Source organism: Paenarthrobacter sp. JL.01a, from assembly GCF_025452095.1.
Classification (GTDB): domain Bacteria; phylum Actinomycetota; class Actinomycetes; order Actinomycetales; family Micrococcaceae; genus Arthrobacter.
In genome coordinates this window covers 1420452-1651137 of the sequence record NZ_CP104877.1, presented here as the reverse complement: position 1 = coordinate 1651137, position 230686 = coordinate 1420452, and the positions used below count along the sequence as shown (strand labels likewise).

Genomic DNA, 230686 nt, shown 5'->3' with positions numbered 1-230686 from the left:
TGGACTTCCCGTTCCACCATTCCGGTGACTTTCAGCTTCCACGCCGGCGGGTCGATGGCAGGAACCGTCAGGGCGGTATCGATCCTGTAGAAGTCGGCGTTGGGGGTCACCAGGGCGCTGATGCCCGGCAGGGAAAGCGAGGCCCCCGCAGGCACGGTTTGTGGCGGTGTTGCCGGTGCCGGCAGCTTCAGTGAGCTACGGAACCCCGCGGCCACAGCGGTGGCCCGGGTGAATATCGCCGTCACTGTTCCTCCCACCACAGCGGCAAGGGCCGTTCCGGTCATGGCATTGAGGAAACTCCTTCTGGCCAGGGGCGCCTGCCCGCGGCCCTGTCCCGCGGCCGTCGTGTCTGCGCTGTGCGTGCTTCCCGCGACGCGGGGAAGCCAAGTATCGAGCCTCCGGATCAGCATCCTCAGCAGGACCATGGTGACGGCGGCGGCTACGATCGGCGCCAAGGCCGCCTGCGGGCTGGTTTGGGCACGGGTCACGACGGCGGTCAGTCCAGCAACGCCCGCAAGTCCGGCAAGAGCCAACCCAAGCCCGGGACGTCGTCGTTCAAGGATGCCCGCGAGCGCGGCAAGGAACCCGGCGACCAGCACGATGGAGGCCACCAGGACCACTTTGTCTGCCGTTCCAAATAGCTGAACGGCAACATCCTTCACCCCCGGTGGCACGGCGTCGATCACAGCGCCGCCGAGCGCCGTCACCGGGGAAACCAAGGGGCTGAGAAGCCCTGCAGTGAGCTCCCCTGCCGCAATCCCTGCCGCACCGGCAACGAGGCCGGCGGCAGGCGCCCACAAGCGCGGGCCGTCGGCTGGGCGCCCGGTCTTCATCGTGTTGCGTACCGGCGTACTCATGATGTGCCTCCACGGACGTTGTTCGATTCAGTCGTGCCCCCGGAGCCGTCCATGGCCGGAGTAGCGGCGGATTCCGGAACTGATCCGGCCGGAAGCGTGAGCGCGAAGCGGCAACCGCCGTCGACATTGCCCACGCCCACCTCGCCGCCATGTGCAGTAACGATGCCCGCCACCATGCTCAGTCCAATACCGGCCCCGCTGTAGCTTCCCTGCAGGGCCTGCGGAGCGCCCCGCGACGGGTCCTTTTGCCACCCCGTTTCGAAGAGGTGCGGGAGGTCCTCCTCCGGGATGCCACCACACTGGTCCTGGACGGCGATGATGGCGTTGCCGTTGTCCCGTCCAACGCTGACATGGACTTCGGTGTCCGGGCGGCTGTAAATGATGGCGTTCAGCAGGATGTTCCGTACCGCCCTGGCCAGGCTGGGTCCATCAGCCACCGCCATGCACTCGCGGGCGCCACCGCCGTCGAGCGTTATCCCCCGTTTGGCTGCCAGCGGTGCCAGATCAGACAGGGCGTCGCTGACGAGGTCGTAAAGATCCAGCGCTTCAGCGCGCAGGCGAAGGCTCCCCGCCTGGATTTTGGACAGTTCAAGGAGGTCGTTGACCATGGCGGTCATCTGCTCGGTCTGACCGATTATTTTGCGGTAGTAGCCCTGGACGTCCGGAGCCATTCCGTCTTCGAGGGCTTCGGTCATGGCGCGCATGCTGGCAAGCGGTGTCCTCAGGTCATGCGAGATCCACGACACCAGCTCGCGCCGGGCCTTCTCGATGGCGGCTTCGCGTTCGCGGGATTGGGCAAGGCTTCGGCTGCTTGCTTCAAGTTCCTGTGCCAGTTCAGCCAACTCCGATGTCATGGCCGGAGCCGGCCGCCTGCCCTCGGCAGGGGGTTGGTCCAGCGTTTCGCCGCGGCCGATCCTGCGGGCCGCGTCCACCAACCGTGCCGCGTTCCTGGACACTCCTGCGCCGAGCACGAGGGACAGGGCCACGGCGACCGCCGATGCGGTCGCGAGGATGTACCACATGACTTCGAGGTCCCTGGCAGAGATGAACATCGCGTTGAAGGCACTGACCATACCCGCTACCAACACAGCCACCGTGGCGACGACCACCAGGCAGATTTGGGCCAATACCGAGGCCCGTCGAAGCACCCGCAACAGGGCCAAGGTGGCGGCGCCGGTGAGCACGGCCCAGAAGAGGACCCAGGCCAGGATGGTCCAGAGTTCGCTACCCTCCATGCTCCGCCCCCCGCTTGCTGTCCGGGGACGCGTCGAACCGGTAGCCGACACCCCATACGGTCTTGATGAGTTCCGGTTTGGTGGGATTGACTTCGATTTTCTCGCGCAGCCGGCGGACGTGGACAGTAACGGTCGAGAGGTCCCCGAAGTCCCACCCCCACACGGCCTTGATGAGCTCTTCCCGGCTGAAGACCTGGTTGGGCCTGCGCATAAGGAAGGCAAGGAGGTCGAATTCACGGGCTGTCAGCGAGAGCGGTTGCCCGTCCTGCGTCACGGTCCGCGACGCAGGATCGAGTTCCAGTCCGGCGGCTTCAACTGACGGTTCGGGAGCGTAGTCCTTGATGCTTCGCCGCAGCACGGACTTGACGCGCAGCACCAGTTCACGGGGCGAGAACGGCTTGGTGACGTAGTCGTCGGCGCCCATCTCCAGCCCCAGGATCCGGTCATCTTCGGTTCCCAACGCGGTGACCATGATGACCGGTACGGTCATGGTGTGACGCAGCCTTCGGCACACTTCAACCCCGTCCAGTCCGGGCAGCATACGGTCCAGGATGACGAGGTCCGGCTTGCGCTGCGCCGCGAGGGCCAGGGCGGTGAAGCCATCGCCTGCGGTGTCCACCTGGAACCCCGCCATCACCAGGTAATCGCGGACAACATCGGCAATGGTCTGTTCGTCCTCGACCAGGAGGATACGCCGGTTTCCCGGCTCCGCTGATGATGCCGCATTCGTGGTCACGCTTTCAGCATAGATTTGCCAACGTGGCCCGGCACGCGATTCCAGCAACAACGGCCCAACCGTAGGAATTCCGTAAGAACTCCTTGGCTGTAACCGGTGTCACTGTTCCCGCCCGGGTGGCGTAGCCTGAATTCATGAGTGTTCAGCTGGGCATGCCAATGCCCCCTTCCAGCGGAGCCGTGGGCGGCACGGAAAGCGGTGCGGCAACGCCGCCGCCCCGCCCGGCCGGCACTCCGGCCGGATTGTGGGACCGCCATGGTCGTCGCGCCACTGACATGCGGCTGTCCCTGACGGATAAATGCAACCTCCGGTGCACCTACTGCATGCCTGCCGAAGGCCTCGAATGGCTCTCCAAGCAAGCTGTGATGACCCGGGACGAAATCGTCAGGATCGTGCGCATCGGCGTCAATTCGCTGGGTGTCCGGGAACTGCGCCTGACCGGCGGTGAGCCGCTGGTGCGTGCCGATCTGGCGGAGATCATCTCCGGCATCCGGAGCGAGCATCCTGACCTTCCCGTCTCCATGACCACCAACGGCGTCGGTTTGGACAAGAAGGCAGAAGCCCTCAAGGCTGCCGGCCTGACCCGCATCAACGTCTCCCTCGACTCCCTTCACGAGGAAACCTTCGCCAAGCTCACCCGCCGTCCGTTCCTGGACCGGGTCCTGGCCGGCGTCGATGCCGCCTGGGCGGCAGGCCTCGGCCCGGTGAAGCTCAACGCCGTGCTCATGCGCGGAATCAACGACACCGAGTCCCCGGACCTCCTGGCGTGGGCATTGGACCGCGGCTACGAACTGCGCTTCATCGAGCAGATGCCGCTGGACGCCGACCACGGCTGGACCCGCCGCAACATGATCACCGCCGCGGAGATCCGGGAGCTCCTTTCCCGCGACTTCGTCCTCTCCCCCGACCCGCGCGAACGCGACGGCGCCCCCGCCGAAAGGTTTGAAGTACGACGCCGGGACTCCGGTTCCGCTGAAGCTTCAGGTCCGGTCCTTGGAACAGTGGGAATCATCGCCTCGGTCACCGAACCGTTCTGCGCCGACTGCCGGCGCACACGCATCACAGCCGAGGGCAAGATCATGAGCTGCCTGTTCTCGCGGGAGGAGTTCGACCTCCTGGGGCTCCTGCGCAGTGGGGCAACGGATGCCGAGCTCGCTGAGCGTTGGCAGGACGCCATGTGGATCAAACCCAAGGCCCATGGCATGGACCACACCGGTCTCGGCGCAGCGGACTTCGTGCAGCCGGACCGCAGCATGAGCGCAATCGGAGGCTGAAAAACTTGTTGGTCCGTTACTTCGCTGCCGCGCGCGCGGCAGCGGGAGTCGAAGAAGAACTCCACGCACTTCCGGAAGGCACCAGCCTGGAGGCGCTCCTGGAAGCCGCCCTCGCCGTCGAACGTCCTGTGCCTCCGGAAGGCACGCCAACGTTGGCCAGGATCGTGGCGCGCAGCAGCTTCCTCCGCAACGAAGTGGCGGTTCGGGACCATTCTGCGCCGCTTGGAGCCGACGACGTCATTGACGTCCTTCCGCCCTTCGCCGGAGGCTAGCGGGCCGAAGGCACGGGCGTTTTCCTGAAGACGCTCTTCAGCAGCGGGCTGAAGCCTGCGTGGCCTTCCAAGCGCAGGTCGGCTGTGTGTACCAGTACGCCGTCGTCCACGCGGAAAGTGTGCCTGGCCACGCCGTCGGCCGTGCGTCGCTCCAGCGTCAGCATGCCCGCGCTCCACGTTCCCCTGACCGGCGCGGCCGGTGGCTTACCCATGCTGTCCACGTAATACCAGAGGGTGTCACCGTGGTCGCGGTCAACGGTGAACATGCCGTGTCCCTCGAAATGGCTCCCATCGGGTTCGCGGTGCCTGTAGCTCTGGACCACCGCATGGCCACCGGCCGTCCCGGTAAATACCACCTCGGCGTCGGCCGTCCTGGCGGTCCCCCAAGGTGAGGATGCGATTTCTGTTATGCCCGTCCAATGGCCAAGGAAGTCCCGGAGAATATCGGCGGCACGACCGGGTGCGGACAGGTCCATCACGTCTCCAAAGCCAGCGGGGCAGCATCACCATCATGCTGCCCCTTTGAGGCTGGGCGCGTCCAGAGCCGGGCAGAAACCGGCTCCCCTCAGAGTCCGAACGTCTCGGATTCTTCGAAAGGCCCCACCACTGTGATGGTTCGCGGAGCCTCAGCCAGTTCACGGGCGAGTTCCTGTACTTCCTCCACGGTGACCGCCTGGATGCGGGCCAGGGTTTCGTCGATGTCCTGGAACTCACCGGAAACCAGCTCTGCCCGGCCAAGCCGTGACATCCGGGAACCCGTGTCCTCAAGGGCCAGGACAATCCCGCCGCTGAGCTGCCCCACGGCTTTCCGGAGTTCCTCTGCCGTAATGCCATCCTTGGCGAGCTTGTCCAGTTCCACACCCAGGAGTTCCAGGACCTGGCGGACCTTGGAGGGCGTACAGCCGGCGTACATGCCGAAGTATCCGGCATCCACGTAGGCCGCAGTGAAGGAGTATGTCGAGTACACGAGCCCGCGCTTTTCGCGGATCTCCTGGAAGAGCCGCGAGGACATGCCGCCGCCCAGTACAGCGTTGAGGACACTCATGACGAAGCGGCGATCGTCCGTGGCGACCATCGTCGGGCAACCCATGATGATGTTGGCCTGTTCCACGGGACGCTTCACCACATGAAGTCCCGACGTACCGGTGATCACTGCCCGTTCAGTCCCACGCCGGTTCACTGGAGCGGCGTTGGGGTCAAGCTGCCAGCCCGCAGCGGTCAGCGCGTCGAGGACCAGCCCGCAGACGACGTCGTGATCCAATCCGCCGGCTGCCGTGATGACCAACTCTTCGGGGCGGTAGTAACGCTGGTAGTGTTCCCACACAGAATCGCGTGCAACGGCCTTGATGGCGTCCGGTGTTCCGCCGATTGGGCGCGCCAACGGATGGTCGCCCAGGACGGCGGCCACGAACTTCTCGTGGGCGACGTCCGTGGGGTCATCGCTGTCCATGGCGATTTCCTCAAGGATGACACCGCGTTCCTGCTCAAGCTCCGCGGGGTCCAGGACCGCGCCGGTGATCATGTCCGCAATGACATCGATGGCCATGGGGAGATCGGTGTCCAAGACCCGGGCGAAGTAGCAGGTGCTTTCCTTTGCCGTTGCGGCGTTGGACTCGCCGCCCACCTCATCGAAGGCGGACGCTATTTCCAGGGCGGTTCGGCGCTTGGTGCCCTTGAACAAGAGGTGTTCAAGGAAGTGTGTTGATCCGTGCTGGCCTTCTGCCTCGTCGCGTGAACCTACTGCCACCCAGAACCCGATGGTGGCCGAACGCTGGCCCGGCATCGCCTCGGTCAGGACGCGCACGCCGCCGGGAAGGACCGAACGCCGAACGACGGAACCGCCCTCGGCACCATGGATCAATTCGCCGCCGGGAAGGGTCTGCTCCAGCGGCAAGGGTACGACAGTCATCAAAGCCTTTCAGGTTTTCGGGTTAAGGCCGGAAGGGCCGGTGGACCTTTTCAAGTCCACCGGCCCCGCCGGGTGTACTGCTTACAGACTACTCTGCAGAAGCTTCAGCGGTTTCGGCCGGAGCTTCCTCTGCGGTTGCGCCTTCTTCTTCGGCAACAACCGGCGAGAGGGACAGCTTTCCGCGGTCATCGATCTTGGTGATCTCGACCTGGACCTTCTGGCCCACGGAGACGACATCTTCGACGTTGTCCACGCGCTTGCCGTTGGCCAGCTTGCGGAGCTCGGAGATGTGCAGCAGGCCGTCCTTGCCCGGGGTAAGGGAAACGAAGGCACCGAAGGTGGTGGTCTTGACGACCGTACCCAGGTAGCGCTCACCGATTTCCGGTACCTGCGGGTTGGCGATGGCGTTGATGGCCGAACGCGCAGCGTCTGCGGACGGGCCGTTGGTAGCGCCGATGTAGACGGTGCCGTCATCTTCGATGGAGATGTCCGCGCCGGTGTCTTCCTGGATCTGGTTGATCATCTTGCCCTTGGGGCCGATGACCTCGCCGATCTTGTCCACGGGGATCTTGACGGCGATGACGCGCGGGGCGAACTCAGAGAGCTCGTCCGGGGTGTCGATCGCGGCGTTGATGACCTCGAGGATGTGGAGTCGGGCTTCGCGGGCCTGCTTCAGTGCTGCTGCCAGCACGGATGCGGGGATACCGTCCAGCTTGGTGTCCAGCTGGATGGCCGTGACGAACTCGGACGTACCGGCAACCTTGAAGTCCATGTCACCGAAAGCGTCTTCGGCGCCGAGGATGTCGGTCAGGGCAGCGTAACGGGTCTGACCGTCAACCTGGTCGGAAACCAGGCCCATGGCGATACCGGCGACGGGAGCCTTCAGCGGCACACCTGCGTTGAGCATGGAAAGCGTGGATGCGCAGACCGAGCCCATGGACGTCGAACCGTTGGAACCAAGGGCCTCGGATACCTGGCGGATGGCGTACGGGAACTCTTCACGGGTGGGCAGAACCGGAACCAGTGCACGCTCTGCGAGGGCACCGTGGCCGATTTCGCGGCGCTTCGGGGAACCGACGCGGCCGGTCTCGCCGGTGGAGTACGGCGGGAAGTTGTAGTTGTGCATGTAGCGCTTGCGCGTTACCGGCGACAACGAGTCGATCTGCTGCTCCATCTTGAGCATGTTCAGCGTGGTGACACCCATGATCTGGGTCTCGCCGCGTTCGAAGATGGCCGAGCCGTGAACGCGGGGAAGAACCTCGACCTCGGCGGTCAGCTGGCGGATGTCCGTCAGGCCACGGCCGTCGATGCGGATCTGGTCCTTGAGGATGCGCTGGCGCACGACGTGCTTGGTGACCGAGCGGAACGCTGCGGACAGCTCCTTTTCGCGGCCCTCGAACTCTCCGGCGAGTGCGCCGAGGACTTCGTCCTTGAGAGCGTCGGAAGCGTTGTCGCGCTCCTGCTTGTCAGCGATCTGGAAGACAGCGGCCAGTTTGTCGGCGGCAGCAGCTTCAACAGCAGCGTAGACGTCGTCCTGGTAGTCCAGGAAGACCGGGAACTCGACCGTGGGCTTGGCAGCGCGGGCTGCCAGGTCTGCCTGCGCCTCGCACAGTGCCTTGATGAACGGCTTTGCAGCCTCAAGACCCTCGGAAACAACCTCTTCGGTGGGGGCAGTGGCGCCCTGTTCCTTGATGAGGCTCCAGGAGTTGTCCGTGGCTTCGGCTTCAACCATCATGATGGCGACGTCGTCACCGGCGATGCGGCCGGCAACAACCATGTTGAACACGGCGTTCTCGAGCTGGGAGTGCTTGGGGAAGGCAACCCACTGCGAACCCTGCTCGTCGGCGATGAGGGCAACGCGGACGCCACCGATCGGGCCGGAGAAGGGGAGGCCGGAAAGCTGCGTGGACATCGAGGACGCGTTGATGGCGACGACGTCGTAGAGCTCATCGGGGTTGATCGCCAGAACGGTGACGACGATCTGGACCTCGTTGCGCAGCCCCTTGACGAAGGCCGGGCGCAGCGGGCGGTCCATAAGGCGGCAAGCCAGGATGGCTTCGGTGGACGGGCGGCCTTCGCGGCGGAAGAACGAGCCCGGGATGCGGCCGGCCGCGTACATGCGCTCTTCGACGTCGACCGTCAGCGGGAAGAAGTCGAAGCCTTCGCGCGGCTGTTTGCCGGCGGTGGTTGCGGAAAGAAGCGCGGTGTCATCGTCGATGTAGACCATCGAAGCGCCGGCTGCCTGCTTGGCAAGGCGACCGGTTTCGAAGCGAATGACGCGCTTGCCGAACCGGCCGTTGTCGATGATGGCTTCGGAGAACTGGATTTCGGGACCCTCCATGGAGAGTCACCTCCGTTTCTGTTAGCGGAAGTCCACCGCATCAACCCAGGCCCCTTCTTTTTTACTGGCCTGTACTACACCCGGTCATCGATCGAGATCCACGGGCTGCACCTCCTGCGGCACACATCCCGGGAATCACTACCGAGGACCGCGAATGCGCGATGCGGTTGATTCCTGTGTTTAGTTGTTGGTGAAGAAGGCGGCCCGTTCCTTCAAGGACCGGGCCGCCAAAGACAGACTAGCGGCGCAGGCCGAGGCGCTCGATGAGCGAACGGTAGCGGGCGATGTCGGTGTCCTTCAAGTAGGAAAGCATGCGCTTGCGACGACCAACCAGTGCGAGCAGACCGCGCTGGGTGTGGAAGTCGTGCTTGTGCTCCTTCATGTGCTCAGTCAGATCCTTGATCCGCTGGGTCAGGACTGCAACCTGGACCTCGGGCGAACCGGTGTCGCCTTCAGAGGTTGCGTATTCCTTGATGATGGACTGCTTTACAGCGGCGTCAAGTGCCACGTGAACTCCTAGAGTTGTGCCGTGCCTCCCGATGCAGCGCTTCGCTGACGGGTTGCCCTTGGTGCGTCTCCGCACACAAAAACAGGTCCAGCTGCCACGGACTGCGGCCAGAACCTTTACCAGTTTACCGGCAGGCCGCCAGTGTTGTCGAAATCCCCTACCGCGGGGCGAGCAGGTCCCGCGCCTGGGCCACGTCCAGGCACATTTGTTCCACCAGTGCTTCGGGTCCACGGTAGGCAACCATCCCCCGCAGGCGGCGGGTGAATTCGACCGCAACGGTTTGGCCGTAGAGGTCGAAGTCTTCAACGCGCTCTTCCGGACGGTCGATCACATGGGCCTCGACCTGGCGGCTGACGCCGTCGAAAGTGGGGTTTGAACCAACGGAGATCGCGGCCGGCCAGCGCGTTCCCGCTTCGTCGATCAGCCAGCCGGCGTAGATGCCGTCAGCCGGGATGTAGCCTGTTGAATCCGGGGAAAGGTTGGCCGTGGGGAAGCCGAGATCGCGGCCCCGGGCAGCACCATGGACCACTTCACCCCGCATCCGGTGCGGCCTGCCCAGCACCGCGGCGGCAGTGACGACGTCGCCTTCGGACAAGGCCTCCCTCACCCAGGTGGAGGAGCAGCGGCGGTCGGCGTCGCCGTCGTGATGGAGCGGGAAGCCGCCGGCGCCGTATTCGTTGACCACCTGCACACCAAAGCCCAGCTGTTCGCCCAGCTCCTGCATCGTGACTACGTCACCGACGTTCCCGGCGCCGAAGCGGAGATCGTGGCCTACAACAAGGTGCGCGGCGTGGAGTCCGTCGAGCAGGACCTCCTGGACGAATTCAGTGGGCGACATCGCCGCGAGGTCCAGCGTGTACTTCATGACCAGGACGGCGTCGACGCCGGTGTCGGCCAGTGCATCCAGCTTGTCAGGCAGGCCCATGATCAGTTCAGGTGCAGCATCCGGCCGGTGGACCTGCGCCGGGTGGGGATCGAACGTCACGGCGACCGAGGGAATGTCGTATCGCTTCGCGGTGTCCGTCAGTTGGGAGAGGACATGCTGGTGGCCCCGATGTACCCCGTCGAAATTGCCGATGGTGACAACGGTAGGTCCGAAGTCCTTGGGGACCTCAGTGGGATCGTTCCAGATGTGGACCATCAACCTCGCCTTTTACTGCAGATGTTCATTGCGACCGGCAACCTCCCGGCGCCGGAACAATCTAAGGTTACCCGCAAGGGCAGACGGCTCAGGACGGGCGGCGCTTGTTGAGCCAAAGGAGCCCAAGGATCGGCAGCACCAACGGCACAAAGCCATAGCCGCGTCCGAACAGTGACCACACCGTGTCATGCGGGAAAGCCACCGGGTCGAAAAGGCTGATCGCTCCCACCACGAGCACGCCCACCAGTTCCGTCAGCACGGCAGCCAGCGAGACCTTGAACCAGGTGCGTCCGGGCTTGGCCAGCGAAACGGTCGCCACGATATAGACGACGGCGGCAAACGCCGAAAGGATGTGCGCCAGCGGAGCTTCGGCGAACTTGGTGGCAATCTGGTAGCCGGCCCGCGCCGTCGCCGACAGGGCAAAAACAGCGTAGACCGCAATCAGCAGACGTCCCGGGCCGGTGTTCCGCGTGTCTTTTTGCCTCGGCTGTTGGCCGGCGGAGTTGGTCTCGGTTCCAGTCACTTTGTGTTCTTCCTTCAAGGTCAGTACCAGATCTGGTTCATGCGGGCACCCATCACAAGGACCGTTACGCCCACCGCTGCGAGGACGAAATTGCTCCAGCGTGTTCGTTCCAGGATTGCCCAGTACACGGCCCCCAGGGGGATGATGAGGGCGGTCAGCATGTAGCCCCAGAATTCCCACGGCTCGCCTGCGATCTGCTCGCCCAAGGCAACGCGGACGATCGATCCCACCAGATACACCAGCAGCACCACTTCGACCGCCAGCACGGAGTAGATCGTGGGATCGTTGGGCGCCTTCTTCATCAAGCCGGCGACGATGCACAGGATGGTCGAAACCAGCCCGACGATCAGGAGTGCGTAAAAATACCCGTCCATGCCTACTCCGCCTGTCCCGTTCCCGAAGCGGCGCCCGTTCCCGTTCCCGGGCCTGTCCCCGGCGCAAAGACCAGCACCGGCTTGGCGAAGGTGCCCGAGTCTGCCAACAGTGCCACCAGCTCCCCCGACGGCGCGAACGCCGCGGCGGGTTTGTCGGCCGTGGCCGCGTCAGGAGTGCCTGCTCCAGGACCTGCGGCAATGCGGCGGCCGAAGGAGATCTCCGTGGTTTCTTCCTCGCTCAGCTCACGGTTGGGCATGAGGGCACGTGCGGCCAGGGACATGTCCAGGACTTCGAGCTCTTCTGCCAGTTCCTCCAAGGTCCTGGCCTGGTCAATGGAATACGGGCCGACCTGGGTGCGTCGCAGTGCCGTGAGGTGGCCACCCACGCCAAGGGCGTTGCCGAGGTCGCGGGCCAAGGCCCGGATGTACGTTCCCGAGGAGCATTCGACGGTGACTTCGACGTCGACCACTCTGCCGCCGTCGGGCCTGTTGATCGCATGGACGTCAAAACGGTGGATGGTGACCGGGCGGGCAGCGAGTTTAACCTCTTCCCCGGAGCGGACACGTGCGTAGGAACGTTCGCCGTTGACCTTGATGGCGCTGACGCTGCTGGGGACCTGCTGGATGGGACCGGTCAGCGCGGCGACGCCGGAGGCGATGGCGGCATCGGTGACGACCGCGGCGCTGCGGGCTTCCGTGACCTCGCCTTCGGCGTCGTCGGTGATGGTGGTCTCGCCCAGCCTGATGGTGGCCGTGTAGGTCTTGGACGTGCCCACAATGTAGGTCAGCAGCCGTGTTGCCTTATTAATGCCGATCACCAGCACCCCGGTGGCCATGGGATCAAGGGTGCCTGCATGCCCCACTTTCCGGGTGCCGGCCAGCCGCCGCATCCGTCCAACCACATCATGGCTGGTCCATCCCTGCGGTTTGTCAACGATTACCAGTCCAGAAAGCACGCTAACCAGTATATGGGTGGCTAGGATGGCTCCCATGCCTGAGCTTGCCGCGCACGTCCGCGACGTCCCCGTGAACCAGATCCGCGAAATCACAGAAGCCGCCTGGGCAACCCCCGGGGCCATCGTCCTCAGCATTGGCGAGCCAGGGTTCGCACTGCCCCGCCACGTCCTGGATGCCGGGATTGCATGCCTGGACCGGGATGAGACCAACTACACACCCAATGCGGGGATTCCTGCCCTTCGTGAAGCCTTTGCCGCTCGGTTCCGGGAACAGCAAGGTGTGGACATCGGCGCCGACCGGGTCTACGTAGTGGACGGCGCGCAACAAGGACTGCATTTCGCCATGAGCCTGCTGCTGTCCCCCGGCGACCAAATCCTCATCCCCAACCCCGGATACCCCACATTCGCCATGACAACCCGGCTGCTGCACGCAGTTCCCGTGCAGTATCCGCTGTACCCGCACAACGACTTCCAGCCGCACATCGAGGACATTGAAGCCCTCATCACGCCCCGGACCAAAGTGTTGATGCTGAACTCTCCGTCCAATCCGCTGGGCGCGGTCATCAGCGAGGAGACCACCCGGCAGCTGGTTGCCCTTGCCGCCAAGCACGATCTGTGGATCATCTCCGACGAGTGCTATGAAGCCTTTACCTTCGACGTCCCGCACGTCAGCCCGGTCCGTTTTGACAGCGCCAAACCCGGCGAGGCCAGGGTGTTCGCTTCACTGACCCTCTCCAAAACGTACGGCCTGACCGGACTGCGTATCGGTGCGCTGGTCTGCCCGCCGGGGTTGGAGCAGAAGATGAACAACGTCATGGAGTCGATCGTCTCCTGCGTGGCCTCGCCGTCGCAGTACGCGGCCTTGGCGGCGCTGACCGGGCCGCAGGAGTATGTTTCCACCGCCCGCGAGCACTACCGGAGCAACCGCGACGCAGCCTCGGCCGTGCTGGTGGAGAAGAACATCCCCTACCTGGGTGCGCAGGGTGCCTTCTACCTGTGGGCCGACGTTTCACACGTGAGCGACGGCGATGTCCGCACCTGGGTGCGCAAGTTCCTCGCGGATTCAGGTGTGTCGTTCGCACCCGGGACGGCCTTCGGGTCGATCGGTGAGGGCTGGATCCGGATTGCGCTGTGCGGTGGCCAGGAGGAACTGCTCGAGGGCGTCAGCCGCCTTCCTGCGCGGCCCGGCTCCGGCACGTCCTGGAACGGACAGCCCTAATAGGCAGTGCGTCGGACGTGGTTCCGCCATGCTTCGAAGGGCTGGTCCGCGGCAGGGATCTCGAAGTGTTCCACGGGCAGAAGCCCTGGCCTGGATCCGCCGAAGTACTCGTAGAACAGTTCATCATCAAAGCCTGCCCGCGCCGCTCCGTGCCTGTCAGCCGCGAAGTAGACGTGCCCGATCCTGGCCCACAGCGTGGCCGAGAGGCAGAGCGGACAGGGTTCGCAGCTGGTGTAGAGCACCGAACCCGAGAGGTCGAACTTCCTGGTGGCCGCGGCGGCCCGGCGGATTGCCACTACCTCGGCGTGGGCCGTGGGATCGTGGTCCCTGGTTACCCGGTTGACCCCCTCATGGGCGGTTCCGTCCGGGGTGACCACAATGGCGCCGAATGGTCCGCCGCCGTCGGCAACGTTCTGGACGGCCAGCTCTATGGCCCGGTTCAGGTATTCATCACGCTGGTGAGCACTGTGCGCCGACATGCTCCGATCCTAACGAGTTTTTGTACAGCTAATGCCCCTAAAACACAGTCTTAGGGGCATTAGCTGTACAAAAACTCGAGGGGGTTAGCGGGCGGCATCCTCGTCGTCGAAGTCTTCTTCGTCGACGTCGTCCGGCTCATCGCCCTTGTACGGATCGGCGTCGCCTGCGTGCTTGGCGCCGGCAGCCAATGCGGCTACCTCTGCGTCGCGACGCTTGGCTTCGCGCAACAGTTCCTCGAGGTTGGAGGCATTGACCGGGATCTGGTCGGCCACGAATTCGAGGGTGGGGGTAAGACGGACCGTGATGTTGCGGCCAACTTCCTGGCGCAGAACGCCCTTTGCCTTCTCCAGCGCCTTCGCGGCATCGGAGTGGGCAACCTCGTCACCAAACACCGTGTAGTAGATGGTGGCGTGCTGAAGGTCGTTGGTGACGCGGGCGTCAGTGATCGTGATGGACTCGACGCGCGGATCCTTGACCCGGCGCCCGAGGGCCTCGGCGACGACGACCTTGATCCGCTGTGCCAGTTTGGCAGCGCGTGCGGGATCAGCCATGACTTCCTCCTGGAAAGTAGAAACGGGGACGGAACGGGCCCGCCGGGTTTACCCGACGGACCCGTTCCCTGCGGAACCTAGACGCGCGGCTTTTCGCGCATCTCGAAGGTCTCGATGATGTCGCCTTCGCTGATGTCATTGAAGGAGCCAAGACCGATACCACACTCGAAGTCGGTACGGACTTCGGTGGCGTCATCCTTGAAGCGCTTGAGCGTCTCAACGGTGAGGTTGTCACCGATGACCTTGCCGTCGCGGCTGACACGGGCCTTGGTGTTGCGGCGGATGATGCCCGAGCGGACTATCGAGCCTGCGATGTTACCGAACTTGGAAGAACGGAAGACTTCGCGGACCTCGGCAGTACCGAGCTGGACTTCCTCGTATTCAGGCTTGAGCATGCCCTTGAGAGCCATCTCAATGTCATCGATGGCCGCGTAGATGACCGAGTAGAAGCGCATGTCCACGCCTTCACGGTCAGCCAGTTCAGCCACGCGCTCAGCCGGCTTGACGTTGAAGCCGATGATGATGGCGTTGTCCACCGTTGCCAGGTTGACGTCGTTCTGCGTGATGGCACCAACACCGCGGTGGATGACCCGGAGCTGAACGTCGTCGTCTCCGACGTCGATCTTGAGCAAGGCGTCTTCGAGGGCTTCCACGGCACCGGACACGTCACCCTTGAGGATGAGGTTGAGGGTGTCGATCTTGCCTTCGGCAACTGCCTGGTCGAAGTCTTCCAGGCTGATGCGCTTGCGGCGCTTGGCCAGGGCGGCGTTGCGGTCTGCCGCTTCACGCTTCTCGGCGATCTGGCGGGCCGTACGCTCGTCCGGGGTCACCAGGAAGGTGTCACCTGCACGCGGCACGTTGGACAAACCGAGCACCTGGACCGGACGGGACGGCAGCGCGACATCCAGTGCCTCGCCGTTCTCGTCGAACATTGCGCGGACGCGGCCGTGAGCCGTGCCGGCAACGATCGTGTCACCAACAGCCAAAGTACCCGACTGCACCAGGACGGTGGCCACGGAACCGCGGCCCTTGTCCAGGTTCGCTTCGATGGCAATGCCTCGAGCGTCCTTGTCCGGGTTGGCGCGCAGATCCAAGGCGGCGTCTGCGGTCAGCAGGACGGCGTCGATCAGTTCATCGATGTTGAGGTTCTGGCGTGCGGAAACCTCAACGAACATGGTGTCGCCACCGTATTCTTCGGGAACCAGGCCGTACTCGGTGAGCTGGCCCTTGACCTTGTCCGGGTTGGCGCCTTCCTTGTCGATCTTGTTCACGGCGACGACAATCGGCACATTGGCTGCCTGCGCGTGGTTGAGTGCTTCAACCGTCTGCGGCATGACGCCGTCGTCGGCTGCGACAACCAGGATCGCGATGTCGGTCACCTTCGCACCACGGGCACGCATGGCCGTGAAGGCCTCGTGACCGGGGGTGTCGATGAAGGTGATGTCGCGGGCCTGGCCCTCGTGGATGTGGCTGATCTGGTAAGCACCGATGTGCTGGGTGATGCCACCGTGCTCGCCGGCCACAACGTTGGAGTTGCGGATGGCGTCAAGCAGGCGGGTCTTACCGTGGTCAACGTGACCCATGACGGTGACAACCGGCGGACGCGGCTCGAGGACGTCGTCGCCTTCGGCGTCGAGTTCGTCCTGGATGTTGATGTCGAACTGGTCCAGGAGCTCGCGCTCCTCGTCTTCGGGCGAAACAACCTGAAGCTTGTAGCCAAGTTCGGCACCAAGCAGGGCAAAGGTGTCTTCATCCAGCGACTGGGTTGCCGTTGCCATCTCACCAAGGTGGAACAGAACGGTCACCAGCGATGCGGGGTTCGCATCGATCTTCTCGGCGAAGTCCGTGATGGACGAGCCGCGACGCAGGCGGATGATGGTCTCGCCGTCACCGCGGGGTACTGATACGCCGCCCAGCGACGGAGCACTCATCTGCTCCAGTTCCTGGCGCTTGGCACGCTTCGACTTGCGCTGCTTGCCACGACCGGCGCCGCCCTTGCCGAAGGCACCCTGAGTGCCACCGCGGCCGCGGCCGCCCTTGCCAAAGCCACCGCCGGCGGGAGCTCCGCCACCCGTGCCTGAACCTGGAGCGCCACCGGGACGACCCGGTCCGCCACCTGGACGGCCTGCGCCGCCGGGACGACCAGCGCCACCCGGAGCCGGACGCTCAGTGCGGTTGGGCATCATGCCCGGAGTCGGACGGTTTCCGCCGCCGGGACCACCGGCAGGACGCGGAGCGCCCGGGCGGGGTGCGCCAGGACGCGGGGCACCCGGACGGGGACCACCGGTTCCTGCTGCGGGACGGGGACCACCGGTGCCGGCCGCGGGGCGGGGACCACCGGGACGTTCGCCATCATTGCGGCGTTCGCCACGGGGCATGCCCTGGGACGGTGCGAACGGGTTGTTGCCCGGACGCGGCGGACGGTCGCCATCGCCACCACGGCCGCGGGGCATGCCCTGCGACGTAGCGAACGGGTTGTTGCCGGGACGGGGACCGCCCGGACGCGGGGCCTGGCCGCCTTGGCGTGCCGGGGAAGGAGTCTCTGCCTTGGGAGCAGGACGTGCACCGGGCTTGGCCGAAACCGGGGTGGATGCGGCCGGAGCAGCAGGTGCTGCCGGAGCCGAGGGGGCCGGAGCTGCCGCAGCGGGAGCTGCAGGCGCCGGGGCCGGGGCCTTCGGCGTCGCAGGGCCCGGAGCCGGAGCAGCCGGACGGGATACGGGACGGTTAGCCGCAGGAGCGGCTGCGGGGGCGGCAGACTTGGCAGCGCCGGCACCCGGGTAGGCGTCGCGAAGCTTCTTCACGACGGGGGCCTCAATGGTGGAAGAGGCGGAGCGAACGAATTCGCCCAATTCCTGCAGTTTGGTCACTGCATCTTTGGAAGTAATACCGAGCTCTTTGGCGAGCTCATGTACGCGGACCTTGGCCACATTTCTCCTGTCTCGGTCCGCACCGAGCCAGGCACGAACCGTCTACTTCTTACTGCGGGCCTTCGCCGCTTGCGCGCATGAAAGGCCCATTGCAGAGCGCAACAAAGTTGTCATCGTTACGCACTCATCGCTGGGAACTCATCGGGTTTCCATCAGTTTTCTGACCCGCTTTCAGGTTTGGACGGTTTTCCTGTGGGTGCCGCGGCATCCACAAGTGGCGAACCCGGCATCAGGTAGCGTTCGACGGCGCCCGTTTCGGTAGCGCCCGCAAGGGCCCTTCCGAACGCGCGACGCTTGATCGCCAATGCCAAGCACTTCTCGCTGGGGTGCAGCCACGCACCCCTGCCGGTCATCCGGCGTCGAACATCGACGAGGACGGCGGATGAACCGCCGCCTTGGGCGACCAGCCGGACAAGCTCGGACCGGGAGCCTTGCTTCCGGCATCCAATGCACGTGCGAACAGGCCCTTGGACGCGTTCAAGCAGTTCAGCCACGACGTGTCCAACCTGCCTTACGCTACTGTCGCCCGGCGTCCAGGCTGGTCAATTCAGCCGTGGCACACCAAAACACATGGATACCGGACGTAAGCCCGGTTCCATCCATTCTAGCCCCCCGGCCCCTGAGTCCTGAAACCAGGGGCGCCGGGAGCGTGGCGTGGAACGGGCGGCCGGGGCCGCCCCGCTCCCCACTATTCAGACTTGGCTGGCGCGGCGTCCGAAACGATATCGATGCGCCATCCCGTCAGCTTGGCCGCAAGCCGGGCGTTCTGGCCCTCTTTGCCGATCGCAAGCGAAAGCTGGTAGTCAGGGACCACGACGCGTGCAGAACGGGTAGCCTCATCCGTGATTGTGACCGAATTCACCCTCGACGGCGACAACGAGTTCGCGATGAAGGTCGCGGGGTCCTCGCTGAAGTCGACGATGTCGATCTTTTCGTCGTTCAGTTCAGTCATGACAGCGCGGACGCGCGAACCCATTTCACCGATGCAGGCACCCTTGGCATTGACGCCCGGGATGTTGGCCTTCACCGCGATCTTGGTACGGTGACCGGCCTCGCGGGCCAGCGCCACAATCTCCACGGAGCGGTCCGCGATCTCCGGAACTTCCATTTCGAAGAGCTTCCGGACCAGGCCGGGGTGCGAGCGGGACAGGGTGATGGATGGACCCTTGGCGCCGCGGTGGACGTCCACAACGAAGGCCCGCAGGCGGCTTCCGTGCAGGTACTTCTCGCCGGGAACCTGCTCGGGCGGGGGAAGCAGCGCTTCGATGGCCCCCAGGTTGACCTGGATCATGTGCGGGTTGTTGCCCTGCTGGATCATTCCTGCCACGAGTTCGCCTTCACGGCCCTTGAACTCGCCCAGCACGTTGTCGTCCTCAACGTCGCGCAGGCGTTGGAGGATGATCTGGCGTGCGGTGCTGGCCGCGATGCGGCCGAAGCCGGCCGGGGTGTCTTCGAACTCGCCGATGGCCTCGCCGTCGTCGTCGATTTCCGTGGCCCAGATGGTCACGTGTCCGCTCTTGCGGTCCAGTTCCGCACGGGCCTTTTCGAAGGCGCCCGGCGTCTTGTGGTATGCCACCAGCAGCGCTTGTTCGATGGTGGGAATCAGGAGATCCAGCGGGATTTCACGCTCACGCTCCAGGAGTCTCAGTGCGCTCATGTCAATATCCATTAGGCCTCCTCGGAAGGTCCGTTGTGCTCGTCTTCCAGCGCAGCCTCATGGAGGTGGCTGAATTCAATCTCGACTTTTCCTTGGCGGATCCTGTCGAAAGGAATAGTGATGGGGTCACCTTGCTTGGGCTTCATGCCCTTCTTGACTTCGTGCTCGGGGATCAGCGTCACATCGGTCTCACCGACGGACGTGATGCGGCCCAGCACGTTCTCGCCCTGGATGACGTTGACCCTGACCATGCGGCCGCGGGCACGGTGCCAGTGGCGGGGTTCGGTCAGGGGACGTCCAACGCCCGGGGAGGAAACCTCAAGGTCGTAGGGACGGCCGTCGTCGTGGGGATCGTTGTCAAGGATATCCGACAGTCCGCGGGAGACATCGGCGATGGCATCAAGACTGACGCCGCCGGTTTCCTCCTGCGGAAGGTCCACGACGACGTGGACGGTGCGGTGTGATCCGGCAACGTGGATGGAAACATCCTCGAGGTAGAGCCTGCTGGCAAGGACCGCCGGTTCGAGCAGCGCTTTAAGCCTGCTCTCTTCCGGGTTGTGGATGGTGGCCGTTGAGTTCGATTCAGAACGGTCTGTTGAAGTCGTGGCTTCCGAGTCACTCACGTTGCCCGCCGCCTCCCGATAGATGTTGTTGTGACTACTAGCCTAACGATTTTCCGCGCGACATGGTGCACTGAGTCGCCCGCCCACGTGACACCATGGTGTGTTGTGAACGGGCAAACAAGCGAAAAACGACGCACACCGGACTGGGGCCGGGTTTTGCTGGTTGCCGTGGTGGCCCTGCTGGTTGCGGGCACCGGAATGGTGCTGGTTCCGCGCGATTCCGGGACTCCTGCGCCCGTTTCCTTCTCCGAATCCGCCCGCACCGAGGCCTCCTCCGATGCGGTGCGGTTGCTGGAATCGGCTGGAGCTCTGTCCAGCGCCGAAGCTCCGGAAGCCAAAACCCCTGCCCTTGCCCGTGTTGTGACTTTGCTGACAACGCAGGCACGGGCCCTCATGGCTCCCGGAGATACCGCCATCAGCTCCGCCCCTGCGTCCACCATCACGCCCGGCCCCGCAGCGGCGACGCGTGCTTCCCTGCTGGAGCAACTCTCCGCGAGCGGAACGAAGCGCCTGGCGGACGCGCGGGAGGCCGACGGCGGAATCGCCCGCCTGCTCGCCGCCGTCGGCACTGCCCAACTGATCCACTCCGAATCGCTGGCCGCGGCCTGGCAGTTGCCCTTGCCTGTGGATTCTTCATCCGCTGCAAAGGCCGAGGCGTCAACGACTGTACCGGCGGCCACGCCGACAGCGGCCGCCTGCCCGTCCGTAAGCCCGACTCCAAAACCGTTGTCGGCCACCACAGATTCTGCCCTCGCCGCAGTGGTCCGCTCGCAGCAGGAAGCCGTCTATGCCTACCAGGTAGCCCAGAAAAGGCTGGACGCCGGCGCCGCCACCCAGGCCGCCAAGGACTCGCAAGTTCATGCCCTCCTGCTCAGGCAGGCCGAGGCCTTGACGCGCGCCAACTGCGGCGACGTTCCCCCGGCATCGGCCGGATACCAGCTGCCGGAGCTGTTCGCCAAGGACCCCGCCGCCGCCTTGGGTGCGCTCGAAGCGTCTTCTTTGCCGGGCTTCGCGGACCTTGTCGCCTTGTCCACCGGAGAAACCCGCGCCTGGGCGTTGGATGGCCTGCTTGCCGCGACCCGCAGGAGCGTCGCCTGGGGCGCCGCCCTCCCGGCCTTGCCCGGGATAACGTTCGACGCCGGGCAGTTGCCTGCACTGCCCACCCCAGGTACTGCTTCTGCACCGCCAAAGTCAACGAGCGCGGGATAGGCGAGCCTAGCCATGCTGGTCAAGGCCGTCCACAGGTGCTTGGCTTGGAACATGGCCTCCACAGAAACTGCCACCACCCACGAGAACGAGCCACACCGCGACGACCTGGCGCACCGGCTGAACTGGCTACGGGCCGGGGTGCTGGGGGCGAACGACGGGATCGTATCGGTCGCCGCAATCGTGGTGGGCGTGGCCGGTGCCACCACCAACACGGGAAGCATCCTGGCAGCGGGAACAGCCGGTTTGGTGGGCGGAGCGATCTCCATGGCGTTGGGAGAATACGTGTCCGTCAGCAGCCAGAGCGACACGCAAAAGGCCCTGATCGAAAAGGAACGCCGGGAACTCGCTGAGCAACCCGAGGACGAACTCAATGAGCTTGCCGCGATCTACGAATCCAAGGGCCTTAGCCCCAGGACGGCGAGGACCGTAGCCGAGGAACTGACAGAGCACGATGCCTTGGCTGCCCATCTGTCCGCCGAACTGAACATCCACGTAAACGACATCGTGAGCCCATGGAACGCTGCCTTCGCCTCCGCAGTGGCGTTCACGTTGGGAGCAGTGCTGCCGATGCTGGCCATCCTGCTTCCTCCGCCGGAGATGCGGGTGCCCCTGACGTTCGTCGCCGTGCTTCTGGCACTGGCCATAACAGGGGCCATCGGGGCTTGGATCGGCGGGGCTTCACGCTTCCGGGCAGCTGTCCGTGTGGTGCTTGGCGGAGCCCTGGCATTGGCGGCGACGTTCTCCATCGGAACGCTCTTGGGCGCCAGCGGCGTTTTCTAGGGGCCGGGCCTTGCCGCGGAGTTAGGCTGTTCGCGTGACCCTTCACGCGATGATTCCCATTCCGGGCGACCTCCACGCCCGTTACAACCGCGACTCCGCGGGCCGGGACTGGCTGGCCAGCCTGCCGGGACTCATCTCCGAAGCACTGGAACGCTGGCAGCTCACTGTGGACCTGGCCCCTGGCGGGGAACCATGGAACGGCCACGGTGCTTTGGTGGTGCCGGTCTTGCAGGACGGCGGCGCTGCAGCCTTGAAGATTGCATTCCCCCACGACGAGGCGAGGGTGGAGCGGCACGCACTGGAACTGTGGGACGGCCGGGGCGCTGTCCGCCTGCTGGCTTCCGATGCTGCCAGCTGCTCCATGCTCCTGGAACGATTGGATGCCTCACGCTGGCTGCAGGACGTTTCGATGGACCAGGCAGTGGACTCGTGGGGCGGCATTGTCCGGGAGCTGTCAATACAGCCCGGCGAAGGACTCCAGTGGCAGGCCTTTGACCACATAGCAGGGACCGCGGAGCGCTGGAGCGATGAACTGCCCGCTGAATGGGAGCGTCTTGAGCGCCCCTTCCCCAGATGGTTGTTGGAGGCGGCCCTTGAGGTGTGCCAAACGCGCGGAGCCGTAGGCCGCCGTTCAGGCAAAGACGTGCTGGTGCACACCGATCTGCACTTCATGAACATCCTTGCCACGCGTGAAGACCAACATGGGCGCAGGAGCTATCTCGCCATCGATCCACAGCCGCAGATCGGCGAGGCCGAATTCTCCGTGGCACCGCTTCTCTGGAACCGCATTCATGACCTCTCCCGCACAGATCCGGAGACCGCGTTGCGTGAGCGCTGCACGGACTTCAGCCTTGCCGCAGGCCTTGACCCGGAGGTTGCACGGCAGTGGAGCATTGCCCGCGAGGTTGCCAACGCATTGTGGTACGCCACTAAACCCGGACACAACGGAGATCTGGCGCGCTCCTTGTGGGTTGCCAGCACCATGGCAGGCCGGACGCTGGACCATTTGCCGCGAGCCCACGAACTTCCTGACCCAGGTGAGCTCAGAAGCTGAGTTTACTTGGAAACTGAGCACCGAGCCGCCTCAGGCGAAGTTTTCGTTCCAGACATCCACACCCAGTTTGACGATCAGCGCCGCCACGACGATGAGAAAAACGAGGCGCACGAACTTGCTTCCCCTGGCGACGGCTGTCCTGGCTCCCAGATAGCCCCCAGCCATGTTGGCCAGTCCGAGGACCAGGCCCACTCCCCACAGCAATGAGCCATGCGGCAGGAAGAAGATCAGTGCTCCGGCGTTGGTTGCCATGTTGACGATCTTGGCTTTGGCGCTGGCTTCCAGGAACGCGTAGCCCATGGCCGAAACCAGGGCAATCACCAGGAATGAACCAGTTCCCGGGCCGATAAGACCGTCGTAGAAACCGATGACACCACCAATGAGGCAGGCCACAACATAGTGTTTGTGGCCGTCATGGCGCAAGGCCGTCAGCTCGCCTGCGCCGGGACGCAACGCGGTAAAGATGGCGACGGCGATCAGGGCCAGGACGATGATCGGCTTGAAAACACTCGCGGGCAGTGATGCGGCGAGGATTGCGCCGCCGAAGCTCCCGGCCAGCGCAATCACCGCCATGGGAATCGCGGTCTTCAGGTCCGGCCCTACACGGCGGTAGTACGTCACGGCACTGGTGGTGGTCCCGAAGATGGAACCCATTTTGTTGGTCGCCAACGCTTGGACAGGCGTGATGCCGGGCACCAGCAGCAGGGCGGGGAGCTGGATCAGTCCCCCGCCTCCAACTACTGCGTCAATCCAGCCGGCTGCGAATCCAGCCACCACAATCAGGATGATCGTGGTGAGCTGGATGGAGTCGAAGCCCGAAATCACCGGGAACGAACGGCGTTGACCACGTAATCCACGGCCTTGTCGACGGCGACATTCTCTGCCTCGCCGCTGCGACGGTCCTTGATTTCGACAACGCCATCTGCCAGTCCGCGTCCAACAGCCAGGATGGTTGGCACACCCACGAGCTCGGCGTCGCCGAACTTGACGCCGGGAGATACCTTGGGCCGGTCATCGAAGATGACGTCCAGCCCGGCAGCCTCGAGCTCGCTGGAGAGCCTCTCGGCGGCCTCGAAGATCTCCTCGCCGCGTCCGACAGCCACGACGTGGACATCGGCCGGAGCAACCGAACGGGGCCACACGATGCCGCGTTCGTCGTGGTTCGCTTCAGCCAGGGCAGCAACGGCACGGGTCACGCCTACTCCGTAGGAGCCCATGGTCACGACAACCTGCTTGCCGTTCTGGTCCAGGACCTTGAGCTCCAGGGCTTCGGCGTACTTGCGGCCGAGCTGGAAAATGTGTCCCATTTCGATACCGCGTGCGGTCTCCAGGGGCCCGGAACCGTCGGGGGCGGGATCGCCGGCACGCACCTCAGTGCTCTCGATGACGCCGTCCCACCCAAAGTCGCGGCCTGCCACCAGGCCGAAGACGTGCTTGCCCTCGGAGTTGGCACCGGTGATCCAGCTGGTGCCGGACACAACGCGGGGGTCGACCAGGAACAGCACTTTGGAGGAGCCTTCAAGTCCAAGGACAGGCTGGTCAAGGGACAGCCCGGGGCCGATGTAGCCCTTCACGAGCCACGGCAGCTTCTTGAGGTCTTCCTCATTTGCGGCCTCAAGCCCGATCTCCCCTGCGATAGGCAGGTGGGATCCGATGTTTGCTTCCACGCGCTTCAGATCAACGGCGCGGTCACCCGGAACGCCGATCACCACGATCTGGCGCTCACCGGTTGGCAGCGTGACGGCGAGGACAACATTCTTGAGCGTGTCAGCGGCAGTCCAGGGGCCGTCGTCGGAACCGGTGCGCGGAGCAAGCTGGTTCGCTGCGGCGACCAGGGTCTCGATGGTGGGCGTGTTCGGTGTGTCCAGGACCTCGGCGGCAGGGGCGTTGCTGAAGTCGATGTCGTCCGGGACAACGGTGGTGACAGCTTCGACGTTGGCGTAGTAGCCGCCTGCGGAGCGAACAAACGTGTCCTCGCCGATCTCGGTGGGGAACAGGAATTCCTCGCTCTTGGAGCCGCCCATGGCACCGGCTGTGGCAGCAACGGGAATCACTTCAAGGCCCAGCCGTTCGAAAATCTTCAGGTAGGCGGCCCGGTGGGCGGCGTAGCTTGCGTCCAAGCCGGCGTCGTCGACGTCGAACGAGTAGGAGTCCTTCATGATGAACTCGCGGCCGCGGAGGAGGCCCGCGCGGGGACGGGCTTCGTCGCGGTACTTGTTCTGGATCTGGTAGAGGCTCAGCGGCAGGTCTTTGTATGACGAGTACAGGTCCTTGACCAGGAGGGTGAACATTTCCTCGTGCGTGGGGGCCAGCAGATAGTCGGCACCCTTGCGGTCCTGGAGGCGGAACAGGCCTTCGCCGTACTCGGTCCAGCGGTTGGTCGCCTCGTAGGGTTCGCGCGGAAGCAGTGCCGGGAAGTGGACTTCCTGGGCCCCGATGGCGGCCATTTCCTGGCGGATGATTTCTTCGACCTTGCGCAGGACGCTTAGGCCCAGCGGCAACCAGGTGTAGATGCCGGGCGCGGCACGGCGGATGTAGCCGGCGCGGACCAGGAGCTTGTGGCTGGCGACCTCAGCGTCGACGGGATCTTCACGCAGGGTGCGCAGGAATAACTGGGAAAGGCGAAGGACCACGGGTACGTATCCGTTTCTTTGGCAGGTGTGGCAAAAACAACTGCGTACTAATCTACCGGCTTGCGGCCTTGCGCCTTTAAACGTACGGATCCACCCGCTGCGTTGCCCTGAACGCGGAAGAGCCACGCCTTCGCGAGTGGAAGCCCCTGGCCGCCGTGGGCTGGTCATCCTGCGAGGGCGTGGCTCAACGGCCGGCCGGCCGCAAGCGTTATCCGTTGACTACTTGGTCTTGCCCTCCAGGGCGACGAGTACGCCTGCGACTGCGAAGAACTTATTGCTGCCGAGCTCGCGGATGGTGTCGATACCCAGGGAATCCTTCAAGGCTTTTGCCGTGGCATCGGTGACACCTGCCAAGGCGGCCGGAGATGCATCCAGAATTTCCTTGAGACTCTTGTCCTCGTACGCCTTGTCCAGTGCTTTGGAAAGATCAACGCCAACTGCCATTGTCACGATTCCCCTCAGTGATCATCCGCGCCCCAACGACACGGTTGGGATGAACCTATGTGATGACGGACACGATTTCAAGGATTTTTGTACTTTCGATGGACAAGGAAAATCCTTGACCCGGTTGAGAAGCAGTCTTAGCTTTAATTCATCACTTGGTGAATTACTTGATATTCGTGAGGCCACCATGTCGCACATTGCCCGTCACGCCGCTCCCCCACCCGCTGCCGCCATCAGCGCGTCAGGGCTGCACGTTTCACTGGGACGTACCCGCGTCCTGCGCGGCCTCGACTTCTCAGTGGAATCCGGCCGGATAGCGGGACTGCTGGGGCCATCGGGAAGCGGAAAGACCACTCTGATGCGCGCCATCGTCGGAGTCCAGCGGATTACCCGGGGCACCGTCACCGTCCTCGGCTTGCCCGCCGGAAGCACGCCGTTGAGGCACGACGTCGGCTACGTCACCCAAGGCGCCAGCGTCTACGGGGACCTCAGCGTCGAAGCGAATGTCCGCTACTTTGGCGCCATGCACGGCGCGACGGCGGCCGACGTCACCGAGGCGATTGCCGCCGTCGGGCTCCAGGACTTCGCACGGCAGAAAGCCGCTGACCTGTCCGGTGGCCAGTTCAGCCGTGTGTCCCTGGCATGCGCGCTGGTGGCCCGCCCGAAACTGCTGGTTCTGGACGAGCCAACTGTCGGTTTGGATCCCGTGCTGCGGGCCGAACTCTGGGAGCGCTTCGCCGCCATGGCTGAGCAGGGAACCACCCTTTTGGTCTCCAGCCACGTCATGGAGGAAGCCTCCCACTGCTCCACCTTGCTGCTGTTGAGGGACGGCCTACTGCTGGCCCAACTCACACCGGCCGAGCTCGCCGAACGCGGACACAGCGACGACCTCGAACGGGCGTTCCTGACCATGATCAAGGCCGCTGGCCGCGGCCAGCAGGAAAGCCAGGTGGCATCGTCATGAACCTTAGAATGACCATCGCAACCACCGCCCGCGTCCTGGGCCAATTGCGGCACGATCACCGGAGCGTGGCGCTGATCCTCGTGGTGCCGGCCCTCCTGCTGACGGCCGTGTACTTCCTCTACGAAAACGAAAGCCTGCCACCAGGGGCGCCCAGGACGTTTGATCGGGTGGGCCTGATGATGCTGGCCATCTTCCCCTTCGTGGTGATGTTCCTGGTCACCTCCATCACCATGCTCCGCGAACGCACCTCCGGGACCCTGGAGCGGTTGCTGACCACACCCATCCACAAAGCGGACCTGCTGTTCGGCTATGCCTTGGCCTTCTCCATCATGGCCGCCCTGCAGTCCCTGGTGGCCACGGCGGTGGCGTACTGGATTTTCCATCTCGACATCAAAGGAAGCCCTTCCCTGGTGGTACTGATCGCCGTGATCAATGCGGTCCTGGGGGTTGCCCTGGGCTTGCTGTGCTCGGCGTTCGCCCGGACGGAGTTCCAGGCCGTGCAGTTCATGCCGGTGGTGGTGGTCCCCCAGATCCTGCTGTGCGGACTGTTCGTGGCACGGGAGCACATGAATGAGGTCCTGGACGGCATCTCGGGCGTCCTGCCGCTGACTTTCTCGGTGGACGCCCTGAAGGAGATCGCAGGCAATTCCGAGGCGACGTCGGCGATGTGGCAGGACGCCTCGGTGATGGCTGCGATCGTGGTGGGCGTGTTGGTGCTGGCGTCGCTGACCCTGCGGCGACAAACGCGATGAGCCTCCCGCAGCTGCGACGCGGCCGACGCAGTCAGGAAGATCACTCCAGGGAAGCCATACTGGCTGCCGCCCGGGGGCTTTTCGCGGAGCAGGGGTTCGATGGAACAAGCCTGCGCCAGGTAGCCCGCGAAGCCGGCGTGGATCCGGCCATGGTGCACCATTTCTTCAAGGGCAAAGACGAGCTGTTCGCAGCAAGCGTCGAATTGCCGGCGGACCCCGCGGCGGTCCTGTCCGACGTCGAAAACGCAGACCCCCAGGTGAGGGCGGAAGTCATTGTCCGCGCCATCCTTGAGCTCTGGGAAGGCCCGGCACAGCACGCCATGGTGGCCTTCGCCCGCGGAACCATCGGCTCCAAGGCCAAGACGGCGCTGATGAAGGAAGTGGTCAGCAGGGCGGTCCTGCCACGGATCATGGGGGGCTTGCCGGGCTCCGCCGAGGAAGTGCGGCTGCGCGGAAACCTGGTGGCTACCCAAGTGGTGGGCCTCATGCTGGCGCGATACGTGATCCGGCTACAGCCCCTGGCGTCCGCCCCACCCGAGGAGGTGGTCCGCTTGGTGGCCCCGAACATCCAGCACTACCTCACCGGCAACCTGGCCTCCCCAAGTAAGTAGCAGTACATGCCGTTATGACGCTCCAAAACGACATGTACTGCTACACAGTTTCCAGCGGCTACTTGATGAGATCGGCAGCCTGGTCCAGCATCGCCTCAAGCTTGGGGAGATCGGAATCCGAGACCTTCGTACCGGTGGACTGTGCCACCAGGACGACTCCACTCTTGACCGTGCTGACGAACAGCTGCTCCTGTGATCCCGCTTCCCCAGCTGCAGTGCTGTGGTAGGCGATGGCCCCCGGAGTCTTCGCGGAGGTGGGCAGCGCCTTAACGCTGGCATGCACCACGCTTCCCATGACTGTCATCTGGATGTCACCACAGGCAGCGAGATCCTTGGCACTGTTCTCGGCAACGGCTTTGACCTTGTCCTCCGAGGCTCCGGAGAACAACGACAGAAGGTGAGCTGTTTCAGCCGTTGAACTGGCCGAGGCGCCGATGCTCATCGTGGCGCCTTCTTCCATCTGGATACCGCCACCAGTCAGGAAGCTTGTGCAGGACGCGGGCTCAATGACGCTGTTCGCCAGGAGGTCCTTCACTTGCTTCATGGTGTCGGCCATCTGTCCATCCGGCATCACCATAAGCTTGGTGCCCTTGCCGTCACGGACGTCGCCCACAATCTTTGTCAGCTCCGCCTTTGAGTACGAGCGGAATTCAACGGGCGTGGGTGTCGCCGTTTCGCTGGCCGGCGCGGACGCCGCTTCCGTGGAAGTACCGGCACCGCTGCACGCGGCAAGGCCCATAACCAACAGTCCTGACACGGCAAAACCGCGCAGCGCATTCTTATTCATTTGTTCCCCAACGGATTTTTGAGTGATGCTTGGCATGCGCCAACCGCGATAAGACTACAAGCAGCCGGCTCCAGTCCTAAAACAGGACCGTCGCGAACGTGCCCACCTGTTCAAAACCCACGCGCTCGTAGGTGGCACGGGCTTTGGTGTTGTAGTCGTTGACGTACAGGCTCGTCACGGGCGCAAACGACCTTGAGAGGTTAACGACGGCGGCCATGTAGCCGGCGCTCTGGCCGCGGCCACGCAGCTCCGGATTCATCCACACGCCCTGGACCTGGGTGACTTCCTTGGTAACAGCCCCTAGCTCGGCCTTGAAGACCACCGTTCCGGAAGCGTCGATATGCACCAGCGAATGGCCTTGCCGGATGAGGCCGGCCACCCGTTTGCTGTAGAACTCCTGGCCGCCCAGAAACGGCGAGTAGCCTACTTCTTCTTCGAACATGGCGGCACATGCTGGCAGGATCCTGTCGAAATCGGCCATTGAGCCAAAAGTCAGGGCAGGATTGGCGCTGATGACAGGGCCGCCGGAGATAGAGAGAAGTGGCTGTTCGGCGCGGACCTCATGGGCCAGGTGGCCCAACTGCTCGAAGCGGGAATAGAGCGCAAGCACTGTCTCCGCCGGCCCGAAAATCGAAGCGTACCGGCGACCGTTTTGATGGGCGGCGTTGGCCACGTAGCCAGCCAGGCCGGGATCCAGCTGGACGGGGACCAGGTTGGCTCCGGCCCAGCAGGCACCCAGGAGGGTCTCGCCGTCGAAGACTCCGAACACGCTGGCCCCGCCGCTGGTGGGTGCCGCGGTGCCCGTACTTTCGAGATGGGCGAGGATAAAGACGTTGGCCACCGCGTCCTCGTTTGCGAGCGCACGAAGAGCCAGGGTGTCGGCACCGCCGAGCACCCTGACCCCTAAGCCGTTCTCGTTACGAGACGCTAACCACGGGGCTACCCTTGACAGCATCTTCGCCATCGGCCTCCCCCATCTCTTCAGCGATACGCATGGCCTCTTCGATCAGTGTCTCAACAATTTCGCTCTCCGGCACAGTCTTAATGACTTCGCCCTTCACGAAAATCTGGCCCTTGCCGTTTCCGGAGGCCACACCAAGGTCCGCTTCGCGTGCTTCACCCGGTCCGTTGACTACACAGCCCATCACGGCAACCCGCAGCGGAATCTCCATGCCTTCCAGACCAGCCGTCACCTGCTCCGCGAGCGTGTAAACGTCTACCTGGGCACGGCCACAGGACGGGCAGGACACAATCTCCAGCTTGCGGGGGCGCAGGTTCAGGGACTGCAGGATCTGGTTGCCCACCTTGATCTCTTCCACCGGAGGGGCGGAGAGGGAAACGCGGATGGTGTCGCCGATCCCGCGGGAAAGGAGCGCACCGAAGGCCGTGGCCGACTTGATGGTGCCTTGGAAGGCCGGGCCGGCTTCGGTGACTCCGAGGTGCAGCGGCCAGTCGCCTTTCTCTGCCAGCATTTCGTACGCGGCCACCATGACCACGGGGTCATTGTGCTTGACGGAGATCTTGAAGTCGTGGAATCCGTGCTCTTCGAACAGGGACGCCTCCCAGACAGCGGACTCAACGAGCGCCTCCGGAGTAGCCTTGCCGTACTTCTTCAGGATGCCCGGCTCAAGGGAGCCGGCATTGACGCCGATGCGGATGGAGGTGCCGTGGTCCCGGGCCGCTGCGGCGATTTCCTTGACCTGGTCATCGAATTTGCGGATGTTGCCGGGGTTCACCCGTACGGCGGCGCATCCTGCTTCGATGGCGGCGAAGACATACTTGGGCTGGAAGTGGATGTCGGCGATCACGGGGATCTGGGACTTCCGGGCGATGATGGGCAACGCTTCGGCATCGTCAGCGGAGGGGCAGGCAACGCGCACAATGTCGCAGCCGGATGCCGTGAGTTCGGCAATCTGCTGGAGGGTGGCGTTGATATCGGTGGTGGGCGTCGTGGTCATCGACTGAACACTGATGGGCGAGTCAGAGCCGACGCCAACGGAACCAACCTTGATTTGCCGCGTCTTACGGCGCGGGGCAAGGACGGGGGGTGGGGCTGCTGGCATTCCCAGGCTGACCGAGGTCACGTGGACTCCTTGGGTTGGGGTGGATCGTTGTGGTGGAGGAAGCCCGGGCTAGGAAGCGTGGGCTGCCAGGACGCCAATGATGGGGGACCATTCCGTGGTGCGGATGCCGGCGATAACTCCGGCTTCGGCGAATGGATCCTGCTTGAGGAGGTCATTGAGTTCTGCTTCTTCAGAGGACTTGAAGATCAGCAGGGCACCAGCACCGTCGCCGTACGGGCCGCTGGCGAGGAGCTTGTTGTCCTCTGCCAGTTCGGCGAGCCAGGCACGGTGTGCTGGGCGGGCTTCGTCGCGGAGGGCGTCGGAATCGGCGACGTATACATACTCAACAGCGAAAACAGTCATGGTGCTAGCCTATCCCCCTTGCCCGGCAGGAAAGGTTCACAGTGGCGTGAATAGTCATGGCTCAGCCGAAGATGTTCACGGGCTTGACGATGTCCGCGTAGATCAGCAGGACGCTCATGCCAAGCAGCAGCGCCGCCACGACGTAGGTCACGGGCAAGAGCTTGGCAATATCGAAGGCTCCGGGGTCCGGCCTTCCACGCAACTTGGCCACCCGGCGTCGTATTCCTTCGTACAGGGCACCGGCCACATGGCCGCCGTCGAGCGGCAGGAGCGGGATGAGGTTGAAGATGGCAAGTGCGAAATTCAGTCCTGCCAGCAACCCGATCAGGGTGGCGATCCTGGCCTCGAGCGGTACCTGCTCCATGGCCGCTACTTCACCGGCAACCCGGCCAACGCCCACCACGCTGATGGGGCCGTTCGGGTCCCGCGGTTCTTCGCTGAAGGCTGCCTTGGCAACCCCGACCACCCTGGCGGGCAGGTTGAAGATCACACCGGAAATCTGTTTGATGTTCTCCCCCGCCATGGGAAGAACGGCCGACGCCGGTTGGGGCACCAAGGCGCTTTGCGATCCGATGCCCAGGAAGCCGACTTCCTGGTACTGCAATACGCCATTGGCGTCCTGGGACTGCCGGCCATCGGCGCCGATGACAGGGCGCGATGAGAGTACAGGTGTCACTGTTGTCTCGACGGACGCACCGTTCCGTTCCACCGTGATGGGGACTTCCCTCCCGGCGGAGGCACGGATCCAGCCGGTCAGCTCGTCCCAGTTGGTGACGGGCTTGCCATCAAAGGAAGTGACGGTGTCATTGGGCTGGAGCCCGGCCGCTGCGGCCGGAGTGAGCTTGCAGTCGGCAGAGTCGGGGTCGACGGTTTGTCCTGCAGCCACCTGGCATTTGGAAACGTCGGCAATGGTGGTGGTTGCTTTGGCAACGCCGAAGCCCATGAGGAGCACTGCCAGCAGCACCAGGCCAATAACCATGTTCATGGCCGGTCCGCCGAGCATAATGATGATCTTCTTCCACACGGGAAGCTTGTAGAAGACCCGCCGCTCATCGCCGGGTCCTACTTCTTCATGGGCCACGGAGCGCGCCTCCGTGGCGAGCGTCTGGAACATGCCGGTACTGGAAGGACGGACGCCGCCGTCGTCCTTGTTGGGCGGGTACATGCCGATCATGGAGACGTAGCCACCCAAGGGCAGCGCCTTGAAGCCGTACTCCGTCTCGCCCTTCTTTTTGGACCAGAGCGTGGGCCCGAAGCCGATCATGTACTTGGTGACGCGCACCTTGAAGAGTTTCGCCGGCACCAGGTGGCCTACCTCGTGCAGCGCAATGGAGACGGCGACGCCGATTGCGACGAAGACGACTCCAAGAATGAAGAGAAGGACGGGACTCATGCCGGTGGGACTGCTTCCGTAAGGGTTTGGGACTACAGGGCGCTGCTTGATGCTAAACGATCGTGGGTTCGGGCTCGTGCCCACTTCTCAGCATCCAGCACGGACTCCACTGTCAGCTCAGAGGAGCCTGAATGTTCGCTGAGGACGGATTCGACCGTGTCAACGATGTCCGTGAAGCGGATGCGGCCCGCATGGAAGGCTTCAACGGCTTCCTCATTGGCCGCGTTGAACACTGCCGGGAAGGTGCTGCCTTGCTTGGCTGCGTCCTTGGCGAGGTCGACGGCGGGAAAGGCCACAGCGTCCAGCGGTTCGAACGTCCAGCTTGTGGCCTGCGTCCAATCGCAGGCCTTCGCAGCGTGCGGAACCCGGTCCGGCCACCCCAGTCCAAGGGCGATGGGAAGGCGCATGTCCGGCGGCGAGGCCTGGGCGATGATGGATCCGTCCACGAACTGGACCATCGAATGGACCACGGACTGGGGATGGACCACCACATCGATCCGGTCCAAGGGCACATCGAAAAGCAGGTGGGCTTCGATCACTTCCAGGCCTTTGTTGACCAGGCTGGCTGAATTGGTGGTGACCATGAGCCCCATGTCCCAGGTGGGGTGTGCCAATGCTTCCTGCGGGGTGACGTGGTGGAGCTGTTCGCGGGAGCGGCCACGGAAAGGACCCCCGGAAGCTGTCAGGATCAGCTTCTCGACTTCCTGCTCGGTCCCGGACCGCAGGCATTGGGCGATCGCGGAGTGCTCGGAGTCGACAGGAACGATCTGGCCCGGGCGGGCAGCTGCCTTGACCAAGGCACCACCAACGATCAGCGATTCCTTGTTTGCCAGGGCAAGGGTGGCTCCGGTGCCGAGCGCGGCGAGCGTGGGGGCAAGTCCGATGGAGCCGGTGATGCCGTTGAGGACGACATCGCATTCGATGGCAGCGATCCGGGTGGAGGCGTCGGGCCCGGCAAAGATGTCAGGGGCGAAGTTCTTCAGGCCGGCTTCAACCGCGGCGGCCTCGATCAGGCGCTTCAGGACCGCAGGATCACCCTGCGCAATGCCCACTGCCTGGACCCGGGTGTGGACCGCCTGATTCGCGAGAAGCTCCAGGTTCCCTCCGCCGGCGCTCAGCGCCACAACCTCGAAACGGTGCGGGGCGGCGTCGACGACGTCAATCGCCTGTGTGCCGATGGAACCTGTGGACCCGAGGATGACGATCTTGCGCGGCTGCATGGCTTAAGTATCCCAGCCGGCACCGGGAGCGGCGAACGGGGTGCCCTGACGTAGAGGCGCTTTGCTTGACCGCTGGACTCCCCCGCGTACGGTGGAATTGTGGAATGGCTGTCCTGGTTTGATGCATGGGACTACGAGTTCGCCCGCCAAGTGCTGCAGCGGGGCACAGCGGCACTCTACGCTGTCGCCTTTCTGTCAACGTTGAACCAGTTCCCCACCCTGTTGGGTGAGCGCGGGCTGTTGCCCGTGCCGGGTTTCCTGGGCCTGGCCCGGCGGATGGGCAGGCCCACTATGTTCCGCCGCCACTACTCCGATGCGATGCTCAGGGCTGTGTGCTGGGTGGGAATCGCCTTGGCGGCGCTGTTGTTGCTCGGCGTCCCGCAAGCAGGCCCTCCGTGGCTGCCGATGCTGGCCTTTCTTGCCCTGTGGTTTGGGTACATGTCCATCGTCAACGTCGGCCAGACGTTCTATGGGTTCGGCTGGGAAATCCTGCTTCTCGAGACCGGATTTGTCGTGGCGTTCCTTGGCTCGGACCAAACGCCACCGCCCACCCCCATCCTGGTCCTGATCACCTGGCTGGTGTTCCGGCTGGAGTTCGGCGCGGGCATGATCAAGATCCGGGGCGGAAGGGAGTGGCGGGACATGACGGCGATGTACTACCACCACGAGACCCAACCAATGCCCGGCCCGCTCAGCAGGCAGGCCCACCTTCTGCCCCGACCGCTGCACAAGGTTGAAGTGATCGGCAACCACTTCGCACAGCTGGTGGTGCCGTTCTTCCTCTTTGCGCCGCAGCCACTGGCCAGCATCGCCGCAGGGATCATCATCGTCACGCAACTCTGGCTCGTGGCATCCGGGAACTTCGCCTGGCTGAACTGGGCGGCCATAGTGCTGGCTTTCGCCGCCGTAAGCGACCCCGTTGCCCACGCCGTCTTCCCGTACATCCCGCTTGAGTGGCACCCGGGCGCCCAAACCCCGGTGTGGTGGCTCGCCGTCGTCGTCCTGGTGACCGGCTTGCTGCTGGTCCTGAGTTATCGACCGCTTCTGAACCTCTTTTCACGACGACAGCTCATGAACGCCAGTTTCAACCGGTGGCGCCTGGTCAACGCCTATGGAGCGTTCGGGACCGTCACCAAACAGCGTATCGAGATCGTGGTGGAAGGCACCATGGCCGTGCAGCCGGACGCTCCCGATGACAACTGGCAGGAATACGGCTTCAAGGGCAAGCCGGGCGACGTTCGCCGCCTGCCCCGGCAATGGGCGCCGTACCATCTGCGGCTGGACTGGATGATGTGGTTCCTGCCGCTGCGGACCGTGCACGAGGATTGGTTTTACGCTTTCCTCAACAAACTGCTGGAGGCGGACGCGCCAACGCTTCGGCTGCTTCGCCATGACCCGTTCGACGGCGAGCGCCCCCGTTGGGTGCGGGCGTGCAGCTACCTGTACCGCTTCGCCACCCGGGCCGAGTTCCGTGAAACCGGCGATCGCTGGGTGCGGGTGCTGCTCGACGAAGCCATTCCGCCGCTCAGCCCCCGTCCTGATCGGCGACACTCAGCCTAGCGCCCGCGGAGGTGCAGTGGACTCGCGGACCACCAGGTGCGTGGCCAGTTCGACCCGGCGGGAGTCGATTTCCTCCCCGCTCCGTTGGCGGAGGATGAAGTTCAGTGCCGAACGTCCCATGTCCTGCAGGGGCTGGGACACAGAAGTCAGCGGCGGGAGCGACTCTTCCGCCTGCGGCGTGCCATCGAATCCGACCAGGCTCATGTCCTCCGGAATGCGGATATTCTGCCGCCTGGCCTCCGCCAGGACGCCAAGGGCAATGCTGTCGCTGCCGGCAAAAATTGCCGTTGGCGGTTCGTCCAGGGCCAGGAGTGATTTCATCGCGTCCACTCCGTTCGTGGACCGGAAGGGGCCTGCTGAAATGTATTCCTCCACGACAGGTACGCCTGCCGCCATGAGGGCGGCCATATAGCCATGCAACCTGGCTTGGCTGCATTCGGCGCCGGCGGGCCCTCCTATGTGGGCGATGCGACGGTGTCCAAGGTCGAGCAGGTGGGTGGCTGCGGCCTTTCCGCCGGCCCAGTTGCTGGCCCCAACACTGAACACGTTTCCCGGCGGCGGGTTGAGGGGATCGACTACGACGACAGGTATCCGGCGACGCTGGAATGGCTTCAGTTGCCCGGAACCGAAGGCCGACGTAACAACGATCATGCCGCTGCGGCCCTCGTCGAGCATGCGCTGTGCGCGATCTTCAGGTCCCAACGGCGAGCCGGCCTGGCGGCTGGTGACAGAGAGGATGACCTCCATGTCCGAGGCTGCGGCTTGCTCCAGGATGCCGTTGAGTACTTCCACGGAGTAGGCGGAGTTCAGGGAGTCGAAGACTACCTCCACAGCGTGCTGCAGGGGAGGGCTTTTCCGTTGGAGCGGGGACCTGTAGCCCGTCCTCTGCAGTGCTGCAAGAACGCGGTTCCTGGTCTCCTCGGCAACATCCTGCCGGCCGTTGACCACCTTGGATACCGTCGGCGCCGAAACGCCCACTTCCTTGGCGACGGCGGCCAGGGTCAACTTGGGCGGACGCACTTCTCGAACCATGGTTCCCAACTTTCGAAATCTTTCGACGTGCAATTCAGTATGGGCTGGTAACCCGGTAAGCGCAAACGAGCATCAAAGTCCTTGGGTAAGAAGTATTGACGGACCGTTAATATGGCTTTAGTTTAGACCGTGACCTAAATCATGGTCTCGAAATATTTCGATAAATTTCGAAACCGGTCACTCTTTTTTGGCAGTAAGCACCAAGGCTTGCTCGATGATGCGACTACCCCTGGAGAAGCAATGAAGCAGTTCCAATCATCCCGGCGTTCCTTCCTGGCCCTCGCGGCTGTAACTCCCTTCGCCGTCATGGCCACGAGCGCCTGCGGCACGTCCGGTCCAGGCAGTGCGAGCGGAGGAGGAGCCAGCATGTGGTTCCTCACCGGTGAGCCCAACCAAACCACCATGCAGAAGGCCGTGGATGCATTCGGATCGGCTAATCCGGATAACAAGATCGCCGTAACGTATTTCCAGAACGATGCCTACAAGACCAAGATCAAGACCGCCATCGGCGCCGGCCAGGCCCCCACCATCATCTACGGCTGGGGTGGCGGTGGCCTGAAAACGTACGCCGACGCGGGACAGGTTGAAGACCTCACCAGCTGGTTCGATTCCAACCCGGACCTCAAGAACAAGTTCTTCCCCTCCTCCTTCGGAGCAGCAACGGTGGACGGTAAGATCTATGCCCTTCCCAACCAGTACGTGGCCCCGATCGTCCTCTTCTACAACAAGGACCTTTTCGACAAAGCCGGAGTCCAGCCGCCGAAAACCTGGGAAGACCTCATGTCCCTGGTCAAGACCTTCAACGACATGGGCGTAGCCCCCTTGTCCTTGGGCGGACAGTCCCGTTGGACCTCCATGATGTGGCTGGAATACCTGCTGGACCGCATCGGGGGCCCTGAAGTCTTCCAGGCGATTTTCGACGGCAAGCCCAATGCCTGGATGGATCCGGCAGTGATCGAAACGGGTACCAAGATCCAGGAACTGGTATCCGCGGACGGCTTCATCAAGGGCTTCTCTTCCATCACAGCAGATTCAAAGGCAGACCAGGCCCTCCTCTTCACAGGCAAGGCGGCCATGATGCTCCACGGCTCTTGGACCTATGGCGCAATGAAGAAGGACGGACAGAACTTCGTCCAGAACGGAAAGCTCGGCTTCGTGAACTTCCCGACCATTGCCGGCGGCAAGGGAGACCCGAAGAACGGCGTCGGCAACCCGGCCCAGTACATGTCGATCTCGGCCAAGGCCACGGACAAGGAAAAGGAATCGGCCAAGAAATTCTTCAAGGACGGCATCATGACAGATACGGTCGTGGACGCCTACATCAACTCCGGCTCGGTTCCGATCGTCAAGGGCATTGAAGCCAAGCTTGACTCGTCCCCGGACAAGGACTTCCTGAACTTCGTGTACGCCCTGGGCAAGGACGCCCCCAACTTCCAGCAGTCCTGGGACCAGGCCCTCAGCCCCACGGCCGCCGAAGCCCTGCTGAACAACATTGACCAGCTCTTCCTCAAGTCGATCACCCCCCAGCAGTTCGCTGAGAACATGAATGCCACCCTGGGCAAATGAGTTCGGCAACCTCGCACAGGGCCGTCCCGGCCCCCCAGAAGATCCGGGAATCCGTTAAGCAGAAATCCGCGCTTCCCTGGCTGACGCTTCCGGCTTTGTTCTTCTTCGTCGTCTTCGCCGTCGTACCCCTGGTCGGCGTTTTGGCCCTGAGCTTTGCCAATTGGGACGGCATCGGCGCCATCGGAGTGGCCGGTATGGAGAACTGGACGTCGGTATTGTCCGACCCGGAGCTCTACAACTCACTGGGCCTGACTTTCATGATCATGATTGTTTCGTGGCTCGTGCAGACACCAATCAGTCTGTTGCTCGGCGTCTTTACGGCCGGAACCCAGCGCTACAGGGCCGCGTTGGCGGTGCTGTACTTCCTGCCGCTGCTGCTCTCCTCAGCTGCGGTCGCCATCGCCTACAAAGCCCTGCTGGACCCGAACTTCGGCCTGGCGATGGGCCTCGGGCTTCCGTTCCTTGCACAGGACTGGTTGGGTGTCCCCCAACTTGCCCTCGGTTTGATTATCTTCGTGATCGCCTGGCAGTTCGTGCCCTTCCACACACTCATCTACCAAGGTGGTGTTCGGCAGATCCCCAAATCGCTCTATGAAGCGGCCCAGATCGATGGTGCGGGAACCATTAAGCAGTTCTTCCACATCACCCTCCCCCAGTTGAAGTACACCATCATCACCTCATCAACCCTGATGGTTGTTGGATCCCTGACGTACTTCGACCTCATCTTCGTCCTCACAGGTGGCGGACCGGGCAACTCCACCCGGATCCTGGCGCTCGACATGTACTTGCGTGGCTTCCGGGCCAACCTCATGGGACCTGCAAGCGTCATCGCAGTCATCCTCGTCGTCGTTGGCCTGGCGCTGGCCTTGTTCCTCCAACGCCTTGGTGGCAAGGACCAACAGGGCAGCCAATTGGAAGGTATGTAACGTGAGTACTGTCCTCAAGAGTGATTCAAAACCCGGGACACCCGCTTCGGCGGCATCATCCATCAAGGCCAAACAAAGCCTTGGCACACGGATCAGGCGGCTCAACATCCCCGGCGGCCTCGGCGGCTGGATATGGCTCGCCGTCATCATCATTCCGGTCTACTACATCGTCATTACCAGCCTGAAGACCTCCGAAGGATACTTCGGGCAGAACCCGCTGGCCCTGCCGACGGCCCCAACGCTGGAGAACTACCAGTTGGTCCTTGAAGCCAACTTCGCCACCTACTTCATGAACAGCGTCATCGTCACACTGGGATCGGTTATCCCCACGGTCCTGATCGCCTTCATGGCGGCCTTCGCGATCGTGCGCGGCAAGGGCAGGTACTTGAAGTTCGTCAACGGTGTCTTCCTGATGGGACTGGCAATTCCCCTTCAGGCCACCATCATCCCGATCTACCTGATGATCATCAGCTTGAATCTTTATGACAGCCTGTTGGCCATCATGCTTCCGTCCATTGCGTTCGCCATACCGCTGACGGTATTGATCCTGTCCAACTTCATCCGCGACGTTCCGAACGAGCTCTTCGAATCCATGCGCCTGGACGGATGCAGCGAGTGGCAGACCATGTGGCGCTTGGCTCTTCCATTGACCAAGCCGGCCATAGTCACCGTAGCTATCTACAACGGCCTGCACGTCTGGAACGGCTTCCTCCTCCCGCTGGTGCTCACCCAAAGCCCAGGGCTGCGCGTCCTACCCTTGGGCCTGTGGTCCTTCCAGGGCGAGTTCAGCGTCAACATTCCCGCCGTTCTCGCCTCGGTTGTGCTGAGCACACTGCCCATCCTGGTGATCTACGTCCTTGGACGCCGCCAGTTGGTGAGCGGCCTGACAGCCGGCTTCAGCAAGTAGAAAGGATTCCCCTGTGACACACGCAAAACCGCTTCGCGTCGGAATGGTGGGCTACGCGTTCATGGGCGCCGCCCACTCCCACGCCTGGCGCACGGCACCACGCTTCTTTGACTTGCCGCTGACGCCTGAGCTGACGGCTGTAGCAGGCCGGAACCCGGATGGGGTCAAGGCAGCGGCCGCGAAGTACGGCTGGGCATCAACTGAAACTGACTGGCGGCGCTTGGTCGAGCGTGATGACATCGACCTGATCGATATCTGCACACCGGGCAACACCCACGCAGAAATTGCCATCGCCGCCTTGGAGGCCGGCAAGCACGTGCTGTGCGAGAAACCATTGGCCAACTCCGTTGAGGAGGCCGCCAAGATGACGGCCGTTGCGCAGGCAGCGGCTGAACGCGGAGTCCTGTCGATGTGCGGCTTCAGCTACCGCCGCACTCCGGCTTTGGCACTGGCAAAACGAATGGTGGAGGACGGCCGGCTGGGCGAAATCCGCCACGTCCGCGCCCAGTACCTCCAGGACTGGCTCAGCGACGCCGATGCGCCCCTGACCTGGCGGTTGGACAAATCCAAGTCCGGCTCCGGCTCCCTGGGTGACATCGGCGCACACAGCATCGATGCCGCACAGTGGATCACAGGACTGAACATCACCGGTGTCTCAGCGTTGCTGGAGACGTTCGTGAAGGAACGCCCGATCGGCGGGAATTTCGTGGGGCTCGGCGGACACGGCGGTTCTGACGGACCCCGTGGCCCGGTCACCGTGGATGATGCAGCACTGTTTACGGCACGTTTTGGGACCGGCGCTGTTGGAATCTTCGAAGCCACCCGCTTTGCTCTCGGACGCAAGAATGCGATGCGCCTTGAACTCAACGGGACCAAGGGTTCTCTGGCGTTCGACTTTGAAGATATGAACTCGCTGCAGTTCTACGATTCCGCACTGGAACCGGACGCCGGCTTCCGGAAGATCATGGTCACGGAACCCTCCCATCCCTATACCGCCAACTGGTGGCCGACAGGACATGGCCTTGGCTACGAGCACGGATTCACGCATCAAGTGGTGGATCTCGTGAATGCCATCGGCGCAGGTGAGCAGCCCTCGCCGTCGTTCGCTGATGCGTTGCAGGTCCAGAAGGTACTGGCCGCCGTCGAAGCCAGCGCGGAGAACTCAAGCCGCTGGGAAAACGTCGAAAAGGATGCATCATGACCCGACCCATCACCCTCTTCACCGGCCAGTGGGCCGACCTGCCCTTCGAAGAAGTGGCGCGGCTCGCAGGCGAGTGGGGCTTTGACGGCCTGGAAATTGCCTGCTGGGGAGACCACTTGGATCCCCAGCGGGTGGTGGAGGACGACGCCTATCTTCAGGGCAAGCTGGACATCCTGGAAAAGCATCAACTCAAGGTTCACGCCATCGCCAACCACCTCACGGGCCAGGCGGTCTGCGATGACCCCATCGACGAACGGCACCGGGACATCCTCTCCCCCGAGGTCTGGGGCGACGGCGACCCCGAAGGCGTGCGCCAACGTGCGGCAGAGGCGATGAAAACCACTGCCCGCGCGGCGGCGAAGCTGGGGGTCAAGACAGTCACGGGATTCACCGGCTCATCCATCTGGAAGTGCGTGGCCATGTTTCCACCCGCTTCGGAGGCCATGATCGAGCGCGGCTACCAGGACTTCGCCGAACGATGGAACCCCATCCTGGATGTCTTTGACGAAGTCGGCGTCCGTTTTGCCTTGGAAGTCCACCCGTCCGAGATCGCCTACGACTACTGGACGGCCAAGCGCACCCTCGACGCCATAGGGCCGCGCGATAGTTTCGGCCTGAACTTCGACCCGTCGCACTTCATCTGGCAGGACCTGGACCCGGTGATGTTCCTGCAGGACTTCGCCGAAAAGATCTTCCACGTCCACGTTAAGGAATCCGTCCGGCAACTCAATGGACGCAACGGACGCCTCGGTTCCCACCTGCCATGGGCCGATCCCCGCCGCGGTTGGGACTTCGTCACTGCCGGCCACGGCGACGTGAACTGGGAACCGATTTTCCGCACCCTCAACGCCGTTGGATACGAAGGACCGACCAGCATCGAGTGGGAGGATGCCGGGATGGACCGGCTGGTGGGAGCTCCCCAGGCTCTTCGAATGGTCCGTGAACTGGCGGCCATCCGTCCCCCGGCCGCTGCCTTCGACGCGGCTTTTGCAACACGCTGAACACTCCAACCCGACTCGAACGACAACGCCCCGACACGAAGGAAACCATGACAAGCAATAACAAGACCGCGTTGGTGGTACGCGGCGGCTGGGATGGACACCAGCCTATTGAGGCCACCGAGCTCTTCCTCCCCTATTTGCGGGAGAACGGCTATGACGTCCGCGTCGAAGAATCCCCCAAGATCTATGCCGACGCCGAATACATGGCCGGCGTGGACCTGATCTTGCAGTGCATGACCATGACCACCATCGAGAAGGACGAGTTCGAGGGGCTCCGCACCGCCGTCGAGAACGGCACCGGGATGGCGGGCTGGCACGGTGGCATCGCTGATTCGTACCGCAACAATTCCGACTACCTCCACTTGATCGGCGGACAGTTCGCCTGCCACCCGGGCAAGCACGTGGACGAGCAGACTGGCGAACAGTCGGACAACTATGTTCCCTACACCGTGAATATGCTTCCTGCTGCCGCCGAACATCCCATTACCCGGGGCGTCGGCGACTTTGACCTTGTCACGGAGCAGTACTGGGTACTGAGCGACGACTACATCGATGTCCTGGCCACCACCACCCAAAAGGTACGTGACTGGGATCCGTGGAACCGCGAAGTGACCTCTCCGGCGATCTGGACGCGCCAATGGGGCAAGGGCAGGATCTTCGTCTGCACCCCTGGCCACCGGGTGGAAATCCTCCAAGACAACAATGTGCGCACCATCATCGAAAGGGGCATGCTGTGGGCATCCCGCTGACCCCCGCCAAGCCGCTCAATGTGGGCATCATTGGCTGCGGCGCCATCATCGCCCAGTACCTGGCCAACTTCCGACGACTGGATTCGGTGAACCTGGTGGCCGTGGCAGACCTGGATCCCGCACGGGCACAAGCGGTAGCCGACTCCTACGAGGGTGTTCGGGCCCTGGGCGTCGACGAACTCCTGGCCGCCGAGGACGTTGAACTGGTACTCAACCTGACTATTCCGGCTGCCCATGCGGAGATTGCACTCAAGGCGATCGCCGCCGGCAAATCCGTCTACGGCGAAAAACCGCTCGCCGCTACTACGGAAGAGGCCAAGAAAGTACTGGAGGCGGCGGCCGCGGCAGGCGTCGTGGTTGGCTGCGCACCCGACACTGTGCTTGGCACAGGCATCCAGACAGCCAGGAAGGCAATCGACGACGGATTGATCGGGGCGCCGGTATCGGCAACCGCCACCATGGCAACACCGGGACATGAGCGCTGGCACCCGAACCCCGACTTCTACTACCAGCCCGGCGGTGGTCCACTCCTGGACATGGGGCCTTACTACGTCTCGGCCTTGGTCACCTTGCTGGGACCGGTCGTATCGGTCGTGGGCGCCGCGAGCCATACACGCTCCGAACGCACGATTGGTTCAGGGCCACGCGAAGGGCAAACCGTGCCGGTCGACATCGACTCGCACGTCACTGGAGTTCTGGTGCATGCCTCCGGCGCGCTCTCCACGCTCTTCATGAGTTTCGACGCCGTGAAGACCAAGAGTCCCAACATCGAGATCCACGGCGAAAAGGGCTCGTTGATCGTCCCGGATCCCAACCATTTTGATGGGGATGTCCAGCTCTTTGCCCTCGGCGCCGAGGACTGGGAAACCCTGCCGGTCTCAGCGGGCTACAAAGATTCAGGACGCGGCTTCGGCATCGCCGACCTCGCAGCGACACCTGCAGGGCAAGAGCCGCGGGCCGGTGGTCAGCTGGCCTTCCACGCGCTGGAAGTCATGGAATCGGTACTGGCATCAGCCAAGAGCGGGCAAGCGGTGGCCATCAAGAGCACCACTTCCCGACCCGCCGCGGTGGAACTCACGGAACTCGCGACGGCGGTCCACGCCTAGGGCTCCAAACCTCCGTCGGGATGGCAGTTAATGACAATTTTTTGGGGGAACATTGTCATTAACTGCCGTCCTGCGGGTGCCCGGCCCTGCGGAGTGTGGCCTCCGCATGCTTCAGGATGGGCCCATCAATCATCTTGCCCTTGAACTGGAAGACGCCTGTGCCTGCCGAGGCAGCTGCTTCCAGGAGTTCCGTGGCGTGGAAGACGGCTTCGGGGGCGGGGGCATAGGCTTCCCGGACCACGGCAACTTGGTTCGGATGGATGCACGCCTTGGCTCCGAAACCGCTGGCAACAGAATCCCGGGACTCTTCTGCGAGGCCATCGAGGTCGGGAATGTTCACATACACCGCGTCAATGGCTTCCTTACCTGCAGCTTTGGCGGCAAGCAGTACAGAGGACCTTGCGTGCAGGGCGACGGCCCGGTACCCGCCGTCGTCGTTCCTGCTGGAGAGCCCGCCCAGCGACGCCAGCAGGTCCTCAGCTCCCCACATCAAGGCCGCAACATTGGGCTCGGCGGCGATGGCGGAAGCATTCACAATCCCCGCTGCTGTTTCGCAGAGTGCGATCACACTGAACCCAGCCAAAGCCCGCAACTGCTCCGCGCTCTCCGCTTTGGCCAGCATGACATTCCGGTACGGTGTCTTCTCCAAGGCCAGAAGATCAAGGTCGAAGTCAGGAGTGCCAACGGGGTTCACCCTGACGATGGTCCGGCTGGGGTCCAGTCCGTCAGCTCCTGCCTGTTTCAGGACAGCATCACGGGCGCGCGCCTTGTCCGCGGGAGCCACAGCGTCCTCGAAGTCCAGGATGACCGCATCCGAGCGGTCCGCGGCCTTCGCGTACCGCTCCGGTCGGTCGGCAGGGCAGAAGAGAAGGGCCGGGCCCATGGTGAAGGGAGAGTGCATGAAGTTCCTTGCTGTTGGGCCTACTGATGTTCCGAAACGGTTGCCGCGTGCGCTTGCCTGGTCCACATCAGGCAGGTTCGCGTAGCCAGGGCCACCACGGTACCGTCCTGGTTGCGGCCGGTGTGCTGCATGGTGACCACGCCCTGACCTGGCCGGGATGAAGACAATCGCTTTCCGGTAACCACCGTTTCCGTGTACAGCGTATCCCCGTGATAGAGCGGGTGCGGAAAGCTGACATCCGTCAGCCCCAGCTGGGCAATGATGGTTCCCTGCGTCAGCTGGGGGACGGACTGCCCCACCACTGTGGACAACGTGAACATCGAATTCATCAGCCGCTGTCCGAACGGCTGGGTGGCGCTCCATGCTGCATCCAGATGGAGTGCCTGCGTGTTCATGGTCATGGTGGTGAAAAGGACGTTGTCGGTCTCCGTGACCGTACGGCCCGGCCTATGGGCGTAGATCACGCCTTCTTCAAGTTCGTCGAAATAGAGGCCCCGCTGTTCCACAACCCGTGTCATACAGTGAGCTCCTGGTCTTCTTCGAAAAGCTCGGCGCCCGTGGCCGCCAAGACGTCGTCAAGAGTGACGTTAGGCGCCAGTTCGCGCAGCACCAGGCGCGGGTCACCTTCGCCCTTAACGACGTCGATCACCGCCAGGTCCGTGATGATCCGGTCCACGCATCCCTTTCCGGTGAGCGGAAGGGTGCAGTCCTGGACAATTTTCGGCCTGCCGTTCCGGTCCACGTGCTCCATCATGACAATGACTTTTTTGGCACCAAACACGAGGTCCATGGCACCTCCCATGCCTTTGACCATCTTGCCGGGAACCATCCAATTGGCGAGGTCGCCGTTGGCTGCCACCTCCATTGCACCCAGGACAGCGACATCGACGTGCCCACCGCGGATCATGCCGAACGAGGCCGCGGAGTCGAAGAAGGCGGCACCCGCGTTCGTGGTGACCGTCTCCTTGCCGGCGTTGATGAGGTCCGGGTCAACCTTGTCCTCGGAAGGGTAAGGGCCAACGCCGAGGATTCCATTCTCGGAGTGGAGGATTACCTCCACACCGTCCGGAATGTAATTGGGGATCAGCGTGGGCATACCGATTCCGAGGTTTACGTACTGGCCGTTGACCAGTTCCCGGGCGACGCGGGCCGCCAGTTCGTTGCGGGTCCAGCCTTTGGCTTCGTGATGGTCGACGTCGGCCCGCCGGTATTCGTGCCGCACGGCTTCCGGACGTGGCGGGATGTCCTGGTAACTGTTGTCCGTCATCGTGAGGCTCCCGCCTGTTCAGTCGAAGTCAACGCCACCGTGCGTTTTTCGATCCGTTTCTCGCCGTTCCCGGCCAGCACCACCCGCTGGACGAAGATTCCGGGCGTGTGGATGTGCTCAGGATCCAGTTCGCCCGGCTCCACGAGTTCCTCGACCTCGGCGATGGTCAGCCGGGCCGCCATTGCGCAGAGCGGATTGAAGTTCATGGCCGTTGCGTGGAAGACAAGGTTGCCGTGGCGGTCGCCCTTCCAGGCATGAACCAATCCGAAATCCGGGGTCAGGGACTCCTCCAGGACGTAATCGCCGTCGTTGAACGTCCGTACCTCTTTCGGTGCCGACGCGATCGCCACTGTGCCATCGGCGTCGTACTTTTGCGGAAGGCCACCCTCTGACACCTGGGTTCCCACACCGGCCTTCGTGTAGAAGGCCGGGATGCCGGCACCGCCGGCACGAAGCTTCTCGGCGAGCGTGCCTTGCGGCGTGAGGACCACTTCCAGTTCGCCGGCCAGGTATTGCCTGGCGAATTCCTTGTTCTCGCCTACGTAGGAGCTGATGGTGCGGCGGATGCGCCCGTCCTTGAGGAGGATGCCGAGCCCCCAATCGTCCACGCCACAGTTGTTGCTCACGGTTTCCAGGTCCGTGGTGCCTTGCTGGTGCAGGGCCTCGATGAGCGATACCGGGATCCCGCAGAGGCCGAACCCGCCCACGGCCAGGGACGCACCGTCCGGAATGTCCTTCACCGCTTCCGCGGCGCTGGCAACAACCTTGTCAATCATCCTTGATCCTTCCCTGCCACTGCCGATACAACGTGGGGTTACAGACCCAGTTCGCGGGCGATCAGCATCAACTGGACCTCGGTGGTGCCCTCCCCGACTTCAAGGATCTTGGAGTCGCGGTAATGGCGTGCCACCGTGAATTCGTTGATGAAGCCATAGCCGCCGAACACCTGGGTGGCGTCCCGCGCGTTGTCCATGGCTGCCTCGCCTGCGACCATCTTAGCGATGGCCGCTTCGGTCTTGAACGGCTTGCCCGCCAGCATCCTGGAGGCCGCGTCGTAGTAGGCAAGCCGCGCTGTGTGGGCCCTTGCCTGCATGCGGGCGATCTTGAACTGGATGGCCTGGTACTTGCCGATGTTCTGTCCGAAAGCGCTGCGTTCCTTGGCGTACTTCACTGACAGATCGACGCAGCCTTGCGCAGCACCGGTGGCCAGGGCTGCGATCGCGATGCGGCCCTCATCCAGGATGGACAGGAAGTTGGCATAACCGCGGCCACGCTCGCCCAGGAGGTTCTCCTCCGGCACGCGGACGTCGTCCAGGGTCAGGGGGTGGGTGTCTGAGGCGTTCCAGCCGACCTTGTTATAGGGCTTTTCGGCGGTGAAGCCGGGCGTGTCGGTGGGAACCAGGATTGTCGAGATCTCCTTCTTGGTACGGCCATCGGCGCCCTCTTTTTGGCCGGTTACTGCCGTTACCGTAACCAAGGTGGTGATATCGGTGCCGGAGTTGGTGATGAACTCCTTGTTGCCGTTGATGATCCACTCGCCATTTTCCAGGCGGGCTTGGGTCTTGGTGCCCCCGGCGTCCGAACCGGCCTCACGCTCGGTCAGTCCGAAGCCCGCCAAGGACCGCCCGGATGCCAGCTGCGGCAGCCACTGCTCCTTTTGCGCCTCGGTGCCGAAACGGTACACGGGCATTGCTCCAAGCGAGACACCCGCTTCCAAGGTGATGGCCACCGATTGATCCACCCTGCCCAGTTGCTCCAGGGCCAGGGCCAGGGCGAAGTAGTCGCCGCCCATGCCGCCGTACTCCTCGGGGAAAGGCAGGCCAAAGAGTCCCATCTCCCCCATCTGCTTCACCACGTCATAGGGAAAGCTGTGCTCTTCATCGTGCTTCGCGGACACTGGAGCCACCACTTCATCGGCAAACTCACGAACCGAATCGCTAAGGTCCTGGTATTCCTCGGTGAGTCCGAAAGTGCTGTTCAGGTCGGAGGTGCTCATACTGGGACTTCCTTGTCTGTGGGGTTTCCGGCCGCCGGTTCTTCAGCGGCCCCTTCTACGTGAATGGTGGCGAGCACCTGGTCAGCTTTGACCAGGTCGCCTGTTTTGCTGGTCAGGTGGACCCGTCCGGCGACGGATGCCACCAACTGGTGCTCCATCTTCATTGCTTCGACGGCCAGGAGGACTTGCCCCTCTTCCACAGCATCACCGTCCTTGACGGAGACGGATACGACCGTGCCCGGCATCGGCGAGCGCACTTCGGGATCGGCTGCTCCTTCAACACGCTGGATACCGGCGAGCATCCGGCGCAGGCGTTCGGCGCGGTCCAGGACCTCCAAGCGGCATGACCACCCGTTGTTTCCCAGGAAAAGCTCACGGATTCCGCCCCGCCCACGGGGAGCGACGCCAAACGCGTAGGTGACCGGGGCGCCGTCGAACTCCAGGACGATGCTGTCCGCAGTCCTGCCGGCCAGCCGGACGTCGACCGGGGTTCCGCCGTCGACGGTTGCCGTAACGAAACCATGGCGGTCCGTGATGGACACGGCTGCGGCCGAACCGCCGGGAAGACCGAAGGTTGCCGTCCATGCAGCGGGAGCCCCCACACGCCAGGCGTCCGGTGCGCTCCAGGCGTCGCCCGCGGACGGCGAGCCGGGGCGCTCAAGCCACAGCGTGATGGCTGCCGCGGTCAGTTCCCGGTCTCCGGGATGCCTGAACTGCATGGACGCCAGCTTGCGTTCGATGAGGCCGGTGTCGAGGTGGCCTTCGCGCACCTCGGGGTCGTTGATCAGCAGTCGCAGGTACTCCACGTTGGTGTCGACGCCCAGCAGTGTGTACCGTCCAAGCGCGGCATCGAGTGTGTCCAACGCGGCGGCGCGGTCCTCGCCCCAGGAGATGACCTTTGCGAGCATGGGATCGTAGTCGCCGGTGATGTCCAGTCCGTCCCGCATGGCCGAGTCGATCCGCACGTTTGCCTGTCCCTGCTGCACCCCTGTCACGCCGGGCTCGCCGGCCCCGTATTCAGCCAGCGCCACGACGCTGCCCATGGAAGGCATGAAGTTCCGCTCCGGCACCTCTGCATAGACGCGCGCCTCGACCGCGTGGCCTTTAAGTTCGACGTCGGACTGCGCCACGGTGAGCATCTCGCCGGCGGCGATCCTCACCTGCCATTCGACCAGATCGATTCCGGTGACCATCTCCGTAACCGGGTGCTCCACCTGCAGCCGTGTGTTCATCTCCATAAAGAAGAACTCGTCGGGGTTCTCATCCGAGACCAGGAACTCCACGGTTCCTGCACCGCTGTAATTGACCGAGCGCGCGGCATTGCAGGCTGCCTCGCCGATCCGCGCCCGCTGAACAGCGCCGTCCGGCAACGACTCGAAGAGTGCCGACGGGGCTTCCTCGATAACTTTTTGGTGCCGACGTTGGAGGGAGCACTCGCGCTCGCCGAGGTGAATGACGTTGCCGTGGCTGTCAGCCAGCACCTGGACCTCAATGTGGCGGGGGGTCCGGATCAGGCGCTCCAAGAAGAGGGTGTCATCCCCGAACGCCGAAGCAGCCACGCGCCGGGCTGTTTGCAGGATGGAAGCCATGTCCTCGAGGCGTTCGACCACATGCATGCCTTTACCGCCGCCACCTGCCGATGGCTTGATGAGCAACGGGAAGCCGACGTCGGGTGCTGACTCGACCAGTTGCTGGTCGGTTAGGCCGGGCCGGGCAATTCCGGGCACGCACGGCACGTCGTAGGCCATTACGTGGTTTTTGGAACGAATCTTGTCGCCCATGACTTCGATGGCGCCGATGCCCGGACCGATGAAGGTGATCCCCGCAGCATCAAGCGCCTTGGCGAACTCCACGTTTTCGGACAGGAAGCCGTAACCGGGATGTACTGCCTGGGCGCCGCTGCGATGGCAGGCGTCAATGATGGCGTCGATCTTGAGGTAGCTTTCCGAGGGCGCCGTGCCGCCGATCGCGACTGCGGTATCGGCCAGTGCCACGTGTTTGGCGTCCTTATCCGCGTCCGAGTAGACGGCAACGGAGCGGATACCCATTGCTTTGAGCGTGCTGATCACCCGGCAGGCGATCTCCCCGCGATTGGCCACAAGGACGGCGCTGAAGGGTTTTGCCGCGGTATGGGGCAGCGTGCTGGTTGTTGGGGTTGTCATGGCTACATCCTGAAGAGGCCGAAGGAGGTCTCGGGCAGTTGTTGGCGGGAGACGACATCAAGGGCCATTCCGAGGACCCTTCGGGTGTCGGCGGGGTCGATAATGCCGTCATCCCACAGCCGGGCGGTGGAGTAGTACGGGAATCCCTGGTCTTCGTACTGTTGCTTGATGGGGGCCTTGAAGGCTTCCTCGTCCTCAGCCGACCATTCCTCCCCAGCTGCCTCGTATTGGTCCCGCTTGACGGTGGCCAAGACACTCGAGGCCTGGTTTCCGCCCATAACGGAGATGCGGGCCGCGGGCCACATCCACAGGAAGCGTGGCGAGTAGGCCCGGCCGCACATGGAGTAGTTGCCAGCACCGAACGACCCACCAATGACCACCGTCAATTTGGGCACCCTGGCCGTGGCTACAGCGGTCACCATCTTGGCGCCGTTCTTCGCGATACCGCCCTGTTCATAGTCCTTGCCCACCATGAAGCCGGAAAGGTTTTGGAGGAAAATCAAGGGGATGCCACGCTGGTCGCACAACTCGATGAAATGGGCGCCCTTGAGCGACGATTCGCTGAAAAGGACCCCGTTGTTGGCAACAATGCCCACGGGGTGGCCGTGCAAATGCGCGAAGCCGGTCACCAGGGTGGTGCCGTAGTTCTTTTTGAATTCATGGAATTCGGATCCGTCGACAATCCTCGCGATCACCTCGCGGACGTCGTATTGGGCGTTGACGTCCACCGGAACCACACCGTAAAGCTCTGAAGGCTCGACGACGGGCGGCAGGACGACGTCGAGCGTTTCCCAGGCCGGCTGCGCCGGCTTCGGCAACGTCGCCACGATGTCCCGCACGATCTCCAGCGCGTGCTGATCATTCTCGGCCAGGTGGTCGGTGACTCCGGATATACGCGAATGCACGTCACCGCCACCCAGTTCCTCGGCGGTGACGATTTCCCCGATGGCGGCCTTAACCAACGGCGGACCGCCCAGGAAGATCGTTCCCTGGTTCCGGACGATGACCGTTTCGTCGCTCATGGCCGGGACGTAGGCCCCGCCGGCAGTGCATGAACCCATCACGGAGGCGATCTGCGGAATCTTGGCCGCCGACATCCTTGCCTGGTTGTAGAAGATCCGTCCGAAGTGCTCCTTATCGGGGAAAACCTCGTCCTGCTTGGGCAGGAACGCTCCCCCGGAATCCACCAGGTAGATGCACGGCAGCTTGTTCTCCAACGCGATTTCCTGGGCCCGGAGATGCTTTTTCACGGTCATGGGATAGTAGGTGCCGCCCTTGACCGTGGCGTCATTGGAGATGACGAGGACATGGCGTCCGTGCACCAGCCCGATGCCCGCGATCACGCCGGCACCCGGGGAATCATCGTTGTACATGCCGTTGGCGGCCAACGGCGCAATTTCCAGGAAAGGACTGCCCTCATCCAAAAGGTAATCTATACGCTCCCTGGGCAAAAGCTTGCCCCGCGCGAGGTGCCGCTCGCGGGACTTGGCCGGTCCGCCTAGGGCGGCTGCAGCTAGACGGCCCTTCAATTCCTCCACCAGAGCCAGTTGCGCCCGTTCGTTGGCCTCGAAGGTGCCGGTCGCGGCTCCCTTCAGGCTGGCAATTGTCTCCATCGACCCCTGTTCCATTCCCCGTTACAAGCCATTTCGGTTAGTGCCACGTAACTGAAATTTAGGTTAGTCTGTATTAACTGTGATGTCCAGCACAACAGGCCGTGGCCCACTTGCCGGCATCAGCACCAAGGAGGACAACGTGACAGCAGGCCCGGAAGCAAACATCGAAGGCCCCCGTGCCACCACTACCCAACGAAGCCAGGCGAAAGAGCTGCGCCGATTGGCCTTGCTGTCTGCCGCTGCAGGCCTCTTCGCCGACAACGGGTTCAGCCGCGTGTCCCTCGAGGATCTTGGCGCGGCTGCCGGCGTCAGCGGCCCCGCCGTCTACCGCCACTTTCCGGGTAAACAGGCAGTACTCGGTGAACTGCTCCTCAGCGTCAGCCGCGACTTGCTGGATGGCGGATTGCGGGTGGTATCGGAATCCGGCGATCCCCTGTCCGCGCTCAAGGGCCTGATCCGGTTCCACGTGGACTTCGCCCTGAGCAATCCCGACGTCATCCGCGTTCAGGACAGGGACTTCAGCAGCCTCAGCGCCACCGACCAAGCAGAAGTGAGGTCGCTGCAGCGCAGTTATGTGGAGACCTGGGTTGATGTCCTCGCGCGGATCCATGACGGGGAGGATCCCTCCGGACTCCGGGTCCGGGCACATGCCGCCTTTGGCCTGATCAACTCCACGCCGCACTCCGTACGTCAGCACGGGAGGAAGATCGCAGCGAAGTCGGCCCGGCCGATCCTTGAGCAGATGGCGTACGCGGCGCTGACGTCGGAATGACTGAGGCGGTGGGCCCCGGGTGATCAGCGTTGGCTTGGGGAGGGGCGCGTCGGGTGGCGACTACGGGGGAGCTTCGTGCGCTGGCCGACGGCGCTTGAAGCTGGCGCCGGACACTGCTTGAGGACTTTTCCACATAGCTCAAGACGGTGCTAACAACCGTTGCTGGGCGGTGACAGGCTTTGTGTATGGAAACAAGCGGGCAGGTACTCACGCCAAAGCCCAGTCTGCCCGACGCGTCCCGCCAGTCGGATAAAGCTTCGGCGTTTTCGAACGTGGAAGGCGCCACACCTCGACCTCGTCAAGGTGCCAAACCCACGTCTGGTTTAGGCCGCGTCGCCCCGGAGGTGCCAGCGCTGCTCCATGAGGGCTCTGCCTTGGAGGTGGGCGTTTTCCTTGACGATGCGTTGGAGGCGTTGGCCGGTCTGCGTGTTTCAGCTGCGGCGGATGTGCTGTTGTTTGGGTTTGTGGAGGCTGCGGATTTCGCCAGCAGGGTCGAGGAGCTGGCCCGGACGCTGGATTACGTGCAGATCGTTGCGGCGCAGGCCGTGGAACGAACCCGTAACCAGGAACAACTGGCCGTGACCCGACGGACACGTGCGCCGGGAGCAACGTCGGTGGCGGCCGCGCCGGAAAAGACCGGAACCCCGTGGCTGACCGGTTGGGCAGAACCCACCGAACCCGCCGAACCCGCCGAACGCGCCCCGGATTCCGCGTCAGAATCGGAAGCCGTCCCCGGGCCAGGTGCCGTGGTCGGATCAGGGTTGGGTGCCGGTGCAGGCCTTGCCGCGGGCGTGGGTGCTGGTGCTGGTGCGGGCAGTGTTCTTGATGATGGGTACCGGAACGCGGCGGAGTTCCTTCGGGCACGGTTGCGGATCGGCATCGGCGAAGCCCGGCGCAGGCTCGCTCTCTCAGCAGATGCCCTGCCCGGGACCGGAATGACCGGCCAACAGGTCCCCGCCCGGCGCGAACACCTCGCCCAAGCCCTCGCCTTAGCCCAGATACCCTCCCGGTCCGCCACGATCATCGCCACCGCCCTGGAGAAGATCCAACACCTCACCGACCAGGACACCATCACCCGGATGGAACAGGCCCTGACCCGCACAGCCACCCAATCCGACCCCGACTTCGTCACCACCATGACCCGACGCTGGACCGATCGCATCGACCAAGACGGCCCCGAACCCTCCGAAGAAGCCCTCCGCCACACCCAAGGCGCATTCCTGCGACGCCGACGCCGCTACGGACTCCACCACCTCGAAATCTTCGCCACCGCCGAACAATACGAAACCCTCACCACCGCCATGAACACCGCCACCAACCCCCGACTCACCACCACAGGGGCCGACACCACAGAACCCGGCACCAGCACCGGCACAGCAGACCCAGACACTGCCCCCGAAGCCAACCACGGTCCGGTACTGGACCGGCGCTCCCGGGCCCAGAAACTCCTCGACGGACTCGTCGGAGCCTGCGCCGTGGCCATGACCACCGGAAAACTACCCACCAACGGCGGACTCCGACCCCAACTCACCGTCACCATCGACCACCGCGACCTCCTCAACACCATCGAGCGCTACAACCACACCGGCTCACCAAGCAACCCCGGCATCAGCACCGGGACAGCGACGTTCACCGGCCCCCTGCACCCAAACACCATCCGCAAAATCGCCTGCGACGCCGACATCATCCCCGTCCTGCTCGGCACCGACTCCCAAATCCTCGACATCGGCCGCGCCACCCGCCTCTTCCCACCCCACATCCGCAAAGCCATCACCGCCCGCGACCAAGGCTGCGCCTTCCCCGACTGCACCATGCCCGCACCCTGGTGCGAAACCCACCACATCACCTACTGGTCACACGGCGGCACCACAGGAACAGAAAACGGCACCCTCCTCTGCTCCCACCACCACCACCTCATCCACAAAGAACAATGGCGCATCACCATCCACACCGGCACACCCTGGTTCATCCCCCCACCCCACATCGACCCCCACCAAACACCCCGCCGCAACCACCACCACACACCACAACGAACATAAACAAGAGCAGGAACAGGCCCCGACGCTTGTTCGGACAACCGAGAAGGACAACCCTGCCTTGACCTCCAACGCATGGCTGGTACCGGCATACCTAGGATTCCCAGGGCCAGCCACAAGGGTGGGCTGCGGCCCATGTCACACCTACGCTGGAAGCAAGGCGTCCCTTCATGACCCCTGAAACGACCACAAGGAGCACACAATGAAAATTGCCGTCACCGGCGGAAGCGGAAAACTGGGCCGGAGCGTGGTCCGGCGGCTGACGCAGGATGGCCATCAGGTGCTTAATCTGGACCGGGTCGGCACACGCGACCGGGGCTACGTCAACGTCGACCTTCGAAACTACGGACAGGTTGTGGACGTCATCCTCGGCTTGGACGACCGACACGATGGCCTGGACGCCGTCGTGCACTTGGCCGCCATCCCCGCACCGGGGCTGGCTCCCGACGCCGCGATCTTCGAAAACAACATGGTCTCCACCTACAACGTGTTCCAGGCTGCACGTCGGGCCGGAATCAAGAAAATCGTCTACGCATCCAGTGAGACCGTCCTGGGCCTGCCTTTCGACATCGACCCTCCCTACATCCCCGTGGACGAGGAGTACGCGGCACGACCGGAGAGCACATACTCCCTGGTCAAACACCTCGAGGAGCAGATGGCCATCCAGCTCACGCGCTGGGACCCGGAACTGAGCATCACGGCGCTTCGCTTTTCCAACGTAATGGATCCGGAGGACTACGAGGCCTTTCCCTCCTTCGATGCCGACGCCGCCCTGCGCAAGTGGAACCTCTGGGGCTACATCGATGCCCGTGACGGCGCCCTCGCTGTCGTGCGCACTCTCGAGCACGTGGAACCTGGGTTCGAAACGTTCATCATTGCGGCCGCCGATACCGTGATGAGCCGCAGCAGCGCCGAATTGGCAGCGGAAGTCTTTCCCGGCGTCGAGGTCGTCAAGGAGCTGGGCGAACATGAGACCATGCTCTCCATCGACAAGGCGCGCAGGGTGCTCGGTTACGAGCCTGAGCACAGCTGGCGAAGCGTCCACTCGAACAGGACCACGCCGACCGAGGATTGACCGACACTGCCCTTGACGCACGTCGGCCCACCCCTTGACAGCAGTTTCCTGCAAGCACTCGTAAAGGGATGGGCCGACGCAGCCTGTGCAACTAGATCATGGTCATGACCATGGCGGGGTCTCCCAGGATGGCGCCGAGGTCAGCGAGGAATCGCGAGCCTTGTTCACCGTCCACCAGCCGGTGATCGAACGACAAGCTGAGCGACATCACCTGCCGAACCGCCAGTTGATCATCGACAACCCACGGTGCCTTCCTGACGGCGCCCAAAGCCAGAATCGCCGCCTCTCCTGGGTTCAGTATGGGGGTGCCGGCATCGATCCCGAAGACTCCGATGTTGGTAATTGATATGGTGCCGCCGGAGAGATCCGCGGGCGAGGTCTTCCCGGCTCGAGCGGTCTCCGTCAGTTCCGTCAGCGCGGTGGAAAGCTCACGAAGCGTCAGCTGGTCGGCGTCCTTGATATTCGGCACCGTCAGGCCACGCGGGGTCGCCGCAGCAATGCCCAGGTTCACATAGTTGAACTGAATTATTTCCTGGCTTGACTCATCCCAACGGGAGTTCAGTGTCGGATTGTTCCGCAGCGCTACCAGGACCGCCTTCGCGGCGATGGTCAACGGCGTCAGCTTGTAGCCCTCGAACGCCTTGTTGCCTTTCAACCTCGCCAGCAACTCCATGGTTGCGGTCACGTCGACGGTCAGGAACTCCGTCACGTGCGGGGCGGTGAAGGCACTAGCGACCATGGCCGCAGCGGTGAACTTGCGGACACCCTTAATAGGCGTACGGGTTTCGCGCCCCTCCTGGGAAACGGGCGCCGAAGGTGCTTCGGTTGTTCCGGTGAAGGCCTGAACGTCTTCGCGGGTAATCAAGCCGCCGGGTCCGGTTCCGGAAACTTGCTCAAGGTCGATCCCGAGGTCGCGGGCCAGCTTGCGCACTGGAGGCGTTGAGCGCGGCCGCTCAGCGGCGGGCTCGGCCCGCTGCGGGATCACCGGTTCAGCAGCCGGGCCTGCAGGCTGCTGCTGGCTGCGGGCCCGTCTTGCAGGGCGGCCTGAGTGTTCGACGACGGCGCCGTAGCCAACCAGGTTCGGCTCGCGTTTCGCCGGACTCGCTTGGTCGGCGTCATCAGAACCGCCGTCTGCGGAGGTGCCGCCGGCAACAGGCGCGCCATTCCCGTTGGAGATTCCGGCGTCGTCAACCTCGAAGGAGACAATCGGTTTCCCAACCTCCACCACGGTCCCGGGCTGCTCATGGAGGGCAGCCACAGTGCCAGCGAACGGCGAAGGCAGCTCCACCACGGCTTTGGCGGTTTCGACCTCGGCAATGACTTGGTTCAACGTGACAGTGTCCCCCACTGCCACCTTCCAACTCAGGATTTCCGATTCGGTCAGTCCCTCACCGAGGTCAGGGAGCCTGAATTCCTTGATCATGGTGGCGGTCATCCTTCCAGTCCACTCAGGGAGTTGGGGCGGCCGAGGGCGCGGTCCACACCGTCAAGAATCCTGTCCAGATCCGGCAGGTGGTGCATTTCGAGCTTTGAGTAAGGATACGGAACGTCAAAGCCGGTGATTCGGACGGGCGCAGACTCGAGGTAGTTGAAGCAGCGTTCGGTAATGCTCGCGGCGATTTCAGCTCCGAGGCCGCCGGATTGCCCGGCTTCATGGGTGATGACCAGCCGCCCTGTCTTTCGGACCGAGGCCTCCACCACAGGGTAATCAACGGGAGCCAGCGACCTGAGGTCAATCACTTCCACCGAAATGCCTTCGTCAGCGGCGGCCATGGCAGCATCCTTGGCGGTTTTGACCAGCGGGCCGTACGCAACCAGGGTGACGTCGTCGCCGGCGTTCACCACTGCGGCCTTGTCCAGCGGCAATGCTCTGGAGAGGTCGATCGACTCGTCCACATCGCCCTTGTCGTGGTACCGCCGTTTGGGCTCAAAATAAAGAACGGGGTCGTCCGAAGCGATGGCCTGCTGGATCATCGTGTAGGCGTCCTGGGGATTGGACACTGCAACCACCCGCAGCCCCGAGGTGTGGGTGAAGTACGCTTCGGGCGATTCGGAGTGGTGCTCCGGGGACCCGATCCCGCCGCCGAAGGGAACGCGGATGGTAATAGGCATTTTGACACGGCCTTGGGTGCGGTAGTGCATCTTGGCAACCTGGCTGACGATCTGGTCGAACGCCGGGTAGATAAACCCATCGAATTGGATCTCGCACACCGGCCGGTATCCGCGGTACGCCAAACCTACTGCGGTGCCGATGATGCCCGACTCGGCAAGAGGGGAATCAATGACGCGGTGCTTTCCGAAATCCTTCTGCAAGCCGTCCGTCACACGGAAGACACCTCCAAGGGAGCCAATGTCTTCCCCCATGAGGACCACTTTGGGATCATTCTCGAGCGATTTCCGGAGGCCGGCGTTGATGGCCCGGGCAAACGTGAGCTTGGACATCAGCGTGCACCTTCCTCGACTGGCTGGCTAAACTCGACTGGCTGGCTAAAACTGTTCAGGTAGCGGGAGTAGTGGTCCTTTTGGCGTTCGATCCAGGAATTCGGCGTGCTGTAGACGTGGTTGAAGACGTCCAAGGGCTGCGGGTCGGGCATGCCGATGCAGCTGGAGCGGAGTTCCCCGGCAACGTCGTCAGCCTTGGCTTTGACGCGTGCCTCCACGTCGTCCGTGAGCAGGCCCTTCGCCTCGAGGAGCTTCCGGAGCCTGAGAATGGGGTCCTTGGCCGCCCAGTCCTCCAGCTCGATGGGGTCACGGTAGCGGGTGGGGTCGTCCGCAGTGGTGTGCGGACCCATGCGGTAGGTGACGGCCTCGATAAAGGTTGGTCCTCCGCCCTTCCGGGCACGGTCCAGAGCCACACGGGTGGCTGCCATGACGGCCAGGACGTCGTTGCCGTCCACGCGCATGCTGGGGATACCGAATCCGGTGGGCCGGTCGGCCAACTGCACGTGCGACTGGATACGGACAGGCTCCGAGATGGCCCAATGATTGTTCTGGCAGAAAAACACCACCGGCGCCTGGTAGCTGGCTGCGAACACCATAGCCTCGTTCACATCGCCCTCACTGGTGGCTCCGTCGCCAAAGTAGGCAAGGACCGCTGTGTTGGCGCCGTCCAACTGCACACCCATGGCGTAGCCGGTAGCGTGCAGGCTTTGGGATCCGATGATGATCTGCGGCGTCGCCAGGTTGATGCGCTGCGGGTCCCAGCCATACGAAGCATTTCCGCGCCACACGCGCGCGATCTCGGAAAGATGGGCGCCGCGAACATAGGCAACGCCACTTTCGCGGTAGCTCGGGAAGACAAAGTCGTCGTCGCGCAAGGACCGGCTTGAACCGATCTGGGCTGCTTCCTGGCCCAGAAGTGGAGGCCAGAGTGCCAGCTCGCCCTGACGCTGGAGCGCCGTTGCTTCTGCATCGATACGGCGGATGACGGTCATGTCCTCATACAGGGAGCACAGTTGTTCGTCGCCGACATCTTTGACCCATACATCGAACTCGGGATGGCTGATGCGCTCGCCGTCCGGGGACACCAACTGGAGCAGATCGCCACCAGTCCGCAGGGAAATTTGTGCACTTAGTCCAGGGCCCGGAGCGTCATCATGCACTCCCTTGCCCGCCTGATCCGTTAACACAGGTGATCGCAACCTTCCGGCTCGTTTTCGTCGGCGCTCGCGGGACTTGTGGTCCTGCCGCACGCCGGCCCTCCGGCGCCTTCGCCGGAGTTAAATGTGACCCTACTCACGCAAGGCACCACGTACAACTACCTGTCGGAAAATTGAGCATTGTGCACTATTTCCCGCATCGGCAGCGTGCTAATCTTGCGCATTATGCAACCCTTGGATGGCACTGACACCCGGCTCCTCTCAGCAATGGCCAAGGATCCACGGGGCACCGTGGTGGCTCTGGCCCAGAAGCTGGGATTGTCCCGGAACACCGTGCAGGCCCGCATGGCCCAGCTTGAGAAGAAGCACGCGTTCCTGTCATTCGAACGGAGAATCAACCCTGTCGCCCTGGGCTACCCGCTGACCGCGTTCATCACAGTCCACGTACAACAGCAAAAGCTCGCTTCCCTGGCCCAGGATCTTGCCGACATCCCGGAGATTCTTGAAGGCTTCGGGCTTACGGGTTCGGCAGACCTGTTGCTGCGCGTTGTGGCCTTGGATGCCGAAGATCTTTACCGCATCAACGGAAAGATCCTCGGGTGCGACGGAGTGGACAGGACGGACACCGCGCTGGCCATGCGGGAAATGATTCCCTACCGCGTGCAGCCGCTTCTGGGGCGCCGTTCCGAGGCGTGAATCAGTCGTCTACCCGCTCGGTTCGGCGGGCCTCTTGCCCAAGGAAGCAGGGATGCGCTTTGATTCAAGAGGACGCACCGGGGGCCGCCCAGAGGATCCCGGGCAGGTGGTGGCGCTGCCGAAGGCTGCCGAAAGGGGCACTACCGTGAGCAATCCGCAAGAACCGGGTCACGACCAGAGCGGTCAAAAGCAACCAGATCAAAACCAACCCGGCCATTACCCGCCTCCTGTTCCGCCCGGGCCCGGGTACCCACCGCAGAACGGCGCCCCGCAACCCTCTTATCCACCTCAGAACAGCGCCCCGCCGCAGTGGCAACAGCCGCCGTCGTCCGCTTCTGCCCAGGCTGGAGACCCTCAGCACGCCGCACCGGGCGCGTACCAGCAAAACCCCTATCCCGGCGGTCAAAGCCAAGCAGGCCAATACCCGCCCGGACACTACCAATCCGGCCAATACCAACCAGGCCCGTACGGCCAGCAGCCTCCCCGAAAGAACCGAAAGGTCCTGTGGATCGTGCTGGGCATCGTGGCCGGCGTCATCGTGCTCGCGGTTATTGGCGTCGTGATATTGGTCAACGTGGTGGGCAACGCTACATCGAAGGCACGCTCGCTGGCGGATGAATTCACCAACCTGGTAGTCACTGGACAATCGGAACAGGCCTACGACAACTACCTCAGCCAGCCACTTAAGGATGAGTTGGACAAGCAGTCTTTCGTAGACGGGATCGCGAGCCTGGAGTTGGACAATTCCTGCAAGCCGAACTACAACTCCGTCAGCGTCAACTCGGAGAACGGCAACAACAAAGCGAACCTCGCAGGCACGTTGCAGTGCGACGGGAAGACCATCGATCTCCAGTACGTCTTCGAGGGTACGAACGAGCTCAAGATGAGCAGCATCCGCCTGCGGCCCTGACCCGGGAAAAAATAATCCACCGCCCACCCATCCGCTCAAACGCCTGGTCCGAATTACTGCATGAGAGTCCCACCCGGGGCTCAGCAGGTCGGCCGGAAATCCCGGCCATCACTGGAAGGCTCGGACCAATGCGTACTTCGCCCAATCGCTTGATCGCCACCATCTTCGGAGCCGTCTACCTCCTGGTAGGCGTGCTCGGCTTCTTCGTCACCTCGGGAATCGGCTTCTTCGCCACCGAGGGCGCCAACTTGATCATCTTCGCTGTGAACCCGCTTCACAACATCATCCACTTGGCCATTGGCGCAGCCCTCCTGTACGCCGGCCTGAACGGCGTCACGCTGTCCAAGTCCATCAACACCGCAGTCGGCGGCGTGTACCTGCTGGTCGGTATCCTCGGCCTCTTCCTCGTCGGAAGCTCGTTGAACATCATCGCCCTCAACGGCGCCGACAACGTCCTCCACCTCGCCAGTGCCGTCGTCCTCCTGGGAGTCGCGTTGTCGCAGGACAAGGCAGCCGTAGCCTCCGCCCGCGCCTGAGCAACGGCCTGTAACGCCAGCCCGTAACGCCAGAGCCCAACGAGCAGAGGACGGTAACCGCCATGGATCGAGTGAAACACCCCACCCTGAGGGCAGCAGTTGTGCTGTACGTCTACTTCGCTGCGATGGCAGCAGGGATGGTTGAACTGTCTCTTGCTGCCGGCTACCTCGCCGGTGCTGGATCCTCTTCCATCGGCACGGTGGTTGCCGGCGTTGCAACCCTTGCAGCAGGCCTTGCCTTCCTGGCTTGGTCGCTGTGGGGGCTGCACCGCAACTCGCTCGTGATGGCACGCTGCGCGCTTCCGGTGCTCGCTGCGGCGGCGGCCGCGCATGTAGCAGTCGCTGCCACAGACTTGGCAACCCGGCGCTCACTTGAAGTGAGCCACTTTGCCGCCCTTGGCCTGACCCTCATGGCACTCGCCGGAGCGGGCTGGCTCAGGCGGCAGCAAAAGACCAACGACGGCGGCACCCACGGCCAGCCAAGGACCGGGCGGCTTCTGGCAGCCGCGTTCGGAGCCGCCGTCGTTGTTGCTTCAGTCGCCACACCCGGCCTGGCCGCATCGATGGCCGGCCAGCACGCCGTACCGCACGGGGAACACGGCCAGGCCCCCGGCGGAGAAAGCGGCCAGGGCTCCAATCCCGCCCTGGACCCGGGCCACCACCACTAGGCGGTGGTCATCGGACCGGCGCACCATCGATGACTTGCCCACTGTTGATGGTGCGCCAGGTTCGTGGATCATGGAGCCATGGATCCCATTGAGGCGCTCGACGAAATTTCCTTCTGGCTGGAACGCAGCCTGGCCCCCACTTTCAAGGTCCAGGCCTTCCGGAAAGCGGCCGACGCCGTACGGAAGCTGCCGGCCGACGATCTGGCACGGTTGGTTGCAAGCGGAAGGATCACCACCCTCAAGGGCGTTGGCAGCCGCAGCGCTGAGGTCATCACCCAGGCACTGGAAGACCGGGTCCCCGACTACCTGGCCGGCCTCCGCGAGAAGGGCGCCGAGGCGCTTGCCCCGGGGGGAGAGACCATCAAAGCCGCGCTGCGCGGAGACCTGCACAGCCACAGCAACTGGTCCGACGGCGGCTCCCCCGTTGAAGCCATGGTCTCCGCGGCCCAAACCCTCGGCCGGGAGTACCTTGCCCTGACCGACCACTCCCCCAACCTCACGATCGCCAATGGCCTTAGCGTCGAAAGGCTTGAGCAACAGCTGGGCATAGTGGACGGAATCAATTCCGCCCGGAACGGTTTCCGCTTGCTCAAGGGCATAGAGGTGGACATCCTGGAGGACGGCACCCTGGACCAAACCCCCGACATGCTGGACAAGCTCGACGTCGTGGTGGCCAGCGTGCATTCCAAGCTCCGTGCCGACAAGAAAACCATGACTGCCCGGATGCTCGGCGGCATCAGCGATCCCCACACCAACGTCCTGGGACATTGCACCGGGCGGCTCGTCCAAGGGTCGCGCGGAACCCGTCCCCAATCGGAGTTTGACGCCCCCAAAGTCTTCAGGGAGTGCGCCGACTGGGGTGTCGCCGTCGAAATAAACTCGCGTCCGGAACGGCAGGACCCACCGGATGACCTGATCAAGCTGGCCCTGGACGCTGGGTGCCTGTTCAGCATCGACAGTGATGCCCACGCCCCCGGGCAACTGGATTTCCTTCAATACGGTGCCCAGCGCGCCGAAGCCCTGGGGGTGCCCACCGAACGCATCGTTACCACGTGGCCGTTGGCGCGGCTGCAGGAGTGGCTCAGCCTGAAGAAATAACCCCGCACACAAGGGCTCCCCCGGAAACGGACGGTTTCCAGGGGAGCCCTTTTCTTGTGCTGTTTAGTGGTTTACTGCCTTCTCCGCTCCAATACCGGTCAGCGAGCGCACTTCCATTTCCGCTTGCTTGGCCGGATCTTCGCGCCGCTTATCCAGGACGGTACCGAGCCAGCCCAGGAAGAACGCCAGCGGGATGGAGACGATACCCGGGTTGCTCAGCGGGAAGAAGGCGAAGTTGGCACCGGGAATCATGGACGTCTTGGCGCCTGAGACCACGGGCGAGAACGTGATCAGCAGGATGGCAGCAGCCAGGCCGCCGTACATGCTCCACACTGCGCCCTGCGTGGTGAACTTCTTCCAGAACAGCGAGTACACGATGGTTGGCAGGTTGGCCGACGCCGCAACAGCGAAGGCCAGTGCCACCAGGAAGGCCACATTCTGCCCGTTGGCGAAGATGCCACCCAGGATGGCGAGGACACCGATCACCACCACCGTGCGACGGGCCACCTTCACTTCGGTGGTCGCATCCGCTTTACCCTTGGCGATGACGTTTGCGTAGATGTCGTGGGCGAATGAGGCTGCCGCCGTGATGGTCAGGCCGGCCACCACCGCCAGGATGGTTGCGAAGGCCACTGCCGAGATGAAACCAAGGAGCAACGGCCCGCCGAGGTGGAACGCCAGAAGCGGTGCTGCGGAGTTGACGCCGCCGGGAGCTGATTTGATCGTGTCCGCACCCACCAGGGCTGCTGCACCGTAGCCCAGCACCAAGGTGAAGAGGTAGAACAAGCCGATAAGCCAGATGGCCCACACAACGGATTTCCGTGCTTCCTTTGCGGTTGGAACCGTGTAGAAGCGCATGAGGACGTGGGGCAGGGCCGCCGTTCCAAGGACCAGGGCGAGGCCGAGCGACATGAAGTCCAGCTTGGATGTTTCCGTCTTGCCGTATTGCAGGCCGGGGTTCAGGACGTTCGGGTTGTTGGCGGCCTCAGCGGCGGAGCCCAGCAGGCTGGACAGGTTGAAGCCATAGATCGCCAGCACCATTGCGGTCATGACCGCGGCACCCGCAATCAGAAGGATGGCTTTGATGATCTGGACCCAGGTGGTGCCCTTCATGCCGCCGATGAGCACGTACATGATCATCAAAGCGCCGACGACGATGATCACCAGAGCTTGTCCGCCCCAGTCGCTGATTCCCAGCAGAAGCGAAATAAGGCTTCCCGCGCCGGCCATCTGGGCGAGCAGGTAGAAGAAGCAGACTGCCAGTGTGGACAGTGCCGCGGCGATCCGCACCGGGCGTTGCCGCAGGCGGAAGGACAGAACGTCGGCCATGGTGAACTTGCCGGTGTTGCGGAGCAGCTCGGCCACCAGCAGCAGCGCCACCAGCCAGGCAACCAGGAAGCCGATGGAGTAGAGGAACCCGTCGTAGCCGTTGATCGCGATGGCACCGGTGATACCAAGGAAAGATGCCGCGGAGAGGTAGTCACCGGCGATGGCAGTGCCGTTCTGGGATCCGGTGAAGGAGCGGCCGGCTGCGTAGTAGTCGGCGGCAGTCTTGTTGTTCCGGCTGGCCCGGAAAACGATCACCATGGTGACCGCGACGAACAGGGCGAAGATACCCATGTTCAGGAGCGTGGTGTCCTTCAACGCAGCGACTTCGACTGCGGGGACCATTGTGGTGTTCATTTGGCTCCTCCGTGCGTCACGCTGCTGTCCTTGTCGAATTCGTGGCCTTCGATCTCATTGCGGATCTCTGCCGCGATGGGGTCGAGTTTTCTGTTGGAATAGCTCACGTACCAAGCCGTAATACCGAAGGTGGTGACGAACTGGAGCAGGCCCAGGATCAGGCCGACGTTGATGTTGCCCCAGACTTTGATGGACATGAAGGCGACGGCGTAGTCGGCCAGCAGGACATACGCGAAATACCACAGCAGAAAAATGACTGCCATGGGGAAGACAAAGCTCCGGTGCCGCTTCCGCAGCGTTCTGAACCGTTCCGTCTGTTGGACTTCCTGGAAGTCCACGGACGCAGTTGCGTCCTGGGGTTGGGCCTCATTACCCATGGTTCCTCCTGTTGTGATGAGCACGTCAGCTCCCACGCGCGGCTGATGTGACTGCAATCACTATCGAATGCGCTCCGGGTTCCCTTCCAGAACTTCAGCAGCGGTCATCGCCCAGCGGCTGTGCCACTGCGCCAAACGGTGGCTTTGAGGTAAAAGCACAGGTGGAAGCAGGGATGCCGGGCACCTCGGGCTACTCTGGCCTTATGCCCGACTCCCCGCTCTTCACCGCCGCCGCCATCGCAGTGATCGCGTTGGCTGTCGCCGTCGTCGTGGGCGTTGGCCTGAAGGTGATCCGGTCCTTCCGTGACCTTGGCACTGACGCCGAACGCGCTACGTACAACACGCTGCATGCAGCGTCGCGGGCCGGGCAGCACCTGCGCGGTGGCCTCCAACCTGCCGGCGCGGCCAAAGCCAGCAGGCAGTTGCGCGTCCTGCTCGGGTGCGACGCTTTTGCCATGACAGACACCAGTTCAGTACTTGCCTGGGATGGGGCCGGTGAGGACCTCCGGGCCTCGCTGATGGGGATTGCGGCCGATGTCCTGGCGACGGGGCGGACCGCCGTTGTTCCGCACGTTGGGCACTCAACCAACCAGTCCGGACCCGCATTCAGTGCCGTCATCGCCCCGATCCGCGCCGGATCACGGGTTGTGGGGTCGGTGGCAGCCCTGGCACCGGCCGCCGGTGCGGGCCTGGTGCGGGCCACCAGTGAAGTTGCTGATTGGGTCGCGGCCCAGCTGGAGCTGGCAGAACTGGAAGCTTCCAGAACGCTGCTGATGGAAGCAGAGGTCAGGGCGCTGCGGGCCCAGATCAGCCCGCACTTCATCTACAACTCCCTAAATGCCATTGCATCATTCATCAACACAGACCCGGCCCGGGCCAGGGAACTTGTGGTGGAGTTCGCCGACTTCACCAGGTACTCCTTCCGTCGTCACGGCGACTTCACCACCGTGGCGGAGGAACTGCGCTGCATCGACCGCTATCTGCTGCTGGAGCGGGCACGCTTCGGCGAGCGCGTCCAGGTCAGCCTTCGCATCGCGCCGGAAGTCCTGAGCACCGTCATCCCCTTCCTCAGCCTCCAGCCCTTGGTGGAAAACGCTGTGCGGCACGGCCTTGAGGCGAAGGAAGGACCGGGGCACATCACCATTTGTGCCAACGACTCGGGTGCTTTCGCCGAGGTCACCATAGAGGACGACGGCGTGGGTATGGACCCGGAACATCTGCGGTCGGTCCTCGCCGGGCACACCGATGGCGACCATGTGGGGCTTCGGAACGTTGATGCGCGCCTGCGGCAGGTCTACGGTGATGAACATGGCCTGGTGATCGACACCGCTCCCGGCGAGGGCACGCTGATCACCCTTCGTGTGCCCAAGTCCCAGCCCGGACACGACGCCTGAGGTGACGGTTAGTCTTTAATCATGATCAACGTGCTCGTCGCTGATGACGAACTACCCGCGGTGGAAGAACTTGCATTCCTCCTCGGACGGGATTCAAGGATTGGCGCCATCCACCGGGCGTCCTCCGGAACCGAAGCGCTCCGCAAGCTGGAAACCGAGGCGGTGGACGCCGTCTTCCTGGACATCCACATGCCTGCCCTGTCGGGTTTGGACATCGCCCGCGCCATTTCCCGCAGCAGCAACCCGCCCGCCGTCGTTTTTGTCACCGCGGACGAAGACTGCGCCCTGGAGGCGTTCGACCTCGCCGCCGTCGACTATCTGCTCAAGCCGCTCAGGGCAGAACGGCTGGCGCGTTCGGTGGACCGGATCAGCGAACTCATCAAGGACGGAACGCCCGCTCCTGAAATGATCACAGTCGACCTGGGCAGCACCACCCGCATGATCCGCCGCGACGACGTCACCTATGTCCAGGCACAGGGCGACTACGCCCGGCTGCATACGGCTGAGGCGAGCTATCTCATCCGGGTTCCGCTGACCGACCTCGAGCAAAAATGGGCAGATGCCGGGTTCATCCGCATCCACCGTTCCTACCTGATTGCGCTGAACCACGTGCAGCACCTGAAGCTGTCCACCACCGGTCCCAGCGTTGCCGTTTCGGGTGCCGAACTACCCATCAGCAGGAGGCATCTGCCGTCAGTCCGGGACAAGCTGCAGTCCACCCGCATCCGGCCGCAGGCATGACCCGCGTCCGCGTCACTGCGCCCCGGCAGCAGGCAGCGCCGGCCTCCGGCCGCGTGCTGCACTCCCAGGAGGCTGCCGAGGATTCCGATGCCGGCAGGATTTTTGTGCGTTCCCTGATCCGCTCCCAATTGCGCCTGGCACTGGTGGTCGCGTGCGGATTCCTCATCATCCTCGCTGTGTTTGCGACGATCCTCGTCTATGGGCCCGGGGTAGCAGGGACCCGCGTCTTCGGCATCCCGCTTGACTGGTTGACCCTGGGGGTCGGCATCTATCCCGTCATCGGTTTGAGCGCCTGGCTGTACAACCGTGCCGCCGCACGCAACGAAGCCCGCTACAGGGACCTGGTGGAGGACAAATGAACCCGGCCGTCGGCTTGTTCGCTTTCCTCGCCGTCTCAGTTGCGACCGCTGTGATCGGGTTTTATGGATTACGGGTATCGCGGACCACCAGCGACTTCTATGTCGCCTCACGCACCGTCCCTCCGTGGTGGAACGCCTCCGCCATCGGCGGTGAATACCTTTCGGCCGCGAGCTTCCTGGGTGTTGCCGGGTTGATTCTGCTCTCCGGCACGGACGCCCTGTGGTTCCCCGTGGGCTACACGGCCGGCTACCTGATGCTGCTGCTCTTCGTAGCCGCGCCCTTGCGCCGCTCGGGTGCCTACACCATCCCCGATTTCACCGAAGCCCGGCTCGACTCCGCTGTGGTGCGCCGAGTCACCAGCCTGGTGGTGGTGGCTGTGGGCTGGCTGTACATCGTTCCGCAACTGCACGGGGCGGCGCTCACCATCCGTATCACCACCGGCCTGCCGTCGTGGGTAGGTTCGACGGCGGTCGTGGCGGTCGTGTGCCTCACGGTCGTGGCAGGCGGCATGCGCTCCATCACGTTTGTGCAGGCTTTCCAATATTGGCTGAAACTCACCGCGCTGGCAGTGCCCGTGGTGTTCATCCTGCTGGTGCTCGCAGGCAACGACACCCCGTCGCAAGCTCCCCTGCCGGTCAATCCCACCGGCCAGGCCCCCGCAGGTGTCTACCAACACATCTCCCTTTTGGTAGCCCTCCTGTTCGGAACCCTGGGACTGCCGCACGTCCTGGTCAGGTTTTACACCAACCCCGATGGCCAGTCTGCTCGCCGGACCACGTTGATCGTGCTGGGGCTCCTCTCCGTTTTCTACCTTTTCCCCACCCTCTCCGGCGCCGTCGGAAGGATGTTCGCACCCGAACTCGCCCAGTCCGGACAAGCCGACGCCTTGGTCCTGCTGCTCCCCGGCAAGCTGATCGGCGGCGTCGCGGGTGATTTGTTGTCAGCCCTGGTGGTCGCTGGTGCCTTCGCTGCGTTCCTGTCCACCACCTCCGGGCTGGTGGTGTCACTGTCCGGTGTCATCAGCCAGGACCTTTTCGGGGGAAGCGTCAGAGGGTTCCGCCTCGCCGCGGTGATGGCCGCCGTCGTGCCTTTGGGCTTTGCTTTCATGACGGACACCCTGGCCCTGGCGGGGAGCGTCGGCCTTGTCTTCGCGTTCACGGCTTCAACCATCTGCCCCGTCCTGCTGCTGGGTATCTGGTGGCGGGGACTAACGGATGTGGGTGCCATAGCCGGGATGGCCACCGGCGCTGTGCTTTGTGGTGGCGCCATGGTGGCCGGCACCCTGACGGGCGGCGGGAACGCACCGGCCTGGCTTGCCCAGCCGGCCGCGTGGACCGTCCCGGCGGCGTTCGCCATGACGGTGCTTGTCTCGCTCCTGACGCGGAACCGGGTGCCGGCGTCAGTGAACCGCGTGATGTCCCGGCTGCATGTTCCGGAACGGCCTGTAGCCACCGAGCGCTAGTTGCCTGTTGTCCGCGCCCCGGGCCAGGAGGACAATGTCGACATGTCGGAGGAAGCACCATCTGCCGGCCACGAGCCGCCTGCCGCCGGGCCGCGGGAGTTGTCGCCCAGCGTTCGCGCGCAATTGCTGGCAACTGAACATTGGAGCCTGCTCGCCTCACGCAGCACCACCCAAGGGGAAGTCCTTACCCGGATCAGCATGTTCCTGACGTTCACGTCGGCCAGCCTGCTGAGCGTGGCGCTGGTGGGCAACGCCACGCAGTTTTCCGATGCCTTCCGGGCCTTTGCCCTGACAATTCTTAGCATCGACGTGGTGGTTGGTTTGCTCACGCATATCCGCGTCATGAGCGTTGGCATGGAAGACCTTATGTACGTCATTGCCATGAACCGGCTAAGGGCAGCGTATGTGGCGCTGGATCCTGGTGTTGCGCCCTATCTGATGGCCGGCTACAGGGATGACGAAGAAGGCGCGAAGAAGACCTACTACTTCCTCGGTGGCCGAACGGACTTCAGCCAGGTCGCCGGCAGCAGCATGGTGTTCATGGGAACCGTCAACGCCGCCTTGATAGCGTTGCTTGTGGGATCGGCGCTGTTGACGTTCGCGGTTCCAGTGCCCTTGGCAGCAGGCGTCGCGGTGGTCGCTGCCCTGGCATTCTTCGCTACCTCGCTGGAGCGGGGCAGGCGCCGCTACCTCAACGTGTGGAAGAATAACCAACCGATCTTCCCCAGTACTGGCCCGAACTAGTCGATTGCCGCCATCAGTTCAACGACGCGGGCAAGGAAGGCATCCACCTGTGCCTCTTCGTAGCCTTCGTCGCCTTTGGCCGCACGGAACACGGCGCGACGAACGGTATCGACGCTCAGTGGCTGGTCATTCTCCAGGTACCCGATCAACTCGACACAGAGGGCGTCGACGTCCTGGACGTTGTAGCTGCGGGTCCTCTTTCTTGTCGGGCGGCGGAAACGCTCGCCATCAGGCCTATGCAGCCTGCCGCGTAGGATCCCGGAGAGTTTGCCGATCTGGCGCAGCCAGGCTTCTTCGCCCTCTTGGCTGATCAGATCGTCGCGTTCCCGGCGCGCGAAGGCATCCTCCAGGCGGTCCAGGGCGGCGTCGACGCTGTGGGCGTCATAACCACCTTTGACGGGATCAAAAGCCACCTCACGGACATCCACGCTGGCAACCTGGTCCGTGGCGCCTACAGGGTTCTCGAACGACGTCCTTGCACGCTGGAGGAACTCATCAACCTGCTTGGCGTTATAGCCGTATTTGCTGCGCTCCACGCGGTCAAACGTCGCGGGAATCTGGCGTCGAATATCCAAGGCCACTTTTCTTTCCTTCATCGGTTGTCAAACGCCGCTCAACAGCGCGAACAAAACATAGGCCACCGGAGCCGCGAACACGATGGAGTCCAGACGGTCCATCACGCCACCGTGGCCAGGCAGGATGCTGCTCATGTCCTTGACGCCAAGTTCTCTCTTGACCATGGACTCGGCCAAGTCCCCCGCCGTTGCCGCAGCAACCATTCCAACAGCAAGAACCAGACCAACCCACCAGGGCCTGTCCAGCAGGAAGATGCAGGCAAGGACGCCAATCAGCATGGCACCGCCGACAGATCCCGCGAAGCCCTCCCAGGACTTCTTGGGACTGATTTTCGGGGCCATGGGATGCTTGCCGAACGAAGCTCCCACAATGTAGCCGAAAGTGTCATTGGAGACCACCAACAGCAGCATCGATGCGATCTGCCAGGCACCGTCCGGGATTCCGTGGGGCCAGAAACCCACGGGAGTGGCCCCACCACTCGCGTGCAGCGGCAGCGCAGCGAAGCTGATCAGGAAGGGGATCCAGGCCAGCGTGAAGACCCCGGCAAAGACACTCCGGGGCGCTCCGGCCGCGCTTTCGATGGAGCGCCAGAGCAGCACCGCCACCGAGCTTGCCGTCATGGTGAAGAGCAGGCCTTCGAGACCGCCGAAATAGGCCGAAACCGGCATCACCAGGCTGCCGACCATCACTGGAATGATCGGCATCCTGGTGCCTTGGGCTTCAAGGGCGCGGAAAACTTCCCACACTCCCAGGACGGCGAAGGCTGTCGTGAGCAGGACGAACCCCAGCGGGAGGAACAACAGCCCTCCCAAAACGGCCAACAGCATGGCAAGGCCGACGCCGATCGCCGCCGGCAGGTTTCGGCCCGCCTTGGGTGTGGGGTTCGCCCTTACGCGCCGGGCGCGCTTGGGGTTATCGCGTGTCGGGACCCGTCCAGCGGGCGCCGGCTCAGCCTGGTTCATCAGACCTCGAGCAGCTCGGCTTCCTTGCGCTTGAGCAGCTCGTCGATGCTGTCGACATGCTGCTTCGTGAGGGCATCGAGCTCCTTCTCAGCCCGTGCGCCCTCGTCTTCACCGGCGTCGCCGTCCTTGACGAGCTTGTCCAGGGCATCCTTTGCCTTGCGGCGGATGCTGCGGATGGAGACCTTGGCGTCCTCACCCTTGCCCTTGACGATCTTCACGTATTCCTTGCGGCGCTCCTTGGTGAGTTCCGGAATGGTAACGCGGATGACGTTGCCGTCGTTGGACGGGTTGGCTCCGACTTCGGAGTCACTCAGTGCCTTTTCGATGTCGCGCAGGGCCGTCTTGTCGTAAGGGGTGATCAGGATGGTCCGTGCGTCCGGCACACCAAAGGAGGCCAGCTGCTGGAGCGGAGTGGGCGTGCCGTAGTACTCGACGATGACCTTGTTGTAGAGACCGGGATTCGCCCGGCCGGTACGGATCGTGGCGAAATCGTCCTTGGCTACTTCCACGGCCTTGTCCATCTTCTCGCCGGCTTCGAGTAAGGTCTCATCGATCACGGGTTTCTCCTCAGAAAATAGTTGCTGCCCGACTGCAGGCCGCAATGCACAGTAAAGATCCGCCACCAGTGGCGGACGGTCCTAGAAATATCCTAGCCCTTGCTAGGGAGTTACCAGGGTTCCCAGCGTTTCGCCCAGGATCGCGCGGGTCACGTTGCCTTCGCCTTCCATGCCGAACACCACCATGGAGAGGTTGTTGTCCTTGCACATGGTCATGGCGGTCTGGTCCATCACGCGGATGTCGCGGCGCAGGGCGTCGTCGTAGCTGAGGACATCCAGCTTCTCGGCCGTGGGGTCCTTCTTGGGGTCGGCGGTGTAAACGCCGTCAACGCCGCTCTTGGCCATCAGCACGACGTCGGCGTGTACTTCCAGGGCCCGCTGCGCGGCCACGGTGTCGGTGGAGAAGTACGGCAGGCCCGCGCCGGCACCGAAGATGACCACGCGGCCCTTTTCCATGTGGCGGATGGCGCGGCGGGGAATGTAGGCCTCGGCCACCTGTCCCATGGTGATGGCGCTCTGGACACGGGTTTCCACGCCTGCCTGCTCGAGGAAGTCCTGCAGCGCGAGGCAGTTCATGACGGTCCCCAGCATGCCCATGTAGTCGGCGCGGGAGCGGTCCATGCCGCTCTGGGAGAGTTCAGCGCCACGGAAGAAGTTGCCTCCGCCAACAACGATCGCTACTTCGACGTCGGCCACACCGGCTGCGATCTGCTTGGCAATGGCCCGGACGGTTTCGGGATCGACGCCGAGCTTGCCTCCGCCGATGACCTCGCCGGAAAGTTTCAGAAGTACACGTCGGCGGGTCTTCTCGGGCTGGATTGCAGTGTTGACGGTTTCCATGGTGCCTTCCCGTTGGTGGACTCTGGCTAGATTATCGTGCTGTTGGTCCGCGCTGGTACTACCCGAACGCGTGCATGAAAAAGGGGCGGCCACCGAAGCGACCACCCCTTCTCATGAATTACTAGTTTCCGACGCGGAAACGGGTTACTGCGGTTGCCTTGACGCCGGCTTCTTCGAGGACCTGTGCAACGGTCTTCTTGGAATCCTTGGCGAATGCCTGGTCAACCAGAACCTCACCCTTGTAGAAGCCCGTCACGCGGCCTTCGACGATCTTGGAGAGGGCAGCTTCCGGCTTGCCTTCAGCCTTGGCCGTCTCCTCGGCGATGCGACGCTCGGACTCGACCAGTTCGGCCGGAACGTCTTCGCGGGTCAGGTAGTTCGGAGCCATGGCTGCAACGTGGACAGCGATGTCGTGCGCGGCGGTTTCAGCGGCTTCGCCTTCACCGTCGACAGCGAACAGAACGCCAACCTGGGCCGGGAGGTCCTTGGACGTCTTGTGCAGATAAGCGTCAACCGTGGTGCCCTCAACGCGGGAGATACGGCGTACAACAACCTTTTCGCCGAGGACAGCGCCCTCTTCGACAACAACCTCGGACAACGGCTTGCCGTCGACCTCGGTGGCCAGCAGGGTCTCGAGGTCGGCAGCGCCGGACTCGACTGCAACGTTAAGGACCTTGTCAGCCAGCTGGATGAACTTGTCAGCCTTTGCCACGAAGTCGGTCTCGCAGTTGACCTCGATCATTACGCCAACGCCACCGTTGACCTTGGCAGCAACCAGGCCTTCAGCGGTGGAACGGCCCTCGCGCTTGGTAGCACCCTTCAGGCCCTTGATGCGGATGATCTCGATGGCCTTCTCAGCGTCACCGTTGGCTTCGTCAAGAGCCTTCTTGACGTCCATCATGCCGGCGCCGGTGCGCTCGCGCAGGGCCTTGATGTCAGCAGCAGTGTAGTTCGCCATGTGAACCCCTCTGTCTAGAAATTTGTGTGTTTACGTGACTGAAGGACGGCAGCCCACCCTGTGAGCCGCCATCCTGTCAGTTGTCGCCGGCTCCGTTTCCGGAGCCGGCGAAGGTCAAGATTTACTTGGCTTCGGCTTCGCCTGCTGCGTCAGCAGCCGGAGCTTCGGCTGCGGGAGCCTCTGCTGCTGCTTCTTCGGCCTTGCTGCCTTCGAGGAGCTCGCGCTCCCACTCGGCCAGCGGCTCTTCCGGAGCTTCGGTGGTGCCCGTTGCGCGCTGGTTGCGGGCGATGAGGCCCTCAGCTACGGCGTCGGCAACAACGCGGGTGAGCAGGTTGACGGAGCGGATGGCGTCGTCGTTGCCCGGGATCGGGAAGTCAACTTCGTCGGGGTCGCAGTTGGTGTCCAGGATGGCAACAACCGGGATGTTCAGCTTCTTGGCTTCGTCAACAGCAAGGTGTTCCTTCTTGGTGTCAACAACCCAGAGGACCGAGGGAGCCTTGGTCAGGTTGCGGATACCGCCGAGGTTGGACTCGAGCTTGGTGAGTTCACGCTTGAGGAGCAGGAGCTCCTTCTTGGTGTAAGCAGAACCGGCGACGTCGTCGAAGTTGATCTCTTCGAGTTCCTTCATGCGCTGGATACGCTTGGCAACGGTCTGGAAGTTGGTGAGCATACCGCCCAACCAACGCTGGTTGACGTACGGCTGGCCAACGCGGGTAGCCTGCTCGGCAATTGCTTCCTGAGCCTGCTTCTTGGTGCCGACGAACAGGACGGTGCCGCCGTGGGCGACAGTAGCCTTGACGAACTCGTAGGCGCGGTCGATGTAGGACAGCGACTGCTGGAGGTCAATGATGTAGATGCCGTTGCGCTCCGTGAAGATGAAGCGCTTCATCTTCGGGTTCCAACGACGGGTCTGGTGTCCAAAGTGGACGCCGCTGTCAAGCAGCTGGCGCATGGTTACGACGGGCATGCCGACGCTCCTTCCGGCAGGTCATTCATGAGAGAGCCCATAGGGCTGCTCTTACCCTGCCAATAGTTGACGGTTGTTTAGCCTTTGCCCGGACGGGTGAGGCTCCTGGCATCCATTGCGCTTCTCATCCGGGCTGGAACCAAGGTTCCGCCGGACCGCAAGAGGCACAATCCTCCGCAGCCTGAAGACTGGGCTTCGCTGGAGGAGGGCTGGATACGCGTAGTCAGCCTGGGGCCCTCACATATCTGAATGAGACATGTTCCTGAACAAGCATGAGGGCACAGCAAACTGCTCCACCAAGTGTACTACAGCGAGCCCGCCAGGATGACCGCGCATCGCCACCGGTTGTCCACATACGGGATCTCCGCCATCGCCCGGAGTCCGCACCCACGGAAGGCTGGACCCATGCCTTTCCTGAAACCCGCCCTATTCACTGTTATGACCCTCATCGTCCTGGCAGGTCCCGGCGCGGCCGACCCCACTCCCGGAGGGAAGTGGAGCTGGCCGCTCTCCCCCAGGCCGACCGTCCTGCGGGCGTTCGACCCTCCGGACAAGCCGTGGCTGAGCGGACACCGCGGCGTGGATTTGGGCCCGACGTCCGACGGCGGACCGGTCACCGCGCCGTCCGATGGCGTGGTGGCCTTTGCCGGCGTCGTAGTTGACCGCCCTGTCCTCACGATCGACCAGGGAAACGGACTCAAAAGCAGTTTTGAACCCGTCACCAGCGACTTGAAACAGGGCGACCACGTGGTCAAAGGACAAACTGTAGGCACCGTGCAGCCCGGCCATTGCGGGAGCATCACGTGCCTGCACTGGGGCGTCCGGCGCGACGGAGAGTACGTCAATCCCCTGGGCTTCGTGGCAGACCTGAGGCCGTCAGTGCTGCTGCCACTGGGCTGACCCGCCGCGCTGGACCGCGGAGTCCTAGACGATGGCAGAAACGCCGGTGATGGCGCGCCCGGTCACCAGCGTGTTGATCTCGTGCGTGCCCTCGTAGGAGTAGATCGCTTCCGCGTCGGAGAAGATCTTGGCCATGCCGTAATCGGTCACGATGCCGTTACCACCCAGGATGCTGCGTCCCAGGGCAACGCTCTCGCGCATCCGGGCCGTGGTGAAGGCTTTCGCCAACGCCGACTGTTCGTCCCTGGCAACCCCGGCGTCCTCCAGCTGCGCCAACCGAACCATCATGCCCATCGAGGCAACGGTGTTGCCCAGGATCTGGACCAGCTGGTTCTGCACAAGCTGGAAGGCAGCGAGCGGCCGTCCGAACTGCTGGCGCTCCACGGCGTAGCTGCGCGCAACGTCAAAGGCTGCCATCTGGAGCCCGACCGCCTGCCACGCTACGGCCAGGCGGGTGACTTTGAGAACCTTGTTGGTGTCCCGGAAGCTGTTGCCGTTGGCCAGCTTGAAGAAGTCGGGAACAACCACGTTGTCCAGGGTGATGTCCGCGTTCTGCACTGTGCGGAGGGAGATCTTGTTCTCGATCTTGCTGGCGGAGTAGCCCGGCAACGTGGTGTCCACCAGGAACGCCTTCACCTGGTTGTCCTCAACATCCTTGGCATAGATCACTACCCAGTCCGAGAACGTGGCATTGCCGATCCAGCGCTTGGCGCCGTTGAGGATCCAGTTGTCACCATCACGCTGGGCAGTGGTGCGGGTGCCGCCGGCGACATCAGAACCGCCCAGGGGCTCGGTCAACCCGAAGGCCCCGATCTTCTTCAGGGAGTAGATGTCGGGAAGCCACGCATCCTTCTGTTCCTGGGATGCCAGCGCCTCGATGGAACCCGTGAAGAGTCCGTCGTGAACACCCATGAAGGTGGCGATCGAGGCGTCCGCACGGGTTACCTCAGCGTGAAGCATGCCAGCGAACAGGTTTGAGTACCCTTGGCGCCGCACTGGACTGACAAGGTCCAGCTCTCCGAGCTTGGGAATGAGGTCCATGGGGAATTCGCCGCGGTTCCAGCAATCCACCGCTATGGGCTTGACCTCGCGGGCAAGGAACTCGCGGACTTCCGCCAGCCGGTCTTGCTCTTTGGCTGTCAGCAGCTGCTCAAAGGCGTAGAAGTCGCCGTCGGCGTAGGGAAGGCTGCCGGCATCGAATGCGGTGTTGGACATGTGCGCTCCTTCAAGGGTGGTCACCTGCGACCACGTCATGACCCCGGCAACTGCGCTGCGGGCCCCTGGGGGCTTCAGGGCGACCAAGTTACCGGCGGGTAGTAAGTTACTGATCAGTAACTTACCCCAGAAAGAGACCCGCCGCAACGGTGGATTCGCACCGCATCCAGGACGGAACACACGCAAGTCCGTGACCGTGGAACGCAAAAATCCCTCCAGCCGACCATGCGTCGGCGGGAGGGATTCCTGGGTGATGGTAGGGCTACTCGGACTTGAACCGAGGACCTTAGGATTATGAGTCCCGCGCTCTAACCAGCTGAGCTATAGCCCCGTGATGCCCGGAACAAATCAGCCGTTCCGGGCAAAGCACTCTAGCAATACTAATAGCTAGAGAGCAGTGCTGCGGTCACACCACTTTGTCCTCGTAGGAGGCGCCCCGGTAGAGGTCCTCGAAGGTCTGAAGCGTGCCGTTGATGCTGTGCGGCTCCACCATTTCGCGGCTCATCTTGCCCATGGCTTCGAGTTCGTCCTTGGGAAGCTGCACCAGCTTGGTGATCTTGGCCGCGAGTTCGGAGCTGTCGTTGGGTGTGAAGAGGTATCCGTTTTCACCCTCCCGGACCAAGTGCGGCAGCGCCATGGCATCTGCTAGCAGTACCGGGGTGGATGCGGACATGGCTTCCAACGTCACCAGCGACTGCAGTTCGGCGGTACCGGGCATGCAGAAGATGTCGGCCCTGATGTAGGCCTCGCGCAGTTCTTCGTCGCTGGCCAGCCCCAGGAACTTCACACGGTCGCGAAGACCGAGCCTGGCTACTTGTGCTTCCAGTGCCGGGCGGACTTCTCCTCCGCCGACGATCTCCAGGTGCACATTCAGCTCACGCGGTGTTTTGGCTATGGCATCGATCAGGACATCGACGTGCTTTTCTTCAGCCAGGCGTCCGGCGAACAGGACCGTCGGATTGTGGTGCGGCTCGATCACCTCACCGGGGTGAAGCTCGTAGGCAGAGGAATCGATGCCGTTGGAGAGCGGCAAGACCTTGCGCAGGAATGCATGCTGGTGCATCGCCTTGGCGGCCAGCGGTGTGGGAGTGGTCACGACGTCGGCCTGCCCCATCACCTTGCCCATGTCCTTCCAGGAAATGCGGCCCACGATGTCCTTGAACCACTGCGGGAAGGGAAGGAACGGGTTCAGGTTCTCGGGCATGAAGTGGTTGGTGGCGATAACCCGGATGCCACGCTTCACGGCCTCGTACAGGACGTGTTCGCCAATCATGTAGTGGCTTTGGATGTGAACGACATCAGGCTGCACCTTGTCGAAGAGCAGGCTGATTTCCTTCTTGATTTCCCAAGGGAAGCAGATGCGGAAGTACTCGTGGGTGAACACACTGTGGGAGCGCAGGCGATGGACCGTGGCCTCGTCCCGGAACTCCGTGAAGCTCTTGCCCTTGTCCTGCCGGCAGGCCAGTACGTGCACGTTGTGTCCGCGTGCCGTCATTCCCTTGGCCAGTCGGTAGCCGAACTGGGCAGCACCGTTGACGTGCGGCGGGTAGGTGTCCGCGGCAATCAGGATGGTGAGGGGCTTGGTGGTGTCGGGAATGGTCACGTGGAGAACTCCTGATGGTCACGGTGCGGACAGCGTTGCTTGTGGCAATGCTGCGGTGTCGCCGGTTTGCCAGCTGCAAAGGCAGTGGCGCAAGGTACAGATCTGCCCTAGGCCTTCCGGTTGGCAGCCGCCTTCGCATCCTTCTTGCGCTTGGTGACTTCCGGGTGGTGCCGGCTCAGGGCAATAACCCCCACGATAGCAAGCGAAGCGGCCGCTGCCATGGCGATTGCCATGACGGCGTGGACATCGGGACGAAGCTCACCAAGAATGACGATGCCGATTGCGATGCCCACCATGGGGTCGATCACCGTCAGTCCGGCGATGACGAGGTCGGGCGGACCGCTTGAATACGCGCTCTGCACGAACCATGAACCCAGACCGCCCGCAGCCGCGATGGCTATCAGCGTGTACCACTGCACATTGAGCAGGAACATGCCGTTGGGATCGAGCAGGTGCTTGCCGATGATGCGCGTCAGCACCGCCACGAAGCCGAACAGGACGCCGGCACCGAGAATGTAGATAAAAGCGCTCATCCGGTGTTTGAACAAGACGGCCAAGGTGCCGAAAATGCCCACCGCAAGTGCCAGGAGCAGGACAATCGTCAGTTCATCCTCGCTGCTGACGTGGTGGTTTTCCTGGGTCACGAAGACAGCCAGCAGCACAAACAGTGCCGAACCCGTAACGCAGGCGCTGATGGCGACAACGGTTGCCCTGTTGATGCTCAGCCCCTGGTCCTTGGCGTTGACCACGGTGGTGATGACCAGGGCAATGGCGCCAATGGGCTGGACCACAGTCAAAGGAGCAGACACCAAGGCAATGGCATTCATCGCCATGCCCATGGCAAGGAACAAAAGCCCAAGCATCCAGCGTGGATTCCGCAGCAACCGCAGGAAGCCGTTCGAACTCAGTGCAAGGCCGCCGGTGTCCGCTTTCACGGCGCTGCCCTGACGCTGGGCGCCTATGGCGAGGAAGAACGCGCCCATTACTGCGAGGAAAACCGCAAGCAAGACCATCAGCCGTGTCCGCCGTCGTCGGTTTTCAATTCTTTTCCTTTACGCAGGATGGCCCAGAAGTAGTTGTATGCCGCGATCCAGTGTCCCACCAGGCCGAGTCCCAGGAACGTCCAGGCTGCCACGAAATACACCTCGGTGAGGGGAACCGGAAGTTTGGACAGGACCAGCAGTGGCGTTCCCACCAGCAGCAGCGCGGTACGGATCTTTCCAATGATGCTCACGGGAAGGTCCGGATGGCCACGGAAGTAGACCCAGGAGGCTATTGCCAGGATGGCGTCCGGCACCAGCAGGGCGGCCAGGTACCACCACTGCACGACGCCGGCAATCACCAAGGTGAACGCGACGGCCAGGAGGGCGGCCCGGTCGGCCATCGGGTCCAGGATCCTGCCCAATTTGGAGGTCTGGTCGAACCGCCGGGCGATGTAGCCATCAACCCAGTCCGTGCTGCCCATGACCACCAGAACCAGGACCGCGAAGCCGTACTCCTGTTTGGAGAGGACCAACCAAACAAACAGGGGCACGCCCATGAAACGCAGGACAGTGAGGATGTTGGGGACTGTGAAGATGAGGTCGTGATCGACTTGCGGTCGATCAGGGTGCGATCCAGCACCAATCAGCTTCATATGTCCCCCTTCCTTGCCTTCAGTTCCGGTACCGCAGGATGCTGCTACTTCTTCAGCAACTTCCTGAGTGCGACCACGAAGACCACGGCGGCAGCGGCGAACGCTGCGAGGTCTTTCCAGTGCGCGGCCATGCGCTCACTGACGCTTTCGGGAACGGAGTCGCCCACGCCGGCAAACTTGGCGGCGGCAAATTCCTTGCCCTCCTGGAACCTGATGCTGGCGCTTTCCAGCAGCGCCTGGCCCTGCTTCTTGACGTCGAGCTGTTCGCCCAGTTCGTCCCGCACCCCGGTCAGGTGCTCGCGGCGCTTCCTCAAGCGGGAGCGAAGCTCTGCCTCGGTGGGCGCCTTGACGGCGTCGGCTTCCTTGGCAGCTTCCTTCGCCGCCTTTTCGGCCTTGGCTTTCTGCGCTGCGGCTTCCTTCTCGGCCTTGGCGGCCTTGGCGGCCGGCGAATTCGGGTCGAGGATCGACTCGTCGAAGGCCGAGCCCTCCTTGGCGATGCCGAGGTCGTGCTTGACGCCCCGGATGGTGTCCTCGGGAGCCAACGGCATGGCCTTCTTGAACTTGGCGATACCTATAAGGGCTGCAATGGCGGCAACCACGAGGAAGAAGGCCGCAACAATGAGGGCCGCAAGCCAACCCGGCATGATGGTTGCCAGGCCCAAAATCACTGCGACTACTGCCGCGATGACCAGCAGCGCAAGAAAAACGAGGGCGACGCCGAAGAAGGCACCGGCCACGCCAAGCTGTTTTGCCTTGCGTTTGAGTTCTACCTTGGCAAGGGCGATCTCGTCGTTGATTTGCCGTGGGGCCAAGCGTGCAACGAGCTTGAGGGTCTTCGGCAAAGTACGTATGGCTGGTCCTTGACTGGTCCGGCCGGTGTGACGTCCACTCATGGGTTCCGCCTAACTGCTTCCTCTGGGCATCGTGTCGGGCGAACGCCTCGGAAAAGACCGCTGCGGACACCTGTCCTCAAAGCTATCATTCAGGTTCCGACTGAACTTTCGGGGCCACGCTGCGGCGCGCCCGTCATACCTGCAATAAATATGATCTGGCCCATAGGATAGATGATCGTGACCCCTCCCACTGCTCCGGGCGATTCCCTGAGCCGACGCGAAAAACTTGTCTACATTCTGCTCCTGGGTGCTTTGACGGCTCTTGGGCCTTTCACCATCGACCTTTACCTCCCCGCGTTCCCTGCCCTTGAGTCCAGTTTCAACGTCTCGGAAGCGGCAATCCAGCTCACCCTGACCGGAACCACAGTCGGCTTCGGGGTTGGCCAGCTTGTGGTGGGTCCGTTCAGTGACAAGGTGGGCCGCAGGCTGCCGCTGATCCTTGCCACGGCGCTGCACATCAGCTCCTCGCTGGGTGCGGCCCTGGCCACAGACATCGGCATGCTCTCCGTTTTCCGCGTCCTCATGGGCATCGGAGCGGCCGGCGGCGGCGTGGTGGCCATGGCCATGGTCAGGGACCTCTTCCACGGCTACGCCATGGTCCGGATGTTCTCCCGCATGTCCCTGGTAAACGGGCTCGCTCCCATCCTTGCCCCGGTCATCGGGTCGCAATTGCTGCTTGTCTTCCCGTGGCCCGGCATATTCTACTTCCTGGCCGCTTACGGACTGCTGGTCATCGTCGCTTCGATCTTCTTCATCCGCGAGACTCTTCCGGCCGATCAACGTGGTAAGTCCACAGCGACGGTTGGGCAACGGTACAAAAAGGTCCTCACCGACCGGATCTTCGTTGGCATGGTGTTGGTGGGCAGCCTGAACTTCGGCGGCCTCTTCGCCTACCTTTCGGCCTCCACCTTCCTCTTCCAGAAGGTCTACGGTTTTTCGCCTCAGGAATACGGTGTCCTCTTCGGCATCAATTCGCTGGGCATCGTGGCCGGCGTCCAGATCAGTTCCCGCTTGATCAGGCGCGTTGCTCCCCAATGGATCGTCGCTGGCGCAACCCTGTTCATGGTGTGCATGTCGGTTCTCATCATCGTGCTGGACCTGTTCCATGTGGGTTTGTGGGGCACGCTGGTTCCGTTGTGGTTCTACATCTGCGCCACCGGTTTCATGTTCCCCTGCGTCCAGGTTTTGTCGCTGGCCAACCACGGAGCCCAGGCGGGAACGGCTGCCTCGCTCCTGGGTGCTTCACAGTTCATGATGGCCGGCATCGTTCCCCCGGTGGTCGGCTGGCTGGGCGTCACCTCCGCTGTCCCGATGGGCGCTGTGATGGCGGTCTGCATCACTGGTTCGATGACTGCCCTGTGGCTGGTGGTACGGCCCCGTACCGTGCCGTCAATCCACTAACCGACACGTAGGCTGTCTCCATGAGCAAGAAACCGCACCGCAACGGCAGGGGACTTTTCCTTGGTGCCCTGCTGGGCGCCGTGGCCGGGGCACTGATTGGACGCGCCGCAGGAAGCGCGGTTTTCGGTGCGCTGGTGGGCGCCGTGGTCGGCGCCGCTGTCCTTTACCGCGTCAACCCCGGTCCCTGGGAGCGTGACTAAGCGTCCCGCCTGGGCCGAACCTCCGGCGTGGAACGTTCCAAACCCTCCCCTAACTTACGGCTGCAGGGCAGAATGGTGGCCAGCCGGTCTTACCGGCACCAACCGGTGAAGGGGACATCACATGAGCACGGCCGTCGGATTTCGAGGCACCCTGCGGGGACTGTCCGCGGTGCGGACTTTGCCGGTGACGCTCGCGCTGGTGGCTGTTTTCTGGAGCGTTGGACTGGCTACGGGAAGTGTCCTCAACGGCCCGGACGAAGCACTCCTGGATCAGGTGGGACTCGGGCTGGCGGTGGAGCCCGGACCGTGGTGGTCGGTTTTCACGTCCTCGTTTTTCGGCTCCTCCCTTCTGGACTACGTAGCCTGCACCGCGGCGATACTGCTGGGGGCAGGCATAGCCGAAAGGGTGATCGGTCACTGGGCGGCCTTGGCTGCCTTCATTGGCGGCTCCGCCCTCAGCGCCCTCGTACTGGTGGCGCTGGTGGCCTTCGGCACGGACAACAGCGACCAATGGCTGAGCTTCCTGGGCGGCGAGTACGCAGTGGGCGCCTACGGCGGTGCTGCGGCAGCGTTGGGATTTTCGACGGCGGCACTTGATTCGCTGTGGCGTCGCCGCCTCCGCACGTGGTTGCTTGCCGCGACGTTGATGTTCGCTTTGTTCGTTGGTGTCGCCCAAACCCTGCAGGCGCTTGCCGGGGCCGTAATCGGCGTCGCCGCCGGGTGGGCAGTCCAGTCAGCTGTGTTCGGCAGGAGCGGAGGGTCCTTCCGTTCCTCGAGCCTGCGTGAAACGCGGTTCCTCGTGGGTACGGTGGTGGGCGTGTTCGCCCTGGGACCCCTGCTGACGCAGCTGACGGGCACTTGGGAGGTAGGTCCGTTGTCGGTGGTCTCGGAGGTGATGCTCCAAGCCAGCCCCGACGTCGACGAAGTTCAGGAAGCCTGCAGGAACGAGTCGAATTGCGTGGCCCTGCAAAACGTCGTGGGCGTCCGCAGCTTTGGGGCGGCCATTCTGACCACGATCCCCGTCCTCCTGCTGCTGGTCTGCGCGGAAGGCCTTCGGCGTGGCCGCCGCCTCGCCTACCGCCTGACGTTGATCATCCAGCTGTACCTGGCGGCGGTGACCATCCTGGCGATTGTCCAGTATGTCTCAGATCCGGAAGTCACCCTCGGAAATGAGGACGTTGGCTACCTGTTGCTGTACGTCATCCCGGCGGTCCTCGCGCCCATCATCATCGTGGCTCTGCTGGTGGCCAACAGGCACCGTTTCAGGGTGGAGTCCAGCGACGCCGGATACCGCACCCTGGGCCGTGCCGCCCTGGTTCTGGCGGTCACCGCTGTGGCCCTTTACGCAGCGTTCTGGTTCCTGGAGGGCAATGCGGACCAATCCACTCTGTGGGACCTTGCCGGGCAGCTGACGCACATTCTGGTCCCGTTCCCCGTTCCGTTCGTCGTGGCTTTGCCCCAGGGGCTGGTGAGCACGGTCCTGTACGGCCTGGGCGGGGTGGTCATCTGGCTGGTGATCCTGGTGCTGGTACTGAACAACTACCGCCGCTTCAAGCTGATCACCACCGATCCCGCAGCCGATCTGGGCCATACCCGCGAGCTCCTGCACCAAGGCGGCGGCACGCTGTCCTGGATGGCGCTGTGGGACAACAACCAGTACTGGTTCACCCCTGACAGGAACGCAGGAGTGGCTTATCAGGTCCACAACGGGGTAGCCCTCACGGTTGCAGGGCCCTACGGTGCCGCCACCCACCACGACGAAGCAGCCCTGGGGTTCGTGTCGCACTGTTCCGCGCTGGGCCTGGTCCCTTGCTTCTACTCCGCTGATTCCGGCCTGGATGGGCCGCTGCTCCCCCACGGCTTCAGGAAACTGGAGGTCGCCGAAGAGACGCTGCTCAATGTCCAGGCCATGACATTCAAGGGCAAGGAATGGCAGAACGTGCGGACCGCCCTCAACCGGGCAGACAAGCTCTCCATCAAAGACCTTTGGTACCACTACGGCGCCATGCCGCCGGGGATCAGGGCCCAGTTGGCTGAGATCTCCGAAGAGTGGGTGTCCGACAAAGCGCTCCCGGAGATGGGCTTCACCCTGGGCGGACTGAACGAGCTCAAGGATCCGGAAGTCCTGTGCTGCGTGGCGGTGGATGACGACGGTTTGGTCCATGGAGTGACCAGCTGGCTTCCCGTGTTTCGCGATGGCAGCATCTCCGGTTGGACCCTGGACTTCATGAGGCGCCGGACCGCGGGTTTCAAGGGCGTCATGGAATTCCTCATTGCCTCCGCCGTGACGCACTTCAAGGAAGAGGTTCCGCAGATCTCCCTCTCCGGCTCTCCCTTGGCCAATGCCGGCGCCGGGAATGTCGAAGGTGACCGCAGCTCCCTGGACCGGGTCCTGGCGCTCCTGGGGAACGCCCTGGAGCCGATGTATGGCTTCAAGTCCTTGGCGGCCTTCAAGTCACGCTTCCAGCCCCAGCACCGCACCTTGTACATGTACTACCAGGATCCTCTTGCATTGCCTTCGATCGGACTGGCTGTCGGTTCGGCCTACCTTCCCGGACTGTCTCCCACCCAGAGCGCCGGCCTGCTGCGGCAGATGGTGGCCAAGGAGCCTGCCGCATGAAGCATGACCGGACAGCGCGCCCATGAATGACGTCCTGAAACTGGAGATCACCAGTCCCCTCATCCTGGTCGTGGCCGGGACTGTTGCCTTGGCATTTTTCCTGGTGCTGTTCCTGAGGCCGTCCGCGCGTTGGGTGCGCACGGCCATGACTGCCATTGTGGTGGCCGGGTTGCTGGGGTGGTTCACCGTGTGGATCGTGGAGGACGTGATGGACGTTTTCCACGTGGGCCTGACGCCGCGGGTGTGGTTCTGGTCCATCAGCTGTTTCGCCGCACTGGGTTTGGCCGCTGTCAGTTTCGTCCGCAGCAGGCCCTGGCGCAAGGTGGTTGCCGGCGTCTCCGTACCTGTTTTCGTCGTCGCGGCATCCCTGGGCATCAACGCGGAGTTCGGCCTGAACAACACCTTGGGCTCAGCCCTGGGGATCTCCACCCAGGACGCCATCGAGTTGAACAAACCGAACCCTGACAGCGCCATCCCCACCGGACCACTGTGGCAGCACTGGTCTCCTCCGGCGGACATGCCGGCCCACGGCAAGGTGGGAACGCAGGTCATCCCGGCTACAGCTTCGGGTTTCAATGCCCGCCCCGCAGGAATATACCTCCCGCCGGCCGCACTGACCGCGGATCCCCCACGGCTGCCCCTGTTCGTCCTCATGATGGGCCAGCCAGGCCTTCCCGACCCGCAATACGTCTCGGCAGCCCTCGATGACTTCGCTGCCAGGAACAACGGCCTGGCACCCATCGCGATCGTCGCCGACCAGATCGGTCCGGACCAGGACGACACACTGTGCCTGGACACCGCCAAGTACGGAAACGTGGAGAAGTACATCAACCAGGACGTGGTGGACTGGGCCAGGGCCAACTTGAATATCCTTCCCGACAGGGACCATTGGACCATCGCCGGCTATTCCAATGGCGGCCAATGCGCCATTTCCTTCGTGGTCAAATATCCGGAAATGTGGGGCAACATCGTGGATATCTCGGGCGAGGAGTTTCCAGGAGCCGAAGACCCGGCAGGGAACCTGGAAGAGATCTTCGCCGGGAACCAGGCCGAGTACGATGCCCAAAAGCCCATCAACATCATGAAGGGCAGGCACTTCCCGGACACCACGGCCGTCTTCACCGCGGGTTCGGACGACCTCGTCTACGTCGCTGCCGCACAAGCGGTGTCAGCCGCGGCACAGAAGGCCGGGATGACAGTGACGTACTACGAAGTGCCCAACGGCGGACACGTGGGCCTTGCATTGAATGCGGGCCTGGAGAAGGGCTTTGATGTGCTGTACCCACGCCTGGGGCTCTCCCGCTGACCGCTGCCCTTTTCGCGGCAACATACCGGCGATAAAGTTGAGATGTGCCACATTGGCAAGAGGTGAAGCCGTTTCCGGCACCGTGGCAGCGCAAGGATGACCGCATCCTTCCGCTGTGGTGGGACCGCCTGTGCTCGGTGACCAGTCCGCCGTCGGCCGCTTTGTATGCCGGCGGCCTCTTCACGGACGACCGGCGCAGGCCCATTGCCCAGTGGTACAACCCGGAAACGGATGCCGCACTGCTGGTCGCGCCTGAAACATCACCGGAGTGGCCCGTGCAGCGGTTCGGGATCTTCTACGCTCCCCCCGGCGGAGGTTTCACCAGGGTCTACTCAGCACCCCATGAATGGCATCCACGCGAACCGAGGACCCCGCCCACCGAGCAGGATTCCTTCATGGCAGCCGTGGCCGAAGCCTCGCGCTTCCTTCAGGTGGAGATGGATTTCGTTTAAACAGCGGACCCCGCACCGGCAGTGAAGCCGGTACGGGGTCCTTTTGCTCCTCCGACTGGACTTGAACCAGTAACCCTTCGATTAACAGTCGAATGCTCTGCCAATTGAGCTACGGAGGAATGAAGCGGTTATGACTTTAGCAAAGGTTTTACGGGATGTGAAATCGAGCGAAAATACCCCCTGGGGGTATAAAAAAATACCCCCGTTCCGGCTGACCGGAACGGGGGTATTGTGCGCTCCTCCGACTGGACTTGAACCAGTAACCCTTCGATTAACAGTCGAATGCTCTGCCAATTGAGCTACGGAGGAATGAAGCGGTTACTAGCTTAACAGGGGCCTGCCGGAAAACGAAATCGGGGTTCTCAGCCCTCCGAACGCAAGGCCCTTCGTTCCATTTCAAGCTGCATCAGCTCCCGGTTCAGCCGCTGGAATTCCTCCGGGAACGCTGCGGCATCGAGCCGCTGGAGCTGCCCCATTTTGTCGGCCTTGATGCGGGTGATCTGGAGTTCGAAAAGGCGGGCCAGAATATCGCGGCAGTACCGTTGCATGGCTTCGGGTGTGCTGGCCGGCAGCGGAGTCACCGCGAGCTCGGACACCAGGTTCCGCAATGGTTCAGGTACTTCCTGCCGGATCTGCTCCACCCAGGAGACAGCGTCGGCCGCGTGGGCAAGTCCAGTGGCGCGGATGGCAGCATGGATGGCCGCGTAGGCCGGAGTGGAGAAGAGGGAGGCCGCAAAGCGGTCCCACGCCACTCCTCCCAGGACAGCAGGATCCTGGAGCACCACTTCGAGGGCCTGTCGTTCCATCCCCGCCACCGGGTCACCGGGGTTGGGGCGCTGGAAAACCGGCATGCCCGACGGCGGTGCTGCCGCGGCTGGCGCCTGCCCGGCGGGAGCGGCGCCGTTGCCGGCGGTTCCGCGCTTTGCGGCGGCACCAACGTACCGGCTGACTTCCTCTATGGGCATCCCGAGCCAACCGGCAAGTTTGCGCGTGTATTCGGGCCTCGCGGCTGAATCCCTGATCTGGGCAACCACCGGGGAGGCCTCCCTCAGCGCTGCCACGCGCCCTTCGACAGTGTCCAGGTTGTGCCGCCTCAGGGTGGCGCTGATGGCAAATTCGAAGAGCGGTTTCCGGGTGCCGATGAGCTCGCGGACCGCGGCATCACCTTTGAGCTGGCGAAGATCGCAGGGATCGGCTCCGGAAGGTTCCACCGCCACATATGTTTGGGCCGTGAAGCGCTGGTCCTCCTCGAAAGCCCTCAGGGCCGCCTTCTGGCCTGCCGCGTCACCGTCGAAGGTGAAGATGACTTCTCCCCCGCTGCCGTCGTCCGAAAGCAGCCTCCGGGCAACCTTGATGTGTTCGGTACCGAAGGCAGTACCGCAGGTCGCCACCGCCGTCGTGACTCCTGCAAGGTGACAGGCCATGACGTCCGTGTACCCCTCAACCACAACCAACTGGCGGTCCTTGGCGATATTCCGCTTGGCGAGGTCGATGCCATAGAGGACCTGGGACTTTTTGTAGAGCGTGGTTTCGGGTGTGTTCAGGTACTTGGGGCCTTGGTCGTCCTCGTAGAGCTTGCGCGCGCCAAAGCCGATGGTGTCGCCTGCGATGTCGCGGATGGGCCAGATGAGGCGGCCACGGAAGCGGTCATAGATACCGCGGTTGCCTTCGGAAAACATGCCGGTGAGCTTCAACTCCGCATCCGTGAAGCCACGCCCGCGCAGGTGCTTGAGCAAGGAGTCCCAGCCCTGTGGTGCGTAGCCCACGGAGAAGTGCTCAGCCGCAGCGCGGTCGAAGCCGCGTCCGTCCAGGAAGTTCCGGGCCTCGGCGGCGCCCGGAGTCAGAAGCTGGGCCCTGAAGAATTCATCGGCGATCTTGTGGGCGTCCAACAGGCGCTGGCGCTTGCCCACTTCCTCACGGCTGGGACCGGTGCCGCCGTCTTCGTAGCGCAGTTCGTAACCGATTCGTGCGGCGAGCTTTTCCACGGCTTCATGGAAGGAGCTGTGGTCCATTTTCTGGATGAAGGAAATGGCATCGCCGTCCTCACCGCAGCCGAAGCAGTGGTACCGGCCTACTTGCGGCCGGACGGTGAAGGAGGGTGAGCGTTCGTCGTGGAAAGGGCACAGTCCTTTGAAGCTGCCCAACCCGGCACCCTTGAGGGTGACGTAGCCATCAACAACTTCCTTGATGTCCGTGCGCTGGCGTACTTCGTCGATATCTTCACGTTTGATCAGGCCAGCCACTAGTCCATCCTAGTCTGTCCGCCCAGAGGTCCTACCACAGCGACGGGAGGCTGCCGACCAGTCGCTCGTACATGGCCAGGGCAGAGACGTCCGTCAAGGAGGCCACCTGGTCGATCACGACGCGCAGGCGCGCGCCGTCGTCGACGGCGTCCCGCCAGTCAGCGGCGAACATCGGCTCCAGGTGGCGGTCGCCGGTGGCGTTCAAAACGCCCACCAGCGCGTGCAGTACCTCGCGCTGGCGCTCGTACACCGGCTGGCGGTGGTCGGTGGAGATGACGAACGTGGTGGCCAGACCCTTCAGGACCGCGATCTCGGTGACGGTTTCCTCGGGGACCATGAGCTCGGCGTCATAGCGGGTGAGATTGGCCGGGCCGAAGTGGTCACGGGTTGTTTCCATGGCGCTTTGGCAGAAACGGCCGATCAACTGGCTGGTCATGTCCTTCAGCGCAGCCATGGATTTGCGGCTGCCATCGGCTTCGCGGACCCAGACGTTGGTGGCCTCCAGTCGGGCCAGCGCGGCATCGATTTCCGCGGGATCGTTGTGCGGGAGGTACCACTGCTTGGTGTAGCCCACCACGCGGGCCCGGTGGTCCGGGTTCTCCATCCACTTCAGCTGGAAGTGCCCGGCCACGATGGCATCTTCAACGTCATGGACCGAGTACGAGATGTCGTCGGCGAGGTCCATGACCTGGGCCTCGATGCAGGAGCGGTTTCCAGGAGCGCCTTCGCGCAACCACTCGAACACGGGCAAATCGTCCTCGTACGCACCGAACTTGCTGGTGCGGTGGCCATGGATGACGGGGGCGTCGACGGCGGACCATGGGTACTTGGACGCAGCGTCCAGGCTGGCCCGGGTCAGGTTCAGCCCTGCCGGCCTGCCGTCGGCGGCGAGCACCTTGGGCTCGAGACGGGTCAGCAGGCGGAGCGTTTGGGCGTTGCCTTCGAAGCCGCCAATGGTGTGTGCAACCTCGTTCAAGGCCGATTCGCCGTTGTGGCCGAAGGGAGGGTGTCCGAGGTCATGGCTCAGGCACGCAGTATCCACGACATCCGGATCGCAGCCCAGGGAACGGCCCAGTTCGCGACCCACTTGGGCAACTTCCAGGCTGTGCGTGAGCCGGGTACGGACAAAGTCGTCTGTATCCGGAGCCACGACCTGCGTCTTGGCGCCGAGCCGGCGCAGCGCCGAGGAGTGCAGGACCCTGGCGCGGTCCCGCTCAAAGTCCGAGCGGTAGTTGCTCTTGCGTGGCTCTTCAACCCACCGGGCAGAGTCTGCCTCGGAGTATCCGGGGATGGCCAGGATGAAATCATGGCTTGTTCCGCTGCGGCCAAGCGTTGCTTCGGTTCCCATGGGTATCTGCCTCCTTCAAGCGCCGGGGTGTGGAGCTTCTTGAGCCAGTCTTACACGTGTGAGGCTAGCCGCCCGAAACGTCCAGCTCTGCCGCCGAGATATCCGCACTCTGTTCCGCGTTCAGCTGACGGCTTTCAAGCCAGTCCTTCGGCAGGGCAGGCCTCTTCGGGGAGCCAGCACGGCCCCGGGGGCCTTCGGAATCGACGCCCGGATAGGGAAGATCCAGGTCCAGTTGGTCGAGCAACTCACGCAGCACTTCCAGGGTGGGGACAGTGGCGAGCTTGGCGCGCAGCTCCCCGCCGACCACATAACCCTTGAAGTACCAGGCCATGTGCTTGCGGATCTCCCGGAGCGCCTTGTATTCGTCGTTGCCGAACGTCTCCACCATCAATTCGGCGTGACGGTAGACGCCCTCGGCAACCTCGCGCAGTCCGGGACGGTGCCGTTCATCCTTGCCCTCGAAGGCAGCCTGCAGGTCGCCAAAGAGCCAAGGACGGCCCTGGCAGCCGCGGCCCACTACGACGCCGTCGACGCCGGTCTCCCGGACCATGCGGACGGCGTCCTCGGCAGACCAGATATCGCCGTTGCCCAACACCGGGATGTCCGGGAGGGCCTCACGAAGGCGGGCAATGGCGGACCAGTCGGCCTGGCCGGAATAGAACTGCGCGGCTGTGCGGCCATGCAGGGCGACGGCGGCGACACCGGAGTCACGGGCAATCCGGCCGGCGTCAAGGTACGTCAGGTGGTCCTCATCGATGCCCTTGCGCATCTTGATGGTCAGCGGGATGCCGCCCTTGGACGCTTCCTTGACTGCGGTCTGGACGATGGAAGTGAAGAGGTCGATCTTCCACGGCAGAGCCGAGCCTCCCCCGCGGCGCGTGACCTTGGGGACCGGGCAACCGAAGTTGAGGTCGATGTGATCAGCGCGGTCTTCCTCGACGAGCATGCGCACAGCGGCGCCCACCGTCACAGGGTCCACACCGTAGAGCTGCACGGAGCGGACCTTCTCGTCGTCGTCGTGCGAAATGATGCGCAGCGATTCCGGCGTCCGCTCCACCAGGGCGCGCGAGGTCACCATCTCAGCCACGTACAGGCCGCCACCGTACTCACGGCAGAGCCTGCGGAAGGCAGAGTTGGTGATTCCGGCCATGGGAGCAAGGATCACCGGGGTGTCCACGGTGATCCCGCCGAGCTGCAAAGGCGGAAGCTCGAGCTTGGGAGTGGGAGGCGTTGCTACTACAGTCACCCATCCATTGTTGCAAATCAGGGCAAATCGGTGGGTGGCACCCTCACAACAGCCAACCGTTCTCCTCTGCCAGGCGCACCGCTTCGGCCCGTGTCCGCGCACCCGTCTTGGCCATCGCCGACGACAGGTAGTTCCGGACTGTCCCTTCCGAAAGCGCCGCCGCCTTGGCAATATCGGCCACCGTGCCGCCGTCGGACGCCGCCCTCAGCACCTCAGCCTCGCGCTCGGTCAAAGGACTGTCGCCGGACATCAACGACTCTTCCGCGAGCGAGGGGTCCACCACCCGCAAGCCGTTGTGCACGCGCCGGACGGCCTCGGCCAGTTGCCGCGCCGGGGTGTCCTTGACAACGAAGCCGGAGGCTCCCGCCTGCATGGCCCTCCGGAGGTACCCCGGCCTGCCGAACGTGGTGACCATGAGGACCCTGCAGGAAGGAGCCGCGCTGCGGACGGCCGCCGCCGCTGAGATGCCGTCCAGGCCCGGCATCTCGACGTCGAGCATGGCCACGTCCGCGGAATACTCCAGCACGGCGGACACCACGCCGGTTCCATCCCCCAGTTCGGCCACCACTTCGATGTCCGTCTCGAGCCCCAGCAGGGCTGCGAGCGCACCCCGGACCAAGGCTTGGTCGTCCGCGATCACCAACCGGATGGTCATACCTCAACAGCCAATCTGAACCCTCCCAGGTCGCTCGGTCCAATGCTTACGGTCCCGCCGGCCGAGGCAACTCGCTCACGGATTCCCGTCAAGCCGTTGCCGCTGATACCCGAACACGGCCCCACGCCGTCGTCCTCCACAAAAACTTTGGAGGCGGTCAACCGGACCCGGCAATGCCCGGCGCCTGAATGCCGCACGACATTGGTGATGCCTTCGCGCAGCACCCATCCGAACAACTCGCGGTGTTTTGCCGGCACCTGCTCCACCGTGAGGGGAAGCTCGGCCTGTATCCCGGCCGATTCCAAAGCCGTCCGCGCTGCCGCGAGTTCGGCCAGGACATTGACTCCTCGATAGCCGGCCACCGTGGCCCTGACATCGGCGAGCGCGCTGCGGGCCAGCTCCTGGACCTCGGCAACCTCAGTGGCGGCCTTGTCCCTGGCGGGGCTCTCCGGCACGCGTTCCATCAGTCGCCCCGCCAATTCCGCCTTGACGGCTATGACCGTGAGTGAGTGGCCCAGGATGTCGTGCATGTCCCGGGCCACACGGCTTCGTTCAGCTGCGACGGCGGCATCGGCCAACTCGGTTTGGGCGGCCCGGAGTGCAACCGTTTGGCGGATCGTCCGGGCGAACGAGGACATCATGAAGCCGAGGGACAAGATAAGCGCCGGCTGGAAGATTGCCTGCTCAGGTTTTCCTTCCGCCAGCTCCGAGGCCAGCGAGATCCCGGAAAGCCCCATGATCAGGGCGAAATCCACGCGCGGCGGCAGGGTGGTCATCCCAATGGCGCAGGCCAGGAACGGCCACGTCCACAGTGCCTCCCTGCCCACCAGCAGGATGACCAGTCCGTTCAGCGCCAAGAGTACCGCCACGCACACCAAGCCCGTCCGGGCATCCCGTCTGCGGCTGATCATGGGCAGGACCGCGTAAGCTGCGAAGAACGCCACCAAGGACGCCGAAGCCAGCACCTTCCAGGCTGCCGGCTCGTCCACGGACCAAACCAGGTTCCAAGTGGGCCAGGCCCACAGCATGATCGACAAGCCTGCCCCGAGGTACCAACGCCGGGGACCAGGACCGCGGAGGGTTTCCCACAGGGACGGGCTGCTCATGGCTCCCACCTTAGTCACGCAGGGCAGCTCAGACGCGGTTGGTGTCGCGGCGGAAGGCCATGGCCGCCCCGCCTACGAAGATCGCCAGCCAGACCAGGACGTTCACTATCCACATGGCATCGAACTCTCCGGTGATGGGGCTGCGCGCCAACTGTCCTATCCCGTAGGCCGGCGTGAACTTGGCGATCTGGCCAAAGGTATCGCCCATGATCTCGATCGGCATGAACAGTCCACCAAGCATCGCCAGGATCGCCAGGACGGGCCCGAGGACCTGCATGACGTTCTGGCTGGGCATCAGGTACCCAACGAACAATCCCAAGGCAGCGAACACCAGGGAGCCCAACCACGCGACGATCCCCGCGGTAAGCCAGGTCTGCAGGTCCATGGTGACACCGGAGATGGCACCGATGACGAACTGGGCAATCACGGCCACCAGGGACAGTGTGAGGGCAGCCGCTGCCTTGACCGCGATGTAGGCCCCGGGAAGCAGCGGGGTCAGCCGAAGCTGCCGGCTCCACCCCTGGGCGCGTTCAACAGCCACCTGGCTGCCGGCACCTGTGGCCGCCGTCATGGCCGCGTAGACGGTGAGGCTGATCAGGATGTACTGGCCGTAGCTGTGGCCGTTGGGTAGCTGCTGGTTCTTGTTGGACAGGCCGAAGATAAAGAAGAAGATGGCCGGCATCAGGACGGTGAACATGACGGTCCGCCGGTTCCGGAGCATCCGTTTGATCTCTATCCAGAGGAAGGTGGCGTTGACTCCGCCTGCCGAGGGTTTCCGGTCCTGGATTGCTGTTGCCTGGCTCATGACCGGCCTCCTTCGAATGCCGGGGTTGCCTCTGTGGCTGGCGCTTCGCCGGTCAGTGCCACGAAAGCTTCCTCGAGGTTGTGGGCCACCACTTCAAGGTCGTGGGCGCGGGTGCTGTTCAGGAGGAACCGGACCACGGAATCCGAGTCGGACGTGCGGACGGTGACGCGGCCGCCGTCGTACTCCACGGCGTCGGCCGGCGACAACGCGGCGAGCAGGTCACGGTCCTCCGGTGGCAGGGAAGCCCGGACCGTCCGGCCGGAGGCCAGATTCTTGATCTGGGCCGCGGTTCCGTCGGCCACGATGGTGCCCTGCCGGACCAGGACAATGCGGTCCGCGTAGGCGTCTGCTTCCTCCAGGTAATGCGTGGCGAAAATGACGGTCCGGCCCTTGGTGGCATCCGCGCGGATCGCGGACCAGAAATCGCGGCGGCCGGCCACGTCCATACCGGTGGTTGGCTCGTCCAGGATCAACAAGCCCGGATCCGAGACCAACGCCATGGCGAACCGCAGGCGTTGCTGCTGGCCGCCCGAGCACTTTTCCACGCGGCGATCGGCGATGTCCTGGATGCCCGCCCGCTTCAATACCTCTTCCACCGGCCGCGACGATTCGAACATGGCCGCGGTGAGCTGCACGGTCTCGCGGACACTGATGTCCCTCAGGAGTCCGCCGGTTTGCATGACGGCCGCTACCTGGCCCCGGGCGATGGCGCCCCTGGGGGTGTGCCCGAAAATGGAAACTTCACCCTGGTCCGGCGTGCTTAGCCCCAGGATCATGTCGATGGTGGTGGTCTTGCCCGCCCCGTTCGGCCCGAGGAAAGCCACCACCTCCCCTTGCTGCACGGTCAGGTCCAGGCCACGCACGGCCTGGACCTTCCCGAAACTCTTATGCAGTCCGACTGCGTGAACGGCCGGCACTCCCGATGTTGTCATGGCTCCCCCTGGAATAGGTCTTGTACATCCATTCAAGCCCCAGGCCCGTCCGCGCACCCGTAGCGGGTGTCATCAGTTGGAGATGACAAATGTCATCGGGTCAATCGCTCCCCCGGCGCTCGGCTTCGCGTTGCGCCCGGCGGCTTCCCGGCCGCGCCGGCGTTTGGGCGTCCTGACCCTCATCACTGCCTGTCCTGCCGTAGGCACCGGGCCGCACACCGGCGTCGTTCTTGTCGTCCTGCCCGGAACCCACGACGACGGCGGCCGCGGCCAGCGCGCCGGTATCGTCAAGGTCGTCGGCACTGACGGTCGGTCCGCTGGCGGCGGCAAGGCGCTTCATGCCGGTGGCTTTGACCACCAGGACGGCGATGAGGGTTGTGACGGGAATGGCGAGGACCAGGCCGATGGAGCCCACCAGGGTGCGGATGACTTCCTCCGACAGCTCGGCGCTGGTGAGGGCTTCGGCGAGGGGGCGGTCGTATAGCATCACGATGATCAGGATAGGAAGTGCCGCTCCCGCGTAGGCGAACGCAATGGTGTACACGGTGGACGCGATGTGGTCACGGCCAATCCGCATGGCCGAGGAGAAGAGCTTCCGGGCGCTGGTGTTCGGTGCGAGTTCGTAGAGCTCCCACACCGCCGAGGACTGAGTGATGGTGACGTCGTTCAGGACACCAAGGCCGGAAATGATGAGTCCGCAAAGGATGATTCCCGAGATGGAGATCTGGGGCGACATGTTCACCAAGGTCGCGGCGTCGTGGTTTCCTACACCGGCAAGGTTGGCTGCGTCGGTGGCCCAGGCGGCAAGCAATGCGGTGATACCGAGCCCGAAAATGGTCCCGAGCAACGCCGTGGATGTCCGCGCTGAGAATCCGTGGGCGAAGTAGAGGACACCGATCATGATCACTGTGGACCCCACCAACGCCAACAACAACGGCGGCTTGCCCTCAACGAGGCCAGGCAGGATGAAGCTGACAAGGACGAAGTAGGCACCCACCAGGCCCAGAAGGGCACGGAAGCCACGCCAACGGGCCACCGCAATCACCACTACGGCGTACAAGACAGCCAAGGCCGCAATGGGGATGTTGCGGACGAAATCCACGAAGACGTACGCCGGTGCCCCGTTGCCCGCGTTGCTGCCTTGGACACCGGAAAGATTCAAATAACGGATCGAGTCGCCCACATCCACGCCGTGCGACATGGCAACATCAGGGTTGATCACCACCTTCACCGCTTCCCCGCCCTTGTCCGGCACGGTGAAAGCGAAGGTGCACTGGGAACCGCCTGCCTGGTTCTGGCCAGTTTGGCTTTGGCCGGTTTGGCTTTGGGCGCTGCTGTTCTGGCCCGTCTGGGTGCAGCTTTCCACCACCACGCTCTGGATCCTGCCGGTATCGAAAGTCACCCCGGGGGCTGCCTGGTAGGGACTTGAAAAGTTGATCCCTTCCCTGCTGCCCGAGGGCCACATGAGCAGCATCGCCACGAGCGTCAACACCCCAAGGGGCACGAGCACCGCGGCCAGCAGCCAGTTGGCCCGTTTACGGGAAGCGACTGCCTGCGGGCTTGGTTCCAAACCTTCAGAATGACCGTGGGAGTGACTGTGGCCCATCAGCTGCAAAACCTCATGGGTTAAGCCTACGTGGACAGCAGGGCGCTCCTGCTCAGGCCGGCGGGATGTTCTGGTTGACGCGGAAGAGGTTGCCGGGGTCGTATTTCGCTTTGACGGCCACCAACTTCTCCCAGTTGGGTCCGTAATTGTCCGCCACCCTGTTTTGGTCCTCCGAGTCCATGAAGTTGATATAACCGCCGGCTTCGGAGTGGGGCGCCAACGCTGCCGCATACCCACGGGCCCAGGCCATATTGGCTTCGTTGTCAGCGGGATCGGGCCACTGGGTTGCGATGACCGGCGAGAACTTCATGTCGCGGTGGGCGAACGCAGTGTCCTGGATGCCCACCCGGGACACCGCGCCATCGATGGGGTAGACGTGGACCGCGGTGTTCATACTGGTCACGGTGGCCCCGAACTGGGCGTGGGCAGCGATCGCACCGTCGTTGAGTTCGCGCAGGAAATTGGCCTTCCAATACCCCTGCATGCCCTTGGGATTAAGTCCGTCAAAAGCCACGTTCAACGCCGGATAGGGCATGGGTCCCACCATGGATCCCGCCACTGGAGCGGCCTCCAGGAACGGCTGCCAGCGGGCGTCCCCTTCAGCGGGGTCGCCCGTCCACATTCCCACCACCACGCAGACGGCCTTTCCGTGCCATTCCTCGGGGAGGAAAGGCACCGGCGGTCCTTGGTGGAAGCCCAGGAACGCCCCGAACTCTTCGGGTGCGGAAGCTATATAGTCACGATAGAACCTGGCCACTGCAGGGATGTTCTCCGCACCATAAATGATGATCCCGGCATGGACCATGTCCACGGGATGGAGTTCGAACTCCAGGGACGTCACCACCCCGAAGTTGCCGCCGCCGCCCCTGATCGCCCAGAACAGGTCCTCGTTCTGTTCATCGCTGGCGATCAGGAAGTTTCCGTCCGCGGTGACGACATCCGCCGAGACAAGGTTGTCGCAGGACAATCCGTACTTCCTGGCGAGGTACCCGATCCCCCCGCCCAGCGTCAGGCCCGCCACACCGGTGGACCCGACGATGCCGCCGGTGGTCGCCAGCCCGAAAGCGTGGGTGGCGTGGTTGAAGTCGGCCCACGTCGCGCCGCCCTCGGCCCGCGCCCTGGAACGTTGTGGATCCACCCGGACGCCAGTGCGATTAACGAAGTCCAGCACAAGGGCATCGTCCCAGGTGCCGAATCCGGGAGCGCTGTGGCCACCTCCCCTGATAGCCAGGGGCATGGAGTTTTCCCGGGCGAAGTTCACTCCGGCGATGACATCGGAAACCTGCGCTACGCGGATGACACCGGCAGGGCGTTTGTCCACCATCGCGTTGAAGACGGCGCGTGCTGCGTCGTAGTCAGGATCTTCGGGGGTGACAAGTTGCCCACGCAACTGTTCCCGCAGCCCGTCGAGGGCGATTGGGTTCATAGTGCTTACCATCGATTCAGACGTGAGACCGGACTTTCCTCACGCTTGTCCCCCTGTTCGTGACGGCGTGGGGGCTTACTTCGATAGGACTACTCCTGAGCCCTGGCCACGTCAAGAACCTTTGGCAAGGACCCGGAAACAGCAAATCCTGCCCGTCCCATGAACGATGGGCCGGACAGGATCAGCAGTGCTCGATGACTGTGGTGGGGAACCGGTCAGTCGCTCACAATCAACGTGTCCGCGCCCCGGACATGGGCTTTGCCGGACTCCAGCAAGGGCTCAAGGACTGTTCGCAGGGCTGTCATGGACTCGTCAACTTCCAGCAGCACGGGGTGCTGGTAGGCAATGAGCGCCAACAGGTCGCGAACGGCAAAAGCGGCTTCCTCGGCCGACAGGCTGGGGTCGTGGCCCAGAAAGACGTCCGATGGCTCCTCGGAGTCACCTTGCGCGTAGCTGATGGCGAACGCCTGGATCTTTCCCTTGCGGCTGGCCGGAACACCCTGGCCAAAGGCACTGGCCTTGGGCGCACGCAGCACAATGGCACCATGGGCGCCGGTCAGGTCATGCAGGAACAGGCGCTGGACAGTGGCGACGCTGAGCTCCCCCGGACTGTCCCAGTGGTGGACGTGGGTGTAGTACTTGCCCACCGCCTCGCTCAACTCAACCGAACCCGTTGCCAGGTCCTCCACGCGCTCGGACGCGGCTTCCTCGGAGCCATCGCCGAACCGCGGAAGCGGGAGCGGCTCCGGGTCCACGACCACCAGCTGGGAGCGCTGGATCGGTGCAAGACCGGCAGCGGCGGCGAACGCCGCACCGGCAGTGTCCGGCTCTACCTTGCTGCGCAGCTTCGAAACGCCCGACGGCGCGTTGCCGGCTTCGGCGCGAAGCATGGTCAGCAAGGTTGCACCGACACCTTCGCGGCGGTGGTCCTTGGCAACCTCGATGTAGGCCCACAGCCGTTCCGGGTGAAGCGAGGCCTCGTGGACCACACCCGCCGCAACAGGAATCCGCACGCCGTCCACCACGTCTTCGGCCACGATGCACCGCCGCCAGGGCTGGTTGCTCGAGGGCGCGAGGGCAGCACGGAACTGCTCGGCCGGGAGGGTCTCAGGACCACCCCAGATCTCCAGGAGGGCGAGGTCGTCGCCTTCCTTCCATTCGCGGTATTCCAATGCCACGGCTAGGCGCCGATCAAGCGTGCGGCCAGGTAGCCTTCGACCTTGTCCAGGGACACGCGTTCCTGGCTCATGGTGTCGCGCTCGCGGATGGTCACGGCCTGGTCTTCGAGGGTGTCGAAATCCACGGTGATGCAGAACGGGGTGCCGATTTCGTCCTGGCGACGGTAGCGGCGGCCGATGGCACCGGCGTCGTCAAAGTCGATGTTCCAGTTCTTGCGCAGCTGGGCGCCCAGCGCCTTGGCCTTCGGCGAGAGGTCCTCGTTGCGGCTCAGCGGCAGGACTGCGGCCTTGACCGGGGCCAGTCGCGGGTCGAGCTTGAGTACGGTTCGGACGTCGACGCCGCCCTTGGCGTTGGGTGCCTCGTCCTCGGTGTACGCGTCGATCAGGAACGCCATGAAGGACCGGGTCAGGCCGGCGGCGGGTTCGATCACGTACGGCGTGTAGCGCTCGTTGGTGGCCTGGTTGAAGTAACTAAGGTCCGTGCCGGAAGCCTTGGCGTGCGTGGAGAGGTCGAAGTCCGTACGGTTGGCGATGCCTTCGAGCTCGCCCCACTCGGAGCCCTGGAACCCGAAGCGGTACTCGATGTCCGTGGTGCCCTTGGAGTAGTGGCTGAGCTTCTCAAGCGGGTGCTCGAAGAAGCGGAGGTTCTCTTCGCGGATGCCCAGGTCCCGGTACCAGGACATGCGCTCCTTCATCCAGTACTGGTGCCATTCTTCGTCCGTGCCTGGCTCGACGAAGAACTCCATCTCCATCTGTTCGAACTCACGGGTGCGGAAAATGAAGTTACCGGGCGTGATTTCGTTACGGAAGGACTTGCCGATCTGGCCGATGCCGAACGGCGGCTTCTTCCGCGAAGTGGTGAGCACGTTGTTGAAGTTGACGAAGATGCCCTGTGCCGTTTCCGGACGCAAGTAGTGCAGGCCTTCTTCGCTGGCTACAGGGCCGAGGAAGGTCTTCAGGAGGCCCGAGAATTCCTGGGGTTCGGTCCACTGTCCGCGGGTGCCGCAGTTGGCGCAAACAATGTCAGCCAGGCCATTCTCGGGAGGGCGGCCCTTCTTTTCCTCGTATTCTTCTTCAAGGTGGTCCGCGCGGTAGCGCTTGTGGCAGGAAAGGCACTCAACCAGGGGGTCCGAGAAAACCTCGACGTGGCCGGAAGCTTCCCATACCTGGCGGGGAAGGATCACCGAGGAGTCAAGGCCAACGACGTCTTCGCGGCCGCGGACCATGCTCTGCCACCACTGGCGCTTGATGTTTTCCTTCAGTTCCGCACCGAGGGGACCGTAATCCCATGCAGAGCGGGAGCCACCATAGATTTCACCGGCCTGGAAGACAAAGCCCCTTCGTTTGGAGAGGGAAATGACCTGGTCAAGGACGGATTTTGCTGCCATGGGTAACTCCATTTGTTCTACAGGGCCGCTGGGTGCGGTCCGCGGGTGGTTGGCCCCGGTTCCGGACAAGGTCGCCCGGCGGGGTGTTTGGGGAAAATTTGCTGACTCCTACCCTACCGGCCTTTCGCCGCACCTCTCCGTGCGAATGCTCCCTTGGGCCACGGCAAAGTGGCAACGATGATCGCGGCAAGGGTCAGCAGGGTGCCCAGCACCGTGGGCAAGGCGACCACCGTACCGGAAGTGGGGATCACGACGTCGAGCATCAGCGACCCCAGCAGTTGCCCGGCAATCATGCCCAAGCCGGTGATAAGAACGCCGAGGCTGCGGACCAGCAGGGCCGCCAGGCCGATCGCAACGCAGCCCAGTGGGCCGCCAAGGTAGTACCACAACTGTGCGGGCAACGGATTGCCGGTTCCCACGAGCGACGCCTTGATCAGCCAGGCGATCCACAACACCACCGATCCTGCCAGGAAATTGACCACCGTCGTGGCCAGGGGCGTGCCGTAGTGCACGGTGGCCGTACCATTCATGGCTTGCTGAAAGCTCATCAGGAAACCCGCCAAAAGCGGCAGCAAGATCGGCAACACCATCATTCCGACGTCGGTGGAGACGCCGAAATGCGGCGACACCGCCCACGCGACCGCCGCGACAGTGAGGACACTGCCCAACACCCGCAGTCCCGTGATGGAGCGTTTGCCGCCCGGGGCAATGCCGAGCCGATCCACCAACAGACCGCTGAGGGTCTGGCCGGTCACCGAGGCAACCGTGAACACGGCCACGCCCAGAAGGCCCACGGTGTAGGACTGTGCGAAAACGAAGAAAGCTCCGACGCCACCGGCCATCACGTAGAAGGGCGGGAAGCTGCGGCTGCGGACGGCGGGTACGATGCTCCGCAGCCCGGTCCTGCCCTTTGGTGTGCTCAGGGAAATCACGGCAATCACTGCCAGGCCCGTGGTGAAGCTCACTACGGAAGCGGCAATGCCGTCGTTCAGGACAGCGCTCAGTGCCCCGTTGATGCGTCCCTGAATCGGGAGCACCAAGCCGGTGACAAGTGCGAGGATGAGGCCGACGGCCAAAGGAAGGGCGGGACGGGACGAAGGCTGCGGCACCGTCACCACACTACTTCAGGCATCATTGCTGTATGAGCAACCCCGAAATCGAAGAGATTCCCATCCGCGACGACATGATCCGCCTGGGCCAGCTGTTGAAGCTCGCCAACCTGGTGGAGGACGGCGTGGAGGCCGCGGAGCTCATCAAGAACGGCCTGGTCAAGGTCAACGGAGAAATCGACGAGCGACGCGGCCGCCAGCTCCATGCCGGCGATACCGTGACCGTCAACGGACAGACGGTCCGGATCACCACCGCCTAACCCTCCGGAGTTTTTGTACACATAACGCCCTTAAGAACCCCTTTTAGGGGCGTTATGTGTACAAAAACTCAACCGTTGAGGACCTTGTGGGTGAGGAACTCCCCTACGTGGCCGATTTCCTGCTGGTTGATCCCATGCCACATCCCTGTGTAGAGCACCTTGGTGAGGTCCACGTGCTTCCGGACCCAGCCCATCGTGTATTCGATCTTGTCCTGCGTAATGACGGGGTCCTGCTGGTCGCGCCCCCAGAACATGGGAACAGAGCCGTCCAGTTCGTCATCGCGGAAGGCCGCGTCCGCTCCGGCGTCCACCACAAAGCCTGAAAGCCCGACGACGGCAGCGAAGTCCGCGGGTCGGTAGCGCAGCATCGTGGTCGCCATCGCCATGCCCATGGAGAATCCAAGCAGCGTTACCGAGGAGTGGTTGGCCTTGACCGTGTCCAGCCAGTCCAAGGCGTACTCGGCGGCAAGCTTCACTGCGTCCAGGGAGTAATCGATCGATGCCGTCAACGGGAACCAGGTGAAGCCCGGCCCCGTGGGCATCGGTGCGCGGAGGGCTGCCACCACGAAGCCATCCGGGAGGAGCCCTGCCAGGCTGAAGAGGTCCTCCTCGTTGGAACCGTAGCCGTGCAGCAGGACCAGCAGGGGCTTGCCGGCGCGCTCGGCTTCGTCGTGGGACCAGAGGACTACGGGGGCGGGAAAAACGGGGGCTTCAGTCATGGCTCCATTCTTGCAGTTACTCCCAAGTAACAACCTACGGTGGCGTAGGTCGGGCGTCAGGGGGCAGGATATGAGCGTGAGTGAGAACAATCATTTAGTGGAACCTGGCGAACCTGTTCAAACGCACCCTTGGAGCCGTTACGTGGCACTGGGTGATTCGTTCACAGAAGGCATCGGCGATCCCGAACCTGCAAATCCCGGCGGCAACCGCGGCTGGGCAGACCGTGTGGCCGAAGAGCTGGGTCGTGGACACGAGGATTTCGCCTACGCAAACCTGGCGATCCGTGGGCGGCTGCTGCAGCAGATCGTGGATGAGCAGGTGGGCCCGTGCCTGGAACTGCAACCAGACCTTATCTCCATTTCAGCCGGCGGCAATGACCTCATCCGGCCCGGGGGCGATCCGGACCTCCTGGCCGAAAAGCTCGACGCCGCTGTAGGCGAGCTGAGCTCCGGTGGTGCCACCGTGGTCCTGTTCAACGGCCCCGACACGGCGTCTTCGGTCCTGGGCCGGATCCGGGGCAAGGTCGCCATCTACAACGAGAACCTGCGGACTGTCGCTGCCCGCCACGACGCCATCATCGCCGACATGTGGTCCCTGCGGCAGCTGTCCGATCCCCAGATGTGGGACGCGGACCGTCTTCACTTTTCGCCCCTGGGCCACCACACCATCGCCATGATGGTCCTGGACGCGCTGAACGTCCAGCACACCCTGGAGCCCCTGATGCCCAAGCCCCTCCCGCCACGGACGTGGCGCGAAGCCCGCTCCTCGGATCTCGTCTGGGCCCGTGAGTACTTTGTTCCGTGGGTCATCCGCCGATTGAGGCACCAGTCCTCCGGCGACGGCATCACGCCAAAGCGCCCGACGGCGGGGCCCGTCTTCGGCGCCGGCGGCACCTTGATGCCGCGCAGCTAGCAGGGACAGAGCAGCGAGGGTGGAAATGACAGGTTCGGCAGGCTTGCGTGGCCACTAATCCTTCGCAACGGGTAGAGCAGATCCGCCAGCTTCGTCTGCGGCGCCAGCAGTTGAGACCGCCCCTTGCCGGCAGTCCAGGGGACGCCGTGCGCAACCTCCTTGCCGTCCAGGCGCAGGAATTCCCCTACGCCCGGTGGACTGTGGCGCAGCGGACACCCGCGAGCACTGCCGCGATCGTTGAGCAGGACGTGGCGGACGGAACCATCCTGCGGACCCACATCCTGCGGCCCACGTGGCATTTTGTTCACCGGGACGATCTTGGCTGGCTGATGGGCCTCTCGAGCGACCGGCTCGATAGGGGCAACCAAGGAATGTACCGGCGGACCGGAGTGGATGAAGAAACCGCCGCGCGCAGCGGCAGGATCCTCGCGGCGGCGGTAGCGGGCGGCGCGCACAAGACCCGCGAAGAGTTGGCTGACGTTCTGGGACAAGCAGGCTTGCCCGGCAAGGGCCTGGGCTTCGTCTACCACCTCATGCACGCGGAAATCAGCGGCATCCTGGTCAGCGGCGCTCCCGTGCGTTCGGCGGGCGGTGCCCTTAAACAGACATACGCCTTGTTCGAAGAACGCGCGACCGGGAGGTTTGCCGGTCCGCTCACCGGCACGGAGCGGGAGCAAGCCTTGGGGCAGTTGGCCCTGCGGTACTTCAGTAGTCGGGGGCCTGCCACAGTGAAGGACTGCTCGGCCTGGTCCGGGTTGACCATGAAGGACGTGAAATTGGGCCTCCACGTCGCTTCGGACCTCGCGCCCGGTGCTTTGGCGGCGGTTTCCGCAGACGACGTGGACTTTTACCTGCCTTCAGCTCATGCAGAGGCCCTTGGGGCACTCCCTGGCACCAACGAACCCATACCGCCCCGCATCGACCTCATCCAGTGCTACGACGAGTACGTAATGGGCTACTCACAGTCGCGCCACTACCTCGGCGGTACCGCTCCGTATTTCCCCGAAGACAACGGCCCCATGCACGTGGTCCTCCTGGACGGAAGATTGGCAGGCTGGTGGCGGCACAGCTTCACTGGCGGCGCCTGCGAGCTGGACGTGCGGATGAATACGCCGGCCACGAAGGAAGAACAGGCCGCACTGGAAGCGGAGGCAGCGCGCTACGGCACGTTCCTGGGGATGGAGACGAAGCTGGTGCGACAGTGAAGCAGCTGTGACGCGGCGGGTCTAAGCTGGGGTTGAGACTTCGGAGGCATGCACTGTGAACAATCTGTTCTTTTGGATCATCGTCTGCTCGTGGCTGATTCCCATGGGAATCCGCATGTACAACCGTTCCAAGGCGCGTCGCCTGCAGAACGGGAATTTCCCGGGTCCGGATTATCGGCAGCAAAGCCTTCCCGGCCCGGGTTACCCGCCCCAGGGCTACCCTGGCCAGAATTACCCCGCACAGAACTACCCTGGGTATAAGCCCGGGCCCGCCATCATCCGCCCCGCGGATGAGGCACCGCAGGCCGCACCGCCGTCGAACCCTTCATCTCCCGCATCATTCCCCACCGCAGCGGCGGAGCCCCAAGGCTACCGTGCGAAGAAACTGGCCGAACTGGACGCGAAGTTCACCAACGGCCAGATCGCCATGGAGGACTACATGAAGCAGCGCCAGGAGATCATGAACGGCTGATCAGCCGCACACGTGATCTTCCAGACCCATCGAAGCCGTTGAGGCTCAGGAGAAGAAAGCCCCTCTAAGCTGCCCGGACAGCTGGCCGATTTCGGTAAGGAAGCCGTCGTGGCCGATCGGCGCGTCGATGGTGTGGACGGGAACATCGCCCGGAAGAGCCGCCGCAAGTTCCTTCGACTGGGCCGGAAAATACAGCCGGTCCGTGTTCACGGCGGCCACGAAGAAGTCGGCGGTTGCACGGGAAAGAGCTTCCTGCAGGGTGCCCCGACCACGCGTGACGTCATGGGACATCAGGGCTTCGGTGATGGCGATGTAACTGTTGGCATCGAAGCGGCGGACAAGCTTCGTGCCCTGATGGTCAAGGTAGCTTTCCACTTGGTAGCGCCCGCGCTCTCCCAGCACCGCAGCAGCGAGCGGCGTCTCCTGGTGCTGGGCCTCCCGGCCGAAGCGCAGGTCCAGTTCCAGGGCGGAACGGTAGGTGATGTGCGCGATCCTGCGGGCCAGCGCCAGTCCATGCTCCGGTGCCTGGCCGTCGTAGTAGTCCCCGTTGTTGAAGTGCGGGTCCTGTCGGATGGCCAGGGTTTGGGCCTGGGCGAACGCGATCTGTTCGGCCGTGCTGTAAGCGCCCACCGAGATGACCGCACAACGGTTGACCCGTTCCGGGAAAGTGACGGCCCATTCAAGTGCCCTGGCTCCTCCCATGGAGCCGCCCAGTACAGCGTGCCAAGCGTCAATACCCAGCAGGTCCGCGAGCCGGGCTTCGGCCTCCGTGCTGTCCCGCAGCGTGACCAGCGGGAACCGGGAACCCCACGGCTTTCCATCGGGGGCGGTCGAGGAAGGGCCGGTGCTCCCGTAGCAGCCACCCACGATATTGATGGAAACGACGAAGTACCGGTTGGTGTCGATGGTGGCACCGGGCCCAACGAGCTGCTCCCACCACCCTTCCTCATCGGTGGCCCCGCGGGCGACATGGGTGCTGCCCGTCAGGGCGTGCTGGATCAGGACAGCGTTGGAGCGGTCCGCGTTGAGTTGTCCCCACGTTTCGTACGCCAGCACGACATCGGGAAGATAGCCACCGGCTTCCAGGGCCAGCGGCCCTACGCCCGCGTACTTGACTGTTCCGTCGGCTTCACCGGATTTGGGAAGGGCTGTAGCAGTGATGGTCATTCCTTTGATACCTAACCTCGCGCTTGCCTGTCGCCTTGCGTGCGGACAGGCCAGGTCCTCACCCGGGGCACCCCACCGCGGAAGGAGGGTTGCCGGCCAGCAAGCCGGGGCTATCTGCTGGCACTCATGACCTAATACGTAGAGTCTAGGAAAAACTCCACCCTTCTGGCGAAGAATGTGACATCAGTGTGACGTTAGGTGCCGTTTTGATTCACCAAAGTGCACCCGGGGCCGCCGTCCGGCGAATAATCGTCGATCCGGACGGCAGCCCCGATGTATCAGCCCGCTACTGGGAGCACGGGCTCAGGCGCCCTTGGCTGCCCGGAAACCCGCCTCAAGGTCGGCGATAATGTCGTCGACGTGCTCAATGCCGACGGACAGGCGGACCAGGCCCGGATTGACGCCTGCGACGAGCTGCTGTTCGGGAGTCAGCTGGCTGTGCGTAGTCGACGCCGGGTGGATGACCAGGGAGCGGACGTCGCCGATGTTGGCCACGTGGGAGTGCAGCTCCAGCCCGTCCACGAAGCGCTTGCCGGCTTCGACGCCACCCTTGATGTTGAACGCGACGATTGCGCCCGTGCCCCGGGGACCGTACTTTTGGCCCCGTTCGTACCAAGGGCTGGACGGCAGGCCGGCGTAGGCGACCGATTCGACGTCGTCGTGGGCTTCCAGCCATTGCGCCACTTTGGTGGCGTTGGAGACATGCCGTTCCACGCGCAGACTCAAGGTCTCCAGGCCCTGGGCGATGAGGAAGGCATTGAAGGGTGCGACGGCGGATCCGAGGTCGCGGAGCAGTTGGACGCGGGCCTTGAGGATGTAGGAAAGGTTGGCACCAAGCGCCCCGTCCTTGCCAAGGTCGCGGGCGTAGACCAGTCCGTTGTAGCTGGGATCCGGCGTGTTGAACCCCGGGAAGCGCTCCGGGTCCTTGCCGAAGTCGAAGTTGCCGGAATCGACTATGACCCCTGCAATGGCTGAACCGTGTCCGCCCAGGTACTTGGTGGCCGAGTGGACCACGATGTCCGCGCCCCACTCGATGGGACGGATCAGATACGGGGTGGAGAGGGTGTTGTCGACGATCAGCGGCAGGCCTGCTTCATGGGCCACCCCGGCAACGCCTTCAATGTCCAGAACGTCCTGGCGGGGATTGGAGACAACCTCGCCGAAGAAGAGTTTGGTGTTCGGCTGCACGGCGTCGCGCCACTGCTGAAGGTTGTCCGGGTCCTCGACGAAGGTCACCGAAATCCCGAACTTCTTCAAGGTGTGGGCAAACAGGTTGTAGGTGCCGCCGTAGAGGCTGGGGCTTGCCACGATGTGGTCCCCGGCTTCTGCGATGTTCAGGATGGCAAAGGTCTCTGCCGCCTGGCCCGAACTGAGCAGCAGCGCACCCAGGCCTCCTTCAAGGCTGGCGATCCGCTGTTCCACCGCGTCCTGGGTAGGGTTGCCGATGCGGGTGTAGATTGGCGCGAGCTCGGCCAGGGCGAAGCGGTTGGCGGCGCTCTCGGCACTCGGGAAGACGAAGGACGTGGTCTGGTAGATCGGCAGCGAACGCGCCCCCGTGGCGGCATCCGGCTCTTGGCCTGCGTGGATTTGGCGGGTTTCGAAAGACCATCCTTGGGACATGGAGTTCTCCTCTTCGTGATGCATGTGATCGGCGGACTATCAGTGGGAAGCAAACTGCGGCCAGTCTAGGAAGTGTCCGTGCGCTTGGACAGCTTTGTGACGTCACCTGAATTTTTAGGGTCTTTTGCTGCCTTTCGTGACGCCCGGCGTAAGATCCCACCTTGGTTAGGCTTGACTTAGCTGAGACACCGATCACAAAGTGCCAAGATGAAGCCATGCGCATGGATCACGTCTCTTACGCCTGTGAACGAGATGGCCTTCTGGCCACTACCGAACGAATTTCCGCGGCTCTGGGAGTGGACGCAGTCCGGGGTGGAGTGCACCCCCGCTTCGGCACCCGGAACATGATCATTCCCCTGGCGGACAACAAGTACTTGGAAGTTGTGGAGGTCCTTGACCACCCCGCTTCCGACAAAGCACCCTTTGGCCAAGCGGTCCGTGCGCGTTCAGCAGCCGGCGGCGGTTGGATGGGCTGGTGCGTGGCCGTTGACGACCTCGCACCTTTCGAGGACCGCCTCGGCCGCGCCGCAGTTCCCGGCAACCGCAAGTTCCCTGACGGCCGTGAACTCGTGTGGCAGCAGATCGGCATCCTCGGCTTGATCGCCGACCCCCAGGTGCCCTACCTCCTCAAGTGGGAAGGTGATCCCTCCCTGCACCCGTCCAAGGTCTACGAGAGCGACGTCAAGATGTCCAGCCTCACCATTGCGGGCTCGGCGGAACGCGTCACCGAATGGCTCGGTGAACCGGTGGAGAAGCCGCTGGAGGATGTCGCAGTCCAGTGGATGGCTCCCCATGGCACGCCGGGCATCCTGGCCGTCACGTTCGAAACCGCCTCCGGAGCCGTCACCATCTGACCGTACCCTTGATCCGGGGAGATCCCGGCGTCGGACATTGTTGTCCAGACAAAGCTTCGGCCGCCATCAGCGGGTGCCAATGACGTCACCCACCGATGGCGGCCGAATACTTTTAACCGCTCAGCCGAGTCCAACGGCCTTGCCAAAAAGGCTGAATCCCACGAAGGCCACGATGTCCAGCAGGGCATGCGCGATGACCAGCGGCATCACCCGCTTGGTCTTGGTATAGAGCCAGGCGAAGACCAGCCCCATGACCACGTTGCCCACGAACGGCCCGAAGCCCTGGTACAGGTGGTAGCTGCCCCGCAGGACCGCACTGACCAGGATCGCGACCGGAGTGCTCCAGCCGAATTTTCCGAAGCGGTCCATGAGGTAGCCCACCACGATCACTTCCTCCACCATCGCATGGCGGATCGCGGAGAGGATCAGCACAGGCACGGTCCACCAATAGGCGTCCAGGCCGCTGGGCACTATGGCTGTGGTTATTCCCAGGGCCCGCCCTGCGGCGTAGAGGCCAAGGGAAGGGATGCCAATCAACGCCGCGAGCCCCAGCCCTTGGAGCAGGTCCTTTCCGGGCCGGGCCAGGTTGAAGCCCAAACGGGTGAAGGCCGAACCGCCCTCGCCATCCCGGTTCGCGTGGATGTGAAGCGAGAGGAAATAGAACACCAGGGCCACCGGAACCAAGGCGAAGAAGATGTCCAGGAGCTGGTACGTGAGATCGAAATACTCCCGCGTGCTCTGCGATCTGTTCAACGTCGAGGTAGCTTCGGACAGCGGTGCACGGCTCAACTTGTCAAGCAGTTGCACTACGGAGTAGACGGCCGATTGGCCCAGTGACAGGCCCAGCACGATGAGCACTTCGGCGCGCAGGCGCCGACGGGAAGCAAGGAACATGTACCCACCCTATGCTTGGTGGGATGGGTGCCCCAGAGAGAATATTCATGATCCGGCACGGACAGTCAGCCGCGAACGCAGATACGTCCATTTACAACCGCGTGCCGGACTACCGGATTCCGTTGACGGAGCAGGGCGTGGAGCAGGCCAGGATCGCCGGAGAGGACCTGCGGCGGAAGCTCGACGGACAGCAGGTCTGCGTGTACGTCTCCCCCTACTTGCGCGCCTACCAGACCCTCGAAGCCCTCAACCTGGGGCCCTTGATCGAGCGGGTCATCGAAGAACCGAGGCTTCGCGAACAGGACTGGGCCAACTTCCAGATCGCCGGGGACATTGAGGACCAGAAGGAGTTGCGGAATCTTTACGGCCACTTCTTCTACCGGTTCCGTGAGGGCGAGTCAGGCTCCGATGTCTACGACCGGGTGTCCTCGTTCATGGAGACGCTGTACCGGCACTGGCAGAAGCCCACGTACGCCCCCAACACGCTGCTGGTGACGCACGGGCTGACCATGCGCCTGTTCTGCATGCGCTGGTTTCATTGGACAGTGGAGTACTTCGAGTCGCTGAACAACCCCGGGAACGCGGAGTTGCGCACGTTGATCAAGAACGACGACGGCCAGTACAGCCTGGATCTGCCGTTCAGCCAGTGGGTGCCCAGGGATGTTGACGACTCGGTTCTCCACGCGCCAAGGATGCGGTTCTAGGCGCCGCCCTCAGCTCGCCGGAGCGACAATGACCTCGGTCCCCTTCGCTTCAAACGCGGCTTTGTCGTCGGCGCTGATCCCGGAGTCGGTGATGAGGTGCCTGAAGTCATATCCTGCCATGGCCGCAAAGGACCGCCGGCGCACCTTGGAGGAGTCGGCCACCACATAGGATTCAGTGGCCCTGCGCGCCATGACCGTGTTCACCATGGCTTCGCCTTCATCAGTAATGGTGGGTCCGAGGTCCGGATCCACGCCGTTGACGCCGATGAAGGCGATGTCCAAAGCAACCTTCTGCATGATGACGTCTGTGTAGGGTCCCACGAGTTCGTAGGAGCGGGGGTTCAGGATGCCGCCGGTGACCATGATCTTGATGTTGGGGCGGACAGCCAGTTGGGACGCAATGTTGATCGCGTTGGTCACCACGGTCAGTGTGGGCCTGTTCGAGGGCGCGTTGAGGTCTTCACGGGTGGACAACAGCTGGGCGAGAGCCGTGTTGGTGGTCCCTCCGCTCAGCCCGATGACCGCACCGGGACGGATGAGCGCCGACGCCGCCACGGCGATGTCCTGCTTGGCCTCCGCGTGGTCGTCCCGGTTGTACCGCCCGGGAAGATCGTAGGCCACCGATCCTGTCGTGGCGCCGCCCCTGGTCCTGCTGAGCAAACGCTGTTTGGCCAGGCTGTCCAGATCCCTGCGGGCCGTGGCAGGTGACACGCCAAGACGCGTCACGATGTCCTCTACTTCCACATGGCCGGACTCGGCCAGGAGATCGAGGATGGCGGTCAGCCGATCGGTGCGGGTCATGACTAGCCTTTCGCGGTTTCGACGCTATTTCGCTTTGGCGAACAGCGTCAGCATACGTGCCGACTCCAGCACCAGGGCCTCCCGGCCGGCCTTGATGTACTTCCGGGAGTCCACCACTGCGGGGTTGGCATCGAGGTACTCACGGACGGCGCGGGTGAAGAACCCGTTCAAATGTGTGGATACGTTGATCTTAGTCATACCAGCGCCGATAGCAGCTACGAGCATGTCGTCTGTGACACCGGAGGAGCCATGGAGGACCAGTGGTTTTCCGACGGCAGATTTCAGCCGGGTGATCAAGTGCAGGTCCAACGCGGCGCTGCGTTCGGTCATGGCGTGTGAGGACCCGACAGCCACCGCCAGTGCGTCCACTCCTGTCGCTTCCACGAATGCCTTTGCCTCAGCCGGGTCGGTCCGGACTCCCGGTGCATGGGCTCCGTCCTTGCCGCCAACTTTCCCCAGTTCGGCTTCGACGTAGACGCCGCGTTCATGGGCGTAGGCAGCAACGCGGCGCGTGACTTCGACGTTCCACTCGTAGGGCAGGTGCGCGCCGTCGTACATCACAGAGCCAAAGCCGAGGTCCACAGCGGCGAGCGCCAGGTCTTCGGACTCCGCGTGGTCCAGGTGGAGGGACACCGGCACGGAGGCCGAACGGGCGATCGCGAGGGCCGCCGACGCAATCGGTTCCAGGCCGCCATGGTACTTCGCGCAGTTCTCGGAGACCTGGAGGATCAGCGGAACGCCCGCGGCCTCAGCCCCGGCTACCAGGCCCTCGGCAGTTTCGATATGGATGACGTTGAACGCGCCTTGGCCGATGCCCGCGGCGGCGGCCTTGTCCATGAGTTCTCGCGTATTGACCAGGGTCACCGGGTCTCCTTCCATATAACGATCAGTTGGTCCTGGAGCTCCTGGTACCGCGGCGAAATCTCGCCCGCGGCCGGCATGAGCACGGCAGCAGCGGACCAGGCGGTGGCCCTGCGCAGAATCTCTCGGGGTTCGGTGATGCCTTCGGCGAGTGCGACGGCGGCAGCCGCCACACCGGCGTCGCCCGCCCCTGTGGGGTTGCCGCTGAGCGGTTCCGGCAGGCGCGCACTCCAGTATCCGCCCGGGGCTGCGTGGTCGAAGGCGAGCATGCCGTCAGCTCCGGCACTGACGAGGACCGTGCGGGCCCCCATGTCGATCAGCGAGAGGGCCGCGGCTTCAAGGCTGGACTCCCCCGTCGCTTCAGCCAGTTCATGATGGTTCGGCTTGAGGATGTCGGCCCCCGCTTTGGCGGCAGCGACGATCCCGGGACCGGAAGTATCGATGATGGCGGGGACACCGGCGTCGTGGGCCATGCGTACGAGCTCCGGGTAGAAGTCCGCGGGTGCGCCCTGGGGCAGACTTCCCGATCCCACCACCACTGAGGCGGGCAGGTTGCGGTTGCCGGTGACTGCCTCGCTCACGGCGGTCCTGAGCGAACGCCATTCATCAGGAAGCAGGGCCTGGCCTTCCTCGTTGAAAATGGAGGTTTCCCCGGCCAGCGTGTCCACCAGGGCGATGCTGCGCCGCGTCTCCGCCGCAACGCCCACCAGGAGGTGCGGGACGCCGCTGGTCCAGAGCTCGTCAGCCAGCGTCTGTCCTGCAGCTCCTCCTGTCGGGGCTATGGCCAGGACGGGGTAATCGAGCTGGTGCGTGACCCGGGCAACGTTGATCCCCTTGCCGCCGGCGCGGCTGATCGGGGTGGGAACCCGGTGGCTTGCACCCTCCGTGATGCCTTGGACCGTGTAGGTCATGTCGATGGCCGGGTTGGGCGTCACAGTGATGATGCGGTTCACCGCGGCCCGCTTCATCGTCCGGCTCCCAACAGCACCCGGGCATTCAGCGCGGCACCGAGCAAGCCCGCATCCTGGCCCAGCTCGGCCCTGATGAGGCGGGGACGGCGCTGGAAATCGAGGATCTGGTCCACCCGTGCCCGCAGTGGCTCCAGGAGCTTGTCGCCGGACTCAGCGAGTCCGCCGCCGATGACCACGGCTTCGGTGCCGATGATGTTGACGCACTGGCAGATGGTGAATGCGAGCGCATCAACCGCTTCCGCCCAGATGCGTTGCGCGGTTGTGTCATCGGAATCGGCGCGGGCCAGGACATCGCGGGCACCCTGCACCGGGTTGCTTGTAGCCCGCTGGTAGCGCTTGGCTATTGCGCCGGCCGAACCGACAGCTTCCAGGATCGTGGCAGCGGTGGTGCCGGGAACGGCGTCGGGGTCCGGAACCTGTGCATGGCCGAGCTCGCCGGCAAAACCACCCGCCGTCACGGCCTTGCCACCGGAGAAGACTGCGGCCGCGATTCCGGTGCCCACCACCATGACCACCACTTCGCTGAACTCTTTCGAGCCACCAAGTGCGTGCTCAACGGCAGCGGCGGAGCGGACGTCGTGGTCGAAGGCGACCGGAATGCCGAGCCGTTTTTCAGCTTCGGCCGTGAAAGGAAAGTTCCGCCATCCGAGGTTGGCAGAGTAGACGCCCACCCCTGCCACCGAGTCGACTATGCCGGGGACGATGATACCGGCGGCTTTGGCAGGGGTGCCCGGGAATTCGGCTTCCAGCTCCAGGGCCAGTTCGACGAGGCGATCCAGCACAGCTTCGCCGGGCCGGGCCGGGTCCAGGGGCGTGGGAACCCGGCGCATGCCCAGCACGACGCCCTTGGCATCGACCAATCCGGCCTTGATGTCCGTCCCGCCAACGTCGAAGGACAGGACCGGTGATTCTGCGGCTCCAAGAACCATTGCGGGGGCCTAGGCGGAGGCGTCGAGAATGACCGAACGGGTCAGGTTGCGTGGCAGATCCGGATTCAAACCGCGGACCCGTGCACGCTCCAGTGTCACCTTATGGACCCGGGCCAGTTCGGCCAGGGGGTGCTTGTCTGTGTGGATGTACAGGGCTCCGGTGGCCGCCATGTCCTGGTCCAGGCCCTCGGGCTGGGTGCCGAACAGCCAGGTGACCCGGCCGGGGGCAGCAATGGAAATCGGCCCGTGGCGGTACTCCATGGCCGGGTATGACTCGGTCCAGCCCTGGACAGCTTCGCGCATCTTCAATCCGGCTTCATGGGCCAGGCCAACGGTCCATCCTGTTCCGAGGAAGGTGAACTGCTCGGCCTCCAGGAGTTCCTGCGGCACCGGGGCGCTCACGGCTTCACGGGCGTCTTCGATGGCCTGGCGCACGTCGATGCCAAGGCTCGCCAAGAGGTAGACCAAGGCCGTTGTGGCAAAACGGGTCTGCACCACGGAACGCTCGTCCGCGTACTGCAGGCCAATGACAGTGTCGGCCAGCCCGACGATCGGGGAACTGGTGTCGCCGATGATGGCGACCGTGGGAACGATTCCCTTCAACCCGGCCAGGATCTCAAGTACCTCAGTGGTGGTGCCTGAGCGCGTGATGGCCACAACGGCGTCGTACTGGCGGTCGGCGCTGTTGCTGTTGAGGAAAGCCTCGGAAGCGGCAAAAGCATCGGTGACACCCTTGCCGGCAGACTCGCGGGCGGCGGCGTAGCTCTGGGCCATGAACCAGGACGTGCCGCAGCCGATGACTGCGATGCGCTTTCCATCCGCGGGAAGCAGTTGTTCGGCGTTGGCCTGCTCCACGGCGCGCTGCCACACCACCGGCTGGGAGAGCAGCTCTTCCTCCATGAAGGCGCCCAGAATGTTCTCGCTCATCGTGTGTTTCGCTCCCGCTCATGTAATGACGTTTTTTGATCTATAGAAACACTAAACGATCATTTTCAATCTCACAAGGATCATCTACTGGAGAAGATGCGCATTGGCACCTTCGGGAGCGCGGCATAACGATCGCGGCGCCTCGGTGTTCCAGTCTGTGCTTTTAAGTTAAGTCTCTGTCAACTCTTGTCATCTTCTTGTTCGTGCAGCAGTGTTGGATAAGTCCGCAAGAAAGTGATTATTACTCCATCGAAATAATCAATAAGGAGCATCATGCCCCGCTCTACATCCCCTGGACGCCTTGCCTCGCTGAGCATGGCATGCGTCGTCGCTTCCTCCTCGCTGGGGCTGCTGGCCATCGAACCCGCCAATGCAGTCCCGTTGTCCCTGCCCACAGACGTCGTCAACGCCGGCGACACTGCCACTCTCACCTCCGCCGCCCTCCGCGTAGACGTCGCCACTACTTTCCCCCAAGTCCTTGGCTACACCGACATCGCTTCGTCATCCCGCCTCGACGGCACCACGAGCCGGTTGAACACCGTTACCCTCAACGGCGTGGAGTACGTCGTCACGGGATCGTCCACTGCCCACGGAAAGGACGCACGCGACTACGTCCTCACCGTGCCCGACTTCGGCAACGCCGTGATCAAGGCCCGGCTGTCCGTCACAAAGAATGTGGTCTCCTTCAACGTCACGGAGATCAAGGACTCCGCGGAACACCTCGTCAAGACCTTGCAACTCCCCCGCCTGAACCTGGTCACTGTTGGCTCCGTACAGCCGGGCGCCCAGGTCTCCACGGCCAATCTGTCAGTTGACCGCAGCGTCAGTGGCGACGAATTCACGCCAATTACTGCCGCGACGCCCCTGGATACTGCACCCAGGAGCTCGGCGTACGCGCTGGCCAACACCGCTGCGTTGGGTGCCGCCGTCGAATCCAACGCCCTTTACGACACCTCCTCCGGCCCCGGCACAAAGGACAAGGGCCGCTTCTGGCGTCAAGCCGTCAGCGACGGCGCGGGCGGGGTTTCCATGGGCATTGCCAGTGGCCAGTGGCTGTACCGGGCCGATGGTTCCACCACCACGGAGGAACTTCCCTGGACCAGGGTTGCCATCACCGCCGACGCGAATGCCGACGGCGGCGTGGACTGGCAGGACGCAGCGATAGCCATGAGATCCATCCAGGTGTCCGCCAACAAGGGCGAACAGACCCCGGACAACGTCATCACCCACATCCCCTTCAACTTTGCCTCACAGGCAACCCACCCGTTTCTCCGCACGCTCGACGACGTCAAGCGCATCTCCCTCGCAACGGATGGGTTGGGCCAGGTGGCCATGCTCAAGGGCTACACCAGCGAAGGCCACGACTCGGCCAACACCGATTACGGGAACAACTTCAACACCCGCGCAGGCGGGCTGGAGGACCTCAACACTTTGGTGAAGGAGGGCAAGGACTGGAACGCCAGTTTCGGCGTCCACATCAACGCCACGGAGATCTATCCCGAAGCAAAGTCCTTCAGCGAAGACCTGCTGCGGGCCGACAAGGGTCTCGGCTGGAACTGGCTGGACCAGTCGTACTACATCAACCAGCGCCAAGACATCAACTCCGGCAAGCTCGCCCAGCGCATCAAAGAACTCCGCGAAGCCACGGACGAGAACCTGGACTTCGTCTACGTGGACGTCTACTACGAATTCGGCTGGCTCGCCGAGCGGCTGCAGCAGGAACTGGTCAAGAACGGCTTTCGTGTGGGATCGGAGTGGGCCGACCATCTGTCCCGCAACAACACGTGGTCGCACTGGGCCAACGATGAGAAGTACGGCGGCTCCACCAACAAGGGCGTCAATTCCCAGATCCTGCGCTTCATCAACAACAGCCAATCGGATGTGTGGAACCCGGACCCCAAGCTCGGCGTCAGCCACATTGTGGAGTTCGAGGGCTGGACTGGGCAGAACGACTTCAACGCCTTCAGCGAGAATGTCTGGACAGCCAACCTCCCGGCCAAGTTCCTGCAGCACCACCCGATCACCAAATGGACACCGGACCGGATCGACCTTGCCGATGGCGTGTCGGTGACAGGCAACACCGCCGAAGCACGCAACATCACCGTAGGTGGAGCAACCGTCCTCTCCGGCGGCACCTACCTCATGCCATGGTCGTCAAAAGAAGACGGCAAGGCCGACAAGCTCTACCACTACAACCCTGCAGGAGGCGCCAGCACCTGGACGCTCACCAAAGAGTTCGCCAAGTCCACCTCGCTTGAAGTGTTCAGGTTGACCGACAATGGGCGCGTCAAGGTAGCTGATGTGCCGGTCGTCAACGGCCAGGTAACTGTGATCGCCGAGGCGAACCAGCCCTATGTTCTCACCACAAAGGGCAACACCCTTCCCAAGAAGGCACTCTTCGGCGAAGGCACGCCGTTCAACGATCCCGGGTTCAACGGCAGCGACCTCTCCCCCTGGAACCCCACGGGCAACGTCACCCAAGTGCGCGACGACAAGGGGCGCCGCTTCGCCGAAATGGCGGCAACGCCGTCGTCGATCAGCCAGGAAGTAAAACTCGACGCCGGAACCCAATCGGTCAGTGCGTGGCTTGAAATCCAACCCGGCAAGGTCCGGCCCACTACCCTGTCCGTCGACATCAACGGCAAGACCGAAAGCATCACCGTCGATTCGTCCAACGCAGAAAACTACGTGGCCGGCGACGAGAAGCACGGGACAGCCTTCCAGCGCGTTCGCGTGTTGGTGGACGTACCACGGAACAACACCAAAGCCACCGTTTCGGTCACAACCGCCGACGGCGAAGGCACCGTACGCGTGGACGACTTCAGGGCGGTGAAGACCACCCGCGTTCCCACCACCGGCGTGCTCAGCGAAGACTTCGAGAACGTCGACCAAGGCTGGGGACCCTTCGTCAAGGGCAATGCCGGTGGTTCCACGGACCCCCGGACCCACATCACCGAGCGCAACGAGCCTTTCACGCAGAAGGGCTGGGACACCAATGTGATCGACGAGGTCCTGGATGGCAGGTGGTCCCTGATCGCCCACGACGAAAACACTGCCCCTGACGGCGGACCTGGCATGGTGTACCGCACCACAGAAGCCACAGTGCCCTTCCTGGCAGGACACAAATACAAGGTGTCCTTCGATTACCAGAACTCGAAAGCCGGTCAATACGCCTGGGTTTCCGGTTACGACTCCCAAGCAGGCCCCGCTGTCACGGGCAGCCAGCCGATTGATGCAAAAACCACCACCGCCAGGTTCGAGCAGATCCTCGATACCGGATTCTGCGGGGACTATTTCGTGGGGCTGCAGCGGACAGGAAGCGCGAACGGCTCCGACTTCACCCTGGACAATGTCCTGGTGGAGGACCTCGGTGCCTCGGACGCCGTCCCGGCCTGTGCGCAACTCTCCGCCGAACTTCAAGGCGACGTGGTCCAGCAGGGCAAGGCGCAGGACTTGGTCACGACGTTTGTCTCCGACGAACCGGCGGCCATCAAGGATGTGTCCGTTGAACTTGCCCTCCCCGAGGGCTGGACGGCGACGCCGGCCACGCCGGCAACGGCAGCAACCCTGCCCGCCGGTGGAAGTCTCGCCACCACCTGGAAAGTCACTGCACCCGCTTCGGCGGACGGCGATTACCCGCTCACGGCGACGGCAAAGTACACCACCACCACAGCCCCCGCAGGCAGCCGTACCATCAGCACCACCACCGCTGTCCGGACGCTCCCCAAACCGCCGCAGGCAAGCGTCTACGCGAGCGACCACCCCTGGGTAAGCGCAACGAATGGCTGGGGACCAGTGGAGAAAGACATGTCGAACGGAGAGCAGGGCGCCGGCGACGGCAAGCCGCTGACGCTGAACGGAACAGTCTTCGCCAAGGGACTCGGCGCCCATGCCAACAGCACCATCCGTTACTTCCTGGGAGGCCGCTGCACCGCCTTCAACGCCACCGTTGGAATCGACGACGCCCAGCCGACGCGGGGCAGCGTGAAGTTCTCCGTGGTGGCTGACGGCACCACCAAGCTCACAACCCCGGTACTGGGAGCCACCAGCGCTCCCCGGCCGCTCACCGTTGATGTCACCGGCGCCCAGTACGTGGAGCTCGTGGCAGATGACGCGGGCGACTCCAACGGCAACGACCACGCAGACTGGGCCGGCGCCAAATTCACCTGCGCTTAAAAGCAACGCGGGGTCACTTATGGCCCATCCCACCAGGGATTTCCGGCCATAAGTGACCCCGCGTTGCGTTAACTAGACCGCGCGCACGCCCGCCCGCCAGACGGAATGCGTCAACGGGATCCCGGGGCGGTACGCCAGGTGGGTGGCCGACGGCGCCTTCAGCATGTGGAGGTCGGCGCGATGTCCGACGGCGAGCGAACCCACCGCCCGTTCGCCGTCGACGTCGTTCCCGGACTCACGGCCCAGCGCCAGGGCGCCGCCGTAGGTCGCCGCCCGAACGGCTTCGTGCACGCTCAGGTGCATCTGAAGGACGGCCGTGGTCACGCAAAACGCAATGGAGCTGGTGTACGAAGTGCCGGGATTGCAATTGGCTGCCAGCGCGATCTGCACGCCGGCGTCGATCAGTTCCCGGCCGGGGGCCAGGGGCTGGCGGGTGGAAAGGTCGCAGGCAGGCAGGCACGTAGCAACCGTGCCCCTGGTCCCTTGGCCCGTCGCTGGGTCCCAGCCGGCCCACGTGGCGGCGAGGGCGGCGACATCCTTGTCCGAAAGGTAGTTCACGTGATCCACGCTTGCAGCGGCGAACTCCACGGCAAGAGCCACGCCCGGACCTTCACCCAACTGGTTCCCGTGGACCCTCAGGCCCAATCCAGCGTCGCGGGCTGCCGTCAGGACCCGACGGGACTGGTCTTCGGTGAATGCACCGCGCTCACAGAAGACATCTGCCCAGCGGACGTGCGGGAGGACGGCATCGAGCATGGCGCCGCATACCAGGTCTGTGTACTCTTCCGGATCGGAGCCTGCGGGGACCAGGTGCGCGCCGAGGTAGGTGACCTCGTCCACCTCGGCTGCTGCAATGCGGGCGCTGCGGGCTTCGTTCTCCACATCCAGCCCATAGCCGGTCTTGCTCTCGAGGTAGGTGGTTCCCTGCGAAACCGCTTCGGCCACCCTGTCCCGCACGAGTCGGGTCAGCTCGTCGTCGCTGACGCTCCTGGTTGCTCCGGTGGTGACGGCTATGCCACCGGCACTGTAGCTCTGCCCGGCCATCCGGGCCTCAAACTCGGCTGTGCGATCCCCGGCGAAAACGAGGTGGGAATGCGAATCAACCCAGCCAGGCAGGACGGCGCGGCCTTCGGCGTCGACCCGGTTGTCTGCTGCCGGCGCCTCTGCACTCGACCCGATCCAGGAGATACGCTCGCCCTCAAGGACGATCGCCGCATCCTTGAGGACCCGGTGCTCCAGGTCCTGGGTCATCAGCTCGCCGATGTTGGTGATGAGTGTGCTGGGTGGTGTGATTCCGCTCATAAGGCTATTGTTCAGCGCCGGATGGACCAGCGGGTGGCCGCCAGCTGCTCCGCTGTCCGGGATTCCGGACTCTCGGCATCGACGGTCCCCAGAATGAGGGCCGCCGCCAACTCCGCAATGGCCGAGGATGTCTGGAATCCGTAGCCGCCCTGTCCGGCCAGCCAGAAGAAGCCGGGTGCTTCGGCGTCGAATCCCACCACGGGGATCCCGTCCGCTGCCTCGGTCCGCAGTCCGGTCCAGGCCCGGTCCACGGAGCGGATGCCCAGCGTGGTGAGGTGGTTGAGGTTTCCGATCAGTGCGTCGATGTCCCCAGGGTGGGGCTTGGCGTCCTCGGCCCCGCTGGGCACATGTTCCGACGGCGAGATCAGGACCTGGTTGCCTTCGGGCCGGAAATAGAAGGAATCGTCGGCCGCGCACACCATGGGGGTTTGCCGCGGGAGCGGGTTGGCGACGTTGACGATCGCCGCCGTGCGGCGGTAGGGCTGGAGCCCAAGCTTCTCCACGCCGCTGATGACGGCCAGTTCGTCCGCCCAGGCACCTGCCGCATTGACCACGACGCCGGACTGGAACCCTTCAGTTCCTGCCCCCACCTGCCAGCCGGCCCCCAACCGCTGTGCGGAGTGGACCTTTGCTCCGGTGATGATGTCCACGCCAGCGGCTGCGGCGTTCTGTCGATGTTCCTCCAGCAAAAGCGGAGCATTGCAGCCGAAGGAGCCGTTATCCAGACCGGCCGCCGTGAAGGAATCAGGATTGAGGGCGGGGCAGAGCTCCATGGCCTCTGCGTGGCTGATGAGGTGCATATTTCCGCTGGCTTCAGCCCGGACAGTTTCTTCGTCGCCCACCAGCATGAAGCCGCGCGGGGTGAGAATCGGTTCCGTTGCCTTGGCGTCGCGGGCGGCCAGCAACTCCAGCGTCCTCACGGTGAGGTCCTGCACCACCGGCGGTCCATAGCTGGGGATCAGCTGCCGGGCCGACCTCGAAGAGGTATGGAAAGCCAGCGACTGCTCGGCCTCGACCAAGGCCACGGTGCATTTGCCGGCCAATGCCGCCGCCAAGGACAGCCCTGCTATGCCGCCGCCAACGATTACTACGTCATAATTCGAAGCCATGGGTCCATCCTTCCAGACGCTCTCTCACCAAACAGCCCCTTCCCCGCGTCGCTCGCTCACATCCCAACCGTTAAACCCAAACGCTCGCTCACTATCCCTGAGATAGTGAGCGAGCGTCCGGCTCAAGCACGCGGGACGTGAGCGAGCGTCCGGCTCAAGCACGCGGGACGTGAGCGAGCGTCAGGCTTAGGCGACGACGGCGCGGCTCTTGACGAACGCCTGTACGCACGCTTCGACGTCGTCCGTGCTGTGGGCGGCCGAGAGCTGTACGCGGATGCGCGCGGCACCCTTGGGCACCACAGGGTAGCTGAACGCCGTGACGAAGACGCCATGGGAGAGCATCTCATCGGCAACCTTCGCCGCAACCACGGCGTCACCGAACATCACCGGAATAATGGCGTGTTCGCCGTCGAGCAGTTCGAAGCCTTCTTCGCTCATCCGGCGGCGGAACAGCGCGGCGTTCTCGAACAGGCGGGTGCGCAGTTCACCGGATCCCTGCACCAGTTCCAGTGCCTTGATGGTGGCTGCAACGATCGCAGGAGCCAGGGAGTTGGAGAACAAGTACGGGCGGGCCTTCTGGCGCAGCATCGCGACGATCTCTCCGCGGCCGGAAACATAGCCACCGGACGCGCCACCCAACGCCTTGCCAAAGGTACCGGTGTAGATGTCCACCCGGTCTGAGACTCCGGCGTGCTCGGGAGTTCCGGCACCCGTGGGGCCCATGAAGCCCACGGCGTGGGAGTCGTCCACCATGACCAGGGCGTCGTGCTTCTCGGCGAGGTCGCAGATCGCTTCCAGGGGCGCGAGGAAACCGTCCATGGAGAAGACGCCGTCGGTGACGATGATCTTGCGCCGCGAACCGGCAGCCTCAACGAGCTTGGCTTCGAGGTCGGCCATGTCCTGGTTGGCGTAGCGGAAGCGCTTGGCCTTGCTCAGTCGGATGCCGTCGATGATCGAGGCGTGGTTGAGGGAGTCGGAGATGATGGCGTCATCCGGGCCGAAGAGGGACTCGAACACCCCGCCGTTGGCGTCGAAGCAGCTGGAGAACAGGATTGTGTCCTCAGTACCTAGGAAGGCCGAAACACGGGCCTCAAGTTCCAGGTGCAGGTCCTGGGTGCCGCAGATGAACCGGACGGAGGCCATGCCGAAACCGCGCTCGTCCATGGCGGACTTCGCAGCGGCGATGATCTCCGGGTGGTCGGCCAGGCCAAGGTAGTTGTTGGCGCAGAAGTTCAGGACTTTGTGGGCCGGCTGGCCGAGCTGGCCCGCGGCGATGTGGCTTGCCTGCGGGGAATCGATGTGGCGTTCGGTCTTGAAGAGTCCGGCGCTGCGGATCTCATCGAGTTCGCCCTGGAGTTGGTCTTTGATGGCTGAGTACATTGAATCGCTCCTGAGGTTCCTAGAGTTCAGTCCAGTCAAGGACCACTTTGCCGCCCACGCCGTTGCGGGCGATCTCGAAGCCCTTCTCCCACTCGGTGGCGGGCAGCTTATCGGTGACGACGGCGGAAATGTTGCGGTGAAGCACGGGGTTTGAAGAAAGCATGGCGCTCATGGCGTACCAGGTTTCGAACATCTCGCGACCATAAATGCCCTTGAGCGTGAGCATGTGCGTGACTACTTTGCCCCAGTCGATGTCGATGGACTGGCTGGGCAGGCCGAGCATGGCAATGCGTCCACCGTGGTTCATGTTCTCGATCATCTCAGGCAGTGCCGTGGGGTGTCCCGACATTTCCAGGCCGATGTCGAAGCCTTCGCGCATGCCCAATTCCTGCTGCGCCTCACGGACGCGCATCTTGGAGACGTCGACGGCGAGGTCCACACCCATCTGCTTGGCCAGCTCCAGGCGGGGTGCGGAAACATCGGTAATGGCGATCTTGCGCGCACCGGCGTGCCGGGCCACGGCGATGGCCATCAATCCAATCGGACCCGCGCCCGTGATGAGCACGTCCTCCCCCACCAGCGGGAAACTCAGCGCGGTGTGCACTGCGTTGCCGAAAGGGTCGAAGATGGCGCCGAGTTCGGGCGTAACGGATTCGTCGTGGTGGACCCAGACGTTGGTCTCGGGGATGACGACGTATTCGGCGAACGCACCATCGCGCTGCACGCCGACCGAGACCGTGTGGATGCACATCTGGCGGCGGCCGGCCCGGCAGTTGCGGCAGATCCCGCAGACCACGTGGCCTTCACCGGAGACGCGGTCCCCCACCTTGACGTCGCGCACGTCTTCGCCGATTTCCACCACTTCGCCGTAGAACTCGTGGCCCGCAATCAAGGGGGTTTCGATGATGCTTTGGGCCCAGGCGTCCCAGCTCTGGATGTGGAGGTCAGTGCCGCAGATGCCGGTGGTCATCACCCGGATCTTGACCTCCGACGGGCCTGCTTCGGGCTCGGGACGGTCGACGAGTTCAAACCCTGCATGGGGTCCGGATTTGTAGAGAGCCTTCATGGGGTTCCTCACTGGCTTGATGCTGCTTCGCTGCTGCTGACTTCCATTGAAAGCCCGCCAACGATTTAGCACAACTAGATTCTTCTCAATCAACGATTTAGGATTTGCTAATGGAAATCCACCAATTGCAGATGCTGCGGGAACTCGGCGACCTCGGCAGCGTCAAAGCCGTGGCGGAGACCCTCATGGTCACCCCTTCGGCTGTATCGCAACAGCTTGCTCTGCTGCAGAAATCCGTCGATGTTCCGTTGACGCGCAAAGAGGGCCGGGCCCTGGTGCTGACCGACGCCGGCCGTGTGCTCGCCGAGGCCGGTGCCGCCGTCGTCAACGCCATGGCGGATGCGCGGGCGGCCATCGGCGCGTACCACGACGCTCCAGACGCGCCGGTCAGCGTCAGCGCCTTTCACAGCGCGGGACAAGCGCTGTTCGCCCCTTTGGCGGCGCTGTTGGCATCCGGAAAAGCGTCCGACGGCGGCACGTCGCCGGGGCTTCGCCTCTCCGATGAGGACGTGGCCCAGGAGGATTTCCCCGGGTTGGTGGCGCGCTACGACCTTGTCCTGGCGCACCGGATGGACAACAGCCCGCCCTGGCCGGAGGACAAAGTCGCGGTGATACCCCTGGCGGACGAGCCCCTGGACATCGCACTGCCCGCGGCGCACCCCTTGGCTTCCCGCGTCGAACTGGAGCCGAACGACGTCGTGGATGAAGCCTGGGTGACCAGCCGCGACGGCTACTCCCCCGCGGACGTCCTGTCCGCCGTCGTCGCCGTCAGCGGGCGCCCGGCGGAAGTCCTGCACCGCATCAACGACTATTCGACGGTGGCGGCGTTGGTGTCGGCCGGCGGCGCGATCGGCCTGCTGCCGCGTTTTACGGCACGGCGTGTGCTGGACGCAGGCGTGGTGCTGCGGCCGTTGGCGGGCGTGAATTCCGTGCGCAAGATCGACATCCTGGCCCGGCCCGAGACCCTGAAACGGAAATCGGTCATGACGGTTTGCGAGTCACTTCAAACCGTCATGACCGGGCTTACCTCACCCAACTAAGGGACAGCACATGCTCTACTGAGGGCTCAATGGAGCGTTATCTGTCCCCCAGTTGGGTCAGCGGCGGCGGGCGGGGGCCACCGGCTGGGGTCAGTCGCGGACCAACGCGGGTTGTCCGGCGTCGAAATACTCCACCAGGTCCGCCGGCAGTTCCGGCACTTCCCGCGCCGAGCCGTCACCGCGCAACGATTCCGCGGCCAGGATACCCGCAACCACGGCCTGCCGGGCCGCGATGGGACTGGTCTGGGTGGTCCCGCCCTCCGAGGCGAAGCGCAGGAACTCCTCGATCAGTCGCGGATCGGCGCCACCATGGCCCCCTTCGCCGTCCAGAATGGTGATAACCCGGTCAGGTTCCCCCCGCCCCGACGTCCGCGAGGTCCAGACGTTGATGGTCTCCCCCGGCCCATCACCGAAGTTCTCGATCCGGCCCTTGGTGCCAATAATGGTGTAGTTCCGCCAGTAATCCGGAGTGAAATGGCACTGCTGGTAGGAGGCCAACACCCCGTTGTCCAGGACCATGTTCATCATGGAAATGTCCTCGACGTCGATCACCTCCGCCAGGTCCTTCTGCTCAGTCGGCGGCCAATTATCAAGGGAGAACCAGTCCCCCATGCGCCTGCCGGTGTTATCGGAGCGGCTGGCCACCTCGCCATAGACGGCCAGATCGCCGACGGCGGCAACCCGCTTGGTATAGCCGCCCGCCAGCCAGTGGATGACGTCGATGTCGTGGGCACCTTTTTGGAGCAACAGGGAGGTGACATTGGACCGCTGCGCGTGCCAGTCCTTGAAGTAGTAATCGCCGCCGTGGCCCACGAAATGCCGGCACCAGATCGCTTTGACCTCGCCGATGGTGCCCTCTTCGATGAGTTGGCGCATCTGTACTACAACGGGCATGTGGCGCATGTTGTGGCCGACGTACAGGCGCGTACCGGTTTCGTAGGCGGTTTTCAGGATCAGGTCGGCGGCCTCGACAGTGATGTCCAAGGGTTTCTCGCAGAACGTCGGAATGCCTGCCTTCAGGGTCCGGACGGCGACGGCGGCGTGCTGGCTGTCCGGGGTCAGGACCAGCACGGCGTCCAGGCCGCTTTCCAGCAACTCCTCGAGGTTGTCCGTGATGCGGGCCGTTGGCACGCGCCCGGCGGCATCGGCGCGCCCGCGTTCGCTGAGATCGCAGATGACGGTAACCTCCGAGCCCTGGCCAGGCTTGTGGGCGTGTTTCCACAACCCCGCGCGCAGGCCGAAGCCGACGATGCCGACCTTCAAATCCTTTTCCATGGTGTGCATGTTCCTTTACTGGTTCTTATCTAAGTCTGGTGGCGGCACTGCGGTGCGGCGCGGACTCGCGCACGAACAGGTGCCAGGGGAAGTCGAGGACGGCAGGGTCTGCATGGCTGGTTGCCCGTGTCAGGAGCCGCCGGGCGAGTTTGTCGAAGAAGTCCACGGGACCTACGGTGCTCAGCGAAGGCGACATCCGCTCGCCTTCCACGGTGTTGCCCACACCAATGATGTCCACGTCCGAGCCGACCCCCAGGCCCAGGCGTTGGGCCGCGTTGATGGCGCTGACAGCGGCGTAATCGGTGGTGGCGTAGATGGCAGTGGGCCGCTCCGGCAGGCTGAGGAGCCGGGTGGCAGCAGCATAGGCGCCGGCGCTCGTACCATCGAACAGTCCTACGTAATCCGGCCGTTCCGTGATGCCTGCCGCTGCCAACGCTTCGGAAAAGGCCCGGTATCGCGTCCCCCCGGAAGTACCGGCGGCCGTGGCCGGAGTCAGGCAGGCGACCTTTGCATGGCCGTGAAGCAGATGCTCCACGGCCATGCGGCAGCCCGGACCGGCAATGGAACGGACCACATCGAAACCGTCGGGTTCGACCTCTTCATCGAAGACCACCAACGTGGTTCCGCGCTCGGCAAGTTTTCGCAGGTCCTCGCGCTGGTCATGGCGGACAGCATCGACGAACACGGCGTCGGCATTGTGCGTTCCGAGCACTTTGACCCAGTCCGCATCGCCGAGGATCATCGGGGTGATCCCGAGTGGTACCGCAGCCTTTTGCACGGCCTCGATGACGGACAACGACCAAGGATCGGAGAGCATGGTCAACGACAGGATCACTGTGTTGGTGCGGCCCGTCCGGATGGCCCGGGCTGCCTGGTTGGGGCGGTAGCCCAGCCGCTCCGCGGCAGCCTTGACCTTCTCCGCCGTCGGATCTGAAACGCCCGGTCCGCCATCGCCCCGGCGGCCTGACAACACATACGAAACCGTGGCCGTCGACACGCCCGCCAGCTCGGCCACCATCCGGATAGTGGGCCGGACTCCGGTGCTGCCTGCTTTAGCCATGGTTCCCCCTGCTGTTGGTGTGCGCGTCGCGTTCTTTTGCTCGATCGTATTGCGTTGCGGGGCCCGCTTTGCGTGTTTTCGACGAGCCAAAGTGCGCAAAGCAGGCCCCACAACGAGAGTCCTAGCTCCGGAAGACTGGCGCGTTGGGATCCAAAGCGGCCTGGTACTCATCGCGCATCTTGTCCCCGCCTTCGCTCTTCCAGCGCTTGACGGCGTCCTTGAGTTCGTCGATCTTGGCGCGGCCGGTGATGATGTCCACTACCTTGTCCCGGAGCTGCTTGGTGATCTTGGCGCCCACCTTTGCGTTGGTGTCCGAGTAGGAACCGTTGGTTGGGTTGCGCCAGGCGATCTCCAGGAGCTTCTTTTCCTGCTCGCTGACATAACGGGTGTCGTCGTCGAATCCCGGGTTGAAGATGACGTTTTCGGGGCTGGCCATGATGTTCAGCGCCGAGACCAGGCCCGGGGCGTTGGTGCTTCCCGTGTCGGTGCGGGCCGGGTTGCCGGCGGCGTCGATGGTGTAGTCCTGCCCGGGCTCTCCGAAGTTCTTCTGCATGTACTCCACGGTCCCGAAAGGCGCCGACAAGTAATTGATGAGAGCAAGGAGTTCCCGGATCTTGCCTTCGTCGGCCTTCTTGAACGGCGTGAAGCCGACCGTGCCGTAGCCCATGTCGTAGGTGGGCTTGACCTTGCCGTCGGCACTGAAAGGAATGAGAACGTCAAAGCGGGCGGTCTTGTTCAGGGCACGGTAGCTGCGGAGGTCGTGAGGGCCCACCACTACCTGGGCCGCAACGCTGCCGTTGGCTACACGGGAACGGATGTCCGTGGCCTTGGAGTCCGGATAGAACACACCCGCAGCGAACATCTTTGCCGTGAACTCCACGCCGGCCATGTACTCGTCGGTCTCATAAAGGTGGGTCAGCGTGCGGTCCTTGTTGACGGCCCAGCTGTTCGGGGCACCAAACCACTCGGTCACCAGGTGCAGGGCGTTGATGTAGGCCGGTTCCAGGGCGTATTGCTGGTCTCCAGGACGTGTCAGTTCCTTGGCTTTGTCCAGGAATTCATCAGCGCTGGAAGCCTCGAAGCCACCCACTTTGGCCCACATGTCGTGGTTGCCCAGGTAGACCTGGCCGAACGGGGTACTCGGGATGGGCGCTCCCCAGATTTTCCCGTTGACGACGGCGGTCTTCCAGGAATCGGGCTTGAGCGCGGCCAGGTTGGGGTACTCAAGGACGGCGTCACCGGAAAGGTAGGGCGTCAGGTCCTGGAACTTCGCCTCCAGCATGGGACCCACGTTGGGAATGCCTTGGTTCGGCGGAACCCACATCATGTCCGGGAGGTCGTTGCTGGCCAGGACGGTGGCGAACTTGGCAGGGTAGCCGTCCCCGATGTCCTCGGCGATCTGCAGTTCCAGGTCGCCGCCGAGCTTGGCGTTGAGGCGCTGCCAGAAAGGGTTGTCCTTCAGGCCCGGGCTCATGGTGTCGAACGTTTCGGTCAGGCCAGTGACTTTCCCCTTCAGCGGGGGCGTCTTCACAGACTGCACAGGAGTGGGCAGTTTGAAATAACCGGCCTGGAGGCCCTGGGCGTTGCCTGCAATGTCCGGGGTGACCCCGGTGAATTCCTTGTAGGTGGGCAACTTGACCGAGGCGGAGGCTGCGGCGCCTCCGTTGCTTCCGGCCCCGCCACCACCGCAGGCGGACAAACCGACGGCGGTCACGGCCAGGCCTGCAAGGCCAAGGAAACCGCGGCGGCTGAATCCAGTCTGTGAGGTAGTGCTCGTCATGGCATAACCCTTTCTGGTTACGTGCATTGGTGTGTGTAGGTGGTTGTCGGGCTTAGCCCTTGACGGCGCCGGTGATGACGCCCTTGGCGAAGTGTTTTTGGAGGAAGGGGTAGACCATCAGGATGGGAACCAATGCCACCACGACGACGGCCATCTGGATCGACTGCGGCGGGGGCGTGGTGGTGATGCCGAGCTGGTCTGCGGCCCCGCTCCCCTGCACCACGAAGTTCCTCAGCAACAGCTGGATGGGCCATTTGCTGTGGTCGTTGATGTAGAGAAGCGCGTTGAAGAAGGAGTTCCAGAAGCCCACCGCATAGAACAGGCCCACCACTGCAATCACGGCTTTGGACAGCGGCATCACGATGCGCCACAGGATTTGCCAGTCGTTGGCGCCGTCGATCCTGGCACTTTCGATCAGTTCGCCCGGGATGTTCATGAAGAACGAGCGCATGACCACGAAGTTGAAGGCTCCAAAGATTCCGGGAAGGATCAGCGACCACAGGGAGTCCAGCAGCCCCAGTTGACGGATCATCAGGAACGATGGGATCAACCCGGGCGCAAAGAGCAGGGTAAAGAGCACGGCCAGGATGACCGGCCTGCCGAACAGCACCGGGCGGCTGGTGGCGTAGGCCATGGTGATGGTGACGAAGAGCGCCAGGATGGTGCCAACGGCGGTGATCAGAATGCTCACCCCGAGCGATTGCAGGACCATGGGGCCCTTGAAGATGGTGGCGTAGGCCTCCAGCGTGGGCCGCTCGGGCCACAGCACGAAACCGCCGGCCTTGACCAGTTGTTCCGTATCAGCCAGGGATGTTGAGACCACCAGCAGGATCGGTGTGAGGATGGACAGGCTGAAGACGATCAGGACTACTGCTTTGACCGTTTGATAGAGGGCGGAAGGCCTTTCCTTCCACACCGGGCGCTTGGGGTTGTACGTCAGTTCCCGGGGTTTCCTTGCAAAAAGTGTTGTTGCCATGGGTTTCTCCTTGTGCGGCGGGCGCGCGGCTCAGCGTGGCTTTCAGCGCACTTGTTTTGCGAAGATTCCGTCTTCGCCGAAGCGGTGGGCAAGTTTGTTGGCGCCGTAGATCAGCAGGGCGCTGACCACGCCCTTGGCCAGGCCGGCGGCAGCTCCCGAGCTCCAGCCGCCTCCCACTACGCCGGTGTAGTACGTGAAGGTGTCCAGGACTTCGGCAGCACCTGCTCCGACAGCGTCCCGCTGCAGGATGAACTGCTCGAAGCCAACCGAAAGGATGTCACCGATGCGCAGGATGAGGAGCAGGACTATGACGGGACGCAGCCCGGGAAGGGTGATGTGCCACATCCTCCGCCACCGCCCGGCGCCGTCGGCGGCCGCTGCCTCGTAGAGCGAGGCGTCGATGCTGGCCAGGGCTGCCAGGAAGATGATCATGGCCCAGCCGGCGTCCTTCCAGATCATCTGGACCACGACCATCACGGGGAAGGTTTCCGGGTTGGTCATGAAGGGAATGGGTTCCATGCCCCAGTCCCGGAGGAGGTTGTTGACGAAGCCCGCCCCGCCGAGCATCTGCTGGAAGAACGCGATCACAAGCACCCACGACAGGAAGTGCGGCAAATAGGCGATGCTCTGGAATATCTTCCGGACCCGGGTGCTGATGAGGGAGTCCACGATCAGTGCCAGGACCAGCGGCACGGGGAACAGGAAGACCAGCTGCCAGGCGGCCAGGTACAGGGTGTTCCAGAAAGCGTGGATGAAGTCGGGGTTGCCGAACAAGTCCACGAAGTTCTGCCAGCCCACCCAGAGGCTGTCTCCGATGCCGAGGTACGGCTGGTAGTCCTGGAAGGCGATGACGTTGCCCAGGATGGGGATGTAGAAGAACAGCAACAGGAACAAAACGCCCGGCACCATCATGAGGAGCATTTGCTTGTCCCGCCGCAGGCGGGACCGGAAGCTCTTCTGCGGAGCTCTGTTCTTCTTACGCTTCTTCGCACCGGTTCCGAGGGCGTTTCCACCCGTGCCGGGTGGGACTCGGCGGGCTTCGGGCAATGCCGGAGCTTGTTCCGTCGTCGAGTTCATGCTGTCTCCTCAAGTGCTGAGCGCGAATCCGTCATTGTGATTCGCACCACGCTCGTTAACCGTTTAACAAACCATAAAGGTGCTAGCAGAGTTTTGCAAGAAGATGATTGAAACTAGTCTCAGAAATCAGTTTCCATCACACATGGAAAACCAGGCGGCCGTCATCGCGCCACTTTGCGCGGCGCGCACCTGGAACCGCGGGTGCGAAGGGCGCAAAAGGGCGCGGGGCTGATGAGCTACTGGCGCGTGCGGCGGAAAGGGGTGCGTCGCCCGTGAAAGCTAGCCTGTGAACGACTAGATGGGCCCGTGCCCGCGCTTCACGCCGTGGCCCTTGACGCCGGCCGGCAGTTCTCCGGAGACGATCCTGTCGGCGGTGACCGCATCTCCGGCCTTCGTGCCGCTGATGTGCACGGTATCTCCGGTCTTCAGCTCGGCCGCAGTGGCCGACGGCAACGTGGGCTTGCCCCTGCCGTTCCGTAGTTGAGCCGCGTCTGCCGGGACCTTGCTGATCTTCGTATCGCCATTGATGGCGTAGCGCTGCGTGAAGCCGTCTTCGCTCTTGACGGTGATGTCAGAGCCGCTGACTGACTCGATGGTTCCCACCTGCGTCACAACGGTGCGGAAGCTCCCGTCCGGCTGCTTGACGACGTTCTCTCCGTTGATCCCTTGGCCGCGGACCTGCTGGTGCCCGGCTTTGGCTGACGCGGAGGGACTTGGCGCGGGGGTGCTGGAGGACATGTCCGACGGCGTGGGGTTGGGCTGGGTGCCGGCCCACACGGCGGCGCCCCCGGCACCGGTCAGGGCGACGGCGATCCCGCTTGCCAGAAGGGCCTTGCGAAGGCCCGGCGAAAGAGTGGCCATGGCTTAATTGTGCGCCCGGACCAATAAAAAGTGGGTCGCAGTTGGTGCCTTTCCGGGAATTCGGAACGGCACCAACTGCGACCCAAATGGGTGTTTGGCTGCTTAGCCTTCCACCCCGAGCTTCTCAAGGATGAGTTCGCGTACACGGCCGGCATCGGCCTGGCCGCGCGTGGCCTTCATGACGCCACCGACGATGGCACCGATGGCCTGGACCTTGCCGCCGCGGATCTTCTCGGCCACATCCGGCTGGGCCGCCAGCGCAGCGTCAATGGCCTCCAGGAGCGGACCATCGTCCGAAACCACGGCCAGGCCGCGCTTTTCGATGATCTCCTCAGGCGTTCCTTCGCCGGCAAGGACGCCGTCAAGGACCTGCGACGCCATCTTGTTGTTGATCTTGCCGCCTTCGACGAGTTTGTTGAGCTCGACAATCAGCTGCGGAGTCACACCGAGTTCGGCGGGCTCGACATCGGCCACCTTGGCGCGGCCCACGATCTCACCCATCCACCACTTGCGCGCCACATCGGCGGAGGCGCCGGCTGCGATGGTTTCCTCGATCGAATCCATGACCCCGGCGTTCACGACATCGCGGAACTCCAGGTCCGAATATCCCCAGGCTTCCTTGAGCCGCTTGCGGCGCTCGGCCGGGGGCTCGGGAAGCGTTGCGCGCAGTTCCTCCACCCACTCACGCGAGGCTACGACCGGAACCAGGTCGGGCTCAGGGAAGTAGCGGTAATCGTCAGCGTCGGACTTGGGCCGGCCCGACGTCGTCGAGCGCGTGTCCTCGTGCCAGTGGCGCGTCTCCTGGATGACCGGTTCGCCGGACTCGAGGACGGCGGCGTGCCGCTGGATTTCGTAACGGACAGCGTGCTCGACGGCGCGCAGCGAGTTCACGTTCTTGGTCTCCGAACGGATGCCGAAGCGTTCACGGCCATGCGGGCGCAAGGAAACGTTGGCATCGCAACGGACGTTGCCGCGTTCCATCCTGGCATCGGAGACGCCGAGGTTCTTCACGATCTCGCGAACGGCGGCGACGTAGGCCTTGGCCAGTTCGGGGGCGCGGCTCCCAGCGCCCTCGATCGGCTTGGTGACGATTTCCACCAGCGGCACACCCGAGCGGTTGTAGTCCACCAGCGAGTAGTCTGCACCCTGGATACGCCCTGCAGCGCCGCCCATGTGCGTCAGCTTGCCGGCGTCCTCTTCCATGTGGGCGCGTTCGATTTCCACGCGGAAGACTGTTCCGTCCTCGAGCTCGATGTCGAGGTAGCCGTCGTAGGCGATCGGCTCGTCGTACTGCGAGGTCTGGAAGTTCTTCGGAGTGTCCGGGTAGAAGTAGTTCTTCCGGGCAAAGCGGCAGGATTCGGCAATCTTGCAGTTCAGGGCAAGGCCGATCTTGATGGAGGATTCGACGGCGGCCTTGTTCACCACGGGGAGGACGCCGGGCATGCCGAGGTCGACCTCGTTGACGTTGGTGTTGGGCTCATCGCCGAAGACGTTGGGTGCAGAGGAGAACATCTTTGTCTTGGTGTTGAGTTCCACGTGGACCTCGAACCCCAGGACGGGATCATACTTCTCCATGGCCTCTTCGAAGCTCAGGATTGCGTCGACGGACATTAGTTGGAACCTCCGGCGGTGGTTGAAGCTGAGCCGAGCGCCGGTGCCTGTGCCAGCATCGGGCCGCCCCACTTCTCTTCAAGGATGGATTCGAGGACCGCACCCACGCGGTACAGCCGGGCGTCCTCGCGGGCAGGAGCCAGCAACTGGATGCCTACGGGCAAGCCGTCCTCATCGGCAAGGCCGCCCGGCAGGGACAGGCCCGGGATGCCTGCGAGGTTCGCAGGAATCGTGGCGACGTCGTTCAGGTACATGGCCAAGGGGTCATCCAGCTTCTCCCCCAGCTTGAACGCCGTGGTGGGCGCCGTCGGGGAAATGAGGACATCCGCCTGGGCGAAGGCGGCGTCGAAGTCGCGCTGGATCAGGGTGCGGACCTTCTGCGCCGAACCGTAGTAGGCGTCGTAGTAGCCTGCGCTCAGGGCGTAGGTACCGAGGATGATGCGCCGCTTGACCTCGTCGCCGAAACCTGCGGCACGGGTGGCCCCCATGACGCGTTCGATGGTCATGGGGCCGTCCTTGGGCAGGACGCGCAGACCGAAGCGGACGCCGTCGAATTTGGCCAGGTTGCTGGAGACCTCGGAGGGCATGATGAGGTAGTACGCGCCCAGGGCGTACTTGAGGTTGGGGCAGGAAACCTCGACGATTTCCGCGCCGGCGTCCTTCAGGAGCTGAAGAGACTCGTTGAAGCGGTTCTCGACACCGGCTTGGTAGCCCTCGCCGTGCAGTTCCTTGATGATGCCGATCTTCATGCCGGCAACGTTGCCCAGGCGGGCAGCAGCGACCAGGTTGTTGAACGGGTCCGTCAAGGACGTTGAATCAAAGGGATCGTGACCGCCAATGACTTCCTGGAGCAGGGCGGAGTCCAGCACCGTACGGGATACCGGGCCGATCTGGTCCAGGGAGGACGCCATGGCGATAGCGCCGTAGCGCGAAACAGCACCGTACGTCGGCTTCATGCCTACGGTCCCGGTGACGGCGCCGGGCTGGCGGATGGATCCACCGGTGTCCGTGCCGAGCGCCAGCGGCGCTTCGAAAGCGGCGACGGCGGCAGCGGAGCCACCGCCCGAACCGCCGGGGATACGGTCCAGGTCCCACGGGTTGCGGGTAGGTCCGAAGGCCGAGTGTTCCGTGGAGGAACCCATGGCGAATTCGTCCAGGTTGGTCTTGCCCAGAATGGGCATCTTTGCCGCGCGGAGCTTCTTCACCACGGTGGCGTCGTACGGGCTGTGCCAGCCCTCAAGGATCTTCGAACCGGCGGTGGTCGGCTGGCCGATGGTGACGATGAGGTCCTTGACCGCGATCGGCACACCGGCGAGGGCGTGCAGTCCTTCGCCGCCGGCGGCCCGGGCAGCGTCCACTTCGGCGGCAACAGCCAAAGCCTCTTCGCTGTTGACGTGCAGGAAGGCATTAACCTGACCGTCGACGTCGGCAATGCGGTCAAGGTGCGCCTGCGTCACTTCGACGGCGGAAACTTCGCGGGCGGCCAGCTTTGCAGCGAGGTCGGCGGCGGAGTGGTGGATGAGTTCGTTTTTCAGCTCAGTCATGGTGACTAGTCCTCATCCAGGATTGCCGGGACCTTGAAACGGTTCTCGAAAGCGTCCGGTGCGCCGGACAATGCCTGCTCTGCCGTGAACGTGTGCCCCACGACGTCCTCGCGGAACACGTTGGTCAACGGAATCGGGTGGGATGTGGCCGGGACGTCGTCACCGGCAGCCTCGCTCACGCTCTTCACCGAATCCACGATGACGGCAAGCTCAACAGCCATCCTGTCCAGTTCTTCGGCACTCATTTCAATGTGAGCCAGACGCGCAAGATGCGCGACGTCGTCACGGTTGATCGCAGCCATGGATCTCCCCTGCAAAGTTCAATTGGTTTTCCGAACCAGTCTACTTGGCTGCGAACCGGCTTCAGCGCCGGTTCAGGTGCTGGGCGTTCAGTTCCTCCAGTTGTTCATCCGTCAGTTCATCGAAACCACGGGCCTCGCGTTTGTCGCTGCGGGCGAACCGGACGAACATCAGGATGATCAGCGGCAGGTCCACGATTTCGCAGATGAACCACAGGGCGTCCCCTGCCAGTTGCTGGTCGCGCAGCGGATCCGGGAACCACGGCGCCATGGCCTGGGTGGTCATGACGTGGTCCAGCACCTGGCCGTTGAGGCGCAGGAGGATCCCCGGGACGGCATCGAGCAGGAGCTCGATGAAAACAAAGACGAACTCAAGGGTGATGTAGGCGCTGGAGCGCTGGAAATCGCCTTCTTCGATGATCGGCAAGGCCATCAGGAGGCCAAGCAACGGAACACAGACCGTCACCAGGGCCTCGGCCCAGGGATCGGCCCGCAATGCGTGGAACGCCGGTGTCAGGAAAGTGGAAAAGAGCGCCAGCCCCAGCAGCGGGGCGGCCAGGGAATTGCTGAAGAAGCGCACAACACGGTGAGCCAGCACGGCGTTGAGCACTTCCGCACCCCTGCCGGAAAAGGCCGCGCGGGCCAGCGCGATGGGCCGGCCCAGTCCCAGCAGGAGGGGCACAACGAACAGCAGCAGCGAGACCTTCAGCGTGAAAGCCCACCGGAGATCCGCGCTGTAGACGCCGGTAAAGCCGCAGGTGAGGAAGACCATGGAACCCAAGCCCGGACCGTAGAAGGCAATGGCCCGCCAGATCGGCCAGCGACGGCCCTTCCCGGCGGCGGCCCTGATCCCAAGGCCATAGAGCACGCCGAACGTGATGATCATTGCGAGGGCTGCCCAGTCGATTCGCCAGGCGCTGCCAAGAAGTTCAAGGGGCGGCACCGGGCCATAATAATCCAGCAAGCTGGTAGGGGAAGTTCCCAGATTCGATCAGTAACATAAGCCGCTTCTGACCCCTAGGAAAGGCCGGCCCCGTGCAAGGTCGTCACGAAAGTCCCGACCCCAACCGACCCGATCCAGCTGCTGCTGCCTACCCCGGGCAGGGAAAGCTGGTTGATGGCAGCCTCAGCACACCACCGCGCAGACGACGCCGCTGGCTGAGGCTCGGCGTCATCGTCATAGCTGCAGTCTTGCTTGGAGTGCTCTGCTTCGGCGGGTATTGGCTGTGGCGGCTGCAGTCCAACATCTCCACGAGCGCCCTGGGTGCCGGAGGTTCCCGCACCGAGGGTCCGGTGGATGACCGCAAGGACCGGCTCCAGATCCTGGTCCTGGGAAGTGACACCCGCAGCGGCAAGAACAGCCAGTACGGTACTGCTGACCAGTCATCCGGCTACGGCCAATCCGACGTCATGATGCTGGTGGATATCTCAGCGGACAACAACAACGTCAACGTGATCAGCTTTCCCCGGGACCTCATGGTCGACGTTCCCGAATGCAAGGACCAAGCCACCAACCAGCAACATGCAGCCCGCGAGGACGCCATGATCAACAGTGCCATGGCCGAAGCCGGCATCGGCTGTGCGGTGGATACCGTGAACAAACTCACGGGCCTGGAGATCGACCATTTCATGATGGCGGATTTCAATGCCGTCAAGGAGCTCTCCACCAAGGTGGGAGGCGTGGACGTATGCGTCAACTCCGCCGTCTTCGATCCCGACTCCGGGCTCCGGCTGCCCAAGGGAACTTCCCAGGTGCAAGGTGACCAGGCGCTTGCGTTCCTGCGCACCCGCCACGCTTTCGCTGACGGTGGCGACCTCGGCCGCATCCAGGCCCAGCAGGCCTTCCTGGGTTCCCTGGTCCGCAAGCTCAAGTCCGAAGGGACACTGACCAACCCGCAAAAAGTGCTGGACATTGCGGACACCATGACCAGCAACCTCACCGTCGATACAGGGTTGTCTTCTGTTCCGGCCCTGCTGACCATCGCGGACCGGCTGAAGAACATCGACCCCGCCAAGGTCAACTTCATCACTGTCCCAACGGTTCCTGCGCCCTCGGACCCCAACAGGCTGGCGTTGGCAGAGCCTGCGGCCTCCCAGCTTTTCTCTGCCCTCCAGCACAGCGCGGACCTCAGCCAGGGAGCCACCACTCCCCCGGCCGATGCATCCAGCGCCCCGGCCAAGCCGTCCTTCGACAAGGCACTCCAGCCGGTTTCCGTCGCCAACGGCACCTCCGTGACGGGCCGCAGCAACGCCATTGCTGCGACCCTGGCTGCTGCCGGCTACACCAAGACAACCCGGTTGCAGGCCCAGCCGCGGCCCCAGACCATGGTCTATTACCAGGCCGGTTTCGATGACGTGGCAAGCGATATCGCCGCCCTGTTTGGCTTGCCGGCGACCGGCATCCAGGAGGTCACCGGCATCGAGGGCGTCCAGCTCTACGCCGGGGAGGACTTCGCCACCGGCGACAAGCCCGCCCCTGCTCCGGCCCAGGGAAGCATTCCCAGCCAAACAGCAAATGACCAGACCTGCCAGGCAACTAACCCGGCAGGCTGATCATGGGCTGTGGTGTTCCCGCCGCGTGGGCGTTCCCGCGCGGCGGTGGCGGCAGGCTGTCAGCCGATGCCGATGGCTCCCGTCAGGACACCGACGGCCAGCATGACGATCGAGATGACCGCGGTGCGCCAAAGAACTTTCTTGTGGTGGTCGCCGAGTTCAACCTTGGCCAGTGAGACCAACAGGAGAATGGCCGGAACCAGCGGGCTCTGCAGGTGGAAGGGTTGCCCGGTGATGGACGCGCGGGCCATGTCCGCCGCCCCGACACCGTAGTGTGCGGCCGTTTCACTGAGGACCGGCAGTACTCCGAAGTAGAAGGCATCGTTGCTCATGAAGAACGTCATGGGAATGCTCAGCAGGCCGGTGATGACCGCCATGAACGGGCCCATGTCCGCAGGAATGATCTGGACCAGCCATTCGGACATTGCCTTGACCATGCCCGTACCGTTCAGCACGCCGGTGAGGACGGCGGCGGCCATGACCATGCTGACCACGGCGACGATCGACGGCGCATGCGCAATCAGCTGTGCACCCTGGTCCTTGACCTTGGGGAAGTTCACCAGGAGCGCGATGGCCGAACCGACCATGAAGACGAACGGCAACGGAACGATGTTGGCAACGAGCGTCACCATGACGGCAACGGTAAGTGCCAGGTTGAACCAGAACAGCTTGGGACGCAGCGTGGCGCGGTTGGGGTCCAGCGCGGTGTCGGCCATGGCGGTGTCGTGTTCGTCCACCAGTTCTTCGGTGCGTTCCAGGACCACGACGCCGGCGCCTCCGCCGGTGCCCGGCTTGCCTGCGGTGCGGGAACCGCCCTTGCCGGATCCACTGGCACTGGAACCGGCTGCAACAGCACCGCCGCGGCCGTTGCCGCCGTCGAACGCCTCGGAAGGATCGGCGACGTCGCCCCAGATCCCGGGAGCCACGGTACGGAGGCGGTTGCGTTCCTGCAGGCCGAGCAGCCAGGAGAAGACCAGCACAACGATCAGGCCGACAATGAGCGAGGGGACCATCGGGACGAAGACGTCGTTGACGTCAAGTTTCAGTGCTGTAGCGGCGCGTGCGGTGGGTCCGCCCCACGGCAGGATGTTCATGGTGCCGTTGGCAAGGCCCGCCACGCAGGTGAGGACCACAGGGCTCATCTTCAGGCGCAGGTACACAGGGAGCATGGCGGCCGTGGTGAGGATGAAGGTGGTGGAGCCGTCGCCGTCGAGGGAAACAGCGGCAGCCAGGATCGCAGTGCCCAGGACAACCTTGGCGGGGTCGTTGCCCAGCTTGCGGAGGATGAACTTGACCAGCGGATCAAAGAGTCCGACGTCGATCATCAACCCGAAGTAGATGATCGCGAACATGAGGAGCGCGGCCGTGGAGGTCATGGACTTCATGGAATCCATGACCATGGGCCCGATTCCGAGCCCGGCGCCGGCGAAGAGACCGAAAACGGTGGGGACGATGATCAACGCCAGGACTGGCGTCAGTTTTTTGGTCATGATCAGGACCATGAATACCGCAATCATTGCGAATCCAAGCAAAACCAGCACGGCCGGCTCCTTACTACTGTGAATGGCGCCACGTCGGTGTGATGCGCACTACAGACAATAGGGTGGCGTCCGTCACGGGCAGGGGTTTGTGGGAATTGATCGGACTACTGCTCGTTGCGAACGTTTTGCGCATTGTGCTCAATGCTTCAATGGATCTGGAGGAAAGGAGTGACGGTGCCCCGTAACAGCAGAGTCAGCATGCGTTTCTCCACCCAAACCCTTCTCCTTCAGCTCGGGGTGGTGCTGCTGGTGGTGCTGCTCAGCGGCATCGTCCACGCGTGGCTGGTCTATGAACGCATAGGCGACGAAGCCGAAAACCAGGCCCTCACGCTGGCAAGGACAGTAGCGGCCGACCCGGATGTCCGTGCAGATGTGCAGGCCATCAGCAAAGAGGAGGGCACGCCGCCACCTGATGTCCTCGCGGCCGGCCCCCTTCAAGCCGCAGCGGAGGCGGCCCGGGTCAGGACCGGCGCACTCTTCGTTGTCATCACGGACGAAACCGGACTGCGGCTCGCCCACCCGGACCTTGCCCGGCTCGGCGAGAGGGTCAGCACCGATCCTTCTGTGGCCCTTGCCGGGGAAGAAATTACCACCCGCAATACCGGCACCCTGGGGCCTTCTGCCGGGGCCAAGGTGCCGGTCTACTCCCCCGGCTCCACGACGATAGTGGGCGAAGTCAGCGTTGGTTACTCCGTGGAGTCGCTGACGGAAAGCCTGGTCCGGGACATCGCTCCCATCGCCCTCACCGCCGGCGGGGCCCTGCTGGCCGGCGTCCTGGCCTCCTTCCTGCTCCGGCGGCGACTCCAGCGGCTCACCCTCGGATTGGAGCCGGAAGAAATCAGCACCCTGGTCCATGATCAGGTGGCGGTCCTCCAAGGCGTGGACGACGGCGTGATCGGCATCGCTGCCGACGGTCGCATCTCCGTCTTCAACGCTGCCGCTTCCCGGCTCCTGGACATGCCTGATGCCACGGGCCGGCACTGGAGTTCCGCAGCCGTCCCTGAACAACTCAAACGGCTCACCAAGCCCGCGGCCCAGGACGCCGAAGCCGTGGAAATCGTGGCCGGCGGTCGGGTCCTGGTAGCCAGCGCACGCAAAGCCTGGCACCGCAAGGAAGACCTCGGCTGGGTGGTCATGCTGCGCGACAGAACGGAACTACAACAACTGACGCAGCAGCTCGATGCCGTGGGAACCATGTCCACGGCGCTCCGGGCCCAGCGCCACGAATTCGCCAACCAGCTGCACACGATTGCCGGGTTCATGAGCATCGGCCAGTACGATTCCGCCAAGGAGTACCTGGCCAGGATTTCGGCTACCGGGCCCCTGAAGTTTCCCGTGGAGCAAGCCGAACTCCTGCAGGATCCCTATCTGCAGGCCTTCATTGGTGCCAAGGGAGTCGAAGCTTCCGAACGCGGCGTGGCTCTGCGCGTCGGCCCCGAAACCCTGGTCCGTGGGCACGTGGCCGATCCCCAGGACGTGACCACAGTGCTCGGCAACCTGATCGACAACGCCGTCAGTGCCGCCGTCGCCGGTTCCGGCGATGAACGCTGGGTGGACATTGAGCTGCTGGACGAGCAAAGCCATGACGGCGGTGCGCTCCACATCGTGGTGGCGGACTCCGGCGACGGTTTGGGAGAACTGGACCCCAAAGAGGTCTTCACTGAAGGATTCACGACGGCGGACCGTACGTCGCGCCCGGGTGCCGGACAAGGATTGGGGCTGGCCCTGGTGCGACAGCTGGCGCGGCGACGCGGCGGTGACGTCCGCGTCCTGGAAACCGGCACGATGGGAGGGCCGGGAGCAGTCTTCATGGCCAGCATCCCCGGCGTGATGGACACTGACGCACCCGGTAACAGGGATGCCGGCGCAACAATGACGGAGGACAACGATGGCTGAGGATTTGCGGGTGCTGATCGTGGATGACGACTTCCACGTGGCAAGGCTCCACGCAGCGTATGTGGACTCGGTGGCGGGCTTCATGGCGTTGGCACCGGCCGGATCCGTGTCCCAGGCGCTGCAAGCCATCCATAGCCTGCGCCCCGATCTCGTGCTGCTGGATGTCTACCTTCCGGATGGCTCCGGCCTGGATCTCCTGGGGCAATTGGACGTGGATGCAGTGATGCTCACTGCCGCTTCCGATGCCCAGTCCATCAAGGTTGCGCTGCGCAGGGGCGCGTTGGGCTACCTGCTCAAGCCCTTTACCGCCGAGTCCCTGTCGCAGCAGCTCAGGTCGTATGCCCGCTACCGGAGGATCCTCGGGCAGCAAACTGCCGTGGACCAGACCACCATAGAGCGGGCCAAGCGTTCCCTGATTCCCGGGGACGTGGCCCCCGCCGCCAAACCGCGCTCCGCCACCGAAGCGGCGGTCCTCGAATCGCTGGTCCCCGGCGATCAGTACTCGGCGGCAGAAGTGGCTGAGCGGGTGGGCGTCTCCCGCGCCACAGCGCAAAGGTACCTGTCCTCGCTTGCTGATGATGGCGCCGTCGAAATCCAGCTGCGCTACGGAAGCACCGGCCGCCCGGAACACCGCTACGGCGTCCCAGGCTGACCCAAGTAGGTGACAGTAACTGCTCCAATGAGTGGTCAGTGGAGCACCTGCTGTCCCCCAGTTGGGTGGTGAGGGATTAGGCGGACTTCTGCGCCACGAGCTCGATTTCCACCAGCATCTGGGGATCAAGGAACGGCAGCACGTGCACCAGCGACAGCGTCGGGCGGATTTCGCCGAAGACTTCTCCGTGCGCGCGTCCGGCGTCTTCCCACTTGCTGATGTCCGTCAGGTACAGCTTGGACTGCACCACGTCGTCGTAGGAGAAGCCGGCGTCCTCCAGCACGGCGCCGAGCTTTTCAAGGATGTACTTGGTCTGCGTGTAAAAGTCATCGCCGACGATTCCGTCAGGTCCCGAGGCAGCCGTTGCCGAAATGAAGAGGGTGTTGTCCACCTGGACTGCGCGGGAGTAGCCAAGGGTCTGTTCCCAGACCGATCCGGTGCCGAATGTCTTGCGCATGCTGCGCCTTCCTGTCGTTGCGCCCGGCCCGGTGGCCGGCGCTTCGAAGGAAACTTTATGACTGCCCGAGCTCGAGCCTGTAAACGAACAGTTTTATGTCGGTGCCGGGAACGAACCAGTCACGCTCCGGAGCGCGGTCAAAGCCGGTGCGCTTGTACAGCGCGTTGGCACTTTCCCACGTCGCCCCGGTTGTCAGCGATACGGCGTTGATACCGTCCATGGACTTCGCCTGGTCGACGACGGCCTGCACCAAGGCGCGGCCCGCACCTGAGCGCTGGACGGCCGGATCCACCACGAGCGTCCGCAATTCCAACTCGTCCGCCAGGCCAATGTCGGAGAACCCACCGCCGGCCGGAGCTGCCGTGACAGATCCGATCACCTGGCCGTTGCGCTCCGCGACGAGGATCTCTGCGTGTTCAGCCCGCCCGGCGACGTCCTGGAGCTTCTGCAGGTACGGGTGGTCGGCGTCGCCGTAGTACCCCGCCGTCACGTAGGAGTCCTGCGTAATGCGGGCAACGGCGTCGTAGTCTTCAGGCAGGGCGGGACGGACGGTAATCGGCGAAAGCACCTACCAATGGTAGTCGCAGTGTGGATGCCCCAGTGGCCAAAAGCCCCGTTCCGTGACGGAACTATCACCTGCACCAGCGGCCAGTCCGGCAAGACGCCCGACGGCGGTGGGCCGGGTTGGGTAGCTCCGACGGTGTGCTTCCTATTGCCTCCCGTGGCGTTGAATGCCGTCCCATTGCGTCCGGTGAACCCCGGTTTCGCGCTGTTTCGGCCACATGTCGGGATGCTGGCGGTGGTCTTCGACGACGTGCTTAAGTTGCCACACACCCGCGCCGAACCGTCCCGACCCCAGGAGAAATCATGACCCCGCCAAAGCGCCAACTGCACCTCAACGCCTTCCTCATGAGCACCGGACACCACGAGGCTTCGTGGCGCCTACCGGAAAGCGATCCTTTTGCTTCCACCAAGATCGAGCACTACCAGCACCTTGCCCGCACCGCGGAACGGGGGAAGCTGGACTCCATTTTCTTCGCCGACTCCCCCGTCCTCTTTGGCGAGGTGGGCCGGCGTCCGGCCGGAAAGCTCGAACCCACTGTCCTGCTGACGGCGATCGCCACCGCTACCCAGAGGATCGGACTGATCGCCACTGCCTCCACGACGTACAACGACCCCTTCAACCTGGCACGCCGCTTCGCTTCCGTGGACTGGGTCAGCGGAGGACGCGCAGGCTGGAACGTCGTGACCACCGCAGGACCCGACGCCGCGCGTAACTTCGGCGTGGATGACCAGCCGGCGCACGCTGTCCGCTACGAACGCGCCGCCGAGTTCATCGAGGTGGCACAGAAGCTCTGGGACAGCTGGGAGGATGACGCCATCCTCGCGGACAAGGCCGAAGGCGTCTGGGGGGACGACACAAAGATCCGTGTCATCGATCACGAAGGAAAGCACTTCCGTGTCCGCGGCCCCCTCAACGTTCCCCGTTCACCCCAGGGCCACCCCTTGATCGTCCAGGCCGGGTCCTCGGAGAACGGCAAGAACCTTGCGGCCCAGTATGCCGAAGCTGTCTTTACAGCCCACCAGACCTTGGCCGGCGCACAGCAGTTCTACACGGATTTGAAGGCACGAACGGCAGCCGCAGGCAGGGACCCGGAAGGCATCAAGATCCTGCCCGGCATCGTCCCTGTTATCGCTTCGACCGAGGCCGAAGCCCTTCGGCTGGACCGTGAGCTTGATGAACTGATCAAGCCCGAGTACGCACGCGAACAGCTGGCCCGGACCTTGCGGCTTGCACCCGAAGACCTGCCCCTGGACCGGCAGCTTCCCGCGGACCTGCCCTCCGAGGACGAGATCGAGGGAGCCAAGAGCCGCTACACGCTGATCGTTGAACTGGCACGCCGTGAGCAGCTGACCGTCCGGCAGCTGATCGGGCGGCTGGGTGGAGGCCGTGGGCACCGGACGTTCTCCGGCACCCCGGAACAAGTGGCGGACGCGATCCAGGAATGGTTCCAGGCCGGGGCAGCTGACGGCTTCAACATCATGCCGCCCGTTCTTCCTTCCGGTCTGGAGATCTTCGTGGACCAGGTGGTGCCGATCCTGCAGCAGCGCGGCCTCTTCCGCACCGAGTACACGGCCACCACACTGCGCGGGCACTACGGGCTTGAGCGGCCCGCGAACCGCTATGCGGGAAGCGCCGCCCAGGAGCTGACGTCCATTGGTTCTGCCTTCTAGGCCGACCCCGCAGGTGGGTTGATCAGCGCTTGGGCCAGCTCCACGATGGCCCCTCGAGCGCTCCGAGGCCTCTGACCTTGGTTTCACCCAGTTCCTTGTAGAGCTCATGCTCATGGGCAGACCCGGTCTCCCGAAGTGCCCTCAGCAGGGCTTCGGAATGTGTCACCACGATCAGCTGGCTGTAGGCGCTGGCCTGGACAATCAGTCCGGCCAGCGCCGGCATCAGGTCGACATGGAGGCTGGTCTCGGGTTCGTTCAGCACCATGAGTTCCGGGGGCCGTGGAGTCAGGAGGGCGGCAGTAAGCAGCAGGAACCGCAACGTTCCATCGGAGAGCTCGCCGGCTTTCATGGGCCTGAGCATGCCCGGCTGTTTGAGCTCCACGCTGAACCTGCCGTCGTTGACCGCGATGTCCAGCCGGCTCCCCGGGAAGGCGTGTCCGACGGCGGCATCCAGCTTTTTCTCGAAGCCCACCTCCCGCAATGTCTGGAGGGCGGCCGCCAGGTCCCTGCCGCTATGGTGCAGGACCGGGGTGCGGGTCCCGATCTGCGCCTGACGTGCGGGAGCATCCGGGTCCGTGCGGAAGTGGTCATAGAAGCGCCAGGACCGCACGGAGTCCCGCACCCGCAACACCTCCGGCGCGCGGTCCTCGTCCGAAACTTCCGTGAGCATGCTTTGGAAGGTATCCAGGCGCCGCGACAGTTCTGTCCACTCACCATCGACACCGCGGAGTTTGGCCAAACCGCCTTTGCGGTCCACCAGCAAGGATCCAGGCCTGGCCACCGGACCTGAGAAGATCTGCTCCCGTTTGATCTCGGGGTCGAGCGCGAACGCAGAAGGACGGGGACGGCCCGTTTCCTGGTCGAATCCCGTCCCTCCCGGAACGGGCATGCCAAGGTCCACCAGATAGCCGAAGTTGTCCCCCGAGTAACCCAGCTTCAGGTTTACGGACGCCTTGCGGACGGTGCCTTGGACAGGCACCTCACCTCGACGCATGGCATCGCTGATGTTCTCAGGTCCAGCCCAGAGCGTCGACGCCAAACCGCCATCCCGGGCCAGGGCGCCCACGACGTTGCCCGAGTCCCCTCCCCCGCACTCGGCAAGCAAGCGCAAGGCACGGTACAGCGACGACTTTCCACTGCCGTTGGCTCCGGTCACCACGTCCAGGCCGTGGAGCTCGATGGCAAGGTCCCGGATGGAACGGTAGTTGGCAATGGCCAGCGTCCTGATCACGGGCTGCCGATCACAAGGGGAATTTGCCGGAAAGTTCCAGGGCTCCAGCACACATCCAGGCGGCGAGGCGGTCCTCGGTACTCGGGCCACCGTCCAAGGGGCTGGTCAACCGGGGCCTTCGCACCCAGCAGCCGGCCTCTTCCGCAATCAGGGCCCCTGCGGCGAAATCGTGCTCGTTCAAGCCACGCTCACCGTACGCGTCAAAGGTCCCGTCAGCGACCAGGCAAAGGTCCAGGGCCGCAGAACCCAGCCGGCGCACATCGGCGAAACCATCCATGAGCTGGGCCAGGCCCGCTGACTGGTCCGCCCTGGTACCGGGATCGTAGCTGAATCCCGTTGCAAGGATCAGCCCGGTCCGCCCGGGAACAGGACCCACCAGCGCAGTGGTTTCTCCTGCCGTTTCCAGGTGGGCTCCCTGGCCACGGGCTGCCGAATACACACGCCCCAAGGCCGGTGCGTGGACTACGCCGGCCAGCCACACGCCGTCGGAATCCGCCACCGCAACAGAGGTGGCGTAGTAGACGATGTTGCGGATGAAGTTGGTGGTCCCATCCAGCGGGTCAATGGACCAGCGGTACCCCGAGGGGCTTGCTGGCCGCGTGGTCCCGTGTTCCTCCCCCGTGATGGTGTCGCCCGGCCGCTCGGCCAGGATGGCTTCACGGACCGCGTTCTCCGCAGCCACGTCAAAGGCAGTGACCCAATCGCCGGCCTCACCCTTGTTGGTGGTCTGCAAGCCGTCGCCCGCTGTACCGCTGACGGATCGCCGGGCCAGTACGGCGGCTCCTGCGGCCGCCGCACGTTTGGCGACAGCAAGCAGTTCAGTGACCTCCGTCATTCCGATTCTGCCTCCGCTGCTGCCTCGGTGTCCGATGCAGCTTCTTCCGACCCGGTATCTGCTTCGGTCTTTGCCGGTCCATTGGCCAGAAGCTCACGGAAGCCGTCCTCGTCCAATACCGGGACGCCCAGTTGTTCCGCCTTGTCCAGCTTGGTGCCGGCGCTCTCGCCTGCCACCAGGTAGCTGGTGTTCTTGGAAACGGAGCCGGAGGCCTTGCCCCCGCGGATAATGATGGCTTCCTTCGCTTCATCACGGCTGAAGTTGGGCAGGGTTCCCGTGACCACGACGGTGAGTCCCTCCAGGGTCCGCGGTACGGAGGTGTCCCGCTCGTCCTCCATCCTCACCCCGGCCGCGGCCCAGCTGTCCACGATCTCGTTGTGCCAATCCACTGCGAACCACTCTTTGAGGGCAGCTGCAATGGTTGGCCCCACGCCGTCGACGTGCGCTATTTGCTCCTCAGTAGCGTTGCGGATGGCGTCCATGGTGCCGAACGCCGTCGCCAATGCCCGTGACGCCGTGGGACCTACGTGCCTGATGGACAGCGCCACCAGCACCCGCCACAGAGGCTGCTTCTTGGCCTTCTCCAGCTCCACGAAGAGTTTCTCCGTGGTGGCCGAGGGCTTGGACGGCGACTTCGCCGTTCCCTTGGTGTAGAAGTACGGCACGAGCTCGTATTGGCCTGTACCAACACCCTTGGACCGCTTTTCCCGTCGGATCAGGACATCCCGCAGGTCCTCCCGCGTCAGGCTGAAGAGCCGGGCCTCGCTGGTGAGGGGCGGAATCTCAGGCTCGGCAGGCTGGGTGAGCGCGATCGCAGCTTCCCAGCCCAGGGCCTCGATGTCGAACGCACCGCGGCCGGCCAGGTGGAAGACACGCTCACGGAGCTGGGAGGGGCAGGATTTGGCGTTGGGGCAACGGATGTCCACATCGCTTTCCTTGGCCGGAGCCAGCGGAGTTCCACAGGAGGGGCATTCGGTAGGCATCACGAATTCGCGCACCGGAGGATCCTGTTTGTCCCGCAGCGCCAGCACCGGGCCCACGATTTCCGGAATAACATCGCCGGCCTTGCGAAGGATCACAATGTCGCCGATCATCACGCCCTTGGCTTTGACGACGTCCTGGTTGTGCAGGGTGGCCATGCCCACCGTTGAACCCGCGACCTTCACCGGCTCCATCAAACCGAAAGGCGTCACGCGCCCCGTCCGGCCGACGTTGACGGCGATGTCCAGGAGTTTGGTGTGCACTTCCTCCGGCGGGTACTTGTACGCAGCAGCCCACCGGGGCACGCGTGAGGTGTAGCCCAGCGCGCGCTGGGTGGCGAAGTCATCGATCTTGACCACGATGCCGTCAATCTCATGCTGAAGGTCGTGGCGGTGCGCCCCATAGTAAGCGATGAACTCAAGGACTTCCTCAAAGGTTCCCAAAACCTTGAGGTAGGGGCTGACCGGGAGTCCCCACTGTTCCAGCAGCTTGTACGTCTCGGACTGGCTCTTGGCATCGAGTCCCTCACGGGCTCCGATGCCATGGACGTACATGCTCAGGGGGCGCTTGGCAGTTTCAGCGGGGTCCTTCTGGCGCAGCGAACCTGCAGCGGCGTTGCGGGGGTTGGCCAGCGGAGCCTTGCCTGCGGCCACCAAAGTCTCATTGAACTCCACGAACGCCTTGGAAGGGATGAACACTTCCCCGCGGATTTCGACCTCCGACGGATACCCTGAACCACTCAGTTCCCGTGGGATCTCTTTGATGGTGAGCACGTTGTGCGTGATGTCTTCGCCGGTAGTGCCGTCCCCCCGCGTGGCCGCCCGGACGAGCTTGCCGTCCCGGTACAGGAGGTTCACGGCAAGTCCGTCGATCTTCAGCTCCGTCAGCCACGCGATGGGTGGAACGGAGTCCCCAAGCTTTGCCACTGACGCCTCAGCCTTGCGGACCCAGGCCTCGAGCTCCTCCAAGGAGAAAACATCGTCCAGGCTGTACATCCGCTGCAGGTGTTCGACCGCGGCGAAAGCCGAGGAGACTTCGCCACCTACTTCCTGCGTGGGCGAGTCATTGGTGACCAGCTCCGGGTGGAGGGCTTCGAGCTCTTCCAGCCGGCGGTAGAGTTCATCGAATTCGGCATCGGAAACCGTGGGCGAGTCTTCCTGGTAATAGGCATACCGGTACTTGCGGACGAGGTCCGCCAGTTCATCGTATTCCTCCCTGAGGGACCCCGACGGCGGGGTCCCCTCCTCTGCGGCGATGGCCGCAGCCGCCTCTTGGGTTGTGGTGTCGACCGGATCCGGATTCTCTGGTGTGCTCACAGCTCTATCTTGCCGCAAGGCACCGACATTCTGGCCCACCAGCTTCCCTAGCTTCGGTTTTCCGGTGGCATGGCGATCTGCAGTTTGCGGACCTTGCCCCGGCCCACAATGTATCCACGACCTGGAATGAAGTCCTTGCTGATGCGGCCCAGCGAGGTATTAAGGAGGGTGTCGCCCTCCACGTCCCCGGGGTTGAGCAACAGACCTCGGCGTCCCGACTTGAAGGGCTGCGCCAAGGACCAGGCCTGGGACCAGGTGGAGGTTTCGGACTCGCCCACCACCCACTGGTCCGCCTTGATGGCTGCCGTGACCAGGCGGCCCACTCCCGACTCCGCGAGAGTGTCCGTGAACTCGGTCAGACCCTCGATGAAGATCGCCATGCTGCCCGGGTTGTCGGAGGCCTTGTCGATGAGGTCGTCAATGACGTCGGAGACCTCATCGGGTCCTACCAGGGAGCGGCTCCAGATGTTCAAGGAGGCCACGGCCGAGCGGCGGGACCCGATGTAAATCAGGTCGGTACGCGGGTTCGAGCGCCGCAAGGCGTACGCCAGGGTGACAAGCGCAACGGTCCGGCCGGAGCCCGGAGGACCTGCCAACAGGAGCGAGCCTTTGGCGGCAATGGCCGCGGAACCCAGCGTTTCGTCGTCGACACCAATTACCGGGTTGTCGGCAGAACCGGTGGGCAAAATGTCCAGGTCCACGAGCTCGGGCAGGCGTTGGATCTGCGGAGCCTGTTCCAGGCCCTGGCGGACCATCGCCTGGCTCAGCTTGGCGACTTCACGTGCCTGGAGGGCAAGGTTGGAGTTCCCGCCGAGGACGGCGAGTTGGACTTCCAGTCCGTCGAGCAAGCCACGCCCGGGTGGCGAGGCGGCGCTGAGGACGTCCTTGGGGACGTCCATGGTCATGTAGTCGTCCTCGGAACTGAGCCGGAGCACCAGCCGCTTCTGGATGGAGGCAAGGAGCGACGCCGGTACGGAGTTGGTGCGGTCACCGCTGACGACAAGGTGGATGCCGAGGGGACGACCATCGGTAGCCAGGGTAAGGAAGATGTCCCACAGCGCTGAGAGGTTGCTGTACTCATAGCCCTCACGGAAAGATGACATGCCGTCCACCAGGACGAAGATGCGCTTTTCGTCAGGCCGGTTGGCCAGTTTCCGGTACTCGACAATGGTGGAAGCACGGACTTCGGCGAACCGTGCCGCCCGGTCGTCGGCCACTTCCTTGAGCCAGCGCAACAGGCGGCCGACGCGCTCGACGTCGTCTCCGTTGATGATTTCGCCGACGTGCGGAAGTCCGTCCAGCATCTTCAGGCCCGATGAGCCACAGTCGATGCCGTACACGTGCACCGGACCACCGCGGGGAGTGACGGCCGCGGCAATGGCGATGCCCCGCAATGCTGCCGATTTGCCGGATCCACCCGTGCCGTAGACGGCCATGTTGCCGTCCTTGTCCGGTTCGTAGAACACAGTTGGCTGGTCCTGGTGGGCGGGGTCGTCGGCGACGCCCAACAGCAGCCGTTCGTCGGTGCGCGGGTTGGGGAGCTTGGAGAAATCGTAGGTCAGGGCGAGTTCGTTGAGCCAAGGTTTCCGCGGCGGCTCAATGGACAGGACGTCGGCGGCGCGGATGATGTTGGCCGTCATCCGGGCAATGTCGTTGGGCCCGGCAGGCTCTTCTTCCACCTGTGCCTCCAGCGGCGGCTCCCACACCGCTCCGGAGCCGAACGCCATCTCCACGATGTCGATCCGGGGACGCTGGGGCTTCTCCGTGGTCCAGCCACCGGCATAGCCGGTCTGGAAGCCCTGGATCCGGCCCGGACCCGTCTTGGCTGCTCCACGGCCGGGGATGGAGGGATCGAAGTAGGCCGCGGTGGGGACACCGAGGATGTCCACGGCGTCCACTTCATCGGCCATGCGCAAGGCCACACGGAGATTGGTGTTTGCCCGCAGGTTGTCCTTGATGACACCGGCCGGGCGCTGGGTGGCAAGGATGAGGTGCAGGCCAAGGGACCGGCCGCGGGCTGCGACGTCCACGACGCCGTCAACGAACTCGGGAACTTCGGTGGCCAGGGCCGCGAATTCGTCCACGATGATGATCAGGTACGGCGGAGCCTCGGGATCGGCCTCGCGCTGGAGCGCCAGGAGGTCCTTTGCTTTCTTCCGGTTCAGGAGCCGTTCACGGTAATGCAGTTCGGCCCGCAAAGAGGTCAAAGCCCTGCGGACAAGGTGCGGGGACAAGTCGGTCACCAGGCCCACGGTGTGCGGCAGGTGCAGGCAGTCCGCAAAGGCCGCGCCGCCCTTGTAGTCCACGAAAAGGAAACTCACGCGGTCCGGGCTGTACGCAGCAGCCATGCCCATGACCCAGGACTGCAGGAACTCGGATTTACCGGCACCGGTGGTTCCACCCACCAGAGCGTGCGGGCCTTCGTTCTTCAGGTCGAGGTAGAACGGCTCCACGCCCTTGGAACCGACCAGAGCACGGAGGCTGCCGTTGTCCTTGCGGTTGGGAACCGCCGTGGCGTGGACGGAGTTGTTTTCCTGCCACCTCTCCGCCACGGCCTGCGGGTTGTCCATCAATTCCTTGCCGATCAGCGTGGCGTAGGAGACGGCGCGCGGCAAGTCGGAGTCGTCCTCAAGCGGGTTTCCGACGTCGACCAGCGGCGACATCATGCGCGCCAGCTGGCTGGCGAGGTCGGCGTCGAGGCTTTCGCAGCTCACCGGGTAGGTGTGGCGGCCCAAACGGACCTGGCCGGTGGTGGTGCCGTGGTCGCCGTCGACGGAGAGGAAGTCGCGGCACGCGGCAGGCAAAGACTGCACATCCGCCGCCACCCACATGACATGCACACCGTAATCGGGCCCGCGTTCGACCAGCCGCGTCAGGCGGCCGCGGTCCACCGGAGCGTCATCCTCCACGATGACCAGAACGGCCGGAACCACCGGGGAGGGAATCTCTGCACTCTCGTCCTTAAGGGCCGGACGCGGCTGCGGGCCGGGCTCCTTGGACAAGGACTCGCGCTCTTCCACGAGGTTCTCCAGGCGGGACAACAAGGCAGCACCCGCCCCCGGGCCGGCGGCAAGGTGGTCGCCGGACAAGGGGCTGTGGCCTGAACCTACATGTGGGAGCCACTGCAGCCAATCCCAGCGCTCACGCGAACGCGGCGATGTCAGGGCCGTAAGGACCACCTCCGCGGGCGAGTGGAGGGCCACCAACTGGAGCACCATGCCGCGGGCCACATCATCGACCACGCTGCGGTCGCCGGCGACCCCGAAGGAACCGGAGGTGCGCAGCTGCGACACGATGGGCACGCCGTCGATCACGCGGACCTGCTGCAGGCATTCCTGGATTTCGCGCATGTACTGCGGTTCTGTCTCGTTGGCCGCAGGTTCATCGAACGGGATGCGCGAGGGCGCGGAGCCCAGGCCGAAGCGCACCCCCAGGAAGTGCTGGTGTTCCGGGCGGTTGGTCCACAACAAAGGACCCAGTTTGTAGATCGCGTCCACGGTGTCGCTCACCGACGGCGCTTCCTGCAACCTGACGGCCCGCTCGATGTTCTGCTGCCTGTCGATGTCCTCGCGGAAGGCCAGCATGGAGGCCTTGAACTGCTTGTGGCCTTCCTTCGCCTGGCGCTTGCCTTGCATTTTGTGGTCCACGTAGTGACCCACAATGAACAACGGCATCATGGCCATGAACAGCACGGACAGCAGGTTCTGCGTCACGGCGAAGAGAACGCCGCCCATCAGCAGCGGCGCCACCAACATGATGTACGGGAACGGTTGGTGTTCAGGCCGTTTGGGGCCAGCCGGCGGCACCCGCTTGGGTGATTCGAACCGTGGCAGGACGCGCGGCGAACGGTTGAAGTCAACCAGCGGCGAGGACGGCCCCCCACCATGGTTGCGGGACAGGGAGACGACACCCACCGTGGTATCGCCCAGCGTCACGGTGTCAGAGGAAGCAAGTGTCGCCCGGGTGACCGGCAGTCCGTCCATGAGGAGGCCGTTGGCGGAGTTCGTGTCCACGATTTCCACCGTCTCCCCCACCGTGATGCGGGCGTGGCGCTTGGAGGTGAGGGGATCCGAGAGGCGGATGTCTGCGTCCCGGTCCCTGCCGATGTAGCTGGTGCCGAACGGCAGCGAAAATTCGCGGCCGACGTCGGGCCCTGACATGACGCGCAACGTTGCCGCGGCAGGTCCCCTGTTGGCGCCGTGGCCGGTGGAGGCGAATTCCTCGCTGACGTGGGCCAGCGAAACCTTCGAACCCGGACGAAGGCCGGACTCCAGCAGGTTGGCGGTGGGCCGCAGGACGTGGCCGGAAAGGCCTCCGCCAACGAACGCTTCGTCCACGCTGATGGACAGGTTCGACGGCGGTTCGGTCCCCTTTCGTGCGGGGTCGGCGGCCCACAATTCGGTGGCGATATCGGCCACGGTGGCGCGGCCATCCACCGTGACGGCGAGGTCCTTTGCTTCCGCAGGGTCACGCCGCAGTGTCAGGCGGAACTTCATCCTTCGTCGACTCCACTCATTTTCTCAAGAAGATGCAGGTCAGCAGGGGTTACCAAGTGGGACGTCACGGCGTGCTCCACCAAGCGGGCCCGGCGGTTGGTGGCAAGTTTTCCGGCTCCGCCGCGCAGGCCCACAACGCCCACGCGGTCCAGTTTGTCGCAGACGTTATCGAGCTTGCGGTTGAACCTGGTGAGGGCCCAGCCCAGACGCTTGGCGGCCTCCGCGGAGGACGGAATCGCACTGAACCCGGTCCCCTCCCGCCGCAGCATGGGTTCGGCCAGGGCAACGATCAGCGCCTTTTGCGAGTCCGTGAAGACCACGGGGCCGATGGTGGTATCGCCGGCCTGGTCATCGTCCCGGGCCTCGTGCCGGAAAGAGGGCGTCTTCAGGTGCACCGCGAACTCGTACGTGGTGGGGCCGGCGGTGAAGATGACGTTGGTGTGGCTGAACACCAACGGAATCCTGGCGCCCGGTGCAAGCCACGCCTGCATGCCGCCCGAGCCGTCCGCGATGGTGGCCGAGAGCATGCTGCCAACGTTGCTCAACCACCAGATGCCGTCGTAGCGGGCGATCTGCAGGAAGCGACGGTGCAGGTACGGGTTGTCGTCGACTTCAAGATCGCCTTCGCGGCCGATGTCAAAGACGTCCTCGTCGGATGGTTCGTACCATTCCCCACAGAAATCTATTGCTAGATCCCCCATGATCTTTGCCTCCTCAGTGGGCGGTGTTTCTGTTGCGTTGGCCGGTGGCTACTGCACACAGGCGATGGAGCCCTTGTCTCCCGGAGATGCCGAACCGTCAGTACGGACAATGATGACCTGGATACAGAGCTTCTCTTCCTTGCCGAAATAAGCACGTACTTTCGGCTCCTTGACGGACTCGTATTCGCCTTCCGGGATGAGGGCGGTGCGGTATCGCCATTTGTACGTGTCTCCGGGCTTGGGCTGCGGATTGGTCCAGCTGAAGTCGGCGAAGTCCGGCTTCGCCGGGTCCCGCGTGCCGTTCAGGCCCTCCACCTCAGGTACCCCGCCATCGCCGAGGGGATCCGCGGGCTTTACGCTCGCCGCCTCAGTCGGCGCGACCTTCGGCTGCGCATTGGCGCCGAGGACAACCCCGACGACTACCGCGACCACCAAAACCGCGGCACCGGTCACCGCGAGCCACAGATTGCGCTTGCCGTGGTCGGCAACAGGTGTTTCTTCTTCCGGGGCTTCGGTGGCTGCCCTCGATGCGGTGCGGCTGACAGTATCGTCAACGTTCGCTTGCCGGCCCGATGGCTGCCAGCCGCGAAGGACCGTGGACTCCCCGGAGTCGGTGTCTGTCCCTGCTGCCTGTTGCGGCTGGAATTGCGGGACCGATTGCGGGGGTGTCTGCGGGGCAGGCGCTTGCCAGGCGGCGGGCCTTTGCACTGTCTGCGGGGCGGGTGCCGACGTGTGTGTGCCCTGGGACGTGTTGGCCGGAACAGTGGACGGAAACGTCCGCGCAGGGAACGTAGGGGCGGAGCCGGTACTGGCAGTGCCCGAGGCGTCCGGATCGATCGATGCGATGCTCCGGACCCGGGTTTCCTCGACATTGTCATCGGGGTGCTGGTCCTCCCCGTGTCCTGGCTCCTCGAGCACTTCGAAAGGAGTCACCGACAGGTTCAGCTCGGTCTGGATGCGCTGCAATGCCAAGGCAAAGGCATGCGCCGAGGAGTAGCGGGATCCGGGAGACTTGGCCATGGCAGTTGCCAGTGCGAGTTCCAGGGATTCCGGAACGTCCGCACGGCCAAGCCTGGGAAGGGGCGCGTTGGTGATGCGTGAGATCAGTTCCCGCTGCGAATTGTCCTGCCCGGGAAGCACGAACGGCGAGCGGCCTGCCAGGAGCGTATAGAGCGTGGCGCCCAGGGCCCAGATGTCGACCGGTACGCCGTCCACTGCGCCACCGCGGAACTGCTCGGGCGGCGACCATGGGATGGACATGCCGGCGTCGTCCTCGGAGTCGGCACCGATGGTGCCCGAAATGCCGAAGTCGGTCAGTGCCGGACGGTTGTAGTCGGTGACCAGGATGTTGGCCGGCTTGATGTCCCGGTGCACGATTCCGGCCCGGTGGGCGGTCTCGACGGCGGACGCCACCTGGATGCCGACAGCAAGGACCTCATCGACGCTGAAGCGTTGGCGCCTGTACCGCACATCGAGGCTGGGCCGCGAGCAGTACTCCATGGCCAGGTACGAGTGTCCGGTCTCGGTGATCTCCGCTTCGAAGATCGTCACGATGTAAGGGTGCGAGGACAGCTGCGCCATCAGGTTGGCCTCGGATTCGAAGCGGCGGCGCGCACCCTCGGTCTTGAGGTCTGACAACAGCACCTTGACGGCTACTTTTCGGCGCGGCCTGTCTTGCTCGTAAAGGTAGACGTCGGAAAAGCCACCCGAGCCGAGCAGGCTGATGTATTTGAAGCCCGGGATCGGTGGAGGCGGCGCGGGGGGCCTCTTGGAACTCAAAGAATCTCCTCAAAACGCAATGAAATGTCGTCGCCGATTTCGGCAATATCGCCGTCCAGCAGGATGGCCATCTCATTCTGGGCAAGTCGGCGGGGCGCCTGGCCCTCGCGGATGAGCACGGTGCCGTTGGTGGCCTTGAGGTCGCACAGCATCACGTGCCACCCTTCGAGCCGGACCTCCACGTGGGACCGGGAAATGTCTCCGCCGGGGCTCTCCACCTGGACCAGGCGCGGCATGGTGCCTCCCTGGACACGCGAAACCGAGGGCTGGCGGCCGATGATGAGCGACTGGTCCAGGTCGATCAGCTCCCCGGTGGAAAGCCGCATGCGGCCCAAACGCGGGCGCGGAACGTGAAGGGCATCCCCGCTGATGGGAGCTCCGCACACTGAGCACAACGGATAGGTCGGCGGGTTGGCGTGCCCCTGCGGGCAGACCCGGGCCAAAACGCTCGGGCCGTTGACCGCGGCAGGCTCTGCAGCAGACCCCTCTTTCTGTGCGCCATCGGCCGGGGGAAGGCTGCTTCTCATGATGGTCTGACCGTCGTGGTCCGAGTCCTCGTCCACCGTGCCACCCGTGGGCGCCGGTGCCGGGGCCGGCGTCCAGGCAGCCGGAACCTGCGGTGCCGGCTGGGCCACCGGCGGCGTGGACGGCGCTCCGCGGAGCCAGGGCACGGAATCGATCAGGCCGCCGGATGCGGCCGCCGGGGCGGAATGACCGGCGTCCGACGTCGGCGCGGGCCCCGGCGTCAACGGTTCCGGGGCAGCTTGTTCCGTTTCCGACGGCGGTTGCGGAGCCGACGGCGGTTGTGGAGCAGGTGCATGGCTGACCGGAGCGTCGTGGTCATCGGCATCGCCGTCCAGGCGGACTGCGGCGTCCTCGATGTTGCGCATCACCGTCTTGTCCCACAGGTGATCGTAGTTTGTGGTGTTTTCCAGCGAGGGGGTCAACGGATCCGTGGTGCTGGTGTGGACCGCGACGTCGTTGTCGTCCGCGATAACGTCATCGGCGCTTTCTCCTGGAGCAGGCTTCGCGGCAGGCTCCCCGGCAGCGGATTCCGCAGAACCTTCGGGGGCGTCGATTCCAGCCGCCTCCGGTTCGCCGGTCCCGGATTCGTGGTCGGAACCGGCTTCGTCGTCAGGCGCGGCTTCGTCGTCAGAAGTGGAGGCGCCGGCTTGGAGCCCGTCTATGACCGGTGCTTGTCCGGGGGCAATCGTCAGGCCGAGGTCGGTCTCGTGGTATCCGATCATGGTTTCGTCCGAGACCGATACCGCCGGTTCCACAGCTTCTGCCGGTTCCGCCGACACGGGCTCCCCCACCGCGACCGCCACCGCCGGCTCGGAGGCCGGTTCCGCCGTCGCGGGCTCCTCCACGGCGGTAACTTGTCCGCCGGCCTCCAGGGAGGCCAACAGCACCACGCCGTCCTTCACCGGAAGGGTATCCAGCCGTGGGCCGCCAACTCCGTCGGCAGCTTCCGTCCCGATGTGGATGCTCAAAGAGGTGGCTCCGACGATGCGGCGCTCAGTCCAGGTGGTGACATCACGGCCGGTGAGGTGTTCCTGGCGGCCTGCCAGTTGCACCACCAATTCGAGCTCGCCCCTGAGGAAGACACGCAGTGCGTCCTTCGAATCAATGATTCCGAACGGCGGGATCCTGCTGAGCGAAACACCAAAGGCCTCTGTCACCTCGTGCAGGACTTCGTGGGCCTCGGGCGATGAAGCCAGTAATTCCCACACAGCGTCGATCAGGGCATGGGGAGTTTCCGGACCGAGAAGTACAGCTGTTCCATTGCGGACAACGCCGAACCACCCGCCTTGCCGGTACCGCGTGTGGGACAGGAGGCTACTGTTTGCCATCGGCGTCTTCCTCGTGGTCGGTGCCGTTTACCCAGGCCTTGGGAAGGGTGTCCTCCTCCACGTCTGTCCCGACTTCCGGGCGGGGCGCGGTGATGGCGATACCGGCGTCGTTCAGTACGTTCTTGGCGTCAACCACAATTACTGTGACGTTGTCGCGTCCGCCGCTTCGCAGCGCAGCCTGGATGAGCGCGTCCACGGCGTCCTGCGGGTGGGCCACCGTGCTGAGGATGCGGAACATGTGGTCATCGCCGAGTTCGCCGTTGAGCCCATCCGAGCACACCATGATCCGGTCGCCCTCCTGGATGGGAAGGAGCCAGAAGTCGGCCTCGGTCTCATCGCCGGTGCCCAGGGCACGCGTGACCACGTGACGGCGCGGGTGGACGGCAGCCTGCTCCGAGGTGATGTCCCCGGAATCGACAAGCTCCTGGACTTCGGAGTGGTCCACACTGATCTGCGCGAACTCACCCTGGCTCAGCCGATAGGTCCGGGAGTCGCCGATGTTCATCACCAGCCAGTAGGGCAAACCCATCTGTTCCACCACCACCACGCCGGAGAGCGTGGTCCCGGCGCGGGCACCGGTGGCGTCCCTGATGGCGGCGTCGGCTTTCAACAAGCACGCCTGCAGCTCCGCGGCAGAGGCGGTGCGCAAACCCGAGGCGAGCTCCGGAGCACTCCCCAGGGTGCGCACGCACATCCCACTGGCAATCTCGCCGGCCTCGTGGCCACCCATGCCATCAGCGACGGCGAACACCGGGTCGGCGGCGATGAACGAATCCTCGTTCAGCTCCCGACGCAGTCCACGGTCCGTTCCGTAGCCGTAGCTCAGGCGGAACGAGGAACCGGCCGAAGCGGGGACCGCGTCGGCGTTGGCGTTGGTGGCCGGCTGTGAATTCATGCTTGTCCTAGGTGGAAGGAACGGTCCCCGAAATGAACAGTGGAACCTGGCCGGACGAAGGATGCCTCGCCCGGGGTGAGCCTGGTCTGCAAGCCGTCAGGGGTGGTGACGGCGCTGCCGTTGGTGGAGTTGCGGTCGGTCACCCACACGCCATCCCCGTCCACGCGAAGGTGCAGATGGGTTTTGGAAATGGACCTGCCGGGATCTGAAACGGGCAAGAGCTGCTCCACCACTTCCCCCGGCTGCGCAGCGGGGTTCCGGCCAAGAAGAACGCTTCCGCCGAGCTGGACGTCCTGGCCGTCGTCGACCCGGATCCGCAGGACGGCCTGCGCGCGGGCCGCACCTGGACGCATCCGGGTGCGTTCGACGTCGTCGTCCGGATGGGCCACCCCGGGCGCCGGAACCGTGTGAAGCTGCGGCGCAGCCGGCACTTGCTGTTGGGCCGGCGCTTGCTGAGGCGCAGCCGGCGCCTGCTGTTGGGCGGGCGCCTGGCGTGGCGTCGGCGGTCGCCATTGGTTGGGATCATGTGCCGGCTGCACGGCCGGGGCAACGGACGACGCCGGTGCGGCCGGATGTTGGGCGGTCGCCTGTGCGGGGTTCCCCTGTACGGGTGCGGGCTGGGCCGGCGCGACCGGGCTGGATGGCCGACCCGAGGGCACCGGGGAGATGACAGCCTGTACCGGAGGCAGGTCCATGGGCGCGAAGCTGTAGGGTCCCTGGATGCCTCCGGTCGTCACCGGGTTGCGGCCGGCGTTGACGTCGAACACCAAGGACTTGGCAGCCTTGTCGTGCCAGCCGCGCACTTTGCCGTCCGAATCCCACGCATTGGAGACCACCACCAGGATGGCCCAAACAACCCCCAGCACCATCAGCGGCAAAGCGACCCAGACTACAAGTCCGAGAAGGCCCACGGCCGACAGGATGACGGCGGCCAGGAATCCGACGATCAGGACAGCACCGGTCAGGATGCCCCGGACAAACACTGCGCCGGCTCCTGGAGCGTAGCCATCGGCGTCAGCGCTGCGGATTCCCATGAGCTGGTTGCCGATGGTGTTTCCCGACTTCGCCTCCAGGGCCAACAGCACGAAGATGTACACCACGGTCACGGCCAGGCCAATGCTGCCCAGGAGGACCAGAAGACCGGTGTCGTAAACGATGAAGCCGTTCCGGCGCGTTTGCGTGATGCCCGCGATGCCTATGGCAAACGTTGTGGCAAGGACAGCCACCGGCCCCAACCAGTCCAACACCGCCGCACCCAGCCGCTTTCCCGCAGAAGCGGGAACGAGATCGAGCTTGGTGGTCATAGTGGTCCCTCCCCCTGGCCCAGGCGTACTGTCCGGGACGGTGCTTGTCCCCGGATGCGCCGGCGACGCTGGCGCCGACACTACGGAGATACTACCGGGATCGGCCAGACCCTGCCGGGCAGCCGATTCCAGTGCGGCCCGCTGGGCATGGTTGATGTTGGCTTCCTTGCGGGCACCACGGTTGTTCAGCGGCGATCCGCACTGATTGCAGAAAGCGGCGCCGGGCCGGACGGCATGCCGGCAGGCCGGGCAAAGTTCGGTCTCACTGCTCATCCGTGCTGTCCTTCGTGAAGGGCAACTTCAAGCGCCGCGACCGCGGTTCACCGGGAGTTTGGGTCCCACCTGGACCTTGTTGACGGCGACGCAGGGCAGCCCGGGCGTCCGCCAGCAACGACCGCGGTGAGAACCGTGCCTGCTGCCGCTTCCAGAAGCCAACGCTGCCGGTGATGTCGGTCAGCGATGTGTCCACGATCTCCCAGTACTCCTTGACCTCTGTCTCACTCGGCTGCCCCGCACCGAACACCGCTGCGTCAGCCCGGTGGGCAAGCATGGTGGTGGTGTTCCCGGCGGTGGGGAACGCTTCGGCGATCACCGAGGCAGACTCGCGCCTGGTGGACTTGGCGTCGATCGAGGCACCCATATCGGTGACGAGGCTCGCTACTTCGCTCCATCCCGCGCCGACCCGCTGGGCGGGGTGGCCATCACGGAAACGTGCCTTCCGGCGTCGTGCTTTCAACAGCAAGATCAGCAGCAGAGGCACGGCGAGAATCGCCAACGGAATCAACGCCACGCCGAGAGCGGCAAGCAACGGTCCCCAGAAGAGCCACGGATTGTTCTTCTTCTCGTCCGCATCCAAAGCGTCCGGCGTGGAATCCGGCGGCAGGTCCGCGGGTTCCTGCGGCGGGGGCGGCGGCTGCAGCACCTGTGGCTTGGGCTTGGACTTGTTCTGCGGGTCAGGCGGGATCGGGACGTTGTCCTTGGGCGGGGTGGGATCGAACGAAACCCAGCCGACGCGGTCGAAGGCCACCTCTACCCAGGCGTGCACATCCTTGCCCGTGATCTTGATGTCGCCGGCGCCGTTTTCAGGGCTCTTGGGATCCGGGTAGAAGCCCATGACAACGCGCGACGGGATGCCCAAATGACGGAGCATGAGGGACATGGACACCGCGTACTGCTCGTCGTCGCCGAGCATCTGCTTGGCGGAGAGCATGTTGCGGATGCGGGCCGCGCTGTGGCCGGGGAGGCTGGGGAGCTGCCCCTCTGCCACAAGCCCGTTGCTGAACGCGCCGCTCTTCTGGAAGTGCGCCTCGATCTGCCGGACGCGGTCGATCGCGGTGGGCGCGTCCGCGGACAACTCGTTCGCCTGTGAGGCGACGATCGGCGGCACTTCCTCGGCTTCGGGCAGCGTGAGCTTGGCGAAGTCATACTGGGTGAGCTGTCCGTGCTCCAGCGTTCCGGGATCGGAGACCTGGACGGTGTAGTTCTCGCCCTTGCCCAGGCCCTTGGTGGTCACCGCGGTGTCGGTGCCGGCATTGAAGTAGAGCCCTGACGCTGCTCCCGAGGTGTCCGCAAAGCTCATTCCTGTAGTGTGGCGGCCACCCGGAACGAAGTAGCCCTGATAGTCCTCAACCGTGATGTCCAACGTGTAGTTGGTGCCTTGCACCGGGCTCCCGGAATCGGCCAGCGTGTTCAGCGACTTCGCGTCGCCGACCTTGCTGAAGTTGCCGGAGCTGTTCGGATCCATGGTGTAGTTCAAGCCGTTGAACGCGTCCAACGCCGCCAACCGCACCCGGGCATCCTTGGGCAGGCCCTTGACGGTGAACAAGGTGGCGTCCTTCTCGTCCTTGACGAAGTTCCTGAAGCTCGCCAACGGGGTGATGTAATCCCTGGGATCGAACGGTGGGACGATAGTGTTGCGCAGCACTTTCCGGTCGTCGCTGGCTGTTACCAGGGGAGAAGCAATGGCCGTCACGCCCACGGCGACGGCGATGACAGCTGCGGCAGTCCCGAGGCGGCGCAGCTGGCCGCGCCGGGCTGTACCGGCGTCGTAATCCGGCCTGTTGGCCGAGACGGTCCTGGTGCTGCGCTGGCGGAGTACCTCACGGCGGAACGTCGCCCAGACAATCGAGATGATCGTCAGGGAAACGCCTCGCTCCACGTTCAGGAAGCCCGAACTGGTACTGAAGGCAATGCCGGTGACGAAGAGGACCAAAACGGGAAGCAACGGCCAATAGGGGCTCTTCATCCGCCACGTCAGGAGTCCGGCCGCCAGGGCCATGAGCAGCGCGCTCAGGAACGGCACAATCAGCGTTCCGTTGGCGGTGCCCACGGGAACACCGACGGTCAGCATGTCCTTCCACGAGAAAACGATGCCCAGCAGCAGCGTCCGCAGGGAATCCAGGGACGGCAGGACGCCCAGCACGGCAGAATCCGGAACCGCCAGCGCGGAACCGAACAGCATGTAGGCACCAAAAGTCGCAGCTGCCGTGATCAGCAGACCAAGGCGCAAATGGGCATTGAGGACGGCGATGCCGAGCCCGAGGACCACCCCGCCGAGTCCTGCGACCAGGAACCGTGCGTCGCCGCCGAAGCTCAGCGTGAATCCGAGGACGCCCAGCAACAGCAGCACCACCAGGGCGCCGCAGTCGACAAAGAAGTGCCACATCGGGCGGTCGTCGGCGAACATGGATGCACCAGCGGCGCGTTTGCGGGCATTGGCCTTCGCGGACTTCTCCGCACGCGGCCGGACGCGGACGTTGGGCGCGGTGCTCATGCTGCCGCCTTTCGAAGAACGATGGCGAGATCGTCGAGGTCGCCAACGGTGAGGACGGTCAGGTCCGCGATATTGGCCCTCGACGGCGCGGCGCCGGGTTGGACGCGGACGGCCAGGCTGCGGACTCCGGGCGGGACCGAGGCCGCGGCCGAACGCAGTTGCGTAGCGGTGACGTGGCTGCCCACCACGAAGAACACCACGGAGGCATTCGGGACGGTATCGGACAAGGTCCGGGCGAGGTCGACGGCGGTCTTGCGCAAGGGTGCGCCGATGATCCGTGTCATGTCGTCCAGCAGGTTACGGCCGGTTTCGCAGCGGAGGGGACCTTTTTGGGTCAGGACATCGAGGTCGCGTTGTTCGCTGATCGCCTGGCGGCCAATGGACCCGGCCACCGAGATGGCCATTTCGAATTCCGCTTCGGAATCGTACTCATCGGTGTTGATGGACAGGGCAATAGCCAGGTGGGCGCGGCGCGTTTCCTCGAACTGGCGGACCATGAGTTTATTGGTACGGGCCGTGGTCTTCCAGTGGATGTGCCTACGGTCATCGCCGGGCACATAGTCACGAAGCGCGTGGAACGAAACGTCGGCACTGGAAAGTTCAGTGGTGGGCATGCCCTCAAGGTCGCGGATGAAGCCGGCCGCTGAACCGCCGAGGGCCACGGTCCGCGGGTGCACGAACAGGTCCACGGGTTCGGTCCAGAGCACGCGCCGGCGCAGCAGGTGGAGCGGGTCGGCGCGCACCGAGCGCACGGGTCCGACGACGATGACGGCACGGCGGGCCGTCGGGATGGTGAACAGGTCCTCATGCACCTGTGCGGGCTTCATGCGGGGCAGGTGGAACACGGCGGCGTTGGCACCCACAGGCAACTCCAGCGCTGCAGGCAGCAACGGGCGTGCCGAGACGTTGGAGACCGCGATGCTTCCCACGGCGTCATCGCCCACCGCCACACGGGTACGGGCCAGGTCCAGCACCACGCAATACGCCGAGCGGCCCACAATAAAGCCGATGGCCAGCAGGAAGAGCAGGAATGCCACCAAAGCCGCTGACTTGGCTTCCTGCCAGCCCCATGCCTGCCCGGCCCACCAGAGCCCGATCGACGCCGCCAGCACCACCCAGCCGAGCAGACTGACGACGGAGAGGATTGGCCACGCGTAGCGCAGCCAAAGGGAACGGAATTTCTCCCACGCCGGGGAAAGGATCTCCCCTGCTGCTCCGGCGGCCTCGGCCCATACGGCCGCGGGGTGCAGTTTCCTGGTGTTAGCGGGCTTTTTCGGGCTGCCCGGGCGTTTGCCCGCGTCGTTGCCGGAACCACGCGCGGCGCGCAGGGCACCGCCAAGCGCTGACGTGGCGCGCTTAAGCGAATCAGCAGCCCGGCTCAGGGGTTTGCTGGAGGACATGTGGGGGCCTTTGTTCGAACTGGTGCGAGGAAGGGAAGTGCTGAGGCTGTGCAGGCTTAAGCCGTGGCGCGTTGCTGCGGGGCAGCGACCTCGGAGAGGACCCGCGCGAGCACGACCTCAGGCGTCGCGCCCGAGAATTCAGCCTCAGGATCCATGACCAGACGGTGGGTCCACACCACGGGTGCAAGTTCCTTGACGTCGTCCGGCAGCACGAAGTTCCGGCCCTGTCCGGCTGCCCACACCTTGGCGGCACGGACCATGGCCAGGGCACCACGCACGGAAACACCGAGCCGGGTTTCGGAAGCGTTGCGGGTTTCCTCACACAGGCGCGAAATGTACTCGAGCACCGCGGTGTCCACGTGGGTTGTCGCCGCAAGGTCCGCCATGTCGGCCACGGCCTGGGTGGTGATCAGGGCTGCCAGGTCCTTCGAGCGGTCCTTCAGGTTGGAGCCGCCCAGCAGCCGCACGGTGGAAGCGTGGTCCGGGTAGCCGATGGAGGTCTTGATCAGGAAACGGTCAAGCTGGGCTTCGGGAAGACGGTAGGTACCGGCTTGCTCGATCGGGTTCTGCGTCGCCAGCACCATGAACGGACGGCCGGCCTCGTAGGTGGTTCCGTCGACGGTGACGCGGGACTCTTCCATGACCTCGAGCAGGGCGGACTGGGTCTTCGGCGAGGCTCGGTTGATTTCATCGGCCAGGACGATGTTGCTGAAGACCGGGCCCTTGTGGAATTCGAACTTCTGCGTCTTCTGGTCGTAGATGGTCACACCGGTGACATCGGAGGGCAGGAGGTCGGGGGTGAACTGGATGCGGTTGTGCGATCCCTGGACCGTGGCGGCCAACGCCCGGGCCAGCGAGGTCTTACCCGTGCCCGGTGCGTCCTCGAAGAGGACGTGGCCCTCGGCCAGCATCGCGGTGAAGGTCAGCCGGATGACGTGTTCCTTGCCCAGGACGGCCTGGCCCACGTTGGCAACGAGCTTCTCGAACGTTTCTGCAAACCACGCGGCCTGCTCGCTTGTCATGGTCATCGGTTGATCCTGTTCCTTGTGTCGGGGTGTTGGGATGAAGTTGTTGCTGGTGCCGGCCGGACGTGGCTAGCACCCGCCGGGCTTGGTTCCGCGCAGATCCACGGTGGTGGACTTTACGAACCAGCCGGGGTGGCTGCCCTGGGTGACGCGGTACCAGGGCGTGCCGTTGTTGTAGATGTCCTTGGTGCAGTTGACGTTCAACCACCCTTCGGAGTTGGAGACCCAGCCAACGCCGCAGCTCGGGCCGCTCGGGTTGTAAGTGTCCGGTCTTCCAGGCTGGCCGGGGCACGTGTTGTTGTGGGCCCTGACCTCGCCTGCCGGAGGCTGCGGCGGTGGCGGCTCGGCACCGCTGCGCGAGGTGTCGCTGCCCACACGTCCTGCCTGTCCCCCGCTGACGGCGCGAACCTGCAGGGTGTGCGTTTCGCTGAAGCCGACAGTCTTGGAGAAACTCCGCTGGTCGGTGTTCTGCCACGCCCCGCCGTCGAGGCTGTACTGGTAGCCGGTAACCGGACGGCCGTTGCCGTTGGGAGCGTTCCAGGTCCAGGACACCGTCTTGTCCCCCACGCCGCTGCTCTTGCTGCCGGTAACGGTCGGAGCGTAGGCAAGGCCGTAGGGATTCACGGTATTCGACGCCGGGCTGCGGTCACCGGGCGTGGGGTTCCGGGAGGAAATGGCCCACACGACCACGGCTGTGTCGGCGCCGTTGGGGGCTGCCACAACTCCGCCACCGGCGGGGATCGCACCGGTGCCCGAGCCGGAGGTCAGGGCGTAGCGGTAGCTGATCTCGTTGGCGTTGGCACCGTTGCGTTCCGCCGCGGAGAGCGGGTTGAACGCGACACGGATCTTGCCGCCGTCGGCGTTGGTCTCCACCAGTGCTGCCGAGGGTGCACCCACCATTCCAGGCTTGCCGGCGGCACGAATGGCGTTGGACTGCTGGCTCACGCCACTGACGCCGGCCTTATTGGTGGCCGAGACCGTGAATGAGTAGTCCGCTTCCGAGTTGTCCACTGTCACGTTCTGGGAGGTAGCTGCCACTGCCTGGGAACCAACCACCGCGCCACCACGGTACGTGGTGAGCGTGTAGCTGGACACGGCGTCGCCATTGTTGTTTGGTGCGGTCCAGCTGACCTGCAACTGGCTCTGATTGCCCACGGACCCGGCGCCCGCGACGGACGGGGCAGCCGGTGTCGCCGGAACTCCGGCAGGAGTCTCCGCGGCCGAGTAGGTACTCCACTCCGACGGTTCCTTGGCGTCGTTGCGGGCCAGGACCCGGACCTTGTAGGCCACACCATTGGTCAGGCCGGTCCACACGTGACTGTTACCCGTCAGGTTCTGGATTTGGGGATTTTGACCTGCCGGGGCAGGCGAAATCTCTAGGTCATAGGACTTGATGGGAGAACCCTTGCTCGCCGGGGGAACCCAGGCGACCGAGAGCTGCTTGTCGCCGAACTTCAACGTGGGAGCCACGGGGGTGTCGGGCTTGACGTCGGGACGGACCTCGGCCGAGACCGGGGAACGCTCGGATTCGTTGATGGCGTTCGTTGCCGTGACGGCGAAGTGGTACTTCACGTTGTTGGTAAGGCCAGTCAGCGTACAGGTGTTGGCGGGGCAATCCTGTTTGAAGCCGTTCTCGCCGTACACCGTGTATTTGGTGATGGGCGAACCACGGTCAGCCGGGGCGTTCCACGTGAGCAATGCCGTTTGGTCGCCCACGCTCTGGGCCAAGGGTGTACTGGGCGCCGCTGGCTTGTCCTTGACGGTCAAACGGATGCGGGCCGTGGCATAGCGGGAGAGCTCGCCCGTCTTGTCCTGCACTGTGTACGCGACAACCATGGTGCCGGTGAAACCACCAGCAGGAGTGACAGTAACGCTGTCACCACCCGGCTCGGCCGTGCCCTGGCCGGTCTCCGTGACGGCCGAAACGATCTTCAACGGCGTGTCCGGGAACGGGTTCGAGTCATTGGCCAGGACGTTGACCGTGACGGGCTTGCCGGACTGCGCGTCCGGCTCGGCGTCGTCGTTTGCCACCGGCTTGGGTCGGTTCGACGCCGAGAGTGAGAGCTTGTAGGTGGCCACGGCTTCAAGCCCGCGGCGATCCTTGGCCTTCACCTGCACCGTGCCCGACTGTCCGATCTGGACGGAATCGTCCGCGGAGGCTTTGAGCGTCTTCCCTTCAATGGAGACTTTGAAGCCTCCGGTGGCTCCACCTGTCAGCTCGTAGTTCATGTTCTGGACATCGTCCGAGTCTGGATCCGAGGTCAGTTTTTCGAGATCCAGGCTCGCGGAATCACCCTTTGGCACGTCCACGTCGCTGCCGAGCAGGACAGGTGGGTTGTTCTTGTTGGGATCGGGCAAAACCTTGGTCCGGATGCTCAAGGTGGACTTCAATCCGTTGGGATCGTCCGGACCGGTTCCGTCAGTGACTTCGAAACTGATCGAGCCAGGACCGACGTACTCGGCTCCGGCAGTGTACTTCAGACCGGTACCACCGTTGGCTACAGGATCTGCTCCGTCGGCGCCAATGAGCTTGATCCGGTCGGTCTGAGTAAGCCGGGGTGAACGGCCGTCGCGGACCTTCACCCATTCGGCGAGGTCGACCGTTACCGACTGGCCCGAAACCAGCTCAATGACCTCGTCCTTGGCAAGGGTGGGAACCTGCTGGCCGATGCCCGGAACCCAGATGATGGCCGTGGACTTCTGGCCATCCACGTCTTCTACGGTGTAGGGAACCAGCTGCGGCTGTTCAGTGAGCTCGACGATCACGTTGCCCTCAGGCCCGGGACGTGCAGTGGTCACCTCCGTGCTGACCTTGAGGTTCTCCCCCACGCCGTCGGGGTCTTCATCGTTCTTGAGCACGGGAACGTCCACGGCGGTTTTCCCGAGCGTCTGGGCCGATGTCACCCGGTCGTCACGGGCAATCGGCGCCTGGAGCGGGATGTCGTTCTTGACCACCACGCGGATGCTGGCCTGTCCCACCGCGTCACGGTCATCGGCCACGGAGTAGCGGACGTTCACGGTGCCTTCTGCTGCCGGCGCCCTCACCAGCACGCGTCCGCTGGTCTTGCTGACGTGGGCGTCCAGGCCGGCATCGGCTTCGAGGCTGTCCGAGAGGATACGGATAATGTCGCCGTCGGGGTCGGAATCGTTGGCGATGGCATCGACGGCGATCTGCCGGCCGGGCCGAACCTTCACTTCGTCATCCACGGGAGCCGGTTTCTGGTTGTTCTCCCCGCGGGGAGCGACGCCGACAGTCACAGTTCCGGTATTGACCGCGCCCTGGCGGTCAATCACCTTGTAGCGGAACGTATCCGTACCCGCGCCGTCACCAGCGGCGACGAAGTCGATGAAGCTGCTCCCCGCCGTCGCCGTTCCCATGGTGGGGGTGCTGTCGATGCCGGTGAGCTGGACGGAATCGCCGTCGGGATCGATGCCGTCCAGCGGAACCGGAATCCGGACGCTGCCCCCGGCCACGACACGTGCGGTCAGGTTCTTCGGTTGGGGCCGCGAGTTCTGGGTGCCTTCGAGCGGAAGGATGTGGATGGTCACCGCGGCCGCGCTCTTCTGGCCCTGCGGATCAACGGCGTTGTAGATGGCACGCACGGTCTTGGGCGTGGGACCTGCGATGAAGCGCAGGGTCTTTTCCGAGATGAACGCCTTTCCGTCTTCCGCGGCGATGTTCTGCGCCAGGACAGGGTCCACGGACAACTCTTCACCCTGTGGATGCGTGTCGTTGTCCAGGACCGGAATGGTGACGACGTCGTTGACACGCACGTTCACTTCGTCCGGTTTCGGTTGCGGAGCTTCCACGACGGCGGGGGCCGGCACCGGGACGACGCCGACCGTTCCGGTGGCTGAGGCGCGGCCATTGGACATGGTGTAGCTGAAGACGAAAGGATCCTTGGAACCGAGCACGTCCGTGACCCGAAGGACGCTGTGGTCGATCACGCTGACGGAAGCGGACGAACCATCCGGAACAGTGACCGATTGCAGTACCAGCACGCCGCCGGAGGGATCGGAGTCATTGGCCAGCGGATCCACCAGGACGCTTCCGCCCACGGGCAGCAGCGCTACGTCATGGACGGCAACGGGCGCCCCTGCATCCTTGCCGGATTCCACATCCACCCGGATGAGTCCCTGGCTGCTTTGCGGGCCGTTGCTGGCGATGTACGTCAAGTAGATCGGCCCGGGTGTGGTGCTCCTGAAGGTGAAGGTACCACCGTCGGTCACAGGACCGAGTTCGGCCGGTCCGGCCGCCTCGACGTGGGCCACGCGCAGTGCGCCGCCGTTGGGGTCGACGTCGTTCTTCAACGGTGCGATGACCAGGTCCTGGCCCACCACGGCTGTCACGTGGTCGGCGTTCACCACCGGCGCCAGGGCGCCCGGGGGCTGCACATTGACCACGATGCGTCCGGTCGTGGTGGCGCGGCCGTCCCACACGGTGATGGTGACGTTCTTCTTGCCCGGCGCGGCCCCGGAATCCTGGTACGTCAGCAGGCCATCGCGGCGCACCTTCACCTGGTCCTGGTCGTTGTCGGTCTTGGCGTCCAGCAGGACCAGATCGTCGCCATCGGGGTCCATCCAGTCGGTCAGGATGTTCTGGCTGACCGACTTTCCCTGTTCCACCACCATGGTGGTGGGCTCGCCGCGTTTGAAGAACGGAGGCTTGTTCTCTTCGGGGGCCACCACGTGGAGGGTGACCTTCCCGCCGGCGGACAGGCTGCGTCCGTCCGCGGCGTTGTAGTCGAAGACTTCCGTTCCCGGTTTGGCATCGGCGGGCACCTTGATCTGGAAGGCGGAGCCGCCGTAAATGTTTTCCAGGGTGCCCAGTTTGGGGCCGTTGGCTCCCACGGACGCGGTGAGGACATCGCCGTCGGGGTCCGAGTCATTGTCCAAGACGCTCAAAATGGAGGTGCGGCCCGGGCGGACACCGAATTCGTCCGGCTTGGTTTCCGGTGGACGGTTTGGCTTGGTGCGGTCCGGCAGGACGTTGATGGTGTTGTTGTCCGCGGACTCCTGGTCCTGGTCATCGGACTGGTTCTTGGGCGGGACAACATCGTCCCAGTTGTTGACCAGCTGCATGTTCTGGTTGACCAACCAGACGCTGCCCGAGTTCACATCGTTGAGCACCACGAGGTCACGGTTGACGCGGAAGACATAGCTCGGAGACGCACTGGCTTTGGGGACGTCATTCTTCTTGTCGTCGGCGTCGTTGTCGCAGTCGCGGAGGTATTTGTTGGCGCCGGCCCAAGCGGCGTGGACGCACTTGCTGACCTGGACGGGGGCCGCGGGGACGCCCTCACCGTCAGTGTTGACCGTTGCGGCAGTGGAACCGTCCAACGGCTGCTTCAGCAGTGCTTTGCGGGTGGCGATGGCCACGTAGCTGCTGTCCTCGCTGGTCTGCTGGAGTTTTGCTTCGCGGGCATCCTGCAGCTGCAGCCTGCGGCCACCAGGAAGGAACAGGTTGCCGGAGGCCGCGTCCAGGACCACAGGCTTGTCCCCCACCACGGAAAGCTGGAGATCACCCGCGCCCTTGAGCTCGTCAACCTTGGTGACCTCGTAATTGGTGCGCTGGCCATCAGCGTCAACGGTGATGACCGAGATTTCGCCCTTGCCGGGGTCTGCCGTGTAGATGCGGTTGTCCGTGCCGACCGCTGAGACCAATCCCTGGTCCCCGGTCAAAACGGGTTCAGTTCCCTCCTCATCAAAGCCGTTGACAGTCGAGGGAGAAAGCGCCCACACCTTTCCCCGGGCGGGGTCCGTCACGGAGAGGACGGTGGAACCGTAGCTCACTTGTGACGACGACGGGAGCTGCTTGTCGCCACCGAGCTTCAGGTTCGCCGCAGAGACCTGGTTGATGGTCGAGCCGGACTCGTCATCGACGAAGACGTTGCCCTCGTGCTGCAGGACATCGAACGTGGTGGTGGCAGGCGTCACCGCGCCATCAAGGACACGGGAGGGATAGTTCAACCGACCGACGGCGTTCTTGGTTTTGCTCACAACCCACACACCGCCGTCGTTCAAGTCCACCTCCGTGGTCTTGAAACCCGGGTACAACACAGCCCCCGCGATCAGCACAGCGCCAGCCGCAGTCGCAGCGGTGCCCGTGATGATTCTCTTGTTTTGACGCTTTTTCAGCCCCAGCTTGCCGAAGAAAGTTGTCACAGCCCCAGAATTCCCTTTGTTTTAAGCCGCCCCCACGTGGCTTCCAAGCCGACCGGCATGTGCCGGCGGCCGTACAATCCGCAGTACCCCCGAACGGCGGCGGAATTTTCAGTCCCTAAGACTATCCCACGCGCCCCACGGCCAGCCAAGGAAAACCGCGAGCGGGCTCTCCATTGGCTATGGCAGCCTACAGTGCTGCCGCCGTGGGAGGCGATGGGGACAACTTCCCCGCACCGCGCAGCTGATGGCCTCAGCATTGCGGAATCTGGTGGGGTCCGGGATCGCCCAGGGTGGTGTTGCCCTGCGCGATGTAGCGGCCTGCGTTCGGCCCACTGGTCAGGCGGTACCAGGCCGCGTAGTTCAGGTACGGGGTACTGCGGTTGATGTAGCAGTTGACCGTGAAGGAACCGTTTGACTCGTACTGCCACGGAGTACCGTAGACCACGCCGTCACAGCGGTGGCCCGGTGTGTTCGGGTCCCAGGACGTCTGTCCCGATGCCGCTGTGTCCGTACAGGTACGGAAACTTCCGGCCGGAAGCGTAGCGTCCCACGACGTCTTCTGCGGTCCACTTTGGGCACTTGCAGAAGCAACCGGCCCACCCTGGCCCACCGAGTTGAACGTTTGGACTTCAATGGTGCGTGTCTGGTTGTAACCGCCGGTGTTCACCACCCGGCTGCCGGAGGCCGATTCGTTGATCCAGCCGGTGTCCGTTCCGCCGCCCGTGATCCTGATCTTCGTGGTGGCAACGTCGTTGCCGGCCGTGGAAGGTGAGGACCAGTTCAAGGTCAGGGTGGTCTGGTTCTGGCCACCGTTGGCGCCGGAGGCCGACGGCGTACCCGGGGAACCGTACGGTGTGGTGGTAGCCGGGGCGCTGGGATTCGAACTGGGTGCCACTGTAGATACAGCGTTGACAGTGATAGTGGTGGCCTGCCCATTGGTGAAGCCACTGACCGTTTGCCCGGGGCTGATGGGACCTGATTGTCCGGTACTTGCGACGTAGCGGTAGCTCACTTCACTTTGGGCGGATCCGTTGCGCTGCGTTTGGTCAAGGGCTGTGAAATTGATGGTCACAGCCCGACCGGCTCCCCCGGTATTGGCGGGTGTCGCTGAGACGTTGTTAACCTGGCCCAGCATGCCGGTGGCACGCCGTGGCGCCGAGGGTGCACTGACGCTGCCCTTTCCGGCTTTGTTCTCCGCTTGCACCGTGAATGTGTAGCCTTTTTCGTCATTCTGCGCGGTGAAAACTGCGGAGCGAACGTTGCCGGGGATCGTCTGCGTCTGGGGCACTCCGTTACCGCCGTTCATGGTGACGTAGTACGCCTTGATCGGATCACCGTTGGTGTCCGGCTCGGTCCAGTCGGCACGGAGTTGGTTCTGGGTCCCCACGGACTGCACCACGGCGGTGGTGGGTGCAGCGGGGGCACCGGGAAGGCCGGCAGGGTTGTCCTCAATGGAGTACATGCCCCAGTCCGAGGGGCCGAGGTCATTCACTGCCTGGGCCCGTACCTTGTACTTCACGCCGTTGGTGAGACCGGGCCAGGTGTAGCTGAGGCCTGTGACCTCGTTTTTCACGGCAATGCCGTTGGCAGGAGGCGGCGAGATTTCCAGGTTGTAGTGCTTTACCGGGGACCCCTCCGTCCTGGCAGGAGTCCAGGTGATGGCCATGTTCTTATCGCCCGCCTTGACGGCGGGGGCATCGGGCGGTGACGGCTTCTCATCCGGCTTGATCTCGTTGGAAGCCGCAGATGCCGGCGAATCGCCCACCTCATTCGTGGCGAACACGGTGAACACGTATTTCACGTTGTTGGTCAACCCGGACAGGGTGCAGGTGGTGGTGGGGCACACCTGCTCGAAGCCTGCCGCTTTCACCGTGTACTTGGTGATGGCTGCGCCATTGTCCGACGGCGGTGTCCACTTCAGCACAGCGGTCCGGCTCCGTACGTCCGTGGCAACCGGTGCCGACGGAGCGTCAGGCTTATCCCGCACCGTAATACGGACACGGCCCGTGGCCTGCCTTGAGGGGTCCTTGGTCTTATCCAGCACGGTGTAGCGGACCACCATCACACCCTTGAAACCGTCGGCCGGGGTGACGGTGATCGAGTCACCGGAGACCGTCGGCTGACCGGCGGCAGATCCTGTTTCCACAGCAGCGTTTTCGATGGTCAACGGCGCATCGTTGAAGGGGTTGAAGTCATTGGAGAGGACATTGACGGTTTCCGGGCGGCCTGCGTTGGCTTTGTCCACGGAGTCGTCGTTCGCCACCGGGCGCGGCCGGTTGGAGGAGACCACGGTGGCGGTCACGATTGCCCGTACGGCGTCGGAACGGCCGTCGGTGACCTTGAGCGGGAAAGTACCCACGGCACCGGGATTGAGGGAAAGATCGGGGCTGATCTTGAGGACGGAGCCTTCAACTTTGGCCTGGAAACCAGTTGGTTGTTCCCCGTCGAGGTCAAACTTGAGGTTGCCTTGGTCGCGCTCGTCCACGTCCTTGGCCAAGTTGGCCAACTCAACGTCGGTGGTCTCCCCCTTGGGTGCCTCTACCGAAGCGCCACTGAAGGTGGGCGGGTGGTTGGCGTTGGGGTCCGGGATCACCTTGGTCATGATGGTCAGCGTGGATTTCAGCCCTTGGGAATCATCCGGACCGGAACCGTCGGTGACCTCAAAGGTGATGGAACCAGGACCGACGTAATCGGCTTGCGCAGCATAGCGCAACGCGTTTCCATCGCCGGCGATGACGTTGGTGGGATCTCCACCCTGCACACGGATCTTGTCTGCCACGGTAATGCGTGCCTGCCGGCCATCCCGGACGCGGACATACTCCTGCAGTGACAAGGTGACGTCCTTGCCGGACATGACCTCCACCGGGTCCGTCTTGGCCAAAGTCGGGTATTGGAGGCCCTGGCCCGGAATCCACATCACCGCAGTCGCGGACTGACCATCGATGTCAGTGACGGTGTACGGAATCAGCTGATCCTGCGGACCGAGGGTCACCACCACGTTGCCCGAGGTACCGACGCGTGCATTCGGGTTCGCGTCCGGCAACGTGATCGTGAGGTCTTCAGCCACGCCGTCGGGATCAGAGTCGTTCTTCAGGACCGGAACGTCGACAGCTGTCTTGCCCAGCGTCTCAGCCAGCGTGACGTGGTCGTCCACGGCAATCGGCACGTGGAGGGGCGCCGTCGGGCTTGTCTGAACCCGGACCACGGCGCTGGCTTCGGCCTTCTTGTCGTCCTGGATCCGGTAACTGATGCTCTCGACACCGGCCGCACCGGGTGCGGTCAGCAGGACCTTGCCGGAGGCAGCCTCGACCTGCAGGCCGGGGTTGGCTTCAAAGGAATTGACCAGGGCGATGGGGTCGCCGTCCGGATCGGAGTCGTTCTTCAAGGCGTCCACCGCGATGCGGCGGCCCGGCCGGACATCGACGGCGTCGTCGACGGCGATCGGCTTTTGGTTGTTTGCCTCTGCCGGAGCGATGCCCACAATCACGGTTCCCGTGTTTTCGGCGCCAATGCGGTCCCGGACCCGGTAGCTGAAGGTATCCGTTCCAGCAGACTTTCCCCCGGCCGTGAACTCAATGTAGCCGTCCCGCACCACTGCAGTGCCCATGGCCGGCGCCTTGTCCACGCCGATGAGCTGCACGGAGTCGCCGTCGGCATCGATGCCATCCAACGGAACCGGGATCTTGACGGTCATGCCCGCCACAACCCGGGCCGTCAGGTTACGAGGCTCGGGCCGGGTGTTGGTGGCGTCGTCACGTGCGCGGATGCGGATGGTCACCTGCTGCGAATCGGTCTGTCCCGAGGAGTTGCTGACCTTGTAGATCGCATACACCGTCTTGGGAACCTCGCCCGCGATGAAGCGCAGGTAGTTGCCCGCGATGAACATCCTTCCGTCGGCGGCGTCGGGCTGCTGGGCCAGGACGGGATCGAGCTTCAGTTCGCCACCGTTGGGATCGGAGTCGTTTGCCAGCACGGGGATGGTGACCACGTCGCCCACCCGCACTGACACTTCGTCGGGCTTGGCTTGCGGCGCCTGGAGTTTGCTGGGGGCCGGGACCACTTGCACGGAAATGTCACCTGTGGCCGAGGCCTTGCCATTGGAAATGGTGTACTTCAAGGACAGCTGGCCCGTGGCATGGATGTCGGTGATCTTGACGACCGAGTGGTCAAGGACCGCCACCGAGACAGGAAGTCCGTCGGCTGCCGTCACGGATTGGACCACCAGCACGCCGCCGGCGGGGTCGGAGTCATTGCCCAGCACGTCCACCACTGTGCTGCCACCGCTGGGCAGAAGCGCTATGTCCCGGACCGCGACAGGAGCGCCATCGTTGCTGCCGGACACGACGTCGACGCGCACCAACTGCTGGGCACTCGCCGGACCGTTGGTGACCATGTAGGTCACGTAGTGCGGGCCGACGCTGGTGGAGTTGAACGTGAACGTCTGCTGGTCCGGGCCGATCACTGCCGTAGCTTGCTCGTCCGGCTGTGCTTGGGCAAGACGCAGGGTGCCGCCCTGGGGGTCGGAGTCGTTCTTCAGCGGAGCGATCACCGTGTCCTGGCCGGCGACCGCCACCACGTGGTCGGCGTTGGCGATGGGCGGCAGGGCTCCCGGAGCCCGGACATCGACGCTGATCCGTCCTTCGGTGCTCAGCGTGCCGTCGGAGACCGTAACGGAGATGGTTTTCTTTCCGGGGCCCGCGCCGGAGTCCTGGAACGTCAACAGTCCATCGGGCCGGATCCGGACCTGGTCCGCGGGATCGCTGCTGCTGGCTGCCACGGCGAAGAGGTCGTCGCCGTCGGGGTCGATCCAGTCAGTGAGGATGTACTGGTTGGCGATTTTGCCGGTCTGCACCACCAGGGCGTTGTTCCTGTTGGGTTTTTGTTGGGGAGCGGCATTTTCACCCGGCGGAACGATCCTGAGGTCCACGTTCGTCGAAGCAGTACCGCCGCGGCCGTCATCTACGGAGTACTTGAACGATTCCGATCCGGACTGACCGGGAGGAACAGTGATCTGGAAGCCCGTCCCGCCGTAAACGGGAGCCAGCGCCCCGGACTTCAGGGCTTGGTCGGCAGAAACGGTCAGGACGTCGCCGTCGGAGTCGGCGTCGTTGTCCAACACGGGCAGGAGGGTCGTCTTGCCCGCGCGCACGCCGTAAGCGTCCGGTTTCGCGACCGGCGGAGTGTTCGGTTTGCTGCGGTCCGGGAGGACCGTCTGCTGGACTTCATCGGCGGAGTCCTTGTCGGCGTCGTCCGATGTTTGCTCCGGCGGGATGACGTCGTCCCAGTTGTTGACCAGCTGCATGTTCTGGTTGACCATCCAGACGTTGCCGGAGTTGACGTCGTTGAGGACCACGAGATCGCGGTTGACCCGGAAAACGTACGACGGCGACGCACTCGCCTTGGGCACGTCGGCGCGGCGGCTGTCAGCCTGGTTGGTACATTCGCGGAGGTACTTGTTGGCCCCGGACCACGCCCCGTACGTGCAACTGCCCAAGTGGACAGGCGCGGCAGGAACACCTTGGCCCTCGGCGGAGATGGTCTTGGCTGTGCTTCCATCGAGGGGCTGGAGCAAGAGTGCCTTGGTGGTGGCAATTGCCACGAAATCCGCAGCGGGTCCACTTTGCTGCAGCTTGGCGTCCCGGGCATCGTCCAGATGAACGCTCGCTCCGCCGGGCAGGACGATGTTGCCCGTGGCCTCGTTGAGGACCACTGCTTTGTCCCCCACCGCCGTCAGCTGCAGGTCGCCGGATGCCTTCAGGGCGTCATCCTTGCGGACCTGCGAGTCCACGGACTGGCCGTTGGCATCGACCTTGGTGTCCGTCAGGCTCCCGGTTTCGGGGTCCACGGTGTGGATGGTGTCGTCCACGCCAACCACCGAAACGATGCCGGTGGACTGCTCCAGTACGGGTTCGGATTCGTCGCTGAACCCGCCCACTGATCCTGCCGTGAGTGCCCAGACTTTGCCTTTGGAAGTGTCAGTGACTGCCAGAACCCGGTTGCCGAAGCTGACCTCGGCCGATCCGGGAAGCTTTTGGTCGCCCCCGAGGCGCATGTTGGCTGCACTGACCGGGTTAATGGTGGCGCCGTCGGCATCGTCGATGAAGACGTCGCTGGCCTGCTGCAGGATGTCGAAGTCCTTGCTCGCCGGGGTAACGGCGCCGTCCAGGGACTTGGACGGATAGTTGAGCCGGCCGGCCGCACCCTTGGACTTGCTGACCACCCAGACGCCGCCGTCATTGAGGTCCACTTCGGTGGTTTTAAACCCTGGGTAGAGGATCGCGCCGGTCACCAGGACCGCGGCGGCGGCTGTGAAAGCGGTGGCCGTGATGATCTTCCGCCGACGAATCTTGACACGGCGATTCCCGGACCCATCGGTCAGAGCCATCCACATTCCCCACTAATAGGCAGCCAGCACCGAACTCCGGCCATCACGACACAAACAAGCTAAGAGTACCGGGTTAATCCATCGATTAGCCAAGGCCGCGCAACATGAAGCAGGACGCGCGCAACACTAAGGGAGGTGGGCTTTCCGGGGCGTTGGGTAGGCCTTAGTCCAGCACCAGGCCCTTGCCCCGGCCCCGGGCCAGCATGACCGGGTGGATCTCGCCGAAGCCGCGCACGTTCTCCGACTTCTGCGGCACCAGCACGAAACGGTCGTCCTGCCCCAGGGCCGCAGCGGTCATGGCATCGACCAGGACCGTGCCCGGCTGGGCCAGCGTTGTGAGGCGGGCGGCCAGATTCACCGTGGGTCCGTAAATGTCGCCAAGACGCGAAAGGATGCGCCCCCACACCATGGACACGCGGCACTGGGGCAGGATCTCGTCTTCAGTGAAGGCCTGTGCCAATGCGAGGGAAATCTCGGCCCCGGCAGCCGGGGTCTCGGCAATGTACAGCACTTCATCGCCCACGGTCTTAACCAATCGACCACCGCCAACGGAGATGATTTCGGCACACTTGTTCTCGAAGCGCTGCACCAGCTGGGCCAGCGTTTTTTCATTCATGCGCCGCGAAAGGCTGGTGTACGAGACGAGGTCGGCAAAACCGACGGCGCGCGCCAAGGGCAACGGAGAATCGTCCTCGTCACCCTCACGGCCTTCTTCGCTGGCCTGGAGCCCTGCTTCGGCACGCACGGCCAACCGTTGTATGCCGGCATTGAGCTGTCTGCGGTAGGAGTAGACGAGGATCTCTTCGAGGGAATCCACCAGGGAGGGCAAGCGGCCCACCAACTGTTTGCGGGCCACGGCGTCCGGAATGCCCTGCTCAGAGACCATGTCTTCTACCAGAGCCTCGATCTGCCAGACCACCATGCGGTCCGTCATCTGGCCAATGGAACGGGTCACGGAGATGGCGGCTTCTTCGGTCAGCAGACCCGCCCGCACCAGGTCCAGGATGCGGGACAGCGCTGCTTGGTCGCGTTCGGTGAACGCCACGTCCTCATCGTTGAAGTTCGGGAAACCCAGTGCCCGCCACACCTTGCGGGCGGACAGGATGGACACGCCCGCGCCGGCAGCCACCTCACGTCGCCGAAGCTTGCGTTCGCCGCCCAGCAGTTTCGATTCCAAGGCTTTGATGGCGAGCCGCTCCGCCGACATCACGCCAGTCGGAGGACCCGTCGGCACGCTCGTCCGGACGGGGCCCGGCTCGGCGTCGTCGTCCTCTGGAGTGTCCGCTGCGGCGTCCGAAGGTTCGGGTGCTGCGTCGAACTCCTGGTCCAGGTCCTCGCCGGACTGCTGATCCTCAACGCTCATCCCATCCACCTTCTCTCAATTCCCACGGCAATTCTTCATAGTCGTCCAGCACTTCGCCCTCAAAAGGCTCACCTTGCGGGAGTTCGTCCATCGCGTCAAGAATGAAACCCCTGAATTTGCCTGCCTCAGGGACATCGGTCAGCAACGCTGCTCCGGAGTGCCCGGTATCCAAGGATATATTCCCTGAGTGCAATGACCGTTGGATCAGGCTTTGGTGGACTCCCACATTGCGGATGGACGCCAGGGATACCTGCCAATCGTTGCGCCGGAACATTCCGTATCTGGCAAGTATGCGCCGGCTGGTCAGGATGTAGCGGATGGACCGCCACTTCAGGACGCGCTTGAGGCTGTACGCCGCCAGGAACCACACCGCCAGCAGAACACACGCACCCAAGAGCCAAGGCGTCCACTCGGACGAAACAAAAGGAATGAGGCGCTGCGGGTTGCCTTTGACGATCCATGCGCACGCATACGCAGCGACGGCAGGAACAACGATGCAGGCCAGCACGGGAAAGAAGAGGGAGCGGGCCTGTTGACGCGTGATGGTGATGACCTGCTCCCCCGGAAGCAACTCTTTACGCATAACCGCTTTCTGTGGCGCGCAGGTGCACCACATCGCCGGCAGTGATGACATGTTCCCGGCCACCATGGTCAACCACCAGCAAGGAACCGTGCTCGTCCAGGCGGGAGGCGTGCCCCACCAGTTCAAGATCGCCGGGCAGGTGCGCCCGGACTTCCCGCCCCAGGGTGACCATGGCCGATTCAACCCGTTTGTGCAGCGAGGCTCCGCCGGCCAAACCCGCGGCAGGGTCTCCTTCGGAGTTGCAGAAACTGCGGTACAACCGGGCAAAACGCGAAAGGTAGCTTTTCAGCAGTGCGGTGCGGTCCGTCGTCGTGGCCCCTTCGACGGCGAGGGACGTCGCCGTCGGAACCGGCAGCTCGTCCTCGGCGAGGGAGACGTTAAGGCCGACACCCAGGACCACTGCCGGCACGGAGCCGTCCCCGAGGGGCGTCATCTGGGCAAGGATGCCTGCAACCTTCCGGCCCTTGACCAGGACATCATTGGGCCACTTGATCTCGGCAGTCACTCCGGCCGTTTCCTGCAACGCTTCGCGCAAGGCGACTGCTGCCAGCAGTGACAACCACGAGTAGCTCTGGGTGGGAACCGGCATGCCCTGGGATGTGACGGGCCGCAGCACGATGGAGACCGATACCGCCGACCGTTCGGGCGCTTCCCAGTGCCGGTCCAGGCGTCCGCGCGCCGCCGTCTGGTGCTCGGCCGTCAGTACGGCGAGATCGCCCCACTTTTTCGGCTCAACGGTCACTGCACGGATGAGGTCCGCATTGGTGGAGCCGGTCGAGTCGACGATTTCTAGCTGCGGGATGCCGGTAGCGGACAGGAAGTCCGCTTGCTGCAACGCTTCGCGATCCAGGGCGGGCCGTTCCGTGCCTCCGGAGGGTACGTGCGGTTCGCTGCTGTTGGGCTGTTCGGCATCCATAGCTGAATCCTATCCAGTTGCGCCGTCCGGGAAGGCCCGCTGCCCTGAAAAGAACCCGTTAATAGGCTTAGAGGAAGATGTCCGGCACCAAGCGGTCTTCCGGAGCACCCAGGCTGTAGGGGGCGAAATCAGTGACGCCGGCCGCGCGCAGGACTTCTTCATCGGTGTAGAAGTTCCCTGTGGCCCCTGAACCCGTCAACACTGCATGGGCCGCGTCGGCCATGATTTCCGGTCCGCGGGCGGCCTGGACCATCTGCCGGCCACCTGGCATGTTCCGGATCGCAGCGGTGTCGATCAAGGTACACGGCCACAGCGAGTTGACCGACACGCCGTCGTCTTTCAACTCTTCGGCGAGTCCCAGGGTAGTCAGGCTCATCCCGTACTTGGCCATGGTGTAGGCCAAGTGCATGCCCGCCCATTTGGGGTCAAGGTTCAGCGGCGGGGAGAGCGTCAGGATGTGACCGTTCCCTGACTCCCGGAGCGCCGGCAATGACAGCTTCGACAACAGGAAGGTGCCGCGGACGTTGATGTCCTGCATGAGGTCGTAGCGCTTCATGTCTACGGCGTCGGTGCCGGACAGGTCGATGGCCGAGGCGTTGTTGACCACGACGTCGATGCCCCCGAAACGCTCGACGGCGGCGGCAACCGCGGCGGCGACGTCGTCATCGTTGCGGACGTCCCCGACCAGCGGGAGGGCCTGCCCGCCTGCGGCGACCAGCTGTTCTGCCGCAGTGAAGACGGTCCCCTCGAGTTTCGGGTGCGGATCTCCGGTCTTGGCCATGAGGACAATGTTGGCGCCATCGCGTGCGGCGCGGGTGGCGATGGCCAGGCCGATGCCGCGGCTGCCGCCTGACATCAGGATGGTCCTGCCTTTGAGCGAACCCTTGGCGACGTAGGGGCTGCCGCTTTGGGAAAGTGTGCTGGAAGCATCGTTGCTTGAAGTCATGGGGACACTCTAACCCAACTATGTTACTCACGGGTAACATAGTGGTCGATTTGGCTACGCCGCGGAAAATTGTAGGGTTTCTACAGCGGTTCGCGGCAAACGCGTCACTAGACTGGCCTGCGGGGCCTGTTCTTTGTACGGAAGCTACTTAAGTCAGCTACTTGTCCGCACTCAGGACTGCGCCAGCGAATATCAGCTACAGAGCCGGAGACACTTGATGAGCCACGATCTGACAACGACAGCGGGAAAGATTGCCGACTTCCGCGACCGCCAGGCACGGGCAGAGCAGCCTTCCGGCCCGGAAGCGATCGAAAAGCAGCACGCACGCGGAAAGAACACCGCCCGTGAGCGCATCGACCTCCTGGTCGACCCCGATTCGTTTGTCGAGTTCGACGCCCTCGCCGTCCACCGTTCCACCGCTTTCGGCATGGAAAAGAAGAAGCCCCTGGGCGATGGCGTAGTCTCCGGATACGGCACCGTGGACGGCCGCCTGGTTGCCATCTACAGCCAGGACTTCAGCGTCTACGGCGGCTCCCTGAGCCAGGTCAACGGCGAAAAGATCGTCAAGGTCCAGGAATTCGCCCTCCGTAACGGCTGCCCGGTTGTCGGCATCAACGACGGCGGCGGCGCACGAATCCAGGAAGGCGTCGCCTCCTTGGCCATGTTCGCGGACATCTTCCGCAACAATGTCCACGCCTCCGGCGTGGTCCCGCAGATCTCCCTCATCATGGGCCCTTGTGCCGGGGGCGCCGCGTACTCCCCTGCCCTTACCGACTACGTGGTGATGGTGGACAAGACCTCCCACATGTTCATCACAGGACCCGACGTCATAAAGACCGTCACCGGCGAAGACGTGGACATGGAAACCCTGGGCGGGGCACGCCAGCACAACGCCACCACCGGCACGTCCACGTACCTGGCATCCGACGAAGCGGACGCGATCGAGTTCGTCCGCGAACTCCTGGACTTCCTGCCCTCCAACAATCTCTCCGAGGCCCCGGTCGTTGAGCACGACCAGGAACTGGAACTCGACGACGACGACCTCGCCCTGGATACGTTGATTCCGGATTCGGCCAACCAGCCTTATGACATGCGCAAGGTCATTGAGCAGATCGTGGACGACGCACACTTCCTGGAAATGCAGTCGCTGTATGCCCCCAACGTCATCATTGGCTACGGCCGCGTTGAAGGGCACACCGTTGGCATCGTGGCCAACCAGCCCATGCAGTTCGCCGGAACACTGGACATCTCGGCGTCGGAAAAGGCTGCCCGCTTTGTCCGCCACTGCGACGCCTTCAACATCCCCATCATCACCCTGGTGGACGTCCCGGGCTTCCTTCCCGGCAAGGACCAGGAGTTCCAGGGCATCATCCGCCGTGGCGCCAAGCTCCTCTACGCCTACGCCGAAGCTACTGTTCCCAAGCTCACGGTCATCACCCGCAAGGCCTACGGCGGAGCGTACATCGTGATGGGTTCCAAGAAGCTCGGCGCCGACCTCAACCTCGCGTGGCCCACGGCCCAAATCGGTGTCATGGGTGCCCAGGGTGCCGTAAACATCCTGTACCGCCGCGATCTCGCAGCCGTTGCCGAGGCCGGCGGGGACGTTGAGGCCCGCCGTGCAGAGATCATCCAGGGCTACGAGGAAGAACTCCTCAACCCGTACCAGGCCGCTGAGCTTGGTTATGTGGACGCCGTCATCGCACCCTCGGACACCCGCCTGCAGATTATCCGTGGCCTGCGCGCCCTGCGTGACAAGCGGGCCAGCCTGCCCACCAAGAAGCACGGAAACATCCCGCTGTGACCACCGCACAGACCCCTTCTCCGGCCGACGAGCCCACGCAGCCCCTGTTCTCGGTGGTCAAGGGCGAACCGACAGCCGAAGAGCTCGCGGCGATTGCCGCCGTCGTGGTTTCCCTTGGCGCCCCGCCGGAAGCGGAGCTGCCCAAGCCGAACGTCAGGCACTGGGTGCGTCGCCAGCAGTTGCGTCTTGACCCCACTCCGGGTCCGGGCGCGTGGAGGCGCAGCCGGGGCTGATTTCCCGCGGCACGTTGCAAATAAGTTCAACAACCCTTTCACGTGGCGTTCGTCACGGTTAGGCTCTGTGGGTGACTACTGCAAACACCTCCGTACGCCCGAAGTCTGCCATCGACGCCGTCGCTGACGCGTACACAGAAAAGCTGATCGAACTCAATCCCAGCTTCGCCACCACGCTTGGGCTGCCCGGCCACGAAACGGAGTACCAGGACTACTCCCAGGCCGGGGCAGCTGCCCACGCCCAGGCTGCACGGGACGCCCTGGAGTCCTTGGCTGCTCTTGAGCCCGCGGACGAAACCGACGCTGTGACACTTGATGCGATGCGCGAGCGTCTGGGCCTGGATCTGGAGATCCACGCCTCGGGCTGGGACGCGGCGGACCTGAACAACATCGCTTCCCCGGCCCAGGACATCCGCGCCATTTTCGACCTCATGCCTACCGACACGGCAGAACAGTGGGAGCACATCGCCGGTCGCGCGGCCAATGTACCGGGCGCGATCGAGGGATATATTTCATCACTGCGCGCAGCTGCCGGCTCCGGCAAAGTCTCCGCTGCCCGGCAAGTCCGCATCGTCATCGAGCAGACCAGCCGCTATGCCGCCGAGGACGGCTTCTTCGCCAAGCTCGCCGCCAATGCCCGGATTGGCGACGCGCCGCTGCCCGCCGGGGTCCAGGACAAGCTCGACGCCGGAACAGCGGCCGCGCGTTCGGCGTACAGCGCCTTGGGCGCCTTTCTGCGGGACGAGCTCCTCCCGGTAGCCCCGGAAAAGGACGCCGTTGGCCGTGAGCGCTACGCCCTTGCTTCCCGGTCATTCCTGGGTGCAGCGGTGGACCTGGAAGAAACGTACGCCTGGGGTGTGCAGGAACTGGACCGGCTCATTGGCGAACAGGAAAAGGTTGCCGGGCAGATCAAGCCAGGCGCTTCGATCGAGGAAGCCAAGAGCATCCTCAACAACGATCCCGCACGGCAGATCAAGGGCACCGACGCCCTGAAGGCCTGGATGCAGGAACTCTCCGACCGCGCCGTGTCCGAACTGGCGGACGTCCACTTCGACATCCCGGACGTCATGCGGACCCTTGAATGCATGATTGCCCCCACCGATGAGGGCGGCATCTATTACACCGGCCCCTCGGACGACTTCTCACGGCCCGGTCGGATGTGGTGGTCGGTGCCCGCTGGCGAAGACACTTTCACCACCTGGTCCGAGACCACCACAGTGTTCCACGAGGGCGTCCCGGGACACCACCTGCAGGTGGCAACAGCTACGTACCGCCGCGAGCTGCTGAACAACTGGCGCCGCAACGTCTGCTGGGTCTCGGGCCACGGCGAAGGGTGGGCGCTCTACGCCGAGCAACTCATGCTCGAGCTGGGCTACCTCAAGGACCCGGGCGACCACATGGGCATGCTGGATGGCCAGCGCATGCGTGCGGCACGTGTAGTGTTCGACATCGGAGTCCACTTGGAATTGCCCATCCCCGAACGCTGGGGCTCCGGCACCTGGACCCCGGAGAAGGGCTTCGATTTCCTCAGGGCCAACCTTGATATCAGCGAGGGGCAGCTTCAGTTCGAATTCGCCCGTTACCTCGGCTGGCCGGGACAGGCACCCTCCTACAAGGTAGGCCAACGTCTGTGGGAACAGATCAGGACAGATCTCGAGGGGCGGGATGACTTCGACCTCAAGTCATTCCACAGTAAAGCCCTGAACATAGGCTCCGTAGGCCTGGACGTGCTGCGGAGGGCGTTGCTGGGCTGACCCGCTTGAGCTCCGCCTTTGGAGCGGTGGTCGCACCCGGCTCCGCCAAGCGCACCCCTTCGGCGTTGCCTTCGCACCCGTAGCCGCGAAATGCACCAGCGGTTACGGGTGCGATCGGCGTTAGGGGGTGCGGAGCACAACAACGACGCCAGCGCCCACCCCTGGCGCCCACCCTCGGTACCGGTGCTTGCCGGAGAGCAACGTCACAAACGCACAGGGAATAACATTTGCGCACGTAACATTTCTCAACGTCCGTTCGCTATGTTATTTGGCAAGCACCTACCGTGTTCCGGTGAGCACCTCAATCCAAACATCACCTTCAGCTGGAAAGACCGGCTTCCGGCTCCCCAAGTGGGCCGGTTCGTTCGGCGTCCAGATCATCGCTGCCCTCATTGTCGGCCTGGTTCTTGGCCTCATCGCCAAGTACACCGGCAGCACCAAGGCTGCCCCCAACGGCCTCGGCGCAACCCTCCAGACGATCGGCTCCAGCTACGTCTCGTTGCTGCAGACCGCCGTCGTTCCTTTGATTTTCACTGCGGTGGTGAGCTCCATCGCGAACCTGCGCCAGGTTTCCAACGCAGCGCGCCTGGCATGGAACACCCTGCTCTGGTTCGCCATCACCTCCCTCGTTTCCGTGCTGATCGGTATCGGCCTCGGCGTGCTCCTGCAGCCGGGCGCTGCTACGGGCATCACCCAGAAGGCCGAATACGCCGGCAAGACCGGTGACTGGTGGGCGTTCCTGATCGGCTTGTTCCCGAAGAACTTCCTGGGCCTGGGCGCGAGCTCCACTGTCACGGAAAGCGCCAACGCTGCCACCACGGTGAGCACGTCCGTCAGTTTCAACGTCCTCCAGATCCTGGTGGTCGCGATCGCCGTCGGAATTGCCGCCCTCAAGGTGGGCAAGCAGGCTGAGGCCTTCCTGACATTCAACGCATCCGCGCTGGCCGTCATCCAGAAGGTCCTGTGGTGGATCATCCGTATCGCCCCGCTGGGAACCATCGGCCTGATCGGCAATGCCGTTGCGATCTACGGCTGGGACACCATCGGCTCGCTGGGCAAGTTCACGGCCGCCATCTACATTGGCCTGGCCCTGGTCCTCTTCGTGCTCTACCCGATCCTGGTCCGTGCACACGGCCTGTCGATCAAGCAGTACTTCTCCGGCGTCTGGCCTGCCGTACAGCTGGCCTTCGTCTCCCGTTCCTCCATCGGCACGCTGCCGCTCACGCAGCGCGTCACTGAACGAAACCTCGGCGTTCCCTCGGGCTATGCTTCCTTCGCCGTGCCGCTGGGTGCCACCACCAAGATGGATGGCTGCGCCGCGATCTACCCGGCTGTTGCGGCGATCTTCGTGGCACAGTTCTTCGGCATCAACCTGGACTTCAGCCAGTACTTGCTGATCGTGCTGGTCTCGGTCCTCGGCTCCGCCGCTACCGCAGGCACCACCGGCGCCGTGGTCATGCTCACGCTGACCCTGTCCACGCTGGGACTGCCGCTGGCCGGCGTCGGCCTTCTGCTGGCCATCGACCCCATCCTGGACATGGGCCGCACCGCGGTCAACGTAGCCGGCCAGGCCCTGGTGCCCGCGATTGTCGCCAAGCGCCAGGGCATCCTGGACGAGTCGCTGTACAACGCCCCGCGCAACGGCGCAGCGTTCGCCGACGAGTACGCAGCCGACAAGGCCGCCGCTGAAGCCGACGAGCGCGAGTTGGCCGGCGCCAAAGCCTAGCGTCAACCGGCTGTGAACGGTGTTGATCCCCCGGGGGAGTTCTCCCCGGGGGATTTCCCCGTTAAAGGGCCGAAAGCTGGATAGGCTCTGACCATGTTGATCGTCACCTCCAATGAAATCCCGGGCCACCGCATTGACGCCGTCTTCGGCGAAGTCATGGGCCTGACCGTCCGATCGCGGGACATCGGCTCACAGATGCTCGCCGGTTTCCGCTCACTGGGCGGCGGCGAGCTGCCCGAAATGACCAAAGCGCTCTACGAAAGCCGACAGGAAGTCATGGCACGCATGGTCAACGAAGCACAGCAGCGCGGTGCCAACGCCATTGTTGCCATGCGCTTCGACACCTCCGAAATGGGCACCAACTGGACCGAAGTCTGCGCCTACGGCACCGCGGTTTATGTGCTTCCTTTGGGCGAGGGTGAGCCGGGTGCCACCGGGCAGTCGATCTACCTGACCAGGAACGCAGGCCAGAGCACCGGCCAGCAGGCTGCCCAGCCGGCACAGCCGCAGCAGCCGCCCGCCCCGCCGATCCACCCAGCCCCTCCGCAGCAGTTCTGATCCTCCTTCCATCCGCTCAGTCCCGCTTTTGCCCGCTCTCCCCTGCCGTTCCTCGGCGAGGAGACCGGGCGAGGGCGGGATTTTTTGTAGACCGCTTAAAATCAGTTTGCGCACAGTGCAAAGTTGCACTTAGTGTAAGTATGTGACTTCCATCAGCAGCCAGGAGCAAGGCTCTGCGCTCCCATCAACCGGGCAGAGCACTCCTTCACGGCGCGAACTCAACAAGGCCGCTACCCGCAGCTCCATTGCCGGCGCAGCCCTGGATCTCCTGCGCAGCAAAGGGGCCGGGAACTTCACCGTCGAGGACATAGCCGCCAGCGCAGGCGTTTCCCGGCGCACCTTCTTCAATTACTTCCCCAGCCTCGAAGCTGCCCTGGCCTCCGTCGCGGACGGGTTCATGGACCGGGCGTTGGAGCAGTTCCGGCTGCGGCCAGCGGAGGAGTCGATCCTTGAATCCGCCCAAGCGGCGCTGATGGCCCTCGCCGACCCCATGTCCGTTGCCCCCATGGCCGAGCTGTTCAGCCTGACCCAGGACAACCGTTCCCTGGCCCGCTCCGAGCTCGAAGCCTGGGACCACTGCACCGAGCAGATCATCGATGCCGCCCGCTACAGGTTGGGCGCAGGCGTCAGCGAGCTCTACCTGCATGCACTGGCGGGCTCCGTCATTTCCTGTGGCAAAGCAGCCATGAACGTCTGGTTCGCCGAGCGCGGACCCGACCTCTCCCCCGAATCACTCGCCGTCCTACGCCAGCACCTCATCGACGCGATGGGGCTACTGGGAGGCGGCTTCGCGCCGTCGTCGGGCGCTTCCGCTCAATCCGCACCCGTTCCTTCCACCACAGATCGGTTCTGACATGGCTTCGTTCCTCTACCGCCTCGGCAAATTTTCATATCGCCGCCGCTGGCTGGTCATCTCCATATGGCTCGCGGTGCTGGTGGCCGTGGGCGGTTCTGCCGCCGCCTTCCACGGCACCATGTCCAACAACTTCACCATCCCCGGCACGGAGACGCAGCGGATGGCGGACAAGCTCAAAGAAGCTCTGCCGGAAGCGTCCGGCGGTTCCGCCAGTGTGGTCTTCGACGCCGGTGATTCCGGTTTCGACCAGGCGAAGAAGGATGCCGTCGGCGCAGCGCTCGAGAAACTGAAGGGCATCCCCGACGTCCAGTCCACGGTGAACCCCTTTACGACCCAGGAGCAGCTGGATAAGGCACCGGGCGACATCGCCGCCGGTGAAGCCAAGGCAGCCGAAGGCAAAGCCCAACTGGACGCCGGACGCGCACAGCTCACTGCGGGCGAAGCCCAGCTCGCTGCCGCCGAACAGCAGCTGGCAGCCTCCGGCCTCACGCCCGCCCAGATCGACGCCCAGTTGGGTGCACAGCGCGCCCAGCTGGCCGCGACCAAGGAAAAGCTCGACGCCGGAGACAAGGAAGCTGCCGATGGCGCCGTTAAACTCGCGCTCGGGAAGCGGCAGGCCGAGGCCTCCGAGGGACTGCGTTTCGTCTCCAGCGACAACAAGGCCGCTGTAGCCCAGGTCCAGTTCAAGACCTCCATCAATGCCGTTGATCCGGCGGTCCGCGAGAAAGTGCAGGAGATCGTCCACGAGGTGTCCTCGGCCGGCGTCACGGCTTACGCCAGCAAGGAGATCACCGAGGACGTCTCGGAGATTTTCGGCATCGCTGAAATCGTTGGCGTCGCCGTTGCGGCGCTGGTTCTGATCCTCATGCTCGGCACGCTGATCGCCGCGGGCCTGCCTTTGGTAATGGCCTTGGTCGGCGTGGCCGTGGGCGTAGGCGGCACCTTCGCGCTCACCAGCGTGATCGACATGAGCTCCATCTCCCCCATGCTTGCGTTGATGCTTGGCCTCGCGGTGGGCATCGACTACTCCCTCTTCATCGTCAACCGGCACCGCACCCAGCTGCTGGCCGGGATGGACGGGGAAGAATCCGCTGCGCTCGCCACCGGCACCTCGGGCAACGCCGTGCTGTTCGCCGGCCTCACCGTCATCATCGCGCTGGCCGCCCTGGTGGTGCCCGGCTTGCCGTTCCTCGCCGTCATGGGTGTTGCCGCCGCAGCAACAGTCGGTGTCGCCGTCGTCGTCGCGTTGACCCTGACGCCCGCCGTCCTGGGGTTGATCGGCCGCAGGCTCATCTCCAAGCGCGCTTGGGCAAAGGCCGCCAAGCACAACGCCGAACCGGGGCACGAGGCCGCCGACCGCGAGCGTGAGGAGAAGCGCAGCAGCGGTGGCTGGGGTGGCCTGGTAACGCGTCACCCGTGGGTTTCCCTCATAGCGAGCGTCGTGCTTTTGGGCGCCTTGGCGCTGCCGGCTTCGCAGCTGCGGCTGGCATTGCCCGACGGCGGTTCGGAACCTGTCGATTCGCAGGCCTACAAGGCCTACGACCTCACCCGCAGCAGCTTCGGCGAAGGCATGACCGGCCCGATCATCGTGGTGGCTGAGTTCCCCGAGGGCCTCAACGAGAACGATGCCAAGAACAAGCAGTACGACGTCGCCGGGCAGCTCCGCAGCGTACAGAACGTCATCGCGGCCGTACCCGTCGCCATCAGCGACGACCACCGCACCGCCGTCTTCCAGGTCATTCCCAAGGAGGGCCCGGCCAGTGCCGGAACCGTGCAGGTAGTGTCCGATCTTCGAGGCAAGGGCCAGACGATCCACGATGACCTCGGCGTCACCATCGGCCTGACCGGGCAAACGGCCGGCAACATCGATGTGTCCGCGAAGCTGGGCGCTGCGTTGCCGCCATACCTTGCCATTGTGGTGGGGCTGTCCCTGATCCTGCTGCTGCTGGTGTTCCGCTCGATCGTTGTGCCGTTGCTGGCTACCGGTGGGTTCCTGCTCTCACTGGCCGCCGCGTTCGGTGCCGTGGTTGCCGTGTACCAGTGGGGTTGGCTGGGAACCGTCTTCGACGTCGCGAACCCGGGCGCGGTCCTGAGCTTCCTGCCCATCATCCTGATCGGCGTGCTGTTCGGCCTCGCCATGGACTACCAGGTGTTCATTACCTCCGGCATGCGCGAGTCCTTCATGCACGGCGAGTCGGCCAAGCACGCCGTCCGCACGGGCTTCAGCCATGCAGCCGCAGTGGTCACAGCTGCCGCGATCATCATGGTCAGCGTGTTCTCCGGCTTCATCTTCAGCCACCTGACCATGGTGCGTCCGCTGGGCTTCGCGATGGCGTTCGGTGTGCTGATCGACGCTTTCGTTGTCCGCATGACGATCGTGCCCGCCATCATGTACCTGCTCGGCGAGAAGGCCTGGTGGCTGCCGAAGTGGCTGGGACGGATCCTCCCGGACGTGGATGTCGAAGGTGCCAAGCTGGAGCGCAGCGACCGTTCGAAGAGCGGCTCCGAGCAACTGGTCCACTAGACGCTCTCTCACATCCCCGGGTGAACCCACCAACGCTCTCTCACTTTCTCCACGAAAGTGAGAGAGCGTTGGCCGTTAGGGGGTGGGATCTGAGAGAGGGACCGGCGAATAACGGTCGGAAGTGAGAGAAGTTTGGCCGGAAGGTGTCGGGATGTGGGAGAGCGTCCGTATTAGGCTGGAGGGCGTGACCCGATTGATCCTTGCCTCCCAGTCCCCCGCCCGCACCAAGCTCCTCACGGAGGCGGGCATCGCCCACGACATCGTGGTCTCGGACGTGGACGAGGACGCGGTCCAGGCCAGGTACGGTGTCACCGATGCACACGACACAGCACTGCTGCTTGCCCGCGCCAAGGCCGAGGCCGTTGCCGCCCTTACCGAGGCGGAAGGCGCCCTGGTGATCGGCTGCGATTCCGTCTTCGAGTTCGACGGCGAGTCCCACGGCAAGCCCTACACCGCCGACGTCGCGAAGGAGCGCATGCTGCGCATGAGCGGCTCCAAGGGCATCCTCCACACGGGCCACTGGCTGGTGGACTGCCGGGAGACGGCAGCAGAGGTCGACGACGACGAGCCCGCCGAGGGCACGGGCGCCACCTTGGGTGCCGTCTCAAGTGCGGAAGTGCACTTCGCCGAGATGTCGGAGCAGGAAATCAACGCCTATATCGCCACCGGGGAACCGCTCCACTGCGCCGGTTCCTTCACCATCGACGGCCTCGGCGGGGCCTTCATCCGCAAGGTCGACGGCGACCCGCACGCCGTCGTCGGGCTTTCCATCTCCACCCTCCGGGACCTGCTGGTCCACGCGAACGTAAGCGTTACGGAACTGTGGGCGTCGGATGCCCAGGAGAACACTTTGTAGCAACCCTACAAAGGAACGGCCGTTCACACACGGAATCCCTCATCAATATGGGCGGAACCCTCACAATCACGCTAGGCTCCCTGAAGGACAGAAGGAGTCAACAACTTGTCAGCTAACCCGGCGCAGCCCATTTCCAGCCCTCTTACCAAGGTCTTGATTGCCAACCGCGGCGAAATCGCGGTCCGCATCATCCGAGCCGCCCGGGACGAAGGCATTGCCTCCGTGGCCGTGTACGCGGACCCGGACCGCGATGCCCTGCACGTCCGCCTCGCCGACGAGGCCTACGCTTTGGGCGGCAACACGGCCGCAGAGTCCTACCTGGTGATGGACAAGATCATCGATGTCGCCAAGCAGTCGGGTGCTGACGCCATCCACCCCGGATACGGCTTCCTGGCCGAAAACGCCGAATTCGCCGCCAAGGTCATTGACGCGGGAATCACCTGGATCGGCCCCTCCCCCGAAGCCATCTCGGCCCTGGGTGACAAGGTCCAGGCCCGCCACATTGCCGAGAAGGTCGGCGCACCCTTGGTCCCCGGCACAGCCGACCCCGTCAAGGACGCGCACGAAATCCTCAAGTTCGCCGAAGAATTCGGCCTTCCCGTGGCCATCAAGGCAGCGTTCGGCGGCGGCGGCCGCGGCATCAAGGTAGCGCGCACCATGGATGAGATTCCGGAGCTCTACGAATCCGCCGTCCGCGAGGCCACCGCAGCATTCGGCCGCGGCGAGTGCTTCATCGAGCGCTTCCTGGACGCCCCCCGCCACGTCGAAACCCAGTGCCTGGCGGACGCCTATGGCAACGTGGTGGTTGTCTCCACCCGCGACTGCTCGCTGCAGCGCCGCAACCAGAAGCTCGTGGAGGAAGCCCCGGCTCCGTACTTGAGCGAAGAGCAGAACAAGCGCCTCTACGAGTCCTCCAAGGCCATCTTGAAGGAAGCCAACTACCTCGGCGCCGGCACGTGCGAATTCCTGGTGGGCCAGGACGGCACCATCTCCTTCCTCGAGGTCAACACCCGCCTCCAGGTTGAGCACTGCGTCTCCGAAGAGGTCACTGGAATCGACCTCGTCCGCGAGCAGTTCCGTATTGCCCGCGGTGAGGCGCTCGGCTACGACGACCCCGAGGTCCGCGGCCACTCCTTCGAATTCCGCATCACCGGCGAGGACCCGGGTCGCAACTTCATGCCGGCTCCGGGCACCATCACTACGCTGAAGAACCCGACCGGCCCCGGCGTCCGCGTCGATTCCGGCGTCGAGCAGGGCGACATCATCAGCGGCAACTTCGACTCCATGCTCTCCAAGCTGGTCGTCACCGGTGCCACCCGTGAGCAGGCGCTCCAGCGTTCCCGCCGCGCCCTCGAGGAAATGGTGGTTGAGGGGATCCCCACCGTCATCCCCTTTGACCTCGCCGTTGTGACAGACCCCGCTTTCGCCCCTGCGGAAGGTCCGTTCAAGGTCCACACCCGCTGGATTGAAACCGAGTTCGTCAACAGCATTCCCGCTTGGTCCGCCGTCGGCGCCAACGCTGAAACGCCCGACGCCGGTGAGCGTCAGCGCGTCGTCGTCGAGGTTGGCGGCAAGCGCCTTGAGGTGGTCCTGCCGTCCGGCCTGGGCGCCGGCGTCGCGACCACCTCCGCCGGAACGGGCGCCAAGGCAGGTAAGTCGAAGAAGCGCTCCCGCTCGGCCGGGGCCGCGGCTGCTGCCGCGGGCGGCGACGCCCTGACTTCGCCGATGCAGGGCACCATCGTCAAGGTGGCGGCCGCCGAGGGTGACGTGGTGGCCGAAGGCGATCTCATCGTGGTCCTCGAAGCCATGAAGATGGAGCAGCCCCTCACCGCGCACAAGGCAGGTACCGTCAGGGGCCTCTCCGCAGCTCCCGGTGAGACCGTCTCGGCCGGCGCAGTCATCGCGACCATCGAGGACTAACAACCACGGCTTAACGACGTCGGCCCCGCACCTTTTGGTGCGGGGCCGACGTCGTTATGGGGTGCTTAGGCTACGTTGTTCTCGTAGTCCGTGTCCTTGGTTTCGCGCGTGAACCACAGCGCGATGAAGGTGACCACGGCTGCGACGGCCATGTAGACCCCGACCAGCCAGGTGCTTCCGTTCGCTGCGGACCACAGGGCGATGGCCACGAAGGACGCGGGAGCTGCTCCGATCATGGAGGACAGGTTGTACGCCACGGCGGAGCCCGTGTAGCGGACATTGGCCGGGAACAGCTCGGGCAGTATCGCCGCCATGGGGCCAAAGGTAAGGCCCATGAGGGTGAAGCCGACAATCAGGCCGACCATGGCAGCCGCCTGGCCGGGGCCGAACATGGTGAACCAGAGCGCGCCGAAGACGAAGATTCCGGCGGTGACACCCAGCAGGAACTTCCGGCGGCCCCACTTCTCGGCCAGCGGACCGGAGACAACAGTGAAGATACCGAAGAAGATCACACCGATGATCAGCATCCAGAGGAAGTCGGAACGGGAGATTCCAAGGCCCGGCACGAACGCGGCAATCTGCTCCGCGGTCATGGGCTTGCCGGCCTTCTCAGCCGCCGCCTGCGCACCTGCCAAGGTTGGCTTGGTGCCGTAGGAGAGGGTGAAGGTGGTCATGATGTAGAACAGCACGTAAGTGGCAAACATGATGAACGTGCCTGCGACCACCGGGCGCCAGTGGTTCTTGAGGGTGGCACCCAGGGGAAGTTTCTGGACCTTGTCCTGCTGGACCACCTTGGTGAAGGATGCGCTTTCCACGAGCTTGAGCCGGACGTACAGGCCCACGATCACCAGCACGGCACTGACGAGGAACGGCACACGCCAACCCCATGCCAGGAACTGTTCGGGCGTCAGGGCAACGTTCATCCAGATGAAGATCACGTTGGCGATGATGAAGCCGATGGGCGCACCCAGCTGCGGGAACGTACCGTAGATGGCGCGCTTTCCCTCGGGGGCATTCTCGGTGGCGAGCAACGCGGCACCGGACCATTCGCCGCCCAAAGCCAGGCCCTGGAAGAACCGAAGGACCACCAGCAGCAGCGGGGCCAGGATGGCCCACCCGGGCAGCGATGCCTCGGGGAGCAGGCCGATGAGGAATGTGGCAATACCCATCGTCAGCAAGGAAGCCACCAGCGTTCCCTTGCGGCCGATCTTGTCACCAAAGTGCCCGAAGACCACGGCTCCGATGGGCCGTGCGAAGAAGGCGACGCCGAAGATGGCGAAGGCGCTGAGCAGGGCGTTGATGTCGGTGGCGTCCGGGAAGAAGAGCTTGGGAAAGACGAGCACAGACGCCGTCGCGTAGGCGTAGAAGTCGTAGAACTCGATCGTTGTACCGATCAGGCTGGCGAAGATCACCCGCCCCCGCGAGTTCACCGGTCGAGTGGACTCGCCTTCCTTGGATGGTGCGGTGGAAGACATGTAGTAACAGCTTTCGTTCACGCCGTGCAGTGCCTGAGCGCACCGCCCGGAGGAGGATTATTTGAGAGTTCAATAATAGTTCCCGGCGTCCATTCACTGGACAACCAAGTCCAACATACGGACGCATGGGAAAATCCCAGTATGTGGTCTGCGCCACAATACCTCACCAACGCCTCACGCGCCGGTGACCGCGCTGATAGGGAAATGTCACAGCCCGTTTACAAACAGCGACCGTCCGTGAAATGCGCCAAACCTACCTTGGAAGGACAACGACCCCCACCAAGGAGGCACTTCCGTGACTGTTGAAAGCACCGCAGATGCACTGGCTCCAGTCCAGTCCACCGCAGCTGCCACCACCACCCTTGAACACCGCCCCGGCCGCTGGATTGCCAACTGGGATGCCGAGGACAAGGGCCAGTGGGAAGCTGAAGGCCGGGTCATCGCGAAGCGGAACCTGTACTGGTCCATCTTCGCCGAATTCCTCGGATTCGTTGTCTGGCAGCTGTGGTCCATCGTGGTGGTCCAGCTCCCCGCGGCGGGCTTCACCTTCGACACCAACCAGATCTTCTGGCTCATCTCCATCCCCAGCCTGGTAGGCGCGACACTTCGTATCCCCTACACCTTCATGGTTCCCAGATTCGGTGGCCGGAACTGGACCATCGTCTCGGCGCTCCTGCTCCTGATCCCGACCACCGGATTGGCGGTCTGCGTCTCGAACCCGGAGACACCATTCGGCGTCATGCTCCTCATGGCGGGCCTTGCAGGCTTCGGCGGTGGCAACTTCGCCAGCTCGATGGCCAACATCACCTTCTTCTACCCCGCCCGCGAAAAGGGTTGGGCGCTGGGACTGAACGCAGCAGGCGGCAACCTGGGTGCCGCCGTCGCCCAGCTTGTTGTCCCCATCGCCATCACCTTGCTGGCGGCCGGAACTGTGAACCTGCCCATGGCAGGCATCATCTGGATACCGCTGATCGTCATCGCCGCCTTCGGCGCTTGGAAGTACATGAACAACCTCACCAGTGCCAAGGGTGATGTTGCCGGCTCGCTGGCCGCCGTCAAGGAACCGCACCTGTGGATCATGGCGTTCCTGTACATCGGCACGTTCGGTTCGTTCATCGGATTTGCCGGGGTCTTCCCCAAACTGATCAAGGACTACTTCCCGGAGTTCTCCTCGATCCACGTCGGTGCAGTGGCATTGTCCCTGGCCTTCCTCGGCCCGCTGGTTGGCTCGCTCGCCCGACCCTACGGCGGACGCATGGCCGACCGCATGGGCGGGGCCCGCATGACCATCACCGCCTTCGCCTCCATGGCTGTCATCACCCTCACCATGATCTGGACCCTGCCGCTGAAGAACTTCTGGCTCTTCCTGGGCCTGTTCCTCCTGCTCTTTGTCTCCAGCGGTTTCGGAAACGGTGCGACCTACCGCATGATCCCTGTCATTTTCGCGACGTCCAGCCGCGCGGCCCGCTCCGGTGCCAGCAGCGCCGCCACAGCGCGACTCGCAGCGTCCTCCCTGGGCCTGATCTCGGCGATCGGCGCCTACGGGGGCTTCGTGATTCCGCAAGTGCTCAACGCCTCCAACACAGCCAGCGGCTCCTACACCCCGGCGTTCTACGGATTCGTGGCTGCCTATGTGCTGATGCTTGCCGTTTGCTGGGTCTGCTATATCCGCCCCGCCCGCCAGCGCAACACGATCGGACACATCTAAATGCCCAACGGCGCCGATACCCACTGCCCCTACTGCGCGCTCCAGTGCGCCATGACGCTGAGCCCGGCCGCCGCTGAGGTGGCGGGTCAAGCGCCAGCGGCCGCCGCACCCCTCGAAGTTTCCGCGCGCGAGTTCCCCACCAACCGGGGCGGGCTGTGCCGCAAGGGCTGGACATCGGCGTCGTTGTTGCATCACAACGGCCGCGTCACCGAACCGTTGCTCAAAGGCTCCGACGGCGTCCACCGACCAGTCTCCTGGGACCAGGCCCTGACGCTCGTCTCGGCAGCGGTGAAGGACACCCAGAGGGAGTATGGAAACGACGCCGTCGGAGTCTTCGGCGGTGGCGGCCTCACCAACGAGAAGGCCTACATGCTGGGCAAGTTCGCTCGATTGGCCCTTCGCACGTCCCGGATCGATTACAACGGCCGGTTCTGCATGTCATCGGCTGCGGCGGCAGGGAACCGCGCGTTCGGCGTGGACCGCGGACTCCCCTTCCCCGTCACCGACCTCGATCCGGCGTCGGTCATCCTACTGCTCGGTTCCAACGTCGCCGACACCATGCCGCCGTTCGTCCAGCACCTGCAAGGCGCACGCGATGCCGGCGGCTTGATCGTGGTGGACCCCCGCCGCTCGGCTACTGCCGCGTTGACGTCCGACGGCGGCGGCGTCCACCTGCAGCCGACGCCCGGCACGGACCTCGCCCTCCTTTTGGGCATCAGCCACGTAGTGGTTCACGAAGGGTTGGTGGATTCTGCTTTCGTGGCCGCCCACACCTCCGGGTACCCCGCCTTGGTGCGCAGCCTTTCCGCGTTCTGGCCGGAACGGGTCCAGTCCATCACCGGCGTCCCTGCCAACCTCATCCGTGACACCGCACGCCGGCTCGCCCAGGGGGCACGAGGCGGCGGAAGCTACATCCTCAGTGGCCGCGGCGTGGAACAGCACGTGGACGGCACCGACACCGCCACGGCCGCCATCAACCTCAGCCTCCTTTTGGGCCTGCCCGGGTCCGCCCGCAGCGGGTACGGGACACTGACCGGCCAGGGCAACGGCCAGGGCGGACGTGAACACGGGCAGAAAGCCGACCAGCTCCCGGGATACCGCAAGATCACGGACCCTGCCGCACGCACCCATATTGCCTCGGTGTGGGGAGTCGACGAGTCGCTCATCCCAGGTCCCGGGCTGCCCGCCGTCGAACTCCTCAAATCCTTGGGAAAGCCCGACGGCGTGCGGTGCCTGTTCGTGCACGGCGCCAACGTGGTGGTCTCGGCGCCGGACACCAACGCCGTCACGCAGGGGCTCCGGGACCTCGACTTCCTGGTGGTCTGCGACTTCTTCCTGTCCGAGACGGCGATGGAGGCGGACCTGGTACTGCCTGTGACGCAGTGGGCCGAGGAAGAGGGCACGCTGACCAACCTTGAGGGACGGGTGATCCGGCGCCGCCGTGCACTGACCCCTCCCCCGGGCGTCCGCAACGAACTGTGGCTGATGGCGCGTCTGGCCGAGCTGCTGGAAGCACCCTCCACGTTCAGTGACGATCCCCGTACTGTGTTCGAGGAATTGCGTGTGGCTTCTGCCGGTGGCCTGGCGGATTACTCCGGCATCGACTACGCCATGTTGGACCGCGGCGAAGCGGCCTATTGGCCGTACCCCGTGGGCAGCAGCGGCACTCCCCGGCTGTTTTCCGCCGGCTTCGCGCACGCCGACGGCCGCGCCGTGATGGTCCCGGTGACGCCGTCGAAGCGGGCCGTGCGTTCCTTCGCCGATGATTCGCTGGCACTGGCGACCGGACGCCTGCTGGAGCACTACCAGTCCGGCTCCCAGACGCGGCGGGTGGCCGACTTGCTGGCGGCGCAGCCGCAGGCGCGCCTTCTGATCCACCCCTCGACGGCGGCCTCCCGTGGGATCACCGACGGCGACTACGCAACGGTGAGCAACGAGCGCGGCGAGGTCCTGTGCCGTGCCGAGCTCAGCAATTCGGTGCGCCCGGACACGGTGTTCCTGCCCTTCCACTTCCCCGGCCAGGAGAACGCCAACCGGCTCACGGAGGCGGCTACCGACCCGATCTCGGGCATGCCGGAATTCAAGACCAGCCGGGTGTGGGTCCGGCGCGCTGTTTCCAACCCCGTCCCCGCCGCCTTGGTGGGCGCGGGACTGCCATTGCACGCCGAGGAGGCTTCATGAGCGAGCGCATTGTTGTTGTTGGATTTGGCCCCGTGGCCGCGCGCCTGGTGGACGAGTTGCTCCCTTCGGTCCGCGACGGACTCTTGCAGTTGCTGGTGGTGGGCCAAGAGTCCGTGGCAGCGTACAACCGCGTCATGGTGGCCGAATTGGGCGTAGGCCGCACTACTCCCGAGGCCTTGGCCATGGCCGATACTTCCGAGATGGAAGCATCGGGTGTCGAAGTCCGGCTCGGGACCGCCGTGAAGAGGATCGACCGTGCGCGGCAGAACGTTATCCTCTCCGATGGCACCACTGAGCATTACGACCGGCTGGTCTTCGCCACGGGTTCACGCCCTGTCATCCCCAATCTCACCGGGCTCAATCCCGATCCTTCCGCGCCGGTCCTGCCTCCGGGTGTGATCACGCTCCGTGACCTGCAGGATGCGGCCGTGCTGCGTTCCGCCGTAGCCGGACGCAAACGCGTGGTGGTCCTCGGCGGTGGCGTGCTCGGTCTTGAGACGGGGTTGGCTGTCTCCGAAGAAGGTGCCCAGGCAACCGTGGTCCATAACGGCCCGTTCCCCCTGGGCCGAAGCATCGACCGAGGCAGTGGCTCGGTCCTGACTGCCAGCCTCCGAACCAACGGAGTCCGGATGGCCGGCAATGCCCGGTCCACCGGCGTCGAAACCGCGGGTCCTGGCGGCTCGTTCTCAGCGTTACTGCTCGACGACGGTTCCGCGATCGACGGCGACCTGCTGGTCCTGTCCTGTGGCGTGCGGCCACGGATTGAGCTTGCTGAACGCTGTGGCCTGTCTGTGGGCAGCGGCATCCTGGTGGACCACCACCTCCGGACCCACCACGAGCCACACCTGTTCGCGATCGGTGACTGCGCAGAAGTCCGTTGCTCCGATGCCTCCTGTGCTGGATGCCGTACCGCTGCCGGTCCTTCCGGCCTCGTTGGTCCCGGGTGGCGGCAAGCCGAGTGGCTGGCGGAATACCTGGTGGTCCTGGCCAGGGATGGGCAGTCCGCTGCGGATTCTCTGGAGCCGCTGGCAGCCGAAAAGCCCGGCGTCATCGTCTTGAAGGCCCGGGGCCTCAACCTGGCCGTTGCCGGCGACAACCAGGCCGATCCGTGGGACGAGGAACTGCTCGAAGCCGGGGCTGCTCCCGGCCGCGTCCGCCGTCAGATTTCGCAGTGGGCCGACCCGGAACATGGGCGCTATGTGAAGATGACCACCCGCGGCGGGGTTCTGGAGGGCCTGGTTGCCGTGGGGATGCCCAGGACTGCCGCCGAGCTGGTGGTGCTGTTCGAACGCGCTTCGGAGCTGCCCGCGGACCGCTCCTTGCTGCTTCGGCTCGATGGTCCGGACCAACTCGATACGGGGGCCGCGAACAACGACCCCCAGCGGACTGTGTGCCGCTGCGCCGGTGTCAGCGCCACCAGTATCGGGGATTCCGTGGTGGAGGGCTGCTCTTCTGTTGCGGAGGTATCCAAGGCAACCCGGGCAGGGACCGGCTGCGGTGGATGCCACGAGGACATCAAGGGCCTCATCGAGAAGCACTTCCAGGGGGCAGTTGCCTGAGGGTGCTCCGTGACTTCGCTGGAAACCTGCGGGTTCGCCGGAAGCTTGCGGGCGACTTCGCAAGCTTCCAGCGAAGTCGCGTGGACGCCCCGGCGGGCTAGGCAGGCTCGGCCGCGTACTTCTCTGAGAGCTACGGGACGCCCATCCTGTGCTCCCCGGAGGAACTTGCCCACGTCCAGGGCAAGGAGAAGCACCAGGTCACCATAGGCCAGGTACTCGCCCGGATCTGGCGTCCCACTGTCTTGCGCTGGATGATCCATGTCATCAAAGCCAAGGCCCTCCAGGCAGAGCCGGCTGTGCGCGCCGAAGCCTGGACCCCTGAGCGGCGCGCTGGTCTTCCCGGGCGGCCCGAGGCAATCACGCTCCCCGGCCGCGGCGCTGAACTCTGCCCGGCGACTGGAGAGCCTTGAAGCCAGCGTGGTCCTCCCGGGCCACGGCCCTGCCCTCCAAATGCCCCTGGCCGAAGCAGCGGCTGCCCTGGACTCCTAAGACGCAAAAAGCCCGTTTCGCGGGAACGCTGCGGGTTAGCCGGAAGTTTCCCGGCGTCATCGCAGCTTTCCAGCGAAGTCGGGTGCCCGGCAGGCGGCCCGTGAAGCAACAAGCTACATGTGAACGTGGAGCCGGCGTGCAGCCTCCGAAATGGACCCGGTCAGCGACGGGTACACGGTGAAGGCACTGGCCACATCATCTACGTGGAGCTTTTGGGTAACAGCCACGGAGATCGGGAAGATCAGTTCCGACGCGTTCGGTCCCACCACCACGCCACCGATAACGGTGCCGGAGCCCTTGCGGGCGATGATCTTGACGAAGCCGTCCTTGGTGTTGCGCATCTTGGCGCGGGCGTTGCTGAGCAGCGAGAGCATCACGACGTCGCCCTGGTACTTGCCGGAGGCGAGATCGGCCTCCGAAACGCCCACGGAGGCGATCTCCGGGGAAGTGAAGATGTTCGATGCCACCTGGTTGAGCTTGAGGGGCTTCACGCCGTCGCCCATGAAGTGTGCAATGGCGATCCGGCCCTGCATGGCAGCCACGGATGCCAAAGCAAAGACGCCCGTGCAGTCGCCGGCAGCGTAGATGTTGGGCGCAGTGGTGCGGGAAACGCCGTCGACCTTGATGTGGCCCGATTCGGTGAGCGTTACGCCGGCTTCCTCAAGCCCGACACCTGCGGTGTTCGGGATGGATCCGACACACACCAGGCAGTGCGAGCCCGTCACCACGGAACCGTCACCCAAGGTGACCTTCACGCCGTCGTCCGTCCGCTCCACCGCATTCGCGCGGGACTTGGACAAGACGCGGACGCCGCGGCGTTCGAAGACGCCCTCCAGCAACTTGGCAGCGTCGGTGTCCTCGCCGGGGAGGACCTGGTCGCGGCTGGAAATCAGGGTGACCTTGGAGCCCAGGCCGTTATAGGCGGAGGCGAATTCGGCACCCGTGACACCGGATCCCACGACGATCAGTTCCTCGGGAAGTTCGTCCAGGTTGTAGATCTGGGCCCAGTTGAGGATGCGTTCGCCGTCGGGCTTTGCCGTGGGAAGCTCGCGCGGGTGGGCGCCGACGGCCAAGAGGATGGCGTCGGCGTCGATGGTGCGGGTCCCTTCCAGGGTCAGGACCTCGATGGTGTTGTTGTCCAGCAGTTTGCCGGAGCCGATGACGATTTCCACGCCCAGGCGCTCAAGGCCTGCGCGGATGTCGTTGGACTGTCCGTGGGCCAGGTTCAGGACGCGGTCGTTGATGTGCTTGAGGTCGGCGCGGGGCTTGGAGGCCGCGCCATCGCCGTCGAACTTCACTCCCAGCTCGTCCGCCTCGCCTACGCGGGTCATGAGGTCGGCGGTGGCGATCAGGGTCTTGGAAGGCACGACGTCGGTCAGCACGGCGGATCCGCCGAGACCGGCGCGCTCAACGATGGTGACGTGGGCACCCAGCGAGGCGGCCACCATGGCGGCTTCATATCCGCCGGGACCACCTCCCAGGATCGCGATACGGGGGGCACTGAAGTCAACTTGGGTGGTCACAATCCTCAATTCTCGCTTATTGCTCCGCAGGCTGCCACTCAGCCGAGCCTCACCTCCACCCCTACCTGATTGCGGCAGGGGCAAGGTAGCTTGTACCAGTGAGTAACACTGAGCTGATGAACACAGACCCCTTTGAAGCCGCCCAGGCCGCCGCAGACTTCATAGCCGCCGAGACCGGCGTCGAGTCCCACGACGTAGCGCTGGTGCTCGGATCCGGCTGGGCCGAGGCCGCCGATCTCATCGGCGAGACCACGGCAACCCTGAATGCCTCCGAGGTGCCCGGCTTCCACAAGCCCGCCGTGGTTGGCCATGTGGGCACCATCCGCTCCGTGCTTACGAAGGAGGGCAAGCGGGCCCTGGTCCTGGGGGCCAGGACGCACTACTACGAAGGCCGTGGCGTCCGTTCCGTCGTCCACGGCGTCCGGACAGCTGCTGCCGCCGGTTGCAAAACACTGGTCCTGACCAACGGCTGTGGCGGGCTGAACGAAGGCTGGACGCCTGGCACCCCTGTGCTGATCAGCGATCACATCAACCTGACGGCAACCTCACCGCTTGAGGGCGCAACGTTCGTGGACCTCACCGACCTCTACTCCTCCCGCATCCGGCAATTGGCCCGCGAAGTGGACTCCTCGCTTCAGGAAGGCGTGTACGCACAGTTCACCGGGCCGCACTACGAGACGCCGGCCGAGGTGCAGTATGCCAAGCGGATCGGCGCGGATCTGGTGGGCATGTCCACGGCATTGGAAGCCATCGCCGGCCGGCACGCAGGCATGGAAGTCTTCGGCATCTCGCTGGTCACGAACCTCGCCGCGGGCATCAGCCCGGTTCCCTTGAGCCACGCTGAGGTGCTGGAGGCCGGGCAGGCAGCCGGCAAGCGGATTTCCAAGCTCCTGGCGGAGATCATCGCCAAGCTGTAACCCGCTCCTTAACAGCAACGCGGGGTCACTTATGGCCCATGTTTACGACAAACATGGGCCATAAATGACCCCGCGTTGTTTTTAACCGGGGGGTAAACGCACAGTAAATTCACAGATTAAAACAGATTTATTGCGCAACATTTGATTCCCGACGGCCGGATATGCCACGCGCGCACGTTGGCAATGTAAGCGCTTGCGCACGTACTGGCGAGTAGCTCATAAGCCCGCCGAAACACCCTTTGATTTGCGGCCTAACACGTGTCTAGCGTGGAGTCTGTTGCGGCAAGTCGACGTGCCGGAACCACCTGTGGTGAGCGCCCTGAAGGGCACTCACCGCCACCTCGAAACGATGGCGTCCTTCGAAGACGCCACCAGCGGATCGATGGACGCCTGAGTCGAGACCCCAACCGGGGAACAGGGCATGCGCCCCACTCCACGAAGTCCAACACTCCGCGAGAAGAGCAAGCATGAACACGCACTCAAACCCCCGACGGCCACGGCGCCGCCTGCAACGGGCAGTAGCCGTCGCGGCAGCCGCCAGCGTAGCGGGCACCATCCTGCTGGTGACGCCGGCCGCGCAGGCAAATCTGCCTGCCGACCCGCCGTCGAGCACCTTGCCGGCACCCACGCCCGGCTTCCCACTGCCGTCGCTGCACACCCAGCAGGCTTACGACCCGGCCGCCAATTTCACCTCGAAGTGGACCCGGGCCGACGCCAAGCAGATCATGGCCCAGAGCAACCCCAACGTGACGCCGGGCCAGAACTCCATGAGCCCGAACGTCACCATGCCGGAGATTCCCAAGGACTTCCCGGCCATGAACGACGACGTCTGGGTGTGGGATACGTGGTCGCTGACTGACGAGAATGCCAACCAGATCAGCTACAAGGGCTGGGATGTCATCTTCGCCCTGGTGGCCGACCGGCACGCCGGCTACGGCTTCGACCAGCGCCACTGGAACGCCAGGATCGGTTACTTCTTCCGGAAGACCAACGCCGATCCTGCCAAGGACAAGTGGAACTACGGCGGACACCTCTTCCTGCCCAACACGTCCATCGGCAACACCGAATGGTCCGGGTCCACGCGCCTGATGCAGGGCAACAAGATCAACGTCTTCTACACGGCAACAACGTTCTACGACGTCGCCGAGCGCAATGCCGGAGGTGGCGGAATTGCTCCGGACGCCGTCATCGCCAAGGCCTTGGGCAACATCCACGCCACCAAGGACGGCGTGAGCTTCGACGGCTTCCAGCACACCAAGCTCCTGGAACCGGACGGAAAGCTGTACCAGAACAAAGCCCAGAACCCGGGCTTCGCGTTCCGGGATCCGTACACCTTCAGTGACCCTGCCCACCCGGGCAAGACCTTCATGGTGTTCGAAGGCAACACCGGCGGCACCCGCGGCTCCTACAAGTGCAAGCAGGAAGACCTCGGCTACCGCCCTGGCGATCCCCACGCCGAGACCGTGGACCAGGTCAACACCACCACCGGCGCCTGGTACCAGACCGCCAACGTTGGCTTGGCTGTGGCCGACAACAAGGACCTGACCAAGTGGAGCTTCCTCCCGCCGCTCCTGTCCGCCAACTGCGTCAATGACCAGACCGAGCGTCCGCAGATCTTCATCCAGAACGAGAACGGCAAGAACAAGTACTACCTGTTCACCATCAGCCACCAGTTCACGTACGCGGATGGCATGCGCGGCCCCGACGGCGTCTACGGCTTCGTCGGTGACGGTGTCCGTTCGGACTACCAGCCCGTCAACAACAGCGGACTGGCTCTCGGATCACCCACGGACCTGAACATGCCGGCCAACGCGCCCGAAGGTCCGGACCCGCGCCAGAACGGCCGCCAGTTCCAGGCGTACTCGCACTACGTGCAGCCCGGTGGACTGGTGCAGTCATTCATTGACAACGTGGATGGCGTCCGCGGCGGTTCCCTCTCACCCACCGTGAAGATGAACTTCAAGGCAGGCGTGACGCAGGTTGACCGCAGCTTCGGCCAGAACGGCCTCGGCCCGTTCGGCTACCTCCCCACCAACGTCCGCGTCGGCGGCGAGGGCCTCTACAAGTAACACCCGGCCCTAAGGCCACGGCGGGGTGCGCCGGTCACAGCCCGGCGCACCCCGTCACCCCAACCCTTCAGGATTCCCCATGACTCATCCCAGCCCCCACCTGTCCCGCCGCCAATTGCTGGCCGCAAGTGCCGCCGTCGTCGTCGCGTTTTCTGCCGCCTCCTGCACGGCAAGCCCGACGCCGGCTCCCACCGCGGCGGGCCGGACGCCCACCGCTTCGGATCCGTGGCGGCCCCTGGCACACCTGACGGCCGAGAAGAACTGGCTCAATGATCCCAACGGACTGATCTACCACGACGGCACGTACCACGCGTTCTACCAGTACAACCCGCGCGCCAATTCGTGGGGCAACATGTCGTGGGGCCACTCCACCAGCAAAGACCTCGTGAATTGGGAACAGCAACCGGTAGCCATGGAGGCAAGCGCTGCGGAAGAGATCTTCTCCGGCTGCATGGTGATGGACAGCAACAATGCTTCGGGCCTTGGATCGGCCGGAAACCCGCCGATGGTAGCCCTCTACACCAGCGCCTACGGCAAAAACGGCGCGCTCCCCCAAGGAGCCCAAGCGCAATCAGTCGCGTACAGCCTCGACGGCGGTACCACGTGGCAGAAGTACTCCGGTAATCCTGTGCTCAACCTCGCGCCCACCAACAACAACTTCCGGGACCCGAAAGTCTTCTGGTACGAGCCAGGCCAATACTGGATGATGACCACGGTGGTGGCCGACGCCCAGGTGGTCAAGCTCTTCAAGTCCACCGACCTGCTCCACTGGGACTACCTCAGCGACTTCTCCGGTGTCGGCGCCCAGGGTGGCCTGTGGGAGGTCCCAGAGCTTGTCCAGATGCCGGTGGATGGCTCCACGGCGAAAAAGTGGGTCATGGTGCTGAGCATCAACCCAGGCGGCATCGCGGGCGGGTCCGGCATGCAGTACTTCGTGGGCGATTTCGACGGAATCCGCTTTGCCGCCGAGAACGCGGCGGCCCCTGACGCCCCGTTGTCCGAGTCGCAATGGCTGGACCACGGAGCCGACTACTACGCCGCCAACTCGATCTCCCACGCGCCCGGGGACAAGCCCGTGCTGCTTGGCTGGATGGGCAACTGGGACTACGCCCAGAACGTACCCACCACTCCCTGGCGCGGCTCCATGGCGATTCCCAGGGAACTCACGCTGGTCCGGGGAGAGCACCGCTATGAGCTCCGCTCGGCAATCGCCACCACGGCCAGGGAGGCACTGGAACGCCGGGGCGGTGAGGTCAGAAACAAAGACCTCACCGTGGGCTCCTCGGTCCAGGACCTGGGTGGTGACTTCGAGGGTCGCAGCCAGCTGATCGAACTCGAACTGGACCTGATTTCTGCGCAGGAGGCCGGCATCATTCTCCGGCGGTCCGCCGACGGCAAGTCCGGACTGCGGATCTCCTACGCCAAGGAAAACCGGACACTGAAGGTGGACCGTTCGCAGGCGGGGACCGGCAACTTTTCCGAGAAATTCAGTCCGTACCATCAGGTCTCCCTTCCCCCTGCCGGGAACGACGGGAAGGTCCGCCTCACCATCCTCCTCGATTCCTCCTCAGTGGAAGTCTTTGCCCAGGATGGCGTGGCAGTCATCACGGACACATTCTTCCCGGACTGGGACGCCACCGGAACCTCAGTGTTCAGCACGGACGGAGAGACGAACTTCTCCATGCGTTCGCGTCCGTTCTAGGGCAACCCGGGGTCAGATATGGCCCATTACGACCCGATTTATGGGCCATATCTGACCCCGCGTTGCCCTTGCCGTGTGCAATGAGGATAGTTTTGTCCCTATGACATCCAGTGATGCCGCACGTGAACAGCTGATCATCGACGCCCGCCAGTGGGCCGCCCAGGACCCGGACCCAACGACGACGGCGGCCCTCCTGGAGCTTGCCGACCTCGCCGCTGCCGGGGACGCGGGAGCGGCCCAGGAACTGGGCGACAGCTTCAACGGAACCCTCCAATTCGGCACCGCAGGCCTCCGCGCAGCCCTCGGCCCCGGCCCGAACCGCATGAACCGCGTGGTGGTACGCCGGGCCGCGGCAGGTTTGGCGGCATTCCTCACCGAAGCAGTAGCCGCAGCATCCCCGGGAACCCGCCCGCGCGCCGTCGTCGGCTTTGACGCCCGCTACAACTCGGACATTTTCGCGGAAGAAACAGCCGCGATCTTCACTGCCGCTGGGATCGAAACCTTCCTCATGCCGGCAGCCCTTCCGACGCCGTTGCTCGCCTACGCGGTCAGGAACCTGGAGTGCGACGGCGGCGTGATGGTCACCGCCAGCCACAACCCGCCGCAGGACAACGGTTACAAGGTCTACTTGGGGCGGCATGCAGTAGCTGAGAGCGGCCGTGGGGCGCAGATCGTGGCGCCGTACGATGCCATGATCGCGGCCAAGATCGAGGCCGTCGGCGCGCTGGAGTCCATTGAATTGGCCGATGCCGGCTGGTCGGTGCTGCCGGCGTCCATAGCGTCGGACTACGAATCGGCCATGGCCAAGCTGGTGGATCGCGAACATTTCCCGGCCCGGGACTTGAAGATTATTTTGACGCCCATGCACGGCGTGGGCGGCGGGACGGCCGTCTCCGTCCTGAACGCAGCGGGGTTCTCTGATGTCACCCTGGTGGCCGAGCAAGCTGAGCCGGACCCGGACTTCCCCACTGTTGCTTTCCCGAATCCCGAAGAACCCGGCGCTTTGGACCTGGCACTCGCCGCTGCCGAGGAGGCTGGGGCTGACATTGTTCTGGCCAATGATCCCGACGCCGATCGCGCTGCGGTTGCTGCCCTGGACCCCGCGACGGGTGCTTGGCGCATGCTGCGTGGCGACGAGGTTGGGGCGTTGCTGGGAGCGCATATCGTGACCCGGTTGGCTGCCTCTGCTTCCTCGGACGATGCGCACAGCGGTGTCTTTGCGAACTCGATCGTGTCCTCACGGCTGCTCTCCCGGATCGCGGCGTCGGCAGGCTTCGCTCACGAAGAAACGCTCACGGGCTTCAAGTGGATTTCCCGGGTCCCCGGACTGACCTACGGGTACGAGGAAGCATTGGGTTACTGTGTGGCGCCGGAGCTGGTCCGCGACAAGGACGGCATCTCGGCGGCCGTGCTGATCGCCGAGATGGCGGCAGCTGCCAAAGCTGAGGGCAAGTCGATCTTCGACACCCTGGATGATCTGTATCTGGTGCACGGCCTGCACGCCAGCGACCAATTGAGCATCCGCGTGGCCGACCTGGGCCTTCTCGATGCCATGATGAACCGGCTGCGGGTCAATCCGCCTGAAGCGTTTGGAGGTTCCGCCGTCGAAGTGTCCACGGACCTGGCGGAAGGAAGCGAGTCACTGCCTCCCACCGACGGGCTGCTCTACCTCACGCGTGACCAGAGCCGCGTCATCATCCGGCCCAGCGGCACCGAACCCAAGCTCAAGTGCTACCTGGAAGTGATCCGTCCGGTGGAATCCGCGGCGGAACTACCGGAAGCACGCCAAGCGGCACGGGCCGCGCTGGACGATGTGCTCAGCGACGTCCGCGAAGCACTGGGCCAGTAGCTTTCAAGCCTGGAGCCCGACCTCAACGAAGCCGCCCACGTGGCGGGTGGCGAAGACTTCGAGACTGAGTTCGGCGTTGCTGAAGCACTCGCCTGTTTCGAGGTCGTAAACCTCTTTATGGAGCGGGGAAGCGATGGTGGGCCGGCTGCCCCGGGAGCCGATGATTCCGCGCGCCATGACGTTGGCGAGAGTGGCCGGGTCCTGCTGGGCGACGGCAAATACCTCTGACGGTCCTGTTCGAAAGAGTGCGACCTGGCGGCCCTCGATCAGTGCCGCTTCTCCCCAGGCGGGCTCAAGCTCGTCCAGAGGGCAAACGCGGTGCCAGGTGATGCCCTCGGCCAGTCCCTCGGCACTGTCCAAAGTCCCAGCGCGGTCCAGAATTACGGTCATTTCAGCCCCTCTCACTGTGTCCGGGAGTGCCGTATTCCACTGCCGCATCTGCCGGACCAGGCCACGCTTGTGGCCACTCCTCCACGCTAAAACCGGGGTGTTTCGTCCGGGGTGCGCCTTTGTGTCCGATTGGTAAAAGACACCTCACACCTGCTGAAACGCGTTCGTGATGCAGAAGTTAAGACCACGAAACAAACGGGAAACTGAAGCGAAACTGCCCCTTCCTAGGCTGGGACCACACGTTGCGGAGATCCGTCTGCACCATTTGCGAAAGGCCCACCAGTGACCGGACACACTTCAAGCACAGGGACTCCACGCCGCGTCGTCGTCGTCGGCGGCGGTCCCGCGGCCCACCGCTTCACCGATGCCATGGTCAATCGCGGTCTTGAAGGCTGGCAGCTTACGGTATTGGCTGAGGAGGCGCACCTCCCCTACGACCGTGTGGCCTTGAGCAAGGCCCTCACTGAGGTCGACGTTGACCTCACCCTGGGCGAGGCGGCGATGTGGGAGCACCCCGCCGTCGAACTGAAGACCGGCGAGCGCGCGGTCAGGATCGACTCCGTTGCCAAGAGCGTCCTCACGGCCGCAGGCAACAAGTACGACTACGACCACCTGGTGGTCGCAACAGGTTCTGATGCCGCACGGCTTCCCATTCCCGGATCCGAGCACACGCACGTGTACCGCACCCTCGAGGACGTGTGGTCCATCAACAAGGCCATCGCGGAGTTGACCGCAAAGCTCGGCCGGAAGGTCAACGCGGTCACCATCGGCGGTGGTCTCCTTGGCCTTGAATCTGCCGCTGGTACCGAGCAGCTCGGCGCGACGCCCGTTGTCATCAACGGCTCCCCGTGGTTGATGAACACCCAGTTGGATGAGGGCGCGGGCCAGGCCTTGGGCCGTTTGATCGCGGCCAAGGGCTTCGAAGTGCACGGCGGCGTCTTCCCCTCCGAAGTCCTGACCGACGACGACGGCCAGGTCACCGGGGTCCTCATGGCCGATGGACGCACCATCCCGGCTGATCTGGTGATTGTGGCCATTGGTGTCAGGCCCCGGGATGACCTCTTCCGCGCAGCCGAGGCAGAAGAGCAGCTGTTCAGCCTTGGCCCGCGCGGCGGCGTGGTCATCAACGACTTCTGCGCCACCGAGGTGGAGAGCATCTGGGCCATCGGCGAGGTGGCCAACTTCGGCGGGATGTGCCTGGGGCTGGTGGCTCCGGCCAACACCATGGCTGAGATCGTTGCCGACCGGCTGCATGGCGGGGAAGCAACTTTCCCCGGTTTCGATACGGCCACCAAGCTCAAGCTTTCCGGAGTGGATGTTGCCAGCTTTGGCGACGCCTTTGCCCGCACCGAGCATTCCCTGGAAATCGTCTACGCCGACCCTGCCCGTGGCGTCTACCAGAAGATCGTCACCACCGATGATGCCAAAACCCTCCTGGGCGCTATCTTCGTCGGCGACGCATCTCCGTACATGAGCCTTCGACCGCTGTTGGGGCGGGAGTTGTCCGCTGAACCGGGAGCTTACCTGAGCGCTGCCGGCGGCGGGGAGGCACCGGAGACAGAGCTGCCCGATGACGCGATCCTGTGCTCCTGCAACAACGTGGCCGCCGGCACCATCCGGGACACCATCAACGGTTGCGGCGCGTGCGAAGGCAATGCCCCGGTCCAGGAACTCGGCGAACTCAAAGGCTGCACCCGTGCCGGAACCCAGTGCGGCTCCTGCGTTCCCATGCTGAAGAAGCTCCTGGAAGGAGAGCTGACCAAGTCCGGCATTGAGGTATCCAAGGCCCTGTGCGAGCACATCAGCCTCTCCCGCCAGGAACTCTTCGATGCCATCCGGGTCCTTGAACTCACGTCCTTCGAGGAGATCATGGCCAAGTACGGCACAGGCGCGGGCTGCGACATCTGCAAGCCGACCATTGCCTCGATCCTGGCCAGCCAGCACTCCGCCTACGTCCTGGACGCCGGGCGTGGTTCGCTGCAGGACACCAACGACCGAGCCTTGGCCAACATGCAGAAGGACGGAACCTACTCGGTGGTCCCCCGTATCGCAGGCGGTGAGATCACGCCCAAGGGGCTCGGCGTCATCGCAGCGGTGGCGGAGAAGTACAACCTCTACACCAAGATCACCGGTGGTCAGCGCATCGATATGTTTGGTGCCAGGCTCGAGCAGCTGCCGGACATCTGGAAGGAACTGGTGGACGCGGGATTCGAGTCGGGCCAGGCCTACGGGAAGAGCCTGCGCACAGTGAAGTCCTGCGTCGGATCCACGTGGTGCCGCTTCGGCGTCCAGGATTCCGTGGCCATGGCCATCGCACTGGAACTGCGGTACCGGGGCCTGCGAAGCCCGCACAAACTCAAAATGGGTGTCTCCGGCTGCGCGCGCGAGTGCGCCGAGGCCCGGGGCAAGGATGTCGGAGTGATCGCCACGGCCGATGGCTGGAACCTCTACGTGGGAGGCAACGGCGGCGCCACTCCGGCCCACGCCAAACTGCTCGCCAAGGACCTGGACGATGAAACGCTGCTGAAGTACATCGACCGCTATCTGATGTACTACATCCGCACCGCCGACCGCCTGCAGCGCACCGCCCGCTGGCAAGAAGAGCTCGACGGCGACATCAAGCACGTTGAGGACGTGGTGGTTCACGACTCCCTGGGTATTGCCGCTGAACTTGAAGCCGCGATGGCCAAGCACATCGACACCTACCAGGACGAGTGGGCTGAGACACTGAAGGACCCCGAACGCCTCCGCCGCTTCCGCTCCTTCGTCAACGCCCCCGACCAGAAGGACGAGTCCATTGCCTTCGTTCCGGAGCGCGGCCAGATCCGCCCTGCCACGAATGAAGAAAAGGGCGGCGTGCTCATCGCCTCCACCATCCCGGTCCGCAGCGAATAACAAGGGGTCTCCATGCAGCTCACCATTGATCTCACCGGCCGCGATGTGTTGGTCGCAGGATCCGACAAGACCGTCCGGCAAGCCGTCCGCCGCTACCAGCACGCTGGCGCCACCGTTCACCGCCTCGGCACTCCGGACGCGGTTCCGGCCAACGGCCAGCTCCCGGCACGTCCGTTCCTGGTAGCCGTAGTGGACGACGGCGACGACCGCTGGGCCGCGCTGGTGGAACGCTGCCGCGCCGCGGGCATCCCCGTGGCGTTTGAGCCGGCACCCGGCGCCGCCGGACACGTAACCCTGGTGGGTGGAGGACCAGGCGCGCTGGACTTGCTGACGGTAGGTGCCATGGACGCGTTGCGGGATGCCGACGTCGTGTTCTACGACCGTTTGGCCCCCTGCCAGGAACTGGCAGGCCTGACCGCCGCAGAGCTGGTGGATGTCGGAAAGCAGCCAGGCCTGCACAAGGTGACGCAGCGGGATATTGAAAAGCTCATGGTGGAAGCGGCACTGCTGGGCAAGAACGTCGTCAGGCTCAAGGGCGGTGACCCGTATGTGTTTGGACGTGGCGGCGAAGAGGTTGCAGCCTGCGTAGCGGCCGGGATTCCCGTCCGGGTTGTTTCGGGCGTTACCAGCGCCATCTCCGTGCCTGCGGCCGCGGGGATTCCGGTGACGCACCGGGAAGTGAGCCACATGTTCACAGTGGTTTCCGGCCACGCCCCCTTGACGGAGAAGGAACACCTCCACCTCGCAGGACTGGGCGGCACCATTGTGGTCCTCATGGGCATAGGAACACTGCCACAGCTCGCCGCCGGCCTGCGTCGCGCGGGCATGACATCCGACATGCCCGTGGCCGTTGTGGAACGTGGCTACCGACCCGGCCAGCGCACCACCATCGCCGACCTCGGTAATATCGAAACAGCGGCGACCGGCTGCAGCAACCCGGCCGTCCTGGTCATCGGTGAGGTGGTCCGGGTGGCCGAAGCAAACCGGAATCACGCCGAAGCATCCGCTGAACTGAGCCGACTCGCGGCTTCGCTCCTTGAAGCCTGAAGGTAAATAGATATGACTGTTGCACGGGCCATCGAAGCCCTGGACCCCAATGCCGCACCGGACACCGCAGAGGCCGCCGAAGCGCCCCTGGATGGATTCCGCATCGGCGTCACCTCGCACCGCCGTTCCCGCGACCTCATCGAGGCCCTCGAGCGGCGCGGCGCGAGCGTCCTGCACGCTCCGGCGTTGAAGATCGCCCCCGTCCAGGAGGACATGATCCTCATCGAGGACACCCGGACCATCATTGAGGCCAAGCCGGATATCTGCATCGCCACCACCGCCTACGGGATGCGGCGTTGGTGTGAGGCGGCCGATTCCTTTGGCATCGGGGAGCAACTCCTGGAAACCCTGTCGGCCTGTCGCATGTTCGTCAGGGGACCAAAAGCCCGTGGCGCCGTACGCGCCGCCGGTTTGGCCGACGTCGGAATCAGCAGTGACGAGACCACGGCCACCCTGGTGGATATGCTGCTGGTGGAGGGTGTGCGCGGCAAGACCGTGGCAGTGCAGTTGCACGGTTACACGGACGTTCGCCAACTGGAGCGGCTCCGCATGTCGGGAGCGACTGTCCTGACGGTGACTCCCTACCGCTGGGTCAAGCCTGATGGCGAGGACAAATTGCCGCGCCTGATCGAGGCCGTCGTCAATGGCAATCTCGACGTCCTGACCTTCACCAGTGCCCCGGCCGTTGATGCCATGTGGAGCACTGCGCACGAAATGGGCCTGTACAGACAACTCATCGAGGCGCTCAAGGGCCCCGTGACCGTTGCGGCCGTGGGGCCTGTCACGGCACAGCCATTGGTCGACGCCGGGCTGACTCCCCTGATCCCCGACCGCTACCGCATGGGTGCGCTCATCCGCCTCGTCACCGAGCACCTGTCGCTGAACCACGTTCGACGCTTGGAGACCAAGACGGCCACGATCGAGCTGCGCGGGCGTTGCCTCCGGATCGACGGCGAAGTGGTGGAACTGGCACCGGCTCCCCTCCTGCTGTTGCGGGCGCTCCTTGGGGCAGGAGGTGCGGTCTTGTCGCGTGAAGCGTTGTCGGATCTTTTGGATCTGCGGGGCTCCGTACATGCCCTGGACATGACGGTCAGCCGGCTGCGGTCCTCGTTGCCTGACGGAAAGCTCGTGGAAACAGTGGTGAAGCGCGGATACCGTCTGCGCGCCTAGGAGCCCGGTCACGCTATGCCGCCTTCACCAAGGGAAGTTCATCCCAGTTGGTGGTGTAGCGGGGGCTGAGCATGTCCCGCTTCATGGACCAGTCCGGACCGCCTTTGATGCCTGCGTGTCCCAGGCCAATGGAGCCCCGGCCGTAGCGTTTGCTGACTTCCTCCAGCAAACTGCCAATGCCGCGTTCCTCGTGCCGGTTCTCGAAGATCTCCAAGGGCTTCTGGTTGCCGGTGGGACGGAGGTCGGTGACCATGATGCCGGCTTTGGCGTACTTTGTTCCCTCCTGGATCTTCGGCACCAGGGCGTGGGCGGCTTTCGTCAGCAGGACAGGGTCCGACGTCGGCATGGGCAGTGAGACGCTGACGGTCGGAAACGATTTGTCGTTCGGGTTGTAGACCGATGTTGCCGCGAACGCTGTCAAGAGCTTGGCTTGGAGATCGTGTTTGGCCAATCGGGCACTTGCCATCTGCCCGTAGACGCTCAGCACCTGCCGCAGCTGGGCCGTCGTCGTAATCGGCGTGGAGAAGGAGCGCGAGAAGATCAACTGGTCCCGCCCGATCCGTTCCTCTTCCATGGGGATGCACGGGGTACCCCGCAGCTCCAGGACCGTGCGCATCATGACGATGGAAAACTTGTCACGCAAGGCAACAGGCTCGGCGCGAACCAGGTCCAGGATCGAGTAGATTCCCATGGCATTCAGGCGCTTGGTTAGCCTGGTGGCGATGCCCCAGATCTCGATGACCGAAAGCCGGGCCATGAGCGCCTCACGCTCCGCTTCCGGGACCGAATCCCAGCGGCACACCCCATTGAAGGCCGGATTGTGTTTGGCCCACTTGTTGGCGAGCTTGGCAAGCGTTTTGGTGCGGGCAATTCCAACGCACACCGGAACCCCGACATTTCTGCGGCATGCCTCTTTGATGGTCCGCCCCAGGTGCAAGAGTTCCTCGGGCCTGCCTTTGACGCCGAGGAACGCCTCGTCGATGGAATACACCTCCTGCCAGGCGGAGTAGCGCTGCAGCAACTCCATGACCCGTGAGCTGATGTCCCCGTACAACTCGTAATTGCTGGACAGGGCAATGAGTCCCCATTCCTTTGCCCGCGGAGCCAGTTTGAACCACGGATCCCCCAGGCCAATGCCAAGCCGCTTCGCTTCGGGCGACCTGGTGACGGCGCAGCCATCGTTGTTGGAAAGGACGATCAGCGGTTTGCCCTCAAGGGCAGGGTTAAAAGCCCGTTCCGCCGAGGCATAGAAGCAGTTGATGTCCACGTGGGCGATCTCCTGCATGCGGTGCATTAGGGCTGGCCTGGACATGCTCCTCCTTGGCTCGGCAATACCATGCGCGCCCACCGGATACGGAGGGACACGCCAATTATTCGAAGATATATTCGAATAATTCAACTGTACCTCGCGCCCCCGACAATAAAACTGCCCTGCCACCGCGAGGGCTTGCTTAACATATTGATGAGTGTAAATATTTACCTGTGTCTATGTCTTTGGAGCTGACCCCGGTCCAGGCCGTTGCCTGCTGCTCGCCGCTGGCACGCGAGCCATTGTCGGAGAAAGAAGCCGACGGCGTTGCGCCGCTGTTAAAAGCTTTGGCGGATCCCGTGCGGTTGCGGCTGATGTCCCTGGTGGCCTCACACGCGGGCGGGGAAGCATGCGTCTGCGACCTGAACGATGCCTTCGAGTTGTCGCAGCCGACCATCAGCCACCATCTGAAAGTGCTGCACGAAGCCGGTTTGCTGGACCGGGAAAAGCGCGGAGTCTGGGTCTACTACAAGGCCCGCACCGAAGCCCTGCAGAACCTGGCAGCCTTGATCGGCGGACAGGCCCAGTGAATCCCTTGCTCCTGCGCCGGGCGGCTGCGGAATTCCTCGGCACTTGCCTCTTGGTCGCTGCCGTGGTTGGTTCCGGAGTGATGGCCTCCCGGCTGTCACCGAACGACGTCGGGCTGCAGCTGCTGCAGAACAGCCTCGCCACTGGCGCGGCTTTGGCCGCGTTGATCCTTGCCCTGCAGCCGGTCTCAGCCTCCTTCAATCCTATGGTCACCTTGGTCGAACGGGCCCTTGGAATGATCGACACCCGGGCTGCAGCCCTTTTGGTTGCGGCTCAGGTGCTGGGTGGATTGGCCGGGACTGTCGCGGCGAACCTGATGTTCGACCTGGCTCCGGTCACGTTGTCCACCCATGAACGCTCCGGTCCTGGTCTGTGGCTGGCAGAGGTCATAGCTACGGCAGGGCTGCTGGTCATCGTGTTTGGGACCATCCGTTCCGGACGCGCCGACCGGGTGGCTTTCGCCGTCGGCGGTTACATCACCGCTGCGTACTGGTTCACTTCCTCCACAAGCTTCGCCAACCCCGCCGTCACGATCGCCCGAACCATCACGGACACCTTCGCAGGGATCGCACCTGCCTCCGCGCCGGGTTTCATCGCCGCCCAACTGGTCGGCGGTGCCCTCGGCTTGGTCCTGGTTCGTTTCCTCTATCCCCAAACCACTGATGTTGCCGCAGCTGATGCCGCGGACGATCGAAAGGTGCACTCATGAGCGTCAAACCCTCCGTCCTGTTCGTTTGCGTCCACAACGCCGGACGGTCCCAAATGGCCGCCGCATTCCTGACCACCCTGGGCAGGGGCGCCATCGAGGTCCGCTCCGCAGGTTCCCAACCCGCCAGCCAGGTCAACCCCGCAGCGGTTGAGGCGATGGCCGAGATCGGGATCGACATGTCCGCCGAAATCCCCAAGATTCTCACCACCGAGGCCGTGAAGGACTCCGACGTCGTGATCACCATGGGCTGCGGGGACGAGTGCCCGTACTTCCCGGGTAAACGCTACGAAGACTGGGTTTTGGAAGACCCCGCAGGCAAAGGCGTCGACTCCGTCCGGCCCATCCGCGACGAGATCAAAACCCGGGTCGAGGCCCTGATTGCCAGCCTCACGCCGACGGGAGCCCAGCAATGACCGGGCACGATTCCCTGCCGGTCGCGGTGATCGGCGCCGGACCGGTCGGATTGGCCGCGGCCGCGCACTTGCTCGAACGTGGACTGGAACCCCTGGTGATCGAAGCCGGCCCCACCGTCGGTTCCGCTATCAAAGGGTGGGGGCATGTTCGAGTCTTCTCTACCTGGAAATACAACCTCGACTCCGCTGCCGTCCGTCTGCTCCAGCGAACTGGCTGGAAAGCACCCCGCCCGACCGCGCTGCCCTTTGGCCACGAAATCGTCACCCAATATCTCGAACCGTTGGCCGCAAGCCAGGAACTCAGGCAGAGGATCCACACCGGTTCGAAGGTGGTTGCCGTGACCCGGCAAGGGATGGATAAAAGCCGAAGCCAGGGCCGCGACCAGACACCCTTCGTCCTGCAGGTTCAGGACGACGACGGCCAGACCACTGAGGTTCTGGCGCGGGCTGTCATCGATGCCTCAGGAACGTGGAACGCCCCCGCTCCGCTTGGCTCCAACGGCCTCCCGGTTCCCGGCGAAGCCAGAGCCCGCGCCGCCGGGATCATCACTGGAGCCCTACCCGATGTCACCCAGGATGGTTTCGCCGGCCACCGGACCCTCGTCATCGGGTCCGGGCACTCGGCCGCGAACATGGTCCTGGACCTCGCCCGCCTTGCACGCACCCATCCCGGCACCACGGTCGTCTGGGCCATCCGCGCCGAGACCCCCGCAAGGGCTTACGGTGGCGGTAACGCCGACGAACTCCCCGCCCGCGGCCAGCTGGGCACACGCCTGCGCACCGCCGTCGAGACCGGTGCCGTCCAGCTCCTGACCGGCTTCCGCACCCTAAGCGTCGAGACCAGCGGCGCTGCCGTGATCGTCCACGCAACTGACGGCCGGACGGTGGAGGTTGACCGGGTGATCCCGGCCACCGGCTTCCGCCCGGACCTGGGCATCCTTGCCGAACTGCGGCTGGAGCTGGACCCGGCGGTCGACGCCCCCAAAGCGCTGGGACCACTGATTGACCCGGACTTCCATAGCTGCGGCACCGTCCCAGCGCACGGCGCGCGGATCCTGGCCCACCCCGAGAAGGACTTTTACCTGGCAGGAATGAAGTCCTATGGCCGGGCACCGACCTTCCTCATGGCCACCGGCTACGAACAAGTGCGGTCCATCGCCGCCGCCCTGGCCGGCGACACAGCAGCAGCAGAAGCTTTGGAACTGGAACTTCCCGAAACAGGGGTCTGCTCCACCAGCCTTCCCGCAGATGGGCAAGACGCGGCAGATTCGTGCTGCGGGTCCGCCAAACCAGAACCGGTCACGATTGGCTTCGCTACCGGGCTGGTTCACGGCCGCATCGGGGAACCAGCCGCACCATGACCGGTACCAACCACCTGCTGAGCCGCCGGATGGAGCACGCCGACTGGCCGGCGGTCGAGGCGATCTGGGCCGCGGGCATCGCTTCAGGCCATTCCACCTTCGAACCGGCACCGCCAAGCTGGGAAGACTTCGACGCTACCCGTCACCCCCAGCTCCGCCTCGTTGCCAAAGACCACGGCAACATCGTGGGCTGGGTCGCCGCGTCACCCGTTTCGTCAAGGACGGTCTATCGCGGCGTCGTCGAGCACTCCATCTACATCGCCCAGGAGGCCCGCGGCCGAGGCTACGGGGCCCAACTCCTCGACGCCTTCGTCCGCAGGACCGAAGAGGAAGGGATATGGACCATCCAATCCAACATCTTCCCCGAGAACGCCGCCTCCATAGCCCTGCACCAACGACACGGTTTCACCGTCGTGGGCACCCGGCAAAGGATTGGACTCATGAGCTACGGGCCAGCCGCCGGCTCCTGGCGGGACACCGTCTTGCTCGAACGCCGCGCCGAATAGCAACCGGAATGGAAGAGCGCAGCTAGGAACCCATAGAGGCATCCTTCTTGTGCACCAGATAAATGGCTCCGGTGGTGACGTCTTCTTCGAGTGCTTCCAGGGTCCGCCCGCGGGTCTCCGGGACCTGGGTGTAGATGAAAATGAGGGCCGCGATACCCACAGCACCGAACAGGAAGAACGTCCCCGTGATCCCCACGCCGGCCACCAGGGTAGGGAAGAACAGACCCAGCAGCGCGTTGGCAATCCAGAGGCAGAACACCGAAAGGCCGATGGCAAAACCGCGGACATGAAGCGGGAAGATTTCGGACAGCATCACCCAAACGGCAATGTTCAGGAACGTCTGCATCGAGCCAACGAAAGCCACCACCAGAAAAAGGATCACGAACGGACGCGCCGCATTTCCCACGGGAAGCACGATCGAGGCGATGCCGATGAGGAAGTGGCACGCCGTGGTCAGGGTGAACCCCAGAAGCAGGGTGGTACGGCGGTTGACACGCTGCATCAAGGTCAGGGCGATCACGCCCCCAACCACCGCGATCACCCCGGGAGCGATGTTGGCAATGAGGGCTGCATTGGAGTCGAATCCGGCTTCGACGAGCACCGACTGGCCGTAGTACATGATCGAATTGATGCCGGTCAGCTGCTGGGCCACGCCGAGACCAATGCCTACCAGGACAATGCGAAGAATCCATTTGTTCTTCAGCGCACCCCATGAGGTCGCCTTGGAGGCCCGCTCCTCATCGGCCAGGTGCTTGACATCCGCCATTTCAGCCTCGGCCCGTTCCACCGACCGTATGGTCTTGAGGACTACCAAGGCCTCTTCCCACCGCCCCTTGGAAATCAGCCAGCGAGGTGATTCGGGCATCCGGAGCATGCCGAAGAACAGTGCGATGGCGGGCAACGCGGCGACCGCCAGCATGACTCGCCATACTCCCCCGAACTCTCCCCAGATATTGCCGATGATGGCGTTGACCACGAAGGCGGCGAGCTGTCCGATGACAATCATCAGTTCGTTGCGCCCGGCCAGCGAACCCCGGATCTCGTAGGGCGCCAGCTCGGCCAGGAACACTGGCACCACCGTGGACGCCCCGCCGACAGCCAGGCCCAGAATGACGCGCCCCAGGACCATGACTTCGAAATTCGGCGCGACGACGCAGGCGATGGTTCCAGCGAGGAAAAGCACCGCGAGCAGGAGGATGGATTTCCGGCGGCCCCAGGAATCCGACAAACGTCCGCCGCCCACGGCCCCGGCCGCTGCGCCGAACAGCAGTGAGCTGGTGACGATCCCCTCCGTCAGGGGCGTCAGCCCAAGGTCGGCTGTCATGGGCCGCAGGGCGCCGTTGATGACACCAGTGTCATAGCCGAACAACAGTCCGCCGAACGTAGCAACCAAAGCTACAAGGCCAAGGCGCTTTCGGTGCGGACCGTTGGTCAGCGGAGGAAGGGCAGCCCCGGGGGCGCCTTCCTGCTGCAATTGCGTTGCAGACATCAGGACTCCTTTGTCAGTGTGTTGCGGGTCATACCTATCCGCTCTAAATCCAGACTAACGCGCGAAAGGCTTAAATGTAAGGTCAAACTAACAAACACCTCATTTTGTCCTTTCTGTGACATGGGAGGATGGAGGGCATGGCCGCCGACCGCCCCCACCGCCCTGCAACGCAAAGTGATGTCGCCCGCGAAGTGGGCGTCTCCAGAACGCTGGTGTCATTCGCTTTCCGGGGAGCGCCGGGAGTCAGCGGCGAAACCAAGGAAGCCATCTTCGACGCCGCCAAGCGTCTGGGGTACCGGCCCAACGCGGCAGCCGCCGACCTCGCACGCAAGCACCGTTCCGCCGTCGGGCTTTACCTGATGGATATCCGCAACGAGGTCTACGCCGACATCCTCAGCGGCGTCCGCATGGCCCTCCCATCCGAGGGCAACCGCCTGATCCTGAGCGTATCCCGTTCCGTGGACGGTGTTGACCGGGGCGCGCTTGAGTCCCTCATAGAGGCCCGCGCCGGGATCATCATCGCCGCGACACTGCTGGATCCGGACGAGCAAGTGCAGGAATTGGCGCAAATCGTGCCGCTGGTCAGCGTCACCCGGCCGGTACCTGGCGTTGACAGCGTGTACTCGGACGATGTCATGGGTGCGCGGGCGGCCACGGAGCACCTCCTCGGCCTCGGGCACCGGCGCATCGCCCATATTGCCGGGCCCGATTACGACGGACACACCGTCAGACGACGCAGTTACCAAAAGACCATGCACGACGCCGGGCTGAAGCCCCTGACGCTCGCGGCCGAAGACTTCACCCAGGAAGCCGGGCAGCGGGCCGCCACCGCCCTTCTGGCGCGAGCGGACCGGCCGACGGCGATCTTCACCCACAACGATCAACTGGCCCTGGGCGCCCGCGAGGCCGCCCACGCTTTGGGCCTGTCCATCCCGAAGGACCTGTCATTGGTGGGCTACGACAATTCGAGGATCGCCAAGCTGCACGGAATCGACCTCACCACGGTCGACCTCCACGCTATCGCCCTGGGCCAGGCCGCGGGCATGATTGCTCTTGAACGGCTCAAGAATCCGGATGCACCGATCGCGGACCGGAAACTGGCGCCGGAACTGGTCATTCGCGGTTCGACGGCACCACCGGCGGCCTAGACGTGGTGCAGGCACGTCGTCGCTACACCCCAGATGGTCAGTTCCGATAACGCCGCCACCTTGATGTCCGGGAAAGCGGGGTTGTCCGCCTGCAGCACCACGCCTGCCGGGGTAATACGCAACCTTTTGATGGTCAGCTCGCCGTCCAAAACAGCGACGACGACGGACCCGTCCCTGGGTTCCAACGCCCGGTTGACGATCAACTCGTCGCCGTCACTGATCCCGGCAGCTTCCATGGACTGACCGGTGACACGCACGACGAAAGTGCTGGTGACGTCCTTGATCAGGTGCTCATTAAGGTCAATCCTGCCATCGAAGTAGTCCTGGGCCGGCGAGGGATACCCCGCCGCTACAGCCACAGGAGCCAGCAGCACCGACATCAAGGAAAAGCCCGCATCTATCACGCGGGGCCGACTATCACGCCCACAACACACCTTTATTCGAATATATGTTCGATACTTGAGTGTACAGCGATCGGCGGACATTCTGCGCGGTCCGGCGAGTTCGCGGGAACGGTGCGAGCTCGCAGGGAGGCTTCCCGCGAATCGGAAGTTTTCCCGCGAACTCGGCAATGCCAGAGCCCCGGCTGGCAGCCCCTACCCCACCTTGTAGCGAAGGTGCGAGACGAGGCTGGTTCCCCGGACCTCCAAAGGCTCAAGCTTCAGCTCCCCCACCCCATCCAGCAAACGCTCGCCGCCGCCCAGAACCACCGGCGCGACGTGGAGGCGCAGCTCGTCGATCAAGCCGGCTGACAGGAACTGCCTGGCTGTCGAAGCACCTCCGGCTATGGCAACGTTCTTCCCAGCCGCAGCGTCCTTGGCGCGTGAGAGCACCGACTCGATGTCGTCATTGACGAAGTGGAACGTGGTGCCGCCGTCCATCACCAGGGGCTCATGCTCGTGGGAGGTCAGCACGAAAACCGGAGCATGGTAGGGCGGTTCTTCACCCCACCAGCCGCGCCATTCCTTCTCCCAGAGCCCTTCCCCTGGCCCGGCGAACATGTTCCGGCCCATGATGTACGCACCGGCTTCGAGAATCCCGGCCACCTCGGCCGCGTTGATGTCGCGTTCTTTGAACTGCCACCGGTGCAGTTTTTCCCCGCCTTCACCGAGCGGTTGCTCCCGGCTCTGGTGCGGACCGGCAACGTAGCCGTCAAGGGACACAGTGAGATCACACGTAACGAGGGTCATGGGCCCATCCTGCCATTGGGCCAGGCAGCACGACCAGACCCGCCACACCCTATGCGGCGGACCTGGCTGGTTCTACCCTGAAGCTGTCGGCACGCACGAAAAAGAAGGCGGTCATGGCACGGAATCCTGAACCTGCGCTGGAGCAGCTCAACGTCCTTGTTGGCCTCTGGGAGACCACCATTCCCACGGCACAAACACACGGCCGGACCAGCTTCGAGTGGCTGGAAGGTGGCGGTTTCCTGATCCAGCGCTCCACAGTCCAACTGCCGGAGTATCCCAACGCCGTCAGCATCATCGGTACCACCGGATCTGACGGAGCCTTCCAGCAGCACTACTTCGACTCCCGCGGCGTCGCCTGGATCTACGACATGACACTGAAGGACGACGTGTGGACGCTCTTCAGGGACGGACCGGACTGGCCGCAACGCTTCGTAGGCCGGTTCAGCGAAGACCGGAACACCATCACCGCCCGTCTGGAGCGCGGAACATACCCGGGCGGACCGCTGGAGCACGACTTCGACATGGTCTACGCGCGGATCCAATGACCGCCGGGTAAAAACAGCATTAGTCCACCTCATTTACAGATCCACTGCCCGGTGGGAACATAAGGCCCATAGACCGCGGAGGCAACGCCCGGCCACGCCGGCGCCCTCTGCCGCTGCCATGTAGTCAGCTCTCCTGTGAGAGGAACGGCCATGGGTCGTCTGGGGACCGGGAACAGTGGGGATGCGGGCCCTGAATCCGCTGATGATCCACGACGCCGCAGACCGCAAAGCATCGAGAAGGTGGATGCGGTGGTTGTGGGATCGGGTTTTGGCGGCTCGGTAGCGGCCTTGCGGCTGGCCGAAGCCGGCCAGTCCGTGGTGTTGATGGAACGCGGCAAACCGTACCCGCCCGGGAGTTTTGCCCGAACGCCGTCGGAGATGGGCAAGAACTTCTGGGACCCGGACCGCGGCTTGTACGGTCTGTTCGATGCGTGGACCTTCCGCGGGACCGAAGGACTGGTCTCAAGCGGACTCGGAGGGGGTTCGCTCATCTACGCCAACGTGCTCCTGCGCAAGGACGAGAAGTGGTTCGTCAACGAATCCCCGGTCCCGGGAGGCGGTTACGAGAATTGGCCGTTTACCAGGGCCGACCTCGATCCCTTCTACGACGCCGCCGAAGCGATGCTGCAGCCCGTCCCCTACCCGTACCAGGACACAGCCAAGACCATGGCCATGGAAAAGACAGCGGCAAACCTGGGCCTTTCCATCATCCGGCCTCCCATCGCCGTCACCTTCTCCAGCGGCCCGGGCGCAGCACCCCGCACCAACCAAGCAATCCCGCTCCCCCACTACGGCAGCATCCACGGCACCAACTCTGTGCGGACTACCTGCACCCTGAGCGGTGAATGCGACATCGGCTGCAACGCCGGCGCCAAGAACACCCTTGACCACAACTACCTGTCAGCGGCGGCCTTCAAGGGCGCTGACATCCGCACCTTCCACGATGTCCGGGGTATCCGGCCACTATCCCCCGGCACGGATGGCGGCGGCTACGAGGTCCGCTACGTCATCCACCACCCCGGTAACCAGGGGGCGCTGCTCACCGAGCGCATCATCCACTGCGGCCGGCTCATCCTGGGTGCGGGCACGTTCGGGACCAATTTCCTCCTGCTCCGCAATCATGGCTCCCTCCCGGCCCTCAGCGACGCCCTCGGTACCCGGTTCAGCGGCAACGGCGACCTCCTGACGTTCATCATGGACGCCAAGACACCCGCCACCAACGGCTCCCGCCCCGGCGTCCGCACCCTCACCGGCAGCAAGGGACCGGTCATCACCACCGCGGTCAGGGTCCCGGATTCGAACGACGACGACGGCGACGGCCGCGGCTACTACGTGGAGGACGCCGGGTATCCGGCCTTCATGAACTGGCTGATCGAAACGGCCCAGCTGAAGACCGCCGTCAAGCGCACGGCCAAAGTGGCAGCCCAGCTTTTCAAAGACAGGCTGTTCGACGCCGGCCGGTCCAATGTCTCGGCGGACCTCGCCGCTGCGTTGGGTGACGGGCGGTTGTCGGCCAGTTCGGTGCCCTTGCTGGGTATGGGCCGGGACATACCCGACGGCGTCATGACACTCCGCGACGGCAGGCTCGCCATCGCCTGGACCATGGCAACGTCCACCGAGTACTTCGGCCGGGTCCGGCAGACCATGTCGGAGATCGCGAAGGACCTGGACGGCGACTTCATCGACAATCCGCTCTGGTGGGCCAAACGCGTGATCACCGTCCATCCGATCGGTGGGGCACCTGCTGGAAGGCACCCCGCCGAGGCCGTGTGTGATTCGTACGGAGAAGTCTTTGGCTACCCCGGTTTGTTCGTGGTCGATGGTGCTGCGATGCCTGGACCGGTTGGCGCCAACCCGTCACTGACCATCGCCGCTTTCGCCGAACGGGCCAGCGCCCACATCGTCGAAGCTGGCACCAAGGCCCGCCACCGCGGCATCAGCCCCGGCGACGCGGCCGCGGCCCAGGACACAACTCAAACGGCAGCGCAGGACACAATACAGCGCGAGGCCGCTGGCGCCGTCGTCGACGTCGGCAGTACGGCACCGCGGGCGCTGGCGCCGGATGCCACCAAAGGCAAGGCGGCGCGTCCTGAACAGCCTGCGAGCGCCGCTGCCCAGGCACAAGGACAGGCACAGGCACCGGCACCGGCTACGCGGGGCCTGGAAATGCCAGGCAAGGCGGCAAAGGAAGCAACCTCGGTTCGTTTTACCGAACAGATGCATGGTTGGTTCAGCCCGGGCGTCGCGGATCCGGAGAAGGGCCGCAGCCTGGGCCGGGACAGGTCCCGGAAGATCATGTTCGAACTGACAATTACCGCGGAGGACATTGACGCGTTCGCGGCAGATCCCCGGCACCCGGCCAAGGCGCAGGGGTACGTACTGGCGGACTATTTCGGGGGCCGGATGCCGGTGGAACGCGGCTGGTTCAACCTGTTCGTCGAGGACCAGTCCGACGACGGCCGGCCGGCCAGGCGCATGCTGTACCGGTTGTGGTTGCGGGACCCGGGCGGGACTCCCTTCACGTTCACCGGCCATAAGCTCATCCACAATGAGGCAGGATTCGACCTCTGGCCGGACACCACCACACTGTACGCAACGATTCTGCAGGGCCACGTCCCGCCGGACGTCGAGGTGGGCGGCAGCCAGGACGGTGTCGTCGGTGCGGGGATACTGTTCATCCGCCCACTGGACTTCGCCAAGCAGATGACAACCTTCCGGGCAGAGGGTCCTGCTCCCGCCGCGGGTTTGCTGACGTTCGGTACGTTGTTTGGCGGGCAGCTGTGGCGGGTCTATGGTCGGGTACCCAGGCGCGTGCCGTTCCCCCTTAAGCCGAAGCGATGAAGGGCCGGGAGCTCGCCCAGCTCCGCGCGGTCCTGGGTTTCACGCCCCGAACGGCGGTACGCTGGCTCGCCCCGAAGTCGTTGGCCCGCACTGCGCTGAAAGTCATGGCCGCCACCGTGTTCGCCGATTTCGGTGACAAACGCGAGTTGGAGGGCGGTTTCCCCGCTGATCAGCTGAGCCTGGACAATCTGCCCGCTCCTGGCCAGCCGGCCCAGCCTGCGGTCATCGCGCGCGGCCTGCCGGCACCCGCTGATCTTGAAAGGGGCGCGGAAAGGCACTCCGAACTGTGGTTCGATTTCACGGCCGACCTTGGGGACGGTTTCGATGCCACCTACACGGTTGCCTCCCTGCTGGCGCAGGACGTGCTGAGCGTTGGAGGTTTCGGTCTTCCCAGGGGCCGCCTCCTGGTCCTGGGCGGCGACGAGGTTTACCCCGTGGCATCCCCGGCCGGGTATGAGGACCGGATGGTGGGGCCGTACCGGATGGCGTTGCCTGCACACGGGCCCCTCACCGAAGCGCCGATCATCCTGGCCCTGCCCGGCAACCACGACTGGTATGACGGCCTGACGTCGTTCATCCGGATCTTCACGCGGAACCGGAGCATCGGCAGATGGCGGACCATCCAGACGCGCAGCTACTTCGCCCTGCGGCTCACGGGCGACGCTCCCCGGCCGGACCATCGAGGCACCCCGGGGTGGTGGCTGCTGGGCCTGGACAGCCAACTGGGCCAGTACATCGACGAGCCGCAACTTGAGTACTTCTACCGGAACGTCACCTCCCAATTGCAGCCCGGGGACGCGATCATTCTGTGCGTCGCGTCGCCCTTCTGGGTCAAAGGAAGCGCAGGCTTCCGGCAAGCCGGCTTTTTTGAGCAGGACTACCTGCACCGCCGCTTCAACCCGGAAACACAGCTGTTTGAAGCAACAGGGGCGAGTGTCCGGCTCTGGCTCACCGGCGATCTCCACCATTACTCGCGCTATGAGGATGACGCTCCGGGCCTGCACGCCAAAACCCAGCTCATCACGTGCGGACTCGGTGGAGCGTACTTGTCGGACGCCCACTGGCTGCCGAAGGAGCTCCACCTTCCCGCCCCCGCCGGCACGGGAGGGTCGGCCAGCGCCCCACCCCCAGGCCGCCAGCAGCCGCCCACCCGCCATTTCACGCGAACCCCCACCATTTATCCCGACCGGGCCGACTCACATCTCCTGGGCCCGCGACTGGCCAATCCGTTCACCCCGGCCTGGCTGCCGGTGCGCAACCCCGGCTTCGGACTCTCCATGGGCGTGGTACACGTTGTTGCCGCCCTGACCGTCTGGACCGTGTTCAGCGCCTTCAGCGGCACGTCCTTCATCGAGGGCCTCCGCACGCTCAGGAACGGGAACACGCCGCTCCTTGTGACTGCCCTGGTCTTCGCCATGCCCGTGCTTCTGGCCGTGACCACCTTTGCAGCGCATATCCTGCACCTGACCACTGCCGGGATCCTCGTCTTTGCCCGGGGAACGCTCTGCCAACTGTCCGCGCTCGCGGTCAGTGCCGTCGTCGTAATCCTTTTGCCATGGCCGGACACCTGGCCGGATGTCGTAGTGGTGCTGCTGGCGCTGGCCCTTGTGTACGTGGGCGGCTGGGCGCTGGGAAGTGAGGCGTTCGCGCTGTTCATCCTGTCGACGCCCAGCGGCGAAGTGTCCACCTGGAAGATGTCCGGCCAGGCCATCGAGGACCATAAAGGCTTCCTCCGCCTCCACCTCGCCGCGGACGGCACGCTCACCGTCTACCCCCTGGCGGTGGACACCATCTGCCGCGACTGGCGGCTGGAGAGGAACGACGACGGCGCGCGGCTGGTTCCCGAGGCCGGCCTGCCTGCCGTGCGGCTGCTTGAAAATCCCATCACCGTCGCCCAGAAGGGAAGCCCACCATGATCATCACCCGTGCCGAGCACCGGACCGAGGTGATCCCGTTCCGTGCGCGGGACAACACTCCGCTGAGCCTGGTCCACGTAACCGCGCCGGCGGAAACCACCAAAGGCCCCGTGCTGCTGGTCCATGGCTCCGGCGTCCGGGCCGAGCTTTTCCGGCCACCGATCCGGACCACGTTGGTCGACGTCCTCCTCGAAGACGGCTGGGACGTGTGGATGCTCAATTGGCGGGCCTCCATCGACCTCGACCCCCTGTCCTGGACCCTCGCCGACGCTGCCGTGTATGACCATCCGGCCGCCGTCGAGCATGTCCTGAACGCAACTGGCGCGGAGACGATGAAGGCTGTGATCCACTGCCAGGGGTCGACGTCGTTCACCATGGCCGCCGTCGCCGGACTGCTGCCGCAGGTGGACACGATCGTCTCCAACGCCGTTTCGCTCCACCCTGTTGTGCCGGCCTTCTCACGCCTGAAGATCGACTACCTGACGCCCGTCGTGAAAGTCTTCACCCCCTATCTCTCACCGGCCTGGGGCTACAAGTCGCAGGGCTACTTCACCAGGGCCATCCGCGGCCTGGTCAAAGCCACCCACCACGAGTGCGACAACACCGTCTGCAAGATGGTCAGTTTCACCTACGGCAGCGGCCGTCCCGCCCTCTGGTCGCACGAGAACCTCGACGACGCGACGCACCAGTGGCTCAGCGGGGAGTTCGCCGAGGTGCCGGTGACATTCTTCGAAGAAATGGGCCGGAGCATCAAAGCCGGGCACATGGTGGCCGCCGGAAACCACCCCGAACTTCCGGAGAACCTCGTGGCGGAAGCTCCGCAAACGGACGCCCGCTTCGCCTTCATCGCGGGACTGGCCAACCGGTGCTTCCTTCCCGAAAGCCAACAACGCAGCTACGACTTCTTCCAAAAACACCGCCCTGGCAAAGACTCACTCCATCTCATCCCGGGCTACGGACACCTCGATGTCTTCTTTGGCGAGCGTGCCTGGCAGGACACCTTCCCCGTCATCGTCGAGGAGCTGAACGGAACCCAACAGACGGGCACACACCAGGAGCCAACGCCATGAAAAACCTCACCCAGATTCTCACTCCCCTGCTCAAGCTCATGCCCTCACCGGTTCCCCGGAGGCAGGAACAGCTCCGGGGCCAACACGCCTTCGCCGACGGCATCAAGTACGTCATGCCGGTCAACTCCGACGATTCGCCCGTGCTGATGGCAGCCTTCCCCATCAACAAACATGCTGCCGCAGCCGTCCTGCCCGGAGCCGAA

At 64.0% G+C, this 230686-nt stretch carries 192 protein-coding genes, 3 tRNA genes and 1 riboswitch (2 of these 196 only partly in view); of the genes, 79 read left to right on the top strand and 116 right to left on the bottom strand.

What is annotated here, in order from left to right; all coding sequences use genetic code 11:
* The 3 genes in view from N5P29_RS07850 to N5P29_RS07840 are tightly spaced (each overlapping or abutting the next) and all read right to left on the bottom strand, a layout consistent with a single transcriptional unit that may run on beyond the window.
* Positions 1-857, bottom strand: partial view of a molybdopterin-dependent oxidoreductase gene (locus N5P29_RS07850; RefSeq protein ID WP_262278046.1) — the 5' portion only. 757 nt of this gene lie to the left of the window's left edge; the window shows 857 of its 1614 coding nt (coding positions 1-857); its start codon is at positions 855-857; its stop codon lies off the left edge, out of view.
* Complete coding sequence (locus N5P29_RS07845; protein ID WP_262278045.1) at positions 854-2092, bottom strand: sensor histidine kinase; 1239 nt, start codon at positions 2090-2092, stop codon at positions 854-856. The genes N5P29_RS07850 and N5P29_RS07845 overlap by 4 nt, the downstream gene beginning before the upstream one ends.
* Positions 2082-2828 carry a response regulator transcription factor gene (locus N5P29_RS07840; protein WP_262278044.1) on the bottom strand — a complete coding sequence of 249 codons (747 nt, stop codon included), beginning with the start codon at positions 2826-2828 and terminating at the stop codon, positions 2082-2084. The genes N5P29_RS07845 and N5P29_RS07840 overlap by 11 nt, the downstream gene beginning before the upstream one ends.
* 134 nt (positions 2829-2962) lie before the next feature.
* On the opposite strand from N5P29_RS07840, the gene moaA reads away from it, so the two are divergent.
* Complete coding sequence (moaA, locus tag N5P29_RS07835) at positions 2963-4102, top strand: GTP 3',8-cyclase MoaA (protein WP_262278043.1); 1140 nt, start codon at positions 2963-2965, stop codon at positions 4100-4102.
* A gap of 5 nt (positions 4103-4107) precedes the next feature.
* Positions 4108-4374 carry a MoaD/ThiS family protein gene (locus N5P29_RS07830; protein WP_144663028.1) on the top strand — a complete coding sequence of 89 codons (267 nt, stop codon included), beginning with the start codon at positions 4108-4110 and terminating at the stop codon, positions 4372-4374.
* Here N5P29_RS07830 and N5P29_RS07825 read toward each other — a convergent pair.
* The 8 genes from N5P29_RS07825 to truB form a co-directional block, all read right to left on the bottom strand.
* The gene (locus N5P29_RS07825) at positions 4371-4850 is read right to left on the bottom strand and encodes a DUF1579 family protein (RefSeq protein WP_262278042.1); all 480 of its coding nucleotides are present in this window, start codon (positions 4848-4850) and stop codon (positions 4371-4373) included. The genes N5P29_RS07830 and N5P29_RS07825 overlap by 4 nt on opposite strands.
* Positions 4851-4939: 89 nt before the next feature.
* Positions 4940-6283, bottom strand: coding sequence for a M16 family metallopeptidase (locus tag N5P29_RS07820; RefSeq protein ID WP_262278041.1), 1344 nt, complete (start codon positions 6281-6283; stop codon positions 4940-4942).
* An 88-nt stretch (positions 6284-6371) separates the two neighbouring features.
* The gene (locus N5P29_RS07815; protein WP_262278040.1) at positions 6372-8624 is read right to left on the bottom strand and encodes a polyribonucleotide nucleotidyltransferase; all 2253 of its coding nucleotides are present in this window, start codon (positions 8622-8624) and stop codon (positions 6372-6374) included.
* A gap of 238 nt (positions 8625-8862) precedes the next feature.
* Positions 8863-9132: a 30S ribosomal protein S15 gene (gene rpsO / locus N5P29_RS07810; protein WP_144663024.1), complete on the bottom strand. Its 270-nt coding sequence runs from the start codon at positions 9130-9132 to the stop codon at positions 8863-8865.
* A 157-nt stretch (positions 9133-9289) separates the two neighbouring features.
* Positions 9290-10273, bottom strand: coding sequence for a bifunctional riboflavin kinase/FAD synthetase (locus N5P29_RS07805; protein WP_262278039.1), 984 nt, complete (start codon positions 10271-10273; stop codon positions 9290-9292).
* An 88-nt stretch (positions 10274-10361) separates the two neighbouring features.
* The gene (locus tag N5P29_RS07800) at positions 10362-10814 is read right to left on the bottom strand and encodes a hypothetical protein (protein WP_400457163.1); all 453 of its coding nucleotides are present in this window, start codon (positions 10812-10814) and stop codon (positions 10362-10364) included.
* 2 nt (positions 10815-10816) lie between these two features.
* Positions 10817-11170 (bottom strand): hypothetical protein, encoded by a 354-nt coding sequence (locus N5P29_RS07795; RefSeq protein ID WP_262278037.1) that lies wholly within the window; start codon positions 11168-11170, stop codon positions 10817-10819.
* Positions 11171-11172: 2 nt separating this feature from the next.
* Positions 11173-12126 carry a tRNA pseudouridine(55) synthase TruB gene (gene truB / locus N5P29_RS07790; protein WP_262278036.1) on the bottom strand — a complete coding sequence of 318 codons (954 nt, stop codon included), beginning with the start codon at positions 12124-12126 and terminating at the stop codon, positions 11173-11175.
* A 34-nt stretch (positions 12127-12160) separates the two neighbouring features.
* On the opposite strand from truB, the gene N5P29_RS07785 reads away from it, so the two are divergent.
* On the top strand, positions 12161-13345 hold the full coding sequence (locus N5P29_RS07785) for a pyridoxal phosphate-dependent aminotransferase (RefSeq protein WP_262278035.1): 1185 nt from the start codon (positions 12161-12163) through the stop codon (positions 13343-13345).
* On the opposite strand, the gene N5P29_RS07780 is transcribed toward N5P29_RS07785, so the two are convergent.
* The 6 genes from N5P29_RS07780 to rimP all read right to left on the bottom strand — a co-directional run bounded on the left by N5P29_RS07780 (position 13342) and on the right by rimP (position 19583).
* Positions 13342-13824 carry a nucleoside deaminase gene (locus N5P29_RS07780; protein ID WP_262278034.1) on the bottom strand — a complete coding sequence of 161 codons (483 nt, stop codon included), beginning with the start codon at positions 13822-13824 and terminating at the stop codon, positions 13342-13344. The two genes, N5P29_RS07785 and N5P29_RS07780, sit on opposite strands and share 4 nt — an antisense overlap.
* An 84-nt stretch (positions 13825-13908) precedes the next feature.
* On the bottom strand, positions 13909-14376 hold the full coding sequence (gene rbfA / locus N5P29_RS07775) for a 30S ribosome-binding factor RbfA (RefSeq protein WP_262278033.1): 468 nt from the start codon (positions 14374-14376) through the stop codon (positions 13909-13911).
* 77 nt (positions 14377-14453) lie between these two features.
* Entirely contained in the window at positions 14454-17303 is a 2850-nt protein-coding gene (infB, locus tag N5P29_RS07770; protein WP_262278032.1) for a translation initiation factor IF-2, read from the bottom strand.
* A 152-nt stretch (positions 17304-17455) separates the two neighbouring features.
* A complete protein-coding gene (locus tag N5P29_RS07765; protein ID WP_262278031.1) occupies positions 17456-17797 on the bottom strand; it encodes a YlxR family protein in 342 nt (113 codons plus the stop codon).
* Between the two features lie 194 nt (positions 17798-17991).
* Entirely contained in the window at positions 17992-18972 is a 981-nt protein-coding gene (gene nusA / locus N5P29_RS07760; protein WP_262278030.1) for a transcription termination factor NusA, read from the bottom strand.
* Positions 18972-19583 carry a ribosome maturation factor RimP gene (gene rimP / locus N5P29_RS07755; RefSeq protein ID WP_262278029.1) on the bottom strand — a complete coding sequence of 204 codons (612 nt, stop codon included), beginning with the start codon at positions 19581-19583 and terminating at the stop codon, positions 18972-18974. The genes nusA and rimP overlap by 1 nt, the downstream gene beginning before the upstream one ends.
* Before the next feature lie 105 nt (positions 19584-19688).
* Between rimP and N5P29_RS07750 the strand changes: the two genes are divergently transcribed.
* The 3 genes from N5P29_RS07750 to N5P29_RS07740 are packed head-to-tail and all read left to right on the top strand — an operon-like array spanning position 19689 to position 22626.
* Entirely contained in the window at positions 19689-20792 is a 1104-nt protein-coding gene (locus tag N5P29_RS07750) for a DUF4439 domain-containing protein (protein WP_262278028.1), read from the top strand.
* 51 nt (positions 20793-20843) lie between these two features.
* Complete coding sequence (locus N5P29_RS07745; RefSeq protein WP_262278027.1) at positions 20844-21572, top strand: VIT1/CCC1 transporter family protein; 729 nt, start codon at positions 20844-20846, stop codon at positions 21570-21572.
* A gap of 49 nt (positions 21573-21621) precedes the next feature.
* On the top strand, positions 21622-22626 hold the full coding sequence (locus N5P29_RS07740) for an aminoglycoside phosphotransferase family protein (protein WP_410007917.1): 1005 nt from the start codon (positions 21622-21624) through the stop codon (positions 22624-22626).
* Positions 22627-22656: 30 nt separating this feature from the next.
* Here N5P29_RS07740 and N5P29_RS07735 read toward each other — a convergent pair whose 3' ends face one another.
* From N5P29_RS07735 to N5P29_RS07725, 3 genes are all read right to left on the bottom strand, one after another.
* On the bottom strand, positions 22657-23451 hold the full coding sequence (locus tag N5P29_RS07735) for a sulfite exporter TauE/SafE family protein (RefSeq protein ID WP_262278025.1): 795 nt from the start codon (positions 23449-23451) through the stop codon (positions 22657-22659).
* Positions 23448-25259 carry a proline--tRNA ligase gene (locus N5P29_RS07730; protein ID WP_262278024.1) on the bottom strand — a complete coding sequence of 604 codons (1812 nt, stop codon included), beginning with the start codon at positions 25257-25259 and terminating at the stop codon, positions 23448-23450. Before N5P29_RS07730 ends, N5P29_RS07735 begins: the two co-directional genes overlap by 4 nt.
* A 219-nt stretch (positions 25260-25478) precedes the next feature.
* Positions 25479-25703 carry a hypothetical protein gene (locus tag N5P29_RS07725; protein WP_262278536.1) on the bottom strand — a complete coding sequence of 75 codons (225 nt, stop codon included), beginning with the start codon at positions 25701-25703 and terminating at the stop codon, positions 25479-25481.
* A 187-nt stretch (positions 25704-25890) separates the two neighbouring features.
* On the opposite strand from N5P29_RS07725, the gene N5P29_RS07720 reads away from it, so the two are divergent.
* Genes N5P29_RS07720 through N5P29_RS07710 form a run of 3 tightly spaced genes read left to right on the top strand, consistent with a single transcriptional unit; the run spans position 25891 to position 28030 of the window.
* Positions 25891-26667, top strand: coding sequence for an ABC transporter ATP-binding protein (locus tag N5P29_RS07720; protein ID WP_262278023.1), 777 nt, complete (start codon positions 25891-25893; stop codon positions 26665-26667).
* Between the two features lie 8 nt (positions 26668-26675).
* The gene (locus tag N5P29_RS07715; RefSeq protein ID WP_262278022.1) at positions 26676-27419 is read left to right on the top strand and encodes an ABC transporter permease; all 744 of its coding nucleotides are present in this window, start codon (positions 26676-26678) and stop codon (positions 27417-27419) included.
* A complete protein-coding gene (locus N5P29_RS07710; protein ID WP_262278021.1) occupies positions 27416-28030 on the top strand; it encodes a TetR/AcrR family transcriptional regulator in 615 nt (204 codons plus the stop codon). Before N5P29_RS07715 ends, N5P29_RS07710 begins: the two co-directional genes overlap by 4 nt.
* 58 nt (positions 28031-28088) lie before the next feature.
* On the opposite strand, the gene N5P29_RS07705 is transcribed toward N5P29_RS07710, so the two are convergent.
* The 6 genes from N5P29_RS07705 to dxr all read right to left on the bottom strand — a co-directional run bounded on the left by N5P29_RS07705 (position 28089) and on the right by dxr (position 33856).
* Positions 28089-28817 carry a hypothetical protein gene (locus N5P29_RS07705; RefSeq protein WP_262278020.1) on the bottom strand — a complete coding sequence of 243 codons (729 nt, stop codon included), beginning with the start codon at positions 28815-28817 and terminating at the stop codon, positions 28089-28091.
* Positions 28818-28893: 76 nt separating this feature from the next.
* Complete coding sequence (locus tag N5P29_RS07700) at positions 28894-29772, bottom strand: GNAT family N-acetyltransferase (protein ID WP_262278535.1); 879 nt, start codon at positions 29770-29772, stop codon at positions 28894-28896.
* Positions 29735-30901 (bottom strand): flavodoxin-dependent (E)-4-hydroxy-3-methylbut-2-enyl-diphosphate synthase, encoded by a 1167-nt coding sequence (ispG, locus tag N5P29_RS07695; RefSeq protein ID WP_144663005.1) that lies wholly within the window; start codon positions 30899-30901, stop codon positions 29735-29737. Before ispG ends, N5P29_RS07700 begins: the two co-directional genes overlap by 38 nt.
* Positions 30902-30949: 48 nt before the next feature.
* Positions 30950-31243 (bottom strand): YciI family protein, encoded by a 294-nt coding sequence (locus N5P29_RS07690; protein ID WP_144663004.1) that lies wholly within the window; start codon positions 31241-31243, stop codon positions 30950-30952.
* Positions 31244-31304: 61 nt separating this feature from the next.
* Positions 31305-32636, bottom strand: a complete 1332-nt coding sequence (locus tag N5P29_RS07685; protein WP_262278019.1) for a M50 family metallopeptidase — start codon at positions 32634-32636, stop codon at positions 31305-31307.
* 32 nt (positions 32637-32668) lie between these two features.
* Complete coding sequence (dxr, locus tag N5P29_RS07680; protein ID WP_262278018.1) at positions 32669-33856, bottom strand: 1-deoxy-D-xylulose-5-phosphate reductoisomerase; 1188 nt, start codon at positions 33854-33856, stop codon at positions 32669-32671.
* Positions 33857-33955: 99 nt separating this feature from the next.
* On the opposite strand from dxr, the gene N5P29_RS07675 reads away from it, so the two are divergent.
* A complete protein-coding gene (locus N5P29_RS07675) occupies positions 33956-35416 on the top strand; it encodes a lipase maturation factor family protein (protein WP_262278017.1) in 1461 nt (486 codons plus the stop codon).
* On the opposite strand, the gene N5P29_RS07670 is transcribed toward N5P29_RS07675, so the two are convergent.
* Entirely contained in the window at positions 35408-36448 is a 1041-nt protein-coding gene (locus N5P29_RS07670) for a LacI family DNA-binding transcriptional regulator (RefSeq protein WP_262278016.1), read from the bottom strand. The two genes, N5P29_RS07675 and N5P29_RS07670, sit on opposite strands and share 9 nt — an antisense overlap.
* A gap of 240 nt (positions 36449-36688) precedes the next feature.
* Between N5P29_RS07670 and N5P29_RS07665 the strand changes: the two genes are divergently transcribed.
* The 7 genes from N5P29_RS07665 to N5P29_RS07635 are packed head-to-tail and all read left to right on the top strand — an operon-like array spanning position 36689 to position 43904.
* Positions 36689-38014, top strand: coding sequence for an extracellular solute-binding protein (locus N5P29_RS07665; RefSeq protein WP_262278015.1), 1326 nt, complete (start codon positions 36689-36691; stop codon positions 38012-38014).
* Positions 38011-38940, top strand: coding sequence for a carbohydrate ABC transporter permease (locus N5P29_RS07660; RefSeq protein WP_262278014.1), 930 nt, complete (start codon positions 38011-38013; stop codon positions 38938-38940). Before N5P29_RS07665 ends, N5P29_RS07660 begins: the two co-directional genes overlap by 4 nt.
* 1 nt (position 38941) lies before the next feature.
* Positions 38942-39847 carry a carbohydrate ABC transporter permease gene (locus N5P29_RS07655; protein WP_262278013.1) on the top strand — a complete coding sequence of 302 codons (906 nt, stop codon included), beginning with the start codon at positions 38942-38944 and terminating at the stop codon, positions 39845-39847.
* Positions 39848-39860: 13 nt separating this feature from the next.
* Positions 39861-41048 (top strand): Gfo/Idh/MocA family protein, encoded by a 1188-nt coding sequence (locus N5P29_RS07650; RefSeq protein ID WP_262278012.1) that lies wholly within the window; start codon positions 39861-39863, stop codon positions 41046-41048.
* Entirely contained in the window at positions 41045-42049 is a 1005-nt protein-coding gene (locus N5P29_RS07645) for a sugar phosphate isomerase/epimerase family protein (protein ID WP_262278011.1), read from the top strand. The genes N5P29_RS07650 and N5P29_RS07645 overlap by 4 nt, the downstream gene beginning before the upstream one ends.
* A gap of 47 nt (positions 42050-42096) precedes the next feature.
* Positions 42097-42798 carry a ThuA domain-containing protein gene (locus N5P29_RS07640; RefSeq protein ID WP_262278010.1) on the top strand — a complete coding sequence of 234 codons (702 nt, stop codon included), beginning with the start codon at positions 42097-42099 and terminating at the stop codon, positions 42796-42798.
* On the top strand, positions 42783-43904 hold the full coding sequence (locus N5P29_RS07635; RefSeq protein WP_262278009.1) for a Gfo/Idh/MocA family protein: 1122 nt from the start codon (positions 42783-42785) through the stop codon (positions 43902-43904). Before N5P29_RS07640 ends, N5P29_RS07635 begins: the two co-directional genes overlap by 16 nt.
* Before the next feature lie 58 nt (positions 43905-43962).
* On the opposite strand, the gene N5P29_RS07630 is transcribed toward N5P29_RS07635, so the two are convergent.
* The 7 genes from N5P29_RS07630 to N5P29_RS07600 are packed head-to-tail and all read right to left on the bottom strand — an operon-like array spanning position 43963 to position 51843.
* Positions 43963-44805 (bottom strand): HpcH/HpaI aldolase/citrate lyase family protein, encoded by an 843-nt coding sequence (locus N5P29_RS07630; protein WP_262278008.1) that lies wholly within the window; start codon positions 44803-44805, stop codon positions 43963-43965.
* Positions 44806-44825: 20 nt separating this feature from the next.
* On the bottom strand, positions 44826-45323 hold the full coding sequence (locus tag N5P29_RS07625) for a MaoC family dehydratase (RefSeq protein ID WP_262278007.1): 498 nt from the start codon (positions 45321-45323) through the stop codon (positions 44826-44828).
* Positions 45320-46072 (bottom strand): CoA transferase subunit B, encoded by a 753-nt coding sequence (locus tag N5P29_RS07620; protein WP_262278006.1) that lies wholly within the window; start codon positions 46070-46072, stop codon positions 45320-45322. Before N5P29_RS07620 ends, N5P29_RS07625 begins: the two co-directional genes overlap by 4 nt.
* Entirely contained in the window at positions 46069-46848 is a 780-nt protein-coding gene (locus N5P29_RS07615) for a CoA transferase subunit A (protein WP_262278005.1), read from the bottom strand. The genes N5P29_RS07620 and N5P29_RS07615 overlap by 4 nt, the downstream gene beginning before the upstream one ends.
* Positions 46849-46886: 38 nt before the next feature.
* Positions 46887-48068 (bottom strand): acyl-CoA dehydrogenase family protein, encoded by a 1182-nt coding sequence (locus N5P29_RS07610; protein ID WP_262278004.1) that lies wholly within the window; start codon positions 48066-48068, stop codon positions 46887-46889.
* Positions 48065-50230 (bottom strand): ATP-binding protein, encoded by a 2166-nt coding sequence (locus N5P29_RS07605; protein WP_262278003.1) that lies wholly within the window; start codon positions 50228-50230, stop codon positions 48065-48067. Before N5P29_RS07605 ends, N5P29_RS07610 begins: the two co-directional genes overlap by 4 nt.
* Positions 50231-50232: 2 nt before the next feature.
* The gene (locus N5P29_RS07600) at positions 50233-51843 is read right to left on the bottom strand and encodes a carboxyl transferase domain-containing protein (RefSeq protein ID WP_262278002.1); all 1611 of its coding nucleotides are present in this window, start codon (positions 51841-51843) and stop codon (positions 50233-50235) included.
* A 139-nt stretch (positions 51844-51982) separates the two neighbouring features.
* Between N5P29_RS07600 and N5P29_RS07595 the strand changes: the two genes are divergently transcribed.
* The 3 genes from N5P29_RS07595 to N5P29_RS07585 all read left to right on the top strand — a co-directional run bounded on the left by N5P29_RS07595 (position 51983) and on the right by N5P29_RS07585 (position 55726).
* On the top strand, positions 51983-52615 hold the full coding sequence (locus N5P29_RS07595) for an SACE_7040 family transcriptional regulator (RefSeq protein ID WP_262278534.1): 633 nt from the start codon (positions 51983-51985) through the stop codon (positions 52613-52615).
* Positions 52616-52800: 185 nt separating this feature from the next.
* Positions 52801-54654, top strand: a complete 1854-nt coding sequence (locus N5P29_RS07590; protein WP_410007906.1) for an HNH endonuclease signature motif containing protein — start codon at positions 52801-52803, stop codon at positions 54652-54654.
* A gap of 199 nt (positions 54655-54853) precedes the next feature.
* Complete coding sequence (locus N5P29_RS07585; protein WP_262278000.1) at positions 54854-55726, top strand: NAD-dependent epimerase/dehydratase family protein; 873 nt, start codon at positions 54854-54856, stop codon at positions 55724-55726.
* Between the two features lie 91 nt (positions 55727-55817).
* Here N5P29_RS07585 and N5P29_RS07580 read toward each other — a convergent pair whose 3' ends face one another.
* Genes N5P29_RS07580 through pdhA form a run of 3 tightly spaced genes read right to left on the bottom strand, consistent with a single transcriptional unit; the run spans position 55818 to position 59355 of the window.
* Positions 55818-57161 carry a dihydrolipoamide acetyltransferase family protein gene (locus tag N5P29_RS07580; RefSeq protein ID WP_262277999.1) on the bottom strand — a complete coding sequence of 448 codons (1344 nt, stop codon included), beginning with the start codon at positions 57159-57161 and terminating at the stop codon, positions 55818-55820.
* Entirely contained in the window at positions 57158-58168 is a 1011-nt protein-coding gene (locus N5P29_RS07575) for an alpha-ketoacid dehydrogenase subunit beta (RefSeq protein WP_262277998.1), read from the bottom strand. The genes N5P29_RS07580 and N5P29_RS07575 overlap by 4 nt, the downstream gene beginning before the upstream one ends.
* Positions 58168-59355, bottom strand: coding sequence for a pyruvate dehydrogenase (acetyl-transferring) E1 component subunit alpha (gene pdhA / locus N5P29_RS07570; RefSeq protein ID WP_410007905.1), 1188 nt, complete (start codon positions 59353-59355; stop codon positions 58168-58170). The genes N5P29_RS07575 and pdhA overlap by 1 nt, the downstream gene beginning before the upstream one ends.
* A gap of 195 nt (positions 59356-59550) precedes the next feature.
* On the opposite strand from pdhA, the gene N5P29_RS07565 reads away from it, so the two are divergent.
* The 5 genes from N5P29_RS07565 (at position 59551) to N5P29_RS07545 (ending at position 63233) form a co-directional block, all read left to right on the top strand.
* Complete coding sequence (locus N5P29_RS07565; RefSeq protein WP_262278533.1) at positions 59551-60021, top strand: Lrp/AsnC family transcriptional regulator; 471 nt, start codon at positions 59551-59553, stop codon at positions 60019-60021.
* Positions 60022-60532: 511 nt separating this feature from the next.
* Positions 60533-60931 carry a hypothetical protein gene (locus N5P29_RS07560; protein WP_262277996.1) on the top strand — a complete coding sequence of 133 codons (399 nt, stop codon included), beginning with the start codon at positions 60533-60535 and terminating at the stop codon, positions 60929-60931.
* A gap of 128 nt (positions 60932-61059) precedes the next feature.
* A complete protein-coding gene (locus tag N5P29_RS07555; RefSeq protein ID WP_262277995.1) occupies positions 61060-61467 on the top strand; it encodes a DUF4383 domain-containing protein in 408 nt (135 codons plus the stop codon).
* Positions 61468-61529: 62 nt separating this feature from the next.
* Positions 61530-62135: a hypothetical protein gene (locus N5P29_RS07550; RefSeq protein ID WP_262277994.1), complete on the top strand. Its 606-nt coding sequence runs from the start codon at positions 61530-61532 to the stop codon at positions 62133-62135.
* Between the two features lie 78 nt (positions 62136-62213).
* Positions 62214-63233, top strand: coding sequence for a PHP domain-containing protein (locus tag N5P29_RS07545; protein ID WP_262277993.1), 1020 nt, complete (start codon positions 62214-62216; stop codon positions 63231-63233).
* A gap of 63 nt (positions 63234-63296) precedes the next feature.
* Here N5P29_RS07545 and N5P29_RS07540 read toward each other — a convergent pair whose 3' ends face one another.
* Together N5P29_RS07540 and N5P29_RS07535 are read right to left on the bottom strand one after the other, a co-directional pair.
* Positions 63297-64916, bottom strand: a complete 1620-nt coding sequence (locus N5P29_RS07540) for a monocarboxylic acid transporter (RefSeq protein WP_262277992.1) — start codon at positions 64914-64916, stop codon at positions 63297-63299.
* Positions 64913-65293: a DUF485 domain-containing protein gene (locus N5P29_RS07535; protein ID WP_262278532.1), complete on the bottom strand. Its 381-nt coding sequence runs from the start codon at positions 65291-65293 to the stop codon at positions 64913-64915. The genes N5P29_RS07540 and N5P29_RS07535 overlap by 4 nt, the downstream gene beginning before the upstream one ends.
* A gap of 203 nt (positions 65294-65496) precedes the next feature.
* Here N5P29_RS07535 and N5P29_RS07530 point away from each other — a divergent pair, with 203 nt between their 5' ends.
* The 5 genes from N5P29_RS07530 to N5P29_RS07510 are packed head-to-tail and all read left to right on the top strand — an operon-like array spanning position 65497 to position 69994.
* Complete coding sequence (locus N5P29_RS07530; RefSeq protein ID WP_262277991.1) at positions 65497-66687, top strand: sensor histidine kinase; 1191 nt, start codon at positions 65497-65499, stop codon at positions 66685-66687.
* Between the two features lie 21 nt (positions 66688-66708).
* Positions 66709-67428, top strand: a complete 720-nt coding sequence (locus tag N5P29_RS07525) for a LytR/AlgR family response regulator transcription factor (RefSeq protein WP_262277990.1) — start codon at positions 66709-66711, stop codon at positions 67426-67428.
* Complete coding sequence (locus tag N5P29_RS07520) at positions 67425-67787, top strand: DUF485 domain-containing protein (RefSeq protein ID WP_262277989.1); 363 nt, start codon at positions 67425-67427, stop codon at positions 67785-67787. The genes N5P29_RS07525 and N5P29_RS07520 overlap by 4 nt, the downstream gene beginning before the upstream one ends.
* Positions 67784-69250: a sodium/solute symporter gene (locus tag N5P29_RS07515; protein WP_262277988.1), complete on the top strand. Its 1467-nt coding sequence runs from the start codon at positions 67784-67786 to the stop codon at positions 69248-69250. The genes N5P29_RS07520 and N5P29_RS07515 overlap by 4 nt, the downstream gene beginning before the upstream one ends.
* Positions 69251-69292: 42 nt before the next feature.
* Positions 69293-69994 carry a hypothetical protein gene (locus N5P29_RS07510; RefSeq protein WP_262277987.1) on the top strand — a complete coding sequence of 234 codons (702 nt, stop codon included), beginning with the start codon at positions 69293-69295 and terminating at the stop codon, positions 69992-69994.
* Here the strand turns inward: N5P29_RS07510 and N5P29_RS07505 are convergent.
* From N5P29_RS07505 to rpsB, 6 genes are all read right to left on the bottom strand, one after another.
* Positions 69991-70575, bottom strand: coding sequence for a DivIVA domain-containing protein (locus tag N5P29_RS07505; RefSeq protein WP_262277986.1), 585 nt, complete (start codon positions 70573-70575; stop codon positions 69991-69993). The genes N5P29_RS07510 and N5P29_RS07505 overlap by 4 nt on opposite strands.
* A 21-nt stretch (positions 70576-70596) precedes the next feature.
* Positions 70597-71532 carry a phosphatidate cytidylyltransferase gene (locus N5P29_RS07500; protein WP_262277985.1) on the bottom strand — a complete coding sequence of 312 codons (936 nt, stop codon included), beginning with the start codon at positions 71530-71532 and terminating at the stop codon, positions 70597-70599.
* Positions 71532-72089: a ribosome recycling factor gene (gene frr, locus N5P29_RS07495; protein ID WP_262277984.1), complete on the bottom strand. Its 558-nt coding sequence runs from the start codon at positions 72087-72089 to the stop codon at positions 71532-71534. Before frr ends, N5P29_RS07500 begins: the two co-directional genes overlap by 1 nt.
* Before the next feature lie 102 nt (positions 72090-72191).
* A complete protein-coding gene (pyrH, locus tag N5P29_RS07490; protein WP_018777485.1) occupies positions 72192-72929 on the bottom strand; it encodes a UMP kinase in 738 nt (245 codons plus the stop codon).
* Between the two features lie 121 nt (positions 72930-73050).
* A complete protein-coding gene (tsf, locus tag N5P29_RS07485; protein ID WP_262277983.1) occupies positions 73051-73887 on the bottom strand; it encodes a translation elongation factor Ts in 837 nt (278 codons plus the stop codon).
* 121 nt (positions 73888-74008) lie between these two features.
* A complete protein-coding gene (gene rpsB, locus N5P29_RS07480; RefSeq protein WP_262277982.1) occupies positions 74009-74854 on the bottom strand; it encodes a 30S ribosomal protein S2 in 846 nt (281 codons plus the stop codon).
* A 405-nt stretch (positions 74855-75259) separates the two neighbouring features.
* On the opposite strand from rpsB, the gene N5P29_RS07475 reads away from it, so the two are divergent.
* Positions 75260-75754, top strand: a complete 495-nt coding sequence (locus tag N5P29_RS07475; RefSeq protein WP_410007904.1) for a M23 family metallopeptidase — start codon at positions 75260-75262, stop codon at positions 75752-75754.
* Positions 75755-75778: 24 nt separating this feature from the next.
* On the opposite strand, the gene N5P29_RS07470 is transcribed toward N5P29_RS07475, so the two are convergent.
* From N5P29_RS07470 to N5P29_RS07445, 6 genes are all read right to left on the bottom strand, one after another.
* Positions 75779-76969: an acyl-CoA dehydrogenase family protein gene (locus N5P29_RS07470; RefSeq protein WP_262277981.1), complete on the bottom strand. Its 1191-nt coding sequence runs from the start codon at positions 76967-76969 to the stop codon at positions 75779-75781.
* A gap of 254 nt (positions 76970-77223) precedes the next feature.
* Positions 77224-77300: transfer RNA gene (locus N5P29_RS07465), tRNA-Ile, on the bottom strand.
* Positions 77301-77375: 75 nt separating this feature from the next.
* The gene (locus N5P29_RS07460; protein ID WP_262277980.1) at positions 77376-78572 is read right to left on the bottom strand and encodes a glycosyltransferase; all 1197 of its coding nucleotides are present in this window, start codon (positions 78570-78572) and stop codon (positions 77376-77378) included.
* Positions 78573-78679: 107 nt separating this feature from the next.
* Entirely contained in the window at positions 78680-79585 is a 906-nt protein-coding gene (locus N5P29_RS07455; protein ID WP_262277979.1) for a DMT family transporter, read from the bottom strand.
* A complete protein-coding gene (locus N5P29_RS07450) occupies positions 79585-80208 on the bottom strand; it encodes a CDP-alcohol phosphatidyltransferase family protein (RefSeq protein WP_262277978.1) in 624 nt (207 codons plus the stop codon). The genes N5P29_RS07455 and N5P29_RS07450 overlap by 1 nt, the downstream gene beginning before the upstream one ends.
* A gap of 44 nt (positions 80209-80252) precedes the next feature.
* Complete coding sequence (locus tag N5P29_RS07445) at positions 80253-81101, bottom strand: phage holin family protein (protein ID WP_262277977.1); 849 nt, start codon at positions 81099-81101, stop codon at positions 80253-80255.
* Positions 81102-81272: 171 nt separating this feature from the next.
* Here N5P29_RS07445 and N5P29_RS07440 point away from each other — a divergent pair, with 171 nt between their 5' ends.
* The 5 genes from N5P29_RS07440 (at position 81273) to N5P29_RS07420 (ending at position 87080) form a co-directional block, all read left to right on the top strand.
* Positions 81273-82502, top strand: coding sequence for a multidrug effflux MFS transporter (locus N5P29_RS07440; RefSeq protein WP_262277976.1), 1230 nt, complete (start codon positions 81273-81275; stop codon positions 82500-82502).
* A 20-nt stretch (positions 82503-82522) separates the two neighbouring features.
* Complete coding sequence (locus tag N5P29_RS07435) at positions 82523-82702, top strand: YMGG-like glycine zipper-containing protein (protein WP_262277975.1); 180 nt, start codon at positions 82523-82525, stop codon at positions 82700-82702.
* A 121-nt stretch (positions 82703-82823) separates the two neighbouring features.
* Entirely contained in the window at positions 82824-85322 is a 2499-nt protein-coding gene (locus N5P29_RS07430; RefSeq protein WP_262277974.1) for an MprF family protein, read from the top strand.
* A gap of 22 nt (positions 85323-85344) precedes the next feature.
* Positions 85345-86628 carry an alpha/beta hydrolase gene (locus tag N5P29_RS07425; RefSeq protein WP_262277973.1) on the top strand — a complete coding sequence of 428 codons (1284 nt, stop codon included), beginning with the start codon at positions 85345-85347 and terminating at the stop codon, positions 86626-86628.
* Between the two features lie 44 nt (positions 86629-86672).
* The gene (locus N5P29_RS07420; RefSeq protein ID WP_262277972.1) at positions 86673-87080 is read left to right on the top strand and encodes a hypothetical protein; all 408 of its coding nucleotides are present in this window, start codon (positions 86673-86675) and stop codon (positions 87078-87080) included.
* Between the two features lie 46 nt (positions 87081-87126).
* On the opposite strand, the gene N5P29_RS07415 is transcribed toward N5P29_RS07420, so the two are convergent.
* From N5P29_RS07415 to N5P29_RS07350, 14 genes are all read right to left on the bottom strand, one after another.
* Positions 87127-87199, bottom strand: a tRNA-Asn gene (locus tag N5P29_RS07415).
* A 117-nt stretch (positions 87200-87316) separates the two neighbouring features.
* Positions 87317-87389, bottom strand: a tRNA-Asn gene (locus tag N5P29_RS07410).
* Positions 87390-87442: 53 nt separating this feature from the next.
* Positions 87443-89323, bottom strand: a complete 1881-nt coding sequence (dnaG, locus tag N5P29_RS07405; RefSeq protein ID WP_262277971.1) for a DNA primase — start codon at positions 89321-89323, stop codon at positions 87443-87445.
* A 31-nt stretch (positions 89324-89354) separates the two neighbouring features.
* Complete coding sequence (locus N5P29_RS07400; protein ID WP_262277970.1) at positions 89355-90671, bottom strand: deoxyguanosinetriphosphate triphosphohydrolase; 1317 nt, start codon at positions 90669-90671, stop codon at positions 89355-89357.
* A gap of 64 nt (positions 90672-90735) precedes the next feature.
* A complete protein-coding gene (dusB, locus tag N5P29_RS07395) occupies positions 90736-91917 on the bottom strand; it encodes a tRNA dihydrouridine synthase DusB (RefSeq protein WP_262277969.1) in 1182 nt (393 codons plus the stop codon).
* Between the two features lie 43 nt (positions 91918-91960).
* Positions 91961-92572, bottom strand: coding sequence for a response regulator transcription factor (locus N5P29_RS07390; protein WP_262277968.1), 612 nt, complete (start codon positions 92570-92572; stop codon positions 91961-91963).
* Positions 92569-93678 (bottom strand): sensor histidine kinase, encoded by a 1110-nt coding sequence (locus tag N5P29_RS07385; protein WP_262277967.1) that lies wholly within the window; start codon positions 93676-93678, stop codon positions 92569-92571. The genes N5P29_RS07390 and N5P29_RS07385 overlap by 4 nt, the downstream gene beginning before the upstream one ends.
* A gap of 28 nt (positions 93679-93706) precedes the next feature.
* Positions 93707-94483: an ABC transporter permease gene (locus tag N5P29_RS07380; RefSeq protein WP_262277966.1), complete on the bottom strand. Its 777-nt coding sequence runs from the start codon at positions 94481-94483 to the stop codon at positions 93707-93709.
* Complete coding sequence (locus tag N5P29_RS07375; RefSeq protein ID WP_262277965.1) at positions 94480-95415, bottom strand: ABC transporter ATP-binding protein; 936 nt, start codon at positions 95413-95415, stop codon at positions 94480-94482. Before N5P29_RS07375 ends, N5P29_RS07380 begins: the two co-directional genes overlap by 4 nt.
* 100 nt (positions 95416-95515) lie before the next feature.
* Positions 95516-97021 carry a YibE/F family protein gene (locus tag N5P29_RS07370; RefSeq protein WP_262277964.1) on the bottom strand — a complete coding sequence of 502 codons (1506 nt, stop codon included), beginning with the start codon at positions 97019-97021 and terminating at the stop codon, positions 95516-95518.
* Positions 97022-97073: 52 nt separating this feature from the next.
* Positions 97074-98447: an FAD-binding oxidoreductase gene (locus N5P29_RS07365; RefSeq protein ID WP_262277963.1), complete on the bottom strand. Its 1374-nt coding sequence runs from the start codon at positions 98445-98447 to the stop codon at positions 97074-97076.
* A gap of 215 nt (positions 98448-98662) precedes the next feature.
* Positions 98663-99625, bottom strand: coding sequence for a GNAT family N-acetyltransferase (locus N5P29_RS07360; RefSeq protein WP_262277962.1), 963 nt, complete (start codon positions 99623-99625; stop codon positions 98663-98665).
* 2 nt (positions 99626-99627) lie between these two features.
* Positions 99628-101013, bottom strand: coding sequence for a glycine--tRNA ligase (locus tag N5P29_RS07355; RefSeq protein WP_262277961.1), 1386 nt, complete (start codon positions 101011-101013; stop codon positions 99628-99630).
* A gap of 113 nt (positions 101014-101126) precedes the next feature.
* Entirely contained in the window at positions 101127-102131 is a 1005-nt protein-coding gene (locus tag N5P29_RS07350) for a DMT family transporter (protein ID WP_262277960.1), read from the bottom strand.
* Positions 102132-102154: 23 nt separating this feature from the next.
* Between N5P29_RS07350 and N5P29_RS07345 the strand changes: the two genes are divergently transcribed.
* Complete coding sequence (locus N5P29_RS07345) at positions 102155-102382, top strand: RNA-binding S4 domain-containing protein (RefSeq protein ID WP_262277959.1); 228 nt, start codon at positions 102155-102157, stop codon at positions 102380-102382.
* 68 nt (positions 102383-102450) lie between these two features.
* Here the strand turns inward: N5P29_RS07345 and N5P29_RS07340 are convergent, their stop codons facing one another.
* Entirely contained in the window at positions 102451-103101 is a 651-nt protein-coding gene (locus N5P29_RS07340) for an alpha/beta hydrolase (protein ID WP_262277958.1), read from the bottom strand.
* A 70-nt stretch (positions 103102-103171) separates the two neighbouring features.
* On the opposite strand from N5P29_RS07340, the gene N5P29_RS07335 reads away from it, so the two are divergent.
* The 3 genes from N5P29_RS07335 (at position 103172) to N5P29_RS07325 (ending at position 105691) form a co-directional block, all read left to right on the top strand.
* Positions 103172-104014, top strand: coding sequence for an SGNH/GDSL hydrolase family protein (locus tag N5P29_RS07335; RefSeq protein ID WP_262277957.1), 843 nt, complete (start codon positions 103172-103174; stop codon positions 104012-104014).
* Between the two features lie 146 nt (positions 104015-104160).
* Complete coding sequence (locus tag N5P29_RS07330) at positions 104161-105219, top strand: winged helix DNA-binding domain-containing protein (RefSeq protein WP_262277956.1); 1059 nt, start codon at positions 104161-104163, stop codon at positions 105217-105219.
* A 55-nt stretch (positions 105220-105274) separates the two neighbouring features.
* On the top strand, positions 105275-105691 hold the full coding sequence (locus N5P29_RS07325; RefSeq protein WP_262277955.1) for a hypothetical protein: 417 nt from the start codon (positions 105275-105277) through the stop codon (positions 105689-105691).
* A 45-nt stretch (positions 105692-105736) separates the two neighbouring features.
* Here N5P29_RS07325 and N5P29_RS07320 read toward each other — a convergent pair whose 3' ends face one another.
* Positions 105737-106858: a homoserine O-acetyltransferase MetX gene (locus N5P29_RS07320; RefSeq protein ID WP_262277954.1), complete on the bottom strand. Its 1122-nt coding sequence runs from the start codon at positions 106856-106858 to the stop codon at positions 105737-105739.
* 14 nt (positions 106859-106872) lie between these two features.
* Positions 106873-106990, bottom strand: a riboswitch (SAM riboswitch).
* Between the two features lie 171 nt (positions 106991-107161).
* A complete protein-coding gene (locus N5P29_RS07315) occupies positions 107162-108478 on the bottom strand; it encodes a bifunctional o-acetylhomoserine/o-acetylserine sulfhydrylase (protein WP_262278530.1) in 1317 nt (438 codons plus the stop codon).
* A 215-nt stretch (positions 108479-108693) separates the two neighbouring features.
* Between N5P29_RS07315 and N5P29_RS07310 the strand changes: the two genes are divergently transcribed.
* Complete coding sequence (locus N5P29_RS07310) at positions 108694-109332, top strand: VOC family protein (protein ID WP_144652092.1); 639 nt, start codon at positions 108694-108696, stop codon at positions 109330-109332.
* A 120-nt stretch (positions 109333-109452) separates the two neighbouring features.
* Here N5P29_RS07310 and N5P29_RS07305 read toward each other — a convergent pair whose 3' ends face one another.
* Positions 109453-110226 (bottom strand): CPBP family intramembrane glutamic endopeptidase, encoded by a 774-nt coding sequence (locus N5P29_RS07305; RefSeq protein ID WP_262277953.1) that lies wholly within the window; start codon positions 110224-110226, stop codon positions 109453-109455.
* Positions 110227-110273: 47 nt separating this feature from the next.
* Here N5P29_RS07305 and N5P29_RS07300 point away from each other — a divergent pair, with 47 nt between their 5' ends.
* Complete coding sequence (locus N5P29_RS07300; RefSeq protein ID WP_262277952.1) at positions 110274-110930, top strand: histidine phosphatase family protein; 657 nt, start codon at positions 110274-110276, stop codon at positions 110928-110930.
* A gap of 9 nt (positions 110931-110939) precedes the next feature.
* On the opposite strand, the gene N5P29_RS07295 is transcribed toward N5P29_RS07300, so the two are convergent.
* Genes N5P29_RS07295 through N5P29_RS07275 form a run of 5 tightly spaced genes read right to left on the bottom strand, consistent with a single transcriptional unit; the run spans position 110940 to position 115419 of the window.
* Positions 110940-111731, bottom strand: a complete 792-nt coding sequence (locus N5P29_RS07295) for a DeoR/GlpR family DNA-binding transcription regulator (RefSeq protein WP_262277951.1) — start codon at positions 111729-111731, stop codon at positions 110940-110942.
* A gap of 24 nt (positions 111732-111755) precedes the next feature.
* Positions 111756-112610, bottom strand: coding sequence for a class II fructose-bisphosphate aldolase (locus N5P29_RS07290; protein ID WP_262277950.1), 855 nt, complete (start codon positions 112608-112610; stop codon positions 111756-111758).
* On the bottom strand, positions 112592-113560 hold the full coding sequence (locus tag N5P29_RS07285; RefSeq protein ID WP_262277949.1) for a 1-phosphofructokinase family hexose kinase: 969 nt from the start codon (positions 113558-113560) through the stop codon (positions 112592-112594). The genes N5P29_RS07290 and N5P29_RS07285 overlap by 19 nt, the downstream gene beginning before the upstream one ends.
* Positions 113557-114492: an ROK family protein gene (locus N5P29_RS07280; RefSeq protein ID WP_262277948.1), complete on the bottom strand. Its 936-nt coding sequence runs from the start codon at positions 114490-114492 to the stop codon at positions 113557-113559. Before N5P29_RS07280 ends, N5P29_RS07285 begins: the two co-directional genes overlap by 4 nt.
* A 9-nt stretch (positions 114493-114501) precedes the next feature.
* Positions 114502-115419 (bottom strand): SIS domain-containing protein, encoded by a 918-nt coding sequence (locus tag N5P29_RS07275; RefSeq protein WP_262277947.1) that lies wholly within the window; start codon positions 115417-115419, stop codon positions 114502-114504.
* Between the two features lie 273 nt (positions 115420-115692).
* Between N5P29_RS07275 and N5P29_RS07270 the strand changes: the two genes are divergently transcribed.
* Positions 115693-119595 carry an endo-alpha-N-acetylgalactosaminidase family protein gene (locus N5P29_RS07270; RefSeq protein ID WP_262277946.1) on the top strand — a complete coding sequence of 1301 codons (3903 nt, stop codon included), beginning with the start codon at positions 115693-115695 and terminating at the stop codon, positions 119593-119595.
* A 72-nt stretch (positions 119596-119667) separates the two neighbouring features.
* Here the strand turns inward: N5P29_RS07270 and hutI are convergent, their stop codons facing one another.
* The 4 genes from hutI to tdh form a co-directional block, all read right to left on the bottom strand.
* Positions 119668-120897: an imidazolonepropionase gene (gene hutI, locus N5P29_RS07265; RefSeq protein ID WP_262277945.1), complete on the bottom strand. Its 1230-nt coding sequence runs from the start codon at positions 120895-120897 to the stop codon at positions 119668-119670.
* Between the two features lie 11 nt (positions 120898-120908).
* Positions 120909-122006, bottom strand: a complete 1098-nt coding sequence (locus N5P29_RS07260; RefSeq protein ID WP_262277944.1) for an NAD(P)/FAD-dependent oxidoreductase — start codon at positions 122004-122006, stop codon at positions 120909-120911.
* A 186-nt stretch (positions 122007-122192) separates the two neighbouring features.
* Entirely contained in the window at positions 122193-123386 is a 1194-nt protein-coding gene (locus tag N5P29_RS07255; RefSeq protein WP_262277943.1) for a glycine C-acetyltransferase, read from the bottom strand.
* Between the two features lie 19 nt (positions 123387-123405).
* On the bottom strand, positions 123406-124452 hold the full coding sequence (gene tdh, locus N5P29_RS07250; RefSeq protein ID WP_262277942.1) for an L-threonine 3-dehydrogenase: 1047 nt from the start codon (positions 124450-124452) through the stop codon (positions 123406-123408).
* 110 nt (positions 124453-124562) lie between these two features.
* Between tdh and N5P29_RS07245 the strand changes: the two genes are divergently transcribed.
* Positions 124563-125492 (top strand): LysR family transcriptional regulator, encoded by a 930-nt coding sequence (locus N5P29_RS07245; protein ID WP_262277941.1) that lies wholly within the window; start codon positions 124563-124565, stop codon positions 125490-125492.
* Between the two features lie 90 nt (positions 125493-125582).
* Here N5P29_RS07245 and N5P29_RS07240 read toward each other — a convergent pair whose 3' ends face one another.
* From N5P29_RS07240 to N5P29_RS07195, 10 genes are all read right to left on the bottom strand, one after another.
* The gene (locus N5P29_RS07240) at positions 125583-126776 is read right to left on the bottom strand and encodes a Gfo/Idh/MocA family protein (protein WP_262277940.1); all 1194 of its coding nucleotides are present in this window, start codon (positions 126774-126776) and stop codon (positions 125583-125585) included.
* 16 nt (positions 126777-126792) lie between these two features.
* Complete coding sequence (locus N5P29_RS07235; RefSeq protein ID WP_262277939.1) at positions 126793-127827, bottom strand: LacI family DNA-binding transcriptional regulator; 1035 nt, start codon at positions 127825-127827, stop codon at positions 126793-126795.
* Between the two features lie 121 nt (positions 127828-127948).
* On the bottom strand, positions 127949-129607 hold the full coding sequence (locus N5P29_RS07230; protein WP_262277938.1) for a type 2 periplasmic-binding domain-containing protein: 1659 nt from the start codon (positions 129605-129607) through the stop codon (positions 127949-127951).
* A gap of 52 nt (positions 129608-129659) precedes the next feature.
* Positions 129660-130583, bottom strand: coding sequence for a carbohydrate ABC transporter permease (locus N5P29_RS07225; RefSeq protein ID WP_262277937.1), 924 nt, complete (start codon positions 130581-130583; stop codon positions 129660-129662).
* 42 nt (positions 130584-130625) lie between these two features.
* The gene (locus tag N5P29_RS07220) at positions 130626-131660 is read right to left on the bottom strand and encodes an ABC transporter permease (protein ID WP_262277936.1); all 1035 of its coding nucleotides are present in this window, start codon (positions 131658-131660) and stop codon (positions 130626-130628) included.
* A gap of 294 nt (positions 131661-131954) precedes the next feature.
* Entirely contained in the window at positions 131955-132521 is a 567-nt protein-coding gene (locus tag N5P29_RS07215; RefSeq protein WP_262277935.1) for a DUF5666 domain-containing protein, read from the bottom strand.
* A gap of 102 nt (positions 132522-132623) precedes the next feature.
* A complete protein-coding gene (gene gatB / locus N5P29_RS07210) occupies positions 132624-134132 on the bottom strand; it encodes an Asp-tRNA(Asn)/Glu-tRNA(Gln) amidotransferase subunit GatB (RefSeq protein WP_144662022.1) in 1509 nt (502 codons plus the stop codon).
* The gene (gene gatA, locus N5P29_RS07205) at positions 134132-135676 is read right to left on the bottom strand and encodes an Asp-tRNA(Asn)/Glu-tRNA(Gln) amidotransferase subunit GatA (protein ID WP_262277934.1); all 1545 of its coding nucleotides are present in this window, start codon (positions 135674-135676) and stop codon (positions 134132-134134) included. Before gatA ends, gatB begins: the two co-directional genes overlap by 1 nt.
* A gap of 5 nt (positions 135677-135681) precedes the next feature.
* Complete coding sequence (gene gatC / locus N5P29_RS07200) at positions 135682-135978, bottom strand: Asp-tRNA(Asn)/Glu-tRNA(Gln) amidotransferase subunit GatC (protein ID WP_018777425.1); 297 nt, start codon at positions 135976-135978, stop codon at positions 135682-135684.
* A 61-nt stretch (positions 135979-136039) separates the two neighbouring features.
* The gene (locus tag N5P29_RS07195) at positions 136040-136918 is read right to left on the bottom strand and encodes a cytochrome c oxidase assembly protein (protein WP_262277933.1); all 879 of its coding nucleotides are present in this window, start codon (positions 136916-136918) and stop codon (positions 136040-136042) included.
* Positions 136919-137010: 92 nt separating this feature from the next.
* Here N5P29_RS07195 and N5P29_RS07190 point away from each other — a divergent pair, with 92 nt between their 5' ends.
* A complete protein-coding gene (locus N5P29_RS07190; protein WP_262277932.1) occupies positions 137011-138528 on the top strand; it encodes an LCP family protein in 1518 nt (505 codons plus the stop codon).
* Between the two features lie 59 nt (positions 138529-138587).
* Here N5P29_RS07190 and N5P29_RS07185 read toward each other — a convergent pair whose 3' ends face one another.
* On the bottom strand, positions 138588-140069 hold the full coding sequence (locus N5P29_RS07185; protein ID WP_262277931.1) for a CitMHS family transporter: 1482 nt from the start codon (positions 140067-140069) through the stop codon (positions 138588-138590).
* Between the two features lie 198 nt (positions 140070-140267).
* On the opposite strand from N5P29_RS07185, the gene N5P29_RS07180 reads away from it, so the two are divergent.
* Both N5P29_RS07180 and N5P29_RS07175 read left to right on the top strand, forming a co-directional pair.
* The gene (locus tag N5P29_RS07180; protein WP_262277930.1) at positions 140268-141965 is read left to right on the top strand and encodes a sensor histidine kinase; all 1698 of its coding nucleotides are present in this window, start codon (positions 140268-140270) and stop codon (positions 141963-141965) included.
* The gene (locus tag N5P29_RS07175) at positions 141958-142617 is read left to right on the top strand and encodes a response regulator (RefSeq protein WP_262277929.1); all 660 of its coding nucleotides are present in this window, start codon (positions 141958-141960) and stop codon (positions 142615-142617) included. Before N5P29_RS07180 ends, N5P29_RS07175 begins: the two co-directional genes overlap by 8 nt.
* A gap of 76 nt (positions 142618-142693) precedes the next feature.
* Here N5P29_RS07175 and N5P29_RS07170 read toward each other — a convergent pair whose 3' ends face one another.
* Together N5P29_RS07170 and N5P29_RS07165 are read right to left on the bottom strand one after the other, a co-directional pair.
* Positions 142694-143074: a RidA family protein gene (locus N5P29_RS07170; RefSeq protein WP_262277928.1), complete on the bottom strand. Its 381-nt coding sequence runs from the start codon at positions 143072-143074 to the stop codon at positions 142694-142696.
* A 55-nt stretch (positions 143075-143129) separates the two neighbouring features.
* Entirely contained in the window at positions 143130-143642 is a 513-nt protein-coding gene (locus tag N5P29_RS07165; RefSeq protein WP_262277927.1) for a GNAT family N-acetyltransferase, read from the bottom strand.
* A 299-nt stretch (positions 143643-143941) separates the two neighbouring features.
* Between N5P29_RS07165 and N5P29_RS07160 the strand changes: the two genes are divergently transcribed.
* Entirely contained in the window at positions 143942-145309 is a 1368-nt protein-coding gene (locus tag N5P29_RS07160) for an LLM class flavin-dependent oxidoreductase (protein WP_262277926.1), read from the top strand.
* Positions 145310-145331: 22 nt separating this feature from the next.
* Here the strand turns inward: N5P29_RS07160 and N5P29_RS07155 are convergent, their stop codons facing one another.
* From N5P29_RS07155 to N5P29_RS07070, 18 genes are all read right to left on the bottom strand, one after another.
* Entirely contained in the window at positions 145332-146540 is a 1209-nt protein-coding gene (locus N5P29_RS07155) for an AAA family ATPase (protein WP_262277925.1), read from the bottom strand.
* A 10-nt stretch (positions 146541-146550) separates the two neighbouring features.
* Positions 146551-147375 (bottom strand): inositol monophosphatase family protein, encoded by an 825-nt coding sequence (locus N5P29_RS07150; RefSeq protein ID WP_262277924.1) that lies wholly within the window; start codon positions 147373-147375, stop codon positions 146551-146553.
* The gene (ligA, locus tag N5P29_RS07145; protein ID WP_262277923.1) at positions 147372-149672 is read right to left on the bottom strand and encodes an NAD-dependent DNA ligase LigA; all 2301 of its coding nucleotides are present in this window, start codon (positions 149670-149672) and stop codon (positions 147372-147374) included. Before ligA ends, N5P29_RS07150 begins: the two co-directional genes overlap by 4 nt.
* Before the next feature lie 47 nt (positions 149673-149719).
* Positions 149720-154168, bottom strand: a complete 4449-nt coding sequence (locus tag N5P29_RS07140) for a type VII secretion EssC family protein (RefSeq protein ID WP_262277922.1) — start codon at positions 154166-154168, stop codon at positions 149720-149722.
* The gene (locus N5P29_RS07135) at positions 154165-154869 is read right to left on the bottom strand and encodes a hypothetical protein (protein ID WP_262277921.1); all 705 of its coding nucleotides are present in this window, start codon (positions 154867-154869) and stop codon (positions 154165-154167) included. Before N5P29_RS07135 ends, N5P29_RS07140 begins: the two co-directional genes overlap by 4 nt.
* A gap of 48 nt (positions 154870-154917) precedes the next feature.
* Positions 154918-156648, bottom strand: coding sequence for a serine/threonine protein kinase (locus tag N5P29_RS07130; protein ID WP_262277920.1), 1731 nt, complete (start codon positions 156646-156648; stop codon positions 154918-154920).
* A complete protein-coding gene (locus N5P29_RS07125; RefSeq protein ID WP_262277919.1) occupies positions 156645-158501 on the bottom strand; it encodes an FHA domain-containing protein in 1857 nt (618 codons plus the stop codon). Before N5P29_RS07125 ends, N5P29_RS07130 begins: the two co-directional genes overlap by 4 nt.
* Positions 158488-159396, bottom strand: coding sequence for a PP2C family protein-serine/threonine phosphatase (locus N5P29_RS07120; RefSeq protein WP_262277918.1), 909 nt, complete (start codon positions 159394-159396; stop codon positions 158488-158490). The genes N5P29_RS07125 and N5P29_RS07120 overlap by 14 nt, the downstream gene beginning before the upstream one ends.
* Complete coding sequence (locus N5P29_RS07115) at positions 159393-160973, bottom strand: RDD family protein (protein WP_262277917.1); 1581 nt, start codon at positions 160971-160973, stop codon at positions 159393-159395. The genes N5P29_RS07120 and N5P29_RS07115 overlap by 4 nt, the downstream gene beginning before the upstream one ends.
* A complete protein-coding gene (locus tag N5P29_RS07110; RefSeq protein WP_262277916.1) occupies positions 160963-163473 on the bottom strand; it encodes a transglutaminase-like domain-containing protein in 2511 nt (836 codons plus the stop codon). Before N5P29_RS07110 ends, N5P29_RS07115 begins: the two co-directional genes overlap by 11 nt.
* Positions 163470-164873, bottom strand: coding sequence for a DUF58 domain-containing protein (locus tag N5P29_RS07105; RefSeq protein WP_262277915.1), 1404 nt, complete (start codon positions 164871-164873; stop codon positions 163470-163472). The genes N5P29_RS07110 and N5P29_RS07105 overlap by 4 nt, the downstream gene beginning before the upstream one ends.
* Before the next feature lie 56 nt (positions 164874-164929).
* Positions 164930-165901: an AAA family ATPase gene (locus N5P29_RS07100; RefSeq protein WP_144662001.1), complete on the bottom strand. Its 972-nt coding sequence runs from the start codon at positions 165899-165901 to the stop codon at positions 164930-164932.
* 66 nt (positions 165902-165967) lie between these two features.
* Positions 165968-172063: an Ig-like domain-containing protein gene (locus N5P29_RS07095; protein ID WP_262277914.1), complete on the bottom strand. Its 6096-nt coding sequence runs from the start codon at positions 172061-172063 to the stop codon at positions 165968-165970.
* Between the two features lie 250 nt (positions 172064-172313).
* Entirely contained in the window at positions 172314-178448 is a 6135-nt protein-coding gene (locus tag N5P29_RS07090) for an Ig-like domain-containing protein (RefSeq protein WP_262277913.1), read from the bottom strand.
* Between the two features lie 163 nt (positions 178449-178611).
* Positions 178612-179811 (bottom strand): adenylate/guanylate cyclase domain-containing protein, encoded by a 1200-nt coding sequence (locus N5P29_RS07085; protein WP_262277912.1) that lies wholly within the window; start codon positions 179809-179811, stop codon positions 178612-178614.
* Positions 179801-180394 (bottom strand): PH domain-containing protein, encoded by a 594-nt coding sequence (locus N5P29_RS07080; protein WP_262277911.1) that lies wholly within the window; start codon positions 180392-180394, stop codon positions 179801-179803. Before N5P29_RS07080 ends, N5P29_RS07085 begins: the two co-directional genes overlap by 11 nt.
* A complete protein-coding gene (locus N5P29_RS07075; RefSeq protein WP_262277910.1) occupies positions 180387-181310 on the bottom strand; it encodes a biotin--[acetyl-CoA-carboxylase] ligase in 924 nt (307 codons plus the stop codon). The genes N5P29_RS07080 and N5P29_RS07075 overlap by 8 nt, the downstream gene beginning before the upstream one ends.
* Before the next feature lie 67 nt (positions 181311-181377).
* Entirely contained in the window at positions 181378-182256 is an 879-nt protein-coding gene (locus N5P29_RS07070; protein ID WP_262277909.1) for an SDR family oxidoreductase, read from the bottom strand.
* Positions 182257-182473: 217 nt separating this feature from the next.
* On the opposite strand from N5P29_RS07070, the gene N5P29_RS07065 reads away from it, so the two are divergent.
* From N5P29_RS07065 to N5P29_RS07025, 9 genes are all read left to right on the top strand, one after another.
* A complete protein-coding gene (locus N5P29_RS07065) occupies positions 182474-184057 on the top strand; it encodes an acyl-CoA carboxylase subunit beta (protein ID WP_262277908.1) in 1584 nt (527 codons plus the stop codon).
* A complete protein-coding gene (locus N5P29_RS07060; protein WP_262277907.1) occupies positions 184054-184290 on the top strand; it encodes an acyl-CoA carboxylase subunit epsilon in 237 nt (78 codons plus the stop codon). Before N5P29_RS07065 ends, N5P29_RS07060 begins: the two co-directional genes overlap by 4 nt.
* A gap of 71 nt (positions 184291-184361) precedes the next feature.
* Positions 184362-186044: a DUF885 domain-containing protein gene (locus tag N5P29_RS07055; protein ID WP_262277906.1), complete on the top strand. Its 1683-nt coding sequence runs from the start codon at positions 184362-184364 to the stop codon at positions 186042-186044.
* Positions 186045-186336: 292 nt separating this feature from the next.
* Complete coding sequence (locus N5P29_RS07050; protein ID WP_262277905.1) at positions 186337-187770, top strand: dicarboxylate/amino acid:cation symporter; 1434 nt, start codon at positions 186337-186339, stop codon at positions 187768-187770.
* 93 nt (positions 187771-187863) lie between these two features.
* Positions 187864-188328: a YbjQ family protein gene (locus N5P29_RS07045; RefSeq protein ID WP_262277904.1), complete on the top strand. Its 465-nt coding sequence runs from the start codon at positions 187864-187866 to the stop codon at positions 188326-188328.
* A gap of 142 nt (positions 188329-188470) precedes the next feature.
* On the top strand, positions 188471-189181 hold the full coding sequence (locus N5P29_RS07040; protein ID WP_410007903.1) for a TetR/AcrR family transcriptional regulator: 711 nt from the start codon (positions 188471-188473) through the stop codon (positions 189179-189181).
* Between the two features lies 1 nt (position 189182).
* Positions 189183-191708: an MMPL family transporter gene (locus N5P29_RS07035; RefSeq protein WP_262277903.1), complete on the top strand. Its 2526-nt coding sequence runs from the start codon at positions 189183-189185 to the stop codon at positions 191706-191708.
* Between the two features lie 184 nt (positions 191709-191892).
* Positions 191893-192564 carry a Maf family protein gene (locus tag N5P29_RS07030; protein WP_262277902.1) on the top strand — a complete coding sequence of 224 codons (672 nt, stop codon included), beginning with the start codon at positions 191893-191895 and terminating at the stop codon, positions 192562-192564.
* A 105-nt stretch (positions 192565-192669) separates the two neighbouring features.
* Positions 192670-194484 (top strand): acetyl/propionyl/methylcrotonyl-CoA carboxylase subunit alpha, encoded by a 1815-nt coding sequence (locus tag N5P29_RS07025; RefSeq protein WP_262277901.1) that lies wholly within the window; start codon positions 192670-192672, stop codon positions 194482-194484.
* Between the two features lie 65 nt (positions 194485-194549).
* Here N5P29_RS07025 and N5P29_RS07020 read toward each other — a convergent pair whose 3' ends face one another.
* Positions 194550-195959, bottom strand: coding sequence for an MFS transporter (locus tag N5P29_RS07020; RefSeq protein ID WP_262277900.1), 1410 nt, complete (start codon positions 195957-195959; stop codon positions 194550-194552).
* Positions 195960-196254: 295 nt separating this feature from the next.
* On the opposite strand from N5P29_RS07020, the gene N5P29_RS07015 reads away from it, so the two are divergent.
* From N5P29_RS07015 to N5P29_RS07000, 4 genes are all read left to right on the top strand, one after another.
* Complete coding sequence (locus tag N5P29_RS07015) at positions 196255-197667, top strand: MFS transporter (protein WP_410007902.1); 1413 nt, start codon at positions 196255-196257, stop codon at positions 197665-197667.
* A complete protein-coding gene (locus N5P29_RS07010; RefSeq protein WP_262277899.1) occupies positions 197668-199848 on the top strand; it encodes a molybdopterin oxidoreductase family protein in 2181 nt (726 codons plus the stop codon). It begins immediately after the preceding gene.
* On the top strand, positions 199845-201407 hold the full coding sequence (locus N5P29_RS07005; protein ID WP_262277898.1) for an FAD-dependent oxidoreductase: 1563 nt from the start codon (positions 199845-199847) through the stop codon (positions 201405-201407). Before N5P29_RS07010 ends, N5P29_RS07005 begins: the two co-directional genes overlap by 4 nt.
* A gap of 258 nt (positions 201408-201665) precedes the next feature.
* Positions 201666-201896 carry an MBL fold metallo-hydrolase gene (locus tag N5P29_RS07000; protein WP_262277897.1) on the top strand — a complete coding sequence of 77 codons (231 nt, stop codon included), beginning with the start codon at positions 201666-201668 and terminating at the stop codon, positions 201894-201896.
* A gap of 113 nt (positions 201897-202009) precedes the next feature.
* Here the strand turns inward: N5P29_RS07000 and N5P29_RS06995 are convergent, their stop codons facing one another.
* Positions 202010-203419 carry an NAD(P)H-quinone dehydrogenase gene (locus N5P29_RS06995; protein ID WP_262277896.1) on the bottom strand — a complete coding sequence of 470 codons (1410 nt, stop codon included), beginning with the start codon at positions 203417-203419 and terminating at the stop codon, positions 202010-202012.
* A 116-nt stretch (positions 203420-203535) separates the two neighbouring features.
* Between N5P29_RS06995 and N5P29_RS06990 the strand changes: the two genes are divergently transcribed.
* The 4 genes from N5P29_RS06990 (at position 203536) to N5P29_RS06975 (ending at position 209956) form a co-directional block, all read left to right on the top strand.
* The gene (locus tag N5P29_RS06990; protein WP_410007916.1) at positions 203536-204336 is read left to right on the top strand and encodes a purine-nucleoside phosphorylase; all 801 of its coding nucleotides are present in this window, start codon (positions 203536-203538) and stop codon (positions 204334-204336) included.
* Positions 204337-204803: 467 nt separating this feature from the next.
* Positions 204804-206405: a glycoside hydrolase family 68 protein gene (locus N5P29_RS06985; protein WP_262277894.1), complete on the top strand. Its 1602-nt coding sequence runs from the start codon at positions 204804-204806 to the stop codon at positions 206403-206405.
* 79 nt (positions 206406-206484) lie between these two features.
* The gene (locus N5P29_RS06980; protein WP_262277893.1) at positions 206485-208107 is read left to right on the top strand and encodes a glycoside hydrolase family 32 protein; all 1623 of its coding nucleotides are present in this window, start codon (positions 206485-206487) and stop codon (positions 208105-208107) included.
* A gap of 100 nt (positions 208108-208207) precedes the next feature.
* Positions 208208-209956 (top strand): phospho-sugar mutase, encoded by a 1749-nt coding sequence (locus N5P29_RS06975; RefSeq protein ID WP_262277892.1) that lies wholly within the window; start codon positions 208208-208210, stop codon positions 209954-209956.
* A gap of 3 nt (positions 209957-209959) precedes the next feature.
* Here the strand turns inward: N5P29_RS06975 and nirD are convergent, their stop codons facing one another.
* On the bottom strand, positions 209960-210346 hold the full coding sequence (nirD, locus tag N5P29_RS06970) for a nitrite reductase small subunit NirD (RefSeq protein ID WP_262277891.1): 387 nt from the start codon (positions 210344-210346) through the stop codon (positions 209960-209962).
* A 282-nt stretch (positions 210347-210628) separates the two neighbouring features.
* Here nirD and nirB point away from each other — a divergent pair, with 282 nt between their 5' ends.
* From nirB to N5P29_RS06955, 3 genes are read left to right on the top strand one after another with little or no spacing between them, the layout of a single operon-like run.
* Positions 210629-213241, top strand: coding sequence for a nitrite reductase large subunit NirB (gene nirB, locus N5P29_RS06965; RefSeq protein ID WP_262277890.1), 2613 nt, complete (start codon positions 210629-210631; stop codon positions 213239-213241).
* 12 nt (positions 213242-213253) lie between these two features.
* Entirely contained in the window at positions 213254-214288 is a 1035-nt protein-coding gene (cobA, locus tag N5P29_RS06960; protein ID WP_262277889.1) for a uroporphyrinogen-III C-methyltransferase, read from the top strand.
* 12 nt (positions 214289-214300) lie between these two features.
* Positions 214301-215458, top strand: a complete 1158-nt coding sequence (locus N5P29_RS06955; protein WP_144661973.1) for a uroporphyrinogen-III synthase — start codon at positions 214301-214303, stop codon at positions 215456-215458.
* Positions 215459-215471: 13 nt separating this feature from the next.
* On the opposite strand, the gene N5P29_RS06950 is transcribed toward N5P29_RS06955, so the two are convergent.
* The gene (locus N5P29_RS06950; protein WP_262277888.1) at positions 215472-216770 is read right to left on the bottom strand and encodes a Y-family DNA polymerase; all 1299 of its coding nucleotides are present in this window, start codon (positions 216768-216770) and stop codon (positions 215472-215474) included.
* Positions 216771-216946: 176 nt separating this feature from the next.
* Between N5P29_RS06950 and N5P29_RS06945 the strand changes: the two genes are divergently transcribed.
* From N5P29_RS06945 to N5P29_RS06925, 5 genes are read left to right on the top strand one after another with little or no spacing between them, the layout of a single operon-like run.
* Positions 216947-217297 (top strand): ArsR/SmtB family transcription factor, encoded by a 351-nt coding sequence (locus N5P29_RS06945; RefSeq protein WP_262278527.1) that lies wholly within the window; start codon positions 216947-216949, stop codon positions 217295-217297.
* A complete protein-coding gene (locus N5P29_RS06940; RefSeq protein WP_262277887.1) occupies positions 217294-218004 on the top strand; it encodes an aquaporin in 711 nt (236 codons plus the stop codon). Before N5P29_RS06945 ends, N5P29_RS06940 begins: the two co-directional genes overlap by 4 nt.
* On the top strand, positions 218001-218417 hold the full coding sequence (locus N5P29_RS06935) for an arsenate reductase ArsC (protein ID WP_262277886.1): 417 nt from the start codon (positions 218001-218003) through the stop codon (positions 218415-218417). The genes N5P29_RS06940 and N5P29_RS06935 overlap by 4 nt, the downstream gene beginning before the upstream one ends.
* Positions 218414-219778, top strand: coding sequence for an FAD-dependent oxidoreductase (locus N5P29_RS06930; RefSeq protein ID WP_262277885.1), 1365 nt, complete (start codon positions 218414-218416; stop codon positions 219776-219778). Before N5P29_RS06935 ends, N5P29_RS06930 begins: the two co-directional genes overlap by 4 nt.
* A complete protein-coding gene (locus N5P29_RS06925; protein ID WP_262277884.1) occupies positions 219775-220284 on the top strand; it encodes a GNAT family N-acetyltransferase in 510 nt (169 codons plus the stop codon). Before N5P29_RS06930 ends, N5P29_RS06925 begins: the two co-directional genes overlap by 4 nt.
* A 22-nt stretch (positions 220285-220306) precedes the next feature.
* On the opposite strand, the gene N5P29_RS06920 is transcribed toward N5P29_RS06925, so the two are convergent.
* Positions 220307-221773: a sugar porter family MFS transporter gene (locus tag N5P29_RS06920; RefSeq protein ID WP_262277883.1), complete on the bottom strand. Its 1467-nt coding sequence runs from the start codon at positions 221771-221773 to the stop codon at positions 220307-220309.
* Between the two features lie 137 nt (positions 221774-221910).
* On the opposite strand from N5P29_RS06920, the gene N5P29_RS06915 reads away from it, so the two are divergent.
* A complete protein-coding gene (locus N5P29_RS06915; RefSeq protein ID WP_262277882.1) occupies positions 221911-222921 on the top strand; it encodes a LacI family DNA-binding transcriptional regulator in 1011 nt (336 codons plus the stop codon).
* Here the strand turns inward: N5P29_RS06915 and N5P29_RS06910 are convergent.
* Together N5P29_RS06910 and N5P29_RS06905 are read right to left on the bottom strand one after the other, a co-directional pair.
* Positions 222918-223301, bottom strand: coding sequence for a LexA family protein (locus tag N5P29_RS06910; protein ID WP_262278526.1), 384 nt, complete (start codon positions 223299-223301; stop codon positions 222918-222920). The two genes, N5P29_RS06915 and N5P29_RS06910, sit on opposite strands and share 4 nt — an antisense overlap.
* A gap of 216 nt (positions 223302-223517) precedes the next feature.
* Positions 223518-224111 carry a dihydrofolate reductase family protein gene (locus N5P29_RS06905; protein ID WP_262277881.1) on the bottom strand — a complete coding sequence of 198 codons (594 nt, stop codon included), beginning with the start codon at positions 224109-224111 and terminating at the stop codon, positions 223518-223520.
* Between the two features lie 113 nt (positions 224112-224224).
* Here N5P29_RS06905 and N5P29_RS06900 point away from each other — a divergent pair, with 113 nt between their 5' ends.
* The 5 genes from N5P29_RS06900 to N5P29_RS06880 all read left to right on the top strand — a co-directional run.
* Positions 224225-224656 (top strand): hypothetical protein, encoded by a 432-nt coding sequence (locus N5P29_RS06900; RefSeq protein WP_262277880.1) that lies wholly within the window; start codon positions 224225-224227, stop codon positions 224654-224656.
* 150 nt (positions 224657-224806) lie between these two features.
* Complete coding sequence (locus N5P29_RS06895) at positions 224807-227497, top strand: GMC oxidoreductase (protein WP_262277879.1); 2691 nt, start codon at positions 224807-224809, stop codon at positions 227495-227497.
* Entirely contained in the window at positions 227494-229413 is a 1920-nt protein-coding gene (locus tag N5P29_RS06890) for a hypothetical protein (RefSeq protein ID WP_262277878.1), read from the top strand. Before N5P29_RS06895 ends, N5P29_RS06890 begins: the two co-directional genes overlap by 4 nt.
* Positions 229410-230483, top strand: coding sequence for an alpha/beta fold hydrolase (locus tag N5P29_RS06885; protein ID WP_262277877.1), 1074 nt, complete (start codon positions 229410-229412; stop codon positions 230481-230483). Before N5P29_RS06890 ends, N5P29_RS06885 begins: the two co-directional genes overlap by 4 nt.
* On the top strand, positions 230480-230686 hold the 5' portion of the coding sequence (locus N5P29_RS06880; protein ID WP_262277876.1) for an acetoacetate decarboxylase family protein. Its footprint extends 765 nt past the window's final position; the window shows 207 of its 972 coding nt (coding positions 1-207); the start codon lies at positions 230480-230482; its stop codon lies beyond the right edge, outside the window. Before N5P29_RS06885 ends, N5P29_RS06880 begins: the two co-directional genes overlap by 4 nt.

What these genes read in the sequence shown, in the direction of transcription:
- N5P29_RS07540 (WP_262277992.1), bottom strand. Translation starts at nt 64,916, where the DNA reads ATGAACACCACAATGGTCCCCGCAGTCGAAGTCGCTGCGTTGAAGGAC.
- N5P29_RS07310 (WP_144652092.1), top strand. Translation starts at nt 108,694, where the DNA reads ATGCGCATGGATCACGTCTCTTACGCCTGTGAACGAGATGGCCTTCTG.
- N5P29_RS06905 (WP_262277881.1), bottom strand. Translation starts at nt 224,111, where the DNA reads ATGACCCTCGTTACGTGTGATCTCACTGTGTCCCTTGACGGCTACGTT.
- rpsB (WP_262277982.1), bottom strand. Translation starts at nt 74,854, where the DNA reads ATGCCCGTCGTAACCATGCGCCAGCTGCTTGACAGCGGCGTCCACTTT.
- tsf (WP_262277983.1), bottom strand. Translation starts at nt 73,887, where the DNA reads ATGGCGAACTACACTGCTGCTGACATCAAGGCCCTGCGCGAGCGCACC.
- N5P29_RS07725 (WP_262278536.1), bottom strand. Translation starts at nt 25,703, where the DNA reads ATGGCAGTTGGCGTTGATCTTTCCAAAGCACTGGACAAGGCGTACGAG.
- N5P29_RS07300 (WP_262277952.1), top strand. Translation starts at nt 110,274, where the DNA reads ATGATCCGGCACGGACAGTCAGCCGCGAACGCAGATACGTCCATTTAC.
- N5P29_RS07375 (WP_262277965.1), bottom strand. Translation starts at nt 95,415, where the DNA reads ATGACAACATCGGGAGTGCCGGCCGTTCACGCAGTCGGACTGCATAAG.
- N5P29_RS06890 (WP_262277878.1), top strand. Translation starts at nt 227,494, where the DNA reads ATGAAGGGCCGGGAGCTCGCCCAGCTCCGCGCGGTCCTGGGTTTCACG.
- N5P29_RS07445 (WP_262277977.1), bottom strand. Translation starts at nt 81,101, where the DNA reads ATGAGTGGACGTCACACCGGCCGGACCAGTCAAGGACCAGCCATACGT.
- N5P29_RS07575 (WP_262277998.1), bottom strand. Translation starts at nt 58,168, where the DNA reads ATGTCCAAGCTCACGTTTGCCCGGGCCATCAACGCCGGCCTCCGGAAA.
- N5P29_RS06925 (WP_262277884.1), top strand. Translation starts at nt 219,775, where the DNA reads ATGACCGGTACCAACCACCTGCTGAGCCGCCGGATGGAGCACGCCGAC.
- N5P29_RS07400 (WP_262277970.1), bottom strand. Translation starts at nt 90,671, where the DNA reads ATGGGAACCGAAGCAACGCTTGGCCGCAGCGGAACAAGCCATGATTTC.
- N5P29_RS07115 (WP_262277917.1), bottom strand. Translation starts at nt 160,973, where the DNA reads ATGAGCAGTGAGACCGAACTTTGCCCGGCCTGCCGGCATGCCGTCCGG.
- tdh (WP_262277942.1), bottom strand. Translation starts at nt 124,452, where the DNA reads ATGAAGGCTCTCTACAAATCCGGACCCCATGCAGGGTTTGAACTCGTC.
- N5P29_RS07175 (WP_262277929.1), top strand. Translation starts at nt 141,958, where the DNA reads ATGGCTGAGGATTTGCGGGTGCTGATCGTGGATGACGACTTCCACGTG.
- nusA (WP_262278030.1), bottom strand. Translation starts at nt 18,972, where the DNA reads ATGGATATTGACATGAGCGCACTGAGACTCCTGGAGCGTGAGCGTGAA.
- N5P29_RS07525 (WP_262277990.1), top strand. Translation starts at nt 66,709, where the DNA reads ATGATCAACGTGCTCGTCGCTGATGACGAACTACCCGCGGTGGAAGAA.
- N5P29_RS07615 (WP_262278005.1), bottom strand. Translation starts at nt 46,848, where the DNA reads ATGATTGACAAGGTTGTTGCCAGCGCCGCGGAAGCGGTGAAGGACATT.
- N5P29_RS07455 (WP_262277979.1), bottom strand. Translation starts at nt 79,585, where the DNA reads ATGGTCTTGCTTGCGGTTTTCCTCGCAGTAATGGGCGCGTTCTTCCTC.
- N5P29_RS07340 (WP_262277958.1), bottom strand. Translation starts at nt 103,101, where the DNA reads ATGACTGAAGCCCCCGTTTTTCCCGCCCCCGTAGTCCTCTGGTCCCAC.
- N5P29_RS07080 (WP_262277911.1), bottom strand. Translation starts at nt 180,394, where the DNA reads ATGCGTAAAGAGTTGCTTCCGGGGGAGCAGGTCATCACCATCACGCGT.
- N5P29_RS07320 (WP_262277954.1), bottom strand. Translation starts at nt 106,858, where the DNA reads ATGACCATCACTGCTACAGCCCTTCCCAAATCCGGTGAAGCCGACGGA.
- N5P29_RS07005 (WP_262277898.1), top strand. Translation starts at nt 199,845, where the DNA reads ATGAGCGAGCGCATTGTTGTTGTTGGATTTGGCCCCGTGGCCGCGCGC.
- nirD (WP_262277891.1), bottom strand. Translation starts at nt 210,346, where the DNA reads ATGACCGTAATTCTGGACCGCGCTGGGACTTTGGACAGTGCCGAGGGA.
- N5P29_RS07045 (WP_262277904.1), top strand. Translation starts at nt 187,864, where the DNA reads ATGTTGATCGTCACCTCCAATGAAATCCCGGGCCACCGCATTGACGCC.
- N5P29_RS07075 (WP_262277910.1), bottom strand. Translation starts at nt 181,310, where the DNA reads ATGGATGCCGAACAGCCCAACAGCAGCGAACCGCACGTACCCTCCGGA.
- N5P29_RS06935 (WP_262277886.1), top strand. Translation starts at nt 218,001, where the DNA reads ATGAGCGTCAAACCCTCCGTCCTGTTCGTTTGCGTCCACAACGCCGGA.
- gatC (WP_018777425.1), bottom strand. Translation starts at nt 135,978, where the DNA reads ATGGCTGCGATCAACCGTGACGACGTCGCGCATCTTGCGCGTCTGGCT.
- N5P29_RS07390 (WP_262277968.1), bottom strand. Translation starts at nt 92,572, where the DNA reads ATGACCATCCGGTTGGTGATCGCGGACGACCAAGCCTTGGTCCGGGGT.
- N5P29_RS07845 (WP_262278045.1), bottom strand. Translation starts at nt 2,092, where the DNA reads ATGGAGGGTAGCGAACTCTGGACCATCCTGGCCTGGGTCCTCTTCTGG.
- N5P29_RS07780 (WP_262278034.1), bottom strand. Translation starts at nt 13,824, where the DNA reads ATGTCGGCGCACAGTGCTCACCAGCGTGATGAATACCTGAACCGGGCC.
- N5P29_RS06885 (WP_262277877.1), top strand. Translation starts at nt 229,410, where the DNA reads ATGATCATCACCCGTGCCGAGCACCGGACCGAGGTGATCCCGTTCCGT.
- N5P29_RS07710 (WP_262278021.1), top strand. Translation starts at nt 27,416, where the DNA reads ATGAGCCTCCCGCAGCTGCGACGCGGCCGACGCAGTCAGGAAGATCAC.
- N5P29_RS07435 (WP_262277975.1), top strand. Translation starts at nt 82,523, where the DNA reads ATGAGCAAGAAACCGCACCGCAACGGCAGGGGACTTTTCCTTGGTGCC.
- N5P29_RS07475 (WP_410007904.1), top strand. Translation starts at nt 75,260, where the DNA reads ATGCCTTTCCTGAAACCCGCCCTATTCACTGTTATGACCCTCATCGTC.
- N5P29_RS07470 (WP_262277981.1), bottom strand. Translation starts at nt 76,969, where the DNA reads ATGTCCAACACCGCATTCGATGCCGGCAGCCTTCCCTACGCCGACGGC.
- N5P29_RS07240 (WP_262277940.1), bottom strand. Translation starts at nt 126,776, where the DNA reads ATGCACACCATGGAAAAGGATTTGAAGGTCGGCATCGTCGGCTTCGGC.
- N5P29_RS07140 (WP_262277922.1), bottom strand. Translation starts at nt 154,168, where the DNA reads ATGAAGTTCCGCCTGACACTGCGGCGTGACCCTGCGGAAGCAAAGGAC.
- N5P29_RS07275 (WP_262277947.1), bottom strand. Translation starts at nt 115,419, where the DNA reads ATGAGCGAGAACATTCTGGGCGCCTTCATGGAGGAAGAGCTGCTCTCC.
- N5P29_RS07720 (WP_262278023.1), top strand. Translation starts at nt 25,891, where the DNA reads ATGTCGCACATTGCCCGTCACGCCGCTCCCCCACCCGCTGCCGCCATC.
- N5P29_RS07825 (WP_262278042.1), bottom strand. Translation starts at nt 4,850, where the DNA reads ATGGACCTGTCCGCACCCGGTCGTGCCGCCGATATTCTCCGGGACTTC.
- gatA (WP_262277934.1), bottom strand. Translation starts at nt 135,676, where the DNA reads ATGACTGAGCTGAAAAACGAACTCATCCACCACTCCGCCGCCGACCTC.
- rbfA (WP_262278033.1), bottom strand. Translation starts at nt 14,376, where the DNA reads ATGGCTGATCCCGCACGCGCTGCCAAACTGGCACAGCGGATCAAGGTC.
- N5P29_RS07705 (WP_262278020.1), bottom strand. Translation starts at nt 28,817, where the DNA reads ATGAATAAGAATGCGCTGCGCGGTTTTGCCGTGTCAGGACTGTTGGTT.
- N5P29_RS07520 (WP_262277989.1), top strand. Translation starts at nt 67,425, where the DNA reads ATGACCCGCGTCCGCGTCACTGCGCCCCGGCAGCAGGCAGCGCCGGCC.
- N5P29_RS07225 (WP_262277937.1), bottom strand. Translation starts at nt 130,583, where the DNA reads ATGGCAACAACACTTTTTGCAAGGAAACCCCGGGAACTGACGTACAAC.
- N5P29_RS07125 (WP_262277919.1), bottom strand. Translation starts at nt 158,501, where the DNA reads ATGGCAAACAGTAGCCTCCTGTCCCACACGCGGTACCGGCAAGGCGGG.
- N5P29_RS07715 (WP_262278022.1), top strand. Translation starts at nt 26,676, where the DNA reads ATGACCATCGCAACCACCGCCCGCGTCCTGGGCCAATTGCGGCACGAT.
- N5P29_RS07335 (WP_262277957.1), top strand. Translation starts at nt 103,172, where the DNA reads ATGAGCGTGAGTGAGAACAATCATTTAGTGGAACCTGGCGAACCTGTT.
- N5P29_RS07530 (WP_262277991.1), top strand. Translation starts at nt 65,497, where the DNA reads ATGCCCGACTCCCCGCTCTTCACCGCCGCCGCCATCGCAGTGATCGCG.
- N5P29_RS07550 (WP_262277994.1), top strand. Translation starts at nt 61,530, where the DNA reads ATGGATCGAGTGAAACACCCCACCCTGAGGGCAGCAGTTGTGCTGTAC.
- N5P29_RS07500 (WP_262277985.1), bottom strand. Translation starts at nt 71,532, where the DNA reads ATGAACCAGGCTGAGCCGGCGCCCGCTGGACGGGTCCCGACACGCGAT.
- N5P29_RS07305 (WP_262277953.1), bottom strand. Translation starts at nt 110,226, where the DNA reads ATGTTCCTTGCTTCCCGTCGGCGCCTGCGCGCCGAAGTGCTCATCGTG.
- hutI (WP_262277945.1), bottom strand. Translation starts at nt 120,897, where the DNA reads ATGAGCGGAATCACACCACCCAGCACACTCATCACCAACATCGGCGAG.
- N5P29_RS07020 (WP_262277900.1), bottom strand. Translation starts at nt 195,959, where the DNA reads ATGTCTTCCACCGCACCATCCAAGGAAGGCGAGTCCACTCGACCGGTG.
- N5P29_RS07270 (WP_262277946.1), top strand. Translation starts at nt 115,693, where the DNA reads ATGCCCCGCTCTACATCCCCTGGACGCCTTGCCTCGCTGAGCATGGCA.
- N5P29_RS07645 (WP_262278011.1), top strand. Translation starts at nt 41,045, where the DNA reads ATGACCCGACCCATCACCCTCTTCACCGGCCAGTGGGCCGACCTGCCC.
- N5P29_RS07160 (WP_262277926.1), top strand. Translation starts at nt 143,942, where the DNA reads ATGACCCCGCCAAAGCGCCAACTGCACCTCAACGCCTTCCTCATGAGC.
- N5P29_RS07295 (WP_262277951.1), bottom strand. Translation starts at nt 111,731, where the DNA reads ATGACCCGCACCGATCGGCTGACCGCCATCCTCGATCTCCTGGCCGAG.
- N5P29_RS06985 (WP_262277894.1), top strand. Translation starts at nt 204,804, where the DNA reads ATGAACACGCACTCAAACCCCCGACGGCCACGGCGCCGCCTGCAACGG.
- N5P29_RS07640 (WP_262278010.1), top strand. Translation starts at nt 42,097, where the DNA reads ATGACAAGCAATAACAAGACCGCGTTGGTGGTACGCGGCGGCTGGGAT.
- N5P29_RS06980 (WP_262277893.1), top strand. Translation starts at nt 206,485, where the DNA reads ATGACTCATCCCAGCCCCCACCTGTCCCGCCGCCAATTGCTGGCCGCA.
- N5P29_RS07685 (WP_262278019.1), bottom strand. Translation starts at nt 32,636, where the DNA reads ATGAGTCCCGTCCTTCTCTTCATTCTTGGAGTCGTCTTCGTCGCAATC.
- N5P29_RS07070 (WP_262277909.1), bottom strand. Translation starts at nt 182,256, where the DNA reads ATGACTTCAAGCAACGATGCTTCCAGCACACTTTCCCAAAGCGGCAGC.
- N5P29_RS07670 (WP_262278016.1), bottom strand. Translation starts at nt 36,448, where the DNA reads ATGGTTCGAGAAGTGCGTCCGCCCAAGTTGACCCTGGCCGCCGTCGCC.
- N5P29_RS07260 (WP_262277944.1), bottom strand. Translation starts at nt 122,006, where the DNA reads ATGGCTTCGAATTATGACGTAGTAATCGTTGGCGGCGGCATAGCAGGG.
- N5P29_RS07785 (WP_262278035.1), top strand. Translation starts at nt 12,161, where the DNA reads ATGCCTGAGCTTGCCGCGCACGTCCGCGACGTCCCCGTGAACCAGATC.
- N5P29_RS07440 (WP_262277976.1), top strand. Translation starts at nt 81,273, where the DNA reads ATGATCGTGACCCCTCCCACTGCTCCGGGCGATTCCCTGAGCCGACGC.
- N5P29_RS06920 (WP_262277883.1), bottom strand. Translation starts at nt 221,773, where the DNA reads ATGTCTGCAACGCAATTGCAGCAGGAAGGCGCCCCCGGGGCTGCCCTT.
- N5P29_RS07120 (WP_262277918.1), bottom strand. Translation starts at nt 159,396, where the DNA reads ATGAATTCACAGCCGGCCACCAACGCCAACGCCGACGCGGTCCCCGCT.
- N5P29_RS07245 (WP_262277941.1), top strand. Translation starts at nt 124,563, where the DNA reads ATGGAAATCCACCAATTGCAGATGCTGCGGGAACTCGGCGACCTCGGC.
- N5P29_RS07380 (WP_262277966.1), bottom strand. Translation starts at nt 94,483, where the DNA reads ATGAGCCAGGCAACAGCAATCCAGGACCGGAAACCCTCGGCAGGCGGA.
- N5P29_RS07690 (WP_144663004.1), bottom strand. Translation starts at nt 31,243, where the DNA reads ATGACTGTTTTCGCTGTTGAGTATGTATACGTCGCCGATTCCGACGCC.
- N5P29_RS07450 (WP_262277978.1), bottom strand. Translation starts at nt 80,208, where the DNA reads ATGAAGCTGATTGGTGCTGGATCGCACCCTGATCGACCGCAAGTCGAT.
- N5P29_RS07035 (WP_262277903.1), top strand. Translation starts at nt 189,183, where the DNA reads ATGGCTTCGTTCCTCTACCGCCTCGGCAAATTTTCATATCGCCGCCGC.
- N5P29_RS07515 (WP_262277988.1), top strand. Translation starts at nt 67,784, where the DNA reads ATGAACCCGGCCGTCGGCTTGTTCGCTTTCCTCGCCGTCTCAGTTGCG.
- N5P29_RS07630 (WP_262278008.1), bottom strand. Translation starts at nt 44,805, where the DNA reads ATGCACTCTCCCTTCACCATGGGCCCGGCCCTTCTCTTCTGCCCTGCC.
- N5P29_RS07510 (WP_262277987.1), top strand. Translation starts at nt 69,293, where the DNA reads ATGTCGGAGGAAGCACCATCTGCCGGCCACGAGCCGCCTGCCGCCGGG.
- N5P29_RS06900 (WP_262277880.1), top strand. Translation starts at nt 224,225, where the DNA reads ATGGCACGGAATCCTGAACCTGCGCTGGAGCAGCTCAACGTCCTTGTT.
- N5P29_RS07220 (WP_262277936.1), bottom strand. Translation starts at nt 131,660, where the DNA reads ATGAACTCGACGACGGAACAAGCTCCGGCATTGCCCGAAGCCCGCCGA.
- pyrH (WP_018777485.1), bottom strand. Translation starts at nt 72,929, where the DNA reads ATGGAAACCGTCAACACTGCAATCCAGCCCGAGAAGACCCGCCGACGT.
- N5P29_RS06930 (WP_262277885.1), top strand. Translation starts at nt 218,414, where the DNA reads ATGACCGGGCACGATTCCCTGCCGGTCGCGGTGATCGGCGCCGGACCG.
- N5P29_RS06975 (WP_262277892.1), top strand. Translation starts at nt 208,208, where the DNA reads ATGACATCCAGTGATGCCGCACGTGAACAGCTGATCATCGACGCCCGC.
- N5P29_RS07700 (WP_262278535.1), bottom strand. Translation starts at nt 29,772, where the DNA reads ATGCTGTCAAGGGTAGCCCCGTGGTTAGCGTCTCGTAACGAGAACGGC.
- moaA (WP_262278043.1), top strand. Translation starts at nt 2,963, where the DNA reads ATGAGTGTTCAGCTGGGCATGCCAATGCCCCCTTCCAGCGGAGCCGTG.
- N5P29_RS07610 (WP_262278004.1), bottom strand. Translation starts at nt 48,068, where the DNA reads ATGAGCACCTCCGACCTGAACAGCACTTTCGGACTCACCGAGGAATAC.
- N5P29_RS07590 (WP_410007906.1), top strand. Translation starts at nt 52,801, where the DNA reads ATGGAAACAAGCGGGCAGGTACTCACGCCAAAGCCCAGTCTGCCCGAC.
- N5P29_RS06955 (WP_144661973.1), top strand. Translation starts at nt 214,301, where the DNA reads ATGACTGTTGCACGGGCCATCGAAGCCCTGGACCCCAATGCCGCACCG.
- N5P29_RS07535 (WP_262278532.1), bottom strand. Translation starts at nt 65,293, where the DNA reads ATGGGTAATGAGGCCCAACCCCAGGACGCAACTGCGTCCGTGGACTTC.
- N5P29_RS07010 (WP_262277899.1), top strand. Translation starts at nt 197,668, where the DNA reads ATGCCCAACGGCGCCGATACCCACTGCCCCTACTGCGCGCTCCAGTGC.
- N5P29_RS07815 (WP_262278040.1), bottom strand. Translation starts at nt 8,624, where the DNA reads ATGGAGGGTCCCGAAATCCAGTTCTCCGAAGCCATCATCGACAACGGC.
- N5P29_RS07085 (WP_262277912.1), bottom strand. Translation starts at nt 179,811, where the DNA reads ATGAGCGTTGAGGATCAGCAGTCCGGCGAGGACCTGGACCAGGAGTTC.
- N5P29_RS07000 (WP_262277897.1), top strand. Translation starts at nt 201,666, where the DNA reads ATGTCATCAAAGCCAAGGCCCTCCAGGCAGAGCCGGCTGTGCGCGCCG.
- N5P29_RS07385 (WP_262277967.1), bottom strand. Translation starts at nt 93,678, where the DNA reads ATGAGCAGCCCGTCCCTGTGGGAAACCCTCCGCGGTCCTGGTCCCCGG.
- N5P29_RS07585 (WP_262278000.1), top strand. Translation starts at nt 54,854, where the DNA reads ATGAAAATTGCCGTCACCGGCGGAAGCGGAAAACTGGGCCGGAGCGTG.
- N5P29_RS07565 (WP_262278533.1), top strand. Translation starts at nt 59,551, where the DNA reads ATGCAACCCTTGGATGGCACTGACACCCGGCTCCTCTCAGCAATGGCC.
- N5P29_RS07290 (WP_262277950.1), bottom strand. Translation starts at nt 112,610, where the DNA reads ATGGAAGGAGACCCGGTGACCCTGGTCAATACGCGAGAACTCATGGAC.
- N5P29_RS07150 (WP_262277924.1), bottom strand. Translation starts at nt 147,375, where the DNA reads ATGACGGAGGTCACTGAACTGCTTGCTGTCGCCAAACGTGCGGCGGCC.
- N5P29_RS07365 (WP_262277963.1), bottom strand. Translation starts at nt 98,447, where the DNA reads ATGAACCCAATCGCCCTCGACGGGCTGCGGGAACAGTTGCGTGGGCAA.
- cobA (WP_262277889.1), top strand. Translation starts at nt 213,254, where the DNA reads ATGCAGCTCACCATTGATCTCACCGGCCGCGATGTGTTGGTCGCAGGA.
- N5P29_RS07545 (WP_262277993.1), top strand. Translation starts at nt 62,214, where the DNA reads ATGGATCCCATTGAGGCGCTCGACGAAATTTCCTTCTGGCTGGAACGC.
- dxr (WP_262278018.1), bottom strand. Translation starts at nt 33,856, where the DNA reads ATGCAGCCGCGCAAGATCGTCATCCTCGGGTCCACAGGTTCCATCGGC.
- N5P29_RS07745 (WP_262278027.1), top strand. Translation starts at nt 20,844, where the DNA reads ATGGCCTCCACAGAAACTGCCACCACCCACGAGAACGAGCCACACCGC.
- N5P29_RS07805 (WP_262278039.1), bottom strand. Translation starts at nt 10,273, where the DNA reads ATGGTCCACATCTGGAACGATCCCACTGAGGTCCCCAAGGACTTCGGA.
- N5P29_RS07255 (WP_262277943.1), bottom strand. Translation starts at nt 123,386, where the DNA reads ATGTACTCAGCCATCAAAGACCAACTCCAGGGCGAACTCGATGAGATC.
- N5P29_RS07580 (WP_262277999.1), bottom strand. Translation starts at nt 57,161, where the DNA reads ATGACCGCCACCATGATCAAGGAATTCAGGCTCCCTGACCTCGGTGAG.
- N5P29_RS07355 (WP_262277961.1), bottom strand. Translation starts at nt 101,013, where the DNA reads ATGGCAGCAAAATCCGTCCTTGACCAGGTCATTTCCCTCTCCAAACGA.
- N5P29_RS07820 (WP_262278041.1), bottom strand. Translation starts at nt 6,283, where the DNA reads ATGACTGTCGTACCCTTGCCGCTGGAGCAGACCCTTCCCGGCGGCGAA.
- N5P29_RS07370 (WP_262277964.1), bottom strand. Translation starts at nt 97,021, where the DNA reads ATGGGCCACAGTCACTCCCACGGTCATTCTGAAGGTTTGGAACCAAGC.
- N5P29_RS07110 (WP_262277916.1), bottom strand. Translation starts at nt 163,473, where the DNA reads ATGAGCACCGCGCCCAACGTCCGCGTCCGGCCGCGTGCGGAGAAGTCC.
- gatB (WP_144662022.1), bottom strand. Translation starts at nt 134,132, where the DNA reads ATGTCCGTCGACGCAATCCTGAGCTTCGAAGAGGCCATGGAGAAGTAT.
- N5P29_RS07605 (WP_262278003.1), bottom strand. Translation starts at nt 50,230, where the DNA reads ATGACAACCCCAACAACCAGCACGCTGCCCCATACCGCGGCAAAACCC.
- N5P29_RS06915 (WP_262277882.1), top strand. Translation starts at nt 221,911, where the DNA reads ATGGCCGCCGACCGCCCCCACCGCCCTGCAACGCAAAGTGATGTCGCC.
- N5P29_RS07215 (WP_262277935.1), bottom strand. Translation starts at nt 132,521, where the DNA reads ATGGCCACTCTTTCGCCGGGCCTTCGCAAGGCCCTTCTGGCAAGCGGG.
- N5P29_RS07105 (WP_262277915.1), bottom strand. Translation starts at nt 164,873, where the DNA reads ATGTCCTCCAGCAAACCCCTGAGCCGGGCTGCTGATTCGCTTAAGCGC.
- N5P29_RS07090 (WP_262277913.1), bottom strand. Translation starts at nt 178,448, where the DNA reads ATGGCTCTGACCGATGGGTCCGGGAATCGCCGTGTCAAGATTCGTCGG.
- N5P29_RS07625 (WP_262278007.1), bottom strand. Translation starts at nt 45,323, where the DNA reads ATGACACGGGTTGTGGAACAGCGGGGCCTCTATTTCGACGAACTTGAA.
- N5P29_RS06910 (WP_262278526.1), bottom strand. Translation starts at nt 223,301, where the DNA reads ATGTCGGTGCTGCTGGCTCCTGTGGCTGTAGCGGCGGGGTATCCCTCG.
- N5P29_RS07620 (WP_262278006.1), bottom strand. Translation starts at nt 46,072, where the DNA reads ATGACGGACAACAGTTACCAGGACATCCCGCCACGTCCGGAAGCCGTG.
- N5P29_RS07065 (WP_262277908.1), top strand. Translation starts at nt 182,474, where the DNA reads ATGAGCCACGATCTGACAACGACAGCGGGAAAGATTGCCGACTTCCGC.
- N5P29_RS07230 (WP_262277938.1), bottom strand. Translation starts at nt 129,607, where the DNA reads ATGACGAGCACTACCTCACAGACTGGATTCAGCCGCCGCGGTTTCCTT.
- N5P29_RS07660 (WP_262278014.1), top strand. Translation starts at nt 38,011, where the DNA reads ATGAGTTCGGCAACCTCGCACAGGGCCGTCCCGGCCCCCCAGAAGATC.
- N5P29_RS07235 (WP_262277939.1), bottom strand. Translation starts at nt 127,827, where the DNA reads ATGGCTAAAGCAGGCAGCACCGGAGTCCGGCCCACTATCCGGATGGTG.
- N5P29_RS07280 (WP_262277948.1), bottom strand. Translation starts at nt 114,492, where the DNA reads ATGGTTCTTGGAGCCGCAGAATCACCGGTCCTGTCCTTCGACGTTGGC.
- N5P29_RS06950 (WP_262277888.1), bottom strand. Translation starts at nt 216,770, where the DNA reads ATGTCCAGGCCAGCCCTAATGCACCGCATGCAGGAGATCGCCCACGTG.
- N5P29_RS07555 (WP_262277995.1), top strand. Translation starts at nt 61,060, where the DNA reads ATGCGTACTTCGCCCAATCGCTTGATCGCCACCATCTTCGGAGCCGTC.
- N5P29_RS07315 (WP_262278530.1), bottom strand. Translation starts at nt 108,478, where the DNA reads ATGTCCCAAGGATGGTCTTTCGAAACCCGCCAAATCCACGCAGGCCAA.
- N5P29_RS07345 (WP_262277959.1), top strand. Translation starts at nt 102,155, where the DNA reads ATGAGCAACCCCGAAATCGAAGAGATTCCCATCCGCGACGACATGATC.
- N5P29_RS07135 (WP_262277921.1), bottom strand. Translation starts at nt 154,869, where the DNA reads ATGGGGGATCTAGCAATAGATTTCTGTGGGGAATGGTACGAACCATCC.
- N5P29_RS07170 (WP_262277928.1), bottom strand. Translation starts at nt 143,074, where the DNA reads ATGCGCAAGACATTCGGCACCGGATCGGTCTGGGAACAGACCCTTGGC.
- N5P29_RS07285 (WP_262277949.1), bottom strand. Translation starts at nt 113,560, where the DNA reads ATGAAGCGGGCCGCGGTGAACCGCATCATCACTGTGACGCCCAACCCG.
- N5P29_RS07180 (WP_262277930.1), top strand. Translation starts at nt 140,268, where the DNA reads ATGCGTTTCTCCACCCAAACCCTTCTCCTTCAGCTCGGGGTGGTGCTG.
- N5P29_RS07795 (WP_262278037.1), bottom strand. Translation starts at nt 11,170, where the DNA reads ATGGACGGGTATTTTTACGCACTCCTGATCGTCGGGCTGGTTTCGACC.
- N5P29_RS06945 (WP_262278527.1), top strand. Translation starts at nt 216,947, where the DNA reads ATGTCTTTGGAGCTGACCCCGGTCCAGGCCGTTGCCTGCTGCTCGCCG.
- N5P29_RS07430 (WP_262277974.1), top strand. Translation starts at nt 82,824, where the DNA reads ATGAGCACGGCCGTCGGATTTCGAGGCACCCTGCGGGGACTGTCCGCG.
- N5P29_RS06990 (WP_410007916.1), top strand. Translation starts at nt 203,536, where the DNA reads ATGAACACAGACCCCTTTGAAGCCGCCCAGGCCGCCGCAGACTTCATA.
- N5P29_RS06895 (WP_262277879.1), top strand. Translation starts at nt 224,807, where the DNA reads ATGGGTCGTCTGGGGACCGGGAACAGTGGGGATGCGGGCCCTGAATCC.
- N5P29_RS07740 (WP_410007917.1), top strand. Translation starts at nt 21,622, where the DNA reads ATGATTCCCATTCCGGGCGACCTCCACGCCCGTTACAACCGCGACTCC.
- N5P29_RS07100 (WP_144662001.1), bottom strand. Translation starts at nt 165,901, where the DNA reads ATGACCATGACAAGCGAGCAGGCCGCGTGGTTTGCAGAAACGTTCGAG.
- N5P29_RS07600 (WP_262278002.1), bottom strand. Translation starts at nt 51,843, where the DNA reads ATGGAGACAATTGCCAGCCTGAAGGGAGCCGCGACCGGCACCTTCGAG.
- N5P29_RS07425 (WP_262277973.1), top strand. Translation starts at nt 85,345, where the DNA reads ATGAATGACGTCCTGAAACTGGAGATCACCAGTCCCCTCATCCTGGTC.
- N5P29_RS07665 (WP_262278015.1), top strand. Translation starts at nt 36,689, where the DNA reads ATGAAGCAGTTCCAATCATCCCGGCGTTCCTTCCTGGCCCTCGCGGCT.